The following is a 219,903-nucleotide window of genomic DNA, read 5'->3' on the forward strand; positions in this document are numbered from 1 at the left end:
ATCAAGGACGGCGACCTGGAGCTGGTCGAGAGCCCGACGCCGGACCTGAAGGACGGGGATATCCTCGTCCGCACCATCTATCTGTCGCTGGACCCGACCAACCGCACCTGGATGAACGATGCGGTCGGCTATCTGCCGCCGGTGGGTCTGGGCGAGGTCATGCGCGGCCTGACCCTGGGCGTGGTCGAGGAGACGAAGTCGCAGAAATACAAGGTCGGCGATCTGGTCACCACGGCCATGGGCGGCTGGGCCGACTACGGCGTCGTGCCCGACACTGGGGCCTCGCGCGTGCACCGCGCCCCCGGCCTGCCGCTGACGGCCAATATGTCGGTCATGGGCATGACCGGGATGACCGCCTACTTCGGCGTCACCGATGTGCTCAGGCCCGAGCCGGGTCAGGTCATGGTCATCTCTGCGGCGGCGGGCGCCGTCGGCTCCATCGCCGGCCAGATCGCCAAACAGCGCGGCGCCCATGTCATCGGCATCGCCGGCGGCTCCGACAAATGCCGCTGGCTGGTCGACGACCTCGGGTTCGACGCCGCCATCGACTACAAGAACGAGGACGTCGGCGAGGCGCTGGACCGTCTGGCCCCGAACGGCGTCGACCTGAATTTCGAGAACGTCGGCGGCGACATCATGGTGGCGGTCTGGAACCGGCTGAACCTGCACGCCCGCATGGCCGTCTGCGGCATGGTTTCGGCCTATAATGCGACCAAGCGCCCGCCGTCGCCGGACCTCAGCCGGCTGATCACGCACCGGATGACCATGCAGGGCTTCCTCGTCATGGACTATTCGCCGCGCGCCAGGGAGATGGTCGCCGAGCTCGGGCCCTGGCTGGCCGAAGGCAAGGTGAAGTGGAAGGTCCATGTCGACAACGGCCTCGAAGGCGCCTTGACCTCCTTGAATCGCTTGTTCACCGGAGACCACGACGGCAAGCTTCTGGTGCGCATTTCGGAAGAGCCGGCCGGCCAGGGATACTAACCATGAGCGAAAGCCTTCACCTCCATTTCGAGGACCTCGAGAACGGTCAGGTGCTCCAGCTGGGGGCCATCGCCGTGGACGAGGCCGGCGTGGAGGCTTTCGCCGAGCGGTTCGCGCCGGGCTGGGACGTCGCCTATGGCGCGCCCGACGCCATGGTCTACGCCCTGTGGTCGCGGCTGGCGGCCGAGAAGGCCTCGGGCTGGGCCCAGACCAAGGTCCTGGCCGTCGACGGTCTGCGCTTCATGCGCAATCCGCCGCCCGGCGAACTGCTGCGCGGCCGCATGACGGTCATGGGCAAGGACCCGGTCGGCGACGAGAAGGGCATCGTGATCGCCCAGCACGACCTGCTCGACGAGGGCGGCCGGCTGGTGTTCGGCTGCCTGACACGGGCGCTTTTCACGCGTCGCTGAGCCAACGAAAAGCCCCGCCGGGCGAACCGACGGGGCTGATCGTTTTCCGGGGCTCAAGTCGCGCGACCGCGCGGTAGCCCCAAAGAATGCAGCTTAAGTCGCGTCGCGACTTAAGCGTTGGCGGCGACCGGCATCTGGGCGGCGCGCTGGAAGGCCAGGGCGATCAGGCGATCCCAGCCCAGCAGCGACACGAGGTGGGCGTAGATCTGGCCCAGGGCGCCGTTGTCGCGCAGCTCGGCCAGCTTCTCGGCCGGCAGGGCCTTCAGCTTGTCCTCCGAGACGGCGAAGTAGTCGGCCAGCTTCTGGGGCTCGCCCGGATTGCCGTTCTCGTCGCGCGGCGTGAAGATAGCCTCGCGGGTGTGGAACAGGTCCAGCTCGTTGAGCAGGGCGATGAAGCTGTCGGTGCGCTGACGCTCCTGTTCGAAATTGTTGCAGAACTCCATCGCCTGGGTGACGTACGGGCTCGGCTGGCCGTTCTCGAACAGGGGCACCTGGCCGCCTTCGGCGATGAAGGATGCGTCGCGGTCGATGCACAGGATCATGCGGTTCTGGACTTCGTCATTGGCGAAGACGAACGGATAGCGGCGGGCGTAGGCCGGGATATAGGCCTCGGCCTTGAAGTCGCCGGCGGCGTCGACATACAGGTTTTCACCCTGGCGCAGGCCCATGACGGCGACCGGTTGTTTGGTGTCGCCCAGGAAGACGACCGGATAGGACAGGGCCGCCGGAGCGAACTCGGTCACGGTCAGCGGCACGACGTGGGTCTGGGCCACGAAGGCGTAGGGCTTGTCGACCGGGTTGGCGCCCAGGGTGCCGTGCATCTCGGCCGAGAGCGGCTCGGGCTTGTTATAGAACAGCACGGTTCCGGCCAGCTGGCCTTCGGTTTGGAGGGTGTCGGTCATGGACGCCAGGGTCTCTGAAATAACGGAAAGTCGCGCCTTCTAGCGGAACCCGGCGTCGGCGGCAAACGTGAGTATTCCGTGAGGCGAGCGGGCGAGGGCCCCGTAGTCGATCCGGTTGCGGTGCGGCCTTTCACCCCTTAGCTGTATCCGCATGAGCTCATCCTGCGGTCACGACCATCACCACGACCGGCCCGGCGTTGACGCCATCGTGCGCGCCCTGGACGCCGCCGAGGGACGCTGCGCCGCCGAGGGCGAACGGATGACCGCCCCGCGCCGCCGGGTTCTGGAGCTGCTGCTGGCCGCCGGGGAGCCGGTGAAGGCCTATGACCTGATCGCCCGCTACGGCGAGGACGGTCAGGCCGCCAAGCCGCCGACCGTCTATCGCGCGCTCGAGTTCCTGGAGCGCAAGGGCATGGCGCACCGCATCGCCTCGATCAGCGCCTATGTCGCCTGCACCGCCGGCAATGACGCCGAGGCGCTCCCCCACGCGGCCGCCTTTCTGATCTGCGACTGCTGCGGCGCCACCGAGGAGGTCCTCGCCCCCTCGGGCCAGACCTTCTCCATCGCCGCCGACGCCGCCGGCTACGCCATCGAACGCACCACGATCGAGGGCCACGGCCGCTGTCCCGCCTGCCGGGTCGCGGCATAAGGTCCCTGAGGCCCCGGGCAGGGTTCGGCCTTACTGGTCAAGGGCGGCCCGGCTCCCTACCTTGAGGCCATGGACGCCGCCCTTCTGACCCCGCCCCGCCGCCTGTCCGTGCCGGTGAACAACCGCTGGGGCGCCGGCGAGATGTCGGTGATGGATTTCGGCAATCCGAAGCGGCCGGTCGATCTGATCTTCGTCCACGCCAACGGCTTCAACGCCGCCACCTATCGCACCCTGCTGGCGCCCCTGTCGGCCTCGCTTCGGATCTGGGCGCCCGATCTGCGCGGGCATGGCCGCACCACCCTGCCGACCCCGACCGAAGGCCGCTGGAGCTGGGCCGATCACCGCGACGACCTGACCGCCCTGATCGACGCTGTCGACGGGCCGCCGGTCATCATGTCCGGCCATTCGATGGGCGGGACCTCCAGCCTGCTGGCCGCCGCCGAGCGGCGCGATCAGGTCTCGGGCCTGGTGTTGTTCGATCCGGTGATCTGGACCCGGCCTTGGGTGACCGCGTTCAAGCTTCCCATCCTGCGCACCCTGCCCAGCCGGATTCCGCTGGCGAAGGGCGCTCTGCGCCGCCGCCGGCTGTTCGATAGCCGCGAACAGGCGGTCGCCGCCTATCGCGGGCGCGGCGCCTTCAAGGGCTGGCCCGAGATGATGCTGGCCGATTACATCTCCGACGGTCTGATCGAGACCGATCAGGGCTACACCCTGGCCTGTTCGCCGGAGTGGGAGGCCTCCAACTATGCGTCCCAGTCCCACGATCCCTGGCGGGCGGTCGAGCGGCTGGACCGTCCGGTGCGCATCCTCAAGGCCGAGATCCAGTCGACCTGCCACATGCCCTCCGACCCCCGCCGTCAGGTCACGGTCGAGACCGTCGCCGGGGGCACCCACTTCTTCCCGATGCTGAAATCCGACATCGTCCGCGACGCCCTGTTCGACGCGGCCGTCTAGGATCTAGCTAAACTCGGCCTCGAGATCGGCCAGTCTCGCGGCTTGGTCCTCGGCGATCAGGGCGTTGAGCAGGGGGTCGATGTCCCCCTCCATGATCTGCGGCAGGCTGTGCAGGGTCAGGTTGATGCGGTGGTCCGAGACCCGCCCCTGCGGATAGTTGTAGGTGCGGATGCGTTCGGACCGGTCGCCCGAACCGACCTGCGACTTGCGCGCGTCCGAGCGGGCGTTGTCCTTGGCCTGACGCTGCATGTCGTACAGGCGGACGCGCAGGTTCTTCATCGCCTTGTCGCGGTTGACGTGCTGCGACTTCTCCGACGATGTCACCACGATCCCGGTCGGGAAGTGGGTGATGCGCACGGCCGAGTCGGTCTTGTTGACGTGCTGGCCGCCCGAGCCCGAGGCCCGGAAGGTGTCGATGCGGATGTCCTTGTCGTGGATCTCGATCTCGACGTCCTCGACCTCGGGCAGGACGGCGACCGTGGCGGCCGAGGTGTGGATGCGTCCCTGCGTCTCCGTCGCCGGGACGCGCTGGACGCGGTGGACGCCGCTTTCGAACTTCAGCCGCCCGAAGACGCCGTCGCCGGTGACGGTGGCGATGATTTCCTTGTAGCCCCCGGCGTCGCCCTCGGTCGCCGAGTCCAGCTCCACCCGCCAGCCGCGGCTGGAGGCGTAGCGCGAATACATGCGGAACAGGTCGCCAGCGAAGATGGCGGCCTCGTCGCCGCCGGTGCCGGCGCGGACTTCCAGCACGGCCGAGGCGTTCTCGTCGGCGTCGCGCGGAGCCAGCAGCAGGGCGACGTCGCGTTCCATATCCGGCAGGCGGGCGGTCAGGGCCTCCAGCTCGTCGGCGGCCATGGCGGCCATCTCCGGGTCCTCGGCCATGACGGCCAGATCCTCGATCTCGCCCCGGACTTTCGCCAGCGCCTGAACCGCGTCGGCGACCGGCTTCATCTCGGCGTGCTCCTTGGACAGGCGCACGATCTCCTGACCGTCGGTGGCCGCGCCCATGCGCGCCTCCACCTGGTGGAAGCGGTCGAGCACCTGATCGAGCCGGGCCTGGGGCAGTCGCAAGGGGAGGTCGCCTGTTCTGTAAGGAGGCGCGGTCTTACTCCGGGAGGCGCTGTAATGTCGAGGAATCCGCATTCGATGCGGCGCAAGCGCGCGCTGGCGCGATTGTGACCCGGCGTCACGATCCCGTCAGGGCCGGTTACCAATCCCGGCCTCGCGCCTTAGGTCCCGTCGAGCTGTTCAGTCCGGAGACCTCCCATGTTCGACCGTATTCCCCCCTCGCATGCCGCCGCCGCTGACGCCGCCAATCACGCCCACGAAGCCGTGGAGCGCCTGTGCGCCCTCTACGACCGGCTGCTGGAACAGGTCGGTGAAGGCGGCCTGTCCGAGGCGTCGTCCGCCGAGCTGCGGGCCATGGCCGGCATCTACGACCTCGACCTTCAGCGGCCGGACGCCGAAATCTGGTCGGACCTGCGCGCCGTTCTGGTGCGCCAGACGCCCCGCCCCGCGCCGAAGACAGCCGCCACGACGGCGGTCGAGCCCCTGACCCTGCTTCTGGTCGAGGACGATCCCGAGACCGCGGCCGACCTGACCCTGGCCCTCGTCGAGGCGGGCCACAGCGTGGTCGGGCCGTTCCAGAACGCCGAGGCCGCCGAGGCCGCGGCGGCCCTCCACCTCGTCGACCTGGCCCTGCTGGATATCAATCTGTCGGGCGAGGTCACCGGCATCGACCTGGCGCGCGCGCTCAGGGACCGTTGGGGTCTGCCGTCCCTGTTCCTGACCGGCGACATCGGCGCGGCCGCCCGCCATGCCGACCTGGCCGAGGCCCTGGTGCTCAAGCCCTATACCGCCGCCCAGGTGCTGGAGGCGATCACGCGGGTGACGGCCCACCAGGGCTGAGTCGGGGCGGGGGCAGGGAGAAATACTCGCCCCCGCAGCTAGGATTTGTCGCTTTACCGACTTCGACGCCCGTTCGAGAAGTTCGTCCGTCCACCGTTCAGCCTCAGCCAGAGCCGACCCGCCCCATGCACGACTTCCTGCTCTTCCTCGCGGTCGGCTTCCTGGCGCAGTGCGTCGATGGGGCGCTCGGCATGGCCTATGGCGTCATCTCCTCGACGGTCCTGCTGGCCTTCGGGGTGCCGCCCGCAACGGCCTCGGCCAGCGTCCACGCCGCCGAGGTCTTCACCACGGCGGCCTCGGCCGGGTCGCATGCGGCCAACAAGAATGTGAACTGGAAGCAGTTCGTCCCCCTCGCCGCAGGCGGCGTCGTTGGCGGCATCCTTGGCGCCTTCGTCCTGACCACCGTCAACGGCGACGTCCTCAAGCCCTGGATCACCGCCTATCTCTCGATCATGGGTCTGGTCATCATCTGGCGGGCCACCAGGAAGACGCGCGAGCGGGTGTTTCCGGTGAAGTTCACGGGGCCGCTGGGTCTGGTCGGCGGCTTCTTCGACGCCATCGGCGGCGGCGGCTGGGGGCCGACGGTCACCACCACCATGGTCGGCTCGGGTCAGGATCCGCGCATCTCGATCGGTACGACCAATACGGCCGAGTTCTTCGTCACCGCCGCCATCTCGGCGACCTTCCTGGCCGCCCTTCTGACCGGTCACTGGGATCAGGCCGAGGGTATCGCCAGCCACGCGACGGCCGTCGCCGGCCTGATCGTCGGCGGTCTGATCGCCGCGCCCCTGGCCGGGGTCATCGCCCGCATCGCCCCGCGTCAGGTCCTGACCTACGGCGTCGGCGCCGTGGTGCTGCTGTCCGCGGGCTACCAGGCCCTGCGGCTGTTCAAGGTGATCTGAAGCCTATTCCGCCGCGACGCGGGCGGCGGTCTGGGTCGCACGAGCGGCGTCCAGTTCGGCGGCCTTGGCCTCGACCAGTTCGACGATCTCGTCGACCATCTTCGCATTGTCGAGTTTGTGGGCGATCTTGCCGTTCAGATAGACCATGCCCGAGCCCTTGCCGCCGCCGGTGAAGCCGACGTCGGTGTAGAGGGCCTCGCCCGGGCCGTTCACCACGCAGCCGATGATCGACAGCGACATGGCGGTGGAGATGTGGGCCAGCTTCTCTTCCAGCACGCCCACCGTCTCGATGACGTTGAAGCCCTGACGGGCGCAGGACGGGCATGCGATGATGTTGACGCCCCGGTGGCGCAGACCCAGCGACTTGAGGATGTCGAAGCCGACCTTGATCTCCTCGACCGGATCGGCGGCCAGCGAGACGCGAATGGTGTCGCCGATCCCGGCCCAGAGCATATTGCCCATGCCGATGGCCGATTTGATCGTGCCCGTGCGCAGCGGACCCGCCTCGGTGACCCCGAGGTGCAGGGGGCAGTCGATGGCCTCGGCCAGCTGCTGGTAGGCGGCGACCGTCAGGAAGGGATCGGACGCCTTCACCGAGATCTTGAACTCGTGGAAGTCGTGGTCCTGAAGGATGCGGGCGTGGTTGAGCGCTGACTCGACCATGGCGTCAGGGCAGGGCTCGCCGTACTTCTCCAGCAGCTCCTTCTCCAGCGAGCCGGCGTTGACGCCGATGCGCATGGAACAGCCGTGATCCTTGGCGGCCTGGATGACTTCCTTGACCCGGGCGGCGTTGCCGATGTTGCCCGGATTGATGCGCAGACAGGCGGCGCCGGCCTCGGCTGCCTCGATGCCGCGCTTGTAGTGGAAATGGATGTCCGCGACCAAGGGCACTTTCGCGGCCTTCGCGATGGTCTTGAAGGCCGCCGTGGAGTCCTCGTCGGGGCAGGAGACGCGGACGATGTCGGCGCCCGCCTCTTCCAGTTCGCGGATCTGACCGATGGTCGCATTGGCGTCCGAGGTCAGGGTGTTGGTCATCGACTGGACGCTGATGGGCGCATCGCCGCCCACGGCGACGGACCCCACCATGATCTGGCGGCTCTTGCGGCGCTCGATGTGACGCCAGGGGCGGATATGCGAATGGTCGCTCATGTCAGGCGCAAGATAGGCGCTTCATCGTGGCATGGCCATGACGGGCGCACACTTTCGCCGCCCCCCTATTGAGGCGCGACCGCCGCGTTGAAGCCCTGCTGGGCCGAGACGGCATTGGCCTGGATCACCTGACCGGTGCTGGCGGCTGCCTGATCGGCGGCGCGCTGGGCGGCGGCGGCCTGGGCGGCGACCTCGGAGGCGGTCTGGCGGGCCAGCTGTTCGGCGCGCTGGTTCAGCTGGGCCAGCGGTGTCAGGACGGCGGACAGGCCGCCGCCGTGCTCGCCGTTCAGATAGACGTCGAAGGCGGCCGGATCGGAGACGTCGACGGTGGCGGCGACGCCGGTCGGCGCGCGCCAGCTCTCGCCGGCGGCCAGCTGGCGGGCGAACAGGACGCGCCCGTCGCTCATGCGGACGACCAGGGCGGCGGCCTTCCTGGCCTGCAGCACGACCTGGGAGGCCGTTGCAGCTGCACCGTAGATGGCGCCGCGCGGATTGAACGCGGCCTGGACCGGCGTCGCCCGGGCGGCGGCGGCAGCCGCGACGGCTTCGAGATCGGTCGGGTCGATACCGGTCAGCTGGGCCTCGAGGCCGGGCGTGACGTAGAGGGCGGGCGTGGTCTGGTCCGGCGGGGCCGGGTGGGGCGCGCCGATGCTGACGGCATGCTGGCCGGGCACGTCGCCCAGGGTCCAGCTTTCCGGGATGGAGGCGATGTCCGACGGCTGCGGCGCGCGCAGCATGTTGACGCGCTGGAAAACGTTCCAGCCGACGACGGCGACCGCGATGGCCACGACGGCGGCGATGACCCGCGGCGAATAGCGGCGCACGTCCTGGAAAGCGACCCCGACCGGCGCCTGCAGCGGCACCGAGCCGTCCGGGCTTTCGCGCTTGAAGCGTTCGACCGCCAGCTGCTCGTCCAGGCCCAGGGCCTCGGCATAGGCGCGGACATAGCCGATGGCGAAGACGCGCGACGGCAGGGCGGAGAAGTCGCCTTCTTCGAGGGCGATCAGATAGCGGGTGTGGACGCGGGTGACGACCGACAGCTCGGCCAGCGAACGGCCCGAGGCCTCACGGGTGGCGCGCAGACCGGCGCCCAGAGTCGCGGCGTCGACGATGGAGGGCACAGGGTCCTTCCAGTCCGGATGTGACCGAAACTCATCGGGGACATTCCCCGTATCCAGCGCCATGAAGGCTGACCCCATACTCGGCGCGTCGTACCCCGGAACTGCGGGATGCCGATCATGCGCCGTACTCGACCAAGACGCGAACGATACCACATTGGTCTCGTTGCTCTGAGCTCCCCCCGGAGATCGTTTTTCGTCGGTGTCTGGATATCGCATTTCAGCCGGTCGTTCAACGCTCTGTTAAGCATGACGGCCACTCGCCCGGCAGGTGTGGCGCGCTCTCCTCAAAGGTGAATTCGAGGAAATTGCGCCAGGACGGGACGCGTCACACCACCACGTTCAACTTTCGCGCCAGACTTTCGATCTCATTACGGATCGATCCGGCTGAGCTGCCCAGAAGACTGGCCATGCCCCGCTTGGCGGCGGTCAGATCGGCGGAAAGGATCATCCGCTTGACCGGGCCGACGCCCCCCGCCGGCGCCGACAGCCGGGTAAAGCCCAGCGTCAACAAGGCGAAGGCTTCCAGCGGCCGGCCGGCCAATTCTCCGCACACGGACACAGGCGTTCCGGTGTCGGCGCAGGCCTTCTGGATGGCCTGCAGGGCCCTGAGCGCCGGGGGCGACAGGGGGTCGTACCGATCCGAGACCAGGGGATTGGTCCGGTCGGCGGCGTACATATACTGGAACAGGTCGTTGGACCCGACCGAGACGAAGTCGGTCAGGGGCAGGAGGGCGTCGAGGTGCCAGAGCACCGACGGGCATTCGATCATGGCTCCGACGCGCAGCAGGGCGGGCAGGGGCCGGCCGCGCCGCCGGGCCCAGTCGCATTCGACATCGACCAGTTCGCGCGCGGCGCGGAACTCGTCGACCGTGGCGATCATCGGGAACATGACGCGCAGCTCGCGCCCGGCCCCGGCGGCCAGAAGGGCGCGCAGCTGCAGCCGCAGCAGCGACGGCCGATCCAGACCCAGACGAATGGCGCGACGGCCCAGAGCCGGATTCTCCTCCCGCTCGGTCGTCTCCATATAGGGCAGGACCTTGTCGCCGCCGATGTCGAGGGTGCGGAAGGTCACGGGCCGGTCGCCGGCGGCGTCCAGCACCAGCTTGTAGAGCGCGGTCTGGCTGTCCAGACGCGGCAGCTCCTCGGAGACCATGAACTGGAACTCGGTGCGGAACAGGCCGATGCCCTCGGCGCCCGTCTCGTCGAGGTTTTCCAGATCGACGGCCAGACCGGCGTTGGTCAGCAGGGAGATGCGCGTCCCGTCGGTGGTCACGGCCGGGACGTCGCGCAGCTTGGCGAACTCGGCCTGGCGCTGGTCGCGCAGGGCAATGCGCGACTGGACGGAATCCAGCATGTCCGGGCGGGGCCGCAGATGGGCCTCGCCGGTCTCGCCGTCGACGATGACGAGGTCGCCTTCGCTGAGCCGGTCGCGCAGACCCATCAGGCGGCCAACGCAGGGGATGCCCAGGGCCCGCGCCACGATGGCCGCGTGGCTGGCGGCCGAGCCTTCTTCCAGCAAGAGGCCCTTCAGGGTCTCGCGCGGATATTCCAGCAGATCGGCGGGGCCGAGGTTGCGGGCCACCAGAATGGCGTCGTCGGGCAGTTCGCGCTGACCGGGATTGTCGCCGGCCAGCACCCGCAGCAGCCGGTTGGCCAGATCCTCGAAGTCGTGCAGCCGCTCCTTGATGTAAGGGTCGCGGGCCTTGGCGAAGCGGGCGCGGTGTTCGTTCCTGACCCGGTCGACGGCGGCCTCGGCGGTCAGGCCCGAACGCACGGCCTCGACCAGCGACCGGTTCCAGCCGCGATCGTCGGCGAACATCCGGTAGGTTTCCAGAACCTCGAACGACTGGCCGGCCAGCTTGCCCTGACCGCCCTCCAGCATGGCGTCGATGCCGCTCTTCAGATCGGCCAGACCCCGGTTCAGGGTCATTTCCTCCAGCACCGGGTCGGAGGACAGCAGCTTCTCGGGCGCCAGCGGCGCCTCGTGCAGGATGACGTGACCGAAGGCCAGACCTTCGGCGAATTTCTGGCCCTTCAGCCGTTCGGGACGGTGCGGGGCGACCTCGACGTCGCGCAGCTCTTCCTGACCCAGCAGTTCGCCCGAGGCCACGGTCTCGGCCAGGACCATGGCGATGGTCTGGATATCCTCGACCTCATCGGGATCGTAGCGGCGCTCGGCGCGGTTCTGGACGACCAGAACCCCGATGGCCCGACCGCCGCGCAGCAGGGGCGCGCCGAGGAAGGCGTGATAGGGGTCTTCGCCGGTTTCCGGACGATAGGCGAAGCTGGGATGCGACGGGGCGTCCGACAGGCTGATCGGCTGGGCCATGCGCGCCACCTCGCCGACCAGACCCTCGCCGGGCCTCAGACGGGTGTTGTGCACGGCCTCGCGGTTCAGACCCTCGGTGGCGAACAGCTCCAGCTCGCCCGAGGCGCGGCGCAGATAGATCGAACAGACCTCGGCGACCATCGACTGGGCGATGGTGCGCACGACGCGGTCCAGCCGTTCCTGGGCCGGGGCCGCGCCGGCCATGGCCTCACGGATCTGGCGCAGGAGGTTGCGAGGCCCCCTCGTCGTCAATCCGCCGCCTATAGGCATCCGCCCTCCCGTCCCGAACTCCCCAGATAGGGAGCTACTGTGACGCTATCTATAGCGCATCCAGTCCGTATGCCGAATGAAGCGCACGAACCGCGAGTTCCGCATAGGCGTCCTCGATCAGGACACTGATCTTGATCTCGGAAGTCGAGATGGCCTGGAACTTGACGCCCTTGTCGGCGAGGGCGCGGAACATGGTCTGGGCGACGCCCGCATGGCTGCGCATCCCGACCCCGATGACCGAGACCTTGGCCACGTCGGCGTCGACGCGGATTTCCTCGAATTTGATCTCGTCCTTGGCGGCGGTCATCAGCTCTTCAGCCCGGACGGCGTCGCGGCGGCCCGTGGTGAAGGTCAGATTGACCCCGCCGGCGGTGCGCGCCTGGGACTGGACGATCATGTCCACGTTCACATTGGCCTCGGCGAGGCGGGTGAAGACGTCCGCCGGGGCGTCGGTGCGGTCCGCGAGGCCCAGCAGGGTGATGCGCGCCTCGTCGCGGCTGACGGTCACGCCCGAAACGATGCGCTTTTCCACGATGTCTTCCTCGTCACAGATCAGGGTGCCGGCTCCGACCGGCAGGTTTCCGTTTTCGTCGGGTTCGACGAAGCTCGACAGGACCCGCACGGGCACCTGTTTGGCCATGGCCAGTTCGACCGACCGGGTTTGCAGCACCTTGGCGCCCAGGGACGCCATCTCCAGCATCTCCTCATAGGAGACCCGGTTCAGCTTGGTGGCCTTCTTCTCGATGCGCGGGTCGGTCGTATAGACGCCGTCCACGTCGGTGTAGATGTCGCACGGACATTCCAGCGCCGCCGCCACCGCCACCGCCGAGGTGTCGGAGCCGCCGCGGCCCAGGGTGGTGATGCGGCCGCCGGTCGTGACGCCCTGGAAGCCGGGGATCACGGCGATCTCGCCCAGATCCATGGCGGCGCCCAGCACCTCGCCCGGCACGTCCTCGATGCGGGCGCGGCCGTGGGCGTCGTCGGTGATGATCGGGATCTGCCAGCCCATCCAGCTGCGGGCGTTCAGGCCCATATTGCGCAGGGTGATGGCCAGAAGGCCGGCGGTGACCTGTTCGCCCGAGGCGACCACGACATCGTATTCGTCATCGGAGACGGGCAGGCCCTGCGCGGCCGGACCCGCGCCGTCGGTCCAGGCGACCAGCTCATTGGTCTTGCCGGCCATGGCCGAGACGACCACGGCGACCTGTTTGCCCGATTTGACCTCGGCGGCGACGATGCGCGCGGCGCGGCGGATCCGCTCCAGGTCGCCCATGGAGGTGCCGCCGAATTTCATCACCAGCCGCGAGGCCGGCGCCGAAGAGTCAGATCGTGTGGTCTCGGGCCGCGTCATCCTGGCGGTCACCCCCATCTTGCGTGAAATCGTCCGGCGGTTCATGCCACCGGGATGGCCGCTTCTAACGACACCGGAACCCTCGTGAAACCCCAAAGCGGCGCGGCTTTTTCTGAGATCGAGGATCAGCAGGCCTCGGGTCCGTCGATCGATCCGGCCGACGTCGCGCGCTTCTCGGCCCAGGCGGCCCTGTGGTGGGACGCCCGCGGCCCGTTCGCGCCCCTGCACAAATTCAACCCCAGCCGTCTGGCCTTCGTGCGCGACCGGGTCGCCGAACGGTTCGGTCGCAACACCCGCGAGCGGGCGCCGTTCACCGGCCTCAGCCTGATCGACATCGGCTGCGGCGGCGGCCTGCTGGCCGAGCCGATGAGCCGGATGGGTTTCGACGTCACCGCCATCGACGCCTCGTCCGAGAACATCGGCACCGCCCGCGCCCATGCGGAGCCTCAGGGCCTGCCGATCAAATATCGGGCCGCGACGGTGGAGCAGATGGAGGCTGAAGGCGCGGGCCCCTTCGACGTGGTCCTGACCATGGAGGTGATCGAGCACGTCGCCGATCCGGAGGCCTTCGTCCGCGCCTGTTCGCGGCTGGTCGCACCCGGCGGGATGATGATCGTCGCCACCCTGAACCGCACGCTCAAGGGTCTGTTGCTCGGCAAGTTCGCGGCCGAATACGTTCTGCGCTGGGTGCCCGCGGGGACCCACGACTGGCGCCAGTTCCTCAAGCCCGACGAGATCCGGTTGATGCTGTCGCAGGAGCCGGTCGCCGTCACCGGCCCCTACGGCCTGGCGCTCAATCCCCTGACCGGGGCCTGGAGCGAAAGCGACGACGTCGGCATCAACTATATGATGATCGCCACCCGGGACTGATGGATCCGGTCGCGGCGAAGCTTACCGCGATTTCACCTACCTTGCGGTGATGTAACGGGTTTTCCGGTCTGGGCGATGGGATGACTGGGGTATCGAAACCCCGGAGCCGTCCCATGAAACGCCTTCTGATCCTCACCGCCGCAGCCGCCGTCGCCCTGTCGACCTCGGCCTGCGTCACCGTCATCGACGCCAGTGACGACCACGACCTCGCCTGGCACGGCGAAAACGCCGAGCCCTTCGACGCCGCCCGCGACCAGTGCCGCGCCGAGAACCATGGCCGCCACGTCGAAGGCGCCTTCCGCGAATGCATGGCCCGCAAGGGCTGGCATCGCAGCTAAAGCGTCCGGACCATATAGCGGGCGTCCGGGCCGTAGCTGGCCAGCTTGGTCCTGACGGCGGCGTTCTCGCGCACCTCAAAGCCCTGTTTGGTCCAGAACCCGACCGCGTCATTGACCGCGACGAGCGCGATGGCGGGCCAGCCCCTCGACCGGGCCTGGTCCGCCAGCTGTTCGACGATGGCCCGCGTCGCTCCGGTCCCCCGCACGTCCGGACGCAGGGCGAGGTCGTGCAGATAGATGATGTCGGCGTCGTCCGGGATGGCCTCAATCAGGCTGTTCACCGGCGGCGCGCTGTCGATCCGCCACGGATAGCTGACGGCGTAGCCCAAGGCCTCTCCATCCTCATCGGCCAGCACGAAACAGCCCTGGGCCGCCAGCGCCAGCCGGTTGGCGAACATCGGCCGCCCCTCGAAATGGTCGGGGAAGCTGACGAGGGCGATGGCGGCGACGGCGTCGAGATCGGCCTCGGTCATCGGCCGCCAGTGAAGTTTGTCTATGTCGGGCATCGGGTGTTGAGGTCGGCCTTGCGGTAGGACCAGCTCATCGACTGGTCGCGGTCGCCCATATGGCCCTCGATGCGGGCGTTGAGAACATCGCCGTTTCGTTCGTAGATGACCCGCTGCGGGAAATCGTGCCCGGCGTTCTCGAACACGACGCGGGTTCCGGAGGCTTCCTTCGCGGCGAAAGCGATGGGCGGGGCGCCGTTGACGCCGGCGAAATAGGAAACGTTTCCGCCAGCGGGCGTCTGCGGCGAGATGCGGCTGGATTCGAAGGTCGTCAGCTTGCCGCCCTCGATCGTCAGGGCCGTGCCCAGCATCAGGCCGCCGCGCGGATCGCTCCAGGTCTCCGACACCTCGCGCCCGTCGTCGCAGGACAGCCAGTAGCCGCTCATCCACGACAGCTGGTCGGCCATGACAGGGTTGGGGACGGGGGCTGTTTGCAGGGCAAGGGCGGCGGCGAAGGTCGAGAGGATCATGTCGGTCTCCATCGGGTATGTGAGGCGACCCTAGAGCGGCGAATGGGGCGAGGGCTTGTAGGTTTGCGACGCGATCGAGCGGGCGAGTTCCACCTGATCCCGCGCCCACCCCGTGGCCGTACAGCCGAGGTAGCGCTGGAAGTCCCGGGCCATCTGGGGCTGGTCGAAATAGCCGGCGGCGAGACCGGCCTCGAGCCAGGAGACCGCATCGGCTTCCGGATCGTTGAGGTGATCGAAGACCCGGCGGAACCGCAGGATCGAGCGGAACTCGCGCGGCGAAATGCCGACCCGGTCGCGGAAGCGGCGCTGCAGGGCGCGCTGTTCGGCCGGACTGCGCGAGGCGGGCGGCTGTTCGGCCTGGGCGGCGTCGATCTCGGCCCGGACCTCGGGGGCGATGGACCAGCCGCCGCGGATCCGTTCGGCCTCGAGCAGGGCGACCATGACCGCGACCTGCCCCTCCGGATCGCCGGCGGGCGCCGTGATCCCGGCCAGACGCCCGGTCATGTCCACCCGCCGATCAACCGCCAGATGGGCGGACATCCCCAGCCAGTCCCGCGCGCCGTCAGGCTCGAACCGGACGGCGACCAGTTCGATCGGTCCGACGGGACGCAGGGCCAGCGGCCGGGTCATCTGGCCGGCGAACAGGGCGGGCGGCTGCAGGCGGAAGACGCCGTCGGGGCCTTCCTCCTCATAGGGGCTGCCGATGTCGAGGATCAGCTCGGGACAGCCGTCCGGCGCGATCCGCTGCACGGCGCCCGAGGGCGACGGCGAAGCATAGGTCCAGATGGTCCGCACGAAGCGGCGAAGCGACGCGGGCGGCTCGTGCTCCGCGTACCGTTCCTGATGCTCCCCCGCCCCCACGGTCATGATCTCAGTTGACCTTGGCGGGGTCCGGCGGGGCGGCGGGCAGGGGGGAACAGGGCACGCCGTCGTCTTTCAGCTTCTTCACCTCGGCGGGGGTGGCCTCGCCATAGATTTCGCGCTTCTCGGACCGGCCCTCGTGGATGTCGCGGGCCTCGCGGGCGAAGCTGTCGCCGACATAGTCGAAATTCTGCTCGACGTGGGCGCGCACCTCGCGGGCCGCCTCCAGCATCATCGACTGCACCTTTGCCGCCATCTCCGGAGCGGGTGCCGAGCGCTTCGTGCCAGACACCGCAGGGGCCATGACCTGTTTGGCCACGCCGTGCGAGCCGCAGAAGGGGCATTCGACCAGGCCGCGTTGCGCCTGATCATCATAGTCTGAGGACGAGCCGAACCAGGCCTCGAACGGATGGTCCTGATCGCAGACGAGGGCGTAGCGGATCACAGCGGGCTCGCGAATTCGCGGTCGTGCTTCAGGGCCGGGACCGAGGCGCGGGCCTTTTCGACGGCGGACAGATCCAGTGTGGCGCGCAGGACGGCGGGCTCGTCGTGATCCAGTTTGGCGATTACCTCGCCCCACGGCCCCACCACAATGGAATGGCCCCAGGTCTTGCGGCCGTCCTCGTGCAGGCCGCCCTGGGCGGGAGCGAGGACGAAGGCGCCGGTCTCGATGGCCCGGGCGCGCAGCAGGGTCTCCCAATGGGCTTCGCCGGTCGGGACAGTGAAGGCGGCGGGCACGGAGATCATCGCGGCGCCCGCCTTGGCCAACTGGCGATACAGATGCGGGAAGCGGACGTCGTAGCAGACGCTCATGCCCAGCCGGCCCCAGGGGGTATCGGCGACCGTCGCCCCGTCGCCGGGCCGGATGGTCGCGCTCTCCCGATAGGTCTCGCCATTGGCCAGGTCGACGTCGAAGACGTGCAGCTTGTCATAGCGGCCGACCACCCCGCCGTTGGCGTCGATCAGCAGGGAGCGGTTGGCGGCGCGGTCGTCGCCGGTCACGCCCGACCGGACGACGGCCGAGCCGATCAGAATCCAGACGCCCAGTTCGGCCGCCAGACGGCGCAGACCCAGGATGACGCCGTCCTGATCCTCGTCCGTGACCCACTGGCCCTTCTTGTCGCGCCTCTGCTCGACGAAGTTCGAGACCTCGGGCGTCAGGACGAATTTCGCTCCGCTTGCGGCGGCCTCGCGGATCAGGGGTTCGACATGGGCCAGCCCGGCCTCGGGCGTCGCCGGGGTCCGCGTCTGGATCAGGGCGATCTCGAGGCCGGCGCTCATCGAATTCAGGCGGCCAGCAGCGGGTCGAGCCCGCCCCTGCGCTCAAGCGCCTGGATGTCGTCGCAGCCGCCGATGTGCTGGCCGTTGATGAAGATCTGCGGGAAGGTGGCGCGGCCGCCCGACTTCTCGACCATCTCGGCCTTCTTCTCGGGGTCATTGGAGGCGACGATCTCGGTGAACTCCGCGCCCTTCTTGTTGAGAAGGCCGATGGCCGACGAGCAATAGGGGCAACCGGGCTTGGTGTAGATGACGATCTCGGCCATGGGCGAACTCCGACAATGAGGGTCTGACCTAGCGCGAATCCGCGCCCGGTCGAAAGGATGCTCCTATGTAGGAAGAATTCTGGCCGTGCGCACCCGCGCGATGACAGCCAGATCCACGGCCCGCGCCCCGGCGGCGACAAGCGCCTTCGCGCAGGCCTCGCCGGTCGCGCCGGTGGTCAGGACGTCGTCGATCAGGAGGATGCGCCGCCCCTTGATCCGTCGGGCGCCGGCCTCGGTGACCGTGAAGGCGGATTTGACGTTCAGCCGCCGCCCGCGTGCGCTCTTTCCCCCTTGCGTCGCCGTGCGCTCGGTCCGGACCAGGGCGTCGGGCAGGTAGTCGAGGTCGGCCGTGCGGGCCAGGGGCCGGGCGATTTCGGCCGCCTGGTTGAACCGCCGCGACAGCAGCCTCATCCGGTGAAGCGGGACGGGAACCACGGCGTCGGCCCCGGCGACCAGATCGGACGCCGACCGGCTGATCCAGCGGGCGAAGAGACCAGAGAACTGCTGCTGGTCGCCGTGCTTGTACTTCAGGATCAGACCGCGCGAGGCCTCGTCATAGACGCAGGCCGCACGGGCCCGCGCGAAGGCGTAGGGCTGGGCCAGACAGGCGGCGCAGCGCTCGGACGCGAATTCGCCCCCGTCGAACTCGAAGGCCGCGCCGCAGCCGTCGCAGACCGGCGCCTCAAGGAAAATCACCCGGCTCCAGGCGTCGGGGCTCAGCCCCGCCGCCGCCGTGGCTTCGCGACTGTCGTGGGCCACGGGCGGCAGGATCAGATCGGCCAGGCCCCGCCCCACCTCGGAAAGCCGGGGCAGGACAGGGCGCGGAAAGCGGAATAGAGGGCGTCGCGCGACCTCTGTCGCTTTCCATCCCGTGTCCGAACCCCCATCCTCTGCGTCCATGACTTCCCCCTCTGGCCCGTCCGGCCCCCCTCGGATCTTTGACGCCGCCCGCCGGGCCGCCCGGCTGAGGCGATCGGCGTCGCGTTTCCGCGAGGCCGACTTCCTGCACGTCAGGGCTGCGGACGGCGCTGTAGACAGCCTTGAGGCGATCCTGCGCGACTTTCCCGTCGCCGTCGACCTCTCGGCGCGACCCGAGGTCTTCGCCGACCTGCTGGCCGACAGTCCGGCGGCGAAGCGGGTCGGTCCGCTCCGGGTCTTGAACGCCGGCGCAGCCGCCCCGGGCGCCGAGGCGCTGGGGCTGGAAGACGGTTCGGCCGATCTGATCGTCTCCCTGATGACCCTGCACTGGGCCAACGACCTGCCCGGCGCCCTGAGCCAGATTCGCCGGGCCCTGAAGCCGGACGGCCTTTTCCTCGGCACCTTGCTGGGCGCCGCGACCCTGAAAGAGCTGAGGACGGTCCTGACCGAGGCCGAGCTGGCCGAGCGCGGCGGGGCCCAGGCGCGGGTCTCGCCCTTCGCCGACGGCTATGACGGCGCGGCCCTGCTGCAGCGGGCGGGCTTCACCCTGCCGGTGTCGGACGTGGATAGGGTCACGGTCCGCTATCCGGACCTCTTCGCGCTGATCCGCGACCTTCGGGCCATGGGCGAGACCAACCAGCTGGCCGGAACCATCCGGCCCCTGACGCGCGGCATCCTGATGCGGGCCGCCGCCCTCTATGCCGAAAAATACGGCGAGCCCGACGGCCGGATCCCCGCCACCTTCGAGATCGTAAACCTCGCCGGTTGGGCGCCACACGAGAGCCAACAGAAGCCCCTGCCGCGCGGCTCGGCCAAGGTCCGGCTGGCGGATGTGCTCGGGGTGACCGAACACAAGGACGGCTAGGACTCAGCCGCCGCTCATCTTGCCGGAGATGGCGTTGAAGGCGGTGGTGAAGATGTCGGTGGCCTTGTTGCCGAAGGCGGTCACGGCGCTGACGATGACGAGGAAGATCAGGGAGATGATCAGGCCGTATTCGAGGGCGGTGGCGCCGGCGTCATCACGCCAGAAGCGCAACAGGAAGCGGGCGCTCAATTTGCGCATCGTGTCCTCCTGCCTCTGACGCCTTCTGGCGTCGCTTCAGATCAGGTCGCGCAGCCAGGCGACCAGCGGAGCGTCGGCGGGCGGCATGGGATAGTCCGGCAGCTTGTCCGGCTTCACCCAGGCCAGGGCGGCGTGTTCGTGGGCCACGACCACGCCGGACCAGCGTCGGCACAGATAAAGTGGCATCAGAAGGTGAAAGCTTTCGTAAGCGTGGCTGGCGAAAACGAAGGGGGCGAGGCAGGCCTCGGTCACCTCGATGCCCAGCTCCTCGCGCAGCTCGCGGATCAGGGCGGCCTCGGGCCGTTCGCCGGGCTCGACCTTGCCGCCCGGGAACTCCCAAAGTCCCGCCAGCTGCTTGCCCTCGGGCCGTTTGGCGATCAGCACACGGCCGTCCACGTCGATCAGGGCGACGGCGACCACGAGGACGGTGGGGAGGGCGGATTCGGTCATGCCTTGGCTCTACATTTCCCTGTGCGCGCTCGCGACTGCAATCTTTCGTCACACAGTGTGGCGCGGCGGCGCTTGCGGATTGGGGCGAGATTCGGGCAAGGGCTGATACACCGGGGCCCCGGCCGGGCCGTTCGCATTCGCGTCTTCGACCAGATTTTTCCAGGGCATGGGCTCGACCTTCTCCGACATCCTTTCCAGCCCCGAGATCCAGGCTTTCGCCAGCGGTTTCCCGGTCATGGTGCTGCACCTGATCGCGACCTTCGTCCTGCTCGCCGCGGGGGCGGTGATCTACGGCCTGCTGACGCCGTGGAAGGAGATCTCCCTGATCCGCGAGGGCAATTCGGCGGCCAGTGTGGCCTTCGGCGGGGTGCTGCTGGGTCTGGCCATTCCGCTGGCGGTGTCCCTGTCCGTTTCGACCTCGCTGAGGGATATCCTGCTCTGGGGGATCGCGACCCTGGTCCTGCAACTGCTGGCTTTCCGCATCGTCGACGCGGTCCTGACCGGACTGCCGCAGCGGATCCAGGAGGGCGAGATCTCGGCCGCCGTCCTGCTGGTGGCGGCCAAGCTGGCCACGGCGCTCGTTCTCGCCGCCGCTCTCACAGGCTGACGGGTGTTCGGTCTCCGGGTTCCGGACTGGAGCGTTTACGCCGTGGTTCTGGCCGCCATCATCGGCCTGTCGCTGAGCCGGCGCGAGAACGCCGACGCCCCGCCCGCGCCGACGCCCCCTGACGAGGCCGAGGGCGCTCTGCTGGGCCCCATCACCCCCTTCGATCCCGCCGTGACGGTTGAGGCGCCCGACGGCCCCTTCCAGCCCTCGGCCGGGACCGCCTTCTCCATCGCCGCGGACGGCCGCTGGATCACCGCCCGCCATGTGGTTGACGGCTGCCGGAAGCCCGCCCTGGTGGTCGGCGGCGGCCGGGCCGTGGCGGCGGATCTGCGCCTGGCGCGCGGCGCCGACGTCGCACTTCTGATCACCGACGGAGGGCCGCCCGGCCTGCCTGTCCTGACCCGGCCGGCGCTCAAGCACGGCCAGCGCGCCTTCCATCCGGGCTTCCCGCAGGGCCGCGTCGGCGAGGTCTCCAGCCGCCTGCTGGGCCGCGAGACGCTCAAGGTCCATGGGCGCGGCGCCCATGACGAGCCGGTCCTGGCCTGGGCGGAAGTCGGTCGCACCGAGGGGCTGGAAGGGACGCTGGCCGGCCTTTCCGGGGCGCCCGCTCTGGACCGTCAGGGCCGGGTGCTGGGCGTGACCATCGCCGAGGCGCCGCGCCGGGGCCGGATCTACACCACCTCGCCCGAGACCTTCGCCCCGACCATCCGCGGCCAGTCGGGCGCCGAACAGGCCCCGCTGACCGAGCCGATCACGGTCGATAACTACGGCCGCGTCTCCGACACCCTGAGGCGCGACCTGCGCGTCGCCCAAGTGGTCTGCCTCGCAGGCTAGGGCGTCGGGGTCAGACCCCGAAGACCTCGACCCCGATCTCGCCGTCCGTCGTCAGCCAGGCGCGCTTCATGCCCTGACTGTTGAAGGGGCAGGCGATATTGCCGTCGGCGTCGAGCGCGATCAGACCGCCGTCCCCGCCCAGTCCGCCGATGTCGTCGATCACCGCGCGGGCGGCCTCGGCGATCGTTTGGCCCGCGCCGACGCGCCAGCCGACCTGGGCGGCGGCGGCGACGCGGATGAAGAACTCGCCCTGACCCGTGCCCGAGACGGCGACGCGGCCGTCGGCCCAGGTTCCGGCGGCGGGAATGGGGGTGTCGCCGACGCGGCCGGGCATCTTGCCGAACACGCCCGCGGTCGAGGTGGCGGCGGCGAGGCGGCCCTGGCTGTCGAGCACGCAGCAGCCGACGGTGCCGTGGCTGAGGACGTCCGGGGCCGTGCCCGGCGGATGGTTGTCCTCGCCCTTGCCCGCGTGGGTGAACCAGCTGGGTTCGTCGGCGATGGCCTCCAGTCCCTGATCATGGGCGAACAGCGCCGCGCCCTCGCCGACCAGCATGACGTGGGGGGTGTGGTCCATGACCGCGCGAGCGGCGCGGACCGGGCTGCGGAAGCCCTGCAGCGCGGCGACGGCGCCGGCCTTGCGGGTCGCGCCGTCCATCAGGCTGGCGTCCAGCTCATAGGCGCCGGCGAGATTGGGCGAGGCGCCCTTGCCGGCGACGTACAGACCCGAATCCTCGAGCATCACCACCGCCTCGACGGCGACGTCGACGGCCGAAGCCCCGGCCTCCAGCCGCGCCTTCATGGCCTCGACCACCTCGCGCATATGGACGACCTCGCGGCCGTAGTCGCGCTCGCGCCGGGCGCCGGCGCCGCCGTGGAGGATGAGGGCAGGACGGGTCATCGGGGGTCTCCGCTTTGCGGCCGCGTTCGATCGGGCCTTTTCTTATCGTGGGGGGCTGATTAGCGTTCCCCGGACGCGCGCGCCACGGGGGTCTGCGCCAAACCACCAATCAGGCGGCGGAAAAGCCGTCCCAAGGGAAACTTCCAGATGCGCGCAGTCCTCTCGAAAGTTGTCGGCGGTCCCGAGGCGCTGGTCGTGGAGGATATCCTGGACCCGACGCCCAAGCCGGGTCAGGTGATCATCGAGGTCAAGGCGGTGGGCATCAACTTCCCCGACACCCTGATCATCGAGGACAAGTACCAGTTCCGGCCCGAGCGCCCCTTCGCTCCGGGCGGCGAGGTCGCGGGCGTGGTCGAGGCCGTGGGCGAGGGGGTCAAGGGGATCTTCAAGGGCGACAAGGTCATCGCCGTTCCCGGCTGGGGCGGTCTGGTCGAACGGCTGGCCGTGCCGGCCGCCAGCGTGATCAAGATGCCCGAGGGGATGTCGTTCGAGGAGGGCGCCGCCCTCGTCATGACCTATGGCACCTCCTACTACGCCCTCAAGGACCGGGCACAGCTGAAGGCCGGGGAATCGCTGCTGGTGCTGGGCGCCGCGGGCGGTGTCGGCGCGGCCGCCGTCGAGCTGGGCAAGGCCATGGGCGCCCATGTCATCGCCGCCGCCTCGACCAACGACAAGGTCCAGTTCGCCCTGGAGCTCGGCGCCGACAACGGTCTGATCTATCCGTCGGGCAAGATGGACAAGGCGGCCCAGAAGGAGCTGTCGGGCGAGCTGAAGCTGGCCTCGGGCCGCGACGGTCCGGATGTGGTCTATGACGGCGTCGGCGGCGACTATTGCGAGCCGGCCCTGCGGGCCATGGACTGGAACGGCCGCTATCTGGTGGTCGGCTTCCCGGCGGGGATTCCGTCGCTGCCGCTGAACCTGACGCTGCTCAAGTCGGTGTCGGTGATCGGGGTGTTCTGGGGCGCCGCCGTCGCCCGCGATCCGGCCGGTCACGCCGCCAATATGGCCGACCTCCTGAAGTTCTACGCCGAGGGCAAGATCAAGCCGCGCATCTTCGCCACCTATCCGCTGGAGCGCGCTCATGAGGCCATCAAGGCGCTGGGCGACCGCACGGCCATGGGCAAGATCGTGGTGACGGTCGAGTCGTGACCGCGATACGCCTCGCCGAAGATCTGGAGATCGATGCGGCCGCCGAGCGGCTGGCGCGGACCGGCCGCACCCGGCTGGCCGGCCTGATCGGCGAAGGGGCGGCGGCGGTCCATGCCGCCGTCGTCCATCCCGACATGGTCTGGATGCGGGCCATCGAGAACCCCTACAACGAGGACGTTCCCGTCGCCCTGTTCGAGGCCGAGCCGATCGAGGAACAGGCGCGGCTGATCGCCATGGCCCATGAGGAGGCCGTCGACGGCTTCCAGTTCATCTTCGACCGGCTGAGGCTGGGCCGCGCCAGGGCCATGGGTCTGCCGATCCCGCAGCCGCTCTACGACCTGCACGCCCTGTTCAACTCGGAGCCCTTTCTGGCGTTCGCGCGACGGCTGACCGGTGACGACCGGATCGCCTATGCCGACGCCCAGCCCACCCGCTACCTGCCCGGCCATTTCCTCAACCGCCATACGGACGAGCACGAGGATGCGGGGCGGCTCTATGCCTATGTGCTGAACGTCTCGCCCGATTGGCGGGCGGAGTGGGGTGGCCTCCTGATGTTCCTCGACGAGGAGGGGGCGGTGAGCGAAACCTTCACCCCCAGCTTCGGGACGCTGAACGTCTTCAAGGTGCCCCAGAGCCACGCGGTCTCCATCGTCGCCCCCTTCGCCGGGGCGCCGCGCTATTCGATCACTGGCTGGTGGCGCAGCGCGCCTCCGCCGGAGGGCGCGCCCTCGAGGGCCTAACGGTCCTTCAGCCGCTCGACGGTTTCGGAGGCGGCGTCGCGGTGGCGGCGCTTGATATTGGCGCCCAGTGTGGCGATCAGGGCGGCGAAGACGGCGGCGTCGTCGGTGAAGCCGATGCCGGCGAAGATGTCCGGAATGGCGTCGATCGGCAGGACGAAATAGGCCAGCGCCCCCAGCATCATCCCCTTGGCCGCGGCCGGGGTCTCCGGGTCGCGGGCGGCATACCACACGCTCAGCGCCTGATCGGCGAAGGGGATGCGGGCGGCGGTCGAGACGATCTTGGGCCAGAAGCCGCGCTGGACCCGCATCTCGTTCACGCGCAGCACGGCGGGCGTCAGGGCGCGCCGCGGATCGATGGCGTCGTCCGGGGTCACGACCTCGTCGTCTGTAACGGCTTGTGATCGTGACGCCATGGCCGCTAAACCCTCCGCATCCGCAGAACCGGCCTTCAATATAGGGACCTTTCCATGAAACTCGACAGCTCCATCGCCGCAGTGGTCACCGGCGGCGCCTCCGGCCTCGGCGAAGGTACGGCCCGCGCCATCGCCGCCACGGGCGCCAGGGTCGCCCTGTTCGACATGAACGAGGAAAAGGGCGAGGCCATCGCAAAAGAGATCGGCGGGGTCTTCTGCAAGGTCGACGTGACCTCGGACGAAGAGGTCGCCGCCGCCTTCGCCAAGGCCCGCGCCGCCCACGGTCAGGAGCGCCTGACCGTCAACTGCGCCGGCATCGCCACCGGCCAGAAGACCGTGTCGCGCAAGAAGGACACCGGCGAAATCCGCGCCCACGACATGGCCTCGTTCGAGCGCACCGTCCGCATCAACCTGTTCGGCACCTTCCGCGTCCTGTCGCAGTCGGCGCTGGGCATGGTCACCCTGGACCCGATGGAGGACGGCGAGCGCGGCCTGATCGTCAACACGGCTTCCGTGGCGGCACAGGACGGCCAGATCGGCCAGGCGGCCTATTCGGCGTCCAAGGGCGGCGTCTACGCCATGACCCTGCCGGTCGCCCGCGACCTGGCCCAGGAAGGCATTCGGGTGAACACCATCCTGCCCGGCATCATGTGGACGCCGATGATGGCCGGCATGGACCAGAAGATCCAGGACGCCCTGGCCGCCGCCATTCCCTTCCCCTCGCGTCTCGGCCGCCCCGCCGACTATGCGTCCCTGGTGCTGGAGCTGGCCCGCAACGTCTACATCAATGGCGAATGCATCCGTCTGGACGGGGCTATTCGCCTCGCGCCGAGATAATCCGCTGATCGATGAAAAAAGACCCTTGCGGTATCCCGCAAGGGTCCGCTATACGCCCGCCTCTCGACGAGACGGATCGCCTTTCCGAAGGGGCCGTTACGGAGTGCGGGCGTAGCTCAGTGGTAGAGCACAACCTTGCCAAGGTTGGGGTCGGGCGTTCGAATCGCCTCGCCCGCTCCAGTCGAACCGAAGGCCCGATCCGCAAGGATCGGGCTGTTCTGTTTTCAGACCCTGAGCCTCGATTCCTGTTTCCGCCCCGGGCGGCGTGAGTTTGCCAAGGTTGGGGTCGGGCGTTCGAATCGCCTCGCCCGCTCCAGTCGATTTGAAGAGGCCCGGTCGCAAGATCGGGCCTTTTTCAATTTTCCGCTCCCGGCGGCTCCTACCGATCCTTGCGGCGTTTGACTGCGACCCGACGCTTATCGAGGGCGTCGCGAATGAGGAGGTACAGGAGGCCGGCCACGGCAAGCCCCACCACTCCATACATGACGTAGATCATGGCAGCCCGTCCTCCGGCGCGGCGCTGACAACGCCGTTCGTTGAGATATCAACGCCCTGAAGGTGACCGCCGTCAACGGTGTCAGCGCCATATTCAACCGGATGATCGGGTGGGTACGGAGGGCCCGGTGCTGGAACACCGGACCCTCCCGATCTCGAAAGATCGGCCGTTCCCCCGAACGGCAAATGGGAAACAGAGGTCGCCCAAGGGTGAAACGCCACCGATCGGTCGCCGCCTCAAGTGAATTGTACGCAACAATCACAAGCGCCGCTTATGCTCATCCTGGCTACATCTACTGCCGGTAGCGCAACGCGGTCTATGCAATGGTGAAACGGCGACTGAACGCGTGGCGAATGGACGGTTTTCGAAAACCCGTTTGATCTTGGGTCTGCTTATGCCGGCGCTGCAAATTGACGGCCCGTCCCGGAGCCAGCGGAGGTTCAACCGGCAAAATTGAAACCGTGAGGTTCAACCAGCGAGGTTCGGGGCGGGCCGTCTGTCGCTCGCGGACGTCACGCGATGGACGAACGACGTTAGATCATCCCTGGTTGTAAAGAGCTAGTGGCTTGAGGCCGTATCCCGTCCCGAACCTGAAACGCGGTCGCAGCGTCGCAAGGCGCCGGTTGTCCAATGCCCGGCAATGGATCATCGTTCGGTCAAGCGGAGGGCATGATGGCGGACACGGTGGCGCGGCGATCTTCGGTCAGGCCGGTGGAGACCGCGCGGCTGGACGCCTTCGTCGATGCCTCCTTCGCCTTCGCCGTGACCCTGCTGATCATCGCAGGGGCCGAGCCACTGAACGATTTCGGCGACCTGATGCGGGCCCTGGGCCGAATCCCGGCCTTCGCGGCGGGCTTCGGCCTGGTGGTCATGTTCTGGCTGGCGCACCGCAATTTCGGCCGGCTGGCCCCGATCCGCGATAGCTGGTCGGCGACGCTCAGCCTGGCCATCGTCTTCATGATCCTGATCTATGTCTTCCCCTTGCGGCTGCTGACCGAGGCGGGGGCGGCCTATTTCACCGGCGGCTTCCTGCCGGGGCGCGGCCTGATCCAGACCCTGGCCCAGCTGCGCGACGTCTATACGGTCTACGGAATCGGATTCGCCCTGCTGTGCTGGCTCTACTTCCTGCTCTACGGCCACGCCCTGAAGAGGGGGACGGTCGCGGGTCTGGAGGAGGGAGACCGGGACGAGGTGCGCGAATCCCGCGCCGTCTGGGGCCTGATCACCCTGGCCGGGCTGTTCTCGGCCCTGCTGGCCTGGGTTCTGCCGCTGCGCATCACGCCCTGGGCGCCTGGCTTCGCCTACTGGCTGATCCCGCTGGGCCTGTTCTTCATGAACCTGTTCCAGCGGCGCCGCAGTGGCCACGGGCTGTTCAAATCCGGCAAACAGGTCGGGCCCGACGAGATCGAATAGCCGGGTCGGTCCCTATAGGCCCAGCGCGGCGCGGATGTCGCGCCAGTCGATGTATTTGAAGTTCTGGGTGCCGCCTTCGTTGATGTCGTCCTGGACCACCACAACGCCTTCGGGGAAGCGGTCGCCGACCCGGCCGCCCAGGGCCGCGACCCCGTCGGTGCCCGTCACGCCGTCCACCACGCCGTCCCGCACCACGATGCGGCCGACATAGGCCGGCGCCGGGCCGTCGATGCGCCAGATCGGGAAGGTCGAATCGCCCTGGCTGGACGCGATCAGATAGCGCTTCTCACCGTCCGCCAGCGTCGTCAGCCCCTCGGCGTCGGCGACCAGCACGCCCGGCGCGATCGGCTGGATCAGGGTGCGCGTCGCGCCCGAGGCCGGGTTCAGGCCATAGCGCCACAGGCCGACGTTCTCCTCGTTCAGATAGAGGGCGTCGGTCTGCGGGTCGGCGGCGCAGCCTTCCGAGATCGAGCCGATCTCAAACCGGCGCAGCTCCCGCGCCACCGGCTGACCCTCGGTCGAGGCGGTCAGGGCGAATTGTCGCACCTCGCCTTCGTGACCCACCAGAATGGCGTCGATCGTTTCGCCGCGCCTGGCGAAGCAGAAGCCGTAGGGTTCCACGACGTCGGTCGGGATTCGGCCCCACAGACGCACGGCGTTGGCCCCCGTTCCGGCCGGATCGAACAGATAGAGGGTCACGCCGACCTTGCCCGGCGTCCGGTCGCTGGCGCCCAGAACGATCTGGCGCCGGCCGTCGACGGTCAGGCCGTCGATCAGGTCGACATTGTTGAGCAGCCCCTCGGGCAGGAACTGCAGGATCTCGCCTTCGAGGCCATAGATATAGAGGCCCGACTTCTTGTCCGTGCCCGCCACAAACCCTTGAACCGTCTTGCCTTCCACCATGATCGGCGTAGCGGAGGCGAAGACGGCCGGGTCGTCCGCTGCATCCTGACCGGGGGCGCCGACCGAGGGGGTTTCGAGCACGGCGTGAACCGTCGTTCCCTCGCCGATGACGCCCGCGCCCTCGCCCTGGAAGTCGACCTCATGGGTGGCGCAGGCGGCCAGAACCGACATCGAGGCGGCGGTCAGAACGGCGGTCAGGGTGCGGCGCATGGGGGCGTCTCCGGGCGGTCGGAAGGATCGTCGGCGATCCGTGTCGAGGCGGGCAAACCACGGTCGCTCAGCCGGGGTCAACGGCGGCGATGTGACGCGGTCTGGAAGGCGGCGTGACAAGTCCTCCGAACCCGGACGGACCAAATGGCGTGCTTCCGGCGACACGACCCGAACGGCAAAGGTTCCGCCCCTCGGGTGCGACATTTTGTCCGTGAGGTCCCGGCTGGTCGGCGACGAAGCGGCGCTTTCTCCCCGTCATGTCCGGCGAGAAGTCGAGGCCCATCAAGGCGCTGTGGGCCGCGGTGATGAAGCCGACGGGCTGTGGATAGTCCGCATCGGGACGGGTTTTATCGGAACCATCATCGTTCCGCAGAACGAGCGTCATCCAACCGTAATGGATGCGTTGTGGCCCCGGTCTAGCTCGCCCCCCGCATCAGGAAGCACGGGGCGCCGAAGGGCGGCCACCGTTGGGGATCAACACATGAAGTTCGCATTGCTGCTCGGGGCCGCCGTCGCGCCCCTGGCCATCGCCGGGGCGTCCGTCGCCCAAACCGCCGACGCCGTCCAGGGTCCGGCCACCGCCGTCGAGGAGGTCATCGTCACCGGCCAGCCTCAGATGCGGAACCGCACCGACGACGTCGTCCCGACCCTGTCCTACGACCTGGAATACTTCCAGCGCTTCGAGCCCCTGACTGTCGGCGACGCCCTGAAGCGCGTCCCATCGGTGACCTTCCTTTCGGACGTTCTGGAATCGGACGGCGCCCGCCTGCGCGGCCTGGACCCGGGCTACACCCAGGTCCTGATCAACGGCGAACGGGTTCCCGGCGCCGGCGTCGACCGTTCCTTCTTCGTCGACCGCATTCCCGCCGAGCTGATCGAGCGGGTCGAGGTCGTGCGTTCGTCCTCGGCCAACCGTTCGGGCGACGCCGTCGCCGGCGCGATCAACATCGTGCTGCGTGACGCCCTGGCCCTGGACGGCGGCTATGTCCGTCTGGGCGCCCTGCACTGGAACGACAGCGACTACGGCCAGTGGGGCGGCACCTACGGCGCCGTCTGGGGCGGCCGCGTCGGCCCGGGCCGTCTGCTGATCGGCGCCAACGTCCAGGATCGCCGCAACCCGAAGGACAAGTTCAGCGCCCGTTACGACGAGCCGGGCGGCAGCCTGGTCAACATCGAGGACCAGACCGACGTCCGCGACGGCACCGACTATTCGTTCAATGCCGCCTATGACGTCGAGGTCGGCGGCGGCGATCTGGAACTGTCGGGCGTTTTCGTCCGCACCGATCGCTACCAGGACGAAGACTCCATCGAGTACAATCTGGGCATCCGCGACGCGGCTCACCTGTCGACGATCAACGACAACGACGTCGACATCCGCACCGACAACCTGTCGCTGAACGCGAAATATTCGCACGACATGTTCGGCGGCAAGACGCGCTTCAAGCTGGGCTACGCCTCGTTCGACGACAATCAGTTCGAGTTCGAAAACGAAGCGGAATACCTGCGCGACGCCCTGCCGGACGAGGATCGCTACACCGCCGACCAGACCTATACGGATCTGAGTGATGAAGAGATTTCCGGCGCGATCGAGCATGAGCGCCACCTGACGGAGACGGTAAAGGTCGAGGTCGGCGTCCAGTTCGTCGACAAGGATCGCGAGACTAACATCACCGCCCCGGCCCGCGTGCGCTTCACCATCCCGAACGCCCCGGCCCCGCGCCCGACCCAGCCGGCCTTCGGTCCGAACCTGCCCATCCCGGGCGGGGTCAACACGATCGAGGAAACCCGCGTCGATCCTTACGTCATGTTCTCGGGCGAGCAGTCGAACCTGAAGTGGGAAGCCGGTCTGCGCTATGAGATGACCGACACCACCATCACCGACGCCACCGCTCCCGCGGCCGATCGGGTGAGCGACAGCGACTATGGCGTCCTGCTGCCCTCGGCCAGCCTGCGCTACAGCCTGTCGGAAACCGACCGCCTGACTTTCTCGGTGGCGCGCACCGTGCGCCGTCCGAACTTCGACCAGCTGTCGCCCGCGACCCTGGAGGAAGAGGTCGGCGACAGCGACTTCCTGGGCAATCCGGACCTGGAGCCGGAAACGGCTTGGGGCGCGGACCTGGGCTTCGAGCGTCGTCTGGGCCGCCGCGGCGTGGTCGGGATCAACGCATTCTACCGCGACGTCACCGACCTGATCGAGAACGTCAACACCGGCGATGAAGGCAGCGCCGGCCCGGGCACCTTCATCTACACCGTCGATAACGTCGGCAGCGGTCAGGTGTGGGGCGTGGAGTTCGACCTGTCGACGCCGCTGGACTTCATCGGCATGGAAACGACCGGCGTCTTCCTGAACTACTCGTGGCTGGACTCGAAGATCGACGACTTCATGGGCGAGCGCCGCTTCAACGGCCAGTCCGACTACGTCCTGAACTTCGGCTTCACCCATGACATCCCGTCCTGGGGCGCGGCCTTCGGCGCCACCTATCGCAAACAGGGCGACGCCCACAGCCGGGTCATCTCTGAAGAGGTCAAGACCTCCTACGGCGCCGACCTGGAAGCCTTCATCGAGAAGCGCGTGGCGGAAAACGTTGTGATCCGCCTGACGGGTTCGAACCTGCTGAACTCGTCGAAGGACGAGGCCTTCGACAAGTTCGCCAACCTCGATGACCAGGAAGCCCGCGACTACGACGAGTACGAGCTGGAAACCGAGTCCGCCGGCCCGGTCTATCAGCTGGTGGCCCGCGTCGCCTTCTGAGGCCGCTCTCAAAGACTGGCGAAAATCGAAAGAAGAGGGGGCCGGGCGGCGACGTCCGGCCCCTTTTTCACGCCCGGTTCACATGAGGATGGTTAATGCTCAACGCTCTGCTTGACGGCGTTCGATCCGCCGGGAAGGAGAGTGACGCGCGTGATTTTACAATCTCGGGCGGAGTGGTGTGCTCCTTGCGCGGCGCGATGGCCTCGCGACCGCAAGGCGCCAGATTGGGACGTTTGGGTTCATGCTGCTGGAAGGCGAGGTCAACTGGACGGTGGTTTTTGCCGTGCTCGCCGTCGCGGGCCATGTTGTCGCGCTCATCGCCATCTGGTTCGCCCTGCGTAACCGCATCCGTCACGCCAGCGCCTCGGGCGAGCTGAACCAGGTCCAGAAGGTCGCCGCCGAGACCGACAAGCGGCTGTTCGAGACCCTGAACGCCATCCCCGTCGCCATCGTCCAGACCGACACCCAGGGCAAGTTCACCTTCGCCAACAAGGCCGCGCACCAGCTGATGGGGCGGCGCGACGCCGAGCTGCTGGGCCTGCGTTTCCACTCGGCGACCTGGGGCATCACCTTCCCGGACGGCCGTCCGATCCCGCCCGACATGCTGCCCAGCGCCCGCGCGCTCCGGGGCCAGACCGTGCGCGGCTTCCAGCACATTCTCGCCAATCCGTCGTCGCGGCGGAAGATGCTGGTCTCGGTCACGGCCATGCCGATCGAGAACGAATACGGCCAGATCATCGGCTCCACCGCCGCCGTGGTCGAGACCGAGGGTCTGACCACGCCCGAGGCCCCGCCCGCGCCCGAACCCGCCTTCGTCCACCCCGACGCCGACCTGACCCGCCGGGTGTTCGACAGCGCCACCAGCGGCCTGGTCGTGGTCTCGACTCATGGGGTGGTGCGTGAAGCAAACCCCGTGGCTCTGGACCGGTTGGGACGCACCGAAGGCGTCATCGGCGCCGACTTCGCCGAACAGTTCATGGCCGACGGCCAGAGGGTCGAGGCGCGCCAGACCCTGCGCGCGGCCGTTCAGGCCCCGGCCGGCGCCGCCGACGTCATCCTGGCGACCCAGGCCGGCGGCTCGACCGTGGCCTGGCGCATCCTGCCCCTGACCAATTCCGAAGGCGTGGTCGACACCCTGCTGCTGGCGGGCGATGAGCATGTTCCCGAGCCTGAGGCGGCTCCGGAGCCCGAGGTCGCGCCCGAACCTGAACCTGAGACGCCCGCCTTTGAGGTGCACCCCGACTTCGCCCCGGTCGAGGCCGACCCGCAAGCTGAAGAGGCGTTCGGCGGCGTAGCTCCCGGCCCGGATGCGGTCGAGGAGGACATGCCGACCGTCCTGGAGCCGTCTGCCGACACCGCCGAGCTGGAAACCCTGCGCCGCGAACGCGACGCCGCCCTGGGTCAGGCCGAGGCCGCCCGCGCCGAAGCCGAGACGGCCATGGCCGAGGCCGACCGCATCGAGGCCCGCGCCCGCGCCGAGGAGGACAATGTCCGCCGTCTGGAGGGCATCGGCCGTGTCACCGGCGGCATGGCCCAGGACTTCAACGCTTTGCTCGGCGTCATGACCAGCGCGCTCGACATGATGCTGAAACAGGCCGAGGACCCCGCGAAGGTGCGCCGTCTCGGGCAGGCCGCTTTGGCCGCCGGTCAGCGCGGCGAGGCCATGACCGCGCGCCTGTCGGCCCTGTCGGTCGATGACGAGAATGCGCCGAAAACCCTCGACGCCGGCGTCCTGCTGCGGGCGATGGAAAGCCGTCTGCGGGCCCTGGCCGGCCCGGGCGTCGATCTGATGATCGAGGGGCCGTCGGCGCCGGCGATCGTGCGGCTGGACCCCGTGGCCTTCGAGGGCGCGGTGCGGGCGCTGGTGGCCAATGCGGTCGAGGCGGTGGGCGGCTCGGGCTCGGTCGCCGTACGGCTGGAGACCACCGAGGCCGGTGCCCGGCTGTCGGTGCGCGACACCGGCCCGGGCATGGATCGCGACGTCATCGCCCGCGCCCAGGAGCCCTTCTTCACCACCAAGACCGGCGCCGCCGGTCTGGGCCTGGCCCAGGCGCGCGCCTTCGCCCGCCGGTCGGGCGGGACCCTGACCATCGACAGCGCGCCCGGGGAGGGCGCCGAGGTGGCGGTCACCCTGCCGGCCGAGGCCGCCTGATCGTTGCGGATCACGCTCCGGAGCTTGGAAGCGTAACCGAACGACACCATATCTGACGCAGAAACGGCGGTTCGGCGGTTGACCCGGCGGAACCGGGCGTTAGGTACGGCGGGCGCGCTCCCACGCCCGATATAGACCCCGAGGATCCCATGGCCGAAGCCACCGCCCAATACGACGTCGTCATCATCGGCGGCGGTCCCGGCGGCTATAACGCCGCGATCCGCGCGGGCCAGCTGGGTCTGAAGGTCGCCTGCGTCGAGATGCGCGAGACCCTGGGCGGCACCTGCCTGAACGTCGGCTGCATGCCGTCCAAGGCCCTGCTGCACGCCTCGGAGCTGTTCGAGGTCGCCGGCAAGGAGTTCTCGACCCTCGGCATCGAGGTCGGGACCCCCAAGGTCAATCTGCCGCAGATGATGAAGCAGAAGGCCGACAGCGTCGGCGCCCTGACCAAGGGCATCGAATTCCTGTTCAAGAAGAACAAGGCCGACTGGATCAAGGGCAAGGGCAAGATCGCCGGGGCCGGCAAGGTGGAAGTCACCGCCGCCGACGGTTCGGTCACCACCCTGACCTGCAAGGACATCATCATCGCCACGGGCTCCGAGCCCACCCCCCTGCCGGGCGTGGACTTCGTCGAGGGCAAGGTCATCGATTCCACCGGCGCCCTGTCGCTGCCGGCCATCCCCAAGAAGCTGATCGTCATCGGCGCGGGCGTCATCGGTCTTGAGCTGGGCTCGGTCTGGCGTCGTCTGGGGGCCGAGGTCACCGTGGTTGAGTTCCTCGACAAGGTCGGCGCCGGCATGGACGCCGAGGTCGCCACCGCCTTCCAGCGCGGCCTGACCAAACAGGGCATGACGTTCAAGATGGGCACCAAGGTCACCTCGGCCAAGGTCGCCAAGGACGGCGTCGTCCTGACCCTGGAGCCCGCCGCGGGCGGCGAGGTCGAGACCCTGACCGGCGACGTGGTTCTGGTGGCTATCGGCCGCCGTCCCTATACGGCCGGCCTCGGTCTGGAGACTGTCGGCATCGAGACCGACAAGCGCGGCTTCCTCAACAACGACCACCTGAAGACCGGCGCGGCCGGCGTCTGGGTCATCGGCGATGTGACCCACGGCCCGATGCTGGCGCACAAGGCGGAAGAAGAAGCCGTCGCCGTGATCGAATATATCGCGGGCAAGGCCGGCCACGTCGACTACGACCTGGTCCCCAGCGTCATCTACACCGGTCCGGAAGTGGCCTGGGTCGGCAAGACCGAGGAACAGCTCAAGGCTGCGGGCGTCGAGTTCAAGAAGGGCAAATTCCCCTTCACCGCCAACTCGCGCGCCAAGATCAACCATGAGACCGAGGGCTTCGTGAAAGTCCTGGCCGACACGACCACCGACAAGGTCCTCGGCGTCCACATCTACGGCCCCTCGGCCGGCGAGATGATCGCGGAAGCCTGCATCACCATGGCCTTCGGCGGCGCCTCGGAAGACATCGCCCGCACCTGCCACGCCCACCCGACCCGCTCCGAAGCCGTCAAACAGGCGGCCATGGGCGTCGAGGGCTGGATCATGCAGGCTTAGGGCCACGACGGACCCGACGACGCGGAGCGGAGAGCTTATGCCGAACGTCCTGCAAAGGCTGATGCGGCGGCTCTTCTGGCGAGGAAATCCGCCGCCCGCACCGGTTCCCCAGCAGGGCGCCGCGACCGAAGAGAACGCGCTGGCGGATATGCGGGCCGCGATCGTCCGGGAGGTCGCGGGCGGTTTCACGCCGGCTGACCAGATCGCCCGATACGCGGTCGACTACATGGCCGGTGAAGCCGAGGAGGCGGTGCTTCTGCGCGAGGCGCCGCTCATGGTCCGTGAAGCCTTGGACGCGCACCGGGCGGCCCAGGCGAACTGGCCTGACATCACCGACTGCGACAAGCTGGACGCCGCCTTCGCGGCGCTGGAAGAAGCGGGGGTGATCTCCCGCCAGAATTTCACCTGCTGCGGATCGTGCGGGGCCGCCGAAATCTGGGGCGAGATCGACGAGGCGAAGCGGCTGGGCCGTCCCACGCGCGGCTATGCCTTCTTCCATCAACAGGACACGGAAGCCGCCGTCGACGGCTATGGCCTGTATCTGGGCTACGGCGCCTGCGAGGATGGCTCCAAAGCCAGCGTCGCTATCGGCCGTGAGATCGTGAAGGCGCTGGAGGCCAAGGGTCTCAAGACCGACTGGGACGGCCGGATCGAAAAGCGGATCGGCGTTCAACTGGACTGGAAGCGCCGCCCGGCCTTCAAAGAAGGATAGACGACCATGGACCTGAAACTCTCCGGCAAACGCGCCCTGATCTGTGGCGGGTCCAGCGGTCTGGGACTCGCGGTGGCGACGGCTCTGGTGAAGGAGGGCGTCCATGTCGCCCTGCTGTCGCGCGACGCCGTGAAGCTGCAGGCGGCGGCCGATGGTCTGAACGCCATGGGGCCGGGCAGAGCGGTCATCGCCCCCGCTGATCTGGCCGATCACGCCGCCCTTCTGGCCGCTGTGGATGTGGCCGAGGCCGCGCTCGGCGGGCCGATCGAGATCCTGCTCAATAACACCGGCGGCCCGCCGCCGTCGGGCGTGGTCGGCCTCGATCCCGAGCTGTGGCGCGCCCAGTTCGAGATGATGGTGCTGTCGGTCTTCCGCCTGACCGATCGGGTCCTGCCGGCCATGCAGGCGGCGGGCTGGGGCCGGATTGTCAACGTCGCCTCGGTGTCCCTGGTCGAGCCGATCGGGACGCTGGGCGTCTCCAACACCCTGCGCGCCTCCATCGCCGCCTGGGCCAAGACCCTGTCCAACGAGGTCGCCGCCGACGGTATCACCGTCAACACCCTGCTGCCCGGCCGCATCGACACCCCGCGCATCGAACGGCTGGACAAGGCCGCCGCCGAACGCACCGGCAAGACGCCCGAGGAAGCCCGCGCCGCCTCGGTGACCTCCATTCCCGTGGGCCGTATCGGCACGACGGAAGAGTTCGGCGCCGTCGCCGCCTTCCTCGCCAGCCCGCTCGCCGCCTATGTCACCGGATCGCTGGTCCGGCTGGACGGCGGCTCTGTGCGGGCGATCTAGCGCCCATCCCGCTAGCGCGGCGTCATTGTCTCAGGCGTCCGCCTCAGCGGCCCGAACTCCATGCGCGATCGGCCGAAGTCCAGCGACACCCGGCGGAAGCGATACAGGACGTCGGCGCCCAGCAGCAGGGCCGGGCGCTGGTTCAGCTCCAGGGTCTCGAAGGCGTGCAGGTCGGCGAACAGCAGAGAGGACGGGCCCAGACGACGCGTCCCGATGGTCAGTTGGCTGACATTGGCATGCTCGGCGAGGATGATCTGGCCGGTCACGCCATAGACCGGGATCAGGGCGCGCTGGGTCGGCCGGTCGCCGCCCGAGGCGATGGCCTGGAACAGGCTCATATTGCCGATCGAATACTGGGCCCCGCTGTCGACGAAACAGTCGACCTGGACACCTTCGACCCGGGCATTGACCAGGATCAGCTGACCAAACCGGCCAGTGCGGGTGCGGCCGCAGCTGTCGCGCCGGATGTGGGTGGGCGTATGGAAGGCCGTGCCCACCTCGATCCGGTCGGGCCCGGACGGGGTCAGTTTCATCGCGCGGCGATCGAGGTCGAACTCCAGCTCGAACCGTGAAAGGACGTCCAGCCCCATCAGGCCGTCGGCGCCGAGCAGTTCGCGCGGATAGACTCCGGCGTAGATGTCATTGAAGCGCCGTCCGCCGAAGCTCAGCCGGGCGATCTTCACCGTCTGGGTCAGCTCGGCCGAGGTCAGGCCATGCACCAGGATCGGCGGTCCGGGCGGCAGGCCCATGGCCTCGGCGACGTCGCGGGCGATCGCCGTCCGGCCCGCGCCGGTGTCCATGACGAAGGCGAAGCCGGGGCGGCCGTTGAGCTCGGTCTTGACCGCCATCCGGGTGAACAGATTGGCCAGCAGCCGCGCCTCTTCCCCCACATCGGGCAGGGCCGGGGGACCGGGGGATGGCGGAACGGGAGAGGGCGCGGCCGGAAGCGGGGGCGTTGTTTGGGCGAGGGCGGGGCCGGCGACAAGGCCGAGGCCGGTGGTCAGCAATCCGGCGGCGAAGGCGCGCCTGTGCGGCTGCGTCGGTGTGAAGGCGTCGCCGTGTTCGGCTGAAGACCTCATGACCGCCTCCCCAGCGGTGTTATGGCCTCAGTCTATGCCCGAAACCACCGGTCTGCCTAGGTCCGCATACGGAACGTCAGGAAGGGTCAGGGAACCGGAGTCGGCGGAGGTGCTCCCGCGAGCACGGCCTCCAGATTGGCGATCATCAGTGCGGCCATGGCGGTGCGCGCCTCGACCGTCGCCGAACCGATGTGGGGCGCCAGGACGCAGCGGTCCGAGTCCAGCAGGGACCGGGGGACGTTCGGTTCATGGGCGAAGACGTCGAGGCCCGCCCCGCCCAGCCGACCCTCGCTGAGGGCCGCGATCAGGGCCTGTTCGTCCACAACCTCGCCCCGGGCGATGTTGATCAGGACGCCGTCGGGCCCCAGGGCCTCAAGCACCCGGCCATCGACCAGCCCCTTCGTCGCCGGGCCGCCGGGAACCGCGACGATGAGCACATCAACCGAGGCCGCGAGGGCGACGGGATCGGGGCTCCAGCGCCAGGCGACGCCTTCGACGGGCTTGCGGCTGTGGTAGGCGATATCTCCCGCGAAGGGCTCCAGCCGCCGCGCGATCTCCCGTCCGATCCGGCCCAGTCCGAGGACGCCATACCTCAGGCCGGTCGCGCTGCGGCCCAGCGGGAACTTGCCCCCCGTCGCCCATCCGCCCGCCCTCAGCCAGCGCTCGGCGGCGGGCAGGCGTCGCAGGGTTGAAAGGGTCAGGGCCACCGCCAGATCGGCGACGTCGGCGCTGAGGACGTCGGGAGTGTTGGTGACGATCACGTCCCTCGCCCGCGCATGGGCGACATCGACCTTGTCGTAGCCGACGCCGTGGACGGCGACGATCTTCAGATCGGGCAGGGCGTCGATCAGGCCGTTCGGAACCGCCGTCCCGCCTGAGGCGACGACGGCGATGATCGGAACGCCCGGGGGCGGCGACCCGTCGCCCTGCGGTGCATGCAGACTCCATGGCCCGCTCTTCAGTCGCTCGGCGGCCAGTTCAGGCAGGCCGGGCAGGACGAGAATGTGGGGAAGGGATGCGGGGGACATCCCGCCTTCTTAGGCTCGCGGGTGGGCCGCGGCATAGGCGCCGAGCAGCCGGGCGGCGTCGACGGCGGTGTATTTCTGGGTCGTCGACAGGCTGGCGTGGCCCAGCAGTTCCTGGATCGACCTCAGGTCGGCCCCGGCGCCCAGCAGATGGGTGGCGAAGGAGTGGCGGAGCGCATGGGGCGTGGCGCTGGCGGGCAGGTCCAGCCGGCCCCTGAGCTTCTGCACCGTCGCCTGGACGTGGCGGGGGCTGAGGGGGCCGCCCCGCTTCGCCCGGAACAGGGCGTCGCGCGGCTCCAGCGGGAAGGGCTGCAGCGCCAGATAGGCGTCCACGGCCTCGCGTACGGCGGGCAGGATGGGGACGATGCGGGTCTTGGAGCCCTTGCCGACGATGCGGATCGTCTCGGGAAGGGGGGCGTCGGCGCGGATCAGGCTCAGGGCCTCGGAGATCCGCAGGCCGCAGCCGTAGAGCAGGGTCAGGACGGCCCGGTCGCGCGCGGCCTCCCACGGCTCGGCGTCGGGATCGGCCTCGGGCTCCTGCATCAGGCCGCGTGCCTGATCGGCGGTGACGGGGCGGGGCAGGGAGGGCTTGATCTTCGGCCCCCGCACGAGGGCCAGCTGGGGCGCGGGGGTGTCGCAGCGCCGGTCGAGGAAGTCGTGAAAACCCCGGATGGCCGCGAGCGTCTGGCCCAGAGACCGGGCGTTCAGAGGATGGTCGCCGCTGCGGCGCTCGGCCAGATGGGCGCGGACCTCGGCGGCGGTGACGGTCCCGAGGTCGGCCAGCGACTGGGCCCCGCCGCGATGGCGTTCGAGGAAGCCGAGGTAGTGCCGTCCGATATGGCCATAGGCCTCCAGCGTGCGGGGCGACAGCCGCCGCTCATGCGCCAGATGCTCGAGCCAGGCGAGCAGGACCTCGCCGGAGGTTTTCAATTCAGGATGGGCCAACGCTCGGCCGTGCGTTCGACCACCCGGGCGATGAAGGCCACCAGTTCGCAGCCCATCTGGGGCGTGAAGCCCTCTTCCTCGGGCGAGCCGAAGGCGCAGATGGCGTGGCGGGCGCCGCCGAGGTCGTCGGCAGGATCGCCGCCGAAGACGGGGGCCATGCGGATCAGGGCGACGGACTTCACCTGATCATCGGCCGCGCCGAACAGGTCGAGGCCTTCGAAATTCGGACCCAGCCAGGTCAGGCCGTGGTCGCCCAGCAGGGAATCCACCCCGCCGACCTCCAGCGCGCGCCACCCGAACGGCACGCCGCCGGGCTTCTCCAGGGCGATGGCGGCGCCGGCCAGACCGAAGCGCCCCTGGGCGGCCGCGTCCAGACGGCGGGCGAGGTCAGAATGATTGCGGGCCTCCAGCAGGTCCAGGGCCGCGACGTGGGTCTGGGTCTGGGCGGCGAAATTGGCGCGGGCGACCGTCTCGATCTGTTTGCGGGCGTCCGATTCGCGGTTGGCGACGGCTTCCAGCTTGGTCAGGGCGGCCTGGCCGAACTCCACGACATTGCGGCCATGCGGCTTCAGCCCGATCTCTTCCAGCAGGGAGCGGTCGTCCAGCAGGATCTGCGGATTGGCCTGCAGCCAGACGCGCACTTCCGGCCAGTGGGGCTCGGAACCGGCTTCCAGCTCGGCGAAAAGGTCTCGGGTGCCGCTCAACGTCGTCTCCTCCCGGAAACGCCGGGCCGGATGCTACAGGATCGACTGACCGGTCTTGCCCCAGTCCGCCAGGAATTGATCAAGCCCCTTGTCGGTTAAGGGGTGCTTGACGAGGGCCTTGAAAACGTCCGCCGGAAGGGTCGCTGCGTCCGATCCCGCCACAGCCGCGGCCGATACGTGACCCGGGTTGCGCAGGGACGCGGCCAGAATCTGGGTCTCGAAGCCATGCAGATCATAGAGGACGCGGATTTCCTCCAGCAGACCGATGCCGTCGGCGCCGTGGTCTTCCAGTCGGCCGACGAAGGGCGAGATGAAGGTCGCGCCGGCCTTGGCGGCCAGCATGGCCTGGGCGGCGGAGAAGCACAGGGTGACGTTGGTCTTGATGCCCTTGTCGGTGAAGTTGCGCGCGGCGCGCAGCCCGTCCCAGGTCAGAGGCAGCTTGACCACGACGTTCGGGGCGATGGCGGCGAGCTTGTCGCCTTCCTTGACCATGGTCTCGAAATCGGTCGCCACGGCCTCGGCGGAGATCGGCCCCTCGACCAGGGCGCAGATTTCAGCGATGACCTCGGCGATGTTCCTCCCCGACTTGGCGATCAGCGACGGATTGGTGGTCACGCCGTCCACCATCCCGGTGGGCAGCATGTCCTTGATGACGGCGACGTCGGCGGTGTCGAGGAAGAGTTTCATGGCGGCGGTTCTAGCCGAGGCGGGCCGGTCTTGAAAGTCGCATCCGTCCTCATTCCCCTGCCGGTGCCCGAGGCCTTCGACTATGAGGTCGCGGCCGAAATGGCGGTAGAGCGTGGCGATCAGGTCGCCGTGCCGCTCGGCCCCCGGCTGATGCGCGGCATCGTGTCCGAGGTGCGCGAGACCACGGGCTCCAACCGGCGGCTCAAGGCCGTGGAGATGGTGCTGGACGATCCGCGCCTGCCGTCCGGAACGGTGGACTTCGTCGAATGGGCCGCGCGCTGGACCCTGAGCGCGCCCGGCGAAATGGCCTCGACCGCCCTCAAGGGTCTGCGCGCGCCGCGGCCGAAGCCCGAGCGTCGCGTGCGCCGGGTCGAGGGCCGCGCGCCGGCCCGGCCGACGGCGTCACGCACGGCGGTGCTGGAGGCGCTCGGCGCCCGATCCATGCCGGGCCCGGATCTGGCGCGGGCGGCGGGGGTATCGTCGGGCGTGGTCAAGGGGCTGGTCGACGAAGGGGTGCTGGAGGTCATCGAGATCGAGGCGGTCGCCGCCTTCGACGCGCCCGACCCCGACCATGCCCCCTCGACCCTGAACGCGGATCAGGCGGCCTCGGCGACGGCGATCGCGGAAGCTGTCGAGGCCGGCGGCTTCGCACCCTTCCTGCTGGACGGGGTCACGGGTTCGGGCAAGACTGAGGCCTATCTGGAGGCGGTGGCGCGGGCGCTGAGGGCCGATCCGACGGCCCAGATCCTGATCCTCCTGCCCGAAATCGCCCTGACCCAGGCCCTGATCGCCCGTCTGGCCGACCGCTTCGGCGCCGACCCGGCAGAATGGCATTCGGGCATCGCCCCGCCGCGCCGACGGCAGGTCTGGGAGGCGGTGGTCGCGGGTCGCTGCAACATTGTGGTCGGGGCGCGCTCGGCCCTGTTCCTGCCCTTCGTGAACCTGAAGCTGATCGTCGTCGACGAGGAACACGACAGCTCGTTCAAACAGGAGGAGGGCCTCGTCTATCACGGCCGCGACCTGGCCGTGGCCCGGGCGCGGATCGAGGGGGCGGCGGTGGTTCTGGCCTCGGCGACGCCGTCGCTGGAGACCCTCTTCAATGCCGGTCAGGGCCGCTATCGCTGGCTCAAGCTGGGCGCGCGGCACGGGACGGCGGTCCTGCCCGACATCCGTCTGCTGGACCTGCGCCAGAACCCGCCCGATCCCCAGACCTGGCTATCCGTTCCCCTGCGCGAAGCCATCGGCGAGACCCTGTTGAAGGGCGAACAGACCCTGCTGTTCCTCAACCGGCGCGGCTATGCCCCGGTCGTCCTGTGCCGGGCCTGCGGGCACCGGCTGACGGCGCCCGACACCGACAGCTGGCTGGTCGAGCATCGCTACACCGGCCGTCTGGTCTGCCACCTGACCGGCTTCTCCATGGCCCGGCCCAAGACCTGCCCGTCCTGCGGTGCGTCGGACTCTCTGGTCGCCGTGGGACCGGGCGTGGAACGGGTCGAGGAGGAGGTGCGTCAGCTCTTCCCCGAGGCGCGCACGGCGGTATTCTCCTCCGACACCGTGCCGGACGCCAGGGCGGCGCGCGCCCTGATCCAGTCGATGATCGACGGGGAGATCGACATCCTCGTCGCCACCCAGGCGGCGGCCAAGGGGCACAACTTCCCCAGGCTGACCCTGGTCGGGGTGGTGGACGCCGACCTCGGCCTGCGCGGCGGTGATCTGCGGGCGGCCGAGCGAACCTTCCAGCTGCTGACCCAGGCCACGGGACGGGCCGGGCGGGCGGAGATCCCCGGTCGGGCCCTGCTGCAGACCTGGACGCCCGAGCATCCGGTGCTGAGGGCTCTGGCGGCGGGCGACCGCGACGGCTTCGTCGAGGCCGAGATGGACGAGCGGGAGGCGGCGTCGCTGCCGCCGTTCGGACGGCTGGCGGCCTTGATCCTGTCGGGCGAGAACGCGGTCGCGGTGGAGAAGACGGCCGAGGCCCTCGCCCAGAACATTCCCAATGCCGAACGGCTGGAGGTCTATGGCCCTGCCGACGCGCCCCTCGCCCTGATCCGGGGGCGGCGGCGGAAACGGCTGCTGGTCCGCGCCGACCGCGACGTCGATCTGCAGGGCTTCCTGCGCGCCTGGCTGGGCCGGGTGAAGGTGCCGGCCTCGGTGCGGCTGACCATCGACGTGGACCCGTACAGCTTCCTCTAGAGGCGCGCGCTCGGCCGTTGTCATTGAAAGGACAGGGTCGAATGTCTATCTGGACCCGCTTTCCGGCGACCCCCGCCGCTTCTCTGGATTTCGCCGCCCATGTCGCAAGTCATTCCCGCCGAATGGGCTCCGCACCGGGCCATGTGGGTCGGTTGGCCGAGCCATGAGGAGCTGTGGGGCGAGGATTTCGAACAGGCCCAGTCCGAGGTCGAGGGTCTGGTGCGCGCGTTGGCCGGTCCGGGCCGCGAACAGGTTCGGCTGATGATCGGCAATGAAGAAGCGCTCGATGACGCCCAGGCGCGGTTCGCCGGCGTCGAGGGCGTGACGGTTGTCCCCGGCCTGTTCGGTGACATCTGGCTGCGCGACACCGGCCCGATCTTCGGCCCCGGTTCGAAGACGGCCGCCGCTTTCGAATTCAACGGCTGGGGCGAGAAATACGTCTATGAGCACGACACCGAGGTCGCCGCGCAGATCGGCGAATATTCGGGCGTCCCGCTGACGCGTCACAGCGCCATCCTCGAGGGCGGTTCGCTGGACCACGACGGTCTGGGCACCATCCTGACCACCCGCCAGTGCCTGCTGAACCCGAACCGGAACAAAGGCTGGAATGAGAACGTCGCCGGCATCGCGCTGGAAGAGGCGCTGGGCGCGCGCAAGGTCATCTGGCTGGGCGACGGCCTGCTCAACGACCACACCGACGGTCACGTCGACAACCTGGCCCGCTTCGTCGCGCCGGGCGTGGTCGCCTGTCCGATCGCCTTCGGCCTGAACGATCCGAACGCCGAGGCCTATGACGCCTGCGCCGCGACCCTCGCCGCCTCGACCGACGCCGAAGGCACGCCGCTGAAGGTTCTGCGCATCCCGTCGCCGGGCATGGTCGTCGACGCCGACGAACGCCCGATCCCGGCCAGCCACATGAATTTCCTGATCGCCAACGGCGCCGTGGTCGTCCCGACCTACGGCAACGCCATGGCCGCGCGTCTGGCCTGCGAGGCTCTGTCCACCGTCTTCCCGGACCACGAGATCATCCCCCTGCCGTCCAAGGCCATCCTGACCGGCGGCGGATCCTTCCACTGCATCTCCCAGCAGGAGCCCGCCTGATGACCCGCACGATTTCAGTCGCCGGCTTGCAGACGTCCTATGGCGAGGACATGACGGCGAACATCGCCAAGACGGCCGATCTGGTGAAACAGGCGGCCTCGCAAGGCGCGCAGGTGATCCTGCCGTCGGAGCTGTTTCAGGGGCCCTATTTCTGCGTCTCGCAGGAGGAGCACTGGTTCGGCACGGCGTATCCGTGGCGCGAGCACCCGGCCGTGATCGCCATGGCCGAGGTCGCGAAGGATCTCGGCGTCGCCATCCCCGTCTCGATCTTCGAGAAGGAAGGGCCGCACTACTACAACTCCATTGTCATGCTGGACGCCGACGGATCGCCGCTGGGCGTCTATCGCAAGAGCCACATTCCGGACGGGCCCGGTTATCAAGAAAAATACTATTTCCGTCCGGGGGATACGGGCTTCAAGGTTTGGGACACCCGCTTCGGCAAGGTCGGGATCGGCATCTGCTGGGACCAATGGTTCCCCGAGGCCGCGCGGGCCATGGCCCTGATGGGGGCCGATGTCCTGATGTATCCGACCGCCATCGGCACCGAGCCGCATGACGCCAGCCTGCACACGGCCCAGCCGTGGCGGCGTGCCATGCAGGGTCATGCGGTGTCCAACGCCATCCCGGTGGTCGGCGCCAACCGGATCGGCCATGAGACGGTGACGCCGGTCGGCCAGACCTTCTACGGCCATTCCTTCATCGCCGATCAGCAGGGCGAACTGGTCGAGAGCTTCGGGGCCGAGGACGAGGGCGTGCTGGTCCATAGCTTCGATCTGGCCGAGCTGGATCGCTATCGCGCGGCCTGGGGCTTCTTCCGCGACCGGCGGACGGACCTCTATGGTTCGCTGACCTCGGCGCGTCCGACCTCATAACGAAGGGGAGGGGCGCCTCTTCCCTTCGCGGGCCCGAACCGCCATCTAGCGGCGCATGACCTCGACCCTCGACGCCCCCGCCTCGTCCGCCGCTACTGCCAACGGCAAGATCCCCGTCACCGTCCTGACCGGCTATCTCGGGGCGGGCAAGACGACCCTGCTGAACCGGATCCTGACCGAGGACCACGGCAAGCGTTACGCCGTCATCGTCAATGAGTTCGGCGAGATCGGCATCGACAACGATCTGGTCGTCGGCGCCGACGAGGACGTGTTCGAGATGAACAACGGCTGCGTCTGCTGCACGGTGCGCGGCGACCTGATCCGCGTCGTCGCCGGCCTGATGAAGCGCCAGCGTCCGGGCAAGCCGGCCTTCGACGCCATCATCGTGGAAACCACGGGTCTGGCCGACCCGGGCCCGGTGGCGCAGACCTTCTTCGTCGATGAGGACGTGAAGGCCAAGACCCAGCTGGACAGCGTCACCGCCCTGGTCGACGCCAAGCACGTCATGGCCCGTCTGGACGACTCGAAAGAGGCGCGCGAACAGGTGGCCTTCGCCGACCGCATCATCCTGAACAAGACCGACCTGGCCTCGGAAGACGAACTGGTCGCGGTCGAGCAACGGCTGCGCAAGCTGAACCCGCTGGCTCCCATCACCCGGGCCGAGCGCGCCGATGTGCCGCTGGATCAGGTTCTGGGCCTGCACGGCTTCGATCTGGAGCGGATCCTCGACATCAACCCCGAGTTCGCCAACCCCGCCCACGGCGAGGCCGGCCATGTCCACGACGAACATTGCGGTCACGACCACCATGGCCATGACCACGATCACCACGGCCACGACCACCACGACCATGACCATGGGCACGACCACAGCCACGGCGCGCGCGGCCACGCCCACGAGGACGACATCAAGGGGATTTCGGTCTCGATCGACGGCCCGCTGAACGGTCAGAAATTCACGGCCTGGCTGGACCGGCTGCTGGGCGAGCAGGGCCAGAACATCCTGCGCGCCAAGGGCATCATCAATGTCGAGGGCGAGGAGCGCCGTCTGGTCTTCCAGGCCGTGCACATGATCCTGGAGGGCGACCTCCAGCGCGAATGGGGCGCCACCGAGCGCCGCTGGTCTCGCGCCGTCTTCATCGGTCGTGACCTCGACGAGGCCGCCATCCGCGCCGGCTTCGAGAGTTGCGCCGCCTGACGCAAACGGACAAAAGCGGCCGATGACCCAGTACGCCTTCGACGCCCAGATCACCGCCGCCCTGTTCGACAAGGACGGCGCCGTCTTCGCCCTGGGCGACGGGTCGGTGCGGTTCGAGGACGGGTCGTACAATTCGGTTCATGACGGAGCGATCCTGTGCGCGGCCCTGCACCCCTCGGGCGACGGGATCGTCACCGGCGGCGACGACGGCCGGGTGATCTGGAGCCGCAAGATGGAGGCCGGGGTTCTGGCCACCTCGGCGAAGAAGCAGTGGATCGACGCCATCGACGCCTCGGCCGAGACCAAGCTGATCGCCTTCTCCTCGGGCAAGACCCTGTCGGTGATCGACGCCACCGACATGGGCTTCCGTCGCGATTTCGAGCACGAGCGCACGGTCTCGGGCGTGGCCTTCGATCCCAAGGGGCGCCGCATCGCGACCTCGACCTATGGTGGCGCGGCCCTGTGGTACGCCCGCATCGCCCAGCAGAAGCCGACCCTGCTGAAATGGGCCGGATCGCACACCGGGATCGCCTTCTCGCCCGACGGGAACTTCCTGATCTCGACCATGCAGGACGCCCAGTTGCACGGCTGGCGGCTGAAGGATTCCAAGGACATGCGGATGGGCGGCTATCCGTCCAAGGTGCGCAGCGTCGCCTTCCTGTCGGAAGGGCGGCTGATGGCCACCTCGGGCGCGCAAGGGGCCGTGCTCTGGCCCTTCGTCGGCGCCAACGGGCCGATGGGCAAGGAGGCGACCGAGATCGGCTATGACGAGGGCAGTCTGGTGACCCTGGTCGCCGGCCAACCGAAGCACGGCGTCATGGCAGCCGGGCTCAGCGACGGCCGCGTCTGGTGGGCCGATCCGGCCGGGCAGGGCTTGCGCTTCCTCAAGGCCGAACGCGGCGCGGCCATCTGCGCCCTGGCCATGAGCCCGAACGGCCAGCGCGTCGCCTGGGCTGACGAGGACGGCAACGCCGGGGTCGCAGAGGCCTGACGGCCCGACCTCACGGCTCGACACCGAACGGGATTCGGCCCCATCGTCCCCGCGATGACACCCAGGCCCGGCGACCGTCCGCGCAAGACCCGGACACAGGCGAACAGGCCGGCCGAGACCCCGGTCGCGGCTTACGGCTGTCTGGTCGTGGCTATCATCGGGGCCGTGCTCATCGTGGGGCTGGCGGTGATCTTCCTGTGGGACGTGAACCGGCACTGAGCCTTGCCAGCACTCTTGCCTTGGGGGCCGGGATGACGAACATGGGGCCATGTTCGGGGTTCCAAAGCTCGGACGGCGCAGCCGCCCGTTTCTGATCATCTTCCTGGTGCTGTGTTTCCTGCCGATCGGCGGGGTGCTGGTCCACGCCGTCCTGCCGCCGCCGATGACCGTGCTGATGCTGCAGCAGCTGATGGGCGGCAAGGGGCTGGACTATCGCTGGCGCGGGCTGAACGATATCTCGCCCAACCTCGTCTATTCGGCCATCGGCGCGGAAGACGCGCGCTTCTGTTCGCACAGCGGCTTCGACTTCAAGGCGATCCAGAAGGCGCTGGATCACAATGACGACGGCGGCAAGATCCGCGGCGGTTCGACCATCAGCCAGCAGACCGCCAAGAATGTCTTCCTCTGGCCATCACGCGACTGGGTCAGGAAGGGCCTGGAGGCGGGCTACACCGTCCTGATCGAGGGTGTCTGGGGCAAGCGCCGGATCATGGAGACCTATCTGAACGTCGCCGAATGGGCACCGGGCGTCTATGGCGCCGAGGCCGCCTCGCAGCACTGGTTCGGCAAGTCGGCGCGCGACCTGACGCCGCAGCAGGCGGCGCGTCTGGCGGCCATCCTGCCGAGCCCGCGCCGCTATGACGCCGCCAAGCCTGGCCCCTATGTCCGCCGCCGCGCCGCACGGATCCAGGCGGCGGCCCGGACCGTGCGGGTCCAGGGTCTGGGGACCTGCGTCTACCCGCGCTGACGGGGCGCCCTTGACGGAACCCGCGACGAGGCCTCCGATGCCGGCCTTGCTGGAGAGGGTCTCATGAAAACGTATCTCTTGGCCGCCGTCGCCGCGGGCGCGCTTGGTCTCGCCGCCTGCGCGACTACCGCCGATCCCACCGTCAGTGCTGCCGCCGATACGGCTGTCGCCGATGCCGCCGCCGCGGAGGCCGCGGGCTCCGCCGCGCCTGCCGTCGCCGAACAGCCCGTCACCGCCGAGGGCGCGACCGCCTTCATCGCTGATGCCGAGGCGAAGCTGGCCACCATCAGCGAATACCAACAGCGCGTCGCCTGGACCCGGGCGACCAACATCACCTTCGACACCATGTGGCTGGAGGCCAGGGTCAACGCCGAGGTGACCGAACTGCAGGTCCAGCTGGCCAATGAGGCGGCCCGCTTCAACGATGTCCAGGTCCCCGCCGATGTGCGGCGCAAGCTGAACCTGCTGCGCCTCGGCATCGTCCTGCCGGCGCCGAACCGCCCGGGCGCGGCCGCCGAACTGGCCCAGATCACCACCCGGCTGGACTCGACCTATTCGACCGGCAAGTTCGAGTTCAAGGGCAAGGAAATCACCCTGGACGACGCCAATGTCCTGATCGCCGAGAGCCGCGATCCGGCCGAGACCAGGGCCCTGTACGAAGGCTGGCGCACCATATCGCCGGGGATGAAGCCCGATTACGCCCGCATGGTCGAGATCGCCAACGAAGGCTCGCGCGAGCTGGGTTTCGCCGACACCGGGGCCATGTGGCGCGCCGGCTATGACATGGCGCCCGACGATTTCGCCAAGGAGACGGACCGGCTGTGGGAACAGGTGAAGCCCTTCTATGTGAACCTGCACTGCTACGTCCGGGCGCGGCTGAACGCCAAATACGGCGATGCGGTCCAGCCGAGGACCGGCCCGATCCGCGCCGACCTGCTGGGAAACATGTGGTCGCAGCAGTGGGGCAATATCTATGACGTCGTCGCGCCCGCGACCGGCGGCCAGAGCAGCTACGACCTGACCAAACTCCTGACCGACGCGAACTATGACGCCACGAAGATGGTCCAGACGGGCGAGGGCTTCTACAAGTCCCTGGGCCTCGCGGCCCTGCCCCAGACCTTCTGGGAGCGGTCCCAGATCGTGCGCCCGCGCGACCGCGAGGTCGTCTGCCACGCCTCGGCCTGGGACGTCGACAATCTGGAGGATGTGCGCATCAAGATGTGCACCCAGGTCAATGCCGACGACTTCTACACCGTGCACCACGAGCTGGGGCACAACTACTATCAGCGCGCCTACAAGGATCAGCCCATGCTGTTCCGCAACGGGGCCAACGACGGCTTCCACGAGGCGATCGGCGATTTCATCGGCCTGTCGGCCCTGACGCCCACCTATCTGAACCAGATCGGGCTTCTGAAGACGACGCCGGGCGAGGATGAGGACATTCCCTTCCTGCTCAAGATGGCGCTGGACAAGATCGCCTTCCTGCCGTTCGGCCTGATGGTCGACCGCTGGCGCTGGGGCGTGTTCTCGGGCGAGACGAGGCCGGATCAGTACAACGCCGCCTGGAACGCGGACATGCTGAAATATCAGGGGCTTGTCGCGCCGGGCCCGCGTCCCGCCGACGCCTTCGATCCGGGCGCCAAATACCATGTGCCCGCCGCGGTGCCCTATACGCGCTATTTCCTGGCGGCGATCTACCAGTTCCAGTTCCAGCGCGCGGCCTGCAAGATGGAGGGCTGGACCGGGCCTCTGCATCGCTGTTCGACCTATGGCAATGAGGAGGTCGGACGCCGCTTCAACGCCATGCTGGAGATGGGGCAGTCCAAGCCCTGGCCCGAGGCCATGCAGGCCTTCACCGGCGAGACCGGCAACGACGCCACGGCCATCATCGACTATTTCGCCCCGCTGAACGCCTGGCTGACCGAGCAAAACCGCGGCAAGGACTGTGGCTGGTCGGAAACCTGAGCACGCCGGGCTTTTTGTAACCTAAGTCACGCCGCCGAAACCCGATTTCGGCGGCGTTAACCGTGCGCGATACGGCTTCCCTTAACCGCCTTCACGGTATGGCTTGCCGATTGCGGGCCCGTGCGCCCGTTTGGGGATGTGCGAAAAGGCCATGGGCGTCGGGAACTGGATCAGGCGGCAGGGGCAGGCTGCGCGGGCGTTCGCCCGTCGGTTCGGCGCCTCCACGCGCGGCAATGTGGCGATGATCTTCGCCATCAGCCTGCCGGTCCTGGTGATGATCACCATGGGCGGTGTCGACATCAACCGCGCCGCCACCGTGCGGGTCAATCTGCAGGACGCGCTCGACGCCGCGACCCTGGCCGCCGCCCGTTCGAGCGCCACCACCGACGCCGATCTGACCGCCATCGGCACCAAGGCGCTCAAGGCCAATCTGCAGAACTATCCCGACATCAACCTGGCCAACGCGACCTTCACCCTGAGCGCCGACCAGATCGTCATCGCCAACGCCACGGTCAATGTGAAGACCTTGGTCGCCAACATCGTCCTGCCGCCCTATGGCAAGCTGCTGGACGACACCCTGCCGGTCGGGGCCCATTCCGAGGTCAACCGCTCGTCCAAGAACATCGAGGTCGGGCTGGTGCTCGACATCACCGGCTCCATGGCCGGCCAGCGCATCGCCGACCTGAAGACCGCCGCGGCCCAGCTGGTCGACATCGTCGTCCAGGATCAGCAGACGCCCTACTACACCCGCATGGCCATCGTGCCCTATTCGATCGGGGTCAATGTCGGGACCTACGCCAACGGCGCGCGCGGCACCCCGGCGACCAATGTCTCGATCACCGGCGCGGCCTGGAGCACGGGTACGGCCAAGACCATCACGGGCTTCAGTAACGCCAGCCCGGGGGTGATTACTTCCAACTCCCACGGCTTCAGCACAGGCGACTCTGTCTGGGTAACGGGTCTGGTTAATGGTTCGGGCAGCGGGACCAAGTTCACCACCCTGAACGATCAGGCCTATGTGGTGACCAAGATCAACGACAACACCTTCTCGCTGAAGAACGCCGCCGGCTCGGCGGTCAACACCTCCTCGAACTGGCGCACCTGGTCGTCGGGCGGGACCGTGACCAAATGCCTGGTCGCCGACTGTTCGATCGTGATCACAGCCAACGGGCACGGCCTACAGGCGACAACGACCGACACCGGCGACACCCGCCCGACGACCGTCTACCTCACCGACGTGAGCGGTCTCACCAGCGGCGGGACCTCGCTGGTCAACAACAAGCCCTTCGAGATCGCCAACGTCACGACCAACACCTTCTCGATCGGGGTGAACGGCTCGGGCTATTCGGCCTATTCCTCGGGCGGCAAGGCCTGGTGCGGCATGGACGGCTGCCAGTACCGGGTGTTCCGCAACGACAACGGCGGCGCCCTGACGGCCTTCCAGACCAGCACCTGCGTGTCCGAGCGGACCGGCGCCCAGCGCTATACCGACGCCTCGCCGTCCAGCGCCAGGGTCGGCCGCAACTACGCCTCCAGCGGCAACCCCTGTCCTTCGGCCACCATCCAGCCGCTGACGGACAACAAGACGACCTTGAAGAGCCTGATCACCGGCCTGACCGTGACCGGCTCGACCGCGGGCCAGATCGGTCTGGCCTGGGGCTGGTACACGGTGTCGCCGAACTTCAACTCGCTGTGGTCGTCGAACCCGGCGGGCCCCAATGTGCCGCGCGACACCCTGAAGGCCGTCATCCTGATGACCGACGGCGACTTCAACTCGCCCTACTGCACCGGTGTTCTGGCCGGGGATGCGGGTTCGGGCTCGGGCAGCACCGCTGACCACATCAACTGCAACGCCACCAACGGCGACCCCTTTACCCAGGCGGCGGCCCTGTGCTCGGCCATCAAGGCCCAGGACATCGTGGTCTATACGGTCGGCTTCAGCGTGACCACCGGCAGTCAGGCCGCCCAGATCCTGTCCGACTGCGCGAGCGGCAAGGACTACGCCTTCCTGCCGGCCTCGGGCGCCGACCTCAGCGCCTCCTTCGCCGCCATCGGCCGCGACATTACCCGATTGAGAATCTCCAAATAGCGAGGCTCCGGATACGGAAACGGCGCGTCCTGCGGGACGCGCCGTTTTTTCATTCCGGGTCACCCGCGCTCCAGCCGTGAGCGACCGTGTCGCGAACGGAGCGCGGCGGCAAAGCCGCCCCCACTCAAATGAGCCGGATTTCCTTAAGCCGCTCCATCAGGAAATCCTCGGCCATGATGGACTTGCCGGCATAGCGGTCGGGGTTCTCCGGGGTGATTGTCGAGGGCAGGGTCTCGATCACGAAGTCCGGGTTGAAGTGCAGGAAGAAGGGCGTCGAATAGCGGGCGAAACCGCGACGCTCGGGCGCCGGATTGACCACCCGGTGAGTCGTCGAGGGCAGGACGTGGTTGGTCAGCCGCTGCAGCATATCGCCGATATTGACCACCAGGGCGCCGGGCGGCGGGGCGATGTCCAGCCACTGGCCCTCGGCGTCCTTGAGCTGCAGACCGGCCTCCTCGGCGCCGAGCAGCAGGGTAATAACGTTGATGTCCTCATGGGCGCCGGCGCGCACGCCGGGGGCGTCCAGCGGCACGGGCGGATAGTGCAGCATGCGCAGGACGCTGTTGCCCATCTCGACCTTGTCCTCGAAGAAGTCGTCGCCGAGGTCCAGATAGTGGGCGATGGCCTTGAGGATCTTGCGGCCGAGCGTGTCGAGCGCCTCGAACATGCCGTACAGGTGGTCGCGGAAGCCCTCGACCTCGGTCGGCCAGAGGTTGGCGCGCATATATTTGCCGTAGGCGTGGCCGGCGGGCAGTTCGCGGCCGGTGTGCCAGAACTCCTTGAGGTCGACGGTCTTGGCGTCTTTCGCCGCCTCGGTCCCGAACGGAGTGAGGCCGCGCGCGCCGCCGGTGCCCGGCATATGGTAGGCGCGTTTGACGTCCTCGGGCAGGGCGAAGAAGGCCTTGGCGTCGGCGATGGCGGCCTGGATGACGTCCTCGTCGAGCCCGTGGTCGGCGATGACGGCGAAGCCGTAGCGCTTGAAGGAAGCGCCGAGGTCATCGCTGAAGCCCTGAAAATCGGTGTCGTAGCGGGCCATCGACACGGGCTGGATCGCTCCGGCGGTCGAGGTGGCGGCAGTTTCTGCGGTCAGGGTGGAGCTCACTTGCGGGCCTTCAGATCGGAATACGGAGGTTTCCTTACGCCCTAATGCCGGAAATTGGCAGATCGGCGCCGCTCGGCCCGTTCGTTCATCTGCGTGTCACGTTGGAACCTTCACAGTAAGGCCACGTTCCGGGTCCCAAGAGTTGGGCAAGGACAAGAAGAGGATTTTTCCCATGCGCACCAATTTCATCGTCGCCGGCGTCGGCGTTCTGGCCATGCTGGGCGCGACGGCCTGCACCACGACCGATCCGTACAGCTCGACGCCCCAGCGCAACAACACCGGGACCGGCATCCTCGCCGGCGCCCTGGGCGGCGCGGTGCTCGGCTATCTGACCAACACCTCCAACGGCGAACAGGGCCGCAAGAACGCCCTGATCGGCGCCGGCATCGGCGCCTTGGGCGGCGCGGCCGTCGGCAGCTACATGGACCGCCAGCAGCGCGATCTGGAAGGCCAGCTGTCGGGTTCGGGCGTCGGGGTGGCGCGTCAGGGCGACAACCTGGTCCTGCGCATGCCGTCGGACGTGACCTTCGCCACCAACCAGTCGAACATCAACCCGCGCTTCGACGCCACCCTGGCCGACGTCGCGGCGGTGCTGCAGCGCTACGACCAGTCGCTGGTCGACATCGTCGGCCATACCGATTCCTCGGGCGGCGACGCCATCAACCAGCCGCTCAGCGAGCGCCGCGCCATTTCTGTGGCCGACGCCCTGATCCGCAACGGCGTGCAGCGCGAACGCCTTTATGTCGCCGGCAACAGCTCGCGCACCCCGGTGGCCTCCAACGACACCCCGGAGGGCCGCGCCCAGAACCGCCGCGTCGAGATCCTGATCCGCCCGTTCCGCGGCTGATCCGGCGTCAGGCGATCTGATCGAGAGGGCGGCGCTTCGGCGTCGCCCTTTTTGATTCCTCACACCGTTCCGTGACTTGCGCGATTCAGACGACCATGGTCATTAACCGTGTCGATCGACTCGGGGGAGCGCGATGCCGTCTGATCTGGAAGAAATGGCGCACGGACTGCGGCTCGCCGCGGTCGCCGTCGTTTCCGCTGTGATCACCGCCGTCGCCGTGATCGGCGCCGGTCAGTTCTGGCTGGCCCGCTCAGCCCACGCCACCCCGGGCTCTGCGGCTGAGCAGCCAGTTCTGGTCCGCACGGCCGGCTGAGCCTTGCGGGAATCAAGGCCGCGGGTCCAGATGCCCCGGTGAGCGCCGAACCCATCCCTTCCGTCACCGGCTGCGCCCTGATCGGCGCGGGCGGCCATGCGCGCGTCGTCGCGGCGACCCTGGCCCGGCTGGGCCTCTCGCTGGAGGCCGTTTTCGACGCCGATCCGGCCCGGATCGGGGGTTTGCTGGGCGGAGTGGCTGTCGAGGCTGACGAAAGCCGCACGGACCTGCCCCTGCATATCGCCATCGGATCGAACGCGGCGCGGCGGCGTATCGCCGGGACGCGGCCGGGCGCGGTCTGGCTCAGCCTGGTCCATCCGGACGCCCGCCTCGCCCCTGAGGTCGCGATCGGCGAGGGCGCGCTGATCGGCATGGGCGCCCTGGTCCAGACCGGAGCCCGCGTCGGGCGGCACGCCATCATCAACACCGGCGCCGTGATCGAGCATGACAACCGCATAGGCGACTTCGCCCATGTCGCCCCCGGCGCCGTCCTGGCCGGCGACGTGGTGGTCGGGGAGGCGGCCCTGATCGGGGCGGGCGCCGTCATCCTTCCCGGCCTTCAGATCGGGGCCGGCGCCGTGGTCGGGGCGGGGGCGGTGGTCACCCGTTCGGTCGGCGACGGCGAGACGGTCATGGGCGCCCCGGCCCGGGTGACGGCGAGATCATGAGCGAACGCATCCCCCTTTCCGCGCCCGACATGGGCGAGGCCGAGCGCCGGCTTCTGCTGGAAACCTACGACGCGGGCTGGGTGTCCTCGGTCGGGCCGGTGGTCGAGCGGTTCGAGCGCGAGTTCGCCGCCTCGGTCGGCCTCGCCCACGCCACGGCCGTCGCCTCGGGCACAGCGGCCCTGCACCTGGCCCTGGCCATGCTGGAGCTGAAGCCCGGCGACGCGGTGATCGCGCCCAGCCTGACCTTCATCGGCGGGGTCGCCCCCATTCTGCACGCCGGCGCCACGCCGATCTTCGTCGACGTCGAGGCCGACAGCTGGAACCTGGATCCGCGCCTGCTGGAGGACGCCTTCATCCGGGCCGAGGCGCAAGGGCTGACGGTGCGCACCGTCGTCCCTGCCGACCTCTATGGCCAGTGCTGCGACATCGACGCTATCCGGGCCGTCGCTGACGACCGGGGCGTGCCCGTCATTCTGGATTCCGCCGAGGCCGTGGGCGCGACCCTGAACGGTCGTCCGGCGGGTCAGGGGGCGCTGGCCGCCGCCTATTCCTTCAACGGCAACAAGATCATCACCACGGGCGGCGGCGGAATGCTGGCGTCCAACGACGCGGCCCTGATCGCCCGGGCCCGCTATCTGGCCACCGCGGCGCGGCAGCCGGCCGTCCACTACGAACACACCGAGGTCGGCTTCAACTATCGCCTGTCCAGCCTGTCCGCGGCGGTGGGCGTGGCCCAGCTGGGCTCGCTTCCGGCGCGGGTGGCGCGGCGTCGGGCCATCTTCGACCGCTATTTCGCGGCGCTCGGCGACCTGCCGGGTCTGGGTTTCGCGCCCGAGGCGCCGGGGCGACGGCACAGCCGCTGGCTGACGGTGATCCAGCTGGAGCCGGGGACGGCGAAGGCCCGGCCGCTGGAGCTGATGGCGGCGCTGGAGGCGGTGAATATCGAAAGCCGCCCGGCGTGGAAGCCCATGCATCTGCAGCCCGTCTTCGCGGAGACGCCGATGATCGGGGGAGCGGTGGCCGAACGGATCTACGACCAGGGCCTGTGCCTGCCCTCGGGCAGCGGCCTGACCGACGCCGGGATCGATCGTGTCTGCGACGTGATCCGGGCCACGCTCGGCTAGTTCCAGACGCAGAAACGCCGGCCTCGCTTGCGCGGGGCCGGCGTTTCAAACTCTTCGACATCCGAAGACCGTCGGGGCCTGCCGGAGCAGGCCCCTCGGGACTTAGAAGTTGATGTCGATGGTGGCGCGGCGGTTCAGCGGCTCGCGGACACCGTCGGCGGTGGCGCGGGCCAGCTGGGTTTCACCCTTGCCGTCCAGCGAGATCACGCCGCCGGCAACGCCTTGAGCGACCAGGGCGTCAGCCGTGGTGCGGGCGCGGCGGTTCGACAGACCGATGTTGTACGCCGCCGAACCCGAGGTGTCGGCGTGACCGACGACCAGGATACGGGTCGGTTGACCCGACTTGGCGTAGTTGGCGGCCGCCGTGATGACCGAACGGGCTTCCGTGGTCAGGTCCGAGCGATCCCAGTCGAAGTAGACGACGAACTGGCGAGGCGCGGGACGAACCGGAGCCGGCGGGGGCGGCGGCGGGGGCGGCGTCACCACCGGCGGGGGCGGCGGGACATACGGCGGGGGCGGCGGAGGCGGCGGGGCCGGCTCGGCGCCGAAGGCGTAGCGCAGACCCAGGGTCACGGTGTGGCTGTTGTCGTAGTCGCCTTCGAACGTGCCCTGGTTGTAGGCCGCGACGGAGGTGGTCGAGGCGAACTCGGCGTCACCCGTCAGGTAGCGGTAGGTCAGGTCGATGTTGGCGCGGTCCGAGATGGACCAGGCCAGACCGGCGATCGCCTGGGCGGCGAACTTGGTCGAGCTGTCGTCGGCAACGAAGCCGATCAGACGGTTGTTGCGCAGGCGGCCGACGACGTCGGTGTTGACGTGGTTCACACCGGCGCCGAGGCCGACGAACGGGCGGATGCCCCAACCCGACCAGCCGAAGTCATAGATGACATTGGCCATCAGGGTGGTGGATTCGATATCGCCGTCCGGCGAGTAGCAACCGCCGGTCGCGGGCGTGATGTTGCAGACGCCGTTGGGGCCCGAAGCGGCGCGAACGGTGCCGACGTCGCCCGAGCGATAGCCGCCTTCCAGTTCAACGCGCCAGTTCGGGTTGAACCGGTAGCCCAGACGGGCGAACGCGGCCCAGCCGTCGTTCACTTCAAAGTTGAAGTTGTTGCCGGTCGATTGGGATTCGGCGTTGATGCCGTCTTCCATGTGGTGGTAGCCGGCGTCGATCGCGCCGTACCAGCCGTCGGGCTCGGCGGAGGCGGCGCCGGCTGCGAACAGCCCTGCCACCGCGACGCTGGCGAGAAGTTTCAGCTTCATGTTTCTAGGACCCTCGTTCTCAATGAAATGCCGATAGCCGACGCTTCCGCGTGGCGCTCGATGGTCCAAACTAAGCCAACCTTCGATGGTTCCTCATAATCGTTCGGGAATGTGGCCACTGTGGCGCCGTTTCAACACATAGTCCCGCGCGCGGCCCTGACAGTGACACTCTTGGCTTACGCGACGGCGCCGGCGTAGATGATCGGAAAATTCACGGGAGAATGACTATGGCGATCCGGTTCGACGGCAAGGTGGCGATCGTGACGGGGGCCGGCGGCGGTCTGGGTCGCGAGCATGCCCTGGCTTTGGCGGCGCGGGGCGCAAAGGTTGTGGTCAACGATCTGGGCGCGGCGCGCGACGGATCGGGCGGCTCCTCGGCGGCGGCGGAAGCGGTTGTGGCCGAAATCATCGCCGCGGGCGGCGAAGCCATGGCCAACGGCGCCTCCGTCACCGATCCGGTCGCCGTCCAGGCCATGGTTGACGCGGCCGTCGCCAAATGGGGCTCGGTCGATATCCTCATCAACAACGCCGGCATCCTGCGCGACAAGTCGTTCGCCAAGATGACGCTGGAAGACTTCCGCTTCGTCGTCGACGTCCACCTGATGGGGGCGGTCAACTGCACCAAGGCGGTCTGGGACGGGATGCGCGAGCGCAACTACGGCCGCATCGTGATGACGACATCGTCGTCGGGTCTCTATGGCAATTTCGGTCAGGCCAACTATGGCGCGGCCAAGATGGCCCTGGTCGGCCTGATGCAGACCCTGTCGATCGAGGGCGCCAAGAACAACATCAAGGTCAACTGCCTGGCCCCGACGGCCCATACCCGCATGACCGAGGACCTGGGCGCCGCCCTGCCGCTGGAGGCCCTGGGGCCGGAGCTGGTTTCGCCGGGCCTGCTGTATCTGGTGTCCGAAGAGGCGCCGACCCGTGTCATCCTCGGCGCCGGCGCCGGCGGCTTCGAACGCGCCTATGTGACGATGACCCAGGGCGATTTCGCCGTCGGCCCCGATGCCCTGGAACAGGTCGCCGCGAAGTTTGACGCCATCTCGGACCGCACCGGCGAGATCGTTCCGGAAATGGGCGCCGCCCAGGGCATGATCGAACTGACCAAGGCCCAGAAGCATCATTCCTGATCGCTGCATTCGTGTCGTCGGCGCCTTGCGTTGACGTGACGGCAGGCCTCTAGAGAGATTTCATCGATCGCTGAACCGGCCGCAGAAGCCGGGGGCGACACCAGAGGAAACCGCGCTCAAGCAGCAGGCGACCGTATCGCCTGCGGTAGCGCACAGGAGAGCATCATGCGTGAAGCCGTCATCGTCTCTACCGCTCGGACCCCGATCGGGCGCGCCTATCGCGGCGCGTTCAACGACACCCAGGGCCAGCAACTCGGCGCTCACGCCGTGAAGCACGCCGTGGCCCGCGCGGGTATTGATCCGGCCGAAGTCGAGGACGTGGTCATGGGTGCGGCCCTGCAGCAGGGTTCGACCGGCACCAATGTCGCGCGCCAGATCGCCCTGGCCGCCGGCCTGCCGTCCAGCGTTCCCGGCATGACCATCGACCGCCAGTGCGCTTCGGGCCTGATGGGCATCGCCACGGCCGCCAAACAGGTGATCGTCGACCAGCAGAAGGTCGCCGTCGGCGGCGGTCTGGAGTCCATTTCGCTGGTCCAGAACCAGCACATGAACCTCTACAGGATGAAGGACGAGGCGCTGCTCAAGCTCTCGCCCCACATCTATATGTCGATGCTGGAGACCGCCGAGGTGGTCGCCCGCCGCTACGGCATCAGCCGCGACCGTCAGGACGAATACGCCCTGCAATCCCAGCAGCGCACCGCCGCCGCCCAGGAAGCCGGCCGGTTCGACGCCGAGATCGTGCCGATGACCTCGACCATGCTGGTTATGGACAAGGCGACCGGCCAGACGTCGTCGAAGGAAGTCACCCTGTCGAAGGACGAGGGCAACCGCGCCGACACGACGCTGGAAGGGCTGCAGTCGCTGAAGCCGGTCTTTGGCGGCGGCGAGGAGATCCAGCAAGGCGAGTTCATCACCGCCGGCAATGCGTCGCAGCTGTCGGACGGCGCCTCGGCTTCGGTGATCATGGAGGCCGGCGAGGCCGTGCGTCACGGCCTCCAGCCGCTCGGCGCCTATCGGGGCATGGTCGTCGCCGGTTGCGAGCCGGACGAGATGGGCATCGGTCCGATCTACGCCGTGCCCAAGCTGCTCAAGCGCCATGGCCTGACCATGGACGATATCGGCATCTGGGAGCTGAACGAGGCCTTCGCCGTGCAGGTGCTCTATTGCGCCGACACCCTGGGCATTCCGATGGATCGTCTGAACGTCTCGGGCGGCGCCATCTCCATCGGTCACCCCTACGGCATGTCGGGCGCCCGGATGACCGGCCACGTCCTGATCGAGGGCAAGCGCCGTGGCGCCAAATACGGCGTCGTCACCATGTGCATCGGCGGCGGCCAGGGCGCGGCCGGCCTGTTCGAGATCTACTGAAGTAAATCCTCCCCCGTTGGGGGAGGTGGCTCGAAGCGCAGCGAAGAGACGGAGGGGGCTGATCCAGACGCCGGCGCGTGTGGCGGCCCCCTCCACCGCTTCGCGGTCCCCCTCCCCCAGTGGGGGAGGATCCATGAACCCTCTCCCTATGGGAGAGGGTTTTTGCTTTCCAGATACAGCCTGTGCTCCTCATCCATCTTGGCCTGCCAGCGGGTGCGCAGCCGGGCCGGGCGTTCGGGGTAGCGATCGTCGAGGAAGGTCGCCTCGACCACCCGGTCGGTGCGGAAGGTGCGGAAGTCCTGCCGCGTCTCGCACCAGGCGATGAGCAGCCGCACCGTTTCGCGATAACCGATCAGGAAGGGCCAGACGGTGCGTAGGGAGGCCCGGTCCTGCTCGTCGCGATAGTCGAGCGTCAGCTTGCGGCCCGAGCGGATCCATGTCCGCACCTGACTCATGTCCAGCCGGTCTTCCTTCGCTCCCGCCCAAGCCGGACCCGAGGTCACCGAGGGCTCCAGCACCACCGGGCGCAGTCGTTCGGGCACGCTGGCGGCGATCTTGGCGACCAGGTCGCGGGCGGCGCGGGCCAGGGCCGGATCGCCGCGCGAGGCCACCCATTGCGCGCCCAGAACCGCCGCCTCGATCTCGTCGGAGGTCAGCATCAGGGGCGGCATGTCGAAGCCGGAATCCAGCACATAGCCGATGCCCGCCTCGCCCCGGATCGGCACCCTCTGGCCCATCAGGGCGGCGACGTCGCGATAGACGCTGCGCTTGGAGGTCTCGAGCTCCAGGGCGATGGCGTCCGCGGTCACCGGCTGGGACGAACGGCGCAGCATCTGCACGATCTGGAACAGGCGGTCGGCGCGTCTCATGACATCCTTGGGCGCTACGTTCGCGACACGGTCGCTCACTGCTTGAGCGCTTCTGAACCTTCGCTGCTGACAGCATGCTGGCAGTAGGGTGGCAGTAGTCAAGTTCCACCGCGCTGATGCAGCGCAGGAGGAGGAGAAACTTCGATGCTGACGCTGTTCCACGCTCCGATGTCCCGGTCCTCGCGCCTTGTCTGGCTGATGGAGGAGCTGGGGGCCGATCATGAGATCCGCTACTGCGACATCCGCCGGATGGACGGCTCGGGCGGCCGCGATCCGGCCAATCCGCACCCGGACGGCAAGGTCCCGGCCCTGATCCACGACGGCGCCCTGATCACCGAATGCGCGGCGGTGGCGCTCTATCTGACCGACCTCTTCCCTGAGGCGGAAATGGGCGCGCCTGTTGGCCATCGCGACAGGGGCGAGTTCCTGACCTGGCTGGCCTGGGGGGCGGGAGAGATGGAGCCGGTGCTGGGCCCGCGTCTCGGCGGCCATGTGCCGACCGATCCGTATTCGGTGCGACGCTATGAGGATGTGGTCGATCGCCTGCTCGACCGGTTGTGGAGCGCGCCCTATCTGGTGGGCGACCGGTTCTCCGCCGCCGACGTCATGATCGGCTCGACCCTGATCTGGGCCCGCGCCCATCTGCCGGAAAGCCCGACCCTGGATGCCTGGATCGCCCGGATCGAGAGCCGCCCGGCGCGGCTGCGGGCCATGGCGCGGGACGGCGACATCGCCGCCGCCACCTCGAACAGGGCCGCCTGAATCGCCTCAGGCGGCGTGCTGTTCCTGATGAAAGGGCGCGTCGCCATTACCGATGATGGGGATGGAGGTCAGGGTTCCGACGAAGTCGTCGCGCCAGGTCGAGACGTCGGTGTCGCGCACCACCTTCATCAGGGCGGTCCATTTGCGGATCCGCTCCTCGATCGGCATGGTCAGGGCCTTGTGGATCGCCTCGGCGACTTCCTCGCGGCTGAACGGATTGACCAGCAGAGCCTCGCCCATCTGTTCGGCGGCGCCGGCGAAGCGCGACAGGATCAGGACGCCCGGATCTTCCGGATTCTGGGCCGCGACATATTCCTTGGCCACCAGATTCATGCCGTCGCGCAGGGGCGTCACCAGTCCGACCCGGGCGGCGCGATAGATGCCGGCCAGCTGGTCGCGGCGATAGCCCCGGTTCAGATAGCGGATCGGCTGCCAGTCCATGTCGGCGTATTCGCCGTTGATGCGCCCGGCCAGAGAGTCCAGCCGCGCGCGGATGTCCTGATAGGTGTCCACCTCGTCGCGTGAGATGGGGGTGACCTGGACCAGGAAGACGTCGCCCCGGATCGCCGGGTTGTCGTGTAGGAATTGCTCATAGCCGAGCATCCGCTCTTCCAGCCCCTTGGAATAGTCGAGCCGGTCGACGCCGACGATCATCGAGCGGAAGGCCGCCGAAGCCGCCATCCGGTCGTAGGTGCGATTGCCCTGGGGCGAGTTGCGGGCGGCGATGAAGCCGTCAACATCGATGCCGATGGGGAAGACGCCCGCCTGGACCGTGCGTCCGAAGGCCTCCAGCCCGCCGTCGCCGACCAGCTCGCCGCGCGCCTCGGACACGACATAGTCGCGGAACAGGTCGAGCCATTCCTCGGTCTGGAAACCGATCAGGTCGTAGGCGAACAGCGATTCCACCAGCCGGCGATGGTGGGGCAGGGTGACCAGCAGCTGACGCACCGGCCAGGGGGTGTGCAGGAAGAAGCCGATCCGGTTGGTGATCCCCAGCCGACGCAGGTCCCGCGCGATGGGGATCAGGTGGTAGTCGTGAATCCAGATGACGTCGTCGGGCTGGATCAGGGGCGCAAGCACCTCCGCGAAGCGGCGGTTCACCCGCTCATAGCCCTCGCCATAGGACCGCTCATAGGCCGTCAGATCGACCCGGTGGTGGAACAGGGGCCACAGGGTCTTGTTGGCATAGCCGTTATAATATTCGTCGACGTCCTGGGCTTCCAGATCGACCAGGGCGACGGTGACTCCGGCCCGGTCCTCCATCTTGGCCTCGCCGGTGAACTGCTCGACGGTCTCCCCGGACCAGCCGAACCACAGGCCATCATATTTTCTGAGCGCGGCGGAAAGGGCCATGGCGAGACCCCCGGCCGAGCCCGCGGCCGGATCGGAGGGAGCCGACACCCGGTTGGACACAACGATTAGACGTGACATGGCCGAGGGAACGCCGCCGCCACGCTTTGGATGCAACGCAACATCGTGAAGGCAAGCGAGGCTGTTTGTGACCCCCGAGGGGTTGACGCGATTCCGCCTTGCTCACTCGCGAGTTAGCGTCTTTCGCCTAGCGAACGTCCGTCCACGACCGGCTGAGCAGGATGGCGCAGTTGATGATCCCGACCAGGGAGTAGGTCTGCGGATAGTTGCCCCACAGCTCATCGTCGCCCAGCGAAATGTCCTCCGACAGCAGGCCCGCGTGGGTGCGCCGCGACAGCATCTGTTCGAAGATCTCGCGCGCCTCTTCGTCGCGGCCGTTCTGGTGCAGGGCCTCGATGAACCAGAAGGTGCAGAAGTTGAACGCGGTCTCCGGCTCGCCGAAGTCGTCCGGGATGACATAGCGGAAGAGGTAGGGGCCCTTCTTCAGGTCCTTCTCGATGGCGTTGAAGGTCGCGACCTGACGCGGATCCATCGGGTCGAGGAAGCCGAGATCGACGAGCTGGAGCAAGGACGCGTCCAGTTCGTCGCCGCCGAAGCTGGCGCCGAAGCGGCCTTCTTCAGGGAGGAAGGTCTCGCGCTCGATCCGTTCGCGGATGATCGCCGCGCGCTGCTTCCAGGTATTGGCCCGGTCCGGCAGGTGCAGATGGTCGGCGGCCTTGGCCAGTCGGTCGCAGGCGGCCCAGCACATCACCGAGGAATAGGTGTGTACGCGGGCGATAGTGCGGAACTCCCACAGGCCAGCATCGACCTGGTCGTGCATGGCGAAGGCGCGTTCGCCCACCTTCTCCAGCGCATAGAAGTCGTCGATCGTGCCGGGCCGCAGCAGCCGGGTGTCGTAGAAGCTCTGCACCAGCGGCAGGACGATCTGTCCGTAGACGTCATGCTGAAGGTGTTCGCGCGCCTGGTTGCCCACCCGCACCGGCTCCATGCCGCGATAGCCGGCGACGGAGGTCACGATCCGCTCGTCGATGTCCTCTTCCAGCCCCACGCCATAGACCGGCTGGACGTGGCCGCCCGCCGACTGATCGACGAGGTTGCGCAGATAGACGAGGTAGTTCTCCAGGATATCGACCGCGCCCAGACGATTGAGCGCCCGGACGGTGTAATAGGCGTCGCGGACCCAGCAGTAGCGGTAGTCCCAGTTGCGGCCGCTCTCCGGGAACTCGGGCACCGAAGTGGTCATGGCCGCGACGATGGCTCCGGTTTCCTCGAAGGCGCAGAGCTTGAGGGTGATGGCCGAACGGATGACCGCATCCTGATAGTCGAGCGGGATGTAGAGGGTGCGGACCCAGTTCTTCCAGTAGGCGACGGTGCGGTCGAGCGTCGCCGCCACGCCGGGACCGACTTCCTGATCATAGCCCTCGTCGGGGCCGAGGAAGAAGGCGAGGGGGTTCTCCAGCCGGAAGGTGCGCTCGTCGAGGATGTGCGACACCGGACAATCGGTGGTCAGGCGCAGGGTCACGTCGGCGCACAGGTAGCGGATGTGGTTGGAGCCGTGGGTGGTCTCCGCCCTGCGCGCGCCCCAATCGGCCGAGGGCCTGAGCTTTACGGTGATCCGGGGTGAGCCCTCCAGCGGCCGGACGATGCGTCCAAAGGCCAGAGGGCGATAGGTGCGTGAATGCTTGGGATGGCGCGGCGCGAAGTCGATGATCTCGACCGAGGCCCCGTCCTCGGCGGTCAGGACGGTGCGCAGGACCGGGGTGTTGCGGATATAGGCCTGGGAGACGTGCTTCAGCCCCTCCAGTTCGATCGACCAGAAGCCGTGATCGGGCGCCTCGCCGTTCATCAGGGCCGAGAAGACCGGGTCGCCGTCGATGCGCGGGGCGCAGGCCCAGACGTAGCGCCCGCGCCGGTCGATCAGGGCGCTGATCGAACAGTTGCCGATGGGGGCGAGATCGACGGACGGCTTGAGCGGCGGCAACTCGGTCATGCCTCGACCTCCTGACCGAGTTCGGCGGCGACGGCTTCGAGCCAGTCCAGCACCTCCGGCACGCCATCCAGCCGGTAGCGGGCGGTGGTCTCGCGCATCGGCCCCACCAGAACCCCGAACCCGCCCAGGGCCTCGGCGGCGCGGAAGGCGTGTTCGTCGGTCAGATCGTCACCGAACATGACGGGCACGCCGCCCTTGAAAGGCGTCTCGGCCATGAAGGCGGTCAGGGCCGTGCCCTTGTCGGTGCCGGGTGTCTTGACCTCGAAGACCAGTTCGCCGGGCTGGATGGCAAGGCCGGTTTCACCGGCCAGGCGCCGCGCCAGGGCTTCGGCCGCTTCTGCGGCTTCGGGCGCGCCGCGATAGTGGAGGCCGGCGGAGACGGCCTTGTCCTCGACGATCACGCCGGGACGGGTCGCGGCGAAGGCGTCGAAGGCGGCGACAACCGAACGCACGGCCGGATCGGCGGCGCGCGTCGCGACCGAGCCGTCGCGGCGGCGGATGGTCAGGCCGTGCACGCCGGACGCCGACGGAGAGGCGGCTTCGGTGATCCGGTCGATTTCCGACAGGGTGCGGCCGCTGATGATCGCCAGCCGTCCGTCGAGTGCGGCAACGAGGCGGCGCAGGATCGCGGTGCGACGGGGATCGGGAACCACCTCGTCGGGCGTTGGCGCCAAGGGGGCGAGAACCCCGTCCATGTCCAGGAACAGCGCCAGTCTGCGCACTTCGGTCGGCGGGGACGAAAGGGTCTTGAGCGCGGTTCCGGCGTCGAACGTCATTGGATCTCGATCTGTCAGGCAGCCCCGCGGTCACTAACGCGCCACGACGGCAAAGGTTGGCGACGGCCCCGCGCTTTGTCGAGAAATCGCGGTTGGCGAGATCGGAGCGCACAGGAACGCAGGCAGGGATGCGGGCAGGATTTTCCGGCCCGGACAAGGAGGTACGCCTTTCCGTAGCATTGTGCCCGAGACCATATTGGGGCAATTCGCGGTCAACATCGCGAGGCGCGAAGGGCCGTCCAGACGGCGCAGCGACGCGCGCAAGGACCCAGTATGACCGCCGATCCCAAGCCTTCTTCGCCCGTGCCTTCGACCCCCGAGCAGATCGCCGCCATGACGGATCGGGCGCGCGAGGTGATCCAGCTCAATATCGAGGCCCTGCAGGCGCTGGAGCGGACTATCGACGCCGCAGTCGCGCGCGCCTGCGACGTGATCCTGTCGCGTCCCGGCTATGTGGTCGTGACCGGCATGGGCAAGTCCGGACATATCGGCGGCAAGATCGCCGCCACCCTGGCCTCGACCGGCACCAACGCCTTCTTCGTCCATCCCGCCGAGATGAGCCACGGCGACCTGGGCATGCTGCGCCAGGACTGCACCCTTCTGGCCATCTCGGCCTCGGGCGAGAGCCGCGAACTGCGCGATCCGCTGATCTTCTGCCAGCGCAACAACATTCCGGTCATCGGCATGACCCAGCGCAGCTCCAGCTTCCTGGCGCGCATGTCGGCGGCGCCCCTGATCATGCCGCGCGTCGCCGAGGCCTGCCCCAACGGCCTGGCCCCGACCACCTCGACCCTGATGACCCTGGCGCTGGGCGACGCCCTGGCCATGGTGCTGATGGACCGGCGTCAGTTCACCGCCACCGATTTCGGCCTGCACCATCCGGGCGGTTCGCTGGGCATGAGCCTGCAGAGCGTACGCGAATGGATGGGGGACAATCACGCCACTCCCGCCAGCGTGCCGTTGGACGCCGACTTTTCCGAGGTCGTTTCGGCCATCACGGCCGGCCGCAAGGGCGCGGTCGCCGTGCTCAATCCGGAAGGGACCCTGGCCGGGATTATCACCGACGGCGACGTCCGTCGCGCCTTCTCCCAGGACATCTCCGCCATCAAGGCGGCCGACATCATGAGCCGCAATCCCAAGATCATCGGGCCCGACCAGAGAATGAGCGACGCCGTCGACCTCCTGTCGGCCAACAAGATCGCCACCCTGTTCGTCGTCGAGAACGATCGCCCGGTCGCTATCGTCCATATCGCCGAATTGATGCAGGCGGGTTATGTTTCGTAAGACAGACGGGTCTGTGGGGGGCTGCGCCTTCGGAGCGCGGTGATCACGTCATGACGGAAGACATCCTGTTCGACGCCAGCCGGCTGGTCAGCCGGACGGAACGCAGCGCGCCGACGGGCGTGGACCGCGTCTGCCTGGCCTATGCCGAATGGTTGCTGGACCGGCCGGACGTGCGCATGATCCCTGTCCGCAGCAAGCACGATCGTCTGGTCGCAGTGGACCCGGTCTGGTTTGGAGACAGCGTCAGACAGCTGAGAGACCGCTGGAGCGGCGCGCACTCCCAGCCGACCACAGAGGGCGAAAGACGCCTTCTGGCCGCCCTGCATGATGACGGCACTGTCGCCCAATCGGTGCTCAGCCCCGCGCCGACGCCCGACGAGGTCGACCGCAACACCGGCCGCCGGGTGCGTGTGTGGAAGCAGTTCTTCCGTTCCCGCCGGATGTCCGAGCTGCCGCCCAGCCGTCATTACTTCAACGTCGGCCACACCAGTCTGAATACGCCCGATATCCTGTCGTCGCTTCGGGCGCACGGCGTGGACACCGTGGTCCTGCTGCACGATCTGATCCCGATCACCCATCCGGAATTCTGTCGTCCCGGGGACGGCGACAAGCATCGGGTCCGGGTCCTGACCGCGCTCAAACATGCGTCGCGGATTCTGGTGAACTCGCGCTACACCGCCCTGGAACTCCGCCGGTTCGCGGAGCAGGAGGGGCTTGAGGCGCCGCCCATCGACGCCATCCATCTGGGACTGGAGACCAGTCTGGTCGCCCGGCCGACGGCCCCGACCCTGCGGCCCTATTTCGTGCACGTCGGCACCATCGAGGCGCGCAAGAACCTGGCCTTCCTGTTGACCATCTGGCGGCGGCTGGAGGAGCGGATGGGCGACAAGGCGCCGCGTCTGGTGCTGGTTGGCCGCTATGGCTGGGAGAACGAGGCGGTGCTGGACCACCTCGAGCGTTCGCCCAATCTGCGGGGTCTGGTGCATCAGGCGTCGAACCTGCCCGACACCACCTTGGCGACCCTGATGTCGAACGCCCAGGCTGTGGTGGCGCCGTCCTCGGTCGAAGGGTTCGACCTGCCGGCGGTCGAGGCCTGCGCCCTGGGCGTGCCCCTGATCGCCTCGGACATTCCGGCGCACCGCGAACTGGTGCCCCAGGCCGAGCTGATCGATCCGCTGGATGGTCTGGGCTGGCTGGCCGCGCTGGAACGGGCGACGCTGAAGAAGCCCGAGGCTCCGGCCTATCGCGCCCCGACCTGGGACGACCATTTCGCCGAGGTCGCCCGGACCCTGGGGCTCAAGCCCGCCGGGGCCTAGGCGGCTTTCGCCAGTCCCGTCCCGACATCGGCCAGGATTTCCAGCGACCGCACGCGGTCGGCGTGGGACCAGATCTGGCTGGTGATCATCAGTTCGTCGGCGCCGGTGCGGGCGATGAAGGCCTCCAGCCCCTGCCGCACGGTTTCGGGCGAGCCGACGGCGGAACAGGACAGGGCCTGTGCGATCATGCCTCGCGCGCCCGCATCCAGACCGGCCTCATAGTTCTCGACCGGCGGCGGCAGCTTGCCGGGACGGCCCGAGCGCAAATTGACGAAGGCCTGCTGCATCGAGCTGAACAGCAGTTTCGCTTCTTCATCGGTGGGGGCGGCGAAGACGTTGAAGCCGGCCATGACGTAAGGCTCGGACAGATATTCCGACGGCCGGAAGGTCTCGCGATAGATGCGGATGGCGTTCATCAGGTCGCCGGGCGCGAAATGGCTGGCGAAGGCGTAGGGCAGGCCCAGATGGGCGGCCAGCTGGGCGCCGTAGGTTGAGGAGCCGAGGATCCAGACGGGCACGGCCTGACCCTCGCCGGGGTTGGCGCGGATGGCCTGGTTCTCTTCCGCCGGCTTGAACCAGTGCAGCAGCTCCATCACGTCCTGGGGGAAGGCGTCGATGTCGCCCTGCAGCGTGCGACGCAGGGCCCGGGCCGTGGCCTGATCCGAGCCTGGGGCGCGGCCCAGACCCAGGTCGATCCGGCCCGGATAGAGGGCGTTCAGGGTTCCGAACTGCTCGGCGATCACCAGCGGCGCATGGTTGGGCAGCATGACCCCGCCGGCCCCGACGCGGATGGTCTTCGTCGCCGCCGCCACCGCCCCGATCACCACCGAGGTCGCCGCCGAGGCGATGCCCGCCATATTGTGATGCTCGGCCAGCCAGTAGCGGTGATAGCCCAGCCGCTCGGCGGTTTTGGCCAGATCGATGCTGTTGGCCAGGGCCTGTGACACGTCGGAGCCCTGCGGCACCGGGGCGAGGTCGAGGATCGAGAGCTTGGTCATGGCGGGGATATGGGGAGGCCGACCGACCCCGCAACAGCGACTGTTGCGCTATCTTCGCCCGTCCGGTGTTCGGATGCGACGCAAATCGGTGTTAAGCGTTACCCTGAGCCGAATGCTCAAGCTGGAGCCCCCCGCCGCATGCGTCGCTTTCTGATCTGGTCCGGTCTGGCGGTCGTCATCGGCCTTGTTCTGGCCATTGGCGGCTACCTCGCCTACGACCATTTCTACGCGCGCTTCCAGCCGGTGACGATCACGCGGAACCAGGGCGAGATCCAGCGGCTGCTGGACGAGAGTTCGTGGGTCTCGCCGGGCGGCGGCGGCGACCAGCCCCTCTATATCATCGGCTATCGCGACAGCGCCCCGACCCGGGCCTATGAGCAGCAGGAGGCGGAGAAGCTGAGGGCCGGGGGCGTCGATGTCCGCGTCATCCTCTTCGCCCGCCCGGACAGGGAGGGCGCGCCCCAGTCGACCCCGGCCGAGCGCGCCACCTTGGCCGAGCTTTGGCTGACCCGGGACTGGGACCTCTATCAGCGCTGGACGGCGACCCCGTCGAAGGACTGGACGGCGGCGGGCATTCCACTGGCCGACGGCAATCTGGCCCGCAGCGCCGTGGTCGAGGCCGGGCGGCAGTTCATGTCGCGGCTCGACGCCCTGATGCGCGACGCCGGGGTCAAACCGACCTTCCCCCTGGTGATCTGGCGTGACCGCGAAGGCTTCCTCAAGGCCTGCGCCTGCGCCGACAGCCGCTCCTGGGCCTTCATCCGCGACGATCTGGATGCGCCCGAGGCCGTCGAGGCCGTCCCGGCCCCGGCGCCGGAGGTTCCGATGGTTCCTGCCCCCACCGCTCAGCCGACCGTCCAGCCGCAGGTTCAGGGCCTGCCCTATCCAAACCTGCCCCCGATCCCGCCGGTGAACGGCCAGCCCGCGCCGGTCCAGACGCCCGCCGCTCCGGTCCCGGCTCCGTCCCAGACGCCGTCAGCCGCCCCGGCCCGTCCCGCCCCGTCGAATACGACGACCAGCCGTCCTGCGCCCCAGACCAGCCCGCGTCCCGCGCCGCGCCAGAACAGCCCGCGCCAGACCCGGCCGACGCCTCAGGAAGACACCCAATTCTATTAAGCCGAGGCTGCGAAGGCGGTCAGAACAGCCGCTTGCAGATCGCGATCAGCCGCTCGACGTCGTCGGCGTCCTGATAGAGGCCGAAGCCGAAACGGATGGTGTCGTCGCGCACGTCAGTGACGACATTGGCCGCCAGCAGGGCTGCGCGCCAGGTCTGGGCGTCCGGGTGCTTCAGAGCGAGGAAACGGGCGTGAGGGGCGTTGTCGACAACCGGATTGAGCACCTCCGCCTCGCCCAGCGCGCGGCATTCGCCTGACGCCAGAGCCTCGGCGAACCGCGCCTGAAGCGCGCCCGCATGGGCCGAGACGCCCTCCGTGGTCAGGCCCGCCTCTTCCAGCATCCGCCGCACCCCGTTGAAGCGATACAGCGGCGTGCCGTCGAAGGTGGCCCCCCAGAAACGGCCGCCGTCGGCGCGGTACTGGACGTCCTCGGGGCGGCCCATCAGGTCGCCGAACTCGGCGAACCAGCCGGTGATCACCGGGCGGGGGCAATAGCCGTCGGGCGCATGCAGGAAGCCCGCACCCTCGCCGCTCATGGCGTATTTATAGCCGCCGGCGACGTAGAAGATCCGGTCCGCGACCGCCGACAGATCGGTCGGGGTGGCCATGAAGCCGTGGTAGCCGTCGATGACGACCCAAGGCCCCGCCGGGTCGGCGAGCGCCGCCAGATCGGCGATGCGGTTGAAGGTAAGGCCCGTCTTGAAGAAGACCTGGCTGACCAGGATCAGATCGTGCCCGCCCGCCTGTGCGGCCTCCACGAACCGGTCGTCGAAGGTCTCATAGGGCAGGAGAGGGATGCGGGTGACGACGGCCTCCCCGGCCTCCTCCCAGCGCTCGGCCTGACGGCGGAAGGAATGGAACTCGCCATCGCTGGTCAGGATGCGAACGGGCTTCTTCTCGAAGCCCGACAGGATGCGGATCAGGAAGTCGTGGGTGTTGGGGGCGAAGACCACCGTGTCGGGCGACGGCAGGTTCAGCTCGGCCGCGATGTGTTTCTGGGCCTCCGGCACGACCTCGCCAAAGATCAGGTCCCACTTCCGGTCCGCGAACCGGTTGGCCTCCTCCCAGGCCCGGGCCTGCCCCTCGAACGAGGCGTCGGGCCAGAGGTGGTGGCTGTGCGCCGCGAAATGCAGTCGTTCCGGATCGAGGGCGAGGGCGCGCGAGAAGAGAGATTTGAAGGTCATGCGGTCGCCGTCACCAGCCAGCAGGCGGCCGTCATCGGCACGACGCCGTCGCGGGCTTCCTGTTCAACACGTCGGACCATGGCGTCATGGACCTGCTTTTGGAGGTTTTGGTCGAGTCCGGGCATGGCGGCGCCGACCGGCCCCAGTTTCAGACACATCTCGACGAGTTCGGAAACCGAAAGCGGCGTGGGAACGTCCAGTGGGACGATCTCGACATCGCGCCAGCCCGAGCCGGTCAGGATGTCCCGAACCGTGTCCGGATCGGCGAAGGCGAACCGTCCGGGGCCGCTGGTCGGCGGGGATCGCAGGTCCGGGATCAGGGGGTGGGCGACGGCATCAGGCAGGCCGGCCAGCGGGTTGTCTTCCGGTCCCCGCCAACAGGCGAAGCTCAGGCGGCCGCCGGACTTCAGCGAGCCTCGCAGATTGGCGAAGGCCGCCTCGGGATCGGGGAAGAACATCACCCCGAAACGCGAGATCAGGGCGTCGAAAGGCGCATCGAAGACGGCGGTCTGGGCGTCGCCCAGCCGGAAGTCCGCAGTGGTCAGACCCTCTCTCTCCGCCCGCTCGCGCGCCAGCGCCAGCAGGGGCTCGGACACATCGACGCCGAGGCAGAGGCCGTCCGTCAGGCGGCGCGCCATCTGCAGGGTGGTCGCGCCGGGGCCGCAGCCGATATCCAGCACCCGCGCGTCCGCAGCCACGGGAACCTTAGCCAGAACAGCGTCGCTGATCGGCTGATACAGCCGGTCGAGCAGCGGTTGCAGCGTCACCCAGGCGTTCGAACCCGTGGACTTCCAGTAGCCCGTGTCGAACGGCAGGGCGGCCATCAGGTCAGATCAGGCTGCCGTGGCAGTGCTTGAACTTGCGGCCCGAGCCGCAGGGGCAGTCGGCGTTGCGCGAGGTGCGCTCCCAGCCGACGGGCAGAAGTTCGACCGGCAGGCGCGAGCGGTCGTCGCCCGTGAACTGCTGCTCCGGGTTCTGGGCATAGGGATTGCCCATCTCGTTCTCGCCGGTGCCGGGGTTCAGGTGGATTTCCCGGAACTCGGGCATCTCCATCTGCGGCGGGGCCTCGAAGCGGAACTCCACCGTCATCAGCCAGCGGGTGACGTTGTGGCGCAGCTCGTGCAGCAGGTTCTCGAACAGGGAGAAGGCTTCGGTCTTGTACTCGTTCAGCGGATCGCGCTGGCCATAGCCGCGCAGGCCGATGACGCCGCGCAGGTGGTCCAGATGGACCAGGTGCTCGCGCCACGACATGTCGATCTGCTGCATCAGGAACTGCTTCTCGATGCCGCGGGTCTGGCCTTCGCCGACCAGCTCCAGACGTTCGGCGGCGCGGGCGGCGGCGGCGGCTTGCAGCCGCTCCTCGACCTCTTCGTTCGACACGCCTTCCTCGGCGGCCCAGTCGTGCAGCGGCACTTCCAGACCCAGGGTCGTGCGGACCTTCTCGTCCAGACCGTCGATATCCCACTGCTCGGCATAGGCCTTGGGCGGCATGTAGCGATCGACCAGGTCGGTGACGACGTCCTGGCGGAACTCGCCGACCAGTTCCGACAGATCGTCGGAATCCATGAACTCCTGACGCTGTTCGAACACCGCCTTGCGCTGGTCGTTCACGACGTCGTCGTACTTCAGCAGGTTCTTGCGGATGTCGTAGTTGCGGGTCTCGACGCGCTTCTGGGCGGTCTCGACGGCGCGGTTCAGCCAAGGGTGCGAGATGGCCTCGCCCTCGGCGACGCCGAAGGAGCGCATGATCGAGTCCAGACGGTCGCCGGCGAAGATGCGCAGCAGGTCGTCCTCGCAGCAGAGGAAGAATTTCGAGGTGCCGGGGTCGCCCTGACGGCCGGTGCGGCCGCGCAGCTGGTTGTCGATCCGGCGGCTTTCGTGGCGCTCGGTGCCTAGGACGAACAGGCCGCCGGCGGCCAGGGCCGCGGCCTTGTGCACGGCGATGTCGGCCTTCAGGCGGACTTCCTCGGCCTTCTCGTCCTCGGGGGTGACCATGACGCCCATGTTGCGCTGGTCGAGGCGCCATTTCTCGAGACGCATCTCGAGGTTGCCGCCCAGCTGGATGTCGGTGCCGCGGCCGGCCATGTTGGTCGCGATGGTCACGGCGCCCGGCAGGCCGGCGTCGGCGACGATGAAGGCTTCCTGCTCGTGCTGGCGCGCGTTCAGAACCGAGTGGGGGATGCCCTTGAACTCGGTCTTCCAGACGATGTCGTAAGCCGCGTCGCCCAGCTTCTCGGCTTCCTTGGCCTTGCCCGCGAACTCGGGCTTCAGCGAACGCGAGACCTCGGTCTTGTACTCATAGGTGTCGAGCATGGCCGACAGCTGCTCGGACTTCTCGATGGAGACGGTGCCGACCAGGATGGGCTGGCCCTTGACGTGGCATTCGGCGATCTGGCGCGCGATGGCCTCGTTCTTCTCGCGCTCGGTGCGATAAACCTCGTCGTCGTAGTCGATGCGCTGGACCGGGCGGTGGGTCGGGACTTCCAGGACGTCCATCTTGTAGATGTCGCCGAACTCCTGGGCCTCGGTGGCGGCCGTGCCGGTCATGCCGGACAGCTTTTCGTAGAGGCGGAAGTAGTTCTGGATCGTGACCGAGGCCAGGGTCTGGTTCTCGGGCATGATCTGCACGCCCTCCTTGGCCTCGATGGCCTGGTGCAGGCCTTCGGACAGGCGGCGGCCGGTCATCATCCGGCCCGTGAATTCGTCGATCAGGACGATCTCGCCGGCCTTGATGATGTAATCCTTGTCGCGCGTGTACAGGGTGTTGGCGCGCAGGGCCTGGTTGATGTGGTGCACCAGGCTGACGTTGGCGGCGTCATAGAGGCCGGTGGTGTCCTCGGCGAAGTGGCCGCCTTCCTCGAGGATCTGCTCGATCTTCTCGGAGCCTTCCTCGGTCAGCAGGGCCTGCTTCTGCTTCTCGTCGAGGTCGTAGGTCGTCTTGTCCTTGATCAGCTCCTTCACCACGCCGTCGAGGATCTTGTAGAGATCCGAACGGTCCTCGGTCGGGCCGGAGATGATCAGGGGCGTGCGGGCCTCGTCGATCAGGATCGAGTCGACCTCGTCGACGATGGCGAAGTTGTGCGGCCGCTGGACCATCTCGGCCCGGTCATAGACCAGGTTGTCGCGCAGATAGTCGAAGCCGAACTCGTTGTTGGTGCCGTAGGTGATGTCGGCCGCATAGGCGGACTGCCGCTGGCCCGAGGACAGGCCGTTGACGATCACGCCCACTTCCATGCCGAGGAAGCGATAGACCCGGCCCATCCATTCCGCGTCGCGGCGGGCCAGATAGTCGTTGACGGTGATGACGTGGACGCCCTTGCCGCTCAGGGCGTTCAGATAGGCGGGGGCGATGGCGACCAGGGTCTTGCCCTCGCCGGTGCGCATCTCCGCGATGCCGCCCTCGTTCAGGATCATGCCGCCGGCCAGCTGCACGTCGTACTGACGCTGGCCCAGCACCCGCTTGGAGGCTTCACGCGCGACGGCGAAGGCTTCGTTGAGGATCTTGTCCGAGGATTCCCCGCCCGCCAGACGATCCCGGAAGGTCTGGGTCATCATGCGCAGCTCGTCGTCGCTCAGCGCCGCGTACCTGGGTTCCAGGGCGTTGATCTTCTCAACACGGGCGAGGAAATCCTTGACCTTGCGGTCGTTGGAAGAGCCGAAAAGTTTCTTGGCGAAGCCGAGCATAAGCGATCCGAAGGCGTCGAGCGTCTGAAGGCTCTGAACAGGGTCCGGAAAGGTTCCGGACAGGCGGCGACAACGCCGCGAGAGGGGCCAGACCCGACGGCGGCCCGGTGCGCCTGAACAAGGCGCGCGCGAGGGCCGCGCGAACGATCGAAAACCCCTCGACTTGGGCGCAGCCGGGACTTAAGCACCGGCCTTACCCCTGTCAACGCGAGGGGCATTTCAGCCCGGGACGGAGTAGCCCCCTTTGTCCGTTTTTCGTACAAGGCGTCTTTCGCGCAACCCTCTGACGCTGATCGCTTTCACGGGATTTCTGATGGTCGCCGCCTGCGGTGGCGGCAATGACGCCGATCGTGCGCCCGAGCCCGGCGATCGGGCCGTGGCCAAGGTGCAGGACCAGACCATTTGGGCCTCCGACGTCAAGCGCGAGGCGGTGGCGCAGGGCCTGGTCGGCGAAGGCGAGCCGCTGGACGTGACCTCCGACCTGTTCCGGCGCGTGCTGGACGAGGTTATCGACCAGAAGCTGCTGGCCAGGGAGGCTGAACGCCGCGGCCTCGACAATTCGATCCTGGCCCAGCGCCGCCTCAAGGCGACGCAGGAGCGGATCATGGGCGACATGCTGGTCGAGAACGAAGTCAATGGCCGCATCAACGACCAGGCCGTCCAGACCCTGTACCAGGAGCAGCTGAAGCTGGCGAAGACCTCGGAAGAGATCCGCGTGCGGCTGATCCTGTCGCGGACCAAGCCCGAGGCCGATGCGGTGATCGGCATCCTCAATCAGGGCGCGGCCTTCTCGGCGGTGGCCCAGGAGCGGTCGATCGATGAGGCGACCCGGTTCTCGGGCGGCGACCTCGGCTATTCGACCGTCGATGTCATGCCCCAGGCCTATGCCAACGCGCTGCGCGACGCCCCGGCGGGTTCGACCGTCGGCCCGTTCCAGACCGACGGCGGCTGGGCCGTGCTGCGGGTCGAGGACCGGCGCAAGGAGAGCCCGCCGACGCTGGAACAGGCCCGTCCCCAGATCGTGCGCTATCTGACCTATGAAGGCGTGCGCCGTCTGCTGGAGCAGCTTCGCGGCAAGGCCAAGGTGAATATCCTTCTGGCCGACGAACCGGCGCCCAACGGGGCGGAGGAACCCGCCTCGGCTCCCGCTCCTGCGCCGTCCGCCAATCCCTCTCCCCCGACGGCGCCCCGAACGCCCGGAGCGCCGAAATCATGAGCAAGCCCCCCGTTTCGCCCCCCGCCGCCGGCAAGACGTCCGCCAAGGCCTCCACCGGCCAGAAGATCGAACACGCCATTGAAAAGGCGCTGGATCCGCTCGCCTCGGCCCTGAAGCGCGCCACGGCTCCCGCAGCGCCGGCCGCGCCCGTCTCTTCGCCCGCGCCCGGCAAGCCCGGCCTCAAGGTCTCGCCCCTGGCCGTACCCTTCCCGACCATTCCCCCCATCGCCGGGGTCGAGATCGCCACGGCCCGCGCCGGCTTCTACAAGCACGAGCGCGACGATCTGGTGGTGTTCCGCTTCGCGCGCGGCACGACCTGCGCCGGGGTCTTCACCAAGCATAAGGTGGGCTCGGCCCCGGTGGACTGGTGCAAGCGCCATCTCGATTCCGATGAAGGCGGCAAGGACGTGCGGGCCCTGGTGGTCAACGCCGGCTGCGCCAACGCCTTCACCGGCAAGGCCGGGGCCGACGCCGCCCGCCGCACCGCCTCCGAGGTCGCCAAACGCTTCGGCTGCCGCCAGCGCGACGTCATGCTGGCCTCGACCGGGGTCATCGGGGTGGTGCTGGACGATCACAAGATCGCCGCCCAGCTGCCGACCGTCGAAAGCCGTCTGGACGCCGACGCCTGGGCGCTGGCCGCGCGCGGCATCATGACCACCGACACCTTCCCCAAGGGCTCCTACGCCGAGGCCATGATCGAGGGCGAGAAGGTCCGCATCGCCGGCATCGCCAAGGGCTCAGGCATGATCGCCCCGGACATGGCGACCATGCTGGCCTTCATCGTCACCGATGCGGACATCCATCCCAATGTGCTGCGCGCCCTCCTGAGTCTGCACGTTCGCACGACCTTCAACTCGGTGACGGTCGACGGCGACACCTCGACCAACGACACCTGCCTGATGTTCGCGACCGGCGCCTCGACCGCGCCGCGCATCGGCCGGGTCGGTGACCGGCGTCTGAAGGATTTCTCGGCGGCGCTGGACAAGGTGATGCTGGATCTGGCGCACCAGCTGGTCCGCGACGGCGAGGGCGCGACCAAGTTCGTCAAGGTCACCGTCGACGGCGCCGCCAGCCCGGCCTCGGCCCGCAAGCTGGCCAAGTCGATCGCCGACAGCCCCCTGGTCAAGACCGCCATCGCCGGTCAGGACGCCAATTGGGGCCGGGTGGTCATGGCGGTCGGCAAGACCGAGGAGCCGGTCAACCGCGACGCCCTGGCCATCAAGTTCGGCCCCCATCAGGCGGCCATCGACGGCGCCCCTTCGCCCCACTACGACGAGGCGAAGATGACGGCCTATATGAAGAACCCCGAGATCGACATCACCGTCGACGTGGGCGCCGGGCGGGCTTCCGCCACCGTCTGGACCTGCGATCTGACCAAGGGCTACATCGAGATCAACGGGGACTACCGGAGCTAGTCCGGGCCGGCGTCAGGCCGCCTCTTCGGCCGCCTGTTCCGCCTTCCTGAGCGCCGAGGCGCGCAGCTTCTCGCTCTCGGACTTCAGCTGGCCGCAGGCGGCGAGGATGTCGCGGCCGCGGGGGGTGCGGATGGGGCTGGCGAAGCCCGCCTTGTTCAGGATGGCGGCGAAGACCTCGATGGTCTTCCAGTCCGAGCATTCGTAGTCCGTGCCGGGCCAGGGATTGAACGGGATCAGGTTCACCTTGGCCGGGATGCCGTCGATCAGCTTGACCAACGCCCTGGCTTCAGCGGGGCTGTCGTTGACGCCCTTCAGCATGACGTATTCGAACGTCACCCGGCGCGCGTTGGACAGGCCGGGATAGGCCCGGATGCCGGCCATCAGCTGTTCGAGGTTGTACTTCTTGTTCAGGGGCACCAGGACGTCGCGCAGATCGTCGTTGGTGGCGTGCAGGCTGATCGCCAGCATGGCCTGGGTCCGGTCGCCCAGCGCCTGAAGTTGGGGCACGACGCCCGAGGTCGAGACGGTCATCCGGCGGCGCGACAGGGCGATGCCCTCATTGTCCGAGATGATGTCGATGGCGTCCGACACCGCGTCCAGATTGTAGAGCGGCTCGCCCATGCCCATGAAGACGATGTTGGACAGGCGGCGGTCCTCGGAGGGGGACGGCCACTCCTCCAGATCGTCGCGGCAGACCTGGACCTGGGCCACGATCTCGGCGGCGGTCAGGTTGCGGACCAGTTTCTGGGTGCCGGTGTGGCAGAAGGTGCAGTTCAGGGTGCAGCCGACCTGCGACGACACGCACAGGGCGCCCGCGCGGCCGACGTCGGGAATGTAGACCGCCTCGATCTCGATGCCCGGGGCGGTGCGGATCAGATATTTGCGGGTGCCGTCTTTGGACACCTGTCGCTCGACGATCTCGGGGCGGGCCAGGGTGCAGGACGCCTCCAGCCGGGCCCGGGTGTCCTTGTCGATATTGGTCATTGCCGCGAAGTCGGTGACCCCGTGGTGATGGATCCAGCGCCAGATCTGGGTGGCCCGCATCTTGGCCTTCTCGGGCGCACAGACCCCGCCCGCGATCAGGGCCTCGCGCAGGCCGTCGCGCGTCAGACCGGCGAGGTTGACGGGGGCCGTGGAGGCGGGCATCGAGGCGCGCGAGAGGTCGAGCGTGATGCTCAAGGGACGATATCCTGATCGAAGGGAACGCGCCTTATACCACAGATCGCGCTGGATTTAAGGCGTGGCCCGCATCCGGGGCTCCGGGGGCTTCACCCAGCGCCCAACCGCGAGGGCCGCGAAGCCGACGACCAGCCCCCAGAAGGCGGAGCCGATGCCGAACAGGGCCAGACCCGAGGCGGTCGCCGCGAAGGTCAGGATTGCGGCCTCGCGATCCTGTGGCTCACCCAGCATCCCGCCGAGCGCGCCCAGCAGCGGTCCGACCAGCGCCAGACCGGTGATCAAAGCCAGGGTCCCGTGCGGCATGGCGATAAACAGCCCGGCCAGAGGCGCGGCGAAGAGGGCGACGATCAGATAGAGGCCGCCGTAGACTGCGCCGACGATCCAGCGGCGCTGCGGGTCGGGGTGGGCCTCGGGACCGGTGCAGATGGCCGCCACGATGGCCGCCATATTGATCCCGTAGGCCCCGAAGGGCGCCAGAAGCACGGTCGCGGCGCCGGTCGAGAGCAGCAGCGGCCCGGCAGGCGGGGCGTATCCAGCGGTTCTCAGCACCACCAGTCCGGGCAGGTTCTGGGACACCAGGGTGACCATGAACAAGGGTATGGCCAGGCTGACGGCCGCCTTGAGGTCGAAATGCGGGACGACCGGCGACAGGGTTCCGAACAGGCCGGTCCCCGGCGGCAGGGCGATCTGGCCCCGGACCGCGAGAGCTGCGAAGGCGCCGACCAGCACCAGAGGCAGGGCCCAGGTCGGGGCCACCCGGCGTGCGATCAGGAAGACCGCGACCAGACCGGCGGCCAGCGCCAGATCGGTCGGGAAGACGAGGAACAGCTTGATCACGAAGGGCAGCAGCACCCCCGCCAGCATGGCCGAGGCCACCGCAGCCGGGATCTTCGCCGCCAGCCGGCCCAGCGCCGGGATCAGGCCGACGACGATCATCATCAGGCCGGCGATGACGAAGGCGCCGATCGCCGTCGGCCAGCTGTGACCCAGGGCCGAGGCCGCCAGCAGGGCCGCGCCCGGCGTCGACCAGGCGAGGATGACGGGAATCTTCAGCCGCCAGCTCAGCAGCAGGCCCGGCAGGCCGATGCCGAGGCAGAGCGCGATCACCATGGAAACGATCTGAACCGGCGAGGCTCCCATCGTCTGCCCGGCCTGAACGACAAGGGCGACTGTGCCGCCGAAACCGATGATGGTCCCGACGGCGGCGGCCGTGAAGGCGGAGACGGGCGGGAAAGAGCGCTCGGCTGGCTGAGCCGTCATGAGGCGGAGACTACTCCTCGTCGCCCGCGAGGCCCATCATGTGGAAGCCGGCGTCGACGTGGATGACCTCGCCGGTGGTCGAGAAGCCGAGGTCGGAGCACAGCCACAGGGCGGCGCCGGCGACGCCTTCCATGGAGGTGTCCTCCTTCATCGCCGACATGGCGCGGCCCTGGGCGATCATGCCGCGGCCGCCCGAGATGCCGGCCAGCGACAGGGTGCGCATGGCGCCCGCCGAGATGGCGTTGACGCGGATGCCCTTGGGACCCAGGTCGCGGGCGATGTAGCGGGTGGCCGCTTCCAGCGCCGCCTTGGCCACGCCCATGGTGTTGTAGTTGGGGATGGCGCGTTCCGAGCCGAGGTAGGTCATGGTGATCATCGACCCGCCGTTCGGCATGATCTTCGCCGCGCGCTTGGCCACGTCCACGAAGCTGAAGCAGGAGATGTTCATCGCCAGCAGGAAGCTGTCGCGCGAGGTGTTCTCGATGAAGGAGCCCTTGAGCTCGTCCTTGTTGGCGAAGGCGACCGAGTGGACGACGAAGTCGATCGTGCCGAACTCCTTTTCCAGCTCGGCGAAGGCGGCGTCCATGGAGGCGTCGTCGGTGACGTCGGCCTGGATCAGCAGCTTGGCGCCGACGCTTTCGGCCAGCGGGCGCACGCGACGCTCCAGACCCTCGCCGAGATAGGTGAAGGCCAGTTCGGCGCCCTGGGCGGCCAGCTGGGAGGCGATGCCCCAGGCGATGGAGTTGGCGTTCGCCACCCCCATGACCAGGCCCTTCTTGCCCTTCATCAGTTCGCCGGTCGGCATGTTCCAGGCGGATTCAGCGGCCATGGATCGATCTCCTCTTTGCGGCCTACCGCGCGCAGCGCTGCTTGAGGCCTGATTTGCCCGAGGGTTAGCAGGCGGGGCGCCGTGACGGAACCCTCTCGCGAGAGAGGGTAACGTCTCAGACCTTCGAGAAGATCAGGGTGCCGTTGGTGCCGCCGAAGCCGAAGCTGTTGGACATGACATGCGTCAGCGGGCCATCGTGGCGCTGGCGCAGGATCGGCATGCCCTCGAACTCGGGATCGAGGTTTTCGATGTGGGCGCTTTCGGCGGCGAAGTCGTTGGCCATCATCAGCAGGCAGTAGATCGCCTCCTGGGCGCCCGCCGCGCCGAGCGAATGGCCCGTCAGCGACTTGGTCGAGGAGATCATCGGCAGATTGTCGCCGAAGACGTTGCGGACCGCCGCCATTTCCTTGGCGTCGCCGACCGGCGTCGAGGTGCCGTGCGGGTTCAGGTAGTCGATCTTCGGATTGCCGGCCATGTCGAGGGCGATCTTCATGCAGCGCTCGGCGCCCTCGCCCGAGGGGGCTACCATGTCATAGCCGTCCGAGTTGGCGCCGTAGCCGACGATCTCGGCGTAGATTTTCGCGCCGCGCGCCACAGCGCGTTCGTATTCCTCGACCACCACGATGCCGGCGCCGCCGGCGATGACGAAGCCGTCGCGAGCGGCGTCATAGGCGCGCGAGGCCACGGCGGGGGTCTCGTTGTAGTCGGACGACATGGCGCCCATGGCGTCGAACATGTTGGACATCGACCAGTCGATGTCCTCGCAGCCGCCGGCGAAGACCACGTCCTGCTTGCCCAGCTGGATCTGCTCCATCGCCGCGCCGATGCAATGGGCCGAGGTCGCGCAGGCCGAGGAGATCGAATAGTTGATCCCGCGCATCTGGAACCAGGTCGAGAGCACGGCCGAGGGGCCGGACGCCATGGCCTTGGGCACGGCGAAGGGGCCGACGCGCTTGGGCGACATCTTCTCGATGGTCGTCTGGGCCGCCTGCAGGATGACCTGGGTCGAGGGGCCGCCCTCGCCGACGATCACACCGATGCGGTCGTCGCGGATTTCCTCGGCCGTCATGCCGGAATCGGCCAGGGCCTCTTCGAAGGCGATCTGGGCCCAGGCGGTGCCGTTGGCCAGGAAGCGGGCGGCGCGGCGATCCACGCGCGGGGCCCAGTCCTCGGCGGTGACGCCCATCGACGGCGGCGCCCAGACCTGCGACCGGAAGCCGTATTTGATGTGGTCGGGAGCCGCCACGACGCCGGATTTGGCGTTGCGCAGCGATTCGGTGACCTCCGCGGCGCCATCGCCGATGGAGGAGACGATGCCCAGCCCGGTAACGACAACACGCCGCATGCTGTATTTCCTCTTGTCTTTCACCCGCCCCGGTCTGGAGCGGGCTCCGCGTTCGTCGCGGTTATGTCCGTCAGGCGACTTCTAACTCAGCCCTTGGCGGCTTCGTTAGCGCCGAACAGGCCGACCCGCATGTCCGTGGCCGTATAGATGGGGACGCCGTCGGCTTCGAGAACCCCGTCGGCGATGCCCATGACCAGTTTGCGGTTGATGACCCGCTTGAGCGTGATCTTGTAGACGACGCGCTTGACGTCCGGGGTCACCTGACCCGTGAACTTGACCTCGCCGACGCCCAGCGCCCGGCCGCGGCCCGGGCCGCCGATCCAGCCGAGGTAGAAGCCGACCAGTTGCCACATGGCGTCGAGGCCCAGGCAGCCCGGCATGACGGGGTCGCCGATGAAGTGGCACTGGAAGAACCAGAGGTCGGGATGGATGTCGAGTTCGGCCTCGACATAGCCCTTGCCGTGCTCGCCGCCGTTATCGTTGATCGTGACGATCCGGTCGAACATCAGCATCGGCGGGGCCGGCAGCTGGGCGTTGCCGGGTCCGAACAGCTCGCCGCGGCCCGAGGCCAGCAGGGCGGCATGATCGAAAGACGACGGATACTGGCTCAAGGGTGGAACTCCGAATATGTGGCGCCGGGGTTACACGAGCCTGAGAGCAGGCTCAACCGTCCAATTATCCGCGAGGTTTACGGCCCGATTCTCAGGGACGGGGGCCGGCCGGGCGGCGCGCATCGCACAGGGGTTGTGTCGCTCCGCCGAAGACGGCGGCCTGCGGCACCCAGCCGTGGACCTTGCGGCCGCCGACGTGACACCAGCCGTCCTCGCATTCGTCCAGCGAGACAATGGCGTGCGGCGACAACCGGGCGCGGACCGAGGCCGTCTCCGACCGGTTCGAGCGGATCGGAATTTCCTGCGCCGTCGCGTTGAAGGCGCTGCGGCGCGAACGGACCACGCTGCGGTGGACCCAGACGACGGCGCCGTCGGGATCGCAGATCTTGCGCCACTCCAGGGTCTCGGCGATCACCTGAACCGGCAGACCGGCGGCGTGGTATTCCCACAGGATATGGTAGTCGAGGCCGGGACCGGAGCGGGCGCGGACCTCCGAGGCCTTCAGCGTGAGCCAGCGCGGCACGGGCTGACGCGTCGGGGTCGGCCGGCCGTCGGGCATGGTCGCGGTCGGCTCTGCGCCGGCGCTCAGGGAGCCGCCCAGACCCAGCGACAGGGCGATCGCCCCCGCGACCGGGACCGCCCGGCGGAGGAATCCGGCTACAGGGCTTTGGAACCCGGACTGAGCTTTGCTAGACACCCTTGTCGACCCGTCGCGTCCGGCGCCGCCCCTCGGGACCGGCGCATGGTGAAACCTTAAGGCTCTCATGTCGTCCTCCAAGCTTAAGGTCGTATTAACCAGACGCCTGCCGGACGCGGTCGAGACGCGAATGCGCGAGCTTTTCGACGCCGAGCTGAATCTCAAGGACCGTCCGATGGACCGGGCGGCGCTGGAGGCGGCGGTGCAGAGGGCCGACGTCCTGGTCCCGACCATCACCGACGAGATCGACGCCGCCCTGATCAACGGGGCCGGCGACCAGCTGAAGATGATCGCCAATTTCGGCGCCGGGGTGGACCATATCGATATCGACGCCGCCGTGGCGCGCGGGATCATCGTCACCAACACCCCCGGCGTGCTGACCGAGGACACCGCCGACCTGGCCATGAGCCTGATCCTGGCCGTCAGCCGCCGCATCGTCGAAGGCGCGCAGGTCGTCGCGGAAGGCAAGTTCGAGGGCTGGACCCCGACCTGGATGTGCGGCCGCAAACTGTGGGGCAAGCGCCTCGGCATCGTCGGCATGGGCCGGATCGGCCAGGCCCTGGCGCGCCGGGCCAAGGCCTTCGGCATGCAGGTCCACTATCATAACCGCAAGGCTGTCAGCCCCCGCATCGAGGAAGAGCTGGGGGCGACCTGGTGGGATGATCTGGACGAGATGATCGCCCGTATGGACGTCATCTCCCTCAACTGCCCGGCGACGAAGGACACCCATCACCTGCTGTCAGCCGAACGGCTGGCGCGGCTGCAACCGCACGCCATCCTGATCAATACCGCCCGCGGCGAACTAATCGACGAGGCGGCCCTGGCCGATGCGGTGGCGCGGCGCAGCCTCTATGGCGTCGGTCTGGACGTGTTCGAGAACGAACCGGCCATCCATCCCGGCCTGATCGGCAATCCTCATGTCGTCCTCTTGCCCCACCTCGGCTCGGCGACCCTGGAGGCGCGTCAGGATATGGGCGACCGGGTGATCCTGAACGTCATGACCTATCAGAACGGCCATCGCCCGCCGGACCGCGTCATCCCGGCCATGCTCTGAGGATGGCGATCGAGGTCCTTCGCGCCGACTATGCCGATCCGGTCCATGCGGCGGCGGTCGTGGATCTTCTGGACGCCTATGCCCGGGACCCGATGGGCGGGAATCATCCATTGAGCTTGGCCGTGCGCGAGGGGTTGATCCCGGCGCTTTCGGCGCGTCCGGACGCCCTTTCGGTGCTGGCCTTCGTCGACGGCGCCCCGGCGGGGCTGGTCAATGTCTTCGAGGGCTTCTCCACCTTCAAATGCGCGCCCCTGTTCAACATCCATGACGTCGCGGTTCTGCCGGAATACCGGGGCCTGGGCCTCGCGCGGCGCATGCTGGCGCTGGTCGAAGCGATCGCGGTCGAGCGTGGCTGCTGCAAGCTGACGCTGGAGGTTCTGGAGGGCAATCATCCCGCCAGGGCGCTCTATCTGTCGCTCGGTTTCGCCGGCTATGCGCTCGACCCGGAGATGGGCCAGGCGCAGTTCTGGGAAAAGCCGCTTCAGCGGTGAGGCGAACAGACCGGGCAGTGGGGGTCAGCGGCGATCCTCACGGTTCGGGCCGTGGCGTTCAGTCCGTCATAGAGCATCAGTCGGCCGGTCAGGGGCTCTCCGGCGCCGGTGATCCGCTTGATCGCCTCGAGAGCGGCCATGGCGCCGATGAGCCCGGCCAGAGCCCCGACCACGCCGACGCGGGCGCAGGTCTCGGCGTCCGGCGGCGTCTCGGGGACAAGGCATTGATAGCAGGGTCGACCCTCGAAAATCGCGACCTGTCCGTCCCAGCGCCCAAGCGCGCCCGAGACCAGCGGAATCCTGGCCGCGACGCAGGCCGCATTGACGGCGAACCGGGTCGGGAAGTCGTCGGTCCCGTCCAGAACCAGATCATAGTCGGCGATCAGGCGCGCGGCCGTCCCGGCGGTCAGCATCTCGGCGTGGGTGCGGACCGTGATGTGCGGATTGATCCCGGTCAGCCGTTCGGCGGCGGCCTCGACCTTGGGGCGGCCGACGTCGGCGGTGGCGAACTGGATCTGACGCTGCAGGTTGGACAGGGAGACGCTGTCGGCGTCGACGATGCCGATCGTCCCCACCCCCGCCGCCGCGAGATAGAGGGCGGCCGGTCCGCCGACGCCCCCGGCGCCGACGATCAGCACCCGGGCGCGGGCGAGCCTTTGCTGCCCCGGCCCCCCGACCTCGGAGAGGATCAGGTGGCGGGCGTACCGCTCGACTTCATTATCGGAAAATTGGGCCACGGCCGACATCTAGGCGTCGCCGCACGGATTGTCAGGCTTCAGGCCGCGAGATCGAGGGTTTCGGCGGCCGTCGTGAACAGGGTCTCGACCTGGGGCAGGGACAGGCAGTCCAGCGGGCGGTCGCCGATCATGGCCGCGACCTTGCCGTCGACCGGAACGCGGGCCATCGGATAGACGCCGACCGGGTCGCCGATAACGTTCTCATCGACCAGCATGCGAATATTCTCATGGCGCGGATCGGCCCGCAGCCGGGTCAGCAGACGGTCCAGATCGGTGCGCGAGCCCTCGATCAGCTGCATGAACTGGCCGCGGTGGAAGATCAGCAGGCCGCGCAGTTCGTCGCGGCGGTTGTTGATGTCCGAGGCCCCCAGAATCTGGGCGATCGACAGGATCGAGCTGCCGGCGGTGCCGACGGCGTCACTGACATAGATCGCGCGCTGCAACACGGCGAGGCCTTTCGTCTGGGGTGCGGGGGGAGCCGCGCGGGGGAACGCGGCAAGGACGCTTGGGGACGCTATCGGGGACGCTACGGCACTACAAGCTTGACTGATACCGGTGACATGGGTCGAAAATATGACTGAACGGCGTTCAGGTTGGAATCTTATGCCCAAGCTTGATGGATCGACCCCGCGACGCCATCTGATGTCCATGAACGATTTCAACGCGCACTCGTCCGAAAACACCGGTCCCGGCTGGCACGGCACCACCATTCTCGCGGTCCGGAAGGACGGCAAAACCGTCATCGCCGGCGACGGCCAGGTCTCTATGGGCCCGACCATCGTCAAGGGCGCGGCGAGGAAGGTCCGGGTTCTGGCGGGCGGCAAGGTGCTGGCGGGGTTCGCCGGCGCCACGGCTGACGCCTTCACCCTGATCGAGCGGCTGGAGGCCAAGCTGGAGCAGTATCCGGACCAGCTGGCCCGGGCCTGTGTTGACCTCGCCAAGGACTGGCGTACCGACCGCTATCTGCGTCGGCTGGAGGCCATGCTGCTGGTGGCGGACGCCCACTCCATCTTCACCGTTACCGGCGTCGGCGACGTGCTGGAGCCGGAACATGGCGTCGCGGCGGTCGGTTCAGGCGGCAACTACGCCCTGTCGGCGGCCCTCGCCCTGCTGGAGAACTCCGACCTCGACGCCGAGGCCATCGCGCGCAAATCCATGGCCATCGCGGCCAGCATCTGCGTCTACACCAACGGCAATCTGACGGTCGAAACCTTACCCTAGGAGCGCGCTAACGCTCGACGCGCGGCGTCTCGCTGCTCGAGCGCGTCGTTGTTGAGATCCGATTTGACGTCAGGCGCCGCCGAAATCGAGGTCTTTGCGCGCCGCGATGATGGTCACGATGAACCCGGCTAGGACGTCCAGCATGACCATGGTCAGGATCAGGAAGAAGGTCGAGGTCGCAAAGCCGCGGATCAGCAGGAACTCGACCAGGCAGACTACGAAGACGATCAGCGACAGGGCGTGATTGACGATCGCCACCTTCTGGCTGGAGGTCGACTTGAGCAGCTCGAAGAACAGCAGGATCAGCGACAGGAACAGGATCATGTCGCCCACGCCGACGTTCCAGTTGGCGCCCGAGGTCATCGGCACCGAGAACAGCGGATCGCGCAGGATGGCGTCCGCCTCGGCCATGCCGCCCCCGCCCGTGGCCCCGAACAGGATGACGATGTTGTAGAGCACCACCGGGATCAGCAGCAGGGGCAGGGCGATCAGCATGACAGCGGTCCTCGCGAGCGAAGGCCGCTCTAACGGCCGCGCTTCTTAACGATACATATCCCGGAACGCTCCATACCGCCACGCCTGCTCGCCCGAGGGGCGAGCAGGCCTTCTTTTTGGCCTATCGCGCTTCGCGCTACTTGAGGCCGGGCTCGCCCTTCGCGCTCAAGCAGCGAGCCCCGGACCTGATCCGGGGCGAGCGTTAGCGCACTAGAATTCACTCACCGGCCCCGGCTGGCGGCTGCGGGTCTTCAGCCACATCACGCCCAGCAGATCCGAGAAGGAGGCCACCAGCCGGCCCCAGTTGGTGTATTTCGACTGCCCGGTCTCGCGGTGGCGGTGGTCGACGTCGAGGTAGCGGTTCTCGAACCCCTCGCGGATCATCAGGGCCGGCAGATAGCGGTGGATGTGATCGAAATAGGGAAGGCGCAGGAAGAGGTCGCGACGGAAGGCCTTGAGGCCGCAGCCCGTATCGTCGGCGTCGTCGTTCAGAAGCTTCTTGCGGATGCGGTTGGCCCACAGCGAGGCCTGACGCTTGGCTCCCGAATCCTGACGCCGGGCGCGCACCCCGCCGACCAGTCCGACATTGGCGGGCGCGGCCATCAGGGCGTCGGCCAGACGCGGCGCGTCGTGCGGCGGGTTCTGGCCGTCGCCGTCCAGGGTCACCACGATCGGCGCCCGCGCCGCGAGCACACCCGTGCGCACCGCCCGGCTCTGGCCGGCGTTGGTCGCATGGGCCAGGACCCGAAGCGTCGGCATCTCGGGCATCAGGGCGCGCAGTTCGGACAGGGTCGTGTCGCGGCTCGCGTCGTCGACGAAGATCATCTCATAGGATCGGCCCTGAAAGGCGGCGGCGATGTCCCGGGCCAGCTGTCCGGCGGCCCCGGCCTCGTCGTGCACGGGAACGACGACGGAAACCTCTGGGGAAACATCGGGGGTCTGGGTAGCGCTCATCACCGCTGTTTAGCCGAGCCCGCCGTCGCACGCGAGAGGGCGACATCCTGACGGTTTTGGTCGGCGCGGGCCTGTGCCATGGTGCAGGCAACACACAAGAAACGGCCAGACGATTTTCCCCGGGAAGGAAACCGCAATGCGCTCGAATCGCCGCCACTTCATCACCACCGCCGGGCTCGGCGCATTTTGCGCCACAATGATACCGGTTACCTTGGCCGCTCCTCCAGCCTTGGCGCAGTCTGCGGCGCGCGCCGGAACGGGCCTCTCGACCCCGCCGCCGGCGCTCCCCGCCCATTCCCACCGGGCCGACAACGGGGTGCGGTTGAACCCGCGCGACTTCGGGGCCCGGGGCGATGGAACCACCAGGGACACGGTCGCCGTCCAGACGGTGCTGGACCGTTGCGCCGTGCTCGGCGGCGGCGAGGTGGTGGTTCCGGCCGGCACCTATGTCGTCGGCGCGATCCGGATCGGCTCCAACACCACGCTGCGGCTCGAAGAAGGGGCGACCCTGCTGGGCTCGCCGGACGTCGCCGACTATCCGATCACCCAGGTGCGCTGGGAGGGGCGCTGGATCCCCGGCTATATCGGCCTGGTCTGGGCCCAGGACGCCCGCAACATCACCATCGCGGGCAAGGGGAAAATCCTCGGCAACACCGCCATCCCGGGCCGTGTCGACCGCGCCTCGGGCCTGCGCCATCCGGCCCTGATCGAGCTGGTCAACTGCCAGAACATCCTGATCACCGAGGTCTACACCGAGCAGAACGATATGTGGTCGATCCACCCGGTCTATTGCGACGACCTGACCTTCAGGGCGGTGACGGTGAAGGGCGGCGCCGACGGCATCGACGTCGATTCCTGCCGCCGGGTCCTGATCGACCACTGCGATTTCGACACGACCGACGACTGCATCTCGCTGAAGTCCGGGCGTGGCATGGAGGGCAATGTCATCGCTCGCCCGACCGAGGATGTGACCATTCTCGACTGCAGCTTCCGCGACAAACACTGGGCCTGCATCGGCATCGGGTCGGAGACGTCCGGCGGGGTTCGTCGGGTCCTGGTCGAGCGCTGCCAGTGCCTGGCCGCCCGAACCTTCGCCATCTACATCAAGACCCGCCCGGGCCGGGGCGCCTTCATCGAGGACATCGTCATGCGCGACCTCGATGTCTCGGGGGCGGGCTACGGCTTCCTGCGCCTGAACATCCTCGACAGCGGCAAGCAGGACCAGTTCCCGGTCGGCGGGCCTGACGGGATCCCGACGGTGCGCAACTTCGCCTTCGAGCGGATCAAGGTGACCGAGGTCCCGGTGCTGGTCGAGGCGGTGCTGATCCACCCTGACAAGCCGCTGGACGGCTTCGTGCTCAAGGACATCACCGGGACCAGCGGCCGCGGCATGACCCTGGCCAATATGAAGAACGTCTCCATCGAGAATGTGCGGGTGAATGTCTTCTCGGGGCCGCTTCTGGCCATGGACAATGTCACGGGCCGCGGACTGGAGAACGCCCAGCCCCTGATCCCGACAGCACGGCCCGCTGCGGTCGAGGGCGTGCCGGGCTACCACCTCGGCATGACCTCCGGCGCGCCGAACTGAACAGGCTTTCGGCCGTCGGGTGAAGAGAGGGGCCTGACACGGACGCCCGAACCCGTGCTACGACACAGGCATGACGCGCCCGAACCTGGATCGCCATATCGCCGGCTGGCGCGGACCCGTGCTGGCGGCCCTGCTGGCCCTGATCGCGGGCCTGCCCGGTCTGCTGCTCCTGCCGCCGCTGGACCGCGACGAGAGCCGCTACGCCCAGGCCACCTCCCAGATGCTGGAGAGCGGCGACTATGTCGACATCCGCTTCCAGGATGAACCGCGCTGGAAGAAGCCGGTCGGCATCTACTGGATGCAGGCGGCCGCCGTGGGGCTGACCTCCAGCGTCGAGAACCGCGACATCGCTCCCTATCGCCTGCCGTCCCTGCTGGCCTCGATGATCGCCGCCTTCGCCGTCGCCTGGGCGGGCGCAGCCCTGCTGGGGCAGCGGGCGGGCTTTCTGGCCGGCGCCATCCTCGGGACCACACTGCTGCTCTCGACCGAAGCCGGGATCGCCAAGACCGACGCCATGCTCTGCGCCTGCGTCACCGTGGCCATGGCCGGGCTGGCGCGAATCTACCTCGCGACACGGGCGGGCGAGGATCCGAAGCGACCGCACAAATTCCTGTTCTGGCTGGGGCTGGGTCTGTCGATCCTGATCAAGGGGCCGATCGGCCTGATCGTGGTCGGCCCGGCCATGATCGCCCTGTCGGTCTGGGATCGCGACATCAAGTGGATGAAGCGACTGGGCTGGGGCTGGGGCCTGCCTCTGGTGGCCCTGCTGGTCGGGCCGTGGGCCATCGCCATCACCATCGCCACCGACGGCGGCTTCTGGCGCGAGGCCGTGGGTCACGATCTGGGTGGCAAGATCACCGGCGCGGCCGAGAGCCATGGCGGCTTCCCCGGCATGTATCTGGCGCTGTCCCCGCTGCTGCTGTTCCCGGCGACCCTGCTGTGGCCCGCGGCCCTGTCGACCGCGTGGAGCCGTCGGGCCGAGCCTGCGGTGCGCTTCATGGTCTGCTGGCTTGTTCCGGCCTGGCTGATCTTCGAGGCCGCCCCGACCAAGCTATGGCACTACACCCTGCCGACATTCGGGGCGATCGCCCTGCTGATGGCCGCCGCCCTGACCCAGCCGATCGGCACGATCAGCCGTCGTGTCGGCGCCGGCCTGTCGGTCTTCGCGGCTGTGCTGATCTGCGCCGTCACGGTCTACGGCCTGACCGCCTTCGGCACTTCGACGGCCCAGACCTGGGCGGCCATCACCATCCTCTGCGCGGCGGTGGCCGGGGTCGGCGGGGCCTTCATCCTGCTGAACCGGGCGGCGGTCTCGGCCCTGCTGTTCGCCATGGCCTTCGGGGTGACGGCTCATGCGGCCCTGGCCGGGACCCTGCGCCAGCTGCGCCCCCTGTCGGTCGCGCCCATGCTGGTCGAGACGATGGAGAAGGCAGGCATCGCCCCCGACCAGGGGCTTATTCCCGGCCCGGTGGCCATCACCACCTTCCACGAGCCCAGCTTCGTCTTCCTGACCGGCAAGGACACCGAACTGACCGATGCGGCCGGCGCCGCCAGGGCCCTGGCCGAAGGGCGTCCGGCTATCGTCGAGGCGCATGACGCCGAGGCCTTCCGTCAGGCTCTGGCCCAGACCGGCGCCTCCGGCCGGGCCGTCGGCACAGTGCGGGGCCACAACTACTCCAGTGGCGACGACGTCGCCCTGACCGTCTATGCGCCGACGGGCGCGCCTGCCGCGCCGAGCGCTCCCGCCGAAGGCGACGCGCCGTGAGCCAGTCCGGGAAACGGGCGATCCAGATCGTCGAAGTCGGTCCGCGCGACGGGCTGCAGAACGAAAAGGCCATCCTCGAACCTGCCGTCCGCGCCGAGCTGGTGCGCCGGCTGGAAACGGCGGGGGCGAAACGGATCGAGGCCGTCAGCTTCGTCCATCCCAAATATGTGCCCCAGATGGCCGGGGCCGAAGAGGTGATGGCCGCGCTCCCGAAAGCGGCGGGCCGCAGCCGCATCGGCCTGGTGCTCAACGGCAAGGGCTATGACCGGGCGCTCGGGACGGCGGTCGACGAGGTCAATGTGGCCATGAGCGTCACCGACGGCTTCGGCCTGAAGAACCAGGGCCTGTCGGTCGTCCAGCAGGTCGAGATGCTGGCTGCGATCATCGCCGGTCGGGCCAATGCGGAAGGCGAGCCGGGGGCGACGCCGTCCCTGTCGGCCACCATCAGCTGCGTCTGGGGCTGCCCGTTCGATGGTGAAGTCTCCGAAAATCAGGTCGAGGATCTGGTCGACCGGATCGCGGCTCTGGGCGTCGACGAGATCGCCCTCGCCGACACCATCGGCGTCGGCGATCCCTGGAGCGTGACGAAGAAGGTCGAGGCGGCCCGCCGCGCGGCCCCCGACGCCACCCTGCGCCTGCATTTCCACGACACGCGCAACACCGGCCTGGCCAACGCCTATGCGGGCGTGGAAGCTGGGATCAACGTCCTCGACGCCTCGGTCGGCGGCATCGGCGGCTGTCCGTTCGCGCCCGGCGCCACGGGAAACATCGCCACCGAGGACCTGGTCTATATGCTGGAGCGGGCCGGCTATTCGACCGGCTATGACCTCGACGGCCTGATCGAAACGGCGAAATGGATCGGCGAGAAGATCGGCCGTCCGGCGCCCAGCGCCCTCAGCCGCGCGGGCGGCTGGCCGAAGGGCTGATCAGAGCTCCACGCCCCGGAACGGATTGCCCTGATGCACCTCCAGCCCCTCGGGCAGGGGGACCCAGGCCGGGCGGCGGGCATTGAAGATGGCGACCGTGGGTTTGAAGCTCGAAGGGTCGTCCAGCGACCCGGCATAGACGGTGTAGCTGTCGCTGATCCCGACCTCCCCGCCGAAGACCAGACCGCCGCAGGTCGGGCACATGTTGCGCGTCGCCGGCCCGCCGTGGGCGCCGGTCGAGGTGTGGGACTGCACCGGCCCGATCAGCCGCACTCCCGCCGCCGCCAGCCCCAGAAACGGAATGAAGCCCGAGCCCGAGGCCTTCCTGCAGTCGATGCAGAAGCAGTAGCCGGCATAGAGGGGCTCGCCCTCCGCCTCGTAACGCAGTGCCCCGCAGAGGCAGCCGCCGGTGTGTCTGACGGGATGGGTCATGCGGCGACGCTAGGCCCGTGACGGGAGGCGGGCAATATCCTCACCAGCGATCCTCCCCCGATGGGGGAGGGGGACCGCGAAGCGGTGGAGGGGGCTGACCTCAAATGCGGTGTTTGGCGCTGGCCCCCTCCGTCTTCTCGCAAGGGCTCGGAGCCACCTCCCCCGATGGGGGAGGACCGACCAATCAGAGGTTCAGCAGCGCCGGATCCCCGCCTTGCGCCGAGATGTTGTTCGAGATCGCTTTTTCCGAGGCGAAACGGATCAGGCTGTTGGGGCCGCCGGCCTTGGGGCCGGTGCCGCTGAGTCCCTCGCCGCCGAACGGCTGGACGCCGACGACCGCCCCGGTGATCGAGCGGTTGATGTAGACGTTGCCGGCCGGGACCAGACGCACGACCTCCTCGGCGAAGGCCTCGATGCGCGAATGGACGCCCAGCGTCAGGCCATAGCCGCGCGCGGCCAGCTTGCCGGCGACGGTCTTCAGGTCCTTCGGATCATAGCGATAGACGTGCAGGACGGGTCCGAAGACCTCGCGTTCGAGGAAGTCGGCGGTCGGGATCTCGGCGATGGTCGGGGCGAACAGGTCGCCCTTCGACGCGCCTTCCGGCAGGGCCGCACGGGCGAGGATCTTGGCCTCCTTCGACAGCCACTCGACATGGGCCTCCAGCGCCTTGTGGCTCTCGGCGTCGATGACCGGGCCGATGTCGGTGGCCGGGTCGGTCGGGTCGGCGACGACCTGGGCGGCCAGAGCGCCCTTCAGCCCCTCGATCAGGCTGTCGGCCGAATCCTTCGGCGCATAGAGGATGCGCAGGGCCGAGCAGCGCTGGCCGGCCGACCCGAAGGCCGACAGGATCACATCGTCGATGACCTGTTCGCGCAGGGCGGTGGTGTCGACGAACATGGCGTTCAGGCCGCCGGTCTCGGCGATGAAGGGGATGATGGCGCCGGGGCGGGCCGCCAGCGAGCGGTTGATGGCCGAGGCCGTGTCCGTGCCGCCGGTGAAGGCCACGCCGTCGATGCCCGGATGCGAAACGAGTTTCGCGCCGACCGTCTCGCCGCGACCGGGAACGAGGGCCAGCAGGTCGGGGTTCAGACCGGCCTTGTGATAGAGGCGCACGGCCTCGGCGGCGATCAGGGGCGTCTGTTCGGCGGGCTTGGCCAGCACGGCATTGCCCGCGGCCAGCGCAGCCGCGACCTGACCGGTGAAGATGGCCAGGGGGAAGTTCCACGGGCTGATGCAGGCGAAGACGCCGCGACCGTGCAGGATCAGCTGGTTCACCTCGCCGACCGGACCCTTCAGGGTCTCGGCGCCGCCGAAGTCACGCTCGGCCAGCATCGCATAGTAGCGCAGGAAGTCGGCGGCCTCGCGCACCTCGGCGACGCCGTCATTCAGCGTCTTGCCGGCTTCACGCGACAGCAGGGCCACGAGCCGGTCCATGTCGGCCTCCAGCGCGTCGGCCATGGCGCGCAAGGTTATGGCGCGCTTGGCCCCGCCCTGACGGTCCCAGCCGATCTGGGCGCGGGCGGCGAGGTCGGCGGCGGTGTCGATGTCGGCTTCCGAGGCTTCGGAGACATGGCCCAGAACCTGCGAGCGGTCGAAGGGATTGGTCACGTTCGTCGGGTTGATCCCGGCCTTCAGCTTGCCGCCGATCAGCGGGCCGGAGGTCAGTTTCTCGGAATCGACCTTCTCCAAGGCGGCGGCGTGCTGCGCACGGACGTCGGCCTGCGAATAGTCGCGCCCGAGGGAGTTCTGGCGGTCCATGTACATCTCCTGGGGCGTGGGGATCTTGGCGTGGCGGTCGGGGTGTTGTTCGACCGAGGTGACGGGGTCGGCGGCGACGGCGGAGGCCGGCACCCGCTCATCCAGCAGGGCGTGGACGAAGGAGGAGTTGGCGCCGTTCTCCAGCAGGCGGCGCACCAGATAGGGCAGCAGGTCCTCATGCCCGCCGACGGGGGCATAGGCGCGCACGGTCACGGCGCCGAACAGGTCGGTCGCGGCGTCATAGAGGGCCTCGCCCATGCCGTGCAGGCGCTGGAACTCGATCTTGACCTCGCTCGCCGTCGCCATCCGGTGCACGGCCGCCAGCGAATGGGCGTTGTGGGTCGCGAACTGGGAATAGAGGTGCGGCGCCGCGTCGATCATGGCGCGGGCGCAGACGAGGTAGTTCAGGTCGGTCGCGGCCTTGGTCGTGAAGACCGGATAGTCGGTGCGGCCGAAGACCTGGGCGCGCTTGATCTCGGTGTCCCAGTAGGCGCCCTTGACCAGACGGACCATCAGGCGTCGGCCGGAGGTCTTGGCCAGTTCGGCGATGCGGGCGATCGCCTCGGGTCCACGCTTTTGATAGGCCTGAACGGCGAGGCCGAGGCCGGTCCACGATCCCAGCTCCGGCTCATTGGCCAGCCGGTCCAGCAGCTTCAGCGACAGGGCCAGGCGGTCCGCCTCTTCCGCATCCATGGTGAAGTTGATGTCGTACGACGCCGCGATCAGGGCCAGCCGCTTGATGCGCGGATAGAGCTCGGACCAGACCCGATCTTCATGCGTCGCCTCATAGCGGGGCGACAGGGCCGAGAGCTTGACCGAGACACCGTGGCCGACCTCGGGGCCCTGACCCTTGGCGGTCTTGCCCACGGCGGTGATGGCGTCGGCGTAGATGCGCTCATAGCGTTCGGCGTCGGCGGCGGTGCGGGCGCCCTCGCCCAGCATGTCGAACGAGCAGAGCCAGCCTTCCTTGTTGGACCGCTTCAGCGCCGCCTCGATGGTGCGGCCGACCACGAACTGCTCGCCCATGATGCGCACGGCGGCGGCGACGGCCTGACGGATGACAGGCTCGCCCAGACGGCCTGCGACGCGCTTCAGGAAGCCCGGGAGGTCGGTCTTGGCCTCCTCGTCGGCGTCGACCAGCTTGCCGGTCAGCATCAGGCCCCAGGTCGAGGCGTTGACGAACAGGCTGTCGGACTGACCAAGGTGCGAGGCCCAGTCGGCCGAACCGATCTTCTCGGCGATCAGCCGATCGCGGGTGTCTTCATCCGGGGTGCGCAGCAGGGCCTCGGCCAGACACATCAGGGCCAGACCCTCGCGGGTGCCCAGCGAGAACTCCTGCAGGAAGCTTTCGACGACCCCCTGCTTCTTCTGGCTCTGACGGGCGTGTTCGACCAGGGCGGTGGCCTCGTCCACGACGGCGCGGCGTCCGGCGGCGTCCAGCGGGACGCGGGCGAGGTTGGCGGCGACGGCCTCACGCTCGTCGGCGAACTTGCCGTGGTCCAGCGTGTCCCAGTGGGCGTAGGCGGTCGGGGAGAAGGGGGCGGTCATGCGTCGTCCTCTCGGCCTTCCGGCCCGTGTCGCGTTGCATATATGGCCGACCTGACCGAATGTGCATCGTATGATCGACGCTCAAGGCGATGATCGTTCGGAGAAAGCTGCCTTTGGCCGTTGAAAATCTGGATCCTGTCGACCGCCGCCTGCTCAAGGCCCTGCAGGAGGACGGTCGTATCTCCAACGCGGAACTGGCGCGCCGGTGCAATCTGTCGCCCGCGGCCTGTTTCGAGCGGGTGAGGCGGCTGCGCGAGAAGGGGGTGATCACCGGCTATGCGGCCCTGATCGACCCGGCCAAGGTCGGGCGCGGCCTGATGATCTTCGTCGAGGTCCTGCTGGACCGCACGACCGGCGATCAGTTCGAGGCCTTCGCCGAAATGGTGCGCCGCCAGCCTGAGGTGCTGGAGTGCCATATGGTCGCCGGCGGCTTCGACTATCTGATCAAGGCCCGGGTCGGGGACATGGACGCCTATCGCGCCTTCCTCGGCGATGTGCTGACGCGGATGCCGGGCGTGCGCGAGACCCGCACCTACGCCGTTCTCGAAGAGGTGAAATCGACGACGGCCTTGCCGTTGTAGAGCGACGATGCTCTCTGGCTCTGCGAGGGGTGGAAAATGAGATCAGTGCTGACTGCAGCGGCTATCTTCGCCCTGGCCGGGTGCGCGCCCCGAACTGATGGGGCCACCGCTGAACCTCCTGTCCTGTTCACGGGCGATCTGGTCGCGATCGACGCAAGGCCGATGACCCACCTGGGGGTGCGTCTTCAGCTGAGGGGGGCGATCGCAACCGGAAAACCGACCGCCTACCGGATCGAGACCGGCTGCCGTCTGAGCGGGATCGCGGACGGCAGGGGCGGCTTCACGGGTGGCGAAACCCTGTCTCCCTGCACCGAGGTCGAGGTCGCCGCCATTCAGGAGCTCAGCGGGATTCTGCAAGGCCCCATAAGCCTGCAGTGGCAGGATGGACCGTTTGCGGAACTGCGATCCGCCCACGGCGTCGTGCGTTTTCAGGCGTCGAGCTGACCGTTCTCGAAGAGGTGAAATCCACGACGGCGCTTCCCCTCTAAACGCGTCTCGCAATCGTCGCCGTGACCCGCTATGGCTTCCTGCTCGACAACGGCGGGAGCCACTCGGCCCACATGCGTATCGTTCTGGCCACCGACGCCTGGGAGCCCCAGGTCAACGGCGTCGTCCGCACCCTGACCCGCACGGTCGCGGAATGCCGCGCCATGGGCCATGAGGTCGAGGTCATCGAGCCCAGCCAGTTCAAGACCATTCCCTGCCCGACCTATCCGGAAATCCGGCTGGCCCTGGGCGCCGAGGAAGAGATTCGCGAACGCCTGCGCGCCTTCGAGCCCGAGGCCGTCCACATCGCCACCGAAGGCCCCATCGGCATCGCCATGCGGCGCATCTGCGTGGAGTGGAAGCTGCCCTTCACGACCAGCTATCACACCAAATTCCCCGAGTATGTCTCGGCCCGGTTCCCGATCCCGGTCCAGGTCGGCTATGCCTATATGAAGTGGTTCCACAAGCCGTCGGGACGGCTGATGGTCGCCACCCCGACCCTGCGCGACGAGCTGCAGGCGCACGGCTTCAAGAACGTCTCGCCCTGGACGCGCGGCGTCGACACCGAACAGTTCAATCCCGACCTCGAGCGCATCTTCGATGAGCTCGGCGGCAAGGACTGGCCGCGCCCCTTCTGGCTCAACGTCGGCCGTGTCGCCGTCGAGAAGAACATCGAGGCCTTCCTCGAGACCGACCTGCCGGGCACCAAGATCGTGGTCGGCGACGGCCCGGCCCGCGCCGATCTGGAAGAGCGCTATCCCAACGCCAAATTCCTCGGCGCCCGCTTCGGCCAGGAACTGGCGCGGTGCTTCCGCGACGCCGACGTCTTCGTCTTCCCCAGCTGGACCGACACCTTCGGTCTGGTGATCCTGGAGGCCATGGCGGCGGGCACCCCGGTCGCGGCCTATCCGGCCCACGGCCCCATCGACATCATTCCGGGCTCCAACGCCGGCGCCATCGACGAGGACCTGAAGGCGGCCTGTCTGAAGGCGCTGGAATGCGACCGGAAGGCTGTTCGGGCCTATGCCGAGAAATTCAGCTGGCGCGCCTCGGCCGAGCAGTTCGTCGAGAACCTCGAACCCTATCCCGATCCCGAGCGCGGCCGCTTCTGGCGGCGTCTGCGGCGCATCGCCCGCGTGCGGAGACGGGCGGCCGCCTGAAGCCGACGCCCTGCCGGACCAGCGCCGTATACGGATCGTTATCCGGGGAGCGGCCGCGCTTCGGACCTGACACCGGTTGCCATCGGGAATGCCCACAGGGTTCTGAGAAGTCAGGCGAAAAATAGAGGAACGCGGTTCGCCGAGTTTACACTCTGTGAACCAAAACGGGCGTGTACTCCCTGCGGGGAAAACGCTCATGACGTCCGACTGGACCGACGACATCTCGGCAGCGATGGAGGCGCGCTCGCGGCAGTGGCGCCTGCGCGTCGCTATCGCCGGTCTGATCGCCCTGGTCTTCCATTCCTTCACCGGCCTGGGCTTCGCCTTCGGCTGGTTCGGCGTCTATGCCGCCCTTCAGTGGATCGAGCACGATTTCGGCCCCCGCGGCGCCTGGATCATGCGGCTGAACCGGCTCGACTGGGCGCGCGCCAGCGTCGGCATGGTGCTGATCAACAACGCCGCCTTCACCGCCATCGGTCTGGCCGAGCTGCAGAGCGGTTCAGGCATCGCCATCTCCTGTTCGGCCATGCTGTTCGGCGGGTCGATCCTGAACGGAATCATGGTCTCGACCTCGTCGCGGCCGCTGGTTCTGGCCTCGGTCCTGCCGCACCTTCTGGCCTCGCTGGTTCTGCCCGTCGGGCTTCTGATGCGTGGAGCCCCGCCGCTCGAAGCCTTCCAGGTCTTCGTCGCCATGATGATGGTGGTGATCGCCACTCTCCTGACCTGGAAGCAGCTGGCCTCCACCATGGCCGAGGTCCATCGCGCCCAGGCCGAGGCCATCGTGGCCAACAAGGCCAAGTCCGAATTCCTCACGGTCATGAGCCATGAGATCCGCACCCCCCTGAACGGGGTTCTGGGCATGGCCCAGGCCATGGCGGCCGACACGCTTTCGGGCAGCCAGCGCGAGCGGCTGGAGGTCGTCACCCAGTCGGGCCAGGCTTTGCTGGCCATCGTCAACGACGTCCTGGACCTGGCCAAGGTCGAGGCCGGCAAGGTCGAGCTGGAGAACCGCCCCTTCGATCTGGAGGCGACGATCCGTCAGGCCGAGGCCAGTTTCGAGGCCATCGCTGTGTCCAAGGGCCTGGCCTTCACCTCCGCCGTCGAGCCCTCGGCGGCGGGCCGCTACATGGGCGATGCGCTGCGGCTGCGGCAGGTGCTGGCCAATCTGATCTCCAATGCGGTCAAGTTCACTGACGAAGGCTCCATCACCGTGGCGGCGCGGCGCGAGGCCGGCGAACTGGTGCTGGTCGTCGAGGACACCGGTCCGGGCTGCACGCCCGAACAGATGAGCCGGCTGTTCAGAAAGTTCGAACAGGCCGACGTCTCGACCACTCGCCGGTTCGGCGGCACGGGTCTGGGCCTGTCGATCTGCAGTGAACTGTCGACCCTGATGGGCGGATCCATCGTCGCCGAGGCGGTCTCCCCGCATGGCTTGCGCTTTGTCACCCGCCTGCCGCTGGAATGGCTGGGCGGGGAGGATGAGGCCGTGGCGGTTGTGTCCGCCGTCCAGGCCGAGGAAGAGGGCAGGGCCCTGCGGGTGCTCGCCGCCGAGGATCATCCGGTCAACCGTCAGGTGCTGACCGTCCTGCTCGCCCAGGCCGGAATCGTGCCGACCATCGTCGAGAACGGCGCACTGGCGGTCCAGGCCTGGCGCGAGGGCGACTGGGACCTGATCCTGATGGATGTGCAGATGCCGGTTATGGACGGGCCGTCGGCCACCGCCTGTATCCGCGCCGAGGAGTTCGCCGAGGGTCGGGATCACACGCCGATCATCGCCCTGACGGCCAATGTCATGACCCATCAGATCGAGGATTACCGCAGCATCGGCATGGACGCCGTGGTCGGAAAACCGATCCAGATCGACGAGCTGATGCGCGCCATGGCCCGGGTGCTGGAAGACAACGACGCCGACGCAGTCCGCTCCGGAACCCTGGCCGCCGCCTGATCCCGGCCTGTTGTGCCGACCCTATTTGGCGGGAGCCGCCATCGGCGTCAGGTTCGCCGCGATGGCGCGCTGGGCCTGAAGCTGGTCTTCCGGCAGCGGCACCAGACCCCGATCCTGCAGATAGCCGCCCTTTCCGGTCGCGGCGTCGGACATGAACTCCGACAGGAACTGCTGCAGCCCGGGCGTCACCCCGATGTGGGCCTTCTTGACGTAGATGTAGAGGCTGCGGGCCAGCGGATAGGTGCCGTCGGCGATGGTCTCGGCCGTGGGCGCGATGCCGTCGATGGTCTCGGCCTTCACCGTGTCGAGGTTCTGCTCAAGGAAGGAGAAGCCGAACACGCCGAGCGAGCCGGGGGTACGGGTCAGGGTCTGGACGATGGCGTTGTCGTTCTCGCCCGCGTCGATCCAGGCGCCGTCCTCGCGCAGGGTATGGGTCAGGCCCTCGAACTTCGTCTTGTCGTCCTTGAAGGCGGCGACGGCGGGGATCAGACCGCCGCCCGGCGCCATGCCCAGCTCCAGGAAGGCGTCGCGCGTGCCCGAGGTGGGCGGCGGGCCATAGACCATGATGCGCTGGTTCGGCAGGCCCGGATTGACCTGGTTCCAGGTCGTCGCCGGATTGGCCACGAAGGCTCCGCCGGATCCGGGCACCTGTTTGGCCAGACCCTCATAGAGGTCGTTCAGTTCGAAGTTGAAGCCGTTGCCGTTGCGCGCCGTGGCGATGACGATGCCGTCATAGCCGATCTTGATCTCGATGATCTCGGTGACGCCGTTCTTCTGGCACAGCTCGTACTCCGACTTCTTGAGCGGACGCGAGGCGTTGGCGATGTCCGGGGTCGAGGGGCCGACGCCCTGGCAGAAGGCCTGGATGCCGCCGCCGGTGCCCAGCGACTCGACCCGGGGTGCGGCGCCGCCGGGATTGTTGCGGCCGAAATTCTCGGCGACGCGGGTGGCGAAGGGGAAGACGGTCGAGGAGCCCGCGGCCCAGATGCCCGCGCGCTGGGCCGCGGGCGCGCCGCCGCCGCCCTGTCCGCAGGCGGCGACCGCGACGACGGTCACAGCCATCAGGGCGGCCGAGGCGGCCAGTTGATTGCGGGTCATCAGACGCTCTCCGAACGGACGTTTCCGCCCGTGCTTAGAGCAGGCTTTTGTGACGGTACGGCTACCATCCCGGCGAGGCGTTTTGTCCTGTCAGAGCAGGCGTTTGCGCATCGCCTGGGACAGCATGTCGATCAGGGTCACCGCCACGATGACGATGATGACGATGGCCGAAACCTGGTTGTAGTCGAAGGCGCCCATGCTCTCGAACAGCAGCTGGCCGATACCGCCGGCGCCGATCAGGCCCAGCACCGTCGCCGAGCGGCTGTTGGATTCGAAGCGGTACAGGGCGAACGAGGTCCACAGCGGCCCGACCTGCGGCAGGACGCCCCAGAAGATTTCGTGCAGCGGCGAGGCGCCGGTGGCGCGCACGCCCTCGACCGGCCCCTTGTCGATCGACTCGACGGCCTCGGAGAACAGCTTGGCCAGGACGCCCGCGGTGTTCAGGGCGATGGCCAGAACCCCTGCCAGCGGCCCCAGGCCCACGGCGACGATGAACAGCAGGCCGATCACCAGATCCGGGATCGAGCGCAGCAGGTTCATGAAGATGCGGATCGGCGTCACCACCCAGACCGGGGCGATGTTGCGCGCCGCGGCCAGACCCAGGGGAATGGCCAGGAAGACGGCGATGAAGGTGCCCCACAGGGCGATCTGGATGGTCTGCCACATCTGGCCGACCAGCAGCTTCCAGTTCGAGAAGTCCGGCTTGAGCAGTTCCTGGGCGAAGGTCGAGATGTCCTGGGAGTTGGTGAACACCCGCCCCAGGTTCTTGAGCTCGACGGCGTTGAAGCTGCCGATCAGGACCACGGCGATGCCGCCCCAGACCAGCAGGTCGAGCAGCCAGGCGCCCAGCGACTTGCTCGGGGCGGCCGGGACCGGCGTCGGCGTCACGGTCGCAGCGGTCAAGGCTGGACCTCGAGCTTGGTGCGCAGGGCGGCGGCCTGGGCGGTCAGGGTCTGGACCGCGGCGGCGTCGTTCTTGGCCTTGGCGTCGTTCAGCTTCTGCTCCAGCACCATCAGCCGGACCGGGTCGAGGTAGCTGTCGTCGGCGGCGCGGAACATCGAATAGTTCAGGGCCAGCAGGACGGCGCGCTGACGTTCGGCCTCGGCGCCTTCGCCCTTGCCGTAGCCGATCAGGAAGGCGCGGATCTTCTCCTTGAGCGCCGGATTCATGTCCTGACGGATCACGATGCCGGATTCCGGCAGGGGCGGCGATGTCCAGATCTCTTCCAGGGTCGCGGCGATCTGCGGGTTTTCGCGCTGGATGAAGACGGTGTTGACGCTGTTGGAGGTCGAGACGTCCAGCACGCCGCTGCCGATGGCGAAGGTGTTGTTCTGGTGGCTGGCCGACCGCACGGTCTTGAAGCACTCGGCGGGCACGATGCCGCGCGGATTGAACAGATAGGTCATCGGGGCCAGGGTCCCCGAGGTCGACTGGGCGTCGCCCAGACCGAAGTCATAGACCTTGCCGCAGGCCAGGACCTTGTCGAGCGTGATCCCCGAGCCCTTCTTGACGATCAGGCTGGAGGTGTAGGTGTCGCGGCCTTGCGGGTCGACGATGCGGGCGATGACCTCGGCGTTGGCGCGGTCAATGGCCTCCAGCTCGGGCTTGGCCGACAGCCAGGCGATCTGGGCCTGGTTGAACTGCATGGCCGTGATCGAGACATTGTAGTTGGCGGCGAAGTTCGGCTTCACCTTCACCCCGATGGCCTTGGACATGTCATCCAGCAACGGCTGCCAGATAGGGCCGGACGAGCCCTGGCCCTCGGCGGGCAGGATGGCGAAGGTGATCTCGGTCGGCATGGCGCCGGCTGCGGGCTTGTTGTCGCCGCCGCCGCAGGAGGCGAGGCTCAGGGCGACAGCGGCCGCGCCGGCGAGGCCCAGAATACGGCGGGTAAGGAGGGTGCGGCTCATGCCTTGGCTTCCCAGAACGCGTCCTCGAACTCGGGACCGTAGATGTCGATGAGGGTCTTTGTGTCCAGGCTGGTCGAGGGACCGTCGTAGACGATCTTGCCGGCCTTCAGCGCGACGACGCGCTCGCAATAGCGGATGGCGTAGTCGACCTGGTGCAGGGTGACGATGACCCCCAGGCCGTCGCGCTTGTTCAGCTCGACCAGCAGCTCCATGACCTTGCGGGCCGAGACGGGGTCCAGCGAGGCGACGGGCTCGTCGGCGAGCACGGCCTGGGCGCCCTGGACGATGGCGCGGGCGATGGCGCCGCGCTGCTGCTGGCCGCCCGACAGGGTGTTGGCGCGCTGGCCGGCGTAGTCGGCGACGCCGACGCGGTGCAGGGCCGCCATGGCCTTCTGCTTGTCCGCCCTGGGCCAGGCGCCGAGGATGCCGCGCCAGCCGGGCAGGCGGCCGAGCGCGCCGAGCATGACGTTGGAGAACAGCGACAGCCGGCCGACCAGATTGAACTGCTGGAAGATCATGCCGAGCTTGGCGCGGGCGGCCCGGATCTGGCCGGTGGTGCGGCCGTTCTTCTGCACCGTCTCGCCGAACACCTGGATCGTTCCCTTGCCGGGGTCGATGGGGTGCATGCCGGTGATGGAGCGCAGCAGGGTGGACTTGCCGGAGCCGGACGGGCCGATCAGGGCCACCATCTCTCCGGCGGCGACCTCCACCGACACGCCGTCGAGCGCCTTGCGGGCGCCGTAGGTCTTCGACACATCGCGGACGGATGCGACGGCTGGGGAGTTGGAACTCATCGGGCTCGCTGGTGCGGCTGAAACGGGGGCGCCGAATGACGCGAGAGGGGCGTTTCGGCAAGTCTTAATGCCATGGGGGCCGATACGGCGTCCAGTGCTGTGGACAATGGGCGACAGGGCGTCGCCTCGTGCAAGCTTGGCCTTGAAATCCCTTGGATCTTCCGGGGGCGGATCAATGCGGGGTCCGGGCGGCCTCCCGTCAGGCCCCGCCTAGAAAAAACCGCTTTACATGACAGTCCCGTGACCCTACATCGCGCTTTCCGGCGGACCCCGTAGGTCTAACGTTGCGCTGCTAACGCCGGTCTGGGTTTAACAATTACAGGGGTTTACGTGAATTGCGCACGTATCATTTCCCCCTGGACCTGGTCCGCGAGCGGTCCCCCGAACGTCCTGTCGCACTCGTGCGGCCGGCGACGGTTTCCGTAGCGGCGCGCTGGTTCCAGGACAATCTGAACGCTGACGTCTTCTATGCGGTGAAGGCCAACCCTTCGCGCTGGGTCATTGAAGCTCTCGTCGAATCCGGCGTGACCTCGTTCGACGTCGCCTCGCTCGCCGAGATCGAACTTGTGCGTTCGGTCGCCCCCGACGCGCGTCTGGCCTTCATGCATCCGGTCAAGAGCCGTTCGGCGATCACCAAGGCGTACTTCGATCATGGAGTCCGCACCTTCTCGCTCGACTGCATGGACGAGCTGCAGAAGATCCTCGACTCGACCGCCGGCGCCACCGATCTGAACCTGATCGTGCGCATGGCCGTCTCGGCCGAGGGCGCGGCCTACACCCTGTCGGGCAAGTTCGGCGTCTCCGTCGATCAGGCGCCGCCGCTGCTGCTGGCCGTGCGCCGCGCGGTGGTCGACGGCCTGATGGGCGTGTCGTTCCACGTCGGTTCGCAGTGCATGCGCCCGACCGCCTATCAGGCGGCCATGTCCCAGGTCGGCCGTGCGCTCTCGCGCGCCGGCGTCATTGTGGACGTGGTCGATGTCGGCGGCGGCTTCCCCTCGGTCTATCCGGGCATGGTTCCGCCGGACATGAGCGAATACGCCGACGCCATCCATCGCGGCTTCAACGAGATGCCGGTGTCGGAAACGACCGAGCTGTGGTGCGAGCCCGGTCGGGCCCTGGTCGCCGAAAGCTCGTCGATCCTGTGCAAGGTCGAGCTGCGCAAGGGTGACGCCCTGTATCTGAACGACGGCTCCTACGGCTCGCTGTTCGACGCCACCCACTCGCGCTGGCCCTTCCCGACCAAGCTGGTCCGGGACGGTGAGGTCGCTTCGGATCTGAAGCCGTTCCAGTTCTACGGTCCAACCTGCGACTCGATCGACCATATGCCGGGCCCGTTCTGGCTGCCGTCGGACATCCGCGAGGGCGACTATATCGAGATCGGCATGCTGGGCGCCTATGGCGTGGCCATGTCGACCGGCTTCAACGGCTATGGCGAGCACGATCTCGCCGCGGTCGAGGACGCCCCGATGGCCTCCCTCTACGGCCTGGCGCCGCGCTCCATCCCGACCGTGCGCACCACGGCCGAAGAGAACGCCCGCAAGGTCGTCCGCCTGTCGCGCCCCAAGGGCAAGGCCGGCCAGCGCAAGAAGGCGAAACGCTAGACATCCCGTCTCGCTGACGCCAAAGCGTCGCGAACGCGTTCGATAAAGCAGCGGCCCGTCGCTCCGTCCGGGCCGCTGCCTTCGCTATGACGGGCGCTCAAATCAAAGGGAAACCCCTGAAATGAACGCACCTGTCTCGTCGAACACCAAGGCGCAGCTTCTGCAGAACGTCGTCGAGCACGTCGACATCACCAGCTTTGACGCCCGCCCCATCATCGACAGCATGCGCAAGATGTCGTTCTCGTCGCGCGACACCGCCCGCGCCGCCGACATCTTCAACATGGCGCTCGAGGACAAGGACTGTTCGCCGTGGCTGATCCTGGCAGGTTCGACCTCGGCTGGCGGCTGCATGCATGTGTACCGCGACATGGTGAAGTTCGGCATGATCGACGCCGTGGTCGCCACCGGCGCCTCGATCGTCGACATGGATTTCTTCGAGGCCCTCGGCTTCAAACATTACCAGGCGGCCGGCGAGGTGGACGACAACGTCCTGCGCGAAAACTACATCGACCGGATCTACGACACCTATATCGACGAGGAAGAGCTCCAGGCCTGCGACCACACCATTCTGGAGATCTGCGACCGTCTGGAGCCCCGCGGCTATTCCTCGCGTGAGTTCATCTGGGAGATGGGCAAGTGGCTGTCCGAGGGGAACGCCAAAAAGGAAGGCTCGCTGATCCAGACCGCCTATGAAGAAGGCGTGCCGATCTTCTGCCCGGCCTTCGTCGATAGCTCGGCCGGCTTCGGTCTGGTCAAGCACCAGAAGCAGCGCATCGCCGAGGGCAAGCCCTATCTGATGATCGACGCGGTCGCCGACTTCCGCGAACTGACCGACATCAAGATCGCCGCGGGCGTCACCGGCCTGTTCATGGTCGGCGGCGGCGTGCCGAAGAATTTCGCCCAGGACACGGTCGTCTGCGCCGAGATCCTCGGCGTCGATGCCGAGATGCACCGCTATGCGGTCCAGATCACCGTCGCCGATGTGCGCGACGGCGCCTGCTCGTCCTCGACCCTCAAGGAAGCCGCCTCCTGGGGCAAGGTCCAGACCACCCACGAACAGATGGTCTTCGCCGAGGCCACCACCGTCGTGCCCCTGATCGGCTCGGACGCCTATCACCGCGGAAGCTGGAAGGCCCGCGACAAGCGCCGCTGGGCCAAGCTGTTCGGGAAGTAGGGCGCTCAAGCAGCGAGCGACCGCGTCGCGAGCGAGCGCAAACAAAAAGAGGCCGCGAGCGATCGCGGCCCTCTTTTATTCGGGAACGGGCAGGGCTGCTCGTGCTTCCCGGACGGTGGCGTTTATCGAACTGTCAGCGGTACAGCCGAACGTGATCCAGCGGCGAACGGAGCCTTCCGGCCCCGACCAAGTCAAAACCACTCCGCCGGAATCGCTCCAGAACTCACCGGAACAGAACTCTCCATCCCATCGAGGGGCGCGCTCGACCGAGGGTCTCAGGGGCTGAAGCGACGCCTTGAACCGGGCGTAATCCGCAGGAGCGCCCTGAGTTATGGAGTATCGCGTGCGCCAATTTCGATAGCGTCCGGCCCAATAACCTGTCTCGGTCCAGATGCGCCCGTCCGACGCCACGGTGACCTTGGTGTTCCGACAGTCGCCACAGAATGGCGGCGATTCCGGGCTGTAAGTGATCCGCTCCATATCCACGGGTATCGGCGGCGCGCCAGGCGTGGCGCATCCGGCCGTAAGCGCGAGGAGGACGGCAGTCAGGCAAGGGACCAAGGTTCGCATACCCGACTATGAGCCAATCCAGCAGGCCGACAAGGCCGTAACCCGGGACGTAAAAACGGCGCGGTCGCCCGCGCCGTTTCTCTCCTGCATCGGGATATCCCGATCACTCCCCGCTGATCTCCCGCACGGCCTTCATCAGGGCCTCGACGACCTTGGCGGTCTCGGGGTCCGACCAGCCGCCGGGCTTCATCTGCACGGCCTGACGCAGGGTGTGGAAGGCTTCGCGCACCACCTCGGGCGTCTGTTCTCCGGCGACGAATTTCGCGGCCAGGGCCATGCGTTGCATGACGCCGTCGACGGCCGCGCGGTTCTCGTCCAGCCAGGTCCGGCCGGCCTCGGTGACCGAGAAGACCCGCTTGCCCGAGGCGTCCTCGATCCCCGCGATCAGGCCTTCGTCGGCCAGCAGCGACAGGGTCGGATAGACCACGCCGGGCGAGGGGGCGTAACCGCCGCCGAACGCCGTCTCGATGGCCTTGATCAGGTCGTAGCCGTGGCGCGGCTCCTGTTCGATCAGGGCCAGCAGCACCAGCCTCAGATCACCGGGGCCGAACATGCGGCGTCCGCGTCCAGGACCGCGGCCTTCACCGCGTTCCCCCATGCCGCGACCTTCGCCGCGACCCATGCGGCCCCACGGGCCGGCATGACGACCGCCGAACGGCCCGGCGTGATGGCCGCCGAAGCGGCCCCGGCCCTCGCCGCAATGATGACGGCCATGACGGCCGCCGCGTTCGTTCTCACCGCGTCCTTCGCGGTCTTCGTGAAATCCAAACATGATGTGTTCCTTCGTTTTCATGTCGCCAAGATATATCTTTAAGAACGTTACGCAAGGGTCTTGAGATATATCTTTTGTAATCGCGGAACCCGGGCCCCCGTCCCGGGCTTCTGTCTTCAGAAGGAGCTCGCCCATGACCGACCCCCATGTGACCGAAGACGCCCGCGAAGCCGACGACATCGGCGAGAAGCCCGATCTGGGCCGGACGGCCGACACCCTGATCGACGTCCTGAACGGCACGGACTCCGGCTCCGACACCCGGGCGGGTTCGCTGCGGGGCGGGTCGGCAACGGGCTCGGACGACGATCCGGATCAGGAGCTGATCAACGAGACCCTCGCCAGCGAAGGCATGGTCGACAAGACCGAAGCCTCCAAAGACTGACCCTCGATCCATCATCGGTCGTCCGAGCGGCGCCGTAGCGCCTTGCCGCCGCCGCAACGATGGGCCACGGTGTCGTCAGTAGAGAAACGTGCCCAGGGACGAGACCGGAATGAAGCGCAGTCTGGCGGCGGTGGTCGCCCTTCTGACGGTGGCGTCACTGACTGTGGGGCTGGCCGCCTGTGACCCGTCCGGCAAGGGCCAAAAGGCCTCTGACACCCCCTCCGATGCCGCGGCGAAGACCGGCGTCGAATCGCCTGTCGCCGACACGGCCGCGCCGATGAGCGCTGCCGAGACCGCATCGGCGACTCCGGTCGAGGGCGCGGTCCGCGTCGGCAACGCGCCCGATTTCGCCGCCGTCTATCCGGGGGGCGTGGTCGAGGCGCCGCCGACAGTCGCGGGCGGCCCCGCCGGTCCCGGCGGTCTGGTCACCTTCACCACCGATGCGAAGCCCGAAGCGGTGATCGACTTCTACAAGCAGCGCGCCGAGGCGGCGGGCCTGGCCCAGGTGATGTCGCTCAATCGCGGCGACACTGTCGCCTATGGTGCGGCGGAGCCCGCCAACGGCGCCCTGGTCCAGGTCGTGGCCACCGCCATGGACAAGGCGCCGACCTCGGTCCAGCTCACCTGGAGCGCCGGGCAGTGAAGGGCGCGGTCCTGACGTCGGTCCTGACCGCTGTCCTTCTGGCCGCTCCGCTTGTCGCCGCCTGTGCGGTGACCCCCTATGGCGAACCCGCCGGCGCCCCGACCACGGCGACGCCGATCGCCGACCCGGTTCTCGCCGGCTATCTGACCGAGGACCGGATCAAGGCTCTGGCCGACGCCGTGCCCGCCCCCTCCGCCGACGGATCGGCCGAGCAGATCGCGGATCGCGCCCTGTCGGATCGCTATCGCGCCCTTGAGAACTCCGACCGCTGGCTGCTGGCCACCGCCCATGCCGAGCTCAGCCCCGAACTGGCCCGCCAGCATTTCGACTGCGCCCTCGGCGTGCGCTTCACCGGGGCCGCGACCCCGCGCCTGAACGCCGTCCTCGCAAAGATCCTGCACGACGCCAACGAAGCCGCCGAGGCGGCCAAGGCCCGTCAGTTCCGTCCCCGCCCGGTCGGCGTCGACATGACCCGTCCCGCCTGCACCCGCATCAGCGAGGCCGGTCGCCGCAGTCCTTCCTATCCGTCCGGCAGCGCCTCGGTCGGGGCCGCCTATGGCGAGCTCATGGCCGCCGTCGATCCCGACCATGCCGTTCAGGCGCGCGAGATCGGTCATCAGATCGGCGTCAGCCGCATCGTCTGCGCCATGCACTATCCCGCCGACGTCGCCGCCGGCGAAGCCCTGGGCAAGGCCGTCTTCGCCGCGGCCGCCGCCACCCCCGCCTTCCAGGCCGAGATGGACGCGATGCGCGCCGAACTGGCCGATGTCCGGCGTACGGGCCTGACCAACCCCGGCTGCGTCGCCGAACGCGCCGCCCTGGCCATGCCCCTGCCGCAGGAATGATCGGGGCGTTCGCCGCCCTCCTACTCCAAACCGGAAACTGGTCGCTTCCGGCGACCCGCGACTGTTCCGCCGCCGAGATGCGCGAACTCACTGCGGCCCCCGACGCCGCCGATACGCCCTTTCGCCTGACCTGCCGCGTCGACCTGAACGGCCGCCCGATCCTGCGCCGGGTCCTGATCGAGGGCGCCGAGGCCTCGGGCGCGGGGATCGACTGCGGCGGCGGCGGCATCGGCCGCCCGGGCGCCCGCACCACGACCCAGACCCCGACCGTCGCCATCTGGTCGCGCCGCATCGATGGGCCTGAACCGCGCTGGAGCCGCCCGACCGACGTCTTCATCCGCAACTGCTCCGTCCATGGCGCCATCCGCATCTGGGGCATGGGCGCCGGCGGCCGCATCGACGACCTTCGAACCTCCTCACGCACGCCGGGCCATACGGCGGCGGCGCAAGCCGCGGCGCCGTCCCACATCGCCCTGACCAACCTGAGCTTCGCCGCGACCGGCTCCATCCCCCTCTATGTCGGGCCCGGCGTGACGGCGGTGACGGTCGAGGGCGGCCGCTTCGGCGGGCGTTCGGACTCGACCGCCGTCTATCTGGACGCCGAGAGCGCGGGGAACAGTCTGCGCGACGTGACCTTCGCCATCCGTACCCCGCGCGAGATCGTCGCCGTCGACGGCTCGGCCCGGAACACGATCGTCGGCAACCGTTTTGCTCTCGGCGGCCAGGGCGGAATCTTCCTCTATCGCAACTGCGGCGAGGACGGGGTGATCCGGCATCAGACTCCGTCGGACAACATCATCACCGACAATGTCTTCACCGGCGCCTCCTGGCTCAGGCCGCGCACGGTGGTGGTCGGGGCGCGCGAGGGCGGGCGGCGCTACTGCGCGGACGACCGGGGCTGGGCGTTCGGCTCCAGCCTCGACGACGGCGACCATGCGACCGGCAATACGGTGGCGCGCAATCGGACGGGTCGCTGATCTAGCAGTTGGGGCAGTCGGGCAGGACGCCGGTCTCCAGCTGCAGTGTCGTATGGCCGATGGCGAAGCGGCTGCGGGCCAGGGTCTGCGCCTCGACCAGAAGGGCGCCGCCGTCAGCCCGGTCGTGGACCAGATGGGCGGTCAGGGCCGTCTCGGTCGTCGACAGGCCCCAGACGTGCAGATCGTGCACCGCCGACACCCCGGGCAGGGCGAGGAAGGCCGCCTTTACCGCCCCGACGTCCACCGACGGCGGGGCCGCGTCGAGCGCCAGATTGACCGAGTCCTTCAACAGCCCCCAGGTCCCGAACAGGATCACCGCCACGATGGCGATCGACACCAGCGGATCCAGGATCGACCAGCCCGTGACCATGATGATCCCGCCCGACAGCACCACCCCGATGGAGACGGCGGCGTCGGACATCATGTGCAGATAGGCGCCCCGGGCGTTCAGGTCGGCGTGCTGGTCGCGCATGAACAACAGGGCCGTGCCCAGGTTGATGACGAAGCCGATGCCGGCGACGATCATGATCATCAGCGACTGGACGGGCGCCGGATCGGTCAGCCGCTGCACCGCCTCGAAGGCGATGGCCCCGCAGGCGAAGATCAGCAGAAGCGCATTGGCCAGGGCCGCCAGCACCGTCGCCTTGCCGAAGCCGTAGGTCAGCTGCTTGCCCGCCGCGCGCCGGGCCAGCACCGCCGCGCCCCCGGCCATGGCCAGGCCCAGAACGTCGGACAGGTTGTGGCCCGCGTCGGCCATTAGGGCGGTCGAGCCCGAGACGATCCCGGCCCCGAACTCGCAGGCCACAAAGGCCAGGTTGACGATCAGCCCGACGCCATAGCGCCAGTCGCCGGTGTCGACCGGCCCGTGGTGGTGGCCGGCATGGCCGTGGCCGGCGTGAGAATGAGAATGGCTGTGCGAATGCCCATGATCATGACCGGCGTGGTCATGCGAGTGGTCGTCATGGGCGGGGTCGTGCGAGGCCATGCCCTGTCTTAGTGCTGATGCAGCAGGACGAGAAGGCCCAGCCCCAGCAGGGCGACACCCAGCACCGCGCCCTCATAGCGGGCCCAGCGCTCCAGCCTGAGCACCGAAGCGCCCATCCGGGCCAGAGCCGTGAACACCCCCATGCCCAGCACCGTGCCGACGGCGAAGGCGACGGTCAGCAGGCCGAGCGCCATGACCCCTTCCTGGGCCGAGGACATATAGATGGGCAGCAGCACCTCGCCGGGCGAGATGGCCAGCATGGCGACCAGACCCCAGAAGGCGGCGGCGTGCGACACGGTCGGCTCGGCCAGCTCCAGCGTCATCCCGTTGGCGGTGACCGGGGCCGGGCGGCGGAGGACGGCCCTCAACAGATAGAAGCCGCCGAAGGCGAACAGCAGGATGGCCGACAGATGGGGCAGCAGGCCCGCGATCCACTGGTCCAGCGCCACCCCCGCCGCGACGATCAGCCCGCCGACGACCGCCGTGGTCACGATATGGGCCAGACCTGCCGTGGTGACGGCGGCCAACACCCGGGGCAGGCTCCATTTCTGCGCCCGCCCGACCAGGACGAACGGCAGCCAGTGGGTCGGCAGGGCCGCATGCAGAAACGCCGCCACGAAGCCGCCGCCGATCAGCGACAGCAGCACATCATGTTCGAGCGGGGAGGGCGGCGTCATCGATCGCCCTCTACCGTGTTATCTTATAACAGTCGAGACTTTTCTTGATCCTCCCCCATTGGGGGAGGGGGACCGCCCGCCGCTTGGCGGGTGGTGGAGGGGGCCTGCAGCGAAACGGATTTCGAGTTACCGTTCCCCTTATGGACGCCCCAAAGCTCACCATTGCGCGTGCGCGAAACCTCCGGAGGCGAATGACGCTTCCCGAGGTTCTGTTGTGGCAGACTATTCGGGCGCGCAGGCTCGGCGTCCGATTTCGCCGCCAACATCCGCTTGGTCCCTACATTCTGGACTTCTATTGCGATGAAGCTCGGCTGGCCGTCGAGATAGACGGCGGGAGCCATGACGATCCCGACCGCATGAGGCACGATCGCAATCGGACGGAGTGGCTCTTATCGCAGGGCGTCGAAGTGTTCAGGATCCCTGCGCGTTCGGTGCTCGGCAATCTGGATGGCGTGCTGGCCGGACTCAAAGAGCGCGTGCGCGGTGGGCCCCCTCCACCGCTTCGCGGTCCTCCTCCCCCAAAGGGGGAGGATCCTTGCGGCTGATTATTCCGTGAACACCAACGGCGTCCCGGCCGCGGGCAGGCAGCTCTGGTCCACCGGCTTCGTCGGGTCCCTCAGGAAGTCGCGGGCCGCGCGGGCCGCGCAAGGGCTGCCGCCGGTGACGCCGTGGGTGGCGTTGGTGACGATCATCACCTGACTGTTCTTGTAACCCTCGGCGGCCTTGCGGGTCAGGGGCGGCGGGCAGCCGGGGTCGATCTCGGCGGCGATGAACAGGGTCGGGATGTCGGTGTGGACCGGGGCGTTCTCGATCGGATCGGCGGGGCCGACGTCGACCGTTGCGCAGACGTCGAACAGGCGCGACAGGCTGGGGACCGAGACCTCGGCGACCGGATCGCCCGCGGCGCCGGCGGCCAGCCGTTCCTTCGATTCGAACGGCAGCTCCTCCTTGCACAGATGGGCCATGTGCTGGCCCTCGAAATAGTAGGTGCGGCTCTCGGCGGCCTCGGCGACGGAGGTCAGGTCGCCGGCGATGATCTTCTCCAGATCGGCCGGCAGGCTGCGCACGCCCGAGGCCGAATAGGTGGTGTCCATCAGGAAGGAGGCCAGGTCCTCGACGGTGTAGCTCTTGCCGTCCCTGCCCGTTTGCGGCCCGGCCAGCCACAGGCGGGCATTGGCCTCGAACCGGGTCTGCAGGTCGGGGTGGCGGGCGCCGCATTCGGCCTGGGCCGCGCATTTGGCGAGGATGATCTTGACCGCCGTCGAGACCTGCTCCGGCGTGCCGACGGCCCAGTTGCCCTCGGGCGGCCAGGGGCTGTCCATGACCACGGCGCGCACGCCCTGCGGCGCATGGGTGATGACGGCGGCCTCGATGCGCGGACCGTAGGAGCCGCCGAAAAGGTCGATCCGGTCCAGCTTCATCGCCGTCTTCAGGTCGGCGACGTCGGCGGCGATCACGGCCGCATTATACTGCGACAGGTTCACGCCCGCATCGGCCCAGTCCTTCATGCAGGCGATCAGCTTGTCGGCGTCTTCCTTCGACGGCGGTCCCGCGTCGGTCAGCTGGGCGCCGGGGCAGTCCATGGAGGGATTGTCCATCCCGCCGCCGCGCTGGTCGAAATAGATCCAGTCCTGATCGACGGCGGCCAGAGGCCCGGCCCGGTCCGGATTGGCGGCGTAGAAGGCCAGACGTCGGCCCACCCCCTGCACCAGGGCCCCGCCGGGTCCGCCATGGAAGACCACGACCGGCGGCAGGGCCTGACCCGAGGCGTCGCGATACGGCTGGCTGGCCTTCACCGTCGCCACGGCGATGTCGATGCGGCGCGTGTTCGGATCGCCGCGCGTCTCGTCGACCGTCAGGGTCCCGCACTCGACCACGCGCGCGGTCTGGGCGGGCCAGTTCGCGGGACAGGCCTTCACCGTATAGACGGGGGCGCCCGCGTGGGCAGAGGCTCCGCCCAGCAGCAGGCCCGAGGCGGCGGCAAGGGCGGCGGCGAGGCCGGCGAACAGTCTGGTCATGAAGGATCCTCCGCCCGCACCAGACACCCGGAAGGCGTCGAGGCGCAAGCAGGAGGACGTTAGGAGCCTCAGGCTGTCTTCGGGGCGGCCTTCTTGCCGGTGACCTTGGCGATGGCTTTCGACACCGCCGCCTTCACACCGCGCGCGGGTTTGGCCACGGCCTTGACCACGGCCGGAACGCCGGGCTTGCGGTCGGCATAGAGGGACTTGCGGTCCAGCGGCAGGCCGCTGGGTCCCGGACGGCGCTTCTGGGCCACGGTCTGGTAGACCAGCACCGAACCCCGCTCGAAGCTCTTCTTGAACAGGGCGAAATAGATCAGCCACAGCCGGGTGCGGGCCTCGCCGACCATGGCGTAGGCCTCCTCGCGCTTGGCGTAGAGGCGCTCTTCCCAGTGCTTCAGCGTCAGCTCGAAATGCTCGCGCATGTCTTCGACGTCCAGCGTCTCGAAGCCCAGGCGGCCGAGGTTGGTCACCGTCATCCCGATGGTGTCCAGCTCCCCGCCCGGGAAGATGAAGCGGGTGATGACCTTGGTCGTATTGGTGGCCTTGATCGGGTCCAGACCGCCGCGGCGCACCGAGGCCTGGTGGAAATAGAGGCCGCGCGGCTTCAGCAGCCGCTTCATCTCCAGGAAGTGGCGCTCGTGGTTGGCGAAGCCGACGTGTTCGAACATCTCGACCTGGGAGATGGCGTCGTACTGGCCCGTGACGTCGCGATAGTCCTTGAGCTCCAGCGTGATCCTGTCCGACAGGCCCTCGCGCTCGACCTTGGCGCGGCCATAGTCGAGTTGCGCCTGCGACAGGGTCACCCCGTGAACGGTGACGCCATAGTGTTTGGCCGCCCAGCAGGACAGACCGGCCCAGCCGCAGCCGACGTCCAGCAGCTTCTGGCCGGGCTGCAGCCGCAGCTTGCGGCAGATCCGGTCCAGCTTCTCTTCCTGGGCCGCTTCCAGCGTCGTGTCGTGATCGGTGAAATAGGCGCTGGAATAGACCATCTCCGGATCGAGGAAGAGCCGGTAGAAGTCGTTGCCGACATCATAGTGGAACTGGATGAAGTCCTTGTCGCTGCGGCCGGCCTTGTCGGCGCCAATGCCGTCATTGCCGGTCTTGTCCCATTCCGGCAGCTGGGTCGCCCCGGCGTCCGAGCCGCCCAGCAGGAAGGGGATGGCCGCCTTCGCAATAAGAATTTTGTCGGCGCGTTTGGCCAGATGGACGGCGCGGCCGTGGTCCCAGCGGTCGGCGGCCTCCAGGGGCGAACCGCCCTCGATGCGCATGTCGCCCGTGGCGAACATCTCGAACAGGGTCATCAGGCCGGGCTTGAGCAGCAGGCGACGTACGGCCGAGGGGCGGGCGATGACGATCTGGATGTCGTCGCGGGCGTTCGGTCCCAGCGGCAGGACCTCGCCGTTCCACAGTCTCAGGGACAGGTCGGCCTGAAGCAGTTCGGCGACATGGGCGGTAATGCGGCGCGCAGCGATGATGCGGCTGTCGGCGTCGGTCGTCATAGATCGTGAATCCTCTTCCCCTTATGCGTTCATTGCACGGTCGCGTTGCGCGGGGCTAGAGAGGCGTGGCGATTCAAAGCGTCGCTGTCGCCGCATGGGGCGCCGGGGCCATGCGATGGGCCTTTTAGAGCGGTTTCGGGCCGGTTTGGCGTTGACTCCGAGGGCCCGGTCCGTATATGTCGCCGCTCTTCGCCCGCGGGGTCATCCGGCGGGCGCATCCTTTTTTGCGTTACGCTGAGGCTCCAACATGTACGCGGTGATCAAGACCGGCGGCAAGCAGTACCGGGTTCAACCGGGCGACACGATCGTTGTCGAGAAGCTGAACGGCGACGCCGGTCAGGAACTGAAGTTCGACAGCGTCCTGATGCTGGGCGGCGACAAGGGCGTGACCCTGGGCGCCCCGCTGATCGACGGCGCCTTCGTCGGCGCGACCCTGATCGAGACCCGCAAGGGCGAGAAGGTCAAGATCTTCAAGAAGACCCGTCGTCAGGGCTACCGCCGCACGAACGGCCACCGTCAGCTGGAAAGCGTTCTGCGCATCACCGGCATCGAAGGCGCCGGCGAAACGGCCAAGTGGGACGGCAAGATCGAACTGACGACCCGCGCCGAGATCAACCTGCGCGCCCGTGGCCTGGCCAAGCGCGACGCGACGTCGGCCCTGGGTTCGACCGAGACGGTCGTCGCCTCGCACGACGGCGCCTCGGTTGACGCCGTGGTCGTCGAGAAGTCCGCACCCGCCAAGAAGGCCCCGGCGAAGAAGGCTGCCAAGCCCGCCGCGACCGACGAAGCCTAAAGAACAACCGCGCTACCCAGCGCGACCCAACGATCTGCGCTCCGGCCGACTGGCTGACAGCGCAAAAGGAAAGAGGAGCAACCCATGGCTCACAAGAAATCCGGTGGTTCGTCGCGTAACGGTCGCGACTCCCAGTCGAAGCGCCTCGGCGTCAAGAAGTACGGCAGCGAAAACGTGCTGGCCGGCAACATCCTCGTGCGTCAGCGCGGCACCCAGTTCCATCCGGGCGCCAACGTCGGCCTCGGCCGCGACCACACCCTCTTCGCGCTCGAGCACGGCGTGGTGAAATTCACGACCAAAACCAACGGCCGTTGTTACGTGTCGATTATTCCGGCCAACGACCAGCAGGCTATGGCCGCCGAGTAACGCGAAACCCGGAATTTTCGGATCGCGTTGCTCGAAAAAGCAGCCGATCCGGACCAGGGAAAATATTCCGCGGGGAGTCTGGATCACCAGGCTCCCCGTTTGCGTTTCCCCGCCTCGAAGTCCGCCCGAGCCCTCCAAGGAGGCGGACCGATTTGAGGCCAAGACCATGTGCATCATCGAAACCTCCCCGGTCATCGAGACCCGGCGACTGGTCCTGCGCGCGCCCGCGCCCCAGGACGCCCCCCGTATCGCCGCCCTGGCGAACGACAAGGATATCGCGCGGATGACCTGCCGCATGCCGCACCCGTTCGGGACCGGCGACGCGGAGGACTTCGTCATCGCCGTCGCGGGCCAGGATCCGGCCAAGGCCAACACCTTCCTGATCGAGCATGAGGACCTGGGACCCGTCGGGGTCATCGGGATGTTCGAGGACGGGGATGTGGCGCCCGAGACGGGTTACTGGATCGGCCGCGACTTCTGGGGCCGGGGCTTCGCCACCGAAGCCCTGGAAGGCGCCATGGTCTGGGCCAGCCGCAAGTGGAAGCGCCGTGCGCTGGTCGCCGGTCACTTCGCCGACAACGCGGCGTCGGGTCGGGTGCTGGAGAAGGCGGGCTTCCTGTACACGGGCGAGACCCGCCGGCCCTACAGCCAGGCGCGTCAGGCCCCGGTCGACACCCGCCGGATGGTCTGGCTGGCCTAGCCGGCCGCCAGGCTGGGTCCGAACACGGCGACCGCGCCGATCGCGCCGGCGAGAACCGCCATCCCCGCTCCGGCGAGGAAGGCGACGACCGTCCGGTTGCGGCGGCGGCGCATGCCGCCCGTGCGGACCTTGCGGATATAGACCTTGGGCGTGCGGTCGAAGGCTTCCGAACCGCTGATATTGTGCTGGGACATGAACGCGCTCCCCCGACTGACGCGCCCGTCGGGGGACGCGCGGGCAGTCAGGCGGGCGCGGTGGGGCCAAACAAAGGCGAACGCCGCTCACCCACCAATCCGTGATCGGACGACTGTCGGTCGCCGAATCCCGGATCAGTCGCGGAAGGCTTTACCCGCAGAAGACGGGCCGACCGCTGTAGGCGATGTAATAGCCCGTCCTCGGATCGTAGGAGCGGTACTCGGCGCAGCACCAGTTGATCCGCTGCGGATCACGGCCGCCGACGGCGTACTGGCCATGGTCGTGGCCATAGCGGTCGGCATAGGCCTGACCCGGGGCATAGCCGCCGTAGCCGCCGCCCGAATAGACGACGTCCGGCCGCCCGTATTCGCCGTAATAGACATTGCTGCCGTAGCTGTAGCCGCCGCCGTAGCTGTAGGCCGTGCTCCGCCGCCAGGGCGCGCGCTGATCGCGCCAGCGGGCGTCGCAGTCGTTGCGGCCGCGATCCCAGTAGGCGTCGCAGCGATAGTCGCCGGGCACGTCGCGCTGGCCCTGATAGCTGTAATCCCGGCTGTAGCGCCGGTCGTAGCGCCGGTCCCCGCAGCGGTCGCCGCAGACCGCGCCCTGCTGATAGCCGTAGAAATCCTGGGCCCCGCCGGGCTGGTAGCCATAGACCTGGGCCGAGGCGGGGGCGGCCGAGACCACGGCGGTCGCGGCAAGAGCCAGCGCGGTGAGGCGCGACGAAACGGAAAACATGGTTAACGCCTCCAGTCGGCCTCTACCCCTCCAAGGGCGACCCGCCGTGTTGATGGGGTACGCTTACAGGGTGATGGAGATCATCCGTCCGCCGCGCGTCTCGACGCGGCGCATGAGCACGATCCGGTCGCCGCCGGCGCTGACCGGAGCGATGATAAACCAGCCGCCGTCCGGCAGGCCGGTCAGGGTGAAACGGTTGTTGGCGCAGGTCGTCGAGCGAACGAAGGAGCGATAGTCCGCGTTCGGATCGGCGACGGTGCGGGCGCGCACCACGGCCTCGGGGATCGCCGCCTGATCGGTCGAGCCGTACAGGGTGTTGAAGCGGGCGCGGGTGTAGGGGGTGTCGGGCGTCAGCGCGACCGAGCCGGTGCAGGCATAGGCCGTATTGCCGCGGCTGTAGGCGATGCGGCCCTCGATCGAGCCCTGGCCCGGACGGGCCGACCAGCCGAAGGCGTCGGCGTTGAAGGCGCTGGACGGCGGCGGGGGCGGGGCCATGCCGCCGCCCATGGTCGGGGCGCAGGCCGCGACGCCCAGCAGAGAGAGGGACGCCAGCGTCGCGAGCGCGGCCGGACGCACGCGCCCGATACGGATCTGATTCGACATGGAACACCCTTTCCTGCGTGGTTCCGGCTCGCGGAACGCCCCTGACCATACGCCTAACGCCCGTCCTATGGTCAAGGTTGCGAGCATTGACGACCTCAGTCACAACATCGCCGATGACCGTGACATTTTCCGACATCCAGGCCGCCCAGATCCGAATTCAGGGTCAGGTGGACCGGACCCCCGTGCGCCATTCCCGCCGTCTGTCCGAGCTGACCGGGGCCGATGTCTGGGTCAAGTACGACAATCTGCACTTCACCGGCTCGTTCAAGGAGCGCGGCGCCCTGAACCGGCTGCTGCTGCTGACGCCGGATGAGCGCAAGCGCGGCGTCGTCGCCGCCTCGGCGGGCAACCATGCCCAGGCCCTGGCCTATCACGGCGGCCGTCTGGGCGTGCCGGTGACCATCGTCATGCCCGAGGGCACCCCCTTCGCCAAGATCAACGGCACCCGCAGCCACGGCGCCACCGTGGTCATCCACGGCCTCGACTTCACCGCCTCCACCGAGGAGGCCAAGCGGCTGGAGGTCGAGCATGGCTATGTCTTCGTCTCGGCCTTCGACGACGAGGGGATCGTGGCCGGGCAGGGCGTCTGCGGCATCGAATTCCTTGAGGACGCGCCCGAACTCGAGGCCCTGATCGTGCCGATCGGCGGCGGCGGGCTGATCGCCGGCTGCGCCATCGCGGCCAAGGCCATGAAGCCCGACATCAAGGTTTTCGGCGTCGAGGCGGCCCGCTATCCGTCCTTCACCGCCAAACGGGCGGGCGAACCGCCCGTCTGCACCGGCCAGACTATCGCCGAGGGCATCGCCATCAAGGCGGTCGGCGACATCCCCTTCGCCCTCGCCAACGACCTGATCGACGAGGTCTTCGTGGTCGATGAGGCCGACTTCGAACGCGGCGTCTCCTTCATGGTCACGCTGGAGAAGACGGTGTGCGAGGGCGCCGGCGCCGGCGGTCTGGCGGCCCTGCTGCGCTATCCCGAGCGCTTCAGGGGGATGAAGGTCGGTATCGAACTGACCGGCGGCAATATCGACGCCCGGATGCTGGCCGTGGTGCTGAACCGCGAGATGGTTCGCGAACGCAGACTGATCGTCTATCGCATCCTCGGCGATGACCGGCCCGGCATGCTGTCGGCCATGGCGGCGGTGATCGGCGGCCTCGGCGGCAACATCATCGACGTCGTCCACAACCGTCTGGCCCTCGACGTCCCGGCCAAGGGCGCGGAGTTCGACATCATGGTCGAAACGCGCGATAGCGCCCACGCCGACGAGATCGGCGACGCTTTGAAGGACAAGGGTTATGCGCTTCGGATGGGCTAGGGCCGCGACGGTCTCTGTTATCGCCGCCACGCTTCTGGTCGCCGCCTGCCATCGCCCTCCGGTCAGCCCCGAGGAGCTGGCGAAGAACGCCGCCGACGCCGCCGCCTTCATGGACAAGAACAAGTCGGCTCCGGGGATCCAGACCCTGCCGTCGGGCCTGCAGTACAAGGTGCTGGTCTCCGGCCCGTCAGGCGCCGCGAGCCCGGATCGCAACGATCTGGTCAAGGTCGACTATGAAGGCGCCCTGATCGACGGCACGGTGTTCGACAGCTCCTTCGAACGCGGCGTGCCTCTGGCCATCCACGTCGACGAGGTGGTGCCCGGCTGGACCGAGGCTCTGCAACGCATGAAGGTCGGGGACGAGTGGATGCTCTACGTCCCGCCCGCGCTCGGCTACAAGGACCAGCGCGCCGGCGACATCCCGCCGAATTCTGCCCTGGTCTTCCGCGTCAAGCTTCTGGATGTCGCCCCGGTCCCGGGCGCCGGCCGCGCGATCGGCTCGGCGAACGGCTAGTTGAGGCTGGTCTCCTCACCATCGCTTCGCGATGGGGAGGTGGCGCGTCGCTTCTTCAGCGACGTGACGGAGGGGGCTCTGGCTTCCTTTGCAGGCCGTGTCCGTCGCCCACAAGAACCCCCTCCACCACCCGCCAAGCGGCGGGCGGTCCCCCTCCCCACGCTACGCGTGGTGAGGACAGGCCCACTCCGCCTTCACGCCTGCGTCCTCTTCCCGCGCCAGCCGGACCGCCTTCGCGCGCCCGAACGCTTCCGCGTCCAGCCGCCCCAGCGCCCAGACCGCCGCGCCGCGCACGACCGGCGCCGGATCGTCCAGCAGCCGCTCCGCCGTCGCGACCAGACCCGCATCGGCGCTGTTGCCGACCGCATAGAGGACGTTCCTGAGGAAGCGGTCCCGGCCGATCCGCTTGATCGGGCTCTTGGTGAACAGGGCGCGGAAGGCCGGGTCGTCCAGCGCCGCCAGCTCGGCCAGGGGCGGCTGCTCCAGTGCGCCCCGCGCCTGCAGTCGCGCCTCCCTGGAGGCGGCGGCGAACTTGTTCCACGGACAGACCGCCAGACAGTCGTCGCAGCCGTAGATGCGTGACCCCGTCGCCGTGCGGAACTCGACCGGCCACGGTCCCGGAAACTCGATGGTCAGGTAGGAGAGGCAGCGGCGGGCGTCGAGCTGGAAGGGAGCGGGGAAGGCCTGCGTCGGGCAGGCGTCCAGACAGGCGGTGCAGGAGCCGCAGTGTTCAGTCTCCGCCTGATCGGGCTCAAGCTCCGCCGCCGACAGGATGACGCCGAGGAACAGCCAGTTGCCGTGGTCGCGGCTCAAGAGATTGGTGTGCTTGCCCTGCCAGCCGATCCCGGCGCGCTGGGCCAGGGGCTTTTCCATCAGGGGAGCGGTATCGACGAAGACCTTTACATCCTCGCCCGTCTTCGCCGCGATCTGACCCGCCAGGGTCTTCAGCCGCCCCTTGATGACCTCGTGATAGTCGTCGCCCCGGGCGTAGACGGAGATATAGCCCGCCGAACGGTCGGCCATCTCGGGCAGGGGATCGGTCTTCGGCCCATAGTTCAGGCCCAGCACCACGGCCGACCGCGCCCCGTCCCACATGGCGGTCGGATGGGCGCGGCGCTCCAGCGTCGTCTCCATCCAGCCCATCTCGCCATGCCGCCCGGCTTCGACGAAATGGGCCAGCTTCTCGCCCGCGCTCCAGGGATCGCTGGCCGAGGCGAACCGGCAGACGTCGAAACCCAGGGCCGAGGCCTGGCTGCGGATGATGTCGCGGGGATCGGCCATCGGGAGGTGCTCTGTCACAGAGGGGCTGGCGAGGACAGGCCTTCGTTGGAACCTCGCACATCCGCGCGCCAAAACCCGCCTGCCATCAAGGTCTTACCGGCCCGCCGTCCCATTCGGTCCAGCAGGCCCCGCGCAGGTGCTAACCTTCGCGCAGGTCTTTGACATCGCCATCCCTCGACAGCGCACGCCCATGCACGTCGCTTGCACCCGAGTGCAACGAACGTCGTTCCGAAAAACCGGGCGAATCCAGCCGTCTGCGGGGCCAACCTCTCGCCCCGCTTTCAGGATTGCACTTTTTGCACCCGGTTTTTTCCGCGTGCAGGACCGGCGGCTACTGTCCCGCCGGCTTGCCGATCAGGGCGTCGACCGAGCCGGTGGTCACCGGGTGATAGCCGGGCCGGGCGCGGGCGTAGATGCGGGTGGCCAGAGGCCGGCCCCAGTCGCCCTCCTTCCACAGGCTGGTGAACAGCGGCATCACGAACTTCCGCCGGCCCTGCGAGGTCAGGAACCGCTCCAGCGTCGGCACGGCCGGCTGATAGCGATGGGCCACGGCGATCTGCAGCCAGGCGAAGGTCAGCTCGGAGTTACCCTCGTGCTCGAGGTTCAGGGTGGCATCCAGGTCCGCCAACTGCTGGTTGGTCATCCAGTCGGCTCCATCGCGCAGGTTGGCAGGCCGCCACTGCAGGAAGCGCTGTCGCTGCTGGGTGCTCCAGCCCTTCCACGGGATGGCCGAGGCCGGGCCGCGGTTGGCGAAGAAGGCCGTCGCGGCGCGGTCCACGGCGTCGAAGTCGGCCGAGGTCGGGGCCACGGCGTTCGACGGCAGGCCGGGCTGATAGACCCATTCGTCCAGCTTCAGCTGCTGCTCCAGCGCCTGATCGCCCTTCACGAGATTGGCCCGGATGTCCTGCAGGAACAGCTCCGAGGTCATCGGCCGGAAGGCGTTGCGGTCGAAGTAGCCCTTCAGCCAGGCGTCGAAGCGCTGGCGTCCGACGATCCGCTCGATGGTCTCCAGGAAGGCCGCGCCCTTCTCATAGGCGATGTCGGTCATGCCGTCGTCGGGGTCGCGCCCGGTCAGGTCGAGGTGCAGACGGGTGTCCGCCGCCGGCTGGGTCTTGAGCTGCTCCTGCAGCGAGTCCCAGCCCAGCACCCGCTCCTGCTGGGCGCGGGCGGGGCTGTAGACGGCCTCCATGATCCGGTTCTGGAAGTAGGTGGTGAAGCCCTCGTTGAGCCAGAAGTCGGCCCAGACCGCGTGGGTCACCGTATTGCCCGACCAGCTGTGCGCCAGCTCGTGGGCGACCAGCGAGACCAGCGACTTGTCGCCGGCGATGACCGTCGGGGTCGCGAAGGTCAGGCGTGGGTTCTCCATCCCGCCGAACGGGAAGGACGGCGGCAGGACCAGCACATCATACCGGCCCCAGCGATAGGGGCCGTACAGGGCCTCGGCCGCGTCGACCATCTTGCCCATCTCGGCGAACTCGGCCTTGACCGCCTCCAGACGGCTCGGCTCGGTCCAGACGCCGACGCGCCCGCCTTCCGAGGCGAAGGCCAGGTCGCCCACCGCGATGGCCATCAGATAGGGCGGGATCGGGTTGGTCATGCGGAAGCGGTAGCTGTGCATGGGCTGGCCGTTCAGGGCCGGGGCGCGCTCGCCGTTCGGCGTCAGCATCTCGGCGCTCATCACCGCCTTCAGCGCCTCGGGGACGGTGATGGTGGCGGAGTAGGTCTGGCGGATGCCCGGACTGTCCTGGGTCGGGACCCAGGTCCGGGTCAGGATGGCCTCGCCCTGGCTGAACAGGAAGGGCTGTTTGCCGCCCGCCGTCTGGGCCGGGGTCAGCCACTGCAGGGCCGCCGCGTCGGGCTTCGTCGCGTAGTCGATGAAGATCTTGCGGGTCTCGCCGGGTGTGAAGGCCGGGAAGGTCACGGTCAGGCTCTGGCCCAGGATCGGGTCGGCGGCGCCGAGCGTGAACTGCAGCGGACCCTTGGCGTCACGGACGGCCTTGATGTTCAGGTTGCGGCTGTCAAGCACGATCTGCGTCGCGCCCGGCTCGGCCGTGATGTCCAGCGCCGCCGTGCCCGACAGGGTCTTGGCGGCGAAGTCGGCGGTCAGGTTCAGGTCGACGTGCTTGACCCGGGCGATCTGCGGCTGGGCGTAGGAGTGGATGTCCTTGGGATAGGTCACCGGCGCGGTCGCCGAGGCGGGCAGGGGCGGCATGTCCGAGGCCGGGTCGGCGGCGGGCTGCTGGCAGCCGGCGAGGACCAGCACGCCGGCCAGGGCGGCGCTCAGCGCGAGGATAGAGACAGTCGTCTTGCGGGACATGGAACGCTCCGTTGAACTTCGGCGCGGACCTGAGACCCGTTGGGCGGCGAGATCAAGACCCTATCGGGCGCCTTCGGTCGCCGGGGCCGGAGCCGCGTTGTGCGGCACGAACAGCCGCCCGCGTTCGGCGAACAGCACCGCGCCGATGGCGAGCAGGCCGCAGCCGGTGAAGCCGACGATCATCGGAACCACGCTGCCGTTGAACTGCTGGCCGATGGCGAAGCCGGTCAGGGAGCCGATGATGGTGGAGATGAAGCCCTGGGCCGAGGAGGCGGTGCCGGCGATATGGCCCATGGGCTCCATGGCCATGGAGCCGAAATTCCCGGCCATCAGGCCGAAGCAGAACATGGTCATGGCCTGAAGGATGGCGAAGCTCCAGATCGACTCATGGCCCGAGATGACCACCGTGGCGTGGACGGCGGCGATGCCGGTGAAGCCCAGCAGGGCCGTGTGGCTGATCTTGCGCGACCCCAGCTTCACGACGATCCGGGCGTTGACGATCGAGGCGATGGCGATGCCGCCGGCGATCACGGCGAAGACGGTGGTGAACAGGCCGGGGGCCTCGAACACGTCGTAGAAGATCTGCTGCGAGGAGTTGATGAAGCCGAACAGGGCGCCCTGCACGGCCGCCATGGCCAGGGTGTAGCCCATGGCCTGACGGTTGGTGACGACCGCCCTGAAGGCCCCGGCGATGCGCTTCGCCTCGATCGGCAGCCGGTCCTCGGGGTGCAGGGTCTCGGGCAGGCGCAGGCCGGTCCAGATCATCAGGGCGATGCCGGCGAAGGCGAGGACCGCGAAGATCCCCTCCCAGGGCGCGACCAGCAGGATCAACTGGCCCAGCGACGGGGCCAGGATCGGCACGCCGAGGAAGACGAGGAAGCTCAGGGACATGACCCGCGCCATGGTCCGCCCGCTGAACCGGTCGCGCACGATGGAGACGGCCAGCACACGCGTCGCCGCCGAGCCCAGTCCTTGCCCGACCCGGGCGATGATCAGGGTCTCGAAGCTCGGCGCCAGCATGGCCATCAGGCTGAAGGCCACATAGATGCCGACGCCGATCATCAGGATCGGCTTCCTTCCGAACCGGTCGGCCAGCGGCCCGTAGACCACCTGGGCCGCGCCGAAGCCCAGCAGATAGGCGGTGACGATCCACTGCCGGCTGTTCTCCGACGCCACGCCCAGCGCCTCGCCCATCGCGGGCAGGGCGGGCAGCATCGAGTCGATCGCCAGGGCGTTCAGCGCCATCATCAGGGCGATCATGCAGACGAACTCGGGGAAGCCCGGCCCCTTCGCCGCGACCTTCGCCTCCGCTTCGAGCTCTGCGGCGTCCGTCTGGGTCTGGTCCTGGGGCCTCGTCATGCCGTGACCCATGCGCCACGGACAGCGTCGCCGCAACCACAGAGGGGCCGAAAATGCTGCGCCGCAGCATTATTTGACTGGCCCATTTTACAATCCGGCCTACGGTAACGACGGTTCTTCACTCCTGCAGATCGAGACGGGCGCATGATCGTCCTCGGGGTTCTCATCATTGTGGTCTTCCTGGGCGCATTGCTCTGGGACTTCCTCGGCCAGCCGACCAAGCTGCGCCATCTCGGCCGCCGTCGCGGTTCGATCGGCAAGTCGCGCGGCGTCTCCTCGCGCAACCGCGACAAGAACGCCCCCGAGGCCGACTGACAGACCTGGCGGCCCAGCCTTGCTGACAGGGCGCCTGACCCCCACATCCTGAGCAGCGTCATCCCTGTCAGTGGGCGGGCGATGAGCCGCGTCTGCGGCCAAACGGACACAGGCGCCCGGCTGTCGGAATTCCTTACAGCTTGTGAGGTTGTTTTCTGGACGATTGGGTCTATTTAACGCCCGTTCCTCCCCGAACGCCCGTCTCCCAACATCTGGTCGTCCATGCCCGCTGCACCCGCTCTCAAGAACCGCCTGCCCCTGATCGTGGCCGGCGTCGTGGTCCTCGCCCTCCTCATCGGCGGCTTCTTCTGGTGGCAGAACAAGCAGCGTTGGGAGGCGACCGACAACGCCTTCGTCCAGGCCGACACCACCATCGTCAGCCCCCAGATCAACGGTTACGTCACCGAGGTCCTGGTCAGCGACAACCAGCGCGTCGAGCCCGGCCAGATCCTGGTCAAGCTGGATGACTCCGACGCCAGGGCCCAGCTGGCCCAGGCCGAAGCCAATCTCGCCGCCCTGACCGCCGCCGTCGGCAATGTCGACGCCCGCGCCGTGCAGGAGCAGGCCACCATCGCCTCGCGCGCCGCCGCCGTCCGCTCGGCCCAGGCCAACGCCGCCCTCGCCGACGCCCGCGTCGAGCGCTACGGCAAGCTGGCCCAGCAGGGCTGGGTCTCCCAGCAAGGCATCCAGACTGAACGCGCCGGCGCCCAGACCGCCCAGGCCTCGGTCGCCGAGGCCCAGGCCGCCCTCACCGCCGAGCAGCGCAACGTCGGCGTCCTGGGCTCGACCCGCGAACAGAGCGTCGCCGCCGTCGAACAGGCCCGCGCCGCCGTCGAGGTCGCCCGCACCAATCTGGACCGCACCGTGATCCGCGCCGCCACCGCCGGCGTCGTCGGCGCCCGCAGCGTCCGCGTCGGCCAGTACGTCCGCGTCGGCGGCCAGATCCTGTCCATCGTGCCGCTGGGCGACGTCTATGTCGTGGCCAACTTCAAGGAGACCCAGCTGGACCGTCTGCGCCTCGGCCAGACCGTCGAGATCAAGGCCGACGCCTTCCCCGGCCAGCACATCACCGGCCGCATCGACAGCTTCTCCCCGGCGACCGGCTCGGAGTTCGCCCTTATCCCGGTCGAGAACGCGACCGGCAACTTCACCAAGATCACCCAGCGCGTGCCTGTCCGCATCGTGGTCAGCCGCGCCCAGGGCGGCGCCGCCCTGCGCCCCGGCCTGTCGGTCGAGGTCAAGGTCGATCTCAAGAGCCCCGGCGGCGTCAGCTTCGCTGAATCCACGACCGGTCAGACCCGTCTGGCCGACGCCGGCGTGGCTCAGTCGGGCGCGCACGAGTGACCGACGCCGCCGCCTCCGAGGGGGCTGTTCCGGCCGGAGCCGGCAAACCGGCGGCGCCCGCCGCCGGCAAGCCTGGCGCGCCCGTGGCGGGTCACCCCGAGATCAACTGGACCATGCTGCTGCTCGGCTTCGCCGGCATGGTCATCGGCCAGTTCATGGCCATCCTCGACATCCAGATCGTCGCGGCCTCCCTGCCGCAGATCCAGGCGGGCGTGGGCGCCTCGGCCGACGAGATCAGCTGGATCCAGACCGCCTATCTGATCCCCGAGGTCGTGATGATCCCCCTGTCGGGATATCTGTCGCGACTGTGGGGCACCCAGCGGCTGTTCCTGATCTCCTGCACCGGCTTCCTGATCATGTCCGTGGCCACGGGGCTGTCGAACTCGATCGACACCATGATCCTGTTCCGTGCGCTTCAGGGCTTCGTCGGCGGGGCCATGATCCCGACCGTCTTCGCCGTGGCCTTCACCGCCTTCCCGCCGGACAAGCGCGTCACGGCCAGCGTGGTCATGGGTCTGATCGTCACCCTCGCGCCCACCGTCGGCCCGACCCTCGGCGGTCACCTGACCGAGTGGCTGAGCTGGCGCTGGCTGTTCTTCATCAACGTCGTGCCCGGCATGCTGGTCCTGTTCCTGGTCAGCCGATACGCCAATTTCGACAAGGGCGATCCGTCCCTGGCCAAGGGCTTCGACTGGTGGGGCCTCGGCCTCATGGCGACCTTCCTGATGAGCATGCAGTATGTGCTCGAGGAAGGCTCCAAGAACGACTGGCTGGCCGACAACCTGATCCTCGTCCTGACCATCGTGGCGGCGACCGCGGGCCCGGCCTTCGTCTGGCGCTCCCTGACCTATCGCAATCCGATCGTGGAGCTGCGGGCCTTCGCCAACCGCAACTTCATGGTGGGCGTCGTCATGACCTTCACCGTCGGCTTCGCCCTGTTCGGCGGCACCTTCCTGCTGCCGCTGTTCCTCGGCCGGGTGCGGCACTATTCGCCGTCGGAAGTCGGCACGACCATGGTCGTCTCGGGTCTGGCCATGTTCGCCACCGGCCCGTTCGCTGGCCGTCTGGTCCGGGCGCTGGATCCGCGCATCCTGATGTTCGGCGGCTTCATGCTGTGCGCCTGGGGCATGTGGGACGCGCGTCTGGTCACCGACGACTGGGGCTTCTGGCAGTTCGCCAGCGTCCAGGCCCTGCGCGGCGTCGGCGTCATGATCGCCATGATCGCTTCCCAGCAGGTGACCATGTCGACCCTGCCGCCGCACATGGTCAAGAACGCCTCGGGTCTGGTGAACCTGTTCCGCAATGTCGGCGGCGCCTTCGGCCTGGCCTTCCTGAACACCTCCCTGACCACCAACACCGCCGCGCATATGAGCGAGCTGACCAGCCGCATCAGCCAGTCCAGTGTCGAGATGCAGGACATGATGACCGGCATCGCCGATCGCTTCTCGACCTCCATCAATCCGGACGGGGCGGCGATGAAGGCCATCTACGGCATGATGCAGCAGCAGGCGACGACCCTGGCCTTCGGCGACGCCTTTGCCGTCCTCGGCATCGGCTGCGCCGTGGCAGCCTTCGTCACCCTGTTCGCCCGGCCGGTGAAGCCCAACCCGTCGGCCGCTCCCTCGGACGCGCACTGATGCCCAGGGCTGCAGGCCAGATCGATCCGAGGAAGAGCGAGGCCATTCTCGAGGCCGCCGCCACCCTGTTCCATGAGCTGGGCGGGGCGGTGTCGATGGAGGCGATCGCGAAGAAGGCCGGGGTGTCGAAACAGACCCTCTACAACCGCTTCGCCTCCAAGACCGAACTGGCCCACGCCCTGGCCGAGCGGCGTTCGGAAGCCATCACCGCGCCCCTGCGCACCGAGGGCGATCCCGAGGCCGTGCTGACGGCCTTGGCCACGACCCTGATCACCAAGGTCTGCAACGCCCACAAGACCGAGAGCCTGCGCGGCGTCGCCCTGATGTCGCCGTCGATTCCGGGCATCGCCCAGGCCATCTACGACGGCGGCCCGGCCGCCAGCCTGCGCCGCATCTCTGCCTGGCTGGTGGAACAGGACCGCAAGGGACTGCTGAGGGTGCCCGATCCCGACCATGCGGCCGAGATGTTCTCGTCCATGGCCGTGGGCCACGGGCATCTGCGCGCCATGCTGGGTCTGGAGCATCCCGAGGTCGACATCGAGGCCCGCGCCCGCGAGACGGCGCAACGCTTCATCCGCGCCTTCGCGGTGTGATCGTCCATTTCTGAAGATTGGTGCCCCGGGTCGGGCTCGAACCGACACTCCTCTCGGAACCGGATTTTGAGTCCGGCGCGTCTACCAGTTCCACCACCGGGGCCCGCAAGAGGTTGCTGACCTAGCCAGAGGGCGGGCCGGTGTCCAGAGAAACCGTCCCGCCGGCCCTGTTCAATGCCGGTTCAACAGCTGGGCCGGGAAGTCGAGTTCGAACTCCGAGTAGCTGGCGGCCACCCCGAAGGTCGCCTCGCCGTTGCGGCCCGCATAGCGGTCCAGCAGGGGGGAGTAGGTGTAGAAGCGGATCTTCCGGCGCTCCACATCGAACTCCATGAAGCGCAGCCAGCCGCCGCCGCCGTTGGCCGAACCGGCCTGACCGTCCGGCCCGACCGTATTGCCCTGGAAGTCCTGCAGCACCTGATAGACCGGCAAGCCCGCGTCGTTGCGGTCGATCCTGAGGTTCTCGCCCAGCGACACCCCCTCGACGGGCTGGGTGTAGGCATGGCCGCTCAGGACCATGAAGATCATCGGGTTCTTGCGCACGAACCGGTCCCAGATCTGGTCGGGCGACAGATGGTCGGTGCCAGCGAACAGGCTGGCGGTGCCGTTGGCGCGGTCGGTCGCCCCGGTCTTCGACGGCGCGAGCCATTCGTGGGTCGAGATGATGACGGGGATGTCCGGGTGGGCGTCGATCACCCCTTGCGCCCAGTCCAGAACGGCCGGCGGCGGGTCCATCTCCAGCGACAGATGCAGGAAGGGTTTGCCGTCGCCTTCGAAGGTCTGGAAGCTGTTCAGCCCGTTCTCCGTCGCCCCGCCGTACCAGGCCTTGCTGGCGAAATGACGCGAGGTCGGGCCGAAATAGAAGCTGAACGCCCGGCCGCCCGCGAGGGGCCGCGACGCGCCCGGCCCGCCGTCCTCGGCCCACCAGCTGTAATTGTCATAGTCGTGGTTGCCCGGGACCATGCCGAAGGGGACCCCCGAGCGGCTCAGGATCGAGACGGCGCGGTTGGCGATGTCCCACTCCTCGCGGGTGTCCATCACGCGGGCGGGCGCCGCGTCCGTGGCGGGCAGGCGGAACTGTCCGTCGCCGTGCTGGATGAGGTCGCCGACGAAGGTGACGAAGGCGATGTTCTTCGGGCCCTTCTGATCGGCCAGATACTGCATCTCGCGCGCGAAGGTCTCGGCCCCGCGCGGCTGGGGCAGGGCGATGTCGGAATAGTTCTGGGTGTCGGGGACGACCGCGACGGTGAAGGTCTGGGCCAGGGCGGATCCGGCCGCGAACAGTAGGACGGCGGCGCCGATGGCGGGCAGCAACTTGAGGGTCTTCACCGAGGTCTCTCCCGAAAGCCAAAGGGCCCTCCCGCGCCGTCGCCGACGTGGAAGGGCCCCGAAGGTCAGCGCGAAATGCGCCTAGAAGTCAAAGCTGAGCGTCGCGAACACCTGACGCGGCGCCGAGGCGTGGAACACCAGGATCGACCCGGCCGCATCGTCCGGCGCGAAGACGCTCGAGTCGAAGTTCGAGGCATAGCGCTTGTCGGTCAGGTTGGTGGCGTTCACCGACAGTTTGGCGCCGGTGTCGCCGATTTCGTAGCTGACGCCGAGGTCGAAGGTGGTGACCCCGCCGAAGCCCTGATCGTTGGTGTAGGTATAGAAGCGCTCACCGGTGTACTTGCCTTGCAGCGAGGCCGAGAACGGGCCGCTGTGCAGGGTCAGGACGCTGGAGACCATCTCCTTTGGCGTATCCACCTGCTGCTTGCCGGCGGTGGCCTTGACCACACAGGTGGTGGTGCACCAGTTCAGGTCGTCGTCGTAGGTGGTCTCGTTATACGAGGCCGAGTTGTACCAGGTCAGCCAGGACAAGGGCTTCCACAGCGCGCCCAGTTCCACACCGTTCGAGGTGACCCCGCCCGCGTTGTGGAAGGAGTTGCCGCAGCCCGGGTTCTGCTGCTGGTTCGTCGGGCAGGGGTTGTACTGCAGCAGACGGTGTTCAAACTCGACGTGGTAGGCGGCGATCGAGAGCTGCAGCGGGCCGCTGATATAGCGATAGCCGGCGTCGAAGCTCTTGGAGGCTTCCGGTTCCAGATACTGGCCCTGGGCGTCCCAGACCGTCTGCGTCACCGATTGCGGCCCCAGCTTGAAGCCGCCCTGGTACATGGCGATGTTCTCGGCATAGCTGGCGTAGACCTCATGGCCGGGCGCCAGCTGATAGTGGACGCCGACTTCCGGCAGGAACCAGTCCTCGGCGGTCAGGCTGCCGCTGGCGAACTGGCTGGAGGCCGGCGGGGCGTTGGTGGCGATGCCGCGGATGGCGTGGGCGTCCGACTTCGACCAGGTGCTCTTGAAGCCGAAATCGATGGTCAGCCGGTCGTCCAGCAGGCGCACAGTGTCCTGGACATAGTACTGGCGCGTCTCCCAGTCCGTCTCCTGGACCCACTGGGCCGTCGAGGGCGTGCCGCCCAGGAACTTGCCGAGGTCGCTCGGGCCGGTCACGTCGGTGCGGATGTAGCGGGCGGCGCTGGAGGTGTTCTCCTCCAGCCAGAAGCCGGCCTGGAGTTCGTTGACGCCGAAGTTCCACTTCAGGCTGCCGACCACGCCGTCACGGTCGATGGTGTAGCGAGTGTCGCGGATCTGGACCGGCAGGTCGTCGGCGGTCGAGGTCGTGCCCTGGTTGGACAGGCCGGTGATGAAGTTGTTCCCGGCGCCCTTGTCGGTGTGTTTGTAGACCTGCAGGTGGGCCTTCAGGGCGCTGGTCAGGTCGAAGTCGCCGGCCAGGTAATAGAGCTCGTCGTTGCGCAGGATCTGGCCGTTGGTGAAGGTCACGTCCGAGTTGCGCTGCGGCGCGGGCGCGGCGACGCACTGGGCGGCCAGCGAGGCCACCGAACAGGCGGCGACGCCGACATAGGCCTGCCAGTTCGGGGCATAGCCGGCCCAGTCCCAGCCGAGGCGGCCCAGCATATCCTTGGACAGATAGGCGTCATCGGCCTGGTTGGTGCGCGAGATGTCGGCGAAGGCCGTGATGGTCCCGCGCTCGAATTCGTACACCGCCTTGGCGTTCAGCTGTTTGCCGGTCGAGGTGTTGTAGTCGCCCTGGTTCACGAACAGGTCCTGTTCGCTGTACTGGCCCGAAACATAGGCCGAGAAGCCGTGATGCTCGCCGGTGTCGAAGCGCAGGAAGGTGCGCAGGGTGTCCTCGCTGCCGACCGTCTGGCTGCCCGAGAAGCCCAGGTCGCGATGCGGGTTCGACGAGGTGTAGATCAGGGCGCCGCCGAGGTTGCTGGTCGACGGGATGCTCAGGCCGGCGATGCCGGTGGCCAGATCGGCGCGGCCCAGGTTCTCGGAGATCAGGGCCCGGCTGATCGTCAGGCCGTTGTAGTTGTTATAGGCTCCGTCGCCGAGCGGCATGCCGTCCAGCGAATAGCCGAGGTGGGTCGTGTTGAAGCCGCGCACCTGAAGCGACAGCGACTGTTCGTTGACGCCCAGGGCGTCGATCGACTGGGCCATGACGCCCGGCAGGATGTTCAGCGCCTTCTGGATGCTTGTCCCCGGCGGCAGGGTGTCGAGGTTCTGCGGCGTCAGGGTCGAAACCGAGCGAGTCTGGCCCGCGCCGATGACGACGATCTCGTCGACGGTGTCCGGACCGGCCTCGGGAGCTGCGGCCTCGGGCGCGGTGGCCACGGCGGCGTCGGCGGCGACAGGCTCGCCGGCGAAGGCGGCGCCGGCCGTGGTGGCCAGCATGGTTCCAGCCAGCAATCCGGCCAGGCGAGTGTATCGAATGTGTGACAACATGACGCGGTCCCCCCAAAAGTCGGGGAGGCTCTAGGCCCGGCCTGTAACGGCGCCGCTTCGGTTAGATGACGGCCGGATGACTTTTGTGTTGCGACGCATCCTGTGTCGGGGACCGTGTCGTGGCTGCATCCATAAGGCTGGCGTCAGGGACTGGCCGGGCCGCGTGAGGCCTCTACCCGGGCCAGGGCCTGTTCCAGCACGGGGTCGTTCGGCCCTTCCAGGATCGGGGTTTCGATGACGACGTCGGGCGCCACGCCGCGCGCGGTCCGGTCGCCGTCGGGGCGAACGATGAAGGCCTTGGGATAGCCAACGACGAGGCCGGTGCGGGGCAGGGCGAACGTCTCCATCGCGCCATAGGTCGTGGCGAGGTCCGAGGTCTCCTCGCCCATCACGACCGCGAAACCATAGTCCTGAAACGTCGCGGCCATGGCGACCGTGTTCGAATAGGAGCGGCGGTTGATCAGGGCGTAGACCCGGCCGGCGAAGCGCCGCCCCGCGCGCGGTTCGACCATGGGGATGGGGAAGTCGATGGCCGTCCCCGGTGTCGCTCCGGCATAGGCCCGGGCCATGGCGGCCGAGATGCCGGTCGGGTCATTGCCGGCGACCGTCAGGCGCGCGGCGTTGGAGGCGGTGGTCTGCTCACTGACCCGGATGGTGAAGGACGAGGTAAAGCGGAACGGCCGGGTCGCGAACCAGGCCAGTACCAGGTCGCTGAAGCTGTTGTCGCCGCCGGGATTGTCCCTGAGGTCGAGGATCAGGTCGGTCGCCCCGGCGTGCAGGAAGTCCTCGAACGCCTTGTCGACGAAGGCCTTGAAGGCCGTGTTGTCATAGGCCGTGGCCTCGGTCTGGGCCTCGACATTGTAGGTCGGGCCGGGGCGCAGATACGCGACGCCGTCACCCAGCATCCGGGCCTCGCGGGCGGTCCAGCTGAGGTCGAGGCGCGGCGGTTGGCCGGCTTGGGCGGCCGTCAGGTCGGCCGGGCTGAGCGCCGGGACCGTCACCGCGAAGGGCGCGCCGTCGCCGCGTTTCAGGACCAGATCGAAACCCACGACATCGCCAAGCTTGCTCCACAAAAGGCGACGGAAGCCGCTCTCCATCATCGTGCCCAGCATATAGGGGGTGTCGGCCGACATCAGGGTGGAGGCGCGGGCGAACCAGTCGGAGGCGGTGATCCCGTCGATCGACACGATCTCGTCGCCCGGTGTGATCAGGGCCGAGCCGGAGCCGTTGAGGGCGACGAATATCCGCTGGTCGCGGATGCGGATATCGAGCGGAAACGCCCGGCCTCCGGCCTGCCTGTAGGCGCCATAGGCCTCCGAGGCGGCGTCGATGCGGGCGTGGGCGATACGGCCGAAGGCGACGAAACGCTGGAAGAAGGCGGCGGCTTCGGCCCGGCTCATGGGGCGGACGATTTCGCCGTTCATCTGGTCGAACAGCCGGTCGTAGTCCGCCTTCGAAGCGCGGGCGTAGAGGTCGTAGTGGGCCTGCTTCAGGCCGGCGTAGAGATCGGCGAAGTCCTGACGTATCGCTTCCGCCGGGATCGGGGCCTCCGCAGGGGCCGCGGCGCTTTGGGCCTCGCGCGCCACCGCCGCATTGATCCCGCCGGCGGCCAAAGCGACCGCCACGCCTATCGCCATGCCAAACGTCTTGATCCGCACGTCCATACCCCTGAAGCTGTCCCTGAACTCTGGCCGGAAGGCTAGGGGCGTCGGCCCGGAGACGGAATGACGGCGGCCTCCCTTTTCCCTGACCTTTTCCTGACCGAGAGGCCTTCTGACCGTGTCCGCATCCGCGTCTTCTGACATCATGGAGGTCGGGGTTCTGGAGATCGGGAGCTGGAGCGCCCATCGCGACGAGGGGCGGCTGCGGCGAGGCGATGAGAGCCGGACGCTGGAGCCCAAGGTGATGGACCTGCTGTTCCTGCTCGCCTCCCGTCCCGGCCAGGTCTTCTCGCGCGAGACCCTGACGGCGGCGCTGTGGCCCGACACCACGGTCGGCGAGGACGCCCTGTCGCGCTGCGTCTTCAAGCTGCGCAAGGCGCTGGAAGACACCCGGTGCGGCGGGCGGATCGAGACCATTCCCAAGCGCGGCTACCGGCTGGTTGTGGCGGTGTCCGGGACCGGGAGTGCGCCTCGCCCGACCTTGCCGCGCAAAGCCATGATCGGCGCGGCCGCGAGCCTGTGCGTCGTGGCGGCGGCGGTGGTTCTGGTCCTGATCGCGTTCCGGCCCACCCCCTCTCCGGCGCCCGTCGTGAACCGGACGGTGGCCCGGGCCGCCGACAGCTATTACCAGTTCACCCGCGCCGACAACGAGGCCGCCATCGTCCTCTATGAGCGGGCGCTGAAGGCCGATCCGAACGCGCCGGAAGCCCTGGCAGGTCTGGCCGGCGCCCTGGTGCAGAAACATATGCGCTGGCCCGACGGCCGGGACGCGCCGCGACCGAAGGGCAGCGCCCTGAGGGCGGCCCTGGCCTCGGGGCGGCTGGCCGAACCGGCGGCGGTCGCGGACCTGAAGCGCGCGGTCGAACTGGCCGGACGGGCGGTGACGGCACGGCCGCACGATCCCGAGGTCCAGCGGGCGTTCGGCCTGGCCCTCTCGGCGAGCGGGCGTCTGGCGGAGGCGGCGGCGGTCTATGACCGGGCCTTGGCCGAGCATCCAGACGATTGGGGCCTGCTGATCAACCGCGCTGACCTTCTGGACATCGCGGGCCGTGACGACGACGCCCTGTCGATGCTGGAGCGGGCCTATGAGGGGATGGACAAGGCCTATGCCGCCGAGCCGGTCCGGGTCCGGCCCTGGCAGGCCGAGCTCGGCGTTGAGATCGGGCGACGGCATGAGGCGCGATCGGAGGTGGTGAGGGCGCGGGCCTGGTATCGCCGCACCCTTGCCGACGACCCTTCGGCGACGGCCGCCGCCGCCCGGCTGGCGGCGCTCCCGCCCGATCCTGTCTGACCCCGTCGGAGAATTCCGCCGCCGCCCTTGCGTTTCAACGCGCTGTAACGCATCTGCCTTCGCATGACCGATCAGACCTTGCCCGATCTCGCGATCGTCTATGAGCACCCGGAATGGTTCGAGCCGCTGTTCGCGGCGCTGGACCGGCACGGGGTGTCCTATGTGAAGGTCCCGCTGGCGGGGCACAGCTTCGACCCGGCGGCCTCGCCGGCGCCGGCGAAGGTGGTGTTCAGCCGGGTGGCCATGTCGTCATTCCTGCGCGAGCCTGAGCATCCGATCTTCTACGCCCAGAGTCTGTTCGAGCACTGGCAGGGGCAGGGGACGCGGGTGGTCAACGCCTCGGCCCTGAATATCGACACCTCCAAGGCGCGGCAGATGTCGCTGATCGCGCGGCTGGGGCTGAAGGGGCCGGCGACGCGCGTGGCGCACCGTCAGGCCGACATCCCGGCGGCGACCGAGGGGCTGCGCTTCCCCGTGCTGGTCAAGGCCGACATCGGCGGCGCCGGCGCCGGCATCATCCGCTATGAGAGCCCGGAGAAGCTGGCCGAGGCGGCGGGCGAGAAATGGTGTCCGGTCGGGGTCAATGGCCTGTCCCTCATTCAGGAATACGCCCCGCGCCGCGACGGCAAGATCACCCGGGTCGAGACCCTGGGCGGAAAATACCTCTACGCCATCGACATCGAGAGCCCGGGCGACGCTTTCGATCTCTGCCCTGCCGACGCCTGTCTGGTGCGGCCCGGCGCCCCGACCCTGACCATGACGAAGACGACGCCCTCGGCCGAGATCATCGAGGCGGTCGAGCGGCTGGCCGTGGCGGGGGAGCTGGAGATCGGCGGCATCGAATATCTGATCGACGATCGCGACGGCTCGGTCCTGTTCTACGACATCAACGGCCTGTCGAACTTCGTGGCCAAACCGGTCGAGGTGCTGGGCTTCGACCCTCACGACAATCTGGTCGAATGGCTGGTCGGGATCGTCGCCGAACAGACTCGCAAGGCGGAGAAGGCGGCATGAGGTACGGCTATTGGGCCCCGGTCTTCGGCGGCTGGTTGAGGAATGTCGCCGACGAACCGCGCGCCTCGTGGGAGCATCTGTCGGCCATCGTGAAGCGGTCCGAGGAGATCGGCTATGACCTGACCCTGGTCGCCGAGCTGAACCTCAATGACATCCAGGGCATCGACGCCCCGGCCCTGGACGCCTGGTCGTCGACGGCGGCCCTGGCGGCGGTGACCTCCAGGATCGAGCTGATGACGGCGGTGCGGCCGAACTTCCACCAGCCCGCCCTGTTCGCCAAACAGGCGGCCAATATCGACCGGATCTCGGGCGGCCGTCTGGCCCTGAACGTCGTCTCGTCCTGGTGGGCCAAGGAGGCCGAGAGCTATGGGCTGCAATTCGACCAGCACGACGACCGCTACGCCCGCACCACCGAATGGCTGCAGGTGCTGGACAAGCTCTGGTCAGATCCGCGCACGGACTTCTCGGGGGCCTACTACGAACTGAAGGACGCCATCGTCGAACCCAAGCCCCTGTCGACGCCGGAGCGCCGCCGTCCGGTGATCTACGCCGGGGGCGAGTCCGAAGCCGCCAAGACCCTGATCGCCCGCCACTGCGACGCCTATGTCATGCACGGCGACACGCCCGAGGTGATCAAGGACAAGGTCGCCGACATGAAGGCCCGCCGCGAGAGCTTCGGCCTGCCCCCGATGCAATTCGGCATGGCCGGCTACGCCATCGTCCGCGATACGGAAGCCGAGGCGGCGGCCGAACTGGCGCGCATCACCACCATCCCCGGCCTGGCCGAGGGCGCGCCGCCCGCCGGCTTCGCCAATTTCGACCAGTGGCTGTCGGGCACCCAGCTGGAGCGGGAGCTGAAGATCCGCGAATATTCGGTTTCCAACCGCGGCCTGCGCCCCGGCTTCGTCGGCACGCCCGAAACCGTCCGCGAACGGATCGAGGAATTCGAAGCCGCCGGCCTCGACCTCGTCCTGCTGCAGATGTCGCCCCAGGCCGAGGAGATGGAGCGGTTCTCGGCCCAGGTGATCCGGCCGAACTGACGGGCTAGGCGGTCGCCTCGACGTGGCTGTCCGTGCCGCCGTGCTGGACGCGGCGGGCGCGGATGTACATCTCGACGCGCTGGACGATGATCATGCCGACGACGAAGACCAGGAAGGCGTCGGCGACGGCCGTGGCGTTCAGACCGAGGGCGGCGGCGTGCGGTTCGAGGAAGGCGCTGAGGGCGCGGCGACCCAGCAGCAGGACGACGATCAGGATCATGCCGATGGGCGAGGCCTGGGCCTTCAGCGTGCCGTCGGCATGTTTCTCGATGGTCGTCATCTTGCCGCGCCACCAGCCGGCGACGCCGCCGAGGATCAGGCCGATCGCGAGGACCAGCCAGTCCAGCGCGGCGAAGGGGGCGTGGCTGGCGCCGGGCTGTTTGCTGGTTCCCCAGATCGCCAGGGCCATCAGGGGCACGATGATGGCGGGGGCGACCCACAGATATTGCGGCCGCAGCGTTCGGGGCGTCCGGTTGCGGAGCACGACCATCAGCAGGGCGAAGCCCACGGCGATAAGCGGAATATACTGTTGCGGCGTCATGCCCGTTGTCCCCCTGCGGCAGGGCGCCGCAGGGCCGAGATTAGGCCGGTAACCCGGGTTCGGGGAAGAGGCCCGACGAGGAGATCAGACCTTTTCGACGGTCTGTTCGATGGCGCCGAAGATCGAGTGATGCCTGTCGTCCAGCATCTCGATGCGGACTGTGTCGCCATACGTCAGGAAGGGCGTCTCGGCCGCGCCGCGCAGGATGGTTTCGACCGTGCGGACCTCGGCGATGCAGCTGTAGCCCAGCCCGCCCTCGGCGACCGGACGGCCCGGACCGCCGTCGGCGCCCTTGTTGGACACCGTGCCGGATCCGATGATCGTGCCCGCCGCCAGAGACCGGGTCTTCGCGAGGTGAGCGATCAGGGTCCCGAAGTCGAAGGTCATGTCGACGCCGGCGTCGGCCATGCCGAAGTCCTTGCCATTGAGCTGGACGCTGAGCGCGCCCGACAGCTTGCCGGCCTTCCAGCGCTCGCCAAGGGCGTCGGGGGTCACCAGCACGGGCGACAGGGCGCTGGCGGGCTTGGACTGGACGAAGCCGAAGCCCTTGCCCAGCTCGGCCGGGATCAGGTTGCGCAACGAGACGTCGTTGATCAGTCCCACCAGACGGATGTGATCCAGCGCCTCGGTCGGGGTCACGCCTTGCGGCACGTCGCCGACGACCACGATGATCTCGCCTTCCAGATCGCAGCCCCAGGCGTCGTCGGCCAGGGGGATGGGATCGCGGGGCGAAAGGAAGCCGTCCGACCCGCCCTGGTACATCAGGGGATCGGTCCAGAAGGTGGCGGGCATCTCGGCGCCGCGCGCCTTCCGCACCAGTTCGACGTGGTTCACATAGGCCGAACCGTCCGCCCACTGATAGGCGCGGGGCAGGGGGGCGGCGGCGTCGTGCTCGCGGAACCGGCCCGTCGGCACGGCCTCGTGCTCGAGGCTTTCCGAAAGGGCGCGCAGTTTGGGTTCGCAACGCTCCCAGTCATCCAGCGCCGCCTGCAGCGTCGGGGCGATCAGAAAGGCGTCCGTGAACCAGTGCAGGTCGTTGGAGACGACGACGAGGCGGCCGTCACGGCCGTGCTTGAGCGAGGCGAGCTTCATGCCCCGAGGCTTAGGCCGATTTTTCCGGAGGGGAAACCGGGGATGGCGCCTGATCAATGATCAGAAATGTTCAGGGCGCCCGATTCAGGAGGGGCGGGTCAGGAGGGCCGCGTCAGCTGTTTGCGCGCCGCGCGCAGCTCGGCCAGCCGGGCGGGCTTGTCGCTCCAATGGTCCGACAGATTGTGGACGGCGGCGCGCACCGCCTCGATCTGGGCCGCTGCGCTGAGCGTCTTCGGCGGATGGTCGCCATGCCCGCCGGAGTGACCCCCGGCCGCAGGCTTGTCGTGGCCGTGACCCTTGTCGTCCTTGCCGTGGCCATCGCCGTGACCGTCCTTGTGGTCGTCTTCGTGACCGTCGGAGGCGGGGGCGTGGCTGATGAAGACGTCGCGCGCCTTGATGATGACCTTCTCGACGCCCGACTTCTCGGCGTGGGGCTCGGGCTTGTGCTCCTTGTGCTCGGCCTTGGGCGGGCTCTTGTCGATGCCGTCCAGCGCAGGCCCGAGCGCGCCGTAGGGACCGGACAGCCCCTTGGCCAGGACCAGAACGTCGCCCAGTTGATCCTTGATCGTCGCCTGGGCCTTGCGGGCGGCGGCGATGACGCCGTCGCGCGGCGCGCCTGTCGCCTCGGCCAGGGCCTTCCTGATGGCCGTATAGATGGCCTCGGACGGATCGTCGCCGGGACGTCTGGCGCGACCCCAGAGCCAGCCCAGCAGCACGGCCAGACCCAGCAGAAGCACCAGTGTCGTGGTCATCGCCGGCGACAGGGCGAAGAACAGACCGCCCGGTTCCTGGGTGTAATAGGCGTCGGGCGCGGGGAAGTCGGTCGGGGTCGGGGCTGACATGCGGCGATCCTTCTCCGGCCGGTGTGCGAGACCGCCATCATGGCTGAACGGCCGCGCTTCGCAATGAAAAGGTTAACGTCGTTGTGCGAAGTTTTTCCTGAGCCGGTTCAATCGCCCGATGGGGGAATTCCTACGCGGGCGGCGCGAGGATGGCGCGGGTCTCCACCCCGGTGCGGGCGGCGGCGTCGCGCACCTCGACCTCAACCACGATGGCGCCCTCGGGCTCCAGCGCCCAGAGGTAGCGGCGCTCGACCTCGACCGTGCGGCCCGAGGGCGCGAAACCCTCATAGCTGTCGCCCCAGGGGGTGATCCGCTTGAGCTCGGGCCAGGTCAGGTCGCAGGCGGCGGCCAGTTCCTCCTCGGCCATGGCGGTCAGTTCGTGTTCGGCGAAGCTCATTGCGGCGTCTCGTCGGCGTAGATGGCGACGCGGGCGGCCTCGCCGGGATGGATCTCGCCGCGATACATGCCCGAGGTGGACATGGCGAAGGCGGGTTCGCCGTTCAGGCCCATGACGACCACACCGCCCTTGCCGCCGAGGCTTTCCGCGTCCGCGATCTCGGCCCGTGCGGCGTTGCCCGTTATTGGCGGTCTCTCCGTGGTACAGATTTCGTCGGGCGTTCTCGCGCACGGCGCCGGCGGTCCCAGGTCGGCGATGAGCTGGTCAGGATTTCTGGTCCACGCCGCGATCCGCGCGCAGATGTCCCGCGCCACTGTCGCCCGGATGAAATACTCGCCGTCGCCCGTCGCCGAGACCGCGCAGCCGTCGCGGTTTGAGGCGTAGGTGCCGGCGCCGATCACCGGCACGTCCCCGACCCGGCCCCAGCGCTTGCCGTTGGTCCCGCCGGTCGAGGTGCCCGCCGCCAGATGGCCCTGGCTGTCGAGGGCGACGGCGCCGACGGTCCCGAATTTGCGCTCGTTCAGCGGCGGGGCCGAAGGATCGTTGGCGGCCATACCCTGAGCCGGAGGCGGCGGGGCGCCTTCGGGACGGTCGGGGATCGGCTGGTGCTGTTCGTTGAGCAGCCGGACCAGCCCCTGCCAGCGGCGCTCGGTGAAGAAGTACGACGGCGGAACCTGCTCCAGCCCCACCGAGGCGGCGAAGGCGTCGGCGCCCTGGCCGATCAGCATGACGTGCGGGCTCTGCTCCATCACCGCCCGGGCGGCGGCGATCGGGTGGCGGGTGGTGGTCAGGCCCGCGACGGAGCCGGCGGTCAGGTCGGCGCCGTTCATGACCGCGGCGTCCAGCTCGTTCTTGCCCGCGGCGGTGAAGACCGCGCCGCGCCCGGCGTTGAACAGGGGATCGTCCTCCATGATCTGGATCGCCGCCTGAACGGCGTCGAGCGCCGAGCCGCCGCCGTCCAGCACCTTGCCGCCCGCCTCCAGCGCCCTTCTCAGCGCCGCGCGATAGGCCGCGTCCTGCTCGGGCGACAGACTGGCCCGCTCGATCACCCCGGCCCCGCCGTGGATGGCGAAGGACCAGCGCGGGGCGTCAGCCGTCGTCTGGGCCAGGGCGGGAGCGGCGATCAGGGAGAGGCCGAGAGCCAGTCCGGCGAGCTTGGCGAAGGGGCGAGGCATGACGGACTCCCGGACGACGGAATTGAAGGGGCGGCTCACCGCCGGTGATGCAGCCGCTTCCACAGCCGATAGATCACGATCGGAGCGAAGCCGCAGATGATCCCGGCGCTGAACACCATCCAGAACCCCCCGCCGAGCCAGAACTCGCCGGCCAGCATCCCGGCGCCGGCCGCGAGGACCGGGCCGAGAAACGGCAGCCAGGACGGGGGTTTGGCCGGGAGCTTAATGGGCGTCGACCTTGATCACGCCGCGACGGATCTGGTCCAGCTCGATCGAGTCGAACAGGGCCTGGAAGTTTCCGTTGCCGAAGCCTTCGTTGCCCTTGCGCTGGATGATCTCGAAGAAGATCGGACCGAAGACGTCGGTGGTGAAGATCTGCAGCAGCAGGCCTTCCTCGTCCGAGCCGTCGATCAGGATGCGGTTCTTGCGCATCCGCTCCACGTCATGCCCGTGGTTGGGCAGGCGTTTGTCGATCAGTTCGAAATAGGTCTCGATGGTGTCCTGGAACTCGACGCCGCGCTCGCGCATGGCCTCGACGGTGGCGAAGATGTCGTCGGTGGCCAGGGCGATGTGCTGGATGCCCTCGCCGTTGTAGCGCTTCAGGAACTCCTCGATCTGGGAGTTGTCGTCCTGGCTCTCGTTCAGGGGGATGCGGATCGCCTTGTCGGGAGCGATCATGGCCTGGGAGAAGAGGCCCGTCGCCTTGCCCTTGATGTCGAAATACTTCTGCTCCTCGAAGGCGAAGACGTCGCCGTAGAAGCCCGACCAGGTGCGCATCTGGCCGCGGCGCACATTGTGGGTCAGGTGGTCGAGCAGGTACAGGCCGACGTTGTTCTTGCGCTCTTCCTCTTCCCAGCCCTCGATCTCGTCCCAGGCGTCATAGAGGGAGCCGGTCTCGCCATAGGCGTCGATGAGATACAGCAGGCTGCCGCCGATGCCGCGCAGGACGTAAGCCCCTTCGCCCAGCGCGCCGCCCGCATGGGCCTCCGCAGGCTGGGCGCCGCGCGCGACGGCGCCGTCCCAGGCGGCCTTGGCGTCGCTGACGCGGAAGGCCATGCCGTTGGCCGAGGGGCCGTGCTCGCGCGCGAACTCGCCCGCCTGACCGGTCGGGGTGCGGTGGACCAGGAAAGAGATGTCGCCTTGCTTGAGGCGCACGACATTGGTCTTCGGATTCACATGGGTCTGGACGAAGCCCATGGTCTCCAGCTGCTTGATCATGGCCTCGGGCTGAGGGCCGGTGAACTCGACGAACTCGAAGCCGTCGACGCCCAGCGGGTTCTCGGCGGCGGGGATGGTGGCGTCGGGCGTAAGGGTGGTGGCTGCGGTCGTCATGCGGCTCTCTCCACGGAACAGGTTGTGCGGCGGTCGCCGCGATTGGGCCGGAACCTAGTGGGGGAAGTCGGCTTCGCCAAGGCGTGCGATATTTCAGTCGTTTTGATGAGGAAAACGAAGGCGCTGCGGCGTCGCGGCGGATGGACCGCGCGTCCCGGCGTTGCTAGGGCTGGCGGGCTTTCCGGGGAAATCCATGCTGCGCAAACTCTACGACTGGGTCTTCGAACAGGCGCGCAAGCCCTATGCCGAGAAGACCATGGCGGCGGTGTCCTTCGCCGAGGCGTCGTTCTTCCCCATTCCGCCGGACGTCATGCTGGCCCCGATGATCCTGTCGCGGCCGGACCGGGCCTATCGCTATGCGGCCATCTGTTCGATCGCGTCCTTGCTGGGCGGGTTGCTGGGCTATGCCATCGGCGTCTTCCTGGAGCCGCTGGCGGTCAAGCTGTTGCACATCTTCGGCCACGGCATGGATATCGCCGTCTATCAGGCCTGGTTCGGTCACAACGGCTTCTGGGTCATTCTCGGCAAGGGGCTGACGCCGATCCCGTTCAAGCTGGTGACCATCGCCGCGGGCCTCGCTCACTTCAATCTCGGCCTCTTCGTTCTGGCCGTGGCCATCACCCGTTCGGGGCGCTTCTTCCTCGAGGCCTGGATCCTCAAGACCTGGGGCCCGGCCATGCTGGCGGTGGTCGAGAAGCGGCTGGCCCTGTTCTTCGTCATCGCCCTGGTCCTGCTGGTCGGCGGCTTCTTCCTTTTGAAGCTGTTGGAGCATTGAGCGGGGCGGGTTAGAACCGTCGCCTGATGATCGAGATCTATCGCCTCCTGACCCGTTGGTGGACCGCCTTCGCCCTGGCGATTTCGCTGGCCATGCTGGGCGCGGCCCATGCGTCCGAGCGGCTGTGGGGCCTGACGCCCTGCAACCTCTGCCTCAAGCAGCGCGAGGTCTTCTGGGGCGCGGTCGCCGTCTCCGCCGTCGCCACCCTGTGGGCCGTGATCAGCCGGGCCAGCCGCGGCACCCCGCGCATCGCCGCCTTCCTGCTGTTCGTCATCTTCCTGACCGGCGCGGTCACTGCGACCTTCCATACGGGCGGCGAGATGAAATGGTGGCACCTGCCCGCGACCTGCTCGGGCGCAGGCGGCGCGGCCAGTCTGGAAAGCCTGACGGCTCTGGCGCTGGGTACGGGCCCGGCTCCGAAGGTCGTGATGTGCGACGCCGTCACCTGGCGCTTCCTGGGTCTGTCGATGTCGTCGTGGAACGCCCTGATCTCGGCCGGTCTTGCCGTCTTCAGCCTGCTCGCCGCCAAACGCCCCAAGGACGCCCGCGCCCCCAAGAACGGCGCCGAGGCCATGCTGAAGGCGGCCTGAGATCATGACGGAAGCCCGCATTCCTCGTCCGCCCCTGCCGCGACCGGGCCGGGGCGCGTCGCGGGCGCGGATGGCCGAAATCCTGCGTGTCGACCACGCGGGGGAATATGCCGCCGTCCAGATCTACCGCGCCCAGCGCGCCGTCTTCGAAGCGGCGAAGGGCAAGGGCGCCATCGCCGCGGACCTGGCCCATATGCAGGATCAGGAGGCGGTGCATCTGGCGCGCTTCGACGCCCTGCTGAACGCCCGGCGCGTGCGTCCGACCCTGATGGTCCCGGCCTGGCGGCTGGCGGCCCAGGCCCTTGGCGCCGGCACCGCCCTGATGGGCGAGAAGGCCGCCCACGCCTGCACCGAGGCCGTCGAGAGCGTGATCGAGGAGCATTACGCCGACCAGATCGCCGAGCTGAAGGACCGCGATCCGGACCTGGCCGCCGAGCTGGAGCGCTTCCGCGCCGAGGAGCTGGAGCACCACGACCACGCCGTCGCCCACGGCAGCCGCGAGGCCCCCGGCTACCGCCTGCTCAGCGCCGTCATCAAGGCCGGCTGCAAGGTCGCGATCAAGGTCAGCGAACGCGTCTGAGCATATGCAACATTTTTATGTTGCGCTTGCGAACATCTGAGGCATCATCGGTATTCCAGTCTCTTGAAGGGATGCCGCCATGTTGTTCGCCCTGCTGACTTTGCTGGTTGCTGTGCAGACGCAATCGCCCAAGACACCTGAACCGGTCCAGACGGTCGCCGTTGCGATCGCCGCCCCGACCCCGCCTGTGGCCCCGGCCTCGACCTCCGCCCCGGCCGCCGCGACGACTGAGGCCGCCGCACCGGAGCCCGAGGCCGAGCCGGAACCCGAGGTCGAGGCCCCGTTGCCGACCCGCCAGGTCTGTCGCTATGTCGAGGTGACCGGCCAGAGGTTCCCGGTCCGTACCTGCCGCACGGTGACGATCTACCCCGACGAAAGCCACTAGCCGCCCGCCCGACTATCCCGACTGTCGATCCCGCCCGGACTGTCCGTGCCCGTCTGTGTTGCACGGCGGGAAAACTCGGGCATGATGGAACCTCAGGCTCTCCCCCGCCAGCTTCAGCACCGAGTATCCGTATGATGTTCGCCGTTCTCGCCTTCGCCGCCGCCCTCGCCCAGACGTCTTCCACCCAGGCCCAGGCCGGCGGTCAGGTCGATGCCGCGCCTCAAGTCGCGGCTGCGCCCGCCGCCGACGCTGCTCCGGCCGCCGCGCCCGAGGCCCAGCGTGCGCGTCTGGTCTGCACCACCCAACAGGTCACCGGTACGCGTTTCCCGATCCGTCGTTGCCGCACCGCTGAACAGGCGGCCTCTGATCGGGCGGAAAGCGCCGAAATGCTGCGCCGCATGCAGGGCGCCCGGACGATGCCGACCCAGTAAGGTCGGCCCTACGGCCTCGGCGCCACGTCGAAGGCCAGCATAAGGGTCCGCTGGGCCGCGCTGAAATTGTCGTCCGACAGGATGTAGATCCGCGTCCGCTCGCCTTGTTGACCATCACGGGTTTCGGCGGCGATACCTTCGAAATTGTCGGTCGTGCCGGGCAGTTTCAGCTCAACCAGGACGGGGCCGAGGGTCCCGTCTGCCGCCATGCGTCGCACCCGGGCCCGGGCGTCGATCGGCGGCGCGTAGGACCGCTGAACCACGAACCAGCCGCCCCCTGATCCGGCAGCCGGGTCGCGGTCCATGCCGGTGATCCGGTAGTCGCTGTCGCGCAGCAGGGGCGTCGGGGGTGCCGTCACCACCGTGCAGCCGCGCGGGGTGCAGTCCCAGCCCCCGCCGCTCTCGCCATTGACCCGCCAGCCGTGCGGCGCCGCCGTCAGACCCTCCATTCCGTCGTTCTCGGGGAAGGGAAAATCGGGCCTGGCCGCCGGGATCGGGTTTCTGATGGCCGCCAGCGGGCCATAGTTCCAGATGCGGTGATCGCGCTCGAAACTGACCAGAAGCTCGCCGTCGTCCAGCAGGGTCAGGCCTTCGGCGTCCCCCTCGAACTTGTCCTGGATCGGCGTCCCGTCGGCCAGGGTCAGGCGGCGCGTGCGAGCGCCGTCGATGCCGGTCAGCCGGCCCTGGGCGTCCAGTCTCAGCTCGGCGCGGACCAGGTCGCCGACGTCGGACACGGTGACGAAGCCGCCGTCCCCGGTCAGCTTCAGGTCCGACAGACTGTGCAGGGGAGACCCGACCGGGGCCACGATCTCGATCCCGCCGGCGAAGCTCACGCCAGGCGCCAGGGCCGCGCCTCCGGGCACGCCGAGGCCCACGGGCTTGAGCGTGACCTCTTCGGGAATCCAGCCGTCGACCGCCGGGACATAGGGGCGCGGCACGCCCATCGACCCGGAACAGGCCGTCAGGGTCAGGACGCCCCAGACCAGCAGCAGACGCTTCATTTGAGGATTCATGCGGCGCGTCGTGCAGGATCGCGGCCAGCGCCCGCCTTGCGCGTCGCGGCCTTCGGCTCGGTCTCGAACAGTTCGGCCAGCTTCTCGATCATGACACCGCCCAGCTGTTCGACGTCGACGATGGTCACGGCGCGGCGATACCAGCGGGTCACGTCATGGCCGATGCCGATGGCGATCAGCTCGACCGGCGACTGCGTCTCGATCCGCTCGATCACCTGCCGCAGGTGCTTGTCCAGATAGAGGGCGGCGTTGGCGGACTGGGTCGAGTCGTCGACCGGCGAACCGTCGGAGATGACCATCAGGATCTGGCGCGCCTCGGTGCGGTTGCGCAGCCGGTCGTGGGCCCAGGTCAGGGCCTCGCCGTCGATGTTTTCCTTGAGCAGCCCCTCGCGCATCATCAGGCCGAGGTTCTTCTTGGCCCGGCGCCACGGCGCATCGGCGGCCTTGTAGATGATGTGGCGCAGGTCGTTCAGGCGGCCGGGCATGGGCGGCTTGCCGGCGGTGATCCAGGCCTCACGCGACTGGCCGCCCTTCCACGCCCGGGTTGTGAAGCCGAGGATTTCGACCTTGACCCCGCACCGCTCCAGCGTCCGCGCCAGGACGTCGGCGCAGACCGCCGCCACCATGATCGGCCGCCCGCGCATCGAGCCGGAGTTGTCGAGCAGCAGGGTCACGACCGTGTCCCGGAACGGGCTCTCGCTCTCGGCCTTGAAACTGAGCGGGCTGGTGGGATCGGTGATCACCCGGGTCAGGCGGGCGGTGTCCAGCACGCCTTCCTCAAGGTCGAAGGTCCAGGTGCGGTTCTGCTGGGCCATCAGCCGCCTCTGCAGCTTGTTGGCCAGCCGCGCCACGATGGAGGACAGGGTCGTCAGCTGCTGGTCCAGCAGCGAGCGCAGACGCTCCAGCTCGTTGGGGTCGCACAGGTCGGCGGCGTCCACCGTCTCGTCAAAGGCGGTGGTGAAGACGCGGTAGGCGTCGATGGCCCTGCCGTCGTCGGCCGTCTGCTGGCGGTTGGGCAGGTCGCCCTCGGACAGTTCGGGGCCGTCGTCGGTGGCGTCGCCGTCCATCTCGGCCGGGGCGCCGTCCGGGCGGCTGTCGCGCTCTTCCTCGGCGGTCTGGTCGTCGGAGGAGCCGTCCATCGACTGGCCGCCTTCGCCGCCGCCGTCGTCCTCTTCCTCGTCCTGCTCGTCGTTGGCGTCGGGATCCTGGGGATCGGGCTCCTCGTCGCCCTGATCCTCGGAGGCGTCGTCGCCGCGGCCGTCGCCGGGATCCAGGTCCAGCGCCCGCAGCACGTCCTTCAGCGCCTTGCCGAAGGCGGCCTGATCGTCGGCGACCTCGGCCAGTTTGTCGAACTGGGCCCCCGCCCTGGCTTCCAGATTGGGGCGGACCAGATCCAGCATGGCGCCGGCGCCGTCGGGATTGCGTTGACCGGTGATCCGTTCGCGCACCAGCAGGGCCACGGCCTCGGCCATGGGCACGCGTTCGGCCTCGGCGCGCAGGGCGCCCATCCGCTCCAGACGGGTCAGGAGCGCCGCGTTCATATTGGCCCGGACCCCGGCGAGGGCGTTCGAACCCACCGCCTCGACCCGGGCCTGTTCGACCGCGTCGAAGACCTCGGCGGCCTGGCTGTCGGCGGGCCGCAGCGTCGCGTTCAGGGCCTCGTCGTGATTGGCCAGCCTCAGGGCCAGCCGGTCGGCCTGTCCCCGGACCGTGGCGCTGTCGGGACCCGAGGGATCGCGGGGCGGATGCGGCAGGGTCAGGACGCCGTTCGACAGTTTCGGCCCGTCCGAGCCGAACACGACCTCCAGTTCCGACTGCTCGGCCAGGGCCCGGGCCGCGTGAGCCAGGGCGCGCTTGAAGGTTTCGGCGGGAGTTTCGGGAGCGGCCATTTCGATCCGTCATAGCAGGGGGGCGCGGCGAGGAAAGGGCGTGTGTGTTCGCATGTGCGTGTTCCCGTTCCGTTTCCGACCCGGAATCGCTATCTAGGGATGGTGTCAGGCGAATCCGTCATCACCCATCAGTCCGTGACCGGCGCCGAGGCCTGGCTGGCCCTGCCGCCGGCGCTCGCCGTGCCCCCGGGGGCGGGGGCGATCTGCGACGACGAGGGGGCGCGAAAGATCGGACGCGGCGCGGCCGAGGGCGCCTTCACCACCGCCCCGGTCATGGTCGCCCATGCCTCCCTGACCGCGCGGCGTCTGGGTCTGGCCCCGCCGCCGCGTTCGCCCGACATCCTTGATGTGCTGGAGCTCTACGCCTTCGTCCGGCCCGCGCGGTTCTGCGCCCCCTCGCCGAGCGGCCTCGCGCTCGCTCTGGGCTTGTCCGAGCCCAAGGGGGCGGAGGCCCAGGCCGAGGCCCTGCGTCACGCCGCCGGCGCCCTGCTGCGTGAACTGGCCGATCCGGCCTATCCGGGCCGCGAGGACGCCTTCACGCTCGTGGAGACGCTCGGAAAGGCCCCCAGCGGCGCCTGGGGCTGGGCCTGGCGGGTGGCGGGGGCTCTGCAGCACAATCCGATGCGCGACCGCCGCTATCGGGGCTCCGGCCTCGACGCCTGGTCGCGACTGCCGGAATGGGAGGACGAGGCCCCGCGTGGCGACGCGGGCTCGGCCCCGGTCGACAGCGAGAGCGCCCGCATCCGTCTGGCCAAGCTGCTGCAGGCCTCGGGTCTGGACGAGACCCGCCCGACCCAGTCCGACTATGCCGCCGAGGCCGCCTACGCCTTCTCGCCGAGGAATGAGGAGGGCCGTCCGCGCGTGCTTCTGGCCGAGGCGGGGACGGGCACGGGCAAGACGCTGGGCTACCTCGCGCCCGCCTCCGTCTGGGCCGAGCGCAACCAGGGCGCCGCCTGGGTCTCGACCTATACCCGCGCCCTGCAGCGCCAGATCGATCGCGAGAGCGCCAGCCTCTGGCCCGATCCGGCCGAACGCAAACGCAAGACCGTCGTCCGCAAGGGGCGCGAAAACTACCTCTGCCTTCTCAATCTTCAGGACATGGTTCAGGCGGCCCAGCTGGGAAACGGCGACCTGATCGGTCTGGCCCTGACCAGCCGCTGGGCCCTGCACACCCGCGACGGCGACATGACCGGCGGCGACTTCCCCGGCTGGCTGCCCGGCCTGTTCGCGACGCCCCAGAGCAATCAGGCCTCGGCCGCCAACCTCGTCGACCGGCGCGGCGAATGCGTCCATGCCGCCTGTCCGCACTACCGCACCTGTTTCGTCGAAAAGACCATCCGCGCCAGCCGCAAGGCCGACCTCGTCGTGGCCAACCATGCGCTGGTCATGACACAGGCCGCCTTCGACGGCGCCCGCTCGGCGCGCGGTCTGAAGCAGGACGGCGAAACGGCGGCTCTGAAGCGCATCGTCTTCGACGAGGGGCACCACCTGTTCGACGCCGCCGACAGCGCCTTCTCCGCCTGTCTGTCGGGGCAGGAGGCCGCCGAGCTGCGCCGCTGGATCCGGGGGCCCGAAGGGCGCGGCCGCCGCGGTCGGGGTCTGGAACAGCGTCTCGGCGATCTGGTCGGCGACGACTCAGCCGCCCGCAAGGCGCTTCAGGACGCCATCCGCGCCGCCGCCGCCTTCCCGGGCGAGGGCATCTCGGGCCGCATCGCGCCTCCGTCCGGCGAGGTGAACCCGGTCGGGCCGATCGAACAGTTCCTGATGGCCGCGCTGGAGCAGATCCGTGCGCGGACGTCGGAGGCCGCGTCTTCGGCCTCATCGGAGTTCGGCACGGAGTGCGCGGTCCGCCCGGCGACCGAGCCCCTGCTGGAGACCGCGCGCGGCGCCGCCCAGGCCATCGCCGCGCTGGAGGCGCCGCTGCTGGCCCTGGCCCGGCATCTGGAGGACATCCTCGACGAGGAATCGTCCGAGCTTGAACCCTCGGCCCGGGCGCGGATCGAGGGGGCGTTGCGCGGTCTCGACCGTCGCGCCCGCATGACCCTGCCGGGCTGGCGCTCCATGCTGGCGGCGCTGCAGGAGGGCGGGGACGAACAGGATCCCGATTTCGTCGACTGGCTGTCGGTCGAGACCGCCTTCGGCCGCATCCATGACGTGGCCCTGCGCCGCCACTGGATCGACCCGACCGTGCCTCTGGAGGCCGCCGTCATCCTGCCCTCGCACGGGGTGCTGGTGACCTCGGCGACGCTCAGCGACCCCATCGCGGCGGCGGCCGGCGGCGACGCTTTCGACATGGCCCGGATGCGCACCGGCTCGGCCCGGCTGATCGAACCGCCGCGCACCCTGAAAGTCGAGAGCCCGTTCGACTATGAGGCCAACAGCCGGGTCATCGTCGTCACCGACGTGTCCAAGGACGACCCGCGCCAGACGGCGGCGGCGATGCGCGAACTCTTCCTCGCGGCGGGCGGCGGGTCGCTCGGCCTGTTCACCGCCATCCGCCGTCTGAAGGCGGTCTATGAGCGGCTGGGCCCCGATCTCGCCAAGGCCGGCTATCCCCTCTACGCCCAGCACGTCGATCCGCTGGAGGTCGGCGCCTTGGTCGATATCTTCCGCGCTGAACAGGACAGCTGCCTGTTGGGCACTGACGCCGTGCGGGATGGCGTCGACGTGCCGGGCCGGTCCCTGCGCCTGCTGGCCTTCGACCGCGTCCCCTGGCCGCGTCCCGATCTGCTGCACAAGGCGCGTCGCCTGAAGTTCGGGGGAGAGTCGGCCGCCGGTCGCGGCTATGACGACAGCCTCGCCCGCGCCCGCATCGCCCAGGCCTTCGGTCGCCTGATCCGCCGCGCCGACGACAAGGGCGTCTTCGTCATGCTGGACGCCGCCACCCCGACCCGCCTGTTCGCCAGCCTGCCCCCGGGCGCCGAGGTCATGCGCATGGGTCTGGTTGAGGCGGTGGAGCTGACGAAGGGGTTTCTGGGCGAAAGCCCAGAGGCCTAGGCCTCGAACTCGATCACCACACTCTCCGCCGACCGCTCGGCCTCCCCGTGGAACACCGCCTCGATGTTGTTGCCGTCGGGATCCAGCAGGAAGGCGGCGTAGTAGCCGGGGTGGTAGGGCCGCTCGCCCGGGGCGCCGTTGTCGGTTCCGCCCGCCGCGAGACCCGCCTTGTAAAAGGCCTCGACCGCCGCCCGGTCCTTCGCCTGAAAGGCCAGATGGTGGCGGCCGGTAAGCTTGCCCAGCGCCGCCGGACTGTCCGCCGAGGACACGAACAGCTCGTCGGCCCAGAAGAAGGTCGGGCCTTCGCCGCCGATGGGCACATCGAGCACCTCCAGCACGGCGCCATAGAACCTTCGGCTGGCGGCGAGGTCCTTCACCACCAGATGCAGATGATCGATCAGCCGGCCCCGGTGCAGCGTCTGCGCTTCCATATCGGTCTCCCGTGATGCGTTCGCAGGGAAACGGGCGCGCGGGAGCGGACGTTCCGTGCGGCTATTCGTCCCCGGTCCCGGACGGGCCGTGAACCGGCCGTCCCCGTTCGATCCGGATCAGGTCGAGAACCCCGATCATCTGGCGCGACCGCCACTGGCTCATCAGGAAGGTCAGCGGTCCCAGCGTCACCATGGCGATGATCTGGTAGACCGTCGTCGAATGCTCGCGGATGAAGGCCGAGACGCTGTCGCCCTCGATGTCCGCGATGATGGCGATGATCGACAGGGGGAGGGTCAGATAGCCGATGACCACCGCCTTCAGCATCTGGTCCTGACGCCGTCCGTTCAGATTCACCAGGGCGTAGAGGGCGTCGAAGGTCTTGTCATCGACGCCGTCCAGCAGGTCGAAGGTCTGCCGCGTCGATTTGTTGCGCCGGAAGCCGCTGATGAAATCCACGCCGATATAGCCCCAGGCGCCGGGGGTGTAGAGGCCGGACGGCAGCAGGCTCCAGGCGGGGAAGTTCCGCTTCAGCCGTCGCCACAGGCTCCAGAGGTCGGCGGCCTCTTGAGGAAGCCCGCTGTCCTTGTCCGCCATATCACGCCCCGCTCGAATCGCCGCCGCACTGTCGGCGCAATCCCCGGTGGCAGGGGCAAGCTTTGCTGGCAAGGGCGAGGGGGTTCCGGAAGCCGCACGGTCGGTCGTGCGTTCATTTCGCGCCGCCTCTGCTGTAACAGGACCCCATGAGCGAAAACGCCCCCCAGAAGAAACACAGCCGCGCCGGACTGTTCGGCCCCTTCGTCCTGTTGCTGATCGTGGTCGCGGGCTGGAGCGTCTGGTGGTTCTACCTCGCCGATCAGGTGAAGACGCGGTTCGAGGCCCAGGCCCAGAGCCTGCGCACGGCCGGTTGGCAGGTGACCTATACGAAGCTGAGTATGAGCGGCTGGCCGTTCCGTCTGCGGGTCCAGGCGGACCATGTCTCCTTCGACGCCCCCTCGGGCCACGGCATCGCCGGGCCGCGTCTGGTCGCCCAGGCCACGGCCTGGAACCCGGACAAATGGGTGCTGATCGCGCCCGACGGCCTGACCGTCACCCGGGCGGGCAAGGGCAAGGTCGCCGTGCGTGGCGACGGCATCCGCATGAGCGTCCATGGCCTGACCCAGCGCTGGCCCAATGTCGCGATCGAACTGGCGAAGCCGGAGTTCACCATCCTGCCGGGCGCCGAACCCTTCCCGATCTCACGGGCCAAGCTGATCCAGCTCTATCTGCGGCCGCATCTGGCCCCGGCGGGGACGCCCGGCGTGGAGACCAGCGTCGACATGCTGTTCCGCCTCGTCGAGGCCGAAGGGCGTCCGCACGGCCCGGTCGAGGGGATGACCCGCAACGGCAAGCTGAGCGCCCAGATCGAGACCGTCGTCGAACACGCCGACCAGCTGTCGGGCGCCGACGCGGCGGGCATCTTCGGCGCCTGGACCCGGGGCGGCGGCCGCTTCACCCGGGTGCGCGGCGAGCTTCAGGCCGGCGACAGCCGCGCCGTCCTGTCCAGCGACCTGCTGTCGGCCCAGCCCGACGGCCGTCTGCAGGGACAGCTGGCGCTCAAGGCCGAGAAGCCGCTGCCGGCCATCGCCGGTCTGGCCCGCTCGAACTCCGGCGCGGTCAATCAGGCCGGCGCCATGGGGGCGGCGGCCGCCACCGCCGTCGCGGGCGGGGCGGGGAACAACATCGACCTGACCCTGGTGTTCAAGAATGGCCGCACCTTCCTCGGCCCCTTCGCCCTGGCTCCGGCGCCGAAGCTGTTCTGATCTCATGCTGATCGAGCCGGAGATGGACGGGGAGACGGCGGCGCTCGACGCCGCCCTCGCCGAGGCGGTTAAGGCCCGTCTGGAGGCGGGCGGCCGCTCAGGTCCGGACGCCGAGGCCCTGGCCCTGCGCGGCCTGCTGGACCATGCCGACACCGTCGATCAGGCGGCCCTGATCAAGGCCGTCTGGGGCCGGATCGCCGCCGACACGGGGCCCGTCCTCTTTGCCGCAGGTCCGACCGCCCATCTGCTGGCCGCCGACCGCTTCGGCCTGCCGGTCCGCAGCTCGGCCGACGCCGAGGCGGCTTTGGTCGAGGCCGGACGCGGCGCCCGCGCCCTGATCGACCTCGACGGCCCGCGGCCCTGGTGGGGCAAGCTTCTGGCTCGCCCGGACCTGCGTATCGTCGCGGCCCTGCCCGACGATCGCCACGGCCGCCCGCGCGCGGTGCTGATCTCCAGCGAGATGTCGGGCCCCACCGGCGAGGACCGCACCTTCTGGATCACCGACAGCCGTGAGCCGGATGTGAAGATCGCCGACGCCCTGGCCGCAGCCGGCTTCCTCGCCCAGGGTCTGGTTTCGGCGGGCGGCTTGAAGCTGTTCATGCTGGCGGGCTATGTGCAGCCCGAAGACGGGCGGCTGGGTGACGCCCCCGGCTCCCTCAAGGGCGTGATCGGCGCCGCACCTGTATTCTGAGATTGCTCGCATGACTGACACCGGCCCCGCTCCGAAGCCCGGCATCCTCGACATCGCCCCCTATGTCGGCGGCAAGTCGGCCATCGCCGGCGTCGCCGAGCCGATGAAGCTGTCGTCCAACGAGAACGCCCTCGGCGCCGGCGAGAAGGCGCGCGCGGCCTATGGCGACGCCCTGAAGACCATCCACATCTACCCGGACGGCCGGGCGACGAAGCTGCGCGCCGCCGTCGCCGAGCACCACGGTCTGGAGCCCGAACGGCTGATCTTCGGCAACGGCTCGGACGAGGTCTTCGCCCTGCTGAACCAGACCTATCTGACCGCTGGCGACAACATCGTCTGCGGCCAGTACGGCTTCCTCGCCTATCAGATCAGCGCGAAAGCCTGCGAGGCCTTCGTCAAACAGGCGCCGGAGCCGGGCTTCAAGGCCGAGGTCGACGCGCTTCTGGAACAGGTCGATGAGCGGACGAAGATCGTCTACGTCTCCAACCCGTCCAACCCGACCGGCAGCTACAACACGGGCGAGGAAATCCGCCGCCTGCATGCCGCCCTGCCGGAGAACGTCCTTCTGGTCATCGACGAGGCCTATGCCGAGTTCGTCACCGAGAGCGACTGGGAGACGGCCCTGCCGCTGGCGAAGGACGCGCCAAACGTCGTGGTCACCCGCACCTTCTCCAAGATCCACGGCCTCGGCGGCCTGCGCATCGGCTTCGGCTATGCCCCGCTGGCGGTGGAGCAGGCGGTCGACCGCATCCGCCTGCCGTTCAACGTCTCGGTCGCCGGTCTCGCCGCCGCTGAGGCCGCGCTCGGCGACGAAGCGCACCAGCAGGCCTCGCGCGATCTGGTCCAGACCTGGCGTCCGCGCCTGACCCAGGCCATCCGCGGCTTCGGCTTCGACGTCCTGCCCTCGGCCGGGAACTTCGTTCTGGTGCTGTTCAACGACGGCAAGCACACCGCCGCCGCCGCCAACGACTGGCTGAACGCCAAAGGCATCATCGTCCGCCCCGTCGGTGGCTACGGCCTGCCCAATGCGCTCCGCATCACCGTGGGCACGGAAGACCAGAACCGCGCCGTCATCGACGCCCTGAGCGAGTTCGCGGCATCTTAGTGCGCTAACGCGCGCGACGCGGTCGCGCGCTGCTTGAGCGCGAAGTGTGAGTGCTGGCGGGTGTACGAGAGCTGCCCGTCTGCGCCGATCTCAGCGCAGCCGTTCCAGCAGGGCCTGGGACGCCGGTTCGATGCGGCCTTCGACCATGGCCATGAAGGCCGCTCGCTTCAGGCCGGCCGGGGCGGGCGGCAGGAATTCGAACACCACCTTGCCCGGGATGCGCTTGAAGCCGTGGGCCGGCCAGTGCTCGCCGGAGTTGGTCGCCACCAAGGCGCAGCTGGCTTCCAGATCGCGATAGATGGCCGCGACGCCGGGCTTGTACTGGCCGGGCTCGCCGGGCGCCGTGCGGGTGCCTTCGGGGAAGATGATGATCTGACGGCCCTCGGCCAGCCGGGCCTTGGCCTGCCGCGTCATGTCGCGCAGGGCCGTGGCATGCCCCTCGCGGTTGACGGCGATCATCTTCGTCTTCCAAGCGAACCAGCCGAAGAAGGGCAGGGGCATCAGCTCCTTCTTCAGCACGAAACAGGGTTCGGGCAGGATGGCCAGCAGGGCCACGACGTCCAGCATGCCCTGATGCTTGGAGGCGACCAGGGCCGCGCCCTTGGGCCGGTACTCCAGACCGCGCACCTCGACCCGCACGCCCGCGATATGGCGCAGGCCGAACAGCACGAATTTCGCCCAGGCGCGCACGACCTTCAGCGCCACCGGCACTGGCATCAGCAGGGCGGGCGACAGGCCGACCGCGAACAGCGGCATCGACAGATAGAGCCACAGGGTGAACAGCAACGAACGCAGGGTAATCAACCAGCCTTCTCCGCAGAGGCTTCAGAAGTCACGGACGGATCGGTGATGATCGGGTTCCGCTCGGGATGTTTGCCCGTCAGGCGATGCAGGCCCTCGCGCCCCAGAACGGCGAGGTATTTCATATATTCCAGCGTCATGCGTCGCGCCGTGACGGCGGCCTTCCACCAGCGGGAATTGTCCAGCGACGGGGTTTCGACCGCATAGGGGACCAGCTTGATGTCCGGCGCCACGCTGTGGATCTCCAGCAGGGAGCGCGGCATGTGATAGTCCGAGGTCACGACGATCAGCCGCCTGTACTCATGCGACTTGGCCCAGGCGCCGATTTCCTGGGCGTTGCCCACGGTGTTCTCGGCCTCGAAGCCCAGGTCGACGCAGCAGTTGAACAGCTTGTCCGAGCCCGGCGTCAGGGCGCGCAGTTCCTGGCGGCGGACCGTCGGATTGACGCCGGAAATCAGCAGCCGATCGCCCTTGTCGTGTTCCAGCAGGCGGATGGCCGCATTGACGCGCTCGGCCGAGGGGCCGGTCAGGGCGACGATGGCGTCGGCGCGCTCGGGCTCGGCCGCCGGTGTCAGTCCGCGCACCCGGTCGGCGAACACGAACAACCCGACCAGCCACAGCAGCGCGATGGTGCCGATAAGCGTCAGAAACTTCATCTGAACCTCCTATCGTCGTGAACGGCGTCCGCCAAGCTCGCCCTTGGCCAGGGTTGTCTGGGCCGCGATTCTGGCCGCGACAAGCGCCACCGTACCCGCCAGCAGCGGACATGGCGAGAGCAGCAGGATGTCGCTCCAGGCCAGGGGCAGGGCGGCGGTCAGGCCTCCGGCGCCCCCAAGGGCTCTCAGGGCGGCGATCAGGGCCGCCGCCGCCACGGCGCCCGTCGCCCCCGCTCCGGCGGCCAGGAGGCCGAACCGGGTCTGGAACAGGCCGGCGATATAGCCCCCCGTCGCCCCCGAAAGGCTCAGGGTCTCGATCACCGCGCGCTGGGCCGCCAGCCCAGCCCGGGTCGCATAGACGATGGCCGCCGCTGCGGCGCAGGCGATCAGCAGGAAGCCGGCGAGACTGAGGGCGGTGATCAGGGCCGCGGAGCGCTCGACCTCGCCGCGCCAGAGCTCATGGTCGTCGACGCTGGCGTCCAGACCCGCCTCGGCCAGGGCGCGGCTCAGCACCACAGTGCTGGCGGGCGCCTTCGGATCCAGCCGTACGGTGACCAGGAAGGGCAGGGGCAGATCGGGCAGGACCGCCTCGCCCAGCCACGGCCGCAGCAGGTCCTCGGCTTCCTTTCTGTCCATGACGGCGGCCTCGGACACGCCGGGCACGCTGGACAGGGTCTCGGCGGCGCGCCCGGCGGCCGCCAGACCCGTTTCACCGACGCGCGGCCGCACCTGCACCGTCGCCTCGGCCCGCAGCTGCCGCGCCCAGCCGTGGGCGGCGCGATCGGCGGCGACGGCGCCGACGCAGGCCAGGCAGGCGATGAAGCACAGGACGGCGATCACCGCCGCCAGCCAGGTCTCGCCCGCGGCGTCGCGGGGCAACAGGCCCGGGGATCTTCCTGTGAAGGGCGACTTCATCAGAAGCCTCCCGTCAGCTTGCCGCGATCCAGCCGCAGCCGTCGCGCGCCCGACTGTTCGGCCAGGGCCTCGTCGTGGCTGGCGATCAGCACCGTGGCGCCCAGCCTGTTCAGCGACTGGAACAGGTTCAGCAGCTTGTCGGCCATGGCCTTGTCGACGCTGCCGGTCGGCTCGTCGGCGATGATCAACTCGGGTTTGGTCATCACCGCCCGGGCGATGGCCAGACGCTGTTTCTCCCCGCCCGACAGGGACGGCGGTCTGGCGTCCATGCGGCCGCCCAGCCCGACCCAGCGCAGCATTTCCTCGACGTCGGGGGCGTATTCGGCGCGCTTCCTTCCGGCCAGCCGCAGCGGCAGGGCCGCGTTCTCGAACAGCTCCAGATGGTCCAGCAGGCGGAAGTCCTGAAACACCACCCCCATGCGCCGTCGCAGGGGCGGGGCCGCTGAGCGGGGCAGGTCGGTGACGTCCTGTCCGAACAGGGCGATGCGGCCCGAGGTCGGGCGCTCGGCCAAGGTCAGCAGGCGCAGCAGCGACGACTTTCCCGCGCCCGAAGGGCCGGTAAGGAAGTGGAAAGAGCCACGCGGCAGAATGAGGTTAACGTCCCGAAGCACGTCGGGCGAATCGGCATAGCCGAAGCCTACGCCGGTCAGGCGGACGGTTTCGGGCGCGGATTCAGCAGCGGCGGCGCGGCGGGACGGAGCAGGCATCGATTTTCTTTGGGACCGGGGCGCGCGCGCCTCGACAGGAGGGGGCGGATCACGCCCCGCAGTCAGACCGCATGATACTGACCTGTCCGTCCTGCGCCACCAGCTATTTCACGCCCGACGAGGCGATCGGCCCCAATGGCCGCAAGGTCCGCTGCAAGACCTGCGCTCATGTCTGGCACGCCTCCCTGGCCGACGAACCGCTCGAACTGACCGCCCCGCCCGAGGCCGCCCTGGTCGAGATGGTCGCCAACGGCATGGTCGGCGCCTCGGCCGGCGGTTTCGGCAAGCGCGAGGACGGTCCGGACAGTCTCGCCGAGACTCCCGCCCCCGAACTGCCCAAGGCCTTCCGCGCCCGGGCCGAGGAACAGCGCCGTGTCCGCCGCGCCGCCACCCACGGCGCGGTCTGGGCGGGTCTGGCCAGCGTCTTCGTCGCCATTCTCGGCGCCGCCTGGCTGTTCCGGGTCGAGGTCGTCGACCTCTATCCGCGCGCCGCCGCCGCCTACGCCGCCGTCGGCTCGCCGGTGAACGCCACCGGCCTGAATTTCGAGGCCATGGCCATCAAGGTCGCGCCCTATGACCCCGGCAAGGTGATCGTTTCGGGCTCGGTGCGGAACATCCGCGACCATGAGATCGTCAGCCCGCCCGTCCGCATCGCCCTGCTGGACGCCCACGGCGCCGAGATCGGCTTCCACGTCATCACCATCGACGCCGCCCCGGTCCTGCCGGGCGGGGTCCAGGGCTTCGCCGCCGTCATCCCCGATCCGGGCGCGAAAATTTCCGGCATCGGCGTCGACTTCGTCGCCACGCCGAAGGGCAAGGCCGAACACGGCGCCGAAGACGCGCACGGCGCGCCGGCCCATGACGCGCCTGCCCACGGCGACGACCACGCTCCTGCCGCCGCGCCTCAGGCCGAACACGGCGCTGACCATGCGGCTGCGCCCGCTCCGGCGGGTCACACTTCCGGCCCCCTGACCGGTCATGCGGCCGAGAGCGGCCTGCGTCCGGCCATCGACCACGAGATTCGGGCCCCGGCGCTTCCGCCCGTCGACGCCCACCCTATCGACAGCGGGCATGGCGAGGCGGTATCCGCTTCGCATCATGGCTGACTCCTCCCCCCTGACGTCGTCCACGACGCCCGAAGTCCTGCTGTCCGAGGCCGAGATCGCCCGGATCGTGGCTGAGCTCGCCGAACGGATCGCGCCCGTCATCGACGACGACACGGTCGCCGCTGTCCTCCTGACCGGGGGGCTGTGGTTCGCCGCAGACCTGACCCGGGCCCTGTCGCGGGTCGGCCGCCACGTCCGCTTCGACGCCCTTTGGCTGGCCTCCTATGGCGACGAGAAGTCGAGCCGTGGCCGGATCGACGTCCACGCCCCGTTCCAGCGCTCGCTGGAGGGCCGCAAGGTCCTGATCGTCGACGACGTCTTCGACACCGGCCTGTCCTTGGCCGAGGCGGTGCGGATCGCCAGGGAGAAGGGGGCGACCGAGGTCCTGACCTGCGTCTTCGCCCGCAAACCCTTCCCCCTGCCGCGCGCGCCAGAGCCCGACTTCTTCGGCTGGCAGGCCCCGAACCGCTTCCTCGTCGGCTATGGCCTCGACAACGCCGGCGCCCTGCGCGGCCTGCCTGACATCTGCGCGCTGGATTGATCGTGTCTTACTGACGGCGTATATACGTTTTCAGTACTGGAGATCGCTATGCCCAAGGACGCTGTCTTCACGATGAAGCTCGAACCCGAACTGCGGGACGAGTTCATGGCGGCTGCTGACGCGGCCCACCGCCCAGCCTCCCAGGTCGTGCGCGAAATGATGCGCGAGTTCGTCCACCGCCAGAACGAGGCGGCGGGCTATGACGCCTTCCTGCGCCGCAAGGTCGAAATCGCGCGCGCCGCCATGGCGGCCGACGACGGGTTCTCGCATGAGGAGGTCGAGGCCGAGTTCGCGGCGCGGCGGGCTGCCGCCTCGCGGTGAAGGTCCGCTGGACACGCCAGGCCCGGCAGGACCGGGCCGACATCTGGGACTATCTGCGCGCCCGTGATCCCGGCGCTGCGGTTCGCATGGACCAACTGTTCACCGAGGTGACGGCTCCGCTGTCGGAGTTTCCGCTGATCGGTCGTGTTGGGGCCGTCGAAGGCACACGCGAACTGATCCCGCACCCCAGCTATCGGCTGGTCTACGAAGTCTTCGGCGAGACCATCTGGATCCTCGTACTGGTCCACGCCGCGCGAGAATGGCCGCCGGTCGAAAGCGCCGAGCCCTAAAGCCAGTCCGCCATCGGTTCGCGGGCCAGCATCTCCTCATAGGTCGGGCGCGGGCGGATGACGGCATAACGATCACCGTCGACCAGCACCTCGGGGACCAAGGGCCGGGTGTTGTATTCGCTCGACATCACCGCGCCATAGGCGCCGGCGCCGGTGAAGACGACCAGATCGCCGGCCTGCAGCGGCGGCAGGTCGCGGCCCCGGGCGAAGGTGTCGCCGGTCTCGCAGATCGGGCCGACCACGTCATAGGCGGTGGGCGCATTGTGCCCGCCCGCCTCGCGCGGCCGCACCGCCTTGATCTCGTGGAAGCTGTCGTACATGGCCGGGCGGATCAGGTCGTTCATGGCCGCGTCCAGCACCAGGAAGCGGCGGCCGTCGGCCCGCTCGGTGATCTGGATCACCCGGCTCAGCAGGACCCCGGCGTTGGCCGCCAGCAGCCGCCCCGGCTCGAACGCGGCCTCGACGCCGAGGCCGTCCAGCACCCGCGCCGCCATGGCCACATAGTCGGCCGGAGACGCGGTCGGGGCGCCGCCGACGTAGGGCACGCCCAGACCGCCGCCGAGATCCAGCCGCGTCACGGTCTGGCCCTTGGCGCGCAGCTCTTCAGTCATCGAGCGCAGCAGGCGGAAGGCGGCCTCCAGCGGGGTCAGGTCGGTGATCTGGCTGCCGATATGGCAGGCGAGACCCACAGGCGTCACATGGGGGCTGGTGGCGGCGCGGACATAGAGGTCCACGGCCTCGTCCGCCGGAATGCCGAACTTGTCGCCCTCGCCGCCGGTGGTGATCTTGGCGTGGCCGCCGGCGCCGATCTTGGGGTTCACCCGGATAGCGATCTCAGGGACCTTGCCGAGGCGTTCGGCGATGGGAATGAGCCGGTCCAGCTCGGCCGGGCTCTCGACATTGATCTGGCGCACGCCCTGTTCGATGGCGAAGGCCAGTTCGCCGTCGGTCTTGCCCACGCCGGAGAAGATGATCTTCGAGGCGGGGACGCCGGCGGCCAGCGCCCTGCGGATCTCGCCCTCGGAGACGGTGTCGGCCCCGCAGCCCAGTCGCGCCAGGGTCGCCAGCACCGACAGGTTGGAGTTGGCCTTGACCGCATAGGCGATCAGGGCGTCGCCCAGGGCTTCACGATGCGCGTCCGCCGCCTCGCGCAGCACGCCGTAGTGCCGCGTCAGGGTGGCGGTGGAATAGACATAGGCGGGCGTCCCGACCGTCTCGGCCAGGGCCTCCAGAGACACGCCCTCGGCTTGCAGGGCGCCGTCCTTCAGATCGAAATGGTGCAAGGCGTCTCTATTGGGGATCACGTCCCGCGGCGGGAGCGCCGAGGGGATTGGAGGGGCCGCCGTCGATCGGCACCTGGCTGGACGGCCGGTTGACAGTGGCGGGATCGGGCAGATGCGGAGCCCAGGCGTCGCGCGGCGCGCGCTCGGTCTCGCGGGGCTTCGGAGCCTCCAGATCGGCCATCCGGCCGCAGGCGGCGGCCGAGGCGGCCAGAACAGCGAGAACGCCGAGTACAATCAGCTTTTTCATAGACGCGACTTCCAATCGGCGATGCGAGCGCGGACCTGCTCGGGGGCGGTGCCTCCGAAGCTCTGGCGGCTGGCGCAGGAGGCCTCGGGAGAGAGCACCTTGTAAATGGCTTCGGTGACGCCGGGTTCAAGCGATTGCAAATCCGCCAGCGACAGTTGCGCCAGACCCACGCCCTTGCCCTCCGCCATCTTCACCGCCGCGCCCGTCACATGGTGCGCCTTGCGGAAGGGCAGGTTCAGCTCGCGCACCAGCCAGTCGGCCAGATCGGTGGCGGTGGAGAAGCCCGCGCCCGCCGCCGCCGCCATACGCTCCGTGTTCGGAATGAGGGCCGCGACCATGGCCGTCATGGCGGTCAGGGCCAGATCGAGGGCGTCGAAGGCCTCGAACACCGGCGGCTTGTCCTCCTGCATGTCCTTCGAATAGGCCAGAGGCAGGCCCTTCATGACGGTCGACAGGGCGACGAATGACCCGAGGATGCGCCCGGTCTTGGCCCGCACCAGTTCGGCGGCGTCCGGATTGCGCTTCTGAGGCATGATCGACGAGCCGGTGGTCAGGTCGTCTGGCAGGGCGGCGAAGCCGAACATCGGCGTCATCCACACCACGATCTCCTCGGCCAGGCGCGACAGATGGCCCGCGGTGATCGAGGCGGCGGCCAGGCTCTCCAGCGCGAAGTCGCGATCCGAGACGGCGTCCAGCGAGTTCGCCATCGGCCGGTCGAAGCCGAGGTCGGCGGCGGTCGCATGGCGGTCGATGGGGAAGGGCGAACCGGCGAGCGCGGCGGCGCCCAGCGGGTTCTCGTTCATCCGCTTGCGCGCATCGGCGAAGCGAGAGGCGTCGCGCCCGAACATCTCGACATAGGCCATCAGGTGATGGCCCAGGGTCACCGGCTGGGCGGTCTGCAGATGGGTGAAACCGGGCATCAGATCGCCCGCATGCTGTTCGGCCCGGGCCAGCAGGGCCTTCTGCAGGGCGGTCAACTGATGGCCGGTGCGGTCGCAGGCATCGCGGACCCACAGGCGGAAGTCGGTTGCGACCTGGTCGTTGCGGCTGCGCGCCGTGTGCAGCCGGCCCGAGGGCTCGCCGATCAGCTCCGACAGCCGCGCCTCCACATTCATGTGGATGTCCTCGAAGCTGTCGCGGAAGGGGAAGGAGCCGCCCTTGATCTCGCCCTCGATGGTCTCCAGCCCGCCCAGAATGGCCTCGCCGTCGGCCGCGCCGATAATCCCCTGTTTGATCAGCATACGGCAATGGGCGCGCGATCCGGCCAGATCCTGGGCCCACAGACGCTGGTCCACGCCGATGGAGACGTTGATCGCCTGCATGATGTCGGCGGGCTTCGAGGAGAAGCGGCCGCCCCACATGTCTTGACCTGCGGGCTTTTGATCCGCTTTGGTCTTTTCTTCGGGGGTGGAAACGTCGGTCATGAGCGGCTCGAGGACGGCGATCGGGGTAATTCTGGGGGTGCTGCTGATCGGAGCGATCGGCGGCGGCGCGTTCCTATACGCCAAGCCTGACGCCGCCGCCAAAGTTTCCGCACCCGCCGAAGCGCCGAAAAGCGCGCTCGCCCGGTTCGCCACCGGCTCGCTGGCGACGCTGGAGACGCCCGCCGCCACCCCGGTGGCGCCAGACTATGTGTTCAAGACCGCCGACGGCGCGGACGTCCGCTTCGCCGCCTTCCGTGGCAAGGTGGTGCTGGTCAACCTCTGGGCCATGTGGTGCGTGCCGTGCCGCACAGAGATGCCGACCCTGGCCGCCGCCGCGAAGACGTACGAAGGCAAGGACCTCGTCGTCCTGCCCATCAATGTCGACGTCGAGCCCGACAAGGTCGCCGACGCCAAGAGCTTCATCGGTGTCCACGAACCCCTGCCGCTCTACAGCGATCCGAAATTCCAGCTGCCCTTTGAATTCCCGGGCAAGGGCAAGATGCCCCAGACCATCCTGCTGGACCGTCAGGGCCGTATCCGCGCCACCTTCGCCGGCGAGGCCGACTGGAACAGCCCCGAGGCCCGCGCCCTGATCGACGCGGTGCTGGCGGAGGGTCAGCCGGGCGTCAGCTGAAGATTGTCGAAGCGGACGACCTGGCGAGGGTTGCCGGCATAGGGGGTGACCCTGACCAAAACGCTGGTGGTCCGCGCCACGAAGGTGAAGCCGCGACGCGTCAGCCCCCGGGTGGTCGGATCCATGGCGCCCAGGGTGGCGAAGCCGTGCGAGGGTTCGGCGACGGTCACCCGCGCGGGCTGACCTCCGGTGTCGATATCGACCGTCACCCGATAAGTCGCCCCGACCGTGAGCCCCCGCCAGGTCCGCAGGACCCGGTCGGAATAGTTCGTCACGCCCGAGACCTGCGCCACCGATCCTGACCGGCTGAACATCGCCCTTCCGGTCGTTCGGAAGCCTTCATCGCTCCACTGGAAGGTATGGTTGAAGAGCGGAACGGGCGCGCGATCGCGGAAATCCGCCCTGAAGCGCGCGCCGCTGTCGGGATAGTCGCCCTGGCTCAGCCGTCCGGAAAAGGCGAGATTGTTGTCCCAGTAGGCCGACCAGGCGTAGTCGTGCGTCGTGACCCAGCCGTAGACGAGGTCGATCCACTCCGGCCGGTCCCAGTTGGTCCCGAACTCGCACAGACACATCGCCTTGCCATGGGCTGCGGCGAAATCGACCTGCCACTGCAGGCCGTAAGGCAGGTCCCGAGCATAGTTGAAGGCCGTGCGGGGGTTCGGGTCCCCGAAAGCGCGGTCGTAGTAGAGATCGAGCCCGACCACATCCACATAGCGGTCGCCGGGCCAGGCCTGGGTCACGTCGTATTGCGGGATGCTCGCCGAGGTCCAGTTGGGGTTCCAGACGAACCGGAACCGGGGAGACACGGCGCGGAAGGCGGTCACGAACCGTCGAAACGCCGCCTTGTAGGCTTCATGGCGGTCGCCGGGGATGACCCGCCAAGGATAGGCGCCGTCGATGTTGAACTCATGCCCGACCCGGATGAGAATCTGGTCGGTGTCGCTGGGCGCGGCCGCGATGATCCGGGCCGCCTCGGTATAATAGCCGTCGAAATCCCCTGCGGCCGCCTGGTCGAGGGTCGTGCCGGCGACATTGAGGCCGATGGTCCAGACCTTGGGGCGTGTGTCGCCTGCGGTGCCGTCGACGATGCCGTGAAGGCTGGAAATATAGAGACGCCAGTTGGTCCATGAGCCGAAGACGGTGACATTGTCCGCCCGACGTCCCAGCCAGGCGTCGAAGGCGGCGACATCCCGGGCCGAGGCGGGTTGATGCGGCGCGACGCCGATCTGTCTCCGCATCGAAACGCCGGGGCGAACAGACGGCCGCGCCTCGTCCGCAGTCGTGGTGGCGGCGGGGGCGTAAAGCGCGGGCGCGTCTGGCGGGGCGGCATCCGGGATCATGCCGATCGACATGAGCCATCAACCGACGGCCGGCGCAATATCGGAGGCCACGAAGCGCCTGCGACAGGCGGTCACTCCAGCGGCCCCCGAGGCGTCGGATCAGTGCTCCGGCGCGGGCACGCGCTGGTCGGTCGACGGGTTGACGGCGCCGGGCTTGCCTTCGGCGGCCGCCTCGGCCTGGTTGGCTTCCAGATGGTCGGCGACCTTGCCCGCGCCCTTCTCGACGGCCTGGGCCGCCTTCATGGCGCCGCTTTCGGCGATCTCGCCCGCCTGGGCGGCGACCTCACCAGCCTTGTCGCCCGCCTGGGCGGCCGCGACCTCGGCCTTGTCGCCGGCGACGGCGGCGTCCTGTTTGGCCTCGGTGGTTTCGGAGCGGGTGCAGGCGGCGGCGCCGAGCGACAGGGCGGCGACGGCGATCAGGACGGCGGGAATGCGAACGGACATCGAAAATCTCCGGCTGAGGGGAACCTTGGCTGGAGAAACGCGGGCGACGAATGCGGGTTGCGAAGGCGTCTTCGCCCACGACTTTCAAAGGGGGACCGATGGTGGCTGGAGGCGGGCTCGAACCGCCGACCTGTGGGTTATGAATCCACCGCTCTAACCAGCTGAGCTACCCAGCCACGCTATCGGCCGCCCGCCGGGGCCTGACGGCCGCGCGCGGGAAGAGGCGTGCCTATATAGACGGCGAGGCGGCGGTTCAAGTCGCTTCGCAAAAAGCCTGTGGTCTGGCGAGGACGATCGGTCGCAGCGACAGCCGCCGTGACGGCTGGAACGGTCAAGCCCGGCTCCCGTTCTCCAGCCGCCCGTTCCGATTCCCCCACCGAAAGATTTCCCGATGCGCACCCTCGTCCTCGCCTCCAGCGCCTCCCTGATGGTCCTCGCCGCGGCCTGCGGGGCACGGGGCGAGAATGATGCGAGCGCGCCTGCCGTTTCGGGCGCCCAGGTCGAGACCCGGCCCGCCAACGGCCAGGGCCAGACCCCCGCCTTCGCCGGCCAGACCCGCGCCCCCGGCGTCACCACCGATGTGAAACTGGCCTCGACCGTCGTCGCGGCGGGGCTGGAACATCCCTGGGGCCTCGCCCTCCTGCCCGACGGCCGCTGGCTGGTGACCGAACGGCCGGGGCGGCTGCGCATCATCACGGCCGAGGGTCAGAAGGGCGAACCGATCGCGGGTCTGCCCGCCGTCGCGGCGCGAGGGCAGGGCGGGCTGCTGGACGTCGCCGTCGGCCCGACCTTCGCGACGGACCGGCTCATCTACTGGGCCTATGCCGAACCCCGCGAAGGCGGCAACGCCACCTCCGTGGCGCGCGGCCGGCTGTCAGACGACGGGACGAAGGTGGAGAGCGTCCAGGTCATCTTCCGCGCCATGCCGACCTATGACGGCGACAAGCATTTCGGCGGCGCCCTGGCCTTCGCCCCCGACGGCAAGCTGTTCCTGACGCTTGGCGAACGCTCCGACGCCCCGATGCGGCCCCAGGCCCAGGATCTGGGTTCTCACATGGGCAAGGTCATCCGCATCAACGCCGACGGCTCGGTCCCGGCCGACAATCCCTTCGTCCGCACACCCGGCGCCCGGCCCGAGATCTGGAGCCTGGGCCACCGCAACGTCCAGGGCGTAGCCATCACGCCCGAGGGTCAGGTCTGGACCATCGAACACGGCACGCGCGGCGGCGACGAGGTCAATCACGACCGCGCCGGGGTCAACTACGGCTGGCCGATCGTCGCCTATGGCACCGAGTACGCGGGCGGGCCGATCAATGGCGGGATCACCGCCCGCGAGGGGCTGGAGCAGCCCGTCTACTACTGGGACCCCGTCATCGCTCCGGGCGGCGCAGCCTTCTACGAGGGCGCCATGTTCCCGGGCTGGCGCGGCAATCTGCTGGTCGCGGGCCTGAAGGAGAAGCACATCGCCCGACTGGTGCTGCAGAACGACCGCGTCGTCGGCGAAGAGCGGCTGCTGACCGACCTGGGCGAGCGCATCCGCGATGTGGCGGTCGGCCCTGATGGCGCCGTCTGGGCCATCACCGACGAGACCGACGGCAAGCTGGTCCGGCTGTCGAAGGCGCCCTGATTTCCGATGGAGGCCTGGCCTCCGAGTCGAACGGAGGGTCCTCGGGCTTGCAGGCCCGCCGCGTCGCCACTCCGCCACCAGGCCGACGAAGAGGCATCGGCGCGGCCAGGCGAACGGCCGCGAGGCGTCACTGCGGGGTGATGGCGGCCAAACCATGATCGGTTTGTTGCGGGCGTGAAGCCCAAGGCTTCGACTTGGCGTCAGTTCCGGCGGAACAGTCTCGAGGCGCCGTAACCCGTCGCCGCAGCCAGCAGGACCGACAGGATGCCGTAGAGCCACGGACGGCGATGGGCGAACTCATAGATGTCGCGCTCGAACCCGACCTTCTCGACCGTCAGGGTCAGGTTTGACACCGATTGCGGCTCCCCGTCCCGGAACAGCCAGACCTCGGCGTAATACTGGCCGGTCGGGGCGACGGCGGGCAGGTCGATCTCGGCGCGGAACAGTCCCTTGTCGACGAACTTCACCCCTTCCGGATCGGTATCGTAAAGGGCCGCCGCCTCCTTCAGCCGGATCACGGCGCGGCGCCAGTCGAGGTAGTCGTCGCCCAGCCGCGACACCACCACGTCCCGCACGCCGTAGCGGGTCACGGTGCGCTGCTCGTCGGGCGCTCCGATGCGCAGGTGGTCGACGCCGACGCCCAGCCGGCGCAGCTGGCCGAAGTCGGCGATGTCGCTGAGCGGTCGGGTCGAGGCGGTCATGTAGAAGCCGGGCGCGCCCTCGAACAGCACCGGCCGGCTGTTCAGCCAGACGCCGAGGTTGCGCGTCTTCTTGACCAGACGCACCGGAGCGTCGGGGCCGCGCATGACCACAACGACGTCGGTGGGGCTGTTCGACGGGTTGAACACCGCGCCGTAGAGCACGATCGAGGCGCCCCGGAAGCTGGAATCGACCCGGATCCGGGCGTCGGTCAGGGCAGCGGCGACGCGCAGTTCGCCTTCCGTCGCGACCGACTGCTCGGACGGCAGGGCGACGGGGCCTGGCGCCGGGCTCTCGGGGACCAGCGGCGCCGAGATCGCGGGCGGTGGTGGTGGGAGGGGCGCGTGGATCATCGGTCCGCCACCCCCGGGGCCAGCAGGAAGATGTCGTGCGGCTTCACGAACAGCTCCAGCCCCATATAGACGCCGACGCCGAGGACGATCAGCCCCAGCAGGGCCCGCAGTTCCTCGGCGCGGAACCGACTGGCGAACCGGGCGCCCAGCTGGGCCCCGACCACCCCGCCCAGCAGCAGGATGGTGGACAGGACGATGTCGACCGTCTGATTACGGCCGGCCTGCAGGATGGTGGTGATCGCCGTGGTGATGATGATCTGGAACAGGCTGGTCCCGACCACGGCCCCGGCGCGCATGCGCAGGACATAGAGCATGGCCGGCACCAGGATGAAGCCGCCGCCAACGCCCATGATGGCCGACAGGATCCCGGCGAAAATCCCCAGGGACAGGGGCGGTATGGCGCTGATGTAGAGGCCGGACTTGGGGAACCGCATCCGGAACGGCAGGCCGTACAGGAACAGCGGGCGACGGCGGTCCTTGTGCGGGGCCGTCTCGCCGCGCCGCCGACGGATGATTTCGGTCAGGCTCTCGTTCAGCATCAGGGTGCCGATGGCGCCCAGGAACAGGAGGTAGGACAGGGCCACGACCAGGTCGGCCTGGCCCAGCAGGCGCAGGTAGCGGAACAGCTCCACCCCTGCGAGCGCCCCGATCGCCCCGCCGAAGGCCATGATGCCGCCGAGCTTGAAGTCGACCGCCTTCTGGCCCGAATAGCGGATCACGCCCGAGGTCGAGGAGGCGACGACGTGGCTGGCCTGGCTGGCGACGGCCACGGTCGGAGGGATGCCGAGGAAGATCAGGATCGGCGCCATCAGGAAACCGCCGCCCACGCCGAACAGGCCGGACACGAATCCGACCACCGTTCCCAGCAGGACCAGGATCGGCCAGTTCACCGAAACCTCGGCGATCGGCAGATAGATATCCAAAGGACGCGCCTTCGGCTGACGGACAAAAACAAGGCGCCGGAAGGCGTGGGGGAGGGTCTAGCGCCCGGGCGGCGGCTTCACCACCCGGTGCGCGTCATTGGGGCGTTTCTGAGCGAAATCGGGGCGATCGCTCAGCCGAGAGGGGCGGTCTGGAAGGCTTCGACGGCGGCGCGGGCCGAGGTGCGCGCCGCGGCGGACAGGGTCGGGCCGAGCCGATCGGCAGCCTGCTTCGCCTCCTGGTCGCCCTGACGCGCCGCGATCAGATACCACTTGAAGGCCTCGGTCTGGTTCGGGGCCACGCCCTCGGTCCCGTACTCGTAGATCTTGGCCGCGTTGAACTGGCTGTTGACCTCGCCGCGGTCGGCGGCCTTGACCAGCCAATCCAGGGCCTCGGCGCGGTTCTGGGCCCCGCCGACGCCGTCGTAGAGGTACATGCTGTAGGCGCGCATCCCGAGGGGGTCGCCGGCGCCGGCCGCGCGCCGGGCCCAGAGCCGGGCCTCGGTCTGGTTGCGGGCGACGCCGTTCTGGCCGTTCTCGTACATCTCGACCAGCTTCAGTTGGGCGGCGGGCAGGCCCATGTTGGCGGCGCGGGTCAGGGTGGCGACGCCTTCCGGCTTGCCGCCCGAAAGCTCCTCGGTCGCCTGATCGAAGAGGGACTGGGCCTCGCTGGAGGGCAGGGGCACGGCGTCGGTCGGCGTCTGGTCGCCCGTCAGGGCGACGGCGGCCAGCGGCGTGGTCTCGGCGGTCAGATCGGCGTCGCTCGCGGCGGCCGGGGCCAGGCCCAGAGCCTGACGCACGCCGTCCATGCCCGGAAGAGTGAAGCCCTCGCCGCCGGCGAGTCGGTTGGTCGTATAGAGGGCGCCGACCAGGGCCATGCCGGTGACCGAGGCCAGAAGCCCCTTGCGGATCGTCGAACCGCTCTTGGCCTGTTTGTCGAGACGCTCCTGCAGGCGCGACTTGCCGCCGCGCTTCAGGCCGAAGCCGGCGCGGGGCTCCTCGGCTTCCGGCGCGGCCGTCATGGCGGCGCGGGCGGCGTCGATGGCGCTGCGGGTCGAGGCGGCGCGGCCGCCAGCGGCCCCGGCCGACAGGCCGGCGCGCATCGAGCGGGCGTCGACGAAATCGGTTTCGGCGGAGAATTCGTCCGGGCCGGCGTCGAAGGCGTCGGCCGGGTCGAAGGCCGGAGGCGCGCCGAAGCCGGTCGCGCGCGTCTGGGGCGCAAGGGCAGGCTCGGGCTCGGCCGCATAGGTCTCGGGCGCGTAGACGTCGGGGGCGACGGCGGCCGTGGCCTCCAGCGCGTCCTCGACGTCGGCGCCGCCGAACCCGCCGAAGCTCGCCTCAGGGAAGGCCCCCTCGGAGAAGGCTGGCGCCGCGAAGGGCTCCGGAACGTCCTGGGGCGCCGCGGCGGACTGGGCAGGCTGGGCGAAGACCGGGGTGGAGAAGCTGGGCTCGATCACCGGCTCGGGGGCCGCCGGCTGGGCCAGACGCGGCGAGGCCAGGATCTCGGCGACCGCGCGGGCGGGGTCAAAGGCGGTGTCCGCCGCCGCTTCCGGCTCGCCGAAGCGACCCGGGAAGGGAGCGGGCGCACGCTCGTCCGAGCTCAGGGGATCGGTCGACCAGATGTCGTCGGGCGCCGCGCCGAAATCCTCGTCCGGGAAGGCGCTGGCGCGCCAGTCGGGCTGGCTCAGGTCCGGAGCGGCCGCCAGAGGAGACGGGGCGGGGGCCGCGTGCGGCGCCTCGACCGGCTCGGGGAAGTCGAGCGAACGGCTGGCGCGGTCGACGCGACTCTCGATCCGTTCGCGGGCCTCTTCCAGCAGGCGGGCGGTGCGTTCCTCCGACAGGCGCATCCGCTCGGCCAGCTCGCCCGAGGCGCGGTCGTAGGTCTGTTCGATGCGGCTGGAGCTGTCCGACAGACGCCGGCCGATGTCTTCCAGGGCCTGGGCCGACTTGCGCTCGGACTGGGCGATACGGTCGGCCAGACGGTCCGAAATGCGGGTGATCTCGCCGCCCAGCTTTTCCAGCGCCAGGGCGTGCTGGTCGTCGGTGCGGTTCAGCCGGTGCTCGACGGCCTGGGCGTAGCGGCCCATGTCGCGGTCCAGCTTGTCGCTGAGGCTGGAGTTCAGGTCGGCGGCGATGGCTTGGCCGGCGCGGGCGATCTTGTCCGAGACGCCGCTCTCGACGCGCTGGATGGCGGCGTCCAGGGTCGTGGCGCGGGCGTCGGCGGCCTGCATCCGGTTGTTCAGGTTCTGGGCGATGCGCAGAACCTCGCGGCCCATGGCGTCGATGCCCTGGGCGGAGCGCTGCTCGGCGGCGCGGGCCTGTTCGCCGATGGCGGCCATGGCCCGCTCGATGCGGTCCATCCGGCCTTCGCGTTCGGCCGTGTCCAGCCGCTGGATCATCTCGGCGCGGTTGGCGTCGACCTGACGGGCCAGGGTCTCGGCCAGTTTCTCGAAGCGGGCGGCCTCGCGCGAGCCCTCGGGCTCGACCCGACCCTCGGCGGCGCGCAGACGCTGGTCGAGGCCGGCGAACGAGCGCTCCAGACCGCGCAGGGCCTCGGTCGTATGGGCCTGGGCGGTGTCCAGACGCGCGCTGACCTGGGCCAGCATCTCCGTGCCCACGCCCTGACCGTTCGGCAGGGCGCTGACCGACTTCTCGGCCGCGTCCATGCGCTGGCGCAGTTCGTTCAGGCTGGTCCTCTGGCGTTCCTCGATGTCGTAGAGGCGCGCGGCGATGGCGCCGATGCCGCTCTCGACCTTGCCGAAGGTAGCCTTGGTGTCCGGGCCGACCTCCTGTTCGAAGCGGCGCAGGCGGCGGTGGCCTTCCTTCAGCTCTTCGGAGATGTCGTCGATGCGACGGCCGTAGGTGCGGGTTTCCTGATCGGCGCCGTCGAGGCGGCGAACCAGACCGGCGACGGCCTGATCCACGCCCTGGATGGCCACGGTCGAGCGGCGCTCGGCCGCTTCGAGGCGGGCGGCGATGGCGTCGACCGAGGCGGCGACGCGCTGCAGGGTGTCGTCCGAATGGGCGGAGAACGAGGGAGAGGAGGCGGCGTAGCGCTCCTCGCGCTCATAGCCGCCCTCGCGCTCATAGGCGTCGTCGAGGCGGCGCGAGCGGCTTCGGCGTTCGAAGGAGTCGGCGGCGTGGGCGCGGCGCGACAGGGGGACGACGATTTCCTCGTCCTCGCCATCGTCCATGATCATGGTGTTGAGCCACTCGCCCAGCGTCATGCCGGAGCGACGCGCGAGGTCCTTTGCGACTTCGCGTGCCTTGGGGTCGATACCCTTGACGCTCCAAGGCGCAGCTGCGCTCACCGATTCGCTCCCCGACCTACAGGAGGCCACGCTAGTCGCCCATATCCGGGGTGTAAATCTTACGTTAACCCCAAGATGTTGGGGGCGGCCGATCTTCCTGTGGAAATCATCGGTCCCCAGGCCGTGTGTGGCTTAATCATGGTTAACCGCCCGTAAAGATTAACGCCCGGGCAAGGAATTCGGACCGTCGCACTTGCCTGTGGCGGCGGCGGACGCCAGTTGGGCCCCGTGTCCCTGTCCCTCACCCTGATCCTGCTCGCCGTCTGTCTGGCCGTCACCGTGTTCGCGGGCTGGCGCGGCCAGCGTCCGCCGGACCTGTTGAAGGGAGTGCGGATGGCGCCCTGGCGCTTCCTGATGCTGCTGTTCGGGGCGATCAGCTTCCTGCTGGCGGTGCATGTGGCGGCCCTTCTCGGGCTTACCCACCCGGGCGGTTGATCAAGCGGAGCCTTTAGGAACTTCAACGCCTTAAGGCGGTTCAGTCTCCAACCCCGAACATGAGGAACAGGAGACGACCATGGCCGACGATCTGACCGCCGCCGAGGCGGAAAAGGAATTCTGGAAGCATCTGAAAAGCTCCAACACCGGCATGCTGGGCCTCGACCAGCCCGGCTATCATAACCAGCCCATGACGGGCTTCCGCGAGGAGGAGACCGGGACGATCTGGTTCTTCACCCGTGACGACACCGACTTCGCCCGCGACGTGGCCGTCGGCGGCCAGACGGGCATGTTCACCTATCAGTCGAAGGATCAGCAGGTGTACGCCTGCATCCATGGCGACCTGTCGATCGACCAGAATCGCGAGCGGATCGACAAATACTGGAACCCGGTGCTGGCCGCCTGGTATCCCGAGGGCAAGGATGATCCGCACCTGACCCTGATCCGTTTTGACGGCGACGACGGCCGCGTCTGGGTCTCGAAGAAGGGGCCGGTGGGCTTCATGTTCGAGATCGCCAAGGCCAATCTGACGAAGACGCTTCCCGATGCGGGTGGGGTGGCGGACGTCAATCTGAACTAGGCCAGAACCGGGCTTGCCCTGAAGACGGAAAGGGCGTGGTCTGCCGTCATGGCCACGCCCGCCGATCTTGCCCGCATCGCCCTCGCCCTGCCCGGGGTCGAGGGCGAAGGCATAGGTTTCGGCGTCGGCAAGAAGGGTCTGTGCTGGAGCTATCTGGCGCGGGCGAAGCCGAAGGCGAAACGCGAGGTCGTGCCCGGCGTGGTGGCCATCCGCTGCGATCTCGCCGCCAAGGAGATGCTGATCGAGACGGCGCCCGACCGCTTCTTCGACGACGACCACTATCGCGGCTATCCTGCGGTCCTGGCCCGGCTGGAGATGCTCGAGGCTTCCGAGCTCGAGGGGCTGATCCGGTCGGCCTGGGCGATCCAGGCGCCGAAGTCATTGCACAAGGGCGTCGCATGAGCACCGTGACGGGGCTGGTCCCCATCCTTCTGGTCTCGGACGTGCCGCGATGTGCGGCCTTCTTCACCGACCAGCTCGGCTTCACGACCGACTTCCTGCACGGCCAGCCTGCCTTCTACGGCGCGGTGTCGCGTGACGGCGTGGTGATCCACATGCGTCATGTCGACGATCCGCCCTTCGCGGCGGCCGCGGCAAAGGAGGAACAGCTGATCTGCGCCTCCTTCTCCGTCACCGACGTGAAGGCCCTGTATGAAGAGTTCGCCGCCCGTGGCGTCGCCTTCACCCATCCGCTAACGGTACAGCCCTGGGGCGGGACGGACTTCCACGTCGCCGATCCCGACGGCAACGTGGTCTCCTTCGTCACCTACGGGGTCTAGAAGGCCCCGAAGCACCAGGCCAGAACGGCCTTCTGGGCGTGGATACGGTTCTCGGCCTCGTCCCAGACCAGCGACTTCGGTCCGTCGATGACGGCGTCGGTCACTTCTTCCCCGCGGTGGGCGGGAAGGCAGTGCAGGAAGACGGCGTCCGGATCGGCCAGGTCCATCAGGGCCTCATCGACCGTATAGGCCTCGAAGGCCTGCAGACGGGCTTCATAGTCGCTGTCGCCCATCGAGACCCAGGTGTCGGTGACCACGACGTCGGCGCCCTTGACCGCCTCGCGCGGGTCGGCGGTCAGGGTGACGGCGTTGCCGCCCTTGGCCAGGTCGTGCAGGTCCGGATGGTACTCGGCCGGGCAGGCGACGTTCAGGTGGAAGCCGAACTTGGGCGCCGCATGCATGAAGCTGTGGCAGACGTTGTTGCCGTCCCCGACCCAGGCGATGGTCTTGCCTGCGATCGGTCCCTTCTGCTCCTCGATGGTCTGCAGGTCGGCGAGGATCTGGCAGGGGTGCGACCGGTCGGTCAGGCCGTTGATCACCGGCACGGTCGAGACGCGGGCGAAGCGCTCGACGTCCTCATGGCTGTTGGCGCGGATCATCACCGCATCGACCATGCGCGACAGGACCCGGGCGGTGTCCTCGACCGGTTCGCCGCGGCCCAGCTGCATGTCGGAGGCGGTGGCGATGATCGAGGCGCCGCCCAGCTGGCGGATGGCCGCGTCGAAGCTGAAGCGGGTGCGCGTCGAGTTCTTCTCGAAGATCATCGCCAGGACGCGGTCCTTGCCCGGAGCGTCGGCGTCGGCGCGACCCTGGGGCCAGCCCTTGCGGGCGGCCTTGCGGGCGTGGGCGTCATCGAGGATGGCGCGCAGGTCGGCGGCGTCCAGCCGGTGGATGTCGAGGAAGTGCCGAACCATTTACGCCACCGCCTTCATCTGTTCCCGCGCCGTTTCGCAGGCGCCTTCGAAGCGACGGATGGCCTCGCGGGCCTCGTCGAGCGTCAGGTTGAGCGGCGGCAGTATGCGGCAGCAGTTGTCGCCGCCTCCGGCGACCAGCAGCTGCTGGTCGTCGCGCGCCAGGGCCATGAAGTCGCGGTTGTTCGGGACCAGCTTGACCCCGATCAGCAGACCCTTGCCGCGCACGTCAACGATGACGTCCGGGAAGCGGTCCTGCAGACCGGCCAGCTGCTGCTTCAGATAGGCGGCGATCTCGTTGACGTTCTGGATCAGCTCGGGCTTCACCAGCTCGCCGAAGGCCGCCAGACCCACGGCCATGGCCAGGGGGTTGCCGCCGAAGGTGGTGCCGTGGACGCCCGCGACCATGCCCGAGGCCGCCTTTTCGGTGGCCAGGCAGGCGCCGATCGGGAAGCCGCCGCCCAGAGCCTTGGCGATGGCCATGATGTCCGGGGCGATGCCGGCCCATTCATGGGCCCACAGCTTGCCGGTCCGGCCCATGCCGCACTGGACCTCGTCGAAGATGATCAGGACGCCGTTGTCGTCGGCCATCTGACGCATCCAGCGCAGGTCCTCATCGGGGGTGACGCGGCAGCCGCCCTCGCCCTGGACCGGCTCCAGCACGATGGCGCAGGTGGTCGGGTTGGTGAGCGCCGCTTCCAGCGCCTCGCGGTCGCCCCAGAGTAGCTGGTGGAAACCTTCCATCTTCGGGCCGAAGCCTTCGACATAGGCCGGATTGGCGGCGGCGTTGATCGCGCCGTAGGTCCGGCCGTGGAACGAGCCGTCGAAGCCGTAGATGTCGATCCGCTCAGGGGCGCCGTTGGCCCACTGGTAGCGGCGCGCGGTCTTCAGCGCGCATTCGACAGCCTCGGTGCCCGAGTTGGCGAAGAAAACCCGGTCGGCGAACGAATGTTCGCACAGCATGTCGGCCAGCTGTTCCTGCCCGGGGATCCGGTAGATGTTGGAGACGTGCCAGAGCTTCTCGGCCTGGTCCTTCACCGCCTGGACCAGCACCGGATGGGCATGGCCCAGGGCATTGGTCGAGATGCCGGAGACCATGTCCAGATATTCCGTGCCGTCTGTGGACCACAGACGCGCGCCTCGCCCGCGTTCCACTTCCAGCGGAGCACGATTGTAGACACCCATCAGATGGTTTGTGGACACGGACCTGTACCTCCAAAAGCAGAAAGCCCGCGCGCGGACTGCGGCGGGACTTTTCCGGAGCGGCGTTGTCGGACGGGGGAGGGGGTGTGTCAACACCGCCCTCCCCGGTCACCGGTGTCTGTCGATGCGGTCAGGCCCGCGCGCCGTCCGCCGCGCGCGGCGGCTCGACACCCTTGTCGCCGGACAGGGTCCGGGTCTCGGCGGGTTTCCCGGCCTGATATTCCTCCATGGCCGTTTTCTTGCGGGCGCGCATGGCATCGGCCAGGGCGTCCATGTCGAGGCCGGCCGCGCGGGCCTGGGCGAACATGCCTTCGACGCGCTGCTCCTCTTCCTTGACGTGGTGCTCGATCTCCTCGGACAGCACCTTGACCTTGGCGTCGTAGAAATCGTCCTCCGGACTGCCGGCCTCGATCTCGTTGATCAGCAGCTTGGCGCCGTCGTGCTCGACATAGGCTTCCCTGAGCAGGTCTTCCTCGATCTTGCCCTCGCAGGCCGGATAGAAGATTTCCTCCTCGATGGTGGTGTGCACCTTCAGTTCGAGGCAGGCCTCAAGGGCCAGCTTCTGCTTCTTCGCGGGGCTGGTCGCGGCCTCGAAGGCGGCGAAGATCTCTTCCACCTTGCGGTGGTCGGCCTTCAGCATCGCAATCGCGTCCATCTCTTCATAGGTCTGGGCCATGGCGTTCTTCCTCCTGACAGCGGGGCGTGTCTGGCGGGAAAAGGCATGGGCCGGGCGCGTGTTCCTAAAGCTCAGCTAGGTGCGAGTCGTTAGCGAGAACAACGGCTTGTGGGTGTCCGGCGGCTGACACACCGGGCGCCTTTTCCGCTCATCCGCGTTGAAGGAGCGAGGCAAGGAGACCTTCGGATGATCGACCACATCGGCTTGGCGGTGACCGATATCGCCCGTTCCAGAGCCTTCTATGAGGCCTCTTTGAAACCGCTCGGCTATCGCTTCATCCATGACGCGACCAATGATGTCGGCGGCACAGCCGTGATGTTCGGCGTGGGCGATGAGGTCGACTTCGTCATCGCCGACAGAGAGCGGCCCGGAGAGGGCAATCATGTCGCCTTCCGCGCCGGGACGCGGGCCGAGGTTGATGCCTTTCACGCGGCGGCGCTGGCGGCCGGCGGCAGGGATAACGGCGGGCCGGGGCTGCGTCCCCGGTATGGGGCGACCTACTACGCCGCCTTCGTTCTGGATCCGGACGGGTTCAACGTCGAGGCGGTCTGCCACGCGCCGGACTAGTCGGCTTGCGGTTCAGGCCTGATGCGACGCCGGCGTCAGCAGCGGTTCGATCCAGGCGATCAGAGGGTTGCGCAGCCAGACAACCGCGCGGCGGGCGTGGCGCAGGGCTGACGTCTCCGTCGGCGCATGGCCTGAGCGCAACTGGTCGCCGTCCTCGTCGAAGATGACCCACAGCCAGTCCGTCCGGCCGCCGTGCACTTCGATCTCATAGCCGTGATGGCCGATACGCATCGTTTCCCCAAATCCCGTCATGGCCCGTTTCGGGCTCGTCCCCGCCGCTTCAGCAGGGTCTGTGCCAATCACCGATACGCGAGACCGATGAGAAAACGGCTAACGCGAACCGTGTTTGCGCCCGACCGTCTTCGTATGCCCCGTGTTCCGTGCTCGTGTTCCGTGCTCGTGTCCGTGCTCTGGGGGCGATCACGAATGCAGGACTACCCTTCGGCCATGCGCCTTCTTACTTGACGTTGACGTAAACGTAGGGTTCATGGCGCCAACGCTTCGAACCGTCCTTATTGGAGACTGACTCCCATGGCTGACGCCTATATCTATGACGCGGTGCGCACCCCGCGCGGCAAGGGCAAGAAGGACGGATCCCTGCACGAGATCACGGGTCTGGACCTGGCGACCCAGGTGCTGCAGGCCCTGCGCGACCGCAACGATCTGGACACCTCGAAAGTCGACGACGTCATCCTCGGCTGCGTGACCCCGGTGGGCGAACAGGGCGCCGATATCGCCCGCACCGCCGTGCTCAACGCCGGCTGGTCGCAGTACACCGCCGGCGTCCAGATCAACCGCTTCTGCGCCTCGGGTCTGGAAGCCGTGAACATGGCCACGGCCAAGGTGAAGTCCGGCGAGGCCGACTTCGCCGTCGGCGGCGGCGTCGAGGCCATGAGCCGCGTGCCGATGGGCTCGGACGGCGGCGCCTGGCCGGTCGACCCCACCTCGGCCTTCAACACCTATTTCGTGCCCCAGGGCGTCTCGGCCGACATGATCGCCTCCAAGTACGGCTTCAGCCGCGACGACGTGGACGCCTATTCGGTCGAGAGCCACAAGCGCGCCGCCAAGGCCTGGGCCGAGGGCCGGTTCGCGAAGTCGGTCGTGCCGGTCAAGGACCAGCTGGGTCTGGTCCGTCTGGACCATGACGAGACCATCCGTCCGAACTCGGACATGCAGACCATGGGCGCGCTGAACCCGTCCTTCACGATGATGGGCGAGATGGCGTTCGACGCCGTGATCAACCAGCGCTACCCCGAGGTCGAGCGGGTCAACCACGTCCACACCCCCGGCAACTCCTCGGGCATCGTCGACGGTTCGGCCGGCGTCCTGATCGGCACCCTGGAAGCCGGCAAGGCCCTCGGCCTGAAGCCGCGCGCGAAGATCCTCGGCGGCGCCTCGATCGGTTCGGAGCCCTCGATCATGCTGACGGGCCCGGAGTATGTGACCCGCAAGCTCCTCGGCAAGCTGGGCATGACCCCCGACGACATCGACCTGTGGGAGCTGAACGAGGCCTTCGCCGCCGTCGTCCTGCGCTACATGCAGGCCCTGAACATTGACCACGCCAAGATGAACGTGAACGGCGGCGGGATCTCGATGGGCCACCCGCTCGGCGCCACCGGCGCCATGATCACCGGCATCGCCCTGGACGAGCTGGAGCGCTCGAACAAGTCGACCGCCCTGGTCACCCTGTGCATCGGCGGCGGAATGGGCACCGCCACCGTCATCGAACGCGTCTGATCCCGGAGAGCATGACCATGAAAACCTTCGAGAACTTCAAGATCGACGTGGACGCCGACGGCATCGCCGTCATCGCCTTCGACGTGCCGAACAAGTCGATGAACACCCTGACCTCCAGCGTCATGAACGAGCTGCCGCAGCTGGCCGAGCTCATCAAGACCGACGAGACCATCAAGGGCGCGGTGATCACCTCGGGCAAGGCCTCGGGCTTCTGCGCCGGCGCCGACCTCGGCGACATGGCCGGCGGCATGATCGGCGGCGCCTCGCTGCAGGACGCCTTCGATGCGGGCTGGAAGATGAACGGCGCCCTGCGCGCCATCGAGACCTGCGGCAAGCCCGTCGCGGCGGCCATCAACGGTCTGGCGCTGGGCGGCGGTCTGGAACTGACCCTGGCCTGCCATTACCGCGTCGCCGGCGACAATCCGAAGATCCAGCTCGGCCTGCCCGAGATCAAGGTCGGCCTGTTCCCGGGCGGCGGCGGCACCCAGCGCCTGCCGCGCCTGATCGGCGTCCAGGCGGCGATGATGGCCATGACCGAGGGCAAGTCCTTCCGTCCGAACGACGCCAAGGGCGCCGGCATCATCCATGAGGTCGTCGCGGCCGGTTCCGAGGTCGAGGCCGCCAAGGCCTGGATCAAGGGCGGCGGCAAGGCTGTCGCGCCGTGGGACGACAAGGGCTTCAAACAGCCCGGTGGCGGCCCCTACCACCCGGCGGGCATCCAGAACTTCCTGGTCGGCAACGCCATGATCAAGAAGCAGACCTACGGCAACTACCCCGCCGCCCTGAACCTGATGAAGGCCGTCTATGAAGGCATTCAGGTGCCGATCGACGCCGCCCTGCGCATCGAGACCCGCTACTTCATCAAGACCCTGATGACGCCGCAGGCCCAGGCCATGATCCGCTCGCTGTTCCTGTCCAAGCAGGAGCTGGACAAGGGCGCCGTGCGCCCGGCGGGCGTGCCGAAGTCCGATCCGAAGAAGGTCACTGTCATCGGCGCCGGCATGATGGGCGCGGGCATCGCCTATGTTCAGGCCATGGCCGGCATCGAGACCATCCTGATCGACCAGACCCAGGAAGCCGCCGACAAGGGCAAGGCCCATGTTGAGGAGCTGCTGAAGAAGCGCCTGTCGCGCGGTCAGCTGACGCAGGAGAAGTTTGACGCCCTGCTCGGTTCGGTCACCGCGACCACCGACTACGACCTGATCAAGGGTTCGGACCTGGTCGTTGAGGCCGTGTTCGAAAACCGCGAGATCAAGGCCGATGTGACGAAGCGCGCCGAGGCCCAGCTGGCCGAGGGCGCCATCTTCGGCTCCAACACCTCGACCCTGCCGATCACCGGTCTGGCGGAAGCTTCGGTTCGCCCCGAGGACTTCATCGGCATCCACTTCTTCTCGCCCGTCGACAAGATGATGCTGGTCGAGATCATCCTCGGCGAGAAGACGGGTGAGGCGGCCATCGCCAAGACCCTCGACTACGTCCTGAAGATCAAGAAGACCCCGATCGTCGTCAACGACAGCCGCGGCTTCTACACCTCGCGCTGCTTCTCCACCTTCCTGATGGAAGGCATGGCGATGCTGGAAGAGGGCTGGGCGCCGGCCCTGATCGACAACGTCGGCCGCATGACCGGCATGCCGCGCGGTCCGCTGGAGATGCACGACGACGTCGCGCTGGACCTCTCCTACAAGATCGCCAAGCAGACGGCTCTGGACCTGGGCGACAAATACGTCCCGGCCGAGGGCGCTGACATCGTGGCGAAGATGGTCGAGGGCGGTCGCTTCGGCCGCAAGAACGGCATGGGCTTCTACGACTACGCCACCAAGCCCAAGACCCTGTGGGCGGGCCTCGCCGAACTGGCGCCGGTCACCAAGTCCATCGAGGGCCCGGAAGAGCCCGGCGCCTTCGGTCAGATCGACGAGCTGAAGACCCGCCTGCTGTACCGTCAGGCCGTCGAAGTCGCCCGTTGCTGGGAAGAGGGCGTCATCGACGACCCGCGCGAGGCCGACCTCGGCGCCATCCTGGGATGGGGCTTCGCGCCCTGGACCGGCGGCCCGATCACCATGATCGACCAGACCGGTCTGGAGAAATTCGTGGAAACGGCCGACCGTCTGGCCGCGACCTACGGCGACCGCTTCAAGGTCCCGCAGCTGCTGCGCGACATGGCCGCCAAGGGCGAGACCTTCTACGGAAACTTCGCCGGTTCCCAGAAGGCCGCCGCGTAAGCGATCCGGACGACGGAATGCAGAACGGCCCCGGGAGCGATCCCGGGGCCGTTTCTGTTTGCGCTGAAATTATGAACGGCGGCCCCGTCCCCCGACGAAGCCGCCGCCCGTTCGATCGGCGTGAGCCGATCGTCAATCAAGCGGTCTTCCGGTCCCGTCCCCCGACGTTTCCGGTCGCTTGACCGATGCCTGTGCGACGAATTCAGGGGTTCTCCCGGAACGTGTCCGGCTCAACCCATCCGTGCGTCGGATGCATGCATGCGCTTCATCGCGTGAAGACAGTCTAAACGTAAAGCGGGTGAGCGTTCACAACCGCGCATTGTCTCAAGATTGGGACGAATTTCACGTGTGATTCCAGTCGGAAAGATAGTTTCCAATCCGCGGCGCCACCGCAGATGGCTGCGACCTGCGGATGGCCTCAGATGATGTCCAGCGGTTGCGCCGTCGTCGGCGGCGGGAAGGCGCGGTCCAGCACCGCCAGATCCTCGGCGTCCAGTTCGATTTCCAGCGCCTCGGCATTGGCCTCGACATGGGCGACGGTGGAGGCCTTGGGGATGGCGATGATCCCGTCCTGCCGCAGGATGGCGGCCAGGGCGATCTGGGCGGTGGAGACGTCGTGGCGATCGGCGATCTCGATCAGGGCCGGATGCTCCAGCAAGCCCCCCTTTCCGCCACGCCCCAGCGGCGAATAGGCCATCAGCGGCATGTTCCGCTCCTGCGCCCAGGGCAGAAGATCGAACTCGATGCCGCGCGAACCCAGGTGATAGAGCACCTGATCGGTCTGGCAGCCGACGCCGCCGTCCAGCGCCTCCATCCGGTCCATGGTCCTGAGGTCGAGGTTGGACACGCCCCAGCGGGCGATCATCCCCTCGTCGATCAGCTCCTCGAAGCCGGCGATGATCTCGTCCATCGGGAAGCGGCTTTCCCAGTGCAGAAGATAGAGATCCAGCCGGTCCACGCCGAGGCGCTCAAGGCTCTTTTCGCAGGCCAGCATCATCGACATCTCGCCGGCGTTTTCGGGCCGGACCTTGGAGACCAGAAAGACCTCCTCGCGCCGCCCCTTGATGACCTCCCCGACCAGCCGTTCGGACTTGCCGTGGCCATAGAGTTCGGCGGTGTCGATCAGGGTCAGGCCCAGATCCAGCCCGCGCGACAGGGCCGCCTGTTCGGCGTCGGCGGTCTTCGGGTCGTCGCCGATCTCCCATGTGCCTTGGCCGAGCACGGGGAGCAGGGTACCGTCTGGAAGCGAGGTCATGCGGGTCATGACCGCAAAATGCATGAAGCGGCGTTCGGCGCCAGCGGCATCGGGGAGAAGGCGGTTGATCCAGAGTATCCGGTGGACGCACGCGCCTGTCGCGTTGCTCGCTATCCTGCTCGGAATGGCGGCCGCTGGAACGGCCGTGGCGCAATCCGTCGCCTCCGCGGGATTGCCGGTGACCCAGGACGCCGCCGAAACGATGCCGACCGAGGCCCTTGCCCGGCTCCTGTTCGGCGCTGTCCCCGAGGCGGTGATCAGCGCTCGTCCCGTCTACAATGGTGGGCTTGACCACGCCTTCGGCGCGACCTTCCTGCTTCGGGGGCAGCCTGCGGCGGACGGCGCCATGGTCCGCTTTGAAGGATTGTGCAGCCTGCGGGAGGTGACGGTTTCGCTCGACGCCCATGAAAATCTGGACCGGGTCGACGACGTCGAGACCCGGACCGTCTATGCGGTGCTGGGCGCGCCCTCGATAATTCAGGAGCCGGATTACTTCGACGCCGGGGCCCAGGCCGACGGCCAGCGGAAGGATCAGGCTCGCCGCGAGGCCTGCGGGGCTTTCCGGGAAGTCGAAAAGGTCGTGTCGGCGCCGAGTGCGCTTGTGGTGACGGCGGGGGTTCAAACCCTCCACGCCCTGCCGGATCTGCTAAACCGGCGCGTTCGCGGCATCGATTGTGATCGGGGAGGTACCGGCCAGACCTGCGCGCCCGACCTTGTCGACCGATTGAAGGCCGCTCGCCTCGCCAGCGTGACGGAATGCGAGGACCCGGAGTTCATGGAAGGACTGCGGGTCCCGCGCGGCCACAGCTGTTTTGTGATCACCCTGATTATCGCGACCAGTCCCGGCGAGGAGCAGAGCTTCAATATCGCGGCGGCGGGACCCTGGGACACGATGTCGGCCTTCGTTCCGACCCGCGCGATCATCTCGGAACGCACCGGCATCATCGATTGAGGGAGCGCATGCAGACCCGGATCATCAGGACCGACGGCCTGAACCAGCAGATCCTCGAGGCCGGGGAGGGGCCTTTGGTGCTGCTGATCCACGGCTTCCCCGAACTCGGCGTTAGCTGGCGAGCGCAGGTTCAGGCGCTTGCCGAGGCCGGTTATCACGCCGTGGCGCCCGACATGCGCGGCTATGGCGGGACCGACAAGCCGGAGCGCCGCGAGGACTATTCTATCCTGAAGCTGGTCGGGGACATGGTCGATCTGGTGCGGGCGCTCGGAGAGACCTCCTGCGTCGTCGTCGGCCACGACTGGGGCGCGCCGGTCGCCTGGCACTGCGCCCTGTTGCGGCCCGACATCTTCAAGGCGGTGGCCGGGCTGTCGGTGCCCTTCCAGCCGCGCATCCCCAAAGGGGCGCCGACGCCGATGATGGCGGCCCTGGCGAAGCGGGCCGGGCTCGGTGACCTCTACATCAGCCGCTTCCAGCCCGACGACGCCCATGCCGACTTCGACGCCGATCCGGGGGCGTCGCTGCGCAAGATGTTCTGGTCCTATGACGGCGCCACTCCCGACGACGGCCTGTCGACCGGCTTCCTGCCGGAGGGCGTCTCCCTGCTGGAAAGCATCGACGACGCGGCGACCCTGCCGCCCTGGCTCAGCGAGGCCCATTTCGCCGAATATGTGGAGGCCTTCTCCGCGGGCGGCTTCCGCGGCCCCATCGACTGGTATCGCTGCATCGACCTGAACTGGAGCCTGACCGCCTTCGTGCAGGACAAGACCATCGACCAGCCGTCTCTCTTCCTGGTCGGTGAGCGAGATCCGGTGCGTCGCTACGCGGGCCAGCACGAGGCCGGGCTGTCGAAATGGCTGACAGACCTGCGCGGCCAGACCGTTCTGCCGGGCGCCGGTCACTGGCTTCAGCAGGAACGGCCAGAGGAGATCAATGCGGCCTTGCTGGGCTTCCTGAGGGAGCTGTGAGGCCGATCCGCGCCAACACCGCCATTTCGCGCTGTCGTGGATATGTTATCGTTGAGGTTGTGTTGCAGGAGGCGGGTATATGAAGTTCGGATCGCTGTTGTTCGCGGCTGCGCTTGCCCTGCTCGTGACTGACCCCGCCTCGGCCCAGACGGCTCCGGATCCCGACACGACATCGGTCGATGACGTGGCGGTGACGGCGGCGACCCGGCGAGGCATGGAAACCTATGCGCGGGACATCGGGTCCGGTCCGATGGGACGGCTGAGCCCGCGCTGGAACGACCGGATCTGTGTCCGGGTCGCCTATATGGACGCCGAGCATGCGGCCTATCTGAGGGACCGGATCGCGACCGTGGCCGAGGCGATCGGTCTGTCGCCTGACCGTTCGCCGGACTGCCGCGCGGACATCTCCATCTTCGCCTCGGACGATCCCGATGCGCTCGCCGCCGAACTGCTGGAGGCCGCGCCCCGCAATTTCCGGCCTGCCCGTAACGGGGTCAGTCTCGGCAATGCGGCGCTGGAGGCCTTCCTGGCTTCGGACGCCCCCGTGCGCTGGTGGCAGGTCAGCCTGCCGCTGATGGAGGATTCGGGCGAGATCGCCATCGCGTTGCAGGCCTCCGAACCCGGCCCCATGGCCCGGTCGGTCGTGGTGCGGAACGCCTCTCGCCTGCGCGGCAATGTCCGGGATGACCTGGCCGCGGTGACAATCATCCTCGACACGAAGCAACTGGTCGGCGTCCCCTTCAGCGCGGTCAGTGACTATGTCGCCTTCGTCGCCCTGGCTCCGGCCGATCCGCGCGTCGATACGGAACGCTTCGATACGGTGCTGAACCTGTTCCAGCGCCCCGGCCTCCCCGGCCTGACCGCGACGGACGGGGACTATCTGTACGCCCTCTATTCGGCCTCACGCGCCCCGATCAACGCCTCGGTCCAGGCCGCCGAGATCGCCGACCGCATGGCCACCGAGCGTCGACGGCGCGGGTCGGCGATGGAATGAAGCCTAGACCGGATCGGTCGGCTTGGGCGTGACCTCGGCGGGCGCCGGTTCGGGCGTCGCGGGCGTGTCGGGCAGGGGGATGAACTCCAGATCGTCCTCGGTCGGCAGGGCCATGCGGCCGGCCTTCCAGTCGGCCTTGGCCTGATCGATCCGCTCCTGTGAGGAGGCGACGAAATTCCACCAGATCAGCCGTTCGCCCACGGGCTCGCCGCCAAGGGCCATGACGGTGGACGGGGTCAGGGATTTGACGGTCGGCTCGGCCTGGGGCTCCAGTACGATCAGTTGACCCTCATGGAAGGTGCGGCCCGCGACCTCGATCTGGCCCTTGGCGACATACAGCGCGCGTTCGGACATGCCGCCGGCGCCCTTGCCCGGAGGCGGGGCGGTGCGCACGCCCTCCTGCATCTCCCAGTGGACGTAGAAGAGGGGCGAAGAGGTCTTCACCGCCGCCGAGGCGCCGTAAGCCTCGCCCGCGACCAGACGCGCGAACAGGCCGCCGTTCTCATAGGCGGGCAGGTCGGCCTCGCCGTGGTGGAAGAAGCCGGGGTCCATCTCCTCGGCCTCGTTGGGCAGGGCGATCCAGGCCTGCATCCCATGCATGGGGCCGCCCTGCGCCTTCTTCAGCGGGTCGGTGCGTTCGGAGTGGACGATGCCCTTGCCGGCCGTCATCCAGTTGACCTCGCCGGGACGGATGGCCTGGGTGAAGCCCAGGCTATCGCGGTGCATGATCTCGCCCTCGAACAGATAGGTCAGGGTCGACAGGCCGATGTGCGGATGCGGCCGCACATTGATGGCGTCTGATCCCGGCGCGAACTCGGCCGGGCCCATCTGGTCCAGGAAGATGAAGGGGCCGATCATCCGTCGCGAATGGAACGGCAGCACCCGGCCGACCTCGAACCCGCCAAGATCCTTGCGCCGCGCGTCGATCACCATCTCGATCATGTCGTATCCCCTCTGAGCCCGAAGCTTATCGCACGTGGGGGGTGATGATGCCGAGGGGAAGGGCGGTCACATTCTTCACGCCGCGCGTCACGATATGGCTTTCGCAGTCCGAGACGATGGCCAAAGCCAGCAGCTTCTCGCGCAGGAATTTGTCGAAGGCGTGCATGTCGGACGTGACGATGCGCAGCACATAGTCCTCGCGGCCGGTGATGGTCGCGCACTGGACGACCTCGGGCCAGTCGCTGACGGCGGCTTCGAAGGTCTGCAGGTTCTCGGACGAGGGCAGCATCAGCTTGACGATGGCGTAGACCTCGAAGTCCAGGCCCAGGAGCTTGGCGTCCAGCAGGGTGACGCGCTTGCGGATCAGGCCGGAATCTTCCAGTCTCTTGATGCGCCGCCAGCACGGCGAGGCGGACAGACCTACCCGATCGGCGACCTCCGCGACGGACAGCCCCGCGTCCTGCTGCAGGATGTCCAGAATTCTCGCGTCGATAGGATCGAGTTCGTCCGCCAAGGCGTTTCTCCGTTTGTCGTTATGGCGCAATAAAATACCCTTGAACCGCCATATGCAAGGCGAAATTCGGTAAGTCTTGATGCGCCGCGTCTGCTATCAGGCGCTATAAAGGCAAATGCGGCCGGATCAACCAGGCGCAGGCCAACAGGCAGGACCAAATGACCAGGAACACCCAGCCCCTGTCCCTGCGCGTTCCGGAGCCTTCGGGCCGCCCCGGAGACGCCCCGGACTTCAGCGGACTGAAGCTCGACGTCGCCGGCGCCGTCGACCGGCCGCCCGTCGATTCGCGGCCCGTGCAGATGATGGATCTGGCCTTCCGCCTGGTCCGGGTGCTGGACGATGAGGGGAATGCGGTCGGTCCGTGGAATCCGCGCCTCGATCCGGAGACCGCCCGTCGCGGCCTCAAGGCCATGATCCTGACCCGCGCCTTCGACGACCGGATGCACCGCGCCCACCGCCAGGGCAAGACCAGCTTTTATATGAAGTGCACGGGCGAGGAGGCCATCGCGGTCGCCCAGGGGATGATCCTGTCCCGCGAGGACATGGGCTTCCCCACCTATCGCCAGCAGGGCCTGCTGATCTCGCGCGGCTATCCGCTCGCGACGATGATGAACCAGATCTACTCAAATGCGGCCGATCCCATCAAGGGGCGTCAGCTGCCGATCATGTATTCGGCCAAGGACTTCGGCTTCTTCACCATCTCGGGCAATCTCGGCACCCAGCTGCCCCAGGCCGTGGGCTGGGCCATGGCCAGCGCTTACAAGGGCGACGACAAGATCGCCATCACCTGGATCGGCGACGGCTCGACCGCCGAGAGCGACTTCCACTCGGCCCTGACCTTCGCCAGCGTCTACCGCGCCCCGGTGATCATCAACGTCGTCAACAACCAGTGGGCCATCTCGTCCTTCCAGGGCATCGCCGGCGGCAATGAGACGACCTTCGCCTCCAAGGCCATCGGCTATGGCCTGCCCAGCCTGCGCGTCGACGGCAACGACTTCCTCGCCGTCTGGGCCGCGACCCAGTGGGCCGAGGAGCGGGCTCGCACCAACCAGGGCGCGACCCTGATCGAGATGTTCACCTATCGCGGCGCGCCGCACTCGACCTCGGACGATCCGTCAAAGTACCGCCCGGCGGACGAGCACGACCAATGGCCGCTCGGTGATCCGATCCAGCGCCTGCGCCAGCACCTGACCCTGATCGGGGAATGGGACGACGACCAGCACGAGGCGGCGCTCAAGGAGGCCGTCGAACAGGTCCGTCAGGCGGGTAAGGAATCCGAGGCCATCGGCACCCTGGGCCAGTCGCGCCCCTCGGTGAAGGAGATGTTCGAGGAGGTCTATGCGACCGAGGACTGGCGTCTGGTCGAACAGCGTAGCGAAGTGGGAATCTGATCATGACCGAGACCTACACCGCAGCCGATCAGCACGATGGCATCGATCCTGACATGGCCGACGCGACCGAAACCCCCGCCTCCGTCGCGGAAGGGACCGGTACGGTCCCGATGAACATGATCCAGGCCCTGAACGCGGCCCTGGCGGTCAAGATGACCGAGGATCCCAATGTCCTGTCGTTCGGCGAGGACACGGGCTATTTCGGCGGCGTTTTCCGCGTCACCGACCAGCTGCAGCAGAAGCATGGCCTGACCCGCAGTTTCGACGCTCCGATCAATGAGAGCGGCATCGTCGGCGCCGCCATCGGCATGGCCGCCTACGGCCTGCGCCCGGTCGTCGAGGTCCAGTTCGCCGACTACATCTATCCGGCCTACGACCAGATCGTCTCGGAAGCGGCCAAGATGCGCTATCGCTCGGGCGGCCAGTTCTCCAGCCCGATCGTGGTCCGCACCCCCTACGGCGGCGGCATCTTCGGCGGCCAGACCCACAGCCAGTCGCCGGAAAGCCTGTTCACCCATATCGCCGGGCTGAAGGTCGTCGTTCCGTCCAACCCCTATGACGCCAAGGGCCTGCTGACCGCAGCCATCGAGGACGACGATCCGGTCATCTTCTTCGAGCCCAAACGCCTCTACAACGGCCCCTTCGACGGCTGGCACCAGAAGCCGGTCTCGCCCTGGAAAGCCCAGCCCGAGGCCCAGGTCCCGATCGAGAAATACGTGGTGCCGATCGGCGAGGCGAAGATCGTTCGCGAAGGCTCTGACGTGACCATCCTCGCCTGGGGCACCATGGTCTGGGTCTCGCTGGCCGCCGCCGAACACGCGGGCGTCGACGCCGAGGTCATCGATCTGCGCACCCTCGTGCCGCTCGACATCGCGACCATCGAGGCCTCGGTGAAGAAGACCGGCCGCTGCGTCATCGTGCATGAGGCGCCGAAAACGTCCGGGTACGGAGCGGAGCTGTCCGCCCTGGTCCAGGAACGCTGCTTCTACCACCTCGAGGCGCCCATCGGCCGCGTCTGCGGCTGGGACACTCCCTATCCGCACGCCTTCGAGTGGGAATATTTCCCCGGACCGGAACGGGTCGCCACGGCCTTGAAAGCTGTCATGACCGGAGGCGCACGCTGATGGGACGCTATGTCTTCAAACTGCCCGACGTGGGCGAAGGCACCGCCGAGGCCGAACTGGTCGCCTGGCATGTGAAAGTCGGCGACCGCGTCGAGGAGGATCAGATCCTCGCCGACGTCATGACCGACAAGGCCACCGTCGAACTGACCTCGCCGGTGTCCGGCGTCGTCACCGCGACCCACGGCCAGCCCGGCGTCATGTCCGCCGTCGGTTCGCCGCTGGTGGAGTTCGAGGTCGAGGGCGCAGGCAACGCTTCCGACGCTCCGGAGCTCGCGCCGGCCGAAGCGGCCGCCGAGCCCGAAGCCGCCGACGAACCGGCCGAGGCCGCCGCGCCTGAACCCGCGCCGGAGCCCGTTGCGGCCGCTGCTGGCAACTACGTCTTCAAACTGCCCGACGTGGGCGAGGGCACGGCAGAGGCCGAGCTGGTCGCCTGGCACGTCAAGGTCGGCGACGCGGTCGAGGAAGACCAGCTTCTGGCCGAGGTCATGACCGACAAGGCCACCGTCGAACTGACCTCGCCCGTCATGGGCGTGGTCGTCGCCCTGACCGGCGAACCGGGCCGTCAGGTCCCCGTCGGCGGTCCGCTGGTGACCTTCACGGTCGAGGGCGCGGGGAATGTGTCCGCCGCCGCCCCGGCTCCGGTCGCCGCGCCAAAGCCTGTCGAAAAGCCCGCCAAGGCCGAGGCTCCGAAGCCCGCCCCGGCGAAGGCTGCCCAGGCTCCGAAGCCCGCAGCCTTCGCCGAGGCCGCGCCCGTCGCCCGCACAGCCCAGACCCCCGGCGTGCGTCCGCTCGCTTCGCCCGCCGTGCGCAACCGCGCCCGCGAACTGGGCGTCGAGCTGCAGTTCGTGCCCGGCTCCGGCCCGGCCGGCCGCATCGAGCACGCCGACCTCGACGCCTTCCTGGCGCGCGGGTCGCAGGCCCCGGCGGCTCCTGCCGCCACGGGTTCGCTCTACGCCCAGGCGGAGGGAACGACCGAGGTCCGCATCATCGGCCTGCGCCGCAAGATCGCGGAGAAGATGGCCGAGAGCGTGCGCCGCATACCGCACATCACCTATGTCGAGGAAATCGACATGACGGCGGTGGAGGAGCTGCGCGCCCATCTGAACGCACAGGCGAAACAGACGGGCAAGGCCAAGCTCAACGTCCTGCCCTTCATCGCCCGCGCCATCATCGTGGCCCTGCGCGACCAGCCGCAGATCAACGCCACCTATGACGACGAGGCCGGGATCCTGACCCAGCACGCCGCCGTGCATCTGGGTATCGCCGCCCAGACGCCGAACGGTCTGATGGTGCCCGTGGTGCGTCATGCCGAGGCGCGCGATCCCTACGACACCGCCGCCGAAATCGCCCGCGTCTCCGGCGCGGCCAAGGACGGTTCAGCCAAGCGTGAGGAGCTCTCCGGTTCGACCATCACCATCACCTCGCTGGGGACCCTGGGCGGCGTCGTCCATACCCCGATCATCAACCACCCCGAGGTGGCCATCGTCGGCCCCAACAAGATCGCCGAACGGGTGGTGGTGAAGGACGGCCAGATGGTGGTCCGCAAGATGATGAACCTGTCGTCCAGCTTCGATCACCGCATCGTCGACGGCCACGACGCGGCCGTCTTCGTGCAACGGATCAAGGGCCTGCTGGAGCACCCCGCCACACTGTGGATGGGGTGAAGCGCGTGCTGCGGCTGATCGCGGGCTCTGTGCTGGCCGCCTCGATGGCGTCGTCGGCATTGGCCTGTACGCTCATCATGGAGCCTCCGCCGCCCGGTCTCAGCCTGGCCGAGATGCGCGTCTTCGTCGAACGCCAGTTCTATGAAGGCGACCTCGCCAGTCAGAAGAAGCTATGGGCGGACTCCGACTATGTCTTCCTTGCCGAGGTGCGTTCGCTTCGCCTCGTCAGAGAGGACAACGTGGTGACAGAGCTCAAACCCGTCGTTTCCCTCAAGGGGGATGTGGGCGCAGGTCTCGTTCGGGATCGGTACAGTCCCGGCTTTGGCTCTACATGCGGACAGACCCCCTATCCCGGGATCGGGGAGACCGCCATCGTCTACGGGCACAGGCTGCCTTGGTGGCGACGGATGCTGCATTGGGGACGGCCCGAGGTCACCTCGGTGCTGACCCTCCGGAAAGTCGTGGACCGGCAAATCCCCGTCGAACTGCGCGCCGCCGCCGCCCGCCTTCGCAATACGAGCGTCAAATGACCCAGACCCTGAAAACCAAAGTCCTGATCATCGGCGCCGGCACCGGCGGCTATGTCGCGGGCATCCGTTGTGGCCAACTGGGCCTCGACACCGTGCTGGTCGACGGCGGCGACGGCCTCGGCGGCACCTGCCTGAACGTCGGCTGCATCCCGTCCAAGGCCATCATTCACGCGGCGTCGAAGTATGAGACGGTGCTCAAGGCCGCCGGCGACGGCACCCTGGGCATCACCGCGTCGGAACCGGCCATCGACCTGTCCAAGACGGTCGCCTGGAAGGACGGGATCGTCCGTAAGCTGAACAACGGCGTCGCGGCCCTGCTCAAGAAGGCGAAGGTCAAGGTCATCAAGGGCTGGGCGACCTTCGCCGACGCCAAGACCTGCGTCGTGAAGACCGAAGACGGCGACATCCGCATCACCGCCGAACACGTGATCCTGGCCACGGGCTCCGAGCCGGTCGAGCTGCCCTTCCTGCCCTTCGGCGGCGACGTCATCTCCTCGACCGAGGCCCTGTCGCTGGACGCGGTGCCCGGCAAGCTGGTCGTCGTCGGCGGCGGTTATATCGGGCTGGAGCTGGGCATCGCCTATCGCAAGCTGGGCGCCGAGGTGGCCATCGTCGAGATGGCCGACCGCATCCTGCCCCTCTACGACAAGGCCCTGACCGACCCGGTCATGAAGTGGCTGACCAGCCACGGCGTCGAACTCCACCTCGGCGCCCGCGCGGGCGGGTTCGGCGACGGCAAACTGTCCATCACGACCAAGGACGGCGAGCCCCTGCAACTGGACGCCGACAAGGTGCTGGTCACCGTCGGCCGTCGCCCCCGGACCAAGGGCTGGGGTCTGGAGAATATGGGCGTGACCATGGACGGTCCGTTCGTGAAGACCGACAATCGCTGCGCCACCAATATGAAGAACGTCTGGGCCGTCGGCGACCTGACCGGCGAACCCATGCTGGCCCACAAGGGCTCGGCCCAGGGCGAGGTGGTCGCCGAGATCATCGCCGGCCACGACAAGGTCTTCGACCCCGTCACCATCGCCGCCGTCTGCTTCACCGAGCCCGAGATCGTCTCCGCCGGCATCGGCCCGCTCGATGTCGAGGGCCGCGACGACGTCATCACCGCCGTCTTCCCGCTGGCCGCCATCGGCCGCGCCCTGGCCATCGAGGCGGGCGAGGACGGCGGCTTCGTCCGGGTTCTGGCCTCGAAGGATGACCATCGCCTGCTCGGCGTCCAGGCCGTCGGCCAGCACGTCGCCGAACTCTCCAACAGTTTCGCCCAGATGCTGGAAATGGGCGCGGTTCTGGAAGACGTCGCGGGCGTGATCCACGTCCACCCGACACTCGGCGAGGCCTTCCACGAGGCGACGCTGCGCGCGCTCGGGCACGCGATTCATATCTAGGGCGCTACCGCTCGCGACGCGGTCGCTCGCTGCTTGAGCGCTATCCCTCTCCCGGCGGGAGAGGGCTTGAGGCTCGCAGAGCGCAGCGATGCGCCAGCCGAAAGGGTGAGGGGCTGGCGTTGAACGGTGAGCGGGTACCCCTCACCCTTTCGCGCAAGTCTGATCGCCTGCGGCTCTCAGGCGCTCAAGCCCTCTCCCGCCGGGAGAGGGCTTTGCCTTTTAACCCCGCAGATCCGGCGGTGTCGCCTCTTCCGTCAGCAGACGGATCGCTTCTTCCACCGACACGATCGTCTGGGCCTGTGACCCGAGCCGGCGGATGGCGACCATGCCTTCCTCGGCCTCCTTGCGGCCGACGACGGCGATGGCGGGGACCTTGCCGACCGAGTGTTCGCGGATCTTGTAGTTGATCTTCTCGTTGCGCAGATCGGTCTCGACGCGCAGGCCCGCGGCGCGGAATTTGGCCGCAACCTCTTCGGCATAGCCGTCGGCATCGGAGGTGATGGTCGCCACCACCGCCTGCACCGGCGCGAGCCACAGGGGGAAGGCCCCGGCGTAGTTCTCGATCATGATGCCGATGAAGCGCTCGAACGAGCCCAGGATCGCCCGGTGCAGCATCACGGGGCGATGCTTCTGGCCGTCCTCGCCCGTATATTCCGCACCCAGACGTTCGGGCAGGACATAGTCGAGCTGGATCGTGCCGCAGGTCCATTCGCGGCCGATGGCGTCTTTGACGATGAAGTCCAGCTTGGGCGCGTAGAAGGCGCCGTCGCCCTCCGTCACCACCGGCTCGGTCCCGGCGGCGCGGGCCGCCTCGGCCATCAGGCTTTCGGCCTTGTCCCAGAACTCGTCCGTGCCGGCGCGGTTCTCGGGGCGGGTGCCCAGGCTGATATAGGCGGTCTCCATGCCCAGGTCGGCGTGGACGCTGCGCGCCAGCTTGATGAACTCGGCCGTCTCCTCGACGATCTGGTCTTCGCGGCAGAAGATGTGGGCGTCGTCCTGGGTGAAGCCGCGCACCCGCATCAGGCCGTGCAGCGAGCCGGACGGCTCATAGCGGTGACAGGCGCCGAACTCGGCCATGCGCAGGGGCAGTTCGCGGTACGAGCGCTGGCCCTGGTCGAAGATCTGCACGTGGCCCGGGCAGTTCATCGGCTTGAGGCTCAGTTCCTCGCCCTCGACCGTCTCGCAGACGAACATGTTCGGGCGGTACTTCTCCCAGTGGCCCGACTTCTCCCAGAAGGTGCGGTCCAGCACCTGGGGCGTCTTGACCTCGACATAGCCGGCCTTGTCCAGGCGGCGGCGCATATAGGCCTCCAGCACGCGCCACAGGACCCAGCCCTTGGGGTGCCAGAAGACCATGCCCCGGCCCTCTTCCTGCATGTGGAAGAGCTCCATGGCGCGGCCCAGCTTGCGGTGGTCGCGCTTCTCGGCCTCCTCGATGCGGAGCAGATAGGCGTCGAGATCGGCCTGGGTCGCCCAGGCCGTCGCATAGATGCGCTGGAGCTGCTGGTTGCGGTGATCGCCGCGCCAGTAGGCGCCCGCCAGCTTGGTCAGTTTGAAGGCCTTGCCCACGAACTTCGTCGAGGGGAAGTGCGGTCCGCGGCACAGGTCCTGCCATGGGCCCTGGTGATAGACGCTGATGTCCTCGGACGCGGGCAGATCGCGGATGATCTCGGCCTTGTACTTTTCACCCATGCCTTCGAAGCGGGCGATGGCCTCGTCGCGCGGCAGGACCTCGCGGACGATCTTCGCGTCGCGGTCGACGATCTCGGCCATCCGCTTTTCGATCTTCGCGAAGTCGTCCGTCGAGAAGGGCTCGTCGCGGGCGAAGTCGTAATAGAAGCCGTCCTCGATGGCCGGGCCGATGGTGACCTGGGTGCCGGGGAACAGCTCCTGCACCGCTTGGGCCATCACGTGGCTGGCGTCGTGACGCAGGGTGTCGAGCGCTTCGGGGCTGTCGCGCATGATGATCTTCAGCGCGCCCGAGCCACCGATGGGGGCGTCGAGGTCCAGAAGCTTGCCGTCCAGCTCGATCAGCGCCGCCTTCTTGGCCAGCGACGGCGAGATGGAGGTCGCCACGTCACGGCCCGTGGCGTCGGCGGGGTACTGGCGCACGGCGCCGTCGGGGAATTTCAGGTCGATCATAGGTCTGTCGTCTTTACGGGCGGAACCGGGTCGTATCCCGACCCGCCGAAGGGATGGCATTTACAGAGGCGTCGCACGGTGAGCCATCCCCCTTTGACCGGTCCGTGCTGGATCAGCGCGTCGCGGCCATAGTCGGAACAGGTCGGCAGGAACCGGCACGACTGCCCGAAGAAGGGAGACAGCGTCAGCTTGTAGCCCCGATGGGCCGCGCGGACGCCGCGTTCGTAGAGGGTGATGCCGGTGCGGGCCATGTTGGACACGCCTTAACCCGGTTTGCGGGTTCAGGCACGCCCTGTCAGGCGGCGCCGGCGAGGCTAGTTCGTGTGTCGGCGGTGTCGCGAGCCGAGGCCTGACGCACCGCGTCCAGCGTCGCCTCGAGGGCGACCATGGTCGAGGCGTGGCGCGCGGGGTAGTCGGCGACCAGTTTCAGGGCGCGCAGGCCCTCGAACCGGCCTTGCGGGCCTTCGCCGCCGGACTTGAGCATGGCCAGCATGGCGTCTCGCGCGTCGGCGACCTCTTGCAACGTCGCGCCGATGACGCTCTCGCCCACCACCCCGGCCGCGGCCTGACCCAGGGCGCAGGCCTTCACGTCCTGGGCGAAGTCGGCGACCCGGCCTTCGGCGTCCAGAACCACATCGACGATCGCCTTCGATCCGCACAGCTTGGCCACGCGCTCACCGGTGCCTTCAGGCATGGGCAAACGCCCGCTGTGCGGCAGGTTGGCCGCCAGCGACAGGATGCGCGCGCTGTAGAGCTCGTCGATCATGGTTTGAAGATAGGCGGTTCGGCGGCGTGATTCAAAGGGTCAGGCTCAACCGCCCATCCGTCCCGATCTCACACCGCACCCCTTCATAGCCGTCCAGCCTCGGATGGGCCGTTTCCAGGGGATGCGGATGGGCGGCGGTGATGACCACGACGTCGGCGGGCGCGGCCTCGGCGGCGGCGATGCCGGCCTCGGCGTCCTCGAACACCAGACAGTCCTCGATCTTGAAGCCCAGCCTTTCGGCGGCCAGCCGGAAGCCGGCGGGATCGGGCTTGCCGCGCTCGACGTCATGGGCGGTGACCACCAGGGCGGGCGGCGTCACCCCGGCCGCCTTCAAACGCGCCTCGGCCAGCTCGGGCGAGGCCGAGGTGACCACGGCCCAGCGGTCGGGCGGCAGGGTGGCGACGAAGGCGATGGCGCCGGGAATCTCCGCGACGCCGGCGGTGTCCTCGATCTCGCGGCGTGTCACCCAATCGACCTCGGCGTCCAGATCGATGTCCGTGAGGTTCTGTTTGCGGATGGTGTCGATGGCCCGGACGCCGTGGATGGTCGGCATGAAGACGTCCAGATCCAGCCCGTGCCGCCCGGCCCAGGCCGCCCAGGCGCGCTCGGCGGCGGCGACGGAGGTGATCAGGGTTCCGTCCATGTCGAACAGGAAGGCGTCGTACGAACGCGTGGGCAGTGCAGGGGAGGGCATGGCCTTCATCCAGCACGGGTCCGCCCGCGCCGCAAATGACAGGCCGTTACCGCCGGGAGGTCGTGAGCGCCTATTGGCCCTGCAGCGAGGTCCAGGTTCGGGCGGTCGACGATCCGGCGGGCAGCGAGGCGGGCGTCGCCTGGGGCGTCGACTTGTCGCGCAGCCATTGCAGATTGCGGTCGGCCTGTTCGGGCGGCAGGTCGCGGCGGATGATCTGCTCGGCTTCCGGCGTCTTGCCTTGCAGACCCAGCACCAGGGCGAGGTTCAGCCGCATCCTGGCCGTGGCGTTCGGCTGGGCCACCGCCCGGCGCAGCAGGTTCTCGGCGCCCGGCAGATTGCCGTCCGTCATCAGGGCCACGGCGGCATTGTTCAGGATCTCTGGATTGTCGGCCGACAGCTGCAGGCCTTCGTTCCAGGCCGCGCGGGCGTCGTCGGCGCGGCGCACCTGATTATAGGCCACGCCGAGCAGTGACAGCGGACGCCAGTCGCCGGGCGCCATGGCCTTCGCCTTTTCCAGGGCCGCGATGCCGTAGAAGCCCTGACCGCGCGCGATCTGGTCGCGGCCGAATTCCAGCATGGCGTCATAGTTGTCGGGCTGGACCGTCAGCACCGCCTGGGCGGTGTCGGCGGCCTGATCGTACTGGCCGAGTTCGCGCAGGGAGGCGGCCAGCTTGACCCCGGCGACCGGGTCGGCCGGATTGATGTCGCGCTCGCGGCTCCAGAACACCGATCGCGTCAAGGCGTCCATCCGCTCGGCGGCGGCGCGCTGTTCGGCCGTGGCGGGGACGGCGGCCGTGGCGGCCGGCGCCGGTTGGGCTTCGGACGTGCGATCTCCAGCCAGCGCTGGAGCGCCGATCAGGCCGGTCAGAACGAGGGCGGAGGCGAGGAAGAGGCGCGACATGGGACGCTCCCACAGGAATGAGCGGCCTTCAGAATCGCCTTTTGGCGTCAACCAGTGGTTAACGGACAGCCCGATCAGGCCTTTCGCACGATCACATGCATCGCCCCGTCGGTCGCCGTGTGGCTCGCGACGTCATAGCCGAGCCCCGGCAGGTCCAGTCCCGCCAGCAGGGCCTCGCCCGAACCCAGCAGCACCGGCGACACCGCCAGATGCATCTCGTCGATCAGCCCGGCCTCGAGGAAGGCGCGCACGGTCGAGACCCCGCCGCCGATCCGCACATCCTTGCCGTCCGCCTCCGCCACGGCCTGTTCGAGCACCTCCCGCACGTCGCCGGAGACGAAGTGGAAGACATTGTCGCCCTCCATCACCAGCGGTTCGCGCGGATAGTGGGTCAGGACGAAGATCGGCACATGATAGGGCGGGTTGGGGCCCCACCAGCCCTTCCAGTCGTCGTCGGGCCAGTCGCCGCGCACGGGCCCGAACATGTTGCGGCCCATGATCCAGGCGCCGACGTTCTCGAACCCCTTGATCGCGAAATCGTTGTCCGCCCCGGTCGAGCCGCCCTCGGCGCCGACCATGTCGTGGAAGGTCTTGGTGCCGCGCAGCCAGCTGTGCAGCAGTCCGCCGCGCTCGCCCATCGGGTCTTCCAGCGTCTGGACCGGCCCGGCCCCGAAGCCGTCCAGCGAGATGGTGAAGCCGTCCACGCGAACCCTGGTCATGGCTTGTTTCCCGCCGATTGAAGTCGCCGCGATGCTGGCGCGGCCGGACGAAAAGCGCAATGTACGAGGCTTCTTACCGACGCCTGCCCGGGATCGCCTGATGTCTGCTTCTTCGACCGCCGCCCTCATCGCCTCCGCCGGGACCGCCATCCCGGTGCGACTGGTCGGCAAGGACGCGGCGCTTGAGGGGCCGGTCGCCGCTTGGGCCATCGCCAACGCCTTCACCGGCAAGCCGGGCCAGCTGCTGCTGGTCGCCGGCGCGGATGGCGCCCTTTCCGAAGTCCTGTTCGGCATCGGCGCGGCCTTCGAGGCCAGGGCGCTGCGGGCGCTTTCCGCCAAACTGCCCGCCGGGACCTACCGGCTCGAAGGCGTCCCTGCGTCGGAGACCGGCGCCGCCGCGCTCCAGTTCGCGCTCGGGGCCTATCTGTTCGACCGCTACAAGGCCCGGCCCGAGCGCGGCGCCGTCCATCTGGTCGCGCCCGAGGGTGTCGACCTCGCCGAGACCCTGACCATCGCCTCGGCCTGCGCCCTGGCCCGGGAGATGGTCGATACCCCCGCCGCCGACATGGGACCGCTGCAGATCGAGACCATAGCCCGCGAGATCGCCCAGAGCGCCGGCGCGACGATTACGGTCACCGAAGGCGCCGCCCTGCTGGAAGACAACTACCCCGCCGTCCACGCCGTCGGCCGCGCCGCCGCCCCGCACCGCCAGCCGCGCGTGATCGAGATCGGCTGGAACCTCGACAAGACGGACCTCCCGCTCGTCGCCCTGGTCGGCAAGGGAGTGGTGTTCGACACCGGCGGCCTGGACCTCAAGCCCGCCGCGGGCATGAGAAACATGAAGAAGGACATGGGCGGCTCGGCGCACGCCCTGGCGCTCGGCCGGCTGGTCATGGCGGCGGGACTGAACGTCCGGCTGGTGGTGCTGGTCGCGGCGGTTGAGAACGCCGTCTCCGGCGACGCCTTCCGCCCCGGCGACATCCTCTCGAGCCGCAAGGGCCTGACCATCGAGGTCGGCAACACGGACGCCGAAGGTCGGCTGATCCTCGCCGACGTCCTGACCCGCGCCTCGGAGCATTCGCCCGATCTGACGCTGGATTTCGCCACCCTGACCGGGGCCGCCCGCGTGGCCCTCGGACCCGAGCTGCCGCCGCTCTACACCGATGACGAAGCCCTAGCCGCCGACCTGCTCAGCGCCGCTGCCGCCGTCGACGACCCCCTGTGGCGCATGCCGCTCTGGGCTGGCTACAAGGCCTCGATCGACAGCGAGATCGCCGACGTCAAAAACGATTCCGCCGCCTGGGCCCAGGCCGGGTCGGTCACCGCCGCCCTGTTCCTGCAGAAGTTCGCGCCGACGACCGGCGCCTGGGCCCATATGGACATCTTCGCCTGGAACAGCCGGGGCCGTCCGGGTCACCCCGAGGGCGGCGAGGCCCAGGCGATGCGCGCCTGCTACGAGATGCTGAAGCGCCGCTACCCGAAGGCGTAAGCTTTCCGTCCGAGGAGCCAACCCGCCGGGTCGGGATCGTCTGAGCGGGGAGGCTTCGGCGCGGTCGGCCGGGCCTTGAAGGCCTTCCGCCGTCCTCTCGTCAGAACCGTGCGGGCAGTGGTCACAACCTGACCGGCCAACGTCAGCACCCGATCCCTGACCGCCCGGAACCGCGTCGTCGCGGCCATGGCGACGGCGACGGCGGCCAGGTCCAGCACGGCGGCGGCGTCGAACATGGCCAGCCAGCCCATGACCTCGGGCGCCGCCATCCCGACCAGCCGCACACCCTCCCATTCGAAGAAGACGATCAGGGCGGTCGCCAGCGCGATCAGCACGCCCGCGAAGATCAGATGCCCGGGCCTGACCCGATTCAACCGCGCCGCCAGCGGTTCGACCAGCAGGCGGCTGAGGGCCCGCGCCATCGGGGTTTCGGGGAAGACGATCAGGATCGCGAGAATCCCCAGCAACAGGCTCAGCAGCATCGACCATCGTTCCCTTCGGCGTCCCTGCGATCTGGGAAACGAACGGTCACGCTTCAAGCTGTGCAAAACGCCTGGGGAAAAATCCTCCGCTGTTAACGCCGCTTTCGCCTTCCTTGCCCAGAGTGTGCGTCCGGGTCGTCAGGGACCCAGTCTCGTCGGGATTTGCGTGACCGCAGCCGCCGCCATCGAGGAACGCAGCTGGCTCCTTCGGCCCGATCTGGCCGAACTGGGGCTGGAGGGGCGCGTGCGCGCTCCGGCCTTCCGCGCGGTCGTCCCGATGCACGGCCGGCTGCCGGTCGCCGATATTTCGCTTTCCGCCGACCCGTCTTCCGAACGCGTCGACCAGCTGATCTTCGGCGAGGTCTTCGATGTGCTGGACCATGACGGCGACCGCCTCTGGGGCCGCGCTCGCCGCGATGGCGTCGTCGGCTGGATCGACCGCGCGGCCCTCGACCGGGGCGCGCCGCTCGCCACCCATCGCGTCGCCTCGACCACCGCCGTCCTGCCGCTGAACGCCCTGATCCATCACGCCTGGTCCGGCGTCGCCGCCGACGACCTCATGGAGACAGGCACGTTCGAGCGCGACCCCGTCGCCGTCGCCGAACGGATGCTGGGCACGCCGCATCAGCTGGGCGCCCGCACCTCGCGCGCCACCGACTGCTCGGGCCTGATCCAGTCCTGCCTCTATGCCTGCGGCCTCGCCGGCCCGCGTCGCACCGACGAACAGGCCGAGCTCGGTCATGCAGTCGACCGTGCGGACATCCGGCGCGGCGACCTCGTCCTCTGGCTCAAGCCCGACAGCGGCGAGAGCTGGACCGGTCATTCGGCTTTCGCCTTCGACGGCGATCGCCTCATCCACGCCACCGGTCACGCCGGGGCGGTGGTCATCGAGGATCTGGCCGGGGCCGAGGCGCGCTATGCCGCCGACGGCTTCTCGGCGCCCGTCTTCCGGCGCCTGTAAGCCCAAACGAAAAGGGCGGCCCGAAGACCGCCCTTCCCAACTCTGTATTCGACGGACGCCTCAGTGCGCGGCGGGCGCCGGCGCGGTCTGGGTGGTCGAGGCGCCGGCGGGACCGGCGGCCGGAACCGCAGCGCCCGAGGCCGGAGCCCCTTCAGCGGCGGCAGGCGCAGCGCCTTCCGCGGCCGGGGCGGCGGCGCCCGCGGCGGCCGGAGCCGCGCCGGGCTGACGCGAGGGATCCGGCGCCGGGATGGCGAAGCCGGTCGAGCCCTGCGAGCGCAGATAGGCGATCAGATTGATCCGGGTCGCGGTGTCGCGCAGGCCGGCGAAGGACATCTTGGTGCCGGGGACGTATTTCTGCGGCGCGGTGATGAAGGCGTCCAGCTCGTCATAGCCCCAGGTCGGGTGCTCGGCCCTGTGCTTGGCCATGGCGTCGTCATAGGCGAAGCCGGCGCGGTGCATGACCGGACCGCCGACCACGCCGTACAGGTTCGGACCGATGGCGTCGGGGCCGCCCTGGGCGTTGTTGTGGCAGGCCTTGCAGCGGGCGAAGGCGGCTTCGCCGGCGGCCAGGTCGGCGGCGGGCAGGACCGTGCCCCAGTCGGGCTTCAGCGCCGGGGCCTCGCCGCCCTCGGCCGCCTCATCGGGGACGTTGACCGCATAGCCGGCCTTCTCGGGAGCGTGGGTCGCATAGACGTGGACGCCCACCTGCTGCACCACGATGATCACGAAAGCCGTCGCCAGGCCGGCGCCGAAAATCTTGTTCCACTTCAGATCGCCGCTCATCCGTGTCGTCGCACCCCGTTTTGGGCCCCGCCGCTTGAATGGACGAGGCGAATTCTTGCGTGGGCGTCTCTGACACGCTAGCGCCGCAATCGCAACCGACCCACAACGCAGTTAGAAACGTCCCGCCGCAACAAGGCAACACCTGCACGATGAACCCGCTCATATTGATACCCGCTCGCATGGCGGCGACCCGTCTGCCGAACAAGCCGCTGGCCGATATCGGCGGCAAGCCGATGATCGTCCGGGCCTATGAAAGCGCCCTGAACTCGGGCCTGCCGGTCGCCGTCGCGGCGGGGGATCAGGAGATCGTGGACGTCATTACGGACATCGGCGGTCAGGCCGTCCTGACCGATCCGGACCTGCCCTCGGGTTCGGACCGGATTCGCGCCGCGCTCGAGGCCATCGATCCCGATGGCGACTACGATGCGGTGATTAATCTGCAGGGCGACATGCCCTTCGCCGATCCTGGTCTGGCCACGGCCTGCGCGGCCCTGCTGCACGGCGAGCCGACCTGCGACATCGCCACCCTGGTCGCCGCCGAATCAGACGTCTCGGACCGCACCAACGTCGATGTGGTGAAGGCGGTGCTCGCCCTCGCCGAGGGCGAACGTCAGGGAAAGGCCCTCTACTTCACCCGTTCGACCCTGTACGGCGACGCCCCGATCTGGCGTCACATCGGCGTCTACGGCTACCGCCGCGAGGCCCTGATGCGCTTCTGCGCCGCCCCCCCGTCGCCGCTGGAGAAGCGCGAGAAGCTGGAGCAGCTGCGCGCCCTGGAAATGGGCCTGTCGATCTGGGCCGCGACCATCGCCGAGGCCCCGCTGTCGGTGGACAATCCGGCGGATCTGGAAGCGGCGCGGGCATTCCTCCCCCAAGCGTAGCGCAGGGGGAGGGGGACCGCAGCGCGCTTGCGCTGTGGTGGAGGGGGCTGATCCAGATGCGGCGTGTGGGGCTGGCCCCCTCCACCGCTTCGCGGTCCCCCTCCCCCAATGGGGGAGGAACTAGACCTCAAACCCCTCCACCCACGCCTTGATCAGGGTGTGGGCGATGGCGAAGGGCGGCGGGGCCTTGATCGTCGGGTGGACGCCCGCGATGACATCCGCCGCTTCCACCCTTGTCAGCCATCTGACTTCTTCCAGCTCGGTCTGGTCCGGGGCCGCCTGGTCGTCGGACACCTCGGCGATCAGGCCGATCATCAGCTGGGACGGGAAGGGCCAGGGCTGGCTGGAGTGATAGCGGACGGCGGTGACCGTGAGCCCCGATTCCTCCTTGATCTCGCGGGCGCAGGCCTCCTCGATGCTTTCGCCGGGTTCGAGGAAACCGGCCAGCGCCGACATCCGCCCGGCGGGCCAGGCCGCCTGACGGCCCAGCAGGCACAGGGGCTCGGGCCCGCCCCTGTAGACCGGCAACATGATGGTCACCGGATCGACGCGCGGGAAATGCTCGGTCCCGTCGGCCGAGCAGATCAGCTTCCAGCCGCCGTTGGCGATGCCGTTCTTCTGGCCGCAGGCCGCGCAGAAGCCATGACGCCGCCGCCAGTCGAACAGGGCCTTGGCCGTGCCCGCCATGGCCGCCTCATTCCCCGGCAGGACGGCCGCCGCGTCGCGCATGCCGCTGAACTGGCCCAGGCCCCGCACCGGTCCGGTCGTCGGATCCTCGGGCGTCTCATATTCGATGGCGAAGACCGGCGCCTCTTTCCAGAGGCCCAGAAACAGCTCGCGGTCCTTCACCAGATCGCGCGCATGGGCCATCGACAGCCAAGCCAGTCTTGGACCTTCCGGTCCCTCCTCGAGCAGGGGCTGGCCCTCCCACAGCACCATGGCCAGGGCCTCGGGATGCGTCGCCTGCGCTTCGATCCAGCTGGGGTCGTTTCGGAGGTCTCCCGCCCGATCGAGCGGATTGCCGGCGAAGGTGTTCAGGACGGGAAGGCTCATGACCTGCACATAGCCTCCCGCGCGCCTTTGCGGGAGAGGCGCCTTGATCTCGCCGCCGGGATTCGCGATATGGGCCTCGGAGATCGGTGCGGGCGAAGGCTTCGCCAACCTGGTCAGGGCCGGAAGGCAGCAGCCACAACGAATTCCCCTTCGGGTCGTGTCGGTCTCCACTTTCCCACATTGTTGGCGCGCTACCGCTCGACGCGCGGCGTCTCGCTGCTTGAGCGCGTTGGTGCGCTAACGCTCCGCTCGTGGAGCGTCGCTGCTTGAGCGCGGCCCGATTTCCGCTCATCCCCGCGAAGGCGGGGACCCGGAATCCGGGAAAGAGGGACGCTAGTTCAGCGTCCGCCGCCCATCCGGAATATCCAGGCTGAACGCGGGAATGGCCGCCTCGAACACCCGGCCTTCGCCGTCGGTCATGGAATAGGCGCCGACCATCGAGCCGGACGGCGTCGTCAGCGGGCAGCCCGAGGCGTAGGAATAGCTGTCGCCCGGCGCGATCACCGGCTGTTCGCCGATGACGCCCGAGCCGCGCACCTCCTCGACATGGCCGCGCGCGTCGGTGATCACCCAGTGGCGCGAGATCAGCTGGATCGACGAGGTCCCCAGATTGACGATCTCGACCTGATAGGCCCAGACCCAGCGCCCGGCGTCGGGATCGGACTGGCCCGCCAGATAGCTGGGCCGGACCTTGACCAGGACCCCTTCGGTTTCAGCGATGTACGGCTTGCTGTCGTGCATGAATCCACAGTCGCGCGCCCCGCAAGGGTCTTCAACCCCGCTCGCTTTTCTGGCGGCCCCTCTCGCTTTCGAGGCGCAACGTGTATGGCTGTCGGAATGACATTCGACCTTTCCAAAGCCGGCATCCTGCCCTGCCAGTCCATCGAGACCCTGATCGCCACGGGCGCCATCACCTCGCAGACCCCCTTCGACGCCGACCAGGTCCAACCGGCCAGTCTGGACCTGCGCCTGTCCGACCGCGCCTGGCGGGTGCGCGCCTCCTTCCTGCCGGGCCAGCGTCTGGTCGCCGACCGCATCGCCGACGTCTCCATGCATCCGATCGACCTGTCGGGCGGCTATGTGATGGAGAAGGGCTGCGTCTATATCGCCGAGCTGCAGGAGCGGCTCAGCCTGCCCAAGGGCCTGATCGCCCGCGCCAATCCCAAGTCCTCGACCGGCCGCGTCGACGTCTTCGTGCGCCTGCTGACCGATCGCGGCGCCAGCTTCGACGACGTCGCCGAGGGCTATGAGGGGCCGCTCTATATGGAGATCGCGCCCCAGACCTTCTCCATCCTCGTGCGCCCCGGCACCCGGCTGAACCAGCTGCGGCTCAAGGCCGGCGAACCGCCGAAGCTTGAGACCCGTTCGGTCGGCGTCGATCTGCGCGGCGGCGACATCGTCGGCTTCCGCGGTCGCCGCCACGCCGGCGTCGTCGATCTGGAGAACATCGACGGCCACGACCCGCGCGACTACTGGGAGCCGCTGACGCTGCGTCGCGGCGAACTGCTGCTGGATCCGGGCGAGTTCTACATCCTGGCCTCATCCGACGCGGTCGAGATCCCGGTCGACCAGGCCGCAGAGATGACCCCCATCGACCCCTCGGTCGGCGAGTTCCGTGTCCACTACGCCGGCTTCTTCGATCCGGGTTTCGGCACCGACGAGGCCCATGGCGCGGGATCGAAGGGGGTGCTGGAGGTCCGCACCCACGACACGCCCTTCCTGCTGGAACACGGCCAGATCGTCGCGCGGCTGGTCTATGAACCCCTGACCGAAAAACCCACCCGCCTCTACGGCGAGGGCGGGAGCCACTACCAGAAGCAGGGCCTGAAGCTCTCGAAACACTTCAAGGTCTGGGGGTAGGACCTTCTCCTCACCATCGCCTTGCGATGGGGAGGTGGCGCGGCGCTCCTTCAGCGCCGTGACGGAGGGGGCTCTTTCTCTCGCCTTCGGATAGCGCGTCCGCATCCGGCCAAGAACCCCCTCCACCACCCGCCAAGCGGCAGGCGGTCCCCCTCCCCACGCTTCGCGCGGTGAGGATTACTCCAGTCGATCCGCCTTCCTCAGGCTCGGGAACATCTTCGCCCACAGGCCGGTGGCGGCCAAGGCGCCGAAGCCGCCGAAGATCGCGGCTCCGATCGGTCCCATGATCCGCGCCATCAGGCCGGTGAAGGCGTCGCCCAGTTCGTTGGACGCGCCGATGAACAGCATCGAGACCGAGGACACCCGGCCGCGCATCTCGTCGGGGGTGGCCAGCTGGATCAGGGTCTGGCGGATGTTGACGCTGATCATGTCCGCCGCCCCGGCGATGGCCAGGGCCACGCCCGAGACCCAGGCGATGCGCGAGACGCCGAACACCAGGGTGCAGATCCCGAACACGGCCACTGCGCCGAACATCCAGATCCCGCCTCGTCGCACGATCGGGAAGCGCGCCAGATAGAGCCCCATCAGGAAGGCTCCGACCCCGAAGGAGGCGCGGAACAGGCCGAAGCCCTCCGAGCCTACATGCAGGATGTCGCGCGCGAAGACGGGGATCAGCAGCGCCATCCCGGCCAGCAGCACAACGACCAGATCCAGCGAAATGGCCCCGATCACCACCCCGGTCTTCCAGATGTAGCTCAGGCCTTCTCCCACGGCCGTGATCCGGTCGCGCAGGTCGCCGCCTTCGCGGGCGTTCAGCGGCTTGCCGCTGGTCTTGACCAGAAGGATGCAGATCAGGGCGATCACGAACAGGGCCGCCGAGACGCCATAGGCGAAATTGATCCCGAAGCGGCCGATCAGCAGGCCGCCTGCGGCCGGGCCGGCGATGGCGCCGACCTGAAACGCCAGGGCCTGGGCGACGATGGCACGGGGCAGGGCGGCGCGGCCGACGACCATGGGCAGATAGGCCTGGCTGGCGGGGGCCAGGAAGGCGCGGCTGACCCCGAACAGGGCGGCGACGGCCAGCAGGGCCCACAGCGGTACGGCGCCGAGCAGGGCAAGGCCCAGGAACAGGACCGCGCAGGTCAGCTCCCCCGCCACCGAGACCGCCACGGTGCGGCGGCGATCGCGCCGGTCAGCCATCTCCCCGGCGGGCAGGGTCAGGATCAGCAGGGGGATGAACTGCACCAGCCCCACGGCGCCCGCATAGAGGGCCGCCTCCCGCACCGAGGCCCCGCCCACGCGCGCGAGGTCCAGCACCTGCCAGATCACCGTCGTCGACTGGATCTGGATCGCCAGCCCGGCCGCCACCCGCGTCACCCACAGATAGCGGAAGTCGGGGATGATCCACGGATTGGTCCCGTGGGCGGCCAGCGCCGCCTCGGCCACGGGCTTGGTGATCGGCTCGGGAGCGTCAGGTGCGTCGGTCATACTTGGGGTACGGTGTTCCGTCTCGGTGGTGGTAGCGGTCCGCGCCGAGCGGCAGGACCATGTCGATGTCGGGGTAGTCGCAGCCGTCGCCGGTCGGGTTGCGCGTCCCGACCTCCAGCAGGATGGCCAGACTGTCCGAACGGTTCTCGATCTTGTGGCCGTTGGGGACCCCGGCCTTGAAGCCCGCGCACTCCCCGGCGCGCAAAACGGTCTCGACCAGGGTTTCACCCGAGCCGTCCGCATTCGGCTGGCCCTCGACCAGAACCACCTCGCCCGAAACCACCCAGACGAATTCGTCCTCGGTGAAATGCCAATGCCGCTGCGAAGACCAGGCCCCGGCGGGAAGATGCAGCAGATTGACGCCAAACTGGTCCAGCCCGACCGCGTCGCCCAGACGCCAGCGGCGGCGGGGCCGGCACTCGGCCGCGTATTCGTCGGGGTAGGTAGTTCCGCTGATGGTCGGGGCGTCGGCGTTAACTATCTTGGGCACGGCCATCCCTTCTCGCAGTCGCACAAGACCCGTAAAGCATAGAGCCATGAGCCGCGCATCAACTCCTGTGATCGATCCTGTCGAACTGACCCGCCTGCTGATCCGCCGGCCCTCGGTGACCCCCGTCGACGCCGGGGCCATGGAGGTGCTGGAGACGGTGCTGACCGAGCTCGGCTTCACCTGCCGCCGCATGCCCTTCGAGGGGCCGGGCGGCGCCGGGGTCCACGCCCGGATCGAGAACCTCTACGCCCGTCGCGGCACGGCCTCGCCCAACCTCTGTTTCGCCGGTCATACCGATGTGGTGCCCACGGGCGCCGAAAGCGGCTGGTCCTCCGATCCGTTCCAGGCCGAGGTCAAGGACGGCATCCTGTTCGGCCGCGGCGCGGTGGACATGAAGGGCGGGATCGCCGCCTGGGTCTCGGCCGTCGCCGAGGTCCTGGCCAAGGGGGAGCCCCATGGCTCCCTGTCCTTCCTGATCACCGGCGACGAGGAAGGCCCCGCCCTTCACGGCACCAAGCGCGTCGTCGAGGCCCTGATGGCCGAGGGCGAGATCATCGACGCCTGCGTCGTCGGCGAGCCGTCCTCGCAGGGGGTGCTGGGCGACATGATCAAGATCGGTCGACGCGGCTCGCTGAACACCTGGATCACCGTCCACGGCAAACAGGGCCACGTGGCCTATCCGCAGCGCGCGGCCAATCCCGCCCCGGTGCTGGTGCGGCTGCTCGGCAGCCTGGACGCCCACGTCCTCGACGACGGTTATGAGGCCTTCCAACCCTCGAACCTCGAAATCACCACCATCGACATCGGCAATGGCGCGACCAACGTCATCCCGGCGGAGGCGAAGGCCCGGCTGAACATCCGCTTCAATCCGGCCCACACCGGCGACGAACTGATCGACTGGCTGAACCGCGAGGCGGGCAAGATCCAGGCCGAGACCGGGATGCAGATCACGCTGGAGCATATGTGCTCGGGCGAGGCCTTCCTGACCCCGCAGGGCCCGTTCGTGACCCTGGTCCAGGACGCGGTCGAGGCCGAACTGGGACGCCGCCCGGAAGCCTCCACCACCGGCGGCACCTCCGACGCCCGCTTCATCCGCGCCCTCTGCCCGGTGCTGGAGCTCGGCCTTGTCGGGGTGACCATGCACCAGTTCGACGAGCGGGTTCCGACCGCCGAACTGGACGCCCTGACCTCGGTCTATCGCCGCGTCATCGAAAACGTCTTCGCCGCCGCCCGCCCGGCTGAATAGGGAATAAAATTCCTCGCCCGTGTCACACCGGCCCGGGCTGTCTCGTCATCGGGGTGAAGCGCACTCAAGCGCCGCATGGAGAGACGATGATGACCCCCCGCCTGACCGCCCCGTTCAAACTGGCTCCCGCCCACTATCAGGCCATGCTCGCCCTCGAGCAGGCCACGGTTGACAGCGGTTTGGACAAGACCGTGATCGAGCTGATCAAGACCCATGTGTCCCAGATCAACGGCTGCGCCTTCTGCATCCACATGCACACCACCGACGCCCTGAAGGCCGGCGAGACGCCGCTGCGGCTGACCATGCTGCCGGCCTGGCGCGAATCCAGCCTCTATTCGGACCGCGAGCGGGCCGCCCTCGGCTGGGCCGAGGCCCTGACCCGGGTCGCAGACACCCACGCCCCCGACGCCGACTGGGAAGCGCTGAAAGCGGCTTTCGACGAGACCGAGATTTCGAAACTGACCTTCGCCATCGGTGCCATCAATGTCTGGAACCGCCTCGCCATCGGCTTCCGCTTCGCCCATCCGGCGGATCACACCGGCGCGGCCCATGTCGCGGCCTGACGCCCCGACCGATCTGTTCGAGACGCACCGGCCCCGGCTGGTGCGTCTCGCCTACCGCATGCTCGGCTCGGTCGCCGAGGCCGAGGATGTGGTTCAGGACGCCTGGCTGCGCTGGCGCTCGGTCGATCCGGCCGAGATCCGCGAGCCCGCCGCCTGGCTGACCCGCACCGTCACCCGCCTGTGTCTCGATCAGATCAAGTCGGCCCGGTCGCGGCGCGAGACCTATGTCGGCGCCTGGCTGCCCGATCCTCTCGTCGGGTCGGTCGATCCGGCGGAGGATGAGGCCGACGACCTCACCCTCACGCTCATGATGGCGCTGGAGCGTCTGTCGCCGCTGGAGCGGGCCGCGTTCCTGCTGCACGACGTCTTCGGCGTGGCCTTCGACGAGGTCGGCCGCACCCTCGACCGCGACGCCGGGGCCGTGCGCCAGCTGGCCTCGCGCGCCCGCAAACATGTGCAGGACGCCCGGCCCCGTTTCCCGGTGGCGCGCGAGGAGGGCGACCGCATCGCCCGCGCCTTCTTCACCGCCAGCCGCGACGGCGACCTCCAGGCCCTGGGCAGCCTGCTGGCCGAGGACGCGGTCCTCTATGCCGACGGCGGCGGCAAGGTCATCGCCTTCCACAACCCGATCCGGGGCCTCGTCCGCCTGCTGCGCCTCTTCGCCGGTCTGAACCGGAAATACGGGGCCGACGCCTTCAGCCTTCTGCGGCCGATGTGGATCGACGGCCTGCCCGGCTACGCCAGCCTCGAACGCGGTCAGGTGCTCCAGACCACGGCGCTCGACATCCGCGACGGCCGTATCGTCGGGATCTACATCACCCGAAATCCGGACAAGCTCGCGGCGGTCGCGGGCCTCGTCGCCGACCTCAGGCCGGATGCGACGCCGCACTGAGCCTGTCCGACATGACGGATTTTAAACTGGCGGAACGGGCCTGATGGGGGTTCACTCCGCCAAAGCCTTTCGCAGGACACGCCCGATGACCCGCCAGATGTCGCCGAAGAAGAGCGAGACGCTCGAAATCCGGCTGCCCCATCAGACCAAGACCGCCTTCATGGCGCGCTGCCAGACCGAGGGCCGCACGGCCTCCGAAGCCGTTCGCCGCTTCATCGACGGCGAGCTGACGGCCGCGCCGCGTCGCCCCCGCGTCAGCCTGTGGCAGGCCCTCGCCGCCGCCGCGGCCGGCCTTGCCATCGGGGCCGTCGCCGCGCCTTCTCTGGCCCAAACGGCCCACGCCCAAATCAATGCGGGGGCCGATCCCCGCGCCGCCTTCGATCGCCTCGACCGCAACCACGACGGCGTGGTCAGCTATGCGGAGTTCCGCGCAGGCTAACCCCGCATCCGCTCGACCAGATAGTCCACGAAGACCCGCACCCGCGCGGGCATGTTGGGCCCACCGACGAAGACGGCCTGGAAGACCTCTGAGTCGCCCGGATTGAATTCCTCCAGCAGGGGCACGAGCCGCCCTTGGGGGATGTGGTCGTCGAGGCAGAAGTTCCCGAGCCGCGCGATGCCTACCCCGGCCAGGGCCAGCTGGCACAGGGTCTCGCCGCTGTTGGCCTCCATGACGCCGTCGATCTTCATGACATGATCGATCCCGTCCTCCCGGAAGGGCCAGACCGGCTCGGTGCGGCGGAAGTTGAAGTTCAGACAGTCGTGGTCCAGCAGGTCGCGCGGCGTCTTCGGCGTCCCGCGCCGGGCCAGGTATTCGGGCGAGGCGACGACGGTCCGCCCGTTTTCGCTCAGTCGGCGCGCGGTCAGGGTGCTGTCCGGCAGCACGCCCGAGCGCACCGCCACATCGGCCTGACCCGCCGCCACATCGATCATGGCGTCGGTCAGATGGACGTCGACGACGATCTTCGGATAGCGCTCGGCGAACCCGGCCAGCAGGGGCACGATACAGTGCCGCCCGTGCGAGATGGCGCCGGTGACCCTGACCCGTCCCTGTGGTGCGCCCAGATCGACGATGACCCGGTCCGCCTCGTCCAGATCCGACAGGATGCGCCGTGCCGCGCCGAGATAGGTCTGGCCCTCCGGCGTCAGGGTCAGGGCTCGGGTCGAGCGCAGCATCAGCCGTGCCCCCAGCCGCGCCTCCAGCCGGTCGATGGTGCGGCTGACCCCCGACGGCGTCATGTCCGTCGCCCGCCCGGCGCCCGAGAAGCTGCCGGTCGTCGCCACGGCCACGAACACCTCCAGCTCGCGCGCGCGATCCGCCCCGGTCACCGCCATCTTTGCTCCCCGATCAAGAATGCTTCGCCGAGCTCCCGACTAATCGCGTTCGCCGAGCTCTGTAAATCTCCGTCTCAGCCGATAGGGGCTCTCAGGAGATCGACCAATGACCAACGCCAAAACCGCCTTCCGCCGCCTGGCCCTCGCCGGCGCCGCCCTGACCGTGATCGCGACCTCGATGGTCGCCGCCCCGGTCTTCGCCCAGACCGAGCCTGCCGCCGCCTCCGCATCCGCCCGCCCGGCCTTTGAATTCCCCGCCGGCTTCCGCACGCAGGAGATCGCGGCCAACGGCACGACCCTGCATGTCCGCATCGGCGGCTCGGGCCCGGCAGTCGTCCTGCTGCACGGCTATGGCGAGACCGGCGACATGTGGGCGCCTCTGGCCGCCGACCTCGCCCGCGACCACACCGTGATCGTGCCCGACCTGCGCGGCATGGGCCTGTCGGCGACCGCGACCGGCGGCTTCGAAAAGGCCAATGAGGCCGAGGACATCCTCGGCGTCATGGCCGCCCTGAATGTCGACCGCGCCGATGTCGTCGCCCATGACATCGGCAATATGGTCGCTTACGCCCTCAGCGCCCGGCATCCGGACAAGGTGACCCGGCTGGTGCTGATGGACGCCCCGGTCCCCGGCATCGGCCCGTGGGAAGACATCCTCAAGAACCCGCTGCTCTGGCATTTCCGCTTCGGCGGCCCGGACATGGAGCGTCTGGTTCAGGGGCGTGAGCGCATCTACCTCGATCGCTTCTGGAACGAGTTCTCGGCCAACCCCTCGCGCTTCACCGAGGCCTCGCGCGCCCACTTCGCGGCCCTCTACGCCGCCCCGGGCCGGATGCACGCCGGCTTCGGCCAGTTCGCCGCCTTCGATCAGGACGCGATCGACAACCGCGCCTGGCTGGCCGAGCACGGCAAGCTGACCATGCCCGTCCTCGCCGTCGGCGGGGCGAAGAGCTTCGGTTCGACCATGGCCGTCGTGACCCAGGCGGGCGCGGTCGATGTGCAGGAACGCGTCATCCCCGACGCCGGCCACTGGCTCATGGAAGAGCGACCGGCCCTGACCGTCGCCGCCATCCGCGAGTTCCTCGACGGCACGCCGCCCGCTGCCCCAACGGGCCGCCATCTGGGCCAGACCGCCATGTCGCTCGGCCAGACCCAGGCCCTGCCGACCTCGGGCGCCGGCGCCGGAACCTCGGGTCTGGCGGGCGTGCAGACCGTCCTTCTCTACGGCGATCCGTCGAAGCCCGGCCCCTATGCGTTCGAGATCCACGTCCCGGCCCATACCCGGATCGAGTCGCACAGCCACCGGGACGACCGGTTCGCCACGGTGATCTCGGGCGCCTGGTTCTTCGGCTATGGCCGTGAGGCGACCGACGCCACGGTCCGTCCCCTGACCACGGGCGGCTTCTACACCGAGCCCGCCGGCGCCCCGCATTTCGCCTTCACCCGCGACGAACCCGCCGTCGTCCGCATCACCGGCAATGGCCCCAGCGACACCGTCTACGTCGCCGGTTCCGCTCACTGACCGCAGGAAGGGGAGGAACGATCATGACCACCGGAACCCTTCAGGCCGCCATCGACCGCGCCAACGCCTCCGGGCGGCAGCCGGTGGTCTTCATCCATGGACTCTGGCTTGCGCCAGAGTCCTGGGCTCCCTGGGCCGAACGCTTCGAGGCCGCGGGCTACGCCGCCCTGGCCCCCGGCTGGCCGGCGGAGGAGGGCGCTCTCGAAGGCCCCGAAACGATCGGCAAGGTCCGCGACCACTTCGCCGGGATCGCCCGGGGCCTGAACCGCAAACCGGTCCTGGTCGGCCATTCCTTCGGCGGCCTGATCGCCCAGATCCTGGCCGGTGAGGGTCTGGCGCGGGCGACGGTGGCCATCTCGCCCGCCCCCTTCCGCGGGGTCCTGCCCCTGCCGTTCTCGGCCCTGCGTTCGGCCTGGCCGGTGCTCGGCAACCCCGCCAACGCCGGCCGCCGGATCCCCCTGAGCAGGAGCCAGTTCCGCTACGCCTTCGGCAACGCCCTCGATCCGGCCGAAAGCGACCGCCTCTACGTCGCCTTCCACGCTCCGGCGCCCGGCAAGCCGATCTTCCAGGCCGCCGCCGCCAACCTCAATCCCTGGACCGAGGCGCGCGTCGACACCCGCGCCCCGGACCGGGGGCCGCTTCTGCTGATGAGCGGCCGGATGGACCACACCGTCCCGCCCCCCGTCGTCCGCGCCGCCTGGACCCTCCAGCGTCGCAACGAGGCCGCCGTCACCGAGCTGTTCCAGCTCGACGGCCGTGGCCACTCCCTGACCGTCGACGGGGGTCTCGCCGAGGTCGCCGACATCGCCCTGGCCTTCATCGACCGGGCGACGGCGGAGTAGGGCAGGGGGCTCGCCGCCCCCTCGCCGCTCCCTATTTCAGGGGCAGATGCACCTCCGCCGCCGTCCCCTGTTCCGGCGCTTCCAGGAAGAACCGTTGGGCGTAGACGGGGAAGTCGCGCATCTCCTCGCCGCTGTCGGGCAGCCAGTCGCGGTACAGGAACAGGGCGGGCGGCTCCAGATTGTGGGTGTCGCCAGTGACCCTCAGCACGGCGCAGCGCCCGCCGGGGATCTCGCCCTCCCGGACGTCCTGCTCGCCCGCCTCAAACACATGGCCCTCGGGCAGGCCGACGCACAGATCCATGGCGTAGTCGGCGGGGTTCGCCGGGCGGCGATCGGTGTGCCAGATGTTGAAGGTGGTGCTGTTGGCGGGCGACAGGCCCTGCGACTTCCGCCAGGCGATGAAGCGCTGGATGGTCCGGTCGAGGGTTTCCGGGTCGCCCCGGTGTTCGAAGATCGCGACCCGGATCGGGGCGGTCTCGCGGATGACAACGTCGGCGTTCGTGAAGGTCTGGGGCATGATCCGGCTCCGGGCTGAGTTGAGCGGCGAAAAGGCCGCGAGCCACGGCTCCCAGGCGGGAGATTTCCGGAAGTCCGACGGCGACTGTCCCAGCCTCTGGCGAAAGGCGCGGGCGAAGGCGTCGGGCGTCTCGTAGCCGGCGTCCAGGGCGATGTCGGTGACGCTGTCGCCGCCCACGTCCGCCAGCCGTTTCGAGGCCTGTCTCAGGCGGGCCAGCTGGACATAGCGGTGCAGCGACAGGCCGAAGGTCGCCCTGAACTGCCGGTGGAAATGGAATTTCGAAAACGCCGCGACGGCGCTGACGCTCTCCAGGTCCAGATCGCCGTCCAGGCGCCGGTCGATATGATCCAGCACCCGGGCCATCCGGGCCATATAGGGGGTCAGCGTCGCCGTCATCGTCCTCGCATCCTCGTGACGAGGCCTGTCTGAGGCAAGGCCGCTGCGCGCGCTCGACCGATCTTGCGGTTTGACGCGGCCATCGGGCCGCCGCGCTCTACCGTCTCGGTGACGGGAAGGTTTCGTCCAACAGGTCATGCAAGGCCGAGGCCGCATCCGTCCATCGGCCCAGCTCGGCCGGCGCCGCGTCCGTTCTCCGTCCGTCTGTCACCACCAGGACGTGGAGTCCGCCGTTGCTGAACACAATCTCATTGGCGGCCGGGTCGTCCCGACGGCGGGTCAGGCCGTCTCTGACAGCGCGTTGGAAGGCCTGCCTCAGGGCGCGAAGCCGTGGCCCGTCCAGCCGGCCTTCGGATATCGGTCGCTCCAGACCTTCATCCTGACAGACAGCGCGCGGAGCCCTCGCGGTGAAGGCGTAGTCTCCGGTTCTCAGGTCCACCCTGACATTCCCCGCGGGGCACCATTCGGATTGACTGACTGTCCCGAAAACGACTGCCGTCCCCTGCGGCGCGATCCCGGAGGGGTCGGCGTCCGGCGACGGGGCCAGAGACAGCATCAGGGCGGCGAGGAGCGGGAGCATGGCCAAGGCTCCCACGACTTCGGGCCACTGGCAACGGGATAACCAGGGAGGTTCAGCGGATCGGTTTGAAGAACCGGTTGCCGCGCAGGTTCAACCAGGTCCAGGGCTTGATCAGGGCGCTGCCCTCGTTCCACGACCCGACCACGATCTCGGCCTTGCCGATGATGTTCTTCGCCGGCAGCAGCCCGACGCCCGTCTCGCGCACCTGCATCACCTCCCGCAACGGCGCGTCGAAGTCGTGGGTCAGGCCCTCGGCCGCCTGCGGAATGGCCACGCCATTCACCGACACCACGCCGCCCGTCACCTGCACCCGGTCGCCGGGCAGGCCGATAACCCGCTTGACCCAGGTCTGTTTCGGATCGCGCGGCAGGCGGAAGACGACGACATCGCCGCGCTTCGGCCCGTGGCCCAGCAGCCGCCCTTCGCCCGGGATCAACGGCAGGTTCAGCGGCAGGGACGCCCGGCTCCAGCCGTACGAGAACTTGGACACCACGATATAGTCCCCGGTCACCAGCCCCGGCTCCATCGACGACGAGGGGATGGTGAAGGGCTGGAACAGCAAGACCCTGAGCACCGTCGCCAGAGCCAGGGCGGCGATCACGGTCCGGACGATCTCGATGATCTCGCCGCGCGTGGACGGGGCCGCCGTTGTGGCCGGGGAAGGGGTGGTCGGTTCGGTGATTTCGGTCATGGCCGCATCCGACCCCGCCGCCTCGCCTCACGCAATCAAATGCCTGTCCGGACAGCCCGGAAATCGTGTCCGGACACGAAAACGCCCCCGCAGGCGACCTGCGGAGGCGTGATCCTCCCCCGTTGGGGGAGGGGGACCGCGAAGCGGTGGAGGGGGCCGGCTACAGACGCGGCGTACGCGGTGAGGGGGGGC

General features: G+C 68.5%; 219 protein-coding genes, 4 tRNA genes and 1 other RNA gene (1 of these 224 cut by a window edge). 113 read left to right on the forward strand and 111 right to left on the reverse strand.

Annotated elements, in window-relative coordinates:
- On the forward strand, positions 1-981 hold the 3' portion of the coding sequence (locus AC1ROD_RS01635) for an NADP-dependent oxidoreductase (protein ID WP_492946517.1). 48 nt of this gene lie to the left of the window's left edge; only the last 981 of its 1,029 coding nucleotides appear in the window; its start codon lies beyond the left edge, outside the window; it ends in the stop codon at positions 979-981.
- A 2-nt stretch (positions 982-983) separates the two neighbouring features.
- Entirely contained in the window at positions 984-1,391 is a 408-nt protein-coding gene (locus tag AC1ROD_RS01640) for an acyl dehydratase (protein ID WP_492946518.1), read from the forward strand.
- A gap of 110 nt (positions 1,392-1,501) precedes the next feature.
- Here AC1ROD_RS01640 and AC1ROD_RS01645 read toward each other — a convergent pair whose 3' ends face one another.
- Positions 1,502-2,293 (reverse strand): SapC family protein, encoded by a 792-nt coding sequence (locus AC1ROD_RS01645; RefSeq protein ID WP_492946519.1) that lies wholly within the window; start codon positions 2,291-2,293, stop codon positions 1,502-1,504.
- A 151-nt stretch (positions 2,294-2,444) separates the two neighbouring features.
- Here AC1ROD_RS01645 and AC1ROD_RS01650 point away from each other — a divergent pair, with 151 nt between their 5' ends.
- Together AC1ROD_RS01650 and AC1ROD_RS01655 are read left to right on the forward strand one after the other, a co-directional pair.
- On the forward strand, positions 2,445-2,942 hold the full coding sequence (locus AC1ROD_RS01650) for a Fur family transcriptional regulator (protein ID WP_492946520.1): 498 nt from the start codon (positions 2,445-2,447) through the stop codon (positions 2,940-2,942).
- A 69-nt stretch (positions 2,943-3,011) separates the two neighbouring features.
- Positions 3,012-3,896 (forward strand): alpha/beta fold hydrolase, encoded by an 885-nt coding sequence (locus AC1ROD_RS01655; RefSeq protein ID WP_492946521.1) that lies wholly within the window; start codon positions 3,012-3,014, stop codon positions 3,894-3,896.
- A 3-nt stretch (positions 3,897-3,899) separates the two neighbouring features.
- Here AC1ROD_RS01655 and prfA read toward each other — a convergent pair whose 3' ends face one another.
- On the reverse strand, positions 3,900-4,967 hold the full coding sequence (prfA, locus tag AC1ROD_RS01660; protein WP_492946522.1) for a peptide chain release factor 1: 1,068 nt from the start codon (positions 4,965-4,967) through the stop codon (positions 3,900-3,902).
- Positions 4,968-5,162: 195 nt separating this feature from the next.
- Between prfA and AC1ROD_RS01665 the strand changes: the two genes are divergently transcribed.
- Together AC1ROD_RS01665 and AC1ROD_RS01670 are read left to right on the forward strand one after the other, a co-directional pair.
- Positions 5,163-5,804, forward strand: a complete 642-nt coding sequence (locus AC1ROD_RS01665) for a response regulator (RefSeq protein WP_492946523.1) — start codon at positions 5,163-5,165, stop codon at positions 5,802-5,804.
- 125 nt (positions 5,805-5,929) lie between these two features.
- Positions 5,930-6,706 carry a sulfite exporter TauE/SafE family protein gene (locus AC1ROD_RS01670; protein ID WP_492946524.1) on the forward strand — a complete coding sequence of 259 codons (777 nt, stop codon included), beginning with the start codon at positions 5,930-5,932 and terminating at the stop codon, positions 6,704-6,706.
- 3 nt (positions 6,707-6,709) lie between these two features.
- On the opposite strand, the gene ispG is transcribed toward AC1ROD_RS01670, so the two are convergent.
- The 4 genes from ispG to AC1ROD_RS01690 all read right to left on the reverse strand — a co-directional run bounded on the left by ispG (position 6,710) and on the right by AC1ROD_RS01690 (position 12,926).
- Positions 6,710-7,855 (reverse strand): flavodoxin-dependent (E)-4-hydroxy-3-methylbut-2-enyl-diphosphate synthase, encoded by a 1,146-nt coding sequence (gene ispG / locus AC1ROD_RS01675; protein WP_492946525.1) that lies wholly within the window; start codon positions 7,853-7,855, stop codon positions 6,710-6,712.
- Between the two features lie 65 nt (positions 7,856-7,920).
- Positions 7,921-8,976: a helix-turn-helix domain-containing protein gene (locus tag AC1ROD_RS01680; RefSeq protein ID WP_492946526.1), complete on the reverse strand. Its 1,056-nt coding sequence runs from the start codon at positions 8,974-8,976 to the stop codon at positions 7,921-7,923.
- Positions 8,977-9,301: 325 nt separating this feature from the next.
- The gene (gene ptsP, locus AC1ROD_RS01685; RefSeq protein WP_492946527.1) at positions 9,302-11,575 is read right to left on the reverse strand and encodes a phosphoenolpyruvate--protein phosphotransferase; all 2,274 of its coding nucleotides are present in this window, start codon (positions 11,573-11,575) and stop codon (positions 9,302-9,304) included.
- A gap of 49 nt (positions 11,576-11,624) precedes the next feature.
- Positions 11,625-12,926 carry an aspartate kinase gene (locus AC1ROD_RS01690; RefSeq protein ID WP_492947720.1) on the reverse strand — a complete coding sequence of 434 codons (1,302 nt, stop codon included), beginning with the start codon at positions 12,924-12,926 and terminating at the stop codon, positions 11,625-11,627.
- Positions 12,927-12,980: 54 nt separating this feature from the next.
- Between AC1ROD_RS01690 and ubiG the strand changes: the two genes are divergently transcribed.
- On the forward strand, positions 12,981-13,796 hold the full coding sequence (gene ubiG, locus AC1ROD_RS01695) for a bifunctional 2-polyprenyl-6-hydroxyphenol methylase/3-demethylubiquinol 3-O-methyltransferase UbiG (protein WP_492946528.1): 816 nt from the start codon (positions 12,981-12,983) through the stop codon (positions 13,794-13,796).
- 113 nt (positions 13,797-13,909) lie between these two features.
- Positions 13,910-14,134, forward strand: a complete 225-nt coding sequence (locus tag AC1ROD_RS01700) for a hypothetical protein (protein WP_492946529.1) — start codon at positions 13,910-13,912, stop codon at positions 14,132-14,134.
- Here AC1ROD_RS01700 and AC1ROD_RS01705 read toward each other — a convergent pair.
- The 7 genes from AC1ROD_RS01705 to AC1ROD_RS01735 all read right to left on the reverse strand — a co-directional run bounded on the left by AC1ROD_RS01705 (position 14,131) and on the right by AC1ROD_RS01735 (position 18,415).
- On the reverse strand, positions 14,131-14,640 hold the full coding sequence (locus AC1ROD_RS01705) for a GNAT family N-acetyltransferase (protein WP_492946530.1): 510 nt from the start codon (positions 14,638-14,640) through the stop codon (positions 14,131-14,133). The two genes, AC1ROD_RS01700 and AC1ROD_RS01705, sit on opposite strands and share 4 nt — an antisense overlap.
- Positions 14,628-15,110, reverse strand: coding sequence for a DUF6265 family protein (locus tag AC1ROD_RS01710; RefSeq protein ID WP_492946531.1), 483 nt, complete (start codon positions 15,108-15,110; stop codon positions 14,628-14,630). The genes AC1ROD_RS01705 and AC1ROD_RS01710 overlap by 13 nt, the downstream gene beginning before the upstream one ends.
- A 30-nt stretch (positions 15,111-15,140) precedes the next feature.
- Complete coding sequence (locus AC1ROD_RS01715) at positions 15,141-15,977, reverse strand: AraC family transcriptional regulator (protein ID WP_492946532.1); 837 nt, start codon at positions 15,975-15,977, stop codon at positions 15,141-15,143.
- Positions 15,978-15,981: 4 nt separating this feature from the next.
- Positions 15,982-16,416, reverse strand: coding sequence for a DUF1178 family protein (locus AC1ROD_RS01720; RefSeq protein WP_492946533.1), 435 nt, complete (start codon positions 16,414-16,416; stop codon positions 15,982-15,984).
- Complete coding sequence (locus AC1ROD_RS01725) at positions 16,413-17,252, reverse strand: carbon-nitrogen hydrolase family protein (RefSeq protein ID WP_492946534.1); 840 nt, start codon at positions 17,250-17,252, stop codon at positions 16,413-16,415. The genes AC1ROD_RS01720 and AC1ROD_RS01725 overlap by 4 nt, the downstream gene beginning before the upstream one ends.
- Before the next feature lie 5 nt (positions 17,253-17,257).
- Entirely contained in the window at positions 17,258-17,515 is a 258-nt protein-coding gene (grxC, locus tag AC1ROD_RS01730; RefSeq protein ID WP_492946535.1) for a glutaredoxin 3, read from the reverse strand.
- Positions 17,516-17,578: 63 nt separating this feature from the next.
- On the reverse strand, positions 17,579-18,415 hold the full coding sequence (locus AC1ROD_RS01735) for a ComFC family protein (RefSeq protein ID WP_492946536.1): 837 nt from the start codon (positions 18,413-18,415) through the stop codon (positions 17,579-17,581).
- Here AC1ROD_RS01735 and AC1ROD_RS01740 point away from each other — a divergent pair.
- Positions 18,414-19,298: a methyltransferase domain-containing protein gene (locus tag AC1ROD_RS01740; RefSeq protein WP_492946537.1), complete on the forward strand. Its 885-nt coding sequence runs from the start codon at positions 18,414-18,416 to the stop codon at positions 19,296-19,298. The genes AC1ROD_RS01735 and AC1ROD_RS01740 overlap by 2 nt on opposite strands.
- Before the next feature lie 3 nt (positions 19,299-19,301).
- Here the strand turns inward: AC1ROD_RS01740 and AC1ROD_RS01745 are convergent, their stop codons facing one another.
- Together AC1ROD_RS01745 and AC1ROD_RS01750 are read right to left on the reverse strand one after the other, a co-directional pair.
- The gene (locus AC1ROD_RS01745; protein ID WP_492946538.1) at positions 19,302-19,496 is read right to left on the reverse strand and encodes a Flp family type IVb pilin; all 195 of its coding nucleotides are present in this window, start codon (positions 19,494-19,496) and stop codon (positions 19,302-19,304) included.
- Positions 19,497-19,532: 36 nt separating this feature from the next.
- Complete coding sequence (locus AC1ROD_RS01750; RefSeq protein ID WP_492946539.1) at positions 19,533-19,946, reverse strand: (deoxy)nucleoside triphosphate pyrophosphohydrolase; 414 nt, start codon at positions 19,944-19,946, stop codon at positions 19,533-19,535.
- A gap of 166 nt (positions 19,947-20,112) precedes the next feature.
- Between AC1ROD_RS01750 and AC1ROD_RS01755 the strand changes: the two genes are divergently transcribed.
- Both AC1ROD_RS01755 and AC1ROD_RS01760 read left to right on the forward strand, forming a co-directional pair.
- Entirely contained in the window at positions 20,113-20,553 is a 441-nt protein-coding gene (locus tag AC1ROD_RS01755; RefSeq protein WP_492946540.1) for a DUF350 domain-containing protein, read from the forward strand.
- Positions 20,554-20,556: 3 nt separating this feature from the next.
- Positions 20,557-21,387 (forward strand): S1 family peptidase, encoded by an 831-nt coding sequence (locus tag AC1ROD_RS01760; RefSeq protein ID WP_492946541.1) that lies wholly within the window; start codon positions 20,557-20,559, stop codon positions 21,385-21,387.
- Positions 21,388-21,397: 10 nt separating this feature from the next.
- Here the strand turns inward: AC1ROD_RS01760 and AC1ROD_RS01765 are convergent, their stop codons facing one another.
- Positions 21,398-22,285 carry an isoaspartyl peptidase/L-asparaginase family protein gene (locus AC1ROD_RS01765; protein ID WP_492946542.1) on the reverse strand — a complete coding sequence of 296 codons (888 nt, stop codon included), beginning with the start codon at positions 22,283-22,285 and terminating at the stop codon, positions 21,398-21,400.
- A 147-nt stretch (positions 22,286-22,432) separates the two neighbouring features.
- On the opposite strand from AC1ROD_RS01765, the gene AC1ROD_RS01770 reads away from it, so the two are divergent.
- Positions 22,433-23,434, forward strand: a complete 1,002-nt coding sequence (locus AC1ROD_RS01770) for an NADPH:quinone oxidoreductase family protein (RefSeq protein WP_492946543.1) — start codon at positions 22,433-22,435, stop codon at positions 23,432-23,434.
- A complete protein-coding gene (locus AC1ROD_RS01775) occupies positions 23,431-24,174 on the forward strand; it encodes a 2OG-Fe(II) oxygenase (protein WP_492946544.1) in 744 nt (247 codons plus the stop codon). The genes AC1ROD_RS01770 and AC1ROD_RS01775 overlap by 4 nt, the downstream gene beginning before the upstream one ends.
- On the opposite strand, the gene AC1ROD_RS01780 is transcribed toward AC1ROD_RS01775, so the two are convergent.
- A complete protein-coding gene (locus AC1ROD_RS01780) occupies positions 24,171-24,587 on the reverse strand; it encodes a YkvA family protein (RefSeq protein ID WP_492946545.1) in 417 nt (138 codons plus the stop codon). The two genes, AC1ROD_RS01775 and AC1ROD_RS01780, sit on opposite strands and share 4 nt — an antisense overlap.
- A 54-nt stretch (positions 24,588-24,641) precedes the next feature.
- On the opposite strand from AC1ROD_RS01780, the gene AC1ROD_RS01785 reads away from it, so the two are divergent.
- The 3 genes from AC1ROD_RS01785 (at position 24,642) to AC1ROD_RS01795 (ending at position 27,333) form a co-directional block, all read left to right on the forward strand.
- Positions 24,642-25,424, forward strand: a complete 783-nt coding sequence (locus tag AC1ROD_RS01785) for an SDR family NAD(P)-dependent oxidoreductase (RefSeq protein WP_492946546.1) — start codon at positions 24,642-24,644, stop codon at positions 25,422-25,424.
- Positions 25,425-25,529: 105 nt separating this feature from the next.
- Positions 25,530-25,604, forward strand: a tRNA-Gly gene (locus AC1ROD_RS01790).
- A 988-nt stretch (positions 25,605-26,592) separates the two neighbouring features.
- Positions 26,593-27,333 (forward strand): TMEM175 family protein, encoded by a 741-nt coding sequence (locus tag AC1ROD_RS01795; RefSeq protein WP_492946547.1) that lies wholly within the window; start codon positions 26,593-26,595, stop codon positions 27,331-27,333.
- Positions 27,334-27,345: 12 nt separating this feature from the next.
- Here the strand turns inward: AC1ROD_RS01795 and AC1ROD_RS01800 are convergent, their stop codons facing one another.
- The gene (locus tag AC1ROD_RS01800; RefSeq protein WP_492946548.1) at positions 27,346-28,446 is read right to left on the reverse strand and encodes a phytase; all 1,101 of its coding nucleotides are present in this window, start codon (positions 28,444-28,446) and stop codon (positions 27,346-27,348) included.
- 481 nt (positions 28,447-28,927) lie between these two features.
- Between AC1ROD_RS01800 and AC1ROD_RS01805 the strand changes: the two genes are divergently transcribed.
- The 5 genes from AC1ROD_RS01805 to AC1ROD_RS01825 all read left to right on the forward strand — a co-directional run bounded on the left by AC1ROD_RS01805 (position 28,928) and on the right by AC1ROD_RS01825 (position 36,422).
- Positions 28,928-31,198: a TonB-dependent receptor plug domain-containing protein gene (locus tag AC1ROD_RS01805; RefSeq protein ID WP_492946549.1), complete on the forward strand. Its 2,271-nt coding sequence runs from the start codon at positions 28,928-28,930 to the stop codon at positions 31,196-31,198.
- 241 nt (positions 31,199-31,439) lie between these two features.
- Complete coding sequence (locus tag AC1ROD_RS01810; RefSeq protein WP_492946550.1) at positions 31,440-33,350, forward strand: PAS domain-containing sensor histidine kinase; 1,911 nt, start codon at positions 31,440-31,442, stop codon at positions 33,348-33,350.
- A 149-nt stretch (positions 33,351-33,499) separates the two neighbouring features.
- Positions 33,500-34,912, forward strand: a complete 1,413-nt coding sequence (gene lpdA / locus AC1ROD_RS01815; protein WP_492946551.1) for a dihydrolipoyl dehydrogenase — start codon at positions 33,500-33,502, stop codon at positions 34,910-34,912.
- 37 nt (positions 34,913-34,949) lie between these two features.
- On the forward strand, positions 34,950-35,624 hold the full coding sequence (locus AC1ROD_RS01820; RefSeq protein WP_492946552.1) for a DUF6891 domain-containing protein: 675 nt from the start codon (positions 34,950-34,952) through the stop codon (positions 35,622-35,624).
- Positions 35,625-35,630: 6 nt separating this feature from the next.
- On the forward strand, positions 35,631-36,422 hold the full coding sequence (locus AC1ROD_RS01825; RefSeq protein ID WP_492946553.1) for an SDR family oxidoreductase: 792 nt from the start codon (positions 35,631-35,633) through the stop codon (positions 36,420-36,422).
- A gap of 11 nt (positions 36,423-36,433) precedes the next feature.
- Here AC1ROD_RS01825 and AC1ROD_RS01830 read toward each other — a convergent pair whose 3' ends face one another.
- From AC1ROD_RS01830 to fsa, 5 genes are all read right to left on the reverse strand, one after another.
- On the reverse strand, positions 36,434-37,501 hold the full coding sequence (locus AC1ROD_RS01830) for an aspartyl protease family protein (protein WP_492946554.1): 1,068 nt from the start codon (positions 37,499-37,501) through the stop codon (positions 36,434-36,436).
- An 86-nt stretch (positions 37,502-37,587) separates the two neighbouring features.
- Positions 37,588-38,529, reverse strand: coding sequence for a 2-hydroxyacid dehydrogenase (locus AC1ROD_RS01835; protein WP_492946555.1), 942 nt, complete (start codon positions 38,527-38,529; stop codon positions 37,588-37,590).
- Positions 38,530-38,538: 9 nt separating this feature from the next.
- Positions 38,539-39,471, reverse strand: a complete 933-nt coding sequence (locus AC1ROD_RS01840) for a tyrosine recombinase XerC (RefSeq protein WP_492946556.1) — start codon at positions 39,469-39,471, stop codon at positions 38,539-38,541.
- Positions 39,453-40,175: a DUF484 family protein gene (locus AC1ROD_RS01845; RefSeq protein WP_492946557.1), complete on the reverse strand. Its 723-nt coding sequence runs from the start codon at positions 40,173-40,175 to the stop codon at positions 39,453-39,455. Before AC1ROD_RS01845 ends, AC1ROD_RS01840 begins: the two co-directional genes overlap by 19 nt.
- A 33-nt stretch (positions 40,176-40,208) precedes the next feature.
- On the reverse strand, positions 40,209-40,862 hold the full coding sequence (gene fsa / locus AC1ROD_RS01850) for a fructose-6-phosphate aldolase (RefSeq protein WP_492946558.1): 654 nt from the start codon (positions 40,860-40,862) through the stop codon (positions 40,209-40,211).
- Between the two features lie 30 nt (positions 40,863-40,892).
- Here fsa and AC1ROD_RS01855 point away from each other — a divergent pair, with 30 nt between their 5' ends.
- The 9 genes from AC1ROD_RS01855 (at position 40,893) to AC1ROD_RS01895 (ending at position 52,235) form a co-directional block, all read left to right on the forward strand.
- Entirely contained in the window at positions 40,893-43,055 is a 2,163-nt protein-coding gene (locus AC1ROD_RS01855; protein WP_492946559.1) for a primosomal protein N', read from the forward strand.
- 99 nt (positions 43,056-43,154) lie between these two features.
- Positions 43,155-44,156 (forward strand): agmatine deiminase family protein, encoded by a 1,002-nt coding sequence (locus tag AC1ROD_RS01860; RefSeq protein ID WP_492946560.1) that lies wholly within the window; start codon positions 43,155-43,157, stop codon positions 44,154-44,156.
- The gene (gene aguB / locus AC1ROD_RS01865; protein WP_492946561.1) at positions 44,156-45,028 is read left to right on the forward strand and encodes an N-carbamoylputrescine amidase; all 873 of its coding nucleotides are present in this window, start codon (positions 44,156-44,158) and stop codon (positions 45,026-45,028) included. The genes AC1ROD_RS01860 and aguB overlap by 1 nt, the downstream gene beginning before the upstream one ends.
- A 55-nt stretch (positions 45,029-45,083) precedes the next feature.
- Positions 45,084-46,223, forward strand: coding sequence for a CobW family GTP-binding protein (locus AC1ROD_RS01870; RefSeq protein ID WP_492946562.1), 1,140 nt, complete (start codon positions 45,084-45,086; stop codon positions 46,221-46,223).
- 22 nt (positions 46,224-46,245) lie between these two features.
- Positions 46,246-47,214: a WD40 repeat domain-containing protein gene (locus tag AC1ROD_RS01875; RefSeq protein ID WP_492946563.1), complete on the forward strand. Its 969-nt coding sequence runs from the start codon at positions 46,246-46,248 to the stop codon at positions 47,212-47,214.
- Positions 47,215-47,268: 54 nt separating this feature from the next.
- Complete coding sequence (locus tag AC1ROD_RS01880) at positions 47,269-47,433, forward strand: hypothetical protein (protein WP_492946564.1); 165 nt, start codon at positions 47,269-47,271, stop codon at positions 47,431-47,433.
- A gap of 49 nt (positions 47,434-47,482) precedes the next feature.
- Complete coding sequence (mtgA, locus tag AC1ROD_RS01885; protein ID WP_492946565.1) at positions 47,483-48,181, forward strand: monofunctional biosynthetic peptidoglycan transglycosylase; 699 nt, start codon at positions 47,483-47,485, stop codon at positions 48,179-48,181.
- A gap of 63 nt (positions 48,182-48,244) precedes the next feature.
- Positions 48,245-50,146 carry a M2 family metallopeptidase gene (locus tag AC1ROD_RS01890; RefSeq protein ID WP_492946566.1) on the forward strand — a complete coding sequence of 634 codons (1,902 nt, stop codon included), beginning with the start codon at positions 48,245-48,247 and terminating at the stop codon, positions 50,144-50,146.
- Positions 50,147-50,297: 151 nt separating this feature from the next.
- Entirely contained in the window at positions 50,298-52,235 is a 1,938-nt protein-coding gene (locus tag AC1ROD_RS01895) for a pilus assembly protein TadG-related protein (RefSeq protein ID WP_492946567.1), read from the forward strand.
- 124 nt (positions 52,236-52,359) lie between these two features.
- On the opposite strand, the gene AC1ROD_RS01900 is transcribed toward AC1ROD_RS01895, so the two are convergent.
- Positions 52,360-53,271: an isopenicillin N synthase family dioxygenase gene (locus tag AC1ROD_RS01900; protein WP_492947721.1), complete on the reverse strand. Its 912-nt coding sequence runs from the start codon at positions 53,269-53,271 to the stop codon at positions 52,360-52,362.
- Between the two features lie 238 nt (positions 53,272-53,509).
- Between AC1ROD_RS01900 and AC1ROD_RS01905 the strand changes: the two genes are divergently transcribed.
- From AC1ROD_RS01905 to AC1ROD_RS01920, 4 genes are all read left to right on the forward strand, one after another.
- Positions 53,510-54,184, forward strand: coding sequence for a YiaD family glycine zipper/OmpA-like lipoprotein (locus AC1ROD_RS01905; protein WP_492946568.1), 675 nt, complete (start codon positions 53,510-53,512; stop codon positions 54,182-54,184).
- Between the two features lie 154 nt (positions 54,185-54,338).
- Positions 54,339-54,497: a hypothetical protein gene (locus AC1ROD_RS01910; RefSeq protein ID WP_492946569.1), complete on the forward strand. Its 159-nt coding sequence runs from the start codon at positions 54,339-54,341 to the stop codon at positions 54,495-54,497.
- A 38-nt stretch (positions 54,498-54,535) separates the two neighbouring features.
- A complete protein-coding gene (locus AC1ROD_RS01915) occupies positions 54,536-55,165 on the forward strand; it encodes a NeuD/PglB/VioB family sugar acetyltransferase (protein WP_492946570.1) in 630 nt (209 codons plus the stop codon).
- Positions 55,162-56,289: a DegT/DnrJ/EryC1/StrS family aminotransferase gene (locus tag AC1ROD_RS01920; RefSeq protein ID WP_492946571.1), complete on the forward strand. Its 1,128-nt coding sequence runs from the start codon at positions 55,162-55,164 to the stop codon at positions 56,287-56,289. The genes AC1ROD_RS01915 and AC1ROD_RS01920 overlap by 4 nt, the downstream gene beginning before the upstream one ends.
- 102 nt (positions 56,290-56,391) lie before the next feature.
- Here the strand turns inward: AC1ROD_RS01920 and AC1ROD_RS01925 are convergent, their stop codons facing one another.
- Complete coding sequence (locus tag AC1ROD_RS01925) at positions 56,392-57,549, reverse strand: OmpA family protein (protein ID WP_492946572.1); 1,158 nt, start codon at positions 57,547-57,549, stop codon at positions 56,392-56,394.
- Between the two features lie 227 nt (positions 57,550-57,776).
- Between AC1ROD_RS01925 and AC1ROD_RS01930 the strand changes: the two genes are divergently transcribed.
- Entirely contained in the window at positions 57,777-58,682 is a 906-nt protein-coding gene (locus tag AC1ROD_RS01930) for an SDR family NAD(P)-dependent oxidoreductase (RefSeq protein ID WP_492946573.1), read from the forward strand.
- A gap of 165 nt (positions 58,683-58,847) precedes the next feature.
- Entirely contained in the window at positions 58,848-60,050 is a 1,203-nt protein-coding gene (locus tag AC1ROD_RS01935) for an acetyl-CoA C-acyltransferase (RefSeq protein WP_492946574.1), read from the forward strand.
- Between the two features lie 146 nt (positions 60,051-60,196).
- On the opposite strand, the gene AC1ROD_RS01940 is transcribed toward AC1ROD_RS01935, so the two are convergent.
- Positions 60,197-60,919 carry a helix-turn-helix transcriptional regulator gene (locus AC1ROD_RS01940; protein ID WP_492946575.1) on the reverse strand — a complete coding sequence of 241 codons (723 nt, stop codon included), beginning with the start codon at positions 60,917-60,919 and terminating at the stop codon, positions 60,197-60,199.
- Positions 60,920-61,063: 144 nt separating this feature from the next.
- Here AC1ROD_RS01940 and AC1ROD_RS01945 point away from each other — a divergent pair, with 144 nt between their 5' ends.
- Entirely contained in the window at positions 61,064-61,681 is a 618-nt protein-coding gene (locus AC1ROD_RS01945; protein ID WP_492946576.1) for a glutathione S-transferase family protein, read from the forward strand.
- A 6-nt stretch (positions 61,682-61,687) separates the two neighbouring features.
- On the opposite strand, the gene otsA is transcribed toward AC1ROD_RS01945, so the two are convergent.
- The 3 genes from otsA to otsB form a co-directional block, all read right to left on the reverse strand.
- Positions 61,688-63,112: an alpha,alpha-trehalose-phosphate synthase (UDP-forming) gene (gene otsA / locus AC1ROD_RS01950; RefSeq protein WP_492946577.1), complete on the reverse strand. Its 1,425-nt coding sequence runs from the start codon at positions 63,110-63,112 to the stop codon at positions 61,688-61,690.
- A gap of 127 nt (positions 63,113-63,239) precedes the next feature.
- Complete coding sequence (locus tag AC1ROD_RS01955) at positions 63,240-65,042, reverse strand: glycoside hydrolase family 15 protein (protein WP_492946578.1); 1,803 nt, start codon at positions 65,040-65,042, stop codon at positions 63,240-63,242.
- Positions 65,039-65,818 carry a trehalose-phosphatase gene (otsB, locus tag AC1ROD_RS01960; protein ID WP_492946579.1) on the reverse strand — a complete coding sequence of 260 codons (780 nt, stop codon included), beginning with the start codon at positions 65,816-65,818 and terminating at the stop codon, positions 65,039-65,041. Before otsB ends, AC1ROD_RS01955 begins: the two co-directional genes overlap by 4 nt.
- Before the next feature lie 273 nt (positions 65,819-66,091).
- On the opposite strand from otsB, the gene AC1ROD_RS01965 reads away from it, so the two are divergent.
- Both AC1ROD_RS01965 and AC1ROD_RS01970 read left to right on the forward strand, forming a co-directional pair.
- On the forward strand, positions 66,092-67,102 hold the full coding sequence (locus AC1ROD_RS01965) for a KpsF/GutQ family sugar-phosphate isomerase (protein ID WP_492946580.1): 1,011 nt from the start codon (positions 66,092-66,094) through the stop codon (positions 67,100-67,102).
- 50 nt (positions 67,103-67,152) lie between these two features.
- Positions 67,153-68,418 carry a glycosyltransferase family 4 protein gene (locus AC1ROD_RS01970; RefSeq protein ID WP_492946581.1) on the forward strand — a complete coding sequence of 422 codons (1,266 nt, stop codon included), beginning with the start codon at positions 67,153-67,155 and terminating at the stop codon, positions 68,416-68,418.
- On the opposite strand, the gene AC1ROD_RS01975 is transcribed toward AC1ROD_RS01970, so the two are convergent.
- Positions 68,415-69,416, reverse strand: coding sequence for an LLM class flavin-dependent oxidoreductase (locus AC1ROD_RS01975; RefSeq protein ID WP_492946582.1), 1,002 nt, complete (start codon positions 69,414-69,416; stop codon positions 68,415-68,417). The two genes, AC1ROD_RS01970 and AC1ROD_RS01975, sit on opposite strands and share 4 nt — an antisense overlap.
- A gap of 138 nt (positions 69,417-69,554) precedes the next feature.
- Between AC1ROD_RS01975 and AC1ROD_RS01980 the strand changes: the two genes are divergently transcribed.
- A complete protein-coding gene (locus AC1ROD_RS01980; RefSeq protein ID WP_492946583.1) occupies positions 69,555-70,532 on the forward strand; it encodes a hypothetical protein in 978 nt (325 codons plus the stop codon).
- Positions 70,533-70,551: 19 nt separating this feature from the next.
- On the opposite strand, the gene AC1ROD_RS01985 is transcribed toward AC1ROD_RS01980, so the two are convergent.
- The 3 genes from AC1ROD_RS01985 to secA are packed head-to-tail and all read right to left on the reverse strand — an operon-like array spanning position 70,552 to position 75,399.
- Entirely contained in the window at positions 70,552-71,715 is a 1,164-nt protein-coding gene (locus AC1ROD_RS01985) for an aminotransferase class V-fold PLP-dependent enzyme (protein WP_492946584.1), read from the reverse strand.
- Entirely contained in the window at positions 71,712-72,539 is an 828-nt protein-coding gene (locus AC1ROD_RS01990; protein ID WP_492946585.1) for a class I SAM-dependent methyltransferase, read from the reverse strand. Before AC1ROD_RS01990 ends, AC1ROD_RS01985 begins: the two co-directional genes overlap by 4 nt.
- Positions 72,540-72,543: 4 nt before the next feature.
- Positions 72,544-75,399, reverse strand: a complete 2,856-nt coding sequence (secA, locus tag AC1ROD_RS01995; RefSeq protein WP_492946586.1) for a preprotein translocase subunit SecA — start codon at positions 75,397-75,399, stop codon at positions 72,544-72,546.
- Positions 75,400-75,712: 313 nt separating this feature from the next.
- Here secA and AC1ROD_RS02000 point away from each other — a divergent pair, with 313 nt between their 5' ends.
- Both AC1ROD_RS02000 and argJ read left to right on the forward strand, forming a co-directional pair.
- On the forward strand, positions 75,713-76,615 hold the full coding sequence (locus tag AC1ROD_RS02000) for a peptidylprolyl isomerase (protein ID WP_492946587.1): 903 nt from the start codon (positions 75,713-75,715) through the stop codon (positions 76,613-76,615).
- Positions 76,612-78,030, forward strand: a complete 1,419-nt coding sequence (argJ, locus tag AC1ROD_RS02005; protein ID WP_492946588.1) for a bifunctional glutamate N-acetyltransferase/amino-acid acetyltransferase ArgJ — start codon at positions 76,612-76,614, stop codon at positions 78,028-78,030. Before AC1ROD_RS02000 ends, argJ begins: the two co-directional genes overlap by 4 nt.
- Positions 78,031-78,042: 12 nt before the next feature.
- Here argJ and rlmN read toward each other — a convergent pair whose 3' ends face one another.
- The 6 genes from rlmN to AC1ROD_RS02035 all read right to left on the reverse strand — a co-directional run bounded on the left by rlmN (position 78,043) and on the right by AC1ROD_RS02035 (position 83,951).
- Entirely contained in the window at positions 78,043-79,209 is a 1,167-nt protein-coding gene (gene rlmN / locus AC1ROD_RS02010) for a dual-specificity RNA methyltransferase RlmN (protein ID WP_492946589.1), read from the reverse strand.
- A 54-nt stretch (positions 79,210-79,263) separates the two neighbouring features.
- Positions 79,264-80,469, reverse strand: a complete 1,206-nt coding sequence (locus AC1ROD_RS02015; protein ID WP_492946590.1) for a benzoate/H(+) symporter BenE family transporter — start codon at positions 80,467-80,469, stop codon at positions 79,264-79,266.
- A 10-nt stretch (positions 80,470-80,479) separates the two neighbouring features.
- On the reverse strand, positions 80,480-81,274 hold the full coding sequence (locus AC1ROD_RS02020) for an enoyl-ACP reductase FabI (RefSeq protein ID WP_492947722.1): 795 nt from the start codon (positions 81,272-81,274) through the stop codon (positions 80,480-80,482).
- A gap of 139 nt (positions 81,275-81,413) precedes the next feature.
- Positions 81,414-82,643, reverse strand: coding sequence for a beta-ketoacyl-ACP synthase I (gene fabB, locus AC1ROD_RS02025; RefSeq protein WP_492946591.1), 1,230 nt, complete (start codon positions 82,641-82,643; stop codon positions 81,414-81,416).
- An 86-nt stretch (positions 82,644-82,729) separates the two neighbouring features.
- Positions 82,730-83,254 carry a 3-hydroxyacyl-[acyl-carrier-protein] dehydratase FabA gene (fabA, locus tag AC1ROD_RS02030; protein WP_492946592.1) on the reverse strand — a complete coding sequence of 175 codons (525 nt, stop codon included), beginning with the start codon at positions 83,252-83,254 and terminating at the stop codon, positions 82,730-82,732.
- Between the two features lie 91 nt (positions 83,255-83,345).
- The gene (locus tag AC1ROD_RS02035; protein ID WP_492946593.1) at positions 83,346-83,951 is read right to left on the reverse strand and encodes an SH3 domain-containing protein; all 606 of its coding nucleotides are present in this window, start codon (positions 83,949-83,951) and stop codon (positions 83,346-83,348) included.
- A gap of 67 nt (positions 83,952-84,018) precedes the next feature.
- Between AC1ROD_RS02035 and AC1ROD_RS02040 the strand changes: the two genes are divergently transcribed.
- Positions 84,019-85,005: a 2-hydroxyacid dehydrogenase gene (locus tag AC1ROD_RS02040; protein WP_492946594.1), complete on the forward strand. Its 987-nt coding sequence runs from the start codon at positions 84,019-84,021 to the stop codon at positions 85,003-85,005.
- 2 nt (positions 85,006-85,007) lie between these two features.
- Positions 85,008-85,496 (forward strand): GNAT family N-acetyltransferase, encoded by a 489-nt coding sequence (locus AC1ROD_RS02045; protein WP_492946595.1) that lies wholly within the window; start codon positions 85,008-85,010, stop codon positions 85,494-85,496.
- Here AC1ROD_RS02045 and AC1ROD_RS02050 read toward each other — a convergent pair.
- Positions 85,487-86,242, reverse strand: coding sequence for a HesA/MoeB/ThiF family protein (locus AC1ROD_RS02050; RefSeq protein WP_492946596.1), 756 nt, complete (start codon positions 86,240-86,242; stop codon positions 85,487-85,489). The genes AC1ROD_RS02045 and AC1ROD_RS02050 overlap by 10 nt on opposite strands.
- A 29-nt stretch (positions 86,243-86,271) precedes the next feature.
- Positions 86,272-86,679, reverse strand: coding sequence for a BLUF domain-containing protein (locus AC1ROD_RS02055; RefSeq protein ID WP_492946597.1), 408 nt, complete (start codon positions 86,677-86,679; stop codon positions 86,272-86,274).
- A 202-nt stretch (positions 86,680-86,881) separates the two neighbouring features.
- Here AC1ROD_RS02055 and hslV point away from each other — a divergent pair, with 202 nt between their 5' ends.
- On the forward strand, positions 86,882-87,454 hold the full coding sequence (gene hslV, locus AC1ROD_RS02060; protein ID WP_492946598.1) for an ATP-dependent protease subunit HslV: 573 nt from the start codon (positions 86,882-86,884) through the stop codon (positions 87,452-87,454).
- 69 nt (positions 87,455-87,523) lie between these two features.
- Here hslV and AC1ROD_RS02065 read toward each other — a convergent pair whose 3' ends face one another.
- The gene (locus AC1ROD_RS02065; RefSeq protein WP_492946599.1) at positions 87,524-87,949 is read right to left on the reverse strand and encodes a hypothetical protein; all 426 of its coding nucleotides are present in this window, start codon (positions 87,947-87,949) and stop codon (positions 87,524-87,526) included.
- A gap of 210 nt (positions 87,950-88,159) precedes the next feature.
- Positions 88,160-88,903, reverse strand: a complete 744-nt coding sequence (locus AC1ROD_RS02070) for a glycosyltransferase family 2 protein (RefSeq protein ID WP_492946600.1) — start codon at positions 88,901-88,903, stop codon at positions 88,160-88,162.
- Positions 88,904-89,114: 211 nt separating this feature from the next.
- On the opposite strand from AC1ROD_RS02070, the gene AC1ROD_RS02075 reads away from it, so the two are divergent.
- The 3 genes from AC1ROD_RS02075 to AC1ROD_RS02085 all read left to right on the forward strand — a co-directional run bounded on the left by AC1ROD_RS02075 (position 89,115) and on the right by AC1ROD_RS02085 (position 93,182).
- Entirely contained in the window at positions 89,115-90,491 is a 1,377-nt protein-coding gene (locus AC1ROD_RS02075; RefSeq protein ID WP_492946601.1) for a glycoside hydrolase family 28 protein, read from the forward strand.
- Positions 90,492-90,561: 70 nt separating this feature from the next.
- The gene (locus AC1ROD_RS02080) at positions 90,562-92,256 is read left to right on the forward strand and encodes an ArnT family glycosyltransferase (RefSeq protein WP_492946602.1); all 1,695 of its coding nucleotides are present in this window, start codon (positions 90,562-90,564) and stop codon (positions 92,254-92,256) included.
- Complete coding sequence (locus AC1ROD_RS02085; protein ID WP_492946603.1) at positions 92,253-93,182, forward strand: hydroxymethylglutaryl-CoA lyase; 930 nt, start codon at positions 92,253-92,255, stop codon at positions 93,180-93,182. Before AC1ROD_RS02080 ends, AC1ROD_RS02085 begins: the two co-directional genes overlap by 4 nt.
- On the opposite strand, the gene AC1ROD_RS02090 is transcribed toward AC1ROD_RS02085, so the two are convergent.
- A complete protein-coding gene (locus AC1ROD_RS02090) occupies positions 93,183-93,614 on the reverse strand; it encodes a GFA family protein (RefSeq protein WP_492946604.1) in 432 nt (143 codons plus the stop codon). It abuts the gene before it with no gap.
- A 184-nt stretch (positions 93,615-93,798) separates the two neighbouring features.
- Entirely contained in the window at positions 93,799-96,921 is a 3,123-nt protein-coding gene (gene putA, locus AC1ROD_RS02095; RefSeq protein WP_492946605.1) for a bifunctional proline dehydrogenase/L-glutamate gamma-semialdehyde dehydrogenase PutA, read from the reverse strand.
- 113 nt (positions 96,922-97,034) lie between these two features.
- Here putA and AC1ROD_RS02100 point away from each other — a divergent pair, with 113 nt between their 5' ends.
- From AC1ROD_RS02100 to AC1ROD_RS02115, 4 genes are all read left to right on the forward strand, one after another.
- Positions 97,035-97,502: an Lrp/AsnC ligand binding domain-containing protein gene (locus tag AC1ROD_RS02100; protein ID WP_492946606.1), complete on the forward strand. Its 468-nt coding sequence runs from the start codon at positions 97,035-97,037 to the stop codon at positions 97,500-97,502.
- A gap of 36 nt (positions 97,503-97,538) precedes the next feature.
- Entirely contained in the window at positions 97,539-97,946 is a 408-nt protein-coding gene (locus AC1ROD_RS02105; protein ID WP_492946607.1) for a hypothetical protein, read from the forward strand.
- Positions 97,947-98,062: 116 nt separating this feature from the next.
- The gene (locus AC1ROD_RS02110; RefSeq protein ID WP_492947723.1) at positions 98,063-99,148 is read left to right on the forward strand and encodes a glycosyltransferase family 4 protein; all 1,086 of its coding nucleotides are present in this window, start codon (positions 98,063-98,065) and stop codon (positions 99,146-99,148) included.
- A gap of 196 nt (positions 99,149-99,344) precedes the next feature.
- On the forward strand, positions 99,345-101,093 hold the full coding sequence (locus AC1ROD_RS02115) for an ATP-binding protein (protein WP_492946608.1): 1,749 nt from the start codon (positions 99,345-99,347) through the stop codon (positions 101,091-101,093).
- A 21-nt stretch (positions 101,094-101,114) separates the two neighbouring features.
- On the opposite strand, the gene AC1ROD_RS02120 is transcribed toward AC1ROD_RS02115, so the two are convergent.
- The 4 genes from AC1ROD_RS02120 to phnC all read right to left on the reverse strand — a co-directional run bounded on the left by AC1ROD_RS02120 (position 101,115) and on the right by phnC (position 104,895).
- Positions 101,115-102,191 (reverse strand): substrate-binding domain-containing protein, encoded by a 1,077-nt coding sequence (locus tag AC1ROD_RS02120; RefSeq protein WP_492946609.1) that lies wholly within the window; start codon positions 102,189-102,191, stop codon positions 101,115-101,117.
- Between the two features lie 90 nt (positions 102,192-102,281).
- On the reverse strand, positions 102,282-103,094 hold the full coding sequence (gene phnE / locus AC1ROD_RS02125) for a phosphonate ABC transporter, permease protein PhnE (protein WP_492946610.1): 813 nt from the start codon (positions 103,092-103,094) through the stop codon (positions 102,282-102,284).
- Positions 103,091-104,101, reverse strand: coding sequence for a phosphate/phosphite/phosphonate ABC transporter substrate-binding protein (gene phnD / locus AC1ROD_RS02130; RefSeq protein ID WP_492946611.1), 1,011 nt, complete (start codon positions 104,099-104,101; stop codon positions 103,091-103,093). The genes phnE and phnD overlap by 4 nt, the downstream gene beginning before the upstream one ends.
- Entirely contained in the window at positions 104,098-104,895 is a 798-nt protein-coding gene (gene phnC / locus AC1ROD_RS02135) for a phosphonate ABC transporter ATP-binding protein (protein WP_492946612.1), read from the reverse strand. The genes phnD and phnC overlap by 4 nt, the downstream gene beginning before the upstream one ends.
- 335 nt (positions 104,896-105,230) lie before the next feature.
- On the opposite strand from phnC, the gene AC1ROD_RS02140 reads away from it, so the two are divergent.
- Together AC1ROD_RS02140 and AC1ROD_RS02145 are read left to right on the forward strand one after the other, a co-directional pair.
- Entirely contained in the window at positions 105,231-106,496 is a 1,266-nt protein-coding gene (locus tag AC1ROD_RS02140) for a type III PLP-dependent enzyme (protein ID WP_492946613.1), read from the forward strand.
- Between the two features lie 121 nt (positions 106,497-106,617).
- The gene (locus AC1ROD_RS02145) at positions 106,618-107,670 is read left to right on the forward strand and encodes a 1,9-bis(guanidino)-5-aza-nonane synthase (RefSeq protein ID WP_492946614.1); all 1,053 of its coding nucleotides are present in this window, start codon (positions 106,618-106,620) and stop codon (positions 107,668-107,670) included.
- A gap of 673 nt (positions 107,671-108,343) precedes the next feature.
- On the opposite strand, the gene AC1ROD_RS02150 is transcribed toward AC1ROD_RS02145, so the two are convergent.
- Positions 108,344-108,793: a PadR family transcriptional regulator gene (locus AC1ROD_RS02150; protein WP_492946615.1), complete on the reverse strand. Its 450-nt coding sequence runs from the start codon at positions 108,791-108,793 to the stop codon at positions 108,344-108,346.
- A gap of 87 nt (positions 108,794-108,880) precedes the next feature.
- Between AC1ROD_RS02150 and AC1ROD_RS02155 the strand changes: the two genes are divergently transcribed.
- The 5 genes from AC1ROD_RS02155 (at position 108,881) to AC1ROD_RS02175 (ending at position 111,859) form a co-directional block, all read left to right on the forward strand.
- Positions 108,881-109,054: a hypothetical protein gene (locus AC1ROD_RS02155; protein WP_492946616.1), complete on the forward strand. Its 174-nt coding sequence runs from the start codon at positions 108,881-108,883 to the stop codon at positions 109,052-109,054.
- A gap of 91 nt (positions 109,055-109,145) precedes the next feature.
- Positions 109,146-109,394: a ribonuclease gene (locus AC1ROD_RS02160; RefSeq protein WP_492946617.1), complete on the forward strand. Its 249-nt coding sequence runs from the start codon at positions 109,146-109,148 to the stop codon at positions 109,392-109,394.
- 109 nt (positions 109,395-109,503) lie between these two features.
- Positions 109,504-110,037, forward strand: a complete 534-nt coding sequence (locus AC1ROD_RS02165) for a hypothetical protein (RefSeq protein ID WP_492946618.1) — start codon at positions 109,504-109,506, stop codon at positions 110,035-110,037.
- Entirely contained in the window at positions 110,034-110,882 is an 849-nt protein-coding gene (locus AC1ROD_RS02170) for a phosphatase PAP2 family protein (protein ID WP_492946619.1), read from the forward strand. Before AC1ROD_RS02165 ends, AC1ROD_RS02170 begins: the two co-directional genes overlap by 4 nt.
- 77 nt (positions 110,883-110,959) lie before the next feature.
- Positions 110,960-111,859: a right-handed parallel beta-helix repeat-containing protein gene (locus AC1ROD_RS02175; protein ID WP_492946620.1), complete on the forward strand. Its 900-nt coding sequence runs from the start codon at positions 110,960-110,962 to the stop codon at positions 111,857-111,859.
- Between the two features lies 1 nt (position 111,860).
- Here the strand turns inward: AC1ROD_RS02175 and AC1ROD_RS02180 are convergent, their stop codons facing one another.
- On the reverse strand, positions 111,861-112,844 hold the full coding sequence (locus AC1ROD_RS02180; RefSeq protein ID WP_492946621.1) for a cation diffusion facilitator family transporter: 984 nt from the start codon (positions 112,842-112,844) through the stop codon (positions 111,861-111,863).
- A gap of 8 nt (positions 112,845-112,852) precedes the next feature.
- Positions 112,853-113,521 carry a hypothetical protein gene (locus tag AC1ROD_RS02185; RefSeq protein ID WP_492946622.1) on the reverse strand — a complete coding sequence of 223 codons (669 nt, stop codon included), beginning with the start codon at positions 113,519-113,521 and terminating at the stop codon, positions 112,853-112,855.
- Between the two features lie 140 nt (positions 113,522-113,661).
- Here AC1ROD_RS02185 and AC1ROD_RS02190 point away from each other — a divergent pair, with 140 nt between their 5' ends.
- Positions 113,662-114,066, forward strand: a complete 405-nt coding sequence (locus tag AC1ROD_RS02190) for an endonuclease domain-containing protein (RefSeq protein WP_492946623.1) — start codon at positions 113,662-113,664, stop codon at positions 114,064-114,066.
- On the opposite strand, the gene AC1ROD_RS02195 is transcribed toward AC1ROD_RS02190, so the two are convergent.
- Positions 114,067-115,539, reverse strand: coding sequence for an alpha/beta hydrolase (locus tag AC1ROD_RS02195; protein WP_492946624.1), 1,473 nt, complete (start codon positions 115,537-115,539; stop codon positions 114,067-114,069).
- Positions 115,540-115,607: 68 nt separating this feature from the next.
- The gene (locus AC1ROD_RS02200) at positions 115,608-117,041 is read right to left on the reverse strand and encodes a class I SAM-dependent methyltransferase (RefSeq protein ID WP_492946625.1); all 1,434 of its coding nucleotides are present in this window, start codon (positions 117,039-117,041) and stop codon (positions 115,608-115,610) included.
- Between the two features lie 247 nt (positions 117,042-117,288).
- Here AC1ROD_RS02200 and rplU point away from each other — a divergent pair, with 247 nt between their 5' ends.
- From rplU to AC1ROD_RS02215, 3 genes are all read left to right on the forward strand, one after another.
- Entirely contained in the window at positions 117,289-117,834 is a 546-nt protein-coding gene (gene rplU, locus AC1ROD_RS02205) for a 50S ribosomal protein L21 (protein ID WP_492946626.1), read from the forward strand.
- 84 nt (positions 117,835-117,918) lie between these two features.
- Entirely contained in the window at positions 117,919-118,200 is a 282-nt protein-coding gene (gene rpmA / locus AC1ROD_RS02210; RefSeq protein ID WP_207869121.1) for a 50S ribosomal protein L27, read from the forward strand.
- A 166-nt stretch (positions 118,201-118,366) separates the two neighbouring features.
- Positions 118,367-118,900, forward strand: a complete 534-nt coding sequence (locus tag AC1ROD_RS02215; protein ID WP_492946627.1) for a GNAT family N-acetyltransferase — start codon at positions 118,367-118,369, stop codon at positions 118,898-118,900.
- Here AC1ROD_RS02215 and AC1ROD_RS02220 read toward each other — a convergent pair.
- The 3 genes from AC1ROD_RS02220 to AC1ROD_RS02230 all read right to left on the reverse strand — a co-directional run bounded on the left by AC1ROD_RS02220 (position 118,897) and on the right by AC1ROD_RS02230 (position 120,433).
- Entirely contained in the window at positions 118,897-119,094 is a 198-nt protein-coding gene (locus AC1ROD_RS02220; RefSeq protein WP_492946628.1) for a hypothetical protein, read from the reverse strand. The genes AC1ROD_RS02215 and AC1ROD_RS02220 overlap by 4 nt on opposite strands.
- 151 nt (positions 119,095-119,245) lie before the next feature.
- A complete protein-coding gene (locus AC1ROD_RS02225) occupies positions 119,246-119,830 on the reverse strand; it encodes a BA14K family protein (RefSeq protein WP_492946629.1) in 585 nt (194 codons plus the stop codon).
- Positions 119,831-119,893: 63 nt separating this feature from the next.
- Positions 119,894-120,433: a hypothetical protein gene (locus AC1ROD_RS02230; protein ID WP_492946630.1), complete on the reverse strand. Its 540-nt coding sequence runs from the start codon at positions 120,431-120,433 to the stop codon at positions 119,894-119,896.
- A gap of 113 nt (positions 120,434-120,546) precedes the next feature.
- Between AC1ROD_RS02230 and AC1ROD_RS02235 the strand changes: the two genes are divergently transcribed.
- On the forward strand, positions 120,547-121,749 hold the full coding sequence (locus AC1ROD_RS02235) for a threonine ammonia-lyase (protein ID WP_492946631.1): 1,203 nt from the start codon (positions 120,547-120,549) through the stop codon (positions 121,747-121,749).
- Positions 121,730-122,263 carry a BamJ family beta-barrel-assembly machinery protein gene (bamJ, locus tag AC1ROD_RS02240; RefSeq protein ID WP_492946632.1) on the forward strand — a complete coding sequence of 178 codons (534 nt, stop codon included), beginning with the start codon at positions 121,730-121,732 and terminating at the stop codon, positions 122,261-122,263. The genes AC1ROD_RS02235 and bamJ overlap by 20 nt, the downstream gene beginning before the upstream one ends.
- Positions 122,264-122,425: 162 nt before the next feature.
- Here bamJ and queG read toward each other — a convergent pair whose 3' ends face one another.
- From queG to AC1ROD_RS02255, 3 genes are all read right to left on the reverse strand, one after another.
- Complete coding sequence (gene queG / locus AC1ROD_RS02245) at positions 122,426-123,544, reverse strand: tRNA epoxyqueuosine(34) reductase QueG (protein WP_492946633.1); 1,119 nt, start codon at positions 123,542-123,544, stop codon at positions 122,426-122,428.
- A gap of 331 nt (positions 123,545-123,875) precedes the next feature.
- Positions 123,876-125,861 carry a M1 family metallopeptidase gene (locus AC1ROD_RS02250; protein ID WP_492946634.1) on the reverse strand — a complete coding sequence of 662 codons (1,986 nt, stop codon included), beginning with the start codon at positions 125,859-125,861 and terminating at the stop codon, positions 123,876-123,878.
- A 60-nt stretch (positions 125,862-125,921) separates the two neighbouring features.
- Positions 125,922-127,220 (reverse strand): multidrug effflux MFS transporter, encoded by a 1,299-nt coding sequence (locus AC1ROD_RS02255; protein WP_492946635.1) that lies wholly within the window; start codon positions 127,218-127,220, stop codon positions 125,922-125,924.
- A gap of 144 nt (positions 127,221-127,364) precedes the next feature.
- On the opposite strand from AC1ROD_RS02255, the gene AC1ROD_RS02260 reads away from it, so the two are divergent.
- The 4 genes from AC1ROD_RS02260 to AC1ROD_RS02275 all read left to right on the forward strand — a co-directional run bounded on the left by AC1ROD_RS02260 (position 127,365) and on the right by AC1ROD_RS02275 (position 131,109).
- Positions 127,365-127,535, forward strand: coding sequence for a hypothetical protein (locus AC1ROD_RS02260; protein WP_492946636.1), 171 nt, complete (start codon positions 127,365-127,367; stop codon positions 127,533-127,535).
- A 222-nt stretch (positions 127,536-127,757) separates the two neighbouring features.
- Positions 127,758-128,879, forward strand: coding sequence for an HlyD family secretion protein (locus AC1ROD_RS02265; RefSeq protein ID WP_492946637.1), 1,122 nt, complete (start codon positions 127,758-127,760; stop codon positions 128,877-128,879).
- Positions 128,876-130,516, forward strand: coding sequence for a DHA2 family efflux MFS transporter permease subunit (locus AC1ROD_RS02270; protein ID WP_492946638.1), 1,641 nt, complete (start codon positions 128,876-128,878; stop codon positions 130,514-130,516). Before AC1ROD_RS02265 ends, AC1ROD_RS02270 begins: the two co-directional genes overlap by 4 nt.
- A complete protein-coding gene (locus AC1ROD_RS02275; protein ID WP_492946639.1) occupies positions 130,516-131,109 on the forward strand; it encodes a TetR/AcrR family transcriptional regulator in 594 nt (197 codons plus the stop codon). The genes AC1ROD_RS02270 and AC1ROD_RS02275 overlap by 1 nt, the downstream gene beginning before the upstream one ends.
- Positions 131,110-131,127: 18 nt before the next feature.
- On the opposite strand, the gene AC1ROD_RS02280 is transcribed toward AC1ROD_RS02275, so the two are convergent.
- The 4 genes from AC1ROD_RS02280 to AC1ROD_RS02295 form a co-directional block, all read right to left on the reverse strand.
- Positions 131,128-131,212: transfer RNA gene (locus AC1ROD_RS02280), tRNA-Leu, on the reverse strand.
- A 68-nt stretch (positions 131,213-131,280) separates the two neighbouring features.
- On the reverse strand, positions 131,281-132,435 hold the full coding sequence (locus AC1ROD_RS02285) for a metallophosphoesterase (RefSeq protein WP_492946640.1): 1,155 nt from the start codon (positions 132,433-132,435) through the stop codon (positions 131,281-131,283).
- 81 nt (positions 132,436-132,516) lie between these two features.
- Positions 132,517-134,892, reverse strand: a complete 2,376-nt coding sequence (locus AC1ROD_RS02290) for a TonB-dependent receptor (RefSeq protein WP_492946641.1) — start codon at positions 134,890-134,892, stop codon at positions 132,517-132,519.
- A 143-nt stretch (positions 134,893-135,035) separates the two neighbouring features.
- A complete protein-coding gene (locus AC1ROD_RS02295; protein WP_492946642.1) occupies positions 135,036-136,517 on the reverse strand; it encodes a S41 family peptidase in 1,482 nt (493 codons plus the stop codon).
- A 154-nt stretch (positions 136,518-136,671) separates the two neighbouring features.
- Here AC1ROD_RS02295 and AC1ROD_RS02300 point away from each other — a divergent pair, with 154 nt between their 5' ends.
- The 3 genes from AC1ROD_RS02300 to AC1ROD_RS02310 all read left to right on the forward strand — a co-directional run bounded on the left by AC1ROD_RS02300 (position 136,672) and on the right by AC1ROD_RS02310 (position 139,898).
- On the forward strand, positions 136,672-137,844 hold the full coding sequence (locus tag AC1ROD_RS02300) for a winged helix-turn-helix domain-containing protein (protein ID WP_492946643.1): 1,173 nt from the start codon (positions 136,672-136,674) through the stop codon (positions 137,842-137,844).
- 78 nt (positions 137,845-137,922) lie between these two features.
- Positions 137,923-138,858, forward strand: a complete 936-nt coding sequence (locus tag AC1ROD_RS02305; protein WP_492946644.1) for an ATP-grasp domain-containing protein — start codon at positions 137,923-137,925, stop codon at positions 138,856-138,858.
- Positions 138,855-139,898 (forward strand): LLM class flavin-dependent oxidoreductase, encoded by a 1,044-nt coding sequence (locus AC1ROD_RS02310; RefSeq protein ID WP_492946645.1) that lies wholly within the window; start codon positions 138,855-138,857, stop codon positions 139,896-139,898. Before AC1ROD_RS02305 ends, AC1ROD_RS02310 begins: the two co-directional genes overlap by 4 nt.
- A 4-nt stretch (positions 139,899-139,902) precedes the next feature.
- On the opposite strand, the gene AC1ROD_RS02315 is transcribed toward AC1ROD_RS02310, so the two are convergent.
- The 7 genes from AC1ROD_RS02315 to hppD all read right to left on the reverse strand — a co-directional run bounded on the left by AC1ROD_RS02315 (position 139,903) and on the right by hppD (position 145,277).
- Entirely contained in the window at positions 139,903-140,439 is a 537-nt protein-coding gene (locus tag AC1ROD_RS02315) for a CcdC protein domain-containing protein (RefSeq protein WP_492946646.1), read from the reverse strand.
- An 84-nt stretch (positions 140,440-140,523) separates the two neighbouring features.
- Positions 140,524-141,531 carry a fumarylacetoacetate hydrolase family protein gene (locus AC1ROD_RS02320; protein ID WP_492946647.1) on the reverse strand — a complete coding sequence of 336 codons (1,008 nt, stop codon included), beginning with the start codon at positions 141,529-141,531 and terminating at the stop codon, positions 140,524-140,526.
- A gap of 98 nt (positions 141,532-141,629) precedes the next feature.
- Positions 141,630-142,373: a hypothetical protein gene (locus AC1ROD_RS02325; RefSeq protein ID WP_492946648.1), complete on the reverse strand. Its 744-nt coding sequence runs from the start codon at positions 142,371-142,373 to the stop codon at positions 141,630-141,632.
- A 130-nt stretch (positions 142,374-142,503) separates the two neighbouring features.
- The gene (locus AC1ROD_RS02330; protein WP_207869087.1) at positions 142,504-142,770 is read right to left on the reverse strand and encodes a hypothetical protein; all 267 of its coding nucleotides are present in this window, start codon (positions 142,768-142,770) and stop codon (positions 142,504-142,506) included.
- Positions 142,767-143,945 carry an isoaspartyl peptidase/L-asparaginase family protein gene (locus AC1ROD_RS02335; RefSeq protein WP_492946649.1) on the reverse strand — a complete coding sequence of 393 codons (1,179 nt, stop codon included), beginning with the start codon at positions 143,943-143,945 and terminating at the stop codon, positions 142,767-142,769. The genes AC1ROD_RS02330 and AC1ROD_RS02335 overlap by 4 nt, the downstream gene beginning before the upstream one ends.
- Before the next feature lie 35 nt (positions 143,946-143,980).
- On the reverse strand, positions 143,981-144,103 hold the full coding sequence (locus tag AC1ROD_RS02340) for a hypothetical protein (RefSeq protein ID WP_492946650.1): 123 nt from the start codon (positions 144,101-144,103) through the stop codon (positions 143,981-143,983).
- Positions 144,104-144,167: 64 nt separating this feature from the next.
- Positions 144,168-145,277, reverse strand: a complete 1,110-nt coding sequence (gene hppD, locus AC1ROD_RS02345; RefSeq protein WP_492946651.1) for a 4-hydroxyphenylpyruvate dioxygenase — start codon at positions 145,275-145,277, stop codon at positions 144,168-144,170.
- A 193-nt stretch (positions 145,278-145,470) separates the two neighbouring features.
- On the opposite strand from hppD, the gene AC1ROD_RS02350 reads away from it, so the two are divergent.
- The 5 genes from AC1ROD_RS02350 to AC1ROD_RS02370 all read left to right on the forward strand — a co-directional run bounded on the left by AC1ROD_RS02350 (position 145,471) and on the right by AC1ROD_RS02370 (position 148,038).
- On the forward strand, positions 145,471-146,052 hold the full coding sequence (locus AC1ROD_RS02350) for a YqaA family protein (RefSeq protein ID WP_492946652.1): 582 nt from the start codon (positions 145,471-145,473) through the stop codon (positions 146,050-146,052).
- A 26-nt stretch (positions 146,053-146,078) separates the two neighbouring features.
- Positions 146,079-146,642: a disulfide bond formation protein B gene (locus tag AC1ROD_RS02355; protein ID WP_492946653.1), complete on the forward strand. Its 564-nt coding sequence runs from the start codon at positions 146,079-146,081 to the stop codon at positions 146,640-146,642.
- Between the two features lie 4 nt (positions 146,643-146,646).
- Positions 146,647-147,222, forward strand: a complete 576-nt coding sequence (locus AC1ROD_RS02360; protein WP_492946654.1) for a demethoxyubiquinone hydroxylase family protein — start codon at positions 146,647-146,649, stop codon at positions 147,220-147,222.
- 79 nt (positions 147,223-147,301) lie between these two features.
- Positions 147,302-147,607, forward strand: coding sequence for a hypothetical protein (locus tag AC1ROD_RS02365; RefSeq protein WP_492946655.1), 306 nt, complete (start codon positions 147,302-147,304; stop codon positions 147,605-147,607).
- Between the two features lie 131 nt (positions 147,608-147,738).
- A complete protein-coding gene (locus AC1ROD_RS02370; protein WP_492946656.1) occupies positions 147,739-148,038 on the forward strand; it encodes a hypothetical protein in 300 nt (99 codons plus the stop codon).
- 8 nt (positions 148,039-148,046) lie between these two features.
- Here the strand turns inward: AC1ROD_RS02370 and AC1ROD_RS02375 are convergent, their stop codons facing one another.
- Together AC1ROD_RS02375 and cobT are read right to left on the reverse strand one after the other, a co-directional pair.
- Positions 148,047-149,039: an esterase-like activity of phytase family protein gene (locus tag AC1ROD_RS02375; protein WP_492946657.1), complete on the reverse strand. Its 993-nt coding sequence runs from the start codon at positions 149,037-149,039 to the stop codon at positions 148,047-148,049.
- 8 nt (positions 149,040-149,047) lie between these two features.
- The gene (gene cobT, locus AC1ROD_RS02380) at positions 149,048-150,940 is read right to left on the reverse strand and encodes a cobaltochelatase subunit CobT (RefSeq protein ID WP_492946658.1); all 1,893 of its coding nucleotides are present in this window, start codon (positions 150,938-150,940) and stop codon (positions 149,048-149,050) included.
- A gap of 99 nt (positions 150,941-151,039) precedes the next feature.
- Here cobT and AC1ROD_RS02385 point away from each other — a divergent pair, with 99 nt between their 5' ends.
- Positions 151,040-153,937 (forward strand): ATP-dependent DNA helicase, encoded by a 2,898-nt coding sequence (locus AC1ROD_RS02385; protein WP_492946659.1) that lies wholly within the window; start codon positions 151,040-151,042, stop codon positions 153,935-153,937.
- Here the strand turns inward: AC1ROD_RS02385 and AC1ROD_RS02390 are convergent.
- Together AC1ROD_RS02390 and AC1ROD_RS02395 are read right to left on the reverse strand one after the other, a co-directional pair.
- Entirely contained in the window at positions 153,934-154,368 is a 435-nt protein-coding gene (locus AC1ROD_RS02390) for a VOC family protein (protein ID WP_492946660.1), read from the reverse strand. The two genes, AC1ROD_RS02385 and AC1ROD_RS02390, sit on opposite strands and share 4 nt — an antisense overlap.
- A 61-nt stretch (positions 154,369-154,429) precedes the next feature.
- Positions 154,430-154,963 (reverse strand): hypothetical protein, encoded by a 534-nt coding sequence (locus tag AC1ROD_RS02395; protein ID WP_492946661.1) that lies wholly within the window; start codon positions 154,961-154,963, stop codon positions 154,430-154,432.
- A 146-nt stretch (positions 154,964-155,109) separates the two neighbouring features.
- Between AC1ROD_RS02395 and AC1ROD_RS02400 the strand changes: the two genes are divergently transcribed.
- From AC1ROD_RS02400 to hisC, 3 genes are read left to right on the forward strand one after another with little or no spacing between them, the layout of a single operon-like run.
- Positions 155,110-156,168, forward strand: coding sequence for a DUF2125 domain-containing protein (locus tag AC1ROD_RS02400; protein WP_492946662.1), 1,059 nt, complete (start codon positions 155,110-155,112; stop codon positions 156,166-156,168).
- A gap of 4 nt (positions 156,169-156,172) precedes the next feature.
- Positions 156,173-156,859 (forward strand): hypothetical protein, encoded by a 687-nt coding sequence (locus tag AC1ROD_RS02405; RefSeq protein ID WP_492946663.1) that lies wholly within the window; start codon positions 156,173-156,175, stop codon positions 156,857-156,859.
- A gap of 10 nt (positions 156,860-156,869) precedes the next feature.
- Positions 156,870-157,964 (forward strand): histidinol-phosphate transaminase, encoded by a 1,095-nt coding sequence (gene hisC, locus AC1ROD_RS02410; RefSeq protein ID WP_492946664.1) that lies wholly within the window; start codon positions 156,870-156,872, stop codon positions 157,962-157,964.
- 90 nt (positions 157,965-158,054) lie between these two features.
- Here the strand turns inward: hisC and AC1ROD_RS02415 are convergent, their stop codons facing one another.
- From AC1ROD_RS02415 to AC1ROD_RS02430, 4 genes are read right to left on the reverse strand one after another with little or no spacing between them, the layout of a single operon-like run.
- Positions 158,055-158,768 (reverse strand): lysophospholipid acyltransferase family protein, encoded by a 714-nt coding sequence (locus tag AC1ROD_RS02415; RefSeq protein WP_207869058.1) that lies wholly within the window; start codon positions 158,766-158,768, stop codon positions 158,055-158,057.
- Positions 158,765-159,421 (reverse strand): YdcF family protein, encoded by a 657-nt coding sequence (locus AC1ROD_RS02420; protein ID WP_492946665.1) that lies wholly within the window; start codon positions 159,419-159,421, stop codon positions 158,765-158,767. Before AC1ROD_RS02420 ends, AC1ROD_RS02415 begins: the two co-directional genes overlap by 4 nt.
- A 9-nt stretch (positions 159,422-159,430) precedes the next feature.
- A complete protein-coding gene (locus AC1ROD_RS02425; RefSeq protein ID WP_492946666.1) occupies positions 159,431-160,300 on the reverse strand; it encodes a cell division protein FtsX in 870 nt (289 codons plus the stop codon).
- A 35-nt stretch (positions 160,301-160,335) separates the two neighbouring features.
- Positions 160,336-161,043 carry a cell division ATP-binding protein FtsE gene (locus AC1ROD_RS02430; protein ID WP_492946667.1) on the reverse strand — a complete coding sequence of 236 codons (708 nt, stop codon included), beginning with the start codon at positions 161,041-161,043 and terminating at the stop codon, positions 160,336-160,338.
- A gap of 71 nt (positions 161,044-161,114) precedes the next feature.
- On the opposite strand from AC1ROD_RS02430, the gene AC1ROD_RS02435 reads away from it, so the two are divergent.
- From AC1ROD_RS02435 to AC1ROD_RS02450, 4 genes are read left to right on the forward strand one after another with little or no spacing between them, the layout of a single operon-like run.
- Positions 161,115-162,149 (forward strand): MJ0042-type zinc finger domain-containing protein, encoded by a 1,035-nt coding sequence (locus tag AC1ROD_RS02435; RefSeq protein WP_492946668.1) that lies wholly within the window; start codon positions 161,115-161,117, stop codon positions 162,147-162,149.
- A complete protein-coding gene (locus AC1ROD_RS02440; protein WP_492946669.1) occupies positions 162,142-162,690 on the forward strand; it encodes a phosphoribosyltransferase in 549 nt (182 codons plus the stop codon). Before AC1ROD_RS02435 ends, AC1ROD_RS02440 begins: the two co-directional genes overlap by 8 nt.
- A 48-nt stretch (positions 162,691-162,738) precedes the next feature.
- The gene (locus AC1ROD_RS02445) at positions 162,739-163,011 is read left to right on the forward strand and encodes an antitoxin of toxin-antitoxin stability system (RefSeq protein ID WP_492946670.1); all 273 of its coding nucleotides are present in this window, start codon (positions 162,739-162,741) and stop codon (positions 163,009-163,011) included.
- Positions 163,008-163,301 (forward strand): type II toxin-antitoxin system RelE/ParE family toxin, encoded by a 294-nt coding sequence (locus AC1ROD_RS02450; protein WP_492946671.1) that lies wholly within the window; start codon positions 163,008-163,010, stop codon positions 163,299-163,301. The genes AC1ROD_RS02445 and AC1ROD_RS02450 overlap by 4 nt, the downstream gene beginning before the upstream one ends.
- Here AC1ROD_RS02450 and lysA read toward each other — a convergent pair.
- From lysA to argH, 3 genes are read right to left on the reverse strand one after another with little or no spacing between them, the layout of a single operon-like run.
- Positions 163,298-164,584, reverse strand: coding sequence for a diaminopimelate decarboxylase (gene lysA / locus AC1ROD_RS02455; protein ID WP_492946672.1), 1,287 nt, complete (start codon positions 164,582-164,584; stop codon positions 163,298-163,300). The two genes, AC1ROD_RS02450 and lysA, sit on opposite strands and share 4 nt — an antisense overlap.
- 7 nt (positions 164,585-164,591) lie before the next feature.
- On the reverse strand, positions 164,592-164,831 hold the full coding sequence (locus tag AC1ROD_RS02460; protein WP_492034124.1) for a hypothetical protein: 240 nt from the start codon (positions 164,829-164,831) through the stop codon (positions 164,592-164,594).
- A complete protein-coding gene (argH, locus tag AC1ROD_RS02465; RefSeq protein ID WP_492946673.1) occupies positions 164,828-166,255 on the reverse strand; it encodes an argininosuccinate lyase in 1,428 nt (475 codons plus the stop codon). The genes AC1ROD_RS02460 and argH overlap by 4 nt, the downstream gene beginning before the upstream one ends.
- Between argH and AC1ROD_RS02470 the strand changes: the two genes are divergently transcribed.
- On the forward strand, positions 166,254-166,889 hold the full coding sequence (locus AC1ROD_RS02470) for a TlpA family protein disulfide reductase (RefSeq protein WP_492946674.1): 636 nt from the start codon (positions 166,254-166,256) through the stop codon (positions 166,887-166,889). The genes argH and AC1ROD_RS02470 overlap by 2 nt on opposite strands.
- Here the strand turns inward: AC1ROD_RS02470 and AC1ROD_RS02475 are convergent.
- The 3 genes from AC1ROD_RS02475 to AC1ROD_RS02485 all read right to left on the reverse strand — a co-directional run bounded on the left by AC1ROD_RS02475 (position 166,871) and on the right by AC1ROD_RS02485 (position 168,849).
- The gene (locus AC1ROD_RS02475) at positions 166,871-168,241 is read right to left on the reverse strand and encodes a glycosyl hydrolase (protein ID WP_492946675.1); all 1,371 of its coding nucleotides are present in this window, start codon (positions 168,239-168,241) and stop codon (positions 166,871-166,873) included. The genes AC1ROD_RS02470 and AC1ROD_RS02475 overlap by 19 nt on opposite strands.
- Positions 168,242-168,328: 87 nt before the next feature.
- Complete coding sequence (locus tag AC1ROD_RS02480) at positions 168,329-168,673, reverse strand: hypothetical protein (protein WP_492946676.1); 345 nt, start codon at positions 168,671-168,673, stop codon at positions 168,329-168,331.
- A gap of 99 nt (positions 168,674-168,772) precedes the next feature.
- A tRNA-Met gene (locus AC1ROD_RS02485) sits at positions 168,773-168,849 on the reverse strand.
- 215 nt (positions 168,850-169,064) lie between these two features.
- On the opposite strand from AC1ROD_RS02485, the gene AC1ROD_RS02490 reads away from it, so the two are divergent.
- Complete coding sequence (locus AC1ROD_RS02490; protein WP_492946677.1) at positions 169,065-170,300, forward strand: PQQ-dependent sugar dehydrogenase; 1,236 nt, start codon at positions 169,065-169,067, stop codon at positions 170,298-170,300.
- A gap of 7 nt (positions 170,301-170,307) precedes the next feature.
- Here AC1ROD_RS02490 and AC1ROD_RS02495 read toward each other — a convergent pair.
- The 4 genes from AC1ROD_RS02495 to AC1ROD_RS02510 all read right to left on the reverse strand — a co-directional run bounded on the left by AC1ROD_RS02495 (position 170,308) and on the right by AC1ROD_RS02510 (position 175,583).
- Positions 170,308-170,384 (reverse strand) — tRNA-Ala (locus tag AC1ROD_RS02495).
- A gap of 116 nt (positions 170,385-170,500) precedes the next feature.
- On the reverse strand, positions 170,501-171,352 hold the full coding sequence (locus AC1ROD_RS02500; protein WP_492946678.1) for a TIGR02186 family protein: 852 nt from the start codon (positions 171,350-171,352) through the stop codon (positions 170,501-170,503).
- Positions 171,349-172,275, reverse strand: a complete 927-nt coding sequence (locus AC1ROD_RS02505; RefSeq protein WP_492946679.1) for a sulfite exporter TauE/SafE family protein — start codon at positions 172,273-172,275, stop codon at positions 171,349-171,351. The genes AC1ROD_RS02500 and AC1ROD_RS02505 overlap by 4 nt, the downstream gene beginning before the upstream one ends.
- A gap of 131 nt (positions 172,276-172,406) precedes the next feature.
- Positions 172,407-175,583, reverse strand: a complete 3,177-nt coding sequence (locus AC1ROD_RS02510; RefSeq protein ID WP_492946680.1) for an SEL1-like repeat protein — start codon at positions 175,581-175,583, stop codon at positions 172,407-172,409.
- A gap of 228 nt (positions 175,584-175,811) precedes the next feature.
- Between AC1ROD_RS02510 and AC1ROD_RS02515 the strand changes: the two genes are divergently transcribed.
- From AC1ROD_RS02515 to AC1ROD_RS02530, 4 genes are all read left to right on the forward strand, one after another.
- Positions 175,812-176,018, forward strand: coding sequence for a hypothetical protein (locus AC1ROD_RS02515; protein WP_492946681.1), 207 nt, complete (start codon positions 175,812-175,814; stop codon positions 176,016-176,018).
- 79 nt (positions 176,019-176,097) lie between these two features.
- The gene (locus tag AC1ROD_RS02520; protein ID WP_492946682.1) at positions 176,098-176,598 is read left to right on the forward strand and encodes a pyridoxamine 5'-phosphate oxidase family protein; all 501 of its coding nucleotides are present in this window, start codon (positions 176,098-176,100) and stop codon (positions 176,596-176,598) included.
- A 48-nt stretch (positions 176,599-176,646) separates the two neighbouring features.
- The gene (locus AC1ROD_RS02525; protein ID WP_492946683.1) at positions 176,647-177,000 is read left to right on the forward strand and encodes an MmcQ/YjbR family DNA-binding protein; all 354 of its coding nucleotides are present in this window, start codon (positions 176,647-176,649) and stop codon (positions 176,998-177,000) included.
- The gene (locus AC1ROD_RS02530; RefSeq protein WP_492946684.1) at positions 176,997-177,377 is read left to right on the forward strand and encodes a glyoxalase superfamily protein; all 381 of its coding nucleotides are present in this window, start codon (positions 176,997-176,999) and stop codon (positions 177,375-177,377) included. The genes AC1ROD_RS02525 and AC1ROD_RS02530 overlap by 4 nt, the downstream gene beginning before the upstream one ends.
- On the opposite strand, the gene argF is transcribed toward AC1ROD_RS02530, so the two are convergent.
- The 3 genes from argF to AC1ROD_RS02545 all read right to left on the reverse strand — a co-directional run bounded on the left by argF (position 177,374) and on the right by AC1ROD_RS02545 (position 180,167).
- Positions 177,374-178,291: an ornithine carbamoyltransferase gene (argF, locus tag AC1ROD_RS02535; RefSeq protein WP_492946685.1), complete on the reverse strand. Its 918-nt coding sequence runs from the start codon at positions 178,289-178,291 to the stop codon at positions 177,374-177,376. The two genes, AC1ROD_RS02530 and argF, sit on opposite strands and share 4 nt — an antisense overlap.
- Positions 178,292-179,491, reverse strand: a complete 1,200-nt coding sequence (locus AC1ROD_RS02540) for an aspartate aminotransferase family protein (protein ID WP_492946686.1) — start codon at positions 179,489-179,491, stop codon at positions 178,292-178,294.
- 130 nt (positions 179,492-179,621) lie between these two features.
- The gene (locus AC1ROD_RS02545) at positions 179,622-180,167 is read right to left on the reverse strand and encodes a hemerythrin domain-containing protein (RefSeq protein WP_492946687.1); all 546 of its coding nucleotides are present in this window, start codon (positions 180,165-180,167) and stop codon (positions 179,622-179,624) included.
- A 186-nt stretch (positions 180,168-180,353) separates the two neighbouring features.
- Here AC1ROD_RS02545 and AC1ROD_RS02550 point away from each other — a divergent pair, with 186 nt between their 5' ends.
- Entirely contained in the window at positions 180,354-180,734 is a 381-nt protein-coding gene (locus AC1ROD_RS02550; protein ID WP_492946688.1) for a VOC family protein, read from the forward strand.
- 12 nt (positions 180,735-180,746) lie between these two features.
- Here the strand turns inward: AC1ROD_RS02550 and AC1ROD_RS02555 are convergent, their stop codons facing one another.
- A complete protein-coding gene (locus AC1ROD_RS02555) occupies positions 180,747-180,965 on the reverse strand; it encodes a hypothetical protein (protein WP_492946689.1) in 219 nt (72 codons plus the stop codon).
- Between the two features lie 300 nt (positions 180,966-181,265).
- On the opposite strand from AC1ROD_RS02555, the gene AC1ROD_RS02560 reads away from it, so the two are divergent.
- Together AC1ROD_RS02560 and AC1ROD_RS02565 are read left to right on the forward strand one after the other, a co-directional pair.
- The gene (locus tag AC1ROD_RS02560) at positions 181,266-182,471 is read left to right on the forward strand and encodes an acetyl-CoA C-acetyltransferase (RefSeq protein WP_492034107.1); all 1,206 of its coding nucleotides are present in this window, start codon (positions 181,266-181,268) and stop codon (positions 182,469-182,471) included.
- Positions 182,472-182,482: 11 nt separating this feature from the next.
- Positions 182,483-184,690 carry a 3-hydroxyacyl-CoA dehydrogenase NAD-binding domain-containing protein gene (locus tag AC1ROD_RS02565; RefSeq protein WP_492946690.1) on the forward strand — a complete coding sequence of 736 codons (2,208 nt, stop codon included), beginning with the start codon at positions 182,483-182,485 and terminating at the stop codon, positions 184,688-184,690.
- Positions 184,691-185,108: 418 nt separating this feature from the next.
- Here AC1ROD_RS02565 and AC1ROD_RS02570 read toward each other — a convergent pair whose 3' ends face one another.
- Positions 185,109-185,945, reverse strand: coding sequence for an aldo/keto reductase (locus AC1ROD_RS02570; protein ID WP_492946691.1), 837 nt, complete (start codon positions 185,943-185,945; stop codon positions 185,109-185,111).
- On the opposite strand from AC1ROD_RS02570, the gene AC1ROD_RS02575 reads away from it, so the two are divergent.
- The 3 genes from AC1ROD_RS02575 to AC1ROD_RS02585 all read left to right on the forward strand — a co-directional run bounded on the left by AC1ROD_RS02575 (position 185,944) and on the right by AC1ROD_RS02585 (position 188,859).
- Complete coding sequence (locus AC1ROD_RS02575) at positions 185,944-186,897, forward strand: hypothetical protein (protein WP_492946692.1); 954 nt, start codon at positions 185,944-185,946, stop codon at positions 186,895-186,897. The genes AC1ROD_RS02570 and AC1ROD_RS02575 overlap by 2 nt on opposite strands.
- Positions 186,898-186,905: 8 nt before the next feature.
- A complete protein-coding gene (locus AC1ROD_RS02580; protein ID WP_492946693.1) occupies positions 186,906-187,865 on the forward strand; it encodes an alpha/beta fold hydrolase in 960 nt (319 codons plus the stop codon).
- Positions 187,866-187,944: 79 nt separating this feature from the next.
- Positions 187,945-188,859: a hypothetical protein gene (locus AC1ROD_RS02585; protein WP_492946694.1), complete on the forward strand. Its 915-nt coding sequence runs from the start codon at positions 187,945-187,947 to the stop codon at positions 188,857-188,859.
- A 3-nt stretch (positions 188,860-188,862) separates the two neighbouring features.
- Here AC1ROD_RS02585 and AC1ROD_RS02590 read toward each other — a convergent pair whose 3' ends face one another.
- Positions 188,863-189,801 (reverse strand): pirin family protein, encoded by a 939-nt coding sequence (locus AC1ROD_RS02590; protein ID WP_492946695.1) that lies wholly within the window; start codon positions 189,799-189,801, stop codon positions 188,863-188,865.
- A gap of 25 nt (positions 189,802-189,826) precedes the next feature.
- Complete coding sequence (locus AC1ROD_RS02595; RefSeq protein WP_207869007.1) at positions 189,827-190,315, reverse strand: Lrp/AsnC family transcriptional regulator; 489 nt, start codon at positions 190,313-190,315, stop codon at positions 189,827-189,829.
- Positions 190,316-190,473: 158 nt separating this feature from the next.
- On the opposite strand from AC1ROD_RS02595, the gene AC1ROD_RS02600 reads away from it, so the two are divergent.
- The 5 genes from AC1ROD_RS02600 to lpdA (AC1ROD_RS02620) are packed head-to-tail and all read left to right on the forward strand — an operon-like array spanning position 190,474 to position 196,418.
- Positions 190,474-191,706 (forward strand): 3-methyl-2-oxobutanoate dehydrogenase (2-methylpropanoyl-transferring) subunit alpha, encoded by a 1,233-nt coding sequence (locus AC1ROD_RS02600; protein ID WP_492946696.1) that lies wholly within the window; start codon positions 190,474-190,476, stop codon positions 191,704-191,706.
- A 2-nt stretch (positions 191,707-191,708) separates the two neighbouring features.
- Complete coding sequence (locus tag AC1ROD_RS02605; RefSeq protein WP_492946697.1) at positions 191,709-192,830, forward strand: alpha-ketoacid dehydrogenase subunit beta; 1,122 nt, start codon at positions 191,709-191,711, stop codon at positions 192,828-192,830.
- On the forward strand, positions 192,830-194,494 hold the full coding sequence (locus tag AC1ROD_RS02610; RefSeq protein ID WP_492946698.1) for a dihydrolipoyl dehydrogenase family protein: 1,665 nt from the start codon (positions 192,830-192,832) through the stop codon (positions 194,492-194,494). Before AC1ROD_RS02605 ends, AC1ROD_RS02610 begins: the two co-directional genes overlap by 1 nt.
- The gene (locus tag AC1ROD_RS02615; RefSeq protein WP_492946699.1) at positions 194,491-195,024 is read left to right on the forward strand and encodes a hypothetical protein; all 534 of its coding nucleotides are present in this window, start codon (positions 194,491-194,493) and stop codon (positions 195,022-195,024) included. Before AC1ROD_RS02610 ends, AC1ROD_RS02615 begins: the two co-directional genes overlap by 4 nt.
- Positions 195,021-196,418: a dihydrolipoyl dehydrogenase gene (lpdA, locus tag AC1ROD_RS02620; protein WP_492946700.1), complete on the forward strand. Its 1,398-nt coding sequence runs from the start codon at positions 195,021-195,023 to the stop codon at positions 196,416-196,418. Before AC1ROD_RS02615 ends, lpdA (AC1ROD_RS02620) begins: the two co-directional genes overlap by 4 nt.
- Positions 196,419-196,637: 219 nt before the next feature.
- On the opposite strand, the gene thrS is transcribed toward lpdA (AC1ROD_RS02620), so the two are convergent.
- The 6 genes from thrS to AC1ROD_RS02650 all read right to left on the reverse strand — a co-directional run bounded on the left by thrS (position 196,638) and on the right by AC1ROD_RS02650 (position 201,640).
- Positions 196,638-198,560 (reverse strand): threonine--tRNA ligase, encoded by a 1,923-nt coding sequence (gene thrS / locus AC1ROD_RS02625; protein WP_492946701.1) that lies wholly within the window; start codon positions 198,558-198,560, stop codon positions 196,638-196,640.
- Positions 198,557-198,796 carry a membrane protein insertion efficiency factor YidD gene (yidD, locus tag AC1ROD_RS02630; protein ID WP_492947724.1) on the reverse strand — a complete coding sequence of 80 codons (240 nt, stop codon included), beginning with the start codon at positions 198,794-198,796 and terminating at the stop codon, positions 198,557-198,559. Before yidD ends, thrS begins: the two co-directional genes overlap by 4 nt.
- A gap of 59 nt (positions 198,797-198,855) precedes the next feature.
- Positions 198,856-199,326: an iron-sulfur cluster assembly scaffold protein gene (locus tag AC1ROD_RS02635; RefSeq protein ID WP_492946702.1), complete on the reverse strand. Its 471-nt coding sequence runs from the start codon at positions 199,324-199,326 to the stop codon at positions 198,856-198,858.
- Positions 199,327-199,357: 31 nt separating this feature from the next.
- Complete coding sequence (locus AC1ROD_RS02640) at positions 199,358-200,020, reverse strand: HAD-IA family hydrolase (protein ID WP_492946703.1); 663 nt, start codon at positions 200,018-200,020, stop codon at positions 199,358-199,360.
- Between the two features lie 70 nt (positions 200,021-200,090).
- The gene (locus AC1ROD_RS02645) at positions 200,091-200,921 is read right to left on the reverse strand and encodes a tetratricopeptide repeat protein (protein WP_492946704.1); all 831 of its coding nucleotides are present in this window, start codon (positions 200,919-200,921) and stop codon (positions 200,091-200,093) included.
- A 74-nt stretch (positions 200,922-200,995) separates the two neighbouring features.
- A complete protein-coding gene (locus tag AC1ROD_RS02650; protein ID WP_492946705.1) occupies positions 200,996-201,640 on the reverse strand; it encodes a dihydrofolate reductase family protein in 645 nt (214 codons plus the stop codon).
- Positions 201,641-201,740: 100 nt separating this feature from the next.
- Here AC1ROD_RS02650 and AC1ROD_RS02655 point away from each other — a divergent pair, with 100 nt between their 5' ends.
- Positions 201,741-203,129: a leucyl aminopeptidase family protein gene (locus AC1ROD_RS02655; RefSeq protein ID WP_492946706.1), complete on the forward strand. Its 1,389-nt coding sequence runs from the start codon at positions 201,741-201,743 to the stop codon at positions 203,127-203,129.
- On the opposite strand, the gene AC1ROD_RS02660 is transcribed toward AC1ROD_RS02655, so the two are convergent.
- Positions 203,114-203,611: a hypothetical protein gene (locus AC1ROD_RS02660; protein WP_492946707.1), complete on the reverse strand. Its 498-nt coding sequence runs from the start codon at positions 203,609-203,611 to the stop codon at positions 203,114-203,116. The genes AC1ROD_RS02655 and AC1ROD_RS02660 overlap by 16 nt on opposite strands.
- A 166-nt stretch (positions 203,612-203,777) precedes the next feature.
- Between AC1ROD_RS02660 and AC1ROD_RS02665 the strand changes: the two genes are divergently transcribed.
- Positions 203,778-204,572, forward strand: a complete 795-nt coding sequence (locus AC1ROD_RS02665; protein ID WP_492946708.1) for a C40 family peptidase — start codon at positions 203,778-203,780, stop codon at positions 204,570-204,572.
- A gap of 60 nt (positions 204,573-204,632) precedes the next feature.
- Here the strand turns inward: AC1ROD_RS02665 and AC1ROD_RS02670 are convergent, their stop codons facing one another.
- A complete protein-coding gene (locus tag AC1ROD_RS02670; protein WP_492946709.1) occupies positions 204,633-205,355 on the reverse strand; it encodes a c-type cytochrome in 723 nt (240 codons plus the stop codon).
- A 149-nt stretch (positions 205,356-205,504) separates the two neighbouring features.
- Here AC1ROD_RS02670 and AC1ROD_RS02675 point away from each other — a divergent pair, with 149 nt between their 5' ends.
- The gene (locus AC1ROD_RS02675) at positions 205,505-206,236 is read left to right on the forward strand and encodes a 3-deoxy-manno-octulosonate cytidylyltransferase (protein ID WP_492946710.1); all 732 of its coding nucleotides are present in this window, start codon (positions 205,505-205,507) and stop codon (positions 206,234-206,236) included.
- 120 nt (positions 206,237-206,356) lie between these two features.
- On the opposite strand, the gene nudC is transcribed toward AC1ROD_RS02675, so the two are convergent.
- Positions 206,357-207,289, reverse strand: a complete 933-nt coding sequence (gene nudC, locus AC1ROD_RS02680; RefSeq protein ID WP_492946711.1) for an NAD(+) diphosphatase — start codon at positions 207,287-207,289, stop codon at positions 206,357-206,359.
- Positions 207,290-207,366: 77 nt separating this feature from the next.
- Here nudC and ffs point away from each other — a divergent pair.
- Positions 207,367-207,462, forward strand: an RNA gene (gene ffs, locus AC1ROD_RS02685) — signal recognition particle sRNA small type.
- Positions 207,463-207,622: 160 nt separating this feature from the next.
- Here ffs and apaG read toward each other — a convergent pair.
- Complete coding sequence (gene apaG, locus AC1ROD_RS02690) at positions 207,623-208,030, reverse strand: Co2+/Mg2+ efflux protein ApaG (protein ID WP_492946712.1); 408 nt, start codon at positions 208,028-208,030, stop codon at positions 207,623-207,625.
- 96 nt (positions 208,031-208,126) lie between these two features.
- Here apaG and AC1ROD_RS02695 point away from each other — a divergent pair, with 96 nt between their 5' ends.
- A complete protein-coding gene (locus AC1ROD_RS02695) occupies positions 208,127-209,149 on the forward strand; it encodes a 2'-deoxycytidine 5'-triphosphate deaminase (protein ID WP_492946713.1) in 1,023 nt (340 codons plus the stop codon).
- A gap of 177 nt (positions 209,150-209,326) precedes the next feature.
- On the opposite strand, the gene AC1ROD_RS02700 is transcribed toward AC1ROD_RS02695, so the two are convergent.
- Both AC1ROD_RS02700 and AC1ROD_RS02705 read right to left on the reverse strand, forming a co-directional pair.
- Complete coding sequence (locus AC1ROD_RS02700; protein ID WP_492946714.1) at positions 209,327-210,637, reverse strand: MFS transporter; 1,311 nt, start codon at positions 210,635-210,637, stop codon at positions 209,327-209,329.
- Positions 210,621-211,127 (reverse strand): cupin domain-containing protein, encoded by a 507-nt coding sequence (locus AC1ROD_RS02705; protein WP_492946715.1) that lies wholly within the window; start codon positions 211,125-211,127, stop codon positions 210,621-210,623. The genes AC1ROD_RS02700 and AC1ROD_RS02705 overlap by 17 nt, the downstream gene beginning before the upstream one ends.
- Positions 211,128-211,173: 46 nt before the next feature.
- Here AC1ROD_RS02705 and dapE point away from each other — a divergent pair, with 46 nt between their 5' ends.
- From dapE to AC1ROD_RS02725, 4 genes are all read left to right on the forward strand, one after another.
- Positions 211,174-212,373 (forward strand): succinyl-diaminopimelate desuccinylase, encoded by a 1,200-nt coding sequence (gene dapE / locus AC1ROD_RS02710; RefSeq protein WP_492946716.1) that lies wholly within the window; start codon positions 211,174-211,176, stop codon positions 212,371-212,373.
- Positions 212,374-212,459: 86 nt separating this feature from the next.
- The gene (locus tag AC1ROD_RS02715; protein ID WP_492946717.1) at positions 212,460-212,936 is read left to right on the forward strand and encodes a carboxymuconolactone decarboxylase family protein; all 477 of its coding nucleotides are present in this window, start codon (positions 212,460-212,462) and stop codon (positions 212,934-212,936) included.
- Positions 212,923-213,828: a sigma-70 family RNA polymerase sigma factor gene (locus AC1ROD_RS02720; protein ID WP_492946718.1), complete on the forward strand. Its 906-nt coding sequence runs from the start codon at positions 212,923-212,925 to the stop codon at positions 213,826-213,828. Before AC1ROD_RS02715 ends, AC1ROD_RS02720 begins: the two co-directional genes overlap by 14 nt.
- Before the next feature lie 85 nt (positions 213,829-213,913).
- Complete coding sequence (locus tag AC1ROD_RS02725) at positions 213,914-214,267, forward strand: hypothetical protein (RefSeq protein WP_492946719.1); 354 nt, start codon at positions 213,914-213,916, stop codon at positions 214,265-214,267.
- Here AC1ROD_RS02725 and AC1ROD_RS02730 read toward each other — a convergent pair.
- A complete protein-coding gene (locus AC1ROD_RS02730) occupies positions 214,264-215,163 on the reverse strand; it encodes a LysR family transcriptional regulator (RefSeq protein ID WP_492946720.1) in 900 nt (299 codons plus the stop codon). The two genes, AC1ROD_RS02725 and AC1ROD_RS02730, sit on opposite strands and share 4 nt — an antisense overlap.
- A 106-nt stretch (positions 215,164-215,269) precedes the next feature.
- Between AC1ROD_RS02730 and AC1ROD_RS02735 the strand changes: the two genes are divergently transcribed.
- Both AC1ROD_RS02735 and AC1ROD_RS02740 read left to right on the forward strand, forming a co-directional pair.
- Positions 215,270-216,685 (forward strand): alpha/beta fold hydrolase, encoded by a 1,416-nt coding sequence (locus AC1ROD_RS02735; RefSeq protein WP_492946721.1) that lies wholly within the window; start codon positions 215,270-215,272, stop codon positions 216,683-216,685.
- Positions 216,686-216,708: 23 nt separating this feature from the next.
- Entirely contained in the window at positions 216,709-217,527 is an 819-nt protein-coding gene (locus tag AC1ROD_RS02740; RefSeq protein WP_492946722.1) for an alpha/beta hydrolase, read from the forward strand.
- Positions 217,528-217,558: 31 nt separating this feature from the next.
- On the opposite strand, the gene AC1ROD_RS02745 is transcribed toward AC1ROD_RS02740, so the two are convergent.
- Both AC1ROD_RS02745 and lepB read right to left on the reverse strand, forming a co-directional pair.
- Positions 217,559-218,440: an AraC family transcriptional regulator gene (locus AC1ROD_RS02745; RefSeq protein ID WP_492946723.1), complete on the reverse strand. Its 882-nt coding sequence runs from the start codon at positions 218,438-218,440 to the stop codon at positions 217,559-217,561.
- A gap of 632 nt (positions 218,441-219,072) precedes the next feature.
- On the reverse strand, positions 219,073-219,711 hold the full coding sequence (gene lepB / locus AC1ROD_RS02750) for a signal peptidase I (RefSeq protein WP_492946724.1): 639 nt from the start codon (positions 219,709-219,711) through the stop codon (positions 219,073-219,075).
- Between the last annotated feature and the right edge of the window lie 192 nt (positions 219,712-219,903).

This window comes from Brevundimonas sp. GW821-FHT12E07, assembly GCF_058807035.1.

Bases quoted from the DNA above. Each gene is read 5' to 3' on its own strand.
- AC1ROD_RS01725 (WP_492946534.1), bottom strand. From the start codon at position 17,252: ATGAGCGCCGGCCTCGAGATCGCCCTGATCCAGACGCGGACCCCGGCG.
- phnC (WP_492946612.1), bottom strand. From the start codon at position 104,895: ATGAGTTCCAACTCCCCAGCCGTCGCATCCGTCCGCGATGTGTCGAAG.
- AC1ROD_RS01880 (WP_492946564.1), top strand. From the start codon at position 47,269: ATGACACCCAGGCCCGGCGACCGTCCGCGCAAGACCCGGACACAGGCG.
- mtgA (WP_492946565.1), top strand. From the start codon at position 47,483: ATGTTCGGGGTTCCAAAGCTCGGACGGCGCAGCCGCCCGTTTCTGATC.
- AC1ROD_RS02175 (WP_492946620.1), top strand. From the start codon at position 110,960: ATGCGCGAACTCACTGCGGCCCCCGACGCCGCCGATACGCCCTTTCGC.
- AC1ROD_RS02725 (WP_492946719.1), top strand. From the start codon at position 213,914: ATGACCCGCCAGATGTCGCCGAAGAAGAGCGAGACGCTCGAAATCCGG.
- ptsP (WP_492946527.1), bottom strand. From the start codon at position 11,575: ATGCCTATAGGCGGCGGATTGACGACGAGGGGGCCTCGCAACCTCCTG.
- AC1ROD_RS02580 (WP_492946693.1), top strand. From the start codon at position 186,906: ATGCAGACCCGGATCATCAGGACCGACGGCCTGAACCAGCAGATCCTC.
- hppD (WP_492946651.1), bottom strand. From the start codon at position 145,277: ATGACGACCGCAGCCACCACCCTTACGCCCGACGCCACCATCCCCGCC.
- AC1ROD_RS01990 (WP_492946585.1), bottom strand. From the start codon at position 72,539: ATGGCCGCCCTGCCGTTCGACACGGGCTACTGGAAGTCCACGGGTTCG.
- AC1ROD_RS02655 (WP_492946706.1), top strand. From the start codon at position 201,741: ATGTCTGCTTCTTCGACCGCCGCCCTCATCGCCTCCGCCGGGACCGCC.
- AC1ROD_RS01745 (WP_492946538.1), bottom strand. From the start codon at position 19,496: ATGCGCAAATTGAGCGCCCGCTTCCTGTTGCGCTTCTGGCGTGATGAC.
- AC1ROD_RS02430 (WP_492946667.1), bottom strand. From the start codon at position 161,043: ATGCCTGCTCCGTCCCGCCGCGCCGCCGCTGCTGAATCCGCGCCCGAA.
- AC1ROD_RS01780 (WP_492946545.1), bottom strand. From the start codon at position 24,587: ATGGCGTCACGATCACAAGCCGTTACAGACGACGAGGTCGTGACCCCG.
- AC1ROD_RS02640 (WP_492946703.1), bottom strand. From the start codon at position 200,020: ATGCCCTCCCCTGCACTGCCCACGCGTTCGTACGACGCCTTCCTGTTC.
- AC1ROD_RS02390 (WP_492946660.1), bottom strand. From the start codon at position 154,368: ATGGAAGCGCAGACGCTGCACCGGGGCCGGCTGATCGATCATCTGCAT.
- ubiG (WP_492946528.1), top strand. From the start codon at position 12,981: ATGGCCGCTTCTAACGACACCGGAACCCTCGTGAAACCCCAAAGCGGC.
- AC1ROD_RS01765 (WP_492946542.1), bottom strand. From the start codon at position 22,285: ATGACCCGTCCTGCCCTCATCCTCCACGGCGGCGCCGGCGCCCGGCGC.
- AC1ROD_RS02550 (WP_492946688.1), top strand. From the start codon at position 180,354: ATGATCGACCACATCGGCTTGGCGGTGACCGATATCGCCCGTTCCAGA.
- AC1ROD_RS02355 (WP_492946653.1), top strand. From the start codon at position 146,079: ATGATCGAGATCTATCGCCTCCTGACCCGTTGGTGGACCGCCTTCGCC.
- AC1ROD_RS01825 (WP_492946553.1), top strand. From the start codon at position 35,631: ATGGACCTGAAACTCTCCGGCAAACGCGCCCTGATCTGTGGCGGGTCC.
- AC1ROD_RS02525 (WP_492946683.1), top strand. From the start codon at position 176,647: ATGGCCACGCCCGCCGATCTTGCCCGCATCGCCCTCGCCCTGCCCGGG.
- AC1ROD_RS02195 (WP_492946624.1), bottom strand. From the start codon at position 115,539: ATGACCAGACTGTTCGCCGGCCTCGCCGCCGCCCTTGCCGCCGCCTCG.
- AC1ROD_RS01835 (WP_492946555.1), bottom strand. From the start codon at position 38,529: ATGTCCCCCGCATCCCTTCCCCACATTCTCGTCCTGCCCGGCCTGCCT.
- AC1ROD_RS02600 (WP_492946696.1), top strand. From the start codon at position 190,474: ATGACCAGGAACACCCAGCCCCTGTCCCTGCGCGTTCCGGAGCCTTCG.
- AC1ROD_RS02180 (WP_492946621.1), bottom strand. From the start codon at position 112,844: ATGGCCTCGCACGACCCCGCCCATGACGACCACTCGCATGACCACGCC.
- AC1ROD_RS01985 (WP_492946584.1), bottom strand. From the start codon at position 71,715: ATGACCTTCAAATCTCTCTTCTCGCGCGCCCTCGCCCTCGATCCGGAA.
- AC1ROD_RS01650 (WP_492946520.1), top strand. From the start codon at position 2,445: ATGAGCTCATCCTGCGGTCACGACCATCACCACGACCGGCCCGGCGTT.
- AC1ROD_RS02045 (WP_492946595.1), top strand. From the start codon at position 85,008: ATGGCGATCGAGGTCCTTCGCGCCGACTATGCCGATCCGGTCCATGCG.
- otsA (WP_492946577.1), bottom strand. From the start codon at position 63,112: ATGTCACGTCTAATCGTTGTGTCCAACCGGGTGTCGGCTCCCTCCGAT.
- AC1ROD_RS02000 (WP_492946587.1), top strand. From the start codon at position 75,713: ATGGTCGCCGCCTGCGGTGGCGGCAATGACGCCGATCGTGCGCCCGAG.
- AC1ROD_RS02460 (WP_492034124.1), bottom strand. From the start codon at position 164,831: ATGAAAAAGCTGATTGTACTCGGCGTTCTCGCTGTTCTGGCCGCCTCG.
- AC1ROD_RS02530 (WP_492946684.1), top strand. From the start codon at position 176,997: ATGAGCACCGTGACGGGGCTGGTCCCCATCCTTCTGGTCTCGGACGTG.
- secA (WP_492946586.1), bottom strand. From the start codon at position 75,399: ATGCTCGGCTTCGCCAAGAAACTTTTCGGCTCTTCCAACGACCGCAAG.
- argJ (WP_492946588.1), top strand. From the start codon at position 76,612: ATGAGCAAGCCCCCCGTTTCGCCCCCCGCCGCCGGCAAGACGTCCGCC.
- AC1ROD_RS02200 (WP_492946625.1), bottom strand. From the start codon at position 117,041: ATGACGACCGACGCCGACAGCCGCATCATCGCTGCGCGCCGCATTACC.
- AC1ROD_RS01875 (WP_492946563.1), top strand. From the start codon at position 46,246: ATGACCCAGTACGCCTTCGACGCCCAGATCACCGCCGCCCTGTTCGAC.
- AC1ROD_RS01870 (WP_492946562.1), top strand. From the start codon at position 45,084: ATGACCTCGACCCTCGACGCCCCCGCCTCGTCCGCCGCTACTGCCAAC.
- AC1ROD_RS01810 (WP_492946550.1), top strand. From the start codon at position 31,440: ATGCTGCTGGAAGGCGAGGTCAACTGGACGGTGGTTTTTGCCGTGCTC.
- AC1ROD_RS02040 (WP_492946594.1), top strand. From the start codon at position 84,019: ATGTCGTCCTCCAAGCTTAAGGTCGTATTAACCAGACGCCTGCCGGAC.
- AC1ROD_RS02215 (WP_492946627.1), top strand. From the start codon at position 118,367: ATGTGCATCATCGAAACCTCCCCGGTCATCGAGACCCGGCGACTGGTC.
- AC1ROD_RS02585 (WP_492946694.1), top strand. From the start codon at position 187,945: ATGAAGTTCGGATCGCTGTTGTTCGCGGCTGCGCTTGCCCTGCTCGTG.
- AC1ROD_RS02020 (WP_492947722.1), bottom strand. From the start codon at position 81,274: ATGCCGACCGGCGAACTGATGAAGGGCAAGAAGGGCCTGGTCATGGGG.
- AC1ROD_RS02110 (WP_492947723.1), top strand. From the start codon at position 98,063: ATGCGTATCGTTCTGGCCACCGACGCCTGGGAGCCCCAGGTCAACGGC.
- AC1ROD_RS02575 (WP_492946692.1), top strand. From the start codon at position 185,944: ATGCGGGTCATGACCGCAAAATGCATGAAGCGGCGTTCGGCGCCAGCG.
- AC1ROD_RS01975 (WP_492946582.1), bottom strand. From the start codon at position 69,416: ATGACCAAGCTCTCGATCCTCGACCTCGCCCCGGTGCCGCAGGGCTCC.
- AC1ROD_RS02400 (WP_492946662.1), top strand. From the start codon at position 155,110: ATGAGCGAAAACGCCCCCCAGAAGAAACACAGCCGCGCCGGACTGTTC.
- AC1ROD_RS01740 (WP_492946537.1), top strand. From the start codon at position 18,414: ATGACTTCCCCCTCTGGCCCGTCCGGCCCCCCTCGGATCTTTGACGCC.
- AC1ROD_RS01935 (WP_492946574.1), top strand. From the start codon at position 58,848: ATGCGTGAAGCCGTCATCGTCTCTACCGCTCGGACCCCGATCGGGCGC.
- AC1ROD_RS02290 (WP_492946641.1), bottom strand. From the start codon at position 134,892: ATGTTGTCACACATTCGATACACTCGCCTGGCCGGATTGCTGGCTGGA.
- AC1ROD_RS02315 (WP_492946646.1), bottom strand. From the start codon at position 140,439: ATGACGCCGCAACAGTATATTCCGCTTATCGCCGTGGGCTTCGCCCTG.
- AC1ROD_RS02220 (WP_492946628.1), bottom strand. From the start codon at position 119,094: ATGTCCCAGCACAATATCAGCGGTTCGGAAGCCTTCGACCGCACGCCC.
- AC1ROD_RS02740 (WP_492946722.1), top strand. From the start codon at position 216,709: ATGACCACCGGAACCCTTCAGGCCGCCATCGACCGCGCCAACGCCTCC.
- AC1ROD_RS02565 (WP_492946690.1), top strand. From the start codon at position 182,483: ATGACCATGAAAACCTTCGAGAACTTCAAGATCGACGTGGACGCCGAC.
- AC1ROD_RS01920 (WP_492946571.1), top strand. From the start codon at position 55,162: ATGAGCGAACGCATCCCCCTTTCCGCGCCCGACATGGGCGAGGCCGAG.
- AC1ROD_RS02250 (WP_492946634.1), bottom strand. From the start codon at position 125,861: ATGTCCCGCAAGACGACTGTCTCTATCCTCGCGCTGAGCGCCGCCCTG.
- AC1ROD_RS02500 (WP_492946678.1), bottom strand. From the start codon at position 171,352: ATGATCCACGCGCCCCTCCCACCACCACCGCCCGCGATCTCGGCGCCG.
- AC1ROD_RS02470 (WP_492946674.1), top strand. From the start codon at position 166,254: ATGAGCGGCTCGAGGACGGCGATCGGGGTAATTCTGGGGGTGCTGCTG.
- AC1ROD_RS02350 (WP_492946652.1), top strand. From the start codon at position 145,471: ATGCTGCGCAAACTCTACGACTGGGTCTTCGAACAGGCGCGCAAGCCC.
- rplU (WP_492946626.1), top strand. From the start codon at position 117,289: ATGTACGCGGTGATCAAGACCGGCGGCAAGCAGTACCGGGTTCAACCG.
- AC1ROD_RS02015 (WP_492946590.1), bottom strand. From the start codon at position 80,469: ATGACGGCTCAGCCAGCCGAGCGCTCTTTCCCGCCCGTCTCCGCCTTC.
- AC1ROD_RS01770 (WP_492946543.1), top strand. From the start codon at position 22,433: ATGCGCGCAGTCCTCTCGAAAGTTGTCGGCGGTCCCGAGGCGCTGGTC.
- bamJ (WP_492946632.1), top strand. From the start codon at position 121,730: ATGCGCTTCGGATGGGCTAGGGCCGCGACGGTCTCTGTTATCGCCGCC.
- putA (WP_492946605.1), bottom strand. From the start codon at position 96,921: ATGACCGCCCCCTTCTCCCCGACCGCCTACGCCCACTGGGACACGCTG.
- AC1ROD_RS02105 (WP_492946607.1), top strand. From the start codon at position 97,539: ATGAGATCAGTGCTGACTGCAGCGGCTATCTTCGCCCTGGCCGGGTGC.
- AC1ROD_RS02395 (WP_492946661.1), bottom strand. From the start codon at position 154,963: ATGGCGGACAAGGACAGCGGGCTTCCTCAAGAGGCCGCCGACCTCTGG.
- hslV (WP_492946598.1), top strand. From the start codon at position 86,882: ATGAACGATTTCAACGCGCACTCGTCCGAAAACACCGGTCCCGGCTGG.
- AC1ROD_RS01910 (WP_492946569.1), top strand. From the start codon at position 54,339: ATGGCGCACGGACTGCGGCTCGCCGCGGTCGCCGTCGTTTCCGCTGTG.
- AC1ROD_RS01750 (WP_492946539.1), bottom strand. From the start codon at position 19,946: ATGACCGAATCCGCCCTCCCCACCGTCCTCGTGGTCGCCGTCGCCCTG.
- AC1ROD_RS01820 (WP_492946552.1), top strand. From the start codon at position 34,950: ATGCCGAACGTCCTGCAAAGGCTGATGCGGCGGCTCTTCTGGCGAGGA.
- AC1ROD_RS02490 (WP_492946677.1), top strand. From the start codon at position 169,065: ATGCGCACCCTCGTCCTCGCCTCCAGCGCCTCCCTGATGGTCCTCGCC.
- AC1ROD_RS02420 (WP_492946665.1), bottom strand. From the start codon at position 159,421: ATGAAGTTTCTGACGCTTATCGGCACCATCGCGCTGCTGTGGCTGGTC.
- AC1ROD_RS01640 (WP_492946518.1), top strand. From the start codon at position 984: ATGAGCGAAAGCCTTCACCTCCATTTCGAGGACCTCGAGAACGGTCAG.
- fabB (WP_492946591.1), bottom strand. From the start codon at position 82,643: ATGCGGCGTGTTGTCGTTACCGGGCTGGGCATCGTCTCCTCCATCGGC.
- grxC (WP_492946535.1), bottom strand. From the start codon at position 17,515: ATGGCCGAGATCGTCATCTACACCAAGCCCGGTTGCCCCTATTGCTCG.
- AC1ROD_RS01715 (WP_492946532.1), bottom strand. From the start codon at position 15,977: ATGACCGTGGGGGCGGGGGAGCATCAGGAACGGTACGCGGAGCACGAG.
- AC1ROD_RS02230 (WP_492946630.1), bottom strand. From the start codon at position 120,433: ATGTCGAATCAGATCCGTATCGGGCGCGTGCGTCCGGCCGCGCTCGCG.
- AC1ROD_RS01925 (WP_492946572.1), bottom strand. From the start codon at position 57,549: ATGAAGCTGAAACTTCTCGCCAGCGTCGCGGTGGCAGGGCTGTTCGCA.
- AC1ROD_RS01895 (WP_492946567.1), top strand. From the start codon at position 50,298: ATGGGCGTCGGGAACTGGATCAGGCGGCAGGGGCAGGCTGCGCGGGCG.
- AC1ROD_RS02320 (WP_492946647.1), bottom strand. From the start codon at position 141,531: ATGAAGCTCGCCTCGCTCAAGCACGGCCGTGACGGCCGCCTCGTCGTC.
- thrS (WP_492946701.1), bottom strand. From the start codon at position 198,560: ATGATCGACCTGAAATTCCCCGACGGCGCCGTGCGCCAGTACCCCGCC.
- AC1ROD_RS02360 (WP_492946654.1), top strand. From the start codon at position 146,647: ATGACGGAAGCCCGCATTCCTCGTCCGCCCCTGCCGCGACCGGGCCGG.
- AC1ROD_RS01860 (WP_492946560.1), top strand. From the start codon at position 43,155: ATGTCGCAAGTCATTCCCGCCGAATGGGCTCCGCACCGGGCCATGTGG.
- lpdA (WP_492946700.1), top strand. From the start codon at position 195,021: ATGACCCAGACCCTGAAAACCAAAGTCCTGATCATCGGCGCCGGCACC.
- AC1ROD_RS02590 (WP_492946695.1), bottom strand. From the start codon at position 189,801: ATGATCGAGATGGTGATCGACGCGCGGCGCAAGGATCTTGGCGGGTTC.
- cobT (WP_492946658.1), bottom strand. From the start codon at position 150,940: ATGGCCGCTCCCGAAACTCCCGCCGAAACCTTCAAGCGCGCCCTGGCT.
- AC1ROD_RS02715 (WP_492946717.1), top strand. From the start codon at position 212,460: ATGATGACCCCCCGCCTGACCGCCCCGTTCAAACTGGCTCCCGCCCAC.
- AC1ROD_RS02645 (WP_492946704.1), bottom strand. From the start codon at position 200,921: ATGTCGCGCCTCTTCCTCGCCTCCGCCCTCGTTCTGACCGGCCTGATC.
- AC1ROD_RS02150 (WP_492946615.1), bottom strand. From the start codon at position 108,793: ATGTTCGGCCCCGGTGATCTGAGGCTGGTGCTGCTGGCCCTGATCGAA.
- AC1ROD_RS02165 (WP_492946618.1), top strand. From the start codon at position 109,504: ATGAAGCGCAGTCTGGCGGCGGTGGTCGCCCTTCTGACGGTGGCGTCA.
- AC1ROD_RS02065 (WP_492946599.1), bottom strand. From the start codon at position 87,949: ATGCTGATCGCCCTGCCCCTGCTGCTGATCCCGGTGGTGCTCTACAAC.
- AC1ROD_RS02120 (WP_492946609.1), bottom strand. From the start codon at position 102,191: ATGACCCGCAATCAACTGGCCGCCTCGGCCGCCCTGATGGCTGTGACC.
- AC1ROD_RS02475 (WP_492946675.1), bottom strand. From the start codon at position 168,241: ATGTCGATCGGCATGATCCCGGATGCCGCCCCGCCAGACGCGCCCGCG.
- AC1ROD_RS02560 (WP_492034107.1), top strand. From the start codon at position 181,266: ATGGCTGACGCCTATATCTATGACGCGGTGCGCACCCCGCGCGGCAAG.
- AC1ROD_RS01690 (WP_492947720.1), bottom strand. From the start codon at position 12,926: ATGACGCGGCCCGAGACCACACGATCTGACTCTTCGGCGCCGGCCTCG.
- AC1ROD_RS02675 (WP_492946710.1), top strand. From the start codon at position 205,505: ATGAACCCGCTCATATTGATACCCGCTCGCATGGCGGCGACCCGTCTG.
- AC1ROD_RS01900 (WP_492947721.1), bottom strand. From the start codon at position 53,271: ATGGCCCGCTACGACACCGATTTTCAGGGCTTCAGCGATGACCTCGGC.
- AC1ROD_RS02375 (WP_492946657.1), bottom strand. From the start codon at position 149,039: ATGAAGCGTCTGCTGCTGGTCTGGGGCGTCCTGACCCTGACGGCCTGT.
- AC1ROD_RS02670 (WP_492946709.1), bottom strand. From the start codon at position 205,355: ATGAGCGGCGATCTGAAGTGGAACAAGATTTTCGGCGCCGGCCTGGCG.
- AC1ROD_RS02720 (WP_492946718.1), top strand. From the start codon at position 212,923: ATGTCGCGGCCTGACGCCCCGACCGATCTGTTCGAGACGCACCGGCCC.
- AC1ROD_RS02155 (WP_492946616.1), top strand. From the start codon at position 108,881: ATGACGACCGCCGAACGGCCCGGCGTGATGGCCGCCGAAGCGGCCCCG.
- AC1ROD_RS02190 (WP_492946623.1), top strand. From the start codon at position 113,662: ATGGACGCCCCAAAGCTCACCATTGCGCGTGCGCGAAACCTCCGGAGG.
- AC1ROD_RS02225 (WP_492946629.1), bottom strand. From the start codon at position 119,830: ATGTTTTCCGTTTCGTCGCGCCTCACCGCGCTGGCTCTTGCCGCGACC.
- AC1ROD_RS01710 (WP_492946531.1), bottom strand. From the start codon at position 15,110: ATGATCCTCTCGACCTTCGCCGCCGCCCTTGCCCTGCAAACAGCCCCC.
- AC1ROD_RS01980 (WP_492946583.1), top strand. From the start codon at position 69,555: ATGCGTCGCTTTCTGATCTGGTCCGGTCTGGCGGTCGTCATCGGCCTT.
- lpdA (WP_492946551.1), top strand. From the start codon at position 33,500: ATGGCCGAAGCCACCGCCCAATACGACGTCGTCATCATCGGCGGCGGT.
- AC1ROD_RS01800 (WP_492946548.1), bottom strand. From the start codon at position 28,446: ATGCGCCGCACCCTGACCGCCGTTCTGACCGCCGCCTCGATGTCGGTT.
- AC1ROD_RS02650 (WP_492946705.1), bottom strand. From the start codon at position 201,640: ATGACCAGGGTTCGCGTGGACGGCTTCACCATCTCGCTGGACGGCTTC.
- apaG (WP_492946712.1), bottom strand. From the start codon at position 208,030: ATGCACGACAGCAAGCCGTACATCGCTGAAACCGAAGGGGTCCTGGTC.
- AC1ROD_RS01670 (WP_492946524.1), top strand. From the start codon at position 5,930: ATGCACGACTTCCTGCTCTTCCTCGCGGTCGGCTTCCTGGCGCAGTGC.
- AC1ROD_RS02325 (WP_492946648.1), bottom strand. From the start codon at position 142,373: ATGTCAGCCCCGACCCCGACCGACTTCCCCGCGCCCGACGCCTATTAC.
- AC1ROD_RS01905 (WP_492946568.1), top strand. From the start codon at position 53,510: ATGCGCACCAATTTCATCGTCGCCGGCGTCGGCGTTCTGGCCATGCTG.
- fsa (WP_492946558.1), bottom strand. From the start codon at position 40,862: ATGAAACTCTTCCTCGACACCGCCGACGTCGCCGTCATCAAGGACATG.
- AC1ROD_RS01890 (WP_492946566.1), top strand. From the start codon at position 48,245: ATGAAAACGTATCTCTTGGCCGCCGTCGCCGCGGGCGCGCTTGGTCTC.
- AC1ROD_RS02235 (WP_492946631.1), top strand. From the start codon at position 120,547: ATGACCGTGACATTTTCCGACATCCAGGCCGCCCAGATCCGAATTCAG.
- AC1ROD_RS01665 (WP_492946523.1), top strand. From the start codon at position 5,163: ATGTTCGACCGTATTCCCCCCTCGCATGCCGCCGCCGCTGACGCCGCC.
- AC1ROD_RS02480 (WP_492946676.1), bottom strand. From the start codon at position 168,673: ATGTCCGTTCGCATTCCCGCCGTCCTGATCGCCGTCGCCGCCCTGTCG.
- AC1ROD_RS02545 (WP_492946687.1), bottom strand. From the start codon at position 180,167: ATGGCCCAGACCTATGAAGAGATGGACGCGATTGCGATGCTGAAGGCC.
- AC1ROD_RS01805 (WP_492946549.1), top strand. From the start codon at position 28,928: ATGAAGTTCGCATTGCTGCTCGGGGCCGCCGTCGCGCCCCTGGCCATC.
- phnD (WP_492946611.1), bottom strand. From the start codon at position 104,101: ATGAGCCGCACCCTCCTTACCCGCCGTATTCTGGGCCTCGCCGGCGCG.
- AC1ROD_RS01795 (WP_492946547.1), top strand. From the start codon at position 26,593: ATGGCGGACACGGTGGCGCGGCGATCTTCGGTCAGGCCGGTGGAGACC.
- hisC (WP_492946664.1), top strand. From the start codon at position 156,870: ATGACTGACACCGGCCCCGCTCCGAAGCCCGGCATCCTCGACATCGCC.
- AC1ROD_RS01930 (WP_492946573.1), top strand. From the start codon at position 57,777: ATGGCGATCCGGTTCGACGGCAAGGTGGCGATCGTGACGGGGGCCGGC.
- AC1ROD_RS02080 (WP_492946602.1), top strand. From the start codon at position 90,562: ATGACGCGCCCGAACCTGGATCGCCATATCGCCGGCTGGCGCGGACCC.
- AC1ROD_RS02745 (WP_492946723.1), bottom strand. From the start codon at position 218,440: ATGACGGCGACGCTGACCCCCTATATGGCCCGGATGGCCCGGGTGCTG.
- AC1ROD_RS02160 (WP_492946617.1), top strand. From the start codon at position 109,146: ATGACCGACCCCCATGTGACCGAAGACGCCCGCGAAGCCGACGACATC.
- argF (WP_492946685.1), bottom strand. From the start codon at position 178,291: ATGGTTCGGCACTTCCTCGACATCCACCGGCTGGACGCCGCCGACCTG.
- lepB (WP_492946724.1), bottom strand. From the start codon at position 219,711: ATGACCGAAATCACCGAACCGACCACCCCTTCCCCGGCCACAACGGCG.
- AC1ROD_RS02385 (WP_492946659.1), top strand. From the start codon at position 151,040: ATGGTGTCAGGCGAATCCGTCATCACCCATCAGTCCGTGACCGGCGCC.
- AC1ROD_RS01705 (WP_492946530.1), bottom strand. From the start codon at position 14,640: ATGCCCGACATAGACAAACTTCACTGGCGGCCGATGACCGAGGCCGAT.
- AC1ROD_RS02070 (WP_492946600.1), bottom strand. From the start codon at position 88,903: ATGAGCGCTACCCAGACCCCCGATGTTTCCCCAGAGGTTTCCGTCGTC.
- AC1ROD_RS01830 (WP_492946554.1), bottom strand. From the start codon at position 37,501: ATGAGGTCTTCAGCCGAACACGGCGACGCCTTCACACCGACGCAGCCG.
- AC1ROD_RS01945 (WP_492946576.1), top strand. From the start codon at position 61,064: ATGCTGACGCTGTTCCACGCTCCGATGTCCCGGTCCTCGCGCCTTGTC.
- AC1ROD_RS02335 (WP_492946649.1), bottom strand. From the start codon at position 143,945: ATGCCTCGCCCCTTCGCCAAGCTCGCCGGACTGGCTCTCGGCCTCTCC.
- ispG (WP_492946525.1), bottom strand. From the start codon at position 7,855: ATGAGCGACCATTCGCATATCCGCCCCTGGCGTCACATCGAGCGCCGC.
- argH (WP_492946673.1), bottom strand. From the start codon at position 166,255: ATGACCGACGTTTCCACCCCCGAAGAAAAGACCAAAGCGGATCAAAAG.
- AC1ROD_RS02660 (WP_492946707.1), bottom strand. From the start codon at position 203,611: ATGCTGCTGAGCCTGTTGCTGGGGATTCTCGCGATCCTGATCGTCTTC.
- AC1ROD_RS01965 (WP_492946580.1), top strand. From the start codon at position 66,092: ATGACCGCCGATCCCAAGCCTTCTTCGCCCGTGCCTTCGACCCCCGAG.
- AC1ROD_RS02330 (WP_207869087.1), bottom strand. From the start codon at position 142,770: ATGAGCTTCGCCGAACACGAACTGACCGCCATGGCCGAGGAGGAACTG.
- AC1ROD_RS01700 (WP_492946529.1), top strand. From the start codon at position 13,910: ATGAAACGCCTTCTGATCCTCACCGCCGCAGCCGCCGTCGCCCTGTCG.
- AC1ROD_RS02635 (WP_492946702.1), bottom strand. From the start codon at position 199,326: ATGATCGACGAGCTCTACAGCGCGCGCATCCTGTCGCTGGCGGCCAAC.
- AC1ROD_RS02555 (WP_492946689.1), bottom strand. From the start codon at position 180,965: ATGCGTATCGGCCATCACGGCTATGAGATCGAAGTGCACGGCGGCCGG.
- AC1ROD_RS01785 (WP_492946546.1), top strand. From the start codon at position 24,642: ATGAAACTCGACAGCTCCATCGCCGCAGTGGTCACCGGCGGCGCCTCC.
- AC1ROD_RS01755 (WP_492946540.1), top strand. From the start codon at position 20,113: ATGGGCTCGACCTTCTCCGACATCCTTTCCAGCCCCGAGATCCAGGCT.
- AC1ROD_RS02365 (WP_492946655.1), top strand. From the start codon at position 147,302: ATGTTGTTCGCCCTGCTGACTTTGCTGGTTGCTGTGCAGACGCAATCG.
- AC1ROD_RS01940 (WP_492946575.1), bottom strand. From the start codon at position 60,919: ATGAGACGCGCCGACCGCCTGTTCCAGATCGTGCAGATGCTGCGCCGT.
- AC1ROD_RS02520 (WP_492946682.1), top strand. From the start codon at position 176,098: ATGGCCGACGATCTGACCGCCGCCGAGGCGGAAAAGGAATTCTGGAAG.
- AC1ROD_RS02090 (WP_492946604.1), bottom strand. From the start codon at position 93,614: ATGACCCATCCCGTCAGACACACCGGCGGCTGCCTCTGCGGGGCACTG.
- AC1ROD_RS02310 (WP_492946645.1), top strand. From the start codon at position 138,855: ATGAGGTACGGCTATTGGGCCCCGGTCTTCGGCGGCTGGTTGAGGAAT.
- AC1ROD_RS02185 (WP_492946622.1), bottom strand. From the start codon at position 113,521: ATGACGCCGCCCTCCCCGCTCGAACATGATGTGCTGCTGTCGCTGATC.
- AC1ROD_RS02695 (WP_492946713.1), top strand. From the start codon at position 208,127: ATGACATTCGACCTTTCCAAAGCCGGCATCCTGCCCTGCCAGTCCATC.
- rpmA (WP_207869121.1), top strand. From the start codon at position 117,919: ATGGCTCACAAGAAATCCGGTGGTTCGTCGCGTAACGGTCGCGACTCC.
- AC1ROD_RS02445 (WP_492946670.1), top strand. From the start codon at position 162,739: ATGCCCAAGGACGCTGTCTTCACGATGAAGCTCGAACCCGAACTGCGG.
- AC1ROD_RS02730 (WP_492946720.1), bottom strand. From the start codon at position 215,163: ATGGCGGTGACCGGGGCGGATCGCGCGCGCGAGCTGGAGGTGTTCGTG.
- otsB (WP_492946579.1), bottom strand. From the start codon at position 65,818: ATGACGTTCGACGCCGGAACCGCGCTCAAGACCCTTTCGTCCCCGCCG.
- AC1ROD_RS02265 (WP_492946637.1), top strand. From the start codon at position 127,758: ATGCCCGCTGCACCCGCTCTCAAGAACCGCCTGCCCCTGATCGTGGCC.
- AC1ROD_RS02735 (WP_492946721.1), top strand. From the start codon at position 215,270: ATGACCAACGCCAAAACCGCCTTCCGCCGCCTGGCCCTCGCCGGCGCC.
- AC1ROD_RS01970 (WP_492946581.1), top strand. From the start codon at position 67,153: ATGACGGAAGACATCCTGTTCGACGCCAGCCGGCTGGTCAGCCGGACG.
- AC1ROD_RS02370 (WP_492946656.1), top strand. From the start codon at position 147,739: ATGATGTTCGCCGTTCTCGCCTTCGCCGCCGCCCTCGCCCAGACGTCT.
- AC1ROD_RS02275 (WP_492946639.1), top strand. From the start codon at position 130,516: ATGCCCAGGGCTGCAGGCCAGATCGATCCGAGGAAGAGCGAGGCCATT.
- aguB (WP_492946561.1), top strand. From the start codon at position 44,156: ATGACCCGCACGATTTCAGTCGCCGGCTTGCAGACGTCCTATGGCGAG.
- AC1ROD_RS02340 (WP_492946650.1), bottom strand. From the start codon at position 144,103: ATGCTGGCCGGCGAGTTCTGGCTCGGCGGGGGGTTCTGGATGGTGTTC.
- AC1ROD_RS02605 (WP_492946697.1), top strand. From the start codon at position 191,709: ATGACCGAGACCTACACCGCAGCCGATCAGCACGATGGCATCGATCCT.
- AC1ROD_RS01735 (WP_492946536.1), bottom strand. From the start codon at position 18,415: ATGGACGCAGAGGATGGGGGTTCGGACACGGGATGGAAAGCGACAGAG.
- AC1ROD_RS02145 (WP_492946614.1), top strand. From the start codon at position 106,618: ATGAACGCACCTGTCTCGTCGAACACCAAGGCGCAGCTTCTGCAGAAC.
- AC1ROD_RS02260 (WP_492946636.1), top strand. From the start codon at position 127,365: ATGATCGTCCTCGGGGTTCTCATCATTGTGGTCTTCCTGGGCGCATTG.
- AC1ROD_RS01955 (WP_492946578.1), bottom strand. From the start codon at position 65,042: ATGACCGAGTTGCCGCCGCTCAAGCCGTCCGTCGATCTCGCCCCCATC.
- AC1ROD_RS02610 (WP_492946698.1), top strand. From the start codon at position 192,830: ATGGGACGCTATGTCTTCAAACTGCCCGACGTGGGCGAAGGCACCGCC.
- AC1ROD_RS02440 (WP_492946669.1), top strand. From the start codon at position 162,142: ATGGCTGACTCCTCCCCCCTGACGTCGTCCACGACGCCCGAAGTCCTG.
- AC1ROD_RS01655 (WP_492946521.1), top strand. From the start codon at position 3,012: ATGGACGCCGCCCTTCTGACCCCGCCCCGCCGCCTGTCCGTGCCGGTG.
- queG (WP_492946633.1), bottom strand. From the start codon at position 123,544: ATGGCCGATCCCCGCGACATCATCCGCAGCCAGGCCTCGGCCCTGGGT.
- nudC (WP_492946711.1), bottom strand. From the start codon at position 207,289: ATGAGCCTTCCCGTCCTGAACACCTTCGCCGGCAATCCGCTCGATCGG.
- AC1ROD_RS02115 (WP_492946608.1), top strand. From the start codon at position 99,345: ATGACGTCCGACTGGACCGACGACATCTCGGCAGCGATGGAGGCGCGC.
- dapE (WP_492946716.1), top strand. From the start codon at position 211,174: ATGAGCCGCGCATCAACTCCTGTGATCGATCCTGTCGAACTGACCCGC.
- AC1ROD_RS02700 (WP_492946714.1), bottom strand. From the start codon at position 210,637: ATGACCGACGCACCTGACGCTCCCGAGCCGATCACCAAGCCCGTGGCC.
- AC1ROD_RS02255 (WP_492946635.1), bottom strand. From the start codon at position 127,220: ATGACGAGGCCCCAGGACCAGACCCAGACGGACGCCGCAGAGCTCGAA.
- AC1ROD_RS02570 (WP_492946691.1), bottom strand. From the start codon at position 185,945: ATGACCTCGCTTCCAGACGGTACCCTGCTCCCCGTGCTCGGCCAAGGC.
- AC1ROD_RS02435 (WP_492946668.1), top strand. From the start codon at position 161,115: ATGATACTGACCTGTCCGTCCTGCGCCACCAGCTATTTCACGCCCGAC.
- AC1ROD_RS02050 (WP_492946596.1), bottom strand. From the start codon at position 86,242: ATGTCGGCCGTGGCCCAATTTTCCGATAATGAAGTCGAGCGGTACGCC.
- AC1ROD_RS01645 (WP_492946519.1), bottom strand. From the start codon at position 2,293: ATGACCGACACCCTCCAAACCGAAGGCCAGCTGGCCGGAACCGTGCTG.
- AC1ROD_RS02405 (WP_492946663.1), top strand. From the start codon at position 156,173: ATGCTGATCGAGCCGGAGATGGACGGGGAGACGGCGGCGCTCGACGCC.